The sequence below is a fragment of the Pararobbsia alpina genome (genome assembly GCF_965118125.1).
Taxonomy (GTDB): Bacteria; Pseudomonadota; Gammaproteobacteria; order Burkholderiales; family Burkholderiaceae; genus Pararobbsia; species Pararobbsia alpina_A.
The window spans coordinates 230,391-461,076 of sequence record NZ_OZ221288.1 but is presented as its reverse complement, the minus strand read 5'-3'; the positions used below and the strand labels follow the sequence as shown (position 1 = coordinate 461,076).

Here is a 230,686-nt window from a genome sequence, read left to right as displayed (position 1 = left end):
TTACTAATCAGCCTCGATGGACAAGAAACCGGTGCTCGCACGACGTGCGACGCAGCGCGACATCGCTCGTCTTGCGAATGTTTCGCAGACGACTGTGTCGTTGATTCTCGGCAATTCGACCACGCAATCGTTTCCCGGCGAAACGCTGGAACGCGTGTTCAATGCTGCGCGCGAACTCGGATATGTGCCGAACCGGCTTGCACAAGCGCTCAAGACGCACCGCACGATGACGCTCGCCTGCGTCGTGCCCGATATCGGCAACCCGTTCTATCCGACGCTCGTACGTGGCGTGCAGCTCGCGGCCGAAGGCGAAGGCTACGACGTCATCGTGCTCAACACGCACTCGGACGCTGAGCGCGAGAAACGCGTGCTTCAGTGGGGCATGCAAGGCCGCGTCGACGGCATCGTCGGCGTGTTCTTCTCCCTGCGCGCGCAAGACTTCGAACCGCTGACGCGCGCCGGCATCGGCGTGCTGCGGATCGAAACGGCGGCCAAGAAACGCGGACCGCTGCCGATCGACAATCTGTTCGTCGACAACAAGGCCGCCGCAACCGCGGCAACCCGTTACCTGCTCGAACGCGGGCACTCGCGCATCACGATGGTCACCGGCGCGGGCGGCCCCCAGGATTCGCGCGCAATGGGCTATGAACGCACGATGCGCGAAGCCGGACTCGCGCCTGACATCGTCGTGTCGACGAACTTCGATGAAGACGGCGGTGCACGCGCGGCGCGCGACATTCTTGCGCGATCTTCACGCCCGAGCGCGATCTTCGCGGCCAACGATCTGATGGCGATCGGCGTCATGCAGGTGCTCAGGGAGGCGAATGTCCGCATGCCCGACGACATGGCGGTCATGGGCTTCGACGATATCTTCGCGGCACGCGTGCTCACGCCCTCGCTCACGACCGTCAATCAGTTTCAAAACGTGCTCGGCCAGGTCGCCGCGCACATGATCCTGCAGCGAATCAGTGACCTGCCGCCGGGCACGCCGGCCCGGCATCGGGAAATGCCATTCGAGGTCGTCTCACGCGCGTCTGCGTGAAGTTGCGGCCCCACGAACATCTCTATCGGGAGACATCGATGACTCGACACTTCGCAACGACAACCTGGCGCACGGCCTTGAGCCGCGCGCTGATCGGCACCGCGATGGCCGCCTGCACGGCGCTCGCGCTGCCCTCGCCCGCTGCATGGGCGGCCGGCCCGATTACGCTCTGGTATCAACGCGGCGGCACGCCGGACCAGCAAAAGGTCCTGCAAAAGGATCTCGTCGAGCCGTTCAACGCGGCCAACCCGGGCAGCCCGCTGACGCTCGACGTGCGCTCGTCCAACGGCGACAAGCAGATCCGCATGGCGGTGCTCGCCGGGCACGGCCCCGATATCGTCATGACGCCGGGGCCAAGCTATGCGCTCTCGCTGATCGATTCGGGCCACCTGTTGCCGCTCGACAGCTATATCCAGAAATACCACCTCGACCAGCGCATCCTCGCGCCGGTGCTCAAGTCAGGCCAATACAACGGCCATATCTACGCACTGCCGCGCACGTTCGAAACGATGGTCCTGTATTACAACAAGACGCTGTTCGCCAAGAACGGATGGCAACCGCCGAAAACACTCGCCGAACTCAATACGCTCGCTACCGCCATGCAGGCCAAGGGCATCACGCCGTTCTCGGTGGGTAATGGCGACTGGCGCGGGGCCAATGAGTGGCACGTCACGGTTGTACTCAACCACTTCGCGGGCCCCGACAATGTCTATAAGGCGCTCAAGGGCGAGTTGCCATGGACTGCACCCGTGTTCCAGCAGGCGATCGGGGTGCTCAACGACTGGTATCAGAAGGGATGGTTCGGCAAGGACTATTTCTCGCTGACAAGCGACCAGCAGGCCTTGCGGCTGGCCAAGGGTGAAGCCGGCATGGCGCCGAACGGCACGTTCTCGTTCGACTTCATGACCAAGGCCTTTGCGCAGACCGGGCAGGAACTTGGCGTCGCGCCGCTGCCGAGCATGCGTGACGGTGTGCCGTATCCGACCTACGCGATCGGCATCGGCAGCACATTCTCGATCAACAAGAGTTCTCAAAACCCCGACGCCGCCGCCGCGTTCCTCGACTATGTCTACTCGGATGCGTTCTACGACCGCATCAGCAAAGACTGGCCAGGCGATTGGAATCTGCCGCTGACGTCGATCAGCGAGGCCAAGCTTGAAAAGAATGTGTCGCCGCTGTTCGCAGCGACCATCTCGGGCTTTGCCAAGGGCGTGCAGGACGGTCACTACGGCTACACGACGTGGACGTACTGGCCGCCGGCGACCGAAGACTATCTGATCCGCGGCATCGAACAGGTCTGGCTCAACAAGATTACCGTCGCACAGTACTTGCAGACGATGCAGGACACGTTCGCCAAGGAACTCAAGGACGGCAAAGTGCCGCCGATCGCGGCGCGATAACACGCGTGTGACGGGCGCTCGAACGCCACGCTTTCCCGAGCGTTCGGGCATCGATATCCAGGCACGGCCGGCAACGCTGTATCGCCCGCCTGCCGATCCCCTCAAGGTGGATGCGTTATGTGGTTTTTGCTGCCGGCCCTCCTGATCAACGCAGCGATCATCCTGATCCCCGCGCTGCTCACGATCGCCATGGCGTTTGCAAACTGGGACGGCGTGTCGACGCCGACGTTTGCCGGGCTCGACAATTTCCGGGCACTCGCCGATGACCCGATCTTTCTGCCTGCCCTGCTCAACAACTTCAAATGGACAGCCATTTTCCTGACGATCCCGATCGCCATGGGTCTGGTTGCCGCGTCGTTGCTGTTGATGGTGCGTCGCGGGCGAACGTTCTTTCAGGTCGTCTATTTTCTGCCCGCGATCATTGCAACAGTCGTCACTGCGCGAGTCTGGCAAGGCATGATCTTCAACCCTGACGCCGGCATCATCGGTTACCTGCAGACGTTCGGGTTACACGTATCCGATCCGCTCTCTCGCCCGTCGAGCTCCCTTTATGCGGTGGCGTCCGTCGATCTCTGGCACTGGTGGGGTTTCCTGTGCGTGATCTTCTTTGCGGCGTTCCGTCAGGTCGATGTCTCGCAGATCGAAGCCGCGCGACTCGACGGCGCGCGCTACTTCCAGCTCATGCGCTACGTGCTGCTGCCCGCGATCCGGCCCACGATCGTGCTGATGATGATCATGACGGTCATCTGGTCGTTTCTCGCGTTCGACTTCGTCTACATCCTCACGCAAGGCGGCCCGGCCTATTCAAGCGAGGTGCTGTCGACGCTGTCGTATCGGTATGCGTTCTATAACTTCACGATGGGGCCCGCGGCGGCCGCAGCGCTCGTGATCGCCTTGTTCGGTATTGTTGCGACCGTGTTCTATGTACGTCTTCAACAGCGCGAGGTGCAGGTATGAACGCCTCCGCGAATCAAACGGCGGACCGCACGACGGTCATGATCTCGTACATCCTGCTGACGCTCGGCGCGGTGATTGCCCTGCTGCCCCTTGCCATGATGGCCGTCAGCGCGATCAAGACCAGCGCCGAGATTGTGGCCAACCCGCTGTCGCTTCCCCACGTGCCGCAATGGCGCAATTTCGTGCGCGCGTGGCGCGACACGGATCTTGCGCAAGCGTTGCTCAACAGCGTGAAGGTCACGGGGCTCACGATGGTGCTGATCTGTGTGACCGGTTCGATGGCGGCCTACGCGCTTGCCCGAAGCCGCACGCGCAGTGCGCGATGGATCGCAGGCTATTTCCTCGCGACGACGACGCTGCCGATCCAGCTCTACCTGTTCCCGCTGTACTTCGGCTTCGCCAAGCTCAATCTCGTCGATAACGTCGTGGCCACGGCGTTTATCTACACCGCGATCTACAGCCCGTTTTCGATCTTTCTGCTGCGCACGTATTTCATTGCGATTCCGGTCGAAATCGAAGAGGCGGCGGTGATGGATGGTGCGAATCAATGGCAGGTGTTCTGGCGCGTCACCTTGCCGCTTGCCTCGCCAGGCGTGCTGACCGTCGCTGTGATTGCCGGTCTCAACACCTGGAACGAATTCCTGATTTCGACGACGTTTCTGCAAGGACGCCCCGCGCAGACGGCCATCGTGCGCTTCTACTCAATGGGCGGCCAATACAGCAGCGACTGGGGAGAAATCATGGCGGCCGCGTTGATCATCATCGCGCCCATTGTCGTGTTCTTCCTGCTGATGCAGCGGCGTTTTATCGAAGGCATGGCAAGCGGCTCAGTCAAAGGGTAAGCATGCTTCACGGATCAATTCACGGCTCGATTCACGACTCGATTCACGACTCGATTCACAGCTCGACTCGCAATCGCGGCCCAGGGCTCAATTCAACGCTCATTTGCACGCATCACATCAAGGACTCTCACTCATGTCACTGCCAGACGATTACCTCGAACGTGTCTACGCCGGCGTGCTCGGCAAGCTGATTGGTGTCTTCCTCGGGCGGCCGTTCGAAAACTGGACGCATCAGCGCATCATGAAGGAACTCGGCCCGATCGAATACTACGTCCATGATCGACTCAATGTGCCGCTGGTCGTGACCGACGACGACGTCGCTGGCACGTTCGCCTTTCTGCGCGCGTTCAACGAGCACGGCATCAAGCCTGATCTCTCCTCGGAAGAGATCGGCAAAACCTGGCTGAACAATATCGTCGAGAACCGCGCGATTCTGTGGTGGGGCGGCAGCGGCAACTCGACCGAGCACACCGCGTGGCTCAACCTCAAGCGCGGCATACCCGCGCCGGCCAGCGGCTCGATCGAAACCAATGGGCAGACAGTGGCCGAGCAGATCGGTGCGCAGATCTTTATCGACGGCTGGGCGATGGTCTCACCGGGACAGCCGAAACTCGCCGCTCAACTTGCGACAGAAGCGGCGAAGGTGAGTCACGACGGTGAAGCCGTGCTGGCGGCCAAACTGCTGGCCGCGATGGAGGCTGAAGCGTTCGTGTCGAACGATATCGATCATCTGATCGACGTCGGACTGTCCGTGATTCCGACCGATAGCCTGATCGCGCGGCTGATCGCGGACGTGCGCAAGTGGCATAAGGAATTGCCGGACTGGCACGATTGCCGTCAGCGCATCCAGGACACCTATGGCTACGACAAATTCCCGGGCAACTGCCACGTGGTGCCGAACCATGCACTGATCATCATGAGCCTGCTGTATGCGCCGGACGATTTGCAAAAGGCGTTGATGATCGTCAATACATCGGGCTGGGACACCGACTGTAATTCGGGGAATGTCGGCTGTCTGCTCGGTATCAAGCTCGGTCTTGACGGAATCAATGCGGGTCCCGACTGGCGAGGTCCGATCGCCGACAAGATGCTAATCTCGTCGGCCGACGGCGGCGATGCGGTCACGGATGCCGTCCGCGTTGCATACGACATCGTGGGCTTTGGTCACACGCTCGCAGGCATGCCGCGCCTTGCCGCGCCGAAGAACGGGGCGACGTTTCACTTTTCGCTGCCCGGCAGTGTTCAGGGATTTGAAGCGGACTCGCGACGTGGTGCGCGCGGCGGTCTGCAGATCGCTAACCGTGACAACCAGCTCGCGCTCGATTTCCGCGCGCTCGCGCCCGGTCAGCAATTGAGCGCAATGACGCCGACGTTTTCGCCGCCGAACACGCCCGAAATGCGCACGTACGAGCTGATGGCGACGCCCCTGATTTATTCGGGGCAGTGGCTCGAGGCGCGTGTCAGCGCACCTGCGTCGAACTCAGCGCCGATCCGCACGTGCCTGCGTATCAAGGCATACGCGGAAAACGACACGCTGCGTGATATCGACGGACCGTGCGACACGCTCGCTCCCGGCGCGTCGAAAGTGCTTCGCTGGCAATTGCCCGATACGGGCGGGCAGCCGATCCAGCAGCTCGGGTTCACGCTGACCACCGATGCAGGGCAAGCCAATGGCTCGCTCCTGGTCGACTATGTGCGTTGGGATGGTCCGCCGAAGCTGCATCTTCGCCGCCCGGCCGAGGCGAGTGATTTCTGGCGCGCGGCCTGGATCAATAGCGTCAGCTTCTTCAGCAAGAACTTTCCGATGGCCTTCCGCATTTCGCAGAGCGTGGGCGACGGCATCATCATCCATGGCACGCGGCACTGGAAGGACTACTCGGTGCAAGCGCCGATCACCGTTCACCTCGGCAAGGAAGGCGGGCTCGCGTTCCGCGTGCAAGGGTTGCGTCGTTACTACGCGCTGCTGCTCTGTCGCGACGGGTATCTGCGCCTGATCAAGAACCGCGACGGCGAACGCACTGTACTTGCCGAGCAGGCTTACGCCTGGCAGTTCGAAAAGCCTCAGTACATGCACGTGACGGTCGAAGGTTCACGCATCCGCTGCTCGATCGAGGGCAAGCCTGTCTTCGATGTCGAGGATGCGACGCAACCGTATCAGGACGGCGGCATTGGCCTCGTGATTTACGAAGGGGCATTGTCGACGCCCGAGGTTCACGTCGGCGCGGTAGACGCAAGTGCCGAGCACGCGCACTCGCAACAGGCCACCACGGCGTGATCGGGAGACGACTGAGATGACCTTTCCTCCGCTCGCCGAGTCCGCACGCGTAGCGCGGCTGGAGCCGCCTTCACGCAAGATTCGCGCTGTCATTGACTCCGACACCTTCAACGAGATCGACGACCAGTTCGCGATCGCCTACGCGTTGATGTCGCCCGAACGCATGACCGTCGAGGCGATCTACGCGGCGCCGTTCTTCAACTCGCGCTCCACGGGCCCCGGCCACGGAATGGAGCTCAGCTACGAGGAGATTCTGCGCCTGCTCGCGCTGATGAAACGCCCTCATGAGGGCTTTGTCTTCCGCGGTTCGACAGACTATGTCGGCGATGCGCAGCAGCCGCAGCGCAACGATGCTGTCCACGATCTGATCGATCGCGCACTCGCGAGCACGCCGGAGGACCCGCTCTACGTGATCGCACTGGCGGCCATCACGAATATCGCATCGGCGATTCTGATCGAGCCTCGCATCATCGATCGAATCGTGCTGGTATGGCTCGGCGGTCATGCACTCTGGTGGCCGGATACGCGTGAATTCAACCTGCGCCAGGATGTCGGCGGCGCGCGTGTGATCTTCGATTCGGGTGTGTCGCTCGTTCTATTGCCCTGCATGGGTGTCGTGTCGGCACTGCGCACGACGATCGCCGAACTGGCCGCGCACGTCGAACCAACCGGAGTGCTCGGCGCCTTCCTGACGGAACGTGTTCGCGGCTATGGCGAGGAAAAGCAGGCACTCGGCTGGTCAAAACCTATCTGGGATATGGCGCCGGTTGCCTGGCTCAACGATGCACGCATGATGCGTTCCACACTGACACCCAGTCCAGTGCTCAACAACGACGTGCGCTGGAGCGTGGACCCCTCGCGCCATCTTGTGCGCGTCATCGACTATATCGACCGCGATGCGGTTTTTGGAGACTTCTTTGCCAGGCTCGCCGCGTTTCGCGCGGGCGTCTGACCTATTTCCGACTACAAGGAGACGACCATGAGATTCCGCTTGTTCACGCCGCGTCTCGCGGCGATGGTGGTGGCACTTGGGGCAACGACCGCGGCGCTGCACGCGTCGCCCAGCCGCGCCGAAGACGTCACGATCAATTTTCTGCATGCGCAGAACGAGCGCACTTATGGTCCGGTCATTCAGGCATTTGAGAAGGCCAATCCGGGCATCAAGGTGCGTGAACAGCGTGTGCCGTTCGATCAGCTCAATGCTCAGGTGCAGGCGCGCATCGGTGCAGGCGACGACAGCATCGACTTGTATGGCGTCGATGAACCGCGTGTGCCTGCGCTCGCCAAGCGCGGCCTCTTGATGGACCTGAGCGCGCAGAGGAACATCGTCACGGAGAAAACGACCCCGGAGGCTGTTGCTGCGACGTCGACCGATGGCAAGCTTTACGCGCTGCCGCAGTGGACCTCGACGCAACTGCTGTTTTATAACGAGGACCTGCTCGCCAAGGCTGGGATCACACCGCCGTCGGGCGACCCCGCGCATCGCATGACGTGGGACCAGTTGCTTGCCGACGCGAAAAAAGCGCAGACGGCCGGCGCCAAATATGGTGTGGCGTTCGAGCAGGTCGATCGTTACTACCAGCTTCAGCCACTATTCGAATCGAGCGGTGCGGGTTCAGGCTTGACGGGTCCAGGCTTGCTGACCCCAGCGGTCAACACGCAAAAATGGGTCCAGACGATGACGTGGTACGGCGACCTGTACAAGAATGGTCTTGCTCCGCGAGGCGTTGCTCCCGAGCAAATGGGTTCGCTCTTTACCAACGGTCAGATCGCTTACTTCGTCGGTGGACCCTGGAATTTCTACGATTTTGTGAAGACCTCGAACCTCAAATGGTCGATCGCACCGCATCCGTATTTTGCGAACGGCAAACCGGTCACGCCGACGGACTCATGGGCCGTCGGTATCAGCCCGCATAGCAAGCATCCGAACGAGGCACTCAAGTTTGCGATGTTCATGACGATCGACGATCAGGGCGCGCTGCTGTCGACGCAGACCAATCCGCTTCCGCCTGCCAACAAAGCCGCGTTTGATCGTCACGTTGCGGAAGAGACAAAGCTCGGCGGCGACTCCACGGCGCCCTATGCGACGCTGTTGCCCTACGAACTCAAGAACACCGCGATCAGCCGTCCGCGCACCGTGGGTTACGTCGCGTTCGAGGAGATCATGAACAAGGCCTTCAGTGACGTGCGTAACGGCGCTGATCCCAAGCAGACGCTTGATCGCGCCAATGGGCAACTCAAGGCGATGTTTGCGCGGCTCAAGTAGGCGGCCGCGGCGGATCGACAAAGTGCAGGTACAGGTACAGGTACAGGTCCGGGTTCGGGTTCGGGTTCGGGGCCGGCCGCAAGCTTAGCCTGAATTCAGGCCTGGGTCCGTCGCGTGTTGAATCAAACTTGCGACCTGTGGGTGCGTGGCAAAGAGCGGTCGACGGCGAGCGTTCTGCACCGCGCCATGACGAGACGATCGAGGGCGCATCGATGGCATACGAAGTTCGACGATCTGGATGGTTAGCGCGTCTGAGCCACAATGAAATGACAGCGGGCGCATTGATGCTCGCCCCCGTCTTTCTCGCACTGGTCTTCTTGCGCCTTTGGCCGGCGGTGATCGCCGTCGCGCATTCGCTGTCGTCCGATGACGCGGGTCATTCGATCAGCCTCGGCGCCTATACCTCGCTGTTCGAAGATCCGACGTTCCTCAATTCGCTGTACCGCACCGCGCTGTTCTCGATCATTGTCAATCCGTTTCAGATTGCGCTCGCGTTGCTGATTGCGGTCCTCCTGCATCGACGTATCGCGCTGGGTGGTCTCTGGCGCACGCTCGTGATTCTTCCGGTCGTGATTCCCCAGAGCATCTCCGCACTGATCTGGGGTGTGGCGTTGCGTCCCGACGGGCCGCTTAACGCGACGCTAGTCGCGCTCGGCTTGCCGGCACAAGGATTTCTGACGTCCACGGTGCAGGCCCTCCCGAGCATCATCATCGTGGTCAGTTGGGTCGGCGTGGGTTACTGGACCACGTTCCTGCTTGCCGGGCTCAAAGACATTCCCGTATCGCTGCTCGAAGCCGCCGCACTTGATGGCGCGAACGCACGTCAGCGTTTCCGCTATGTCACATTGCCACTGTTGCGCAGGCCGCTGCTATTCGTGCTGGTCGCCGACACCGTATCGAACTTTCTCGTGTTCGCCCCCGTTCAGATCCTCACGAATGGCGGTCCTCAGGACACGACAAATCTGATCATGGCCGACATCTTTACGCGGACCTTCGTCTACAACGACGACAAGGGCGGCGCAGCGGCGACGGTGATTCTCGTCGCTGTCGTGCTGGTCGTGGTCATGATTCAGTTTCGCATGATGAAGGGGCGCGGCGAATGAGTACGACATCGGACATGCCCGTACGCGAACAGACTCGCAAGGAAAGCGGAACGTTCGGCCATGAACGCACTTCTCGGCTCGTTTTGATGGGTGCAGTGGTCGTGGGAGCCGTGTCGATGGCGCCGCTTTATTGGGCGTTTATCTCGTCACTGCGTCCAGGCCAGGACATCCTCAAATACCTGTCGCCTCTGAGTATCTGGACGTTTATTCCGAACCGTCTGACGTTCTCGAATCTGGTCAATGTGCTGGACGGCCCCTTCGGGCGATCGATGTTCAACAGCGTCGTCGTCGCGCTCGTGACAATTGTGCTCGGTCTGGTGATCTGCTCGATGGCCGCGTTCGCACTTGCCAAACTGCGCCTGCCCGGCAAGTCAGTGATCTTCTCGATCGTCGTCGTGAGCTTTCTGATTCCGTTCGATGCGATCGCCGTGCCGCTGTTGACGCTGTTCCGGCAGGTCGGGCTTCAGAATACGTATCTGGGGATCATTCTGCCGGGTGTGGGAAACGGGTTCGCGGTGTTCATGCTCCGCCAGTTCTTCCTTGGCATTCCTGCCGAACTCGCCGAAGCCGCACGTATTGACGGGCTTGGCTGGTTTGGCGTTTTCGCGCGAATCTATATCCCGCTTTCGGGCCCTGCGCTTATCTCGGCGGGCCTCATTCTGTTTGTGTTTCAGTGGCAAGCGTTCCTGTGGCCGTTACTGATTGCACCCGATCCCAGCTACAAGGTCGCCGCCGTCGCAACCGCCGACTTTGCGGGTCAGTTCTCGACCGATTTCGGCTCACTCTTCGCAGCCACCGTCATCGTCTCGATCGTCCCGCTCATCGTCTTGCTCGTCTTCCAGCGCTATTTCACCGCATCAATGGCCACGAGCGGCACGAAGGAGTAGGCTGGATCATCCGCTGTCCGATCTGCGAAACGTCTGCGCCCATCACGGCCGGCTGTGGGGATTGAAGATGACGGCATCCCAACCTGCGCGACCGACTGGTCGCAACCTTGCGCACTACGCGCTTGAGATGACCAAGCCAGATACCTTCTACGCCCGCGCAACAATGATGAAAGCGCTGCTCGACCCGCTGGGCTATGGTGCTGCCTGGCGTGATTCGTTGCTTAGCACTCTATCGTCGTGCCAGCATGTCGACGCATTGACTCATCTCAATTTCCCGCGGGACTGGCAAACAAGGCCCGCTTGGGCATGAGCGGCCCGAAGCCATCACAAAGCGATCATGTTCGAGGTATAGCGTTGACCGTGGCGTGCGGGTTCGATAGTATTGCCTCTGACAACGCTGGGGACGCCTCTCAACGATGCGCAACACTCTAGACGATAAAGGGACGCGAAAGCGTCCCTTTTTTACGTGTGGGATGCGGTTCGTTAGCCATGAACATGTTGTGCCGTTCGCGTGGTCCTTACGTCACTGCCGTGCCCCTACCTAGCCAGTAAAACCCCTCGTTAGAACCGGTAACTCACCTTCACACTCGCTGCCTCCGCCGTCGTGTGATTGCCGCCGACAAGCGCGTCGAAGTTGACGGATACGCTGAGGGCCTTGGTGGGCTTCATGCTGATGCTGACGCCGGTGGTCAGTTGGTCGCGGGGCAAGCTCGTGCCTTGCGCGACAAATGGCGTGCCGTCCTGGGAGGCGACGCCGACGACGCGGCCGGTGCCGAGGGTTTCGCGTGCGTAGGTCAGGCGAAGTTCCGCGTCGATGGGTCTGAGCTCGCTGCCGAACTGCTTGGCGAAGTTCACCCCAACGTAAGGCTGCAGGCTTCGTACGGTGTCGGCACCGACGTTGAGATCCTGTCCGTTCGCCCCGCTTTCGCCGAAGCGATTCGCGTGGAAGTAGGCATAGCGCACACCGGCACGCGGTGTGACGGTCAGCCCGCCCAGCATCATCGGCAGTGCCGCTTGAGCGGCGGCCGATGCTTGTTGGCCCCAATGGTCGCCTTCGGCTGTGCCAACCGGGCCAAACGGCCGCTTTTGCGACAGGAAGTCGAGTCCGGCACCGATCGAAGCAGACAGGTCCGCCGGCCCTGCCTTGTGATCCCCGTAGATGAACGCCTGCAAAGTATCGGTGGTGCCTGTATTTCCGGTCACCGATTCGTCGATATCGCTGCGCTCATAGCCGATCGCCACGCCGAGCGTCGAGCCATGGACCGGCCCGTCAAACCCGGCAAGAAAGCCGTATTCATGGGCCTGAAACCCGGGAACAGGCGTCGCACTGTTCGGGCCGACCTGCATCTGCGTGCCCGTTGCCAGCACCCACGCGCTGGATCGCGCGACGCCCTCTTCCGAGAGAGGAAAACGCCCGAGCAACGACGCATTCGCCATCTGTGCCGACAACGCAATCGTCGATCCGAGCGCGGTATAGATGCTGATATTGCTCGGCGCCACGACGACGCCCGTGATCGAACTGGTACCCGGCGTTCCGAACGGATCGCCGAGATCGGAAGGACCTTGCCCGCTAAGCACGAGATCGACTTCGTTGGCGCTGTAGTCGACGGCCTGCGACAGTGCGCCAAGACGAGCACCCGATGAAACCGTATCCGACAGGGTTGCAAATCGCCCGTTGACACCGCCTGCTGCGGTCAGGATTGCGTAACGCGTGGCCTTATAAGTGCCCGGGTCGTACAAGACCGACAACCCTCCGGCAAGCGTTGCAACACCGCCCACGCGCAGCTGCGACCCCGTCGTCGGATTGACTTCGATGGCGAGGGTCGCCGTATTGGCCTGCGTATAGTTTCCGTTGACTGTCAGTGTGCCGATCGAACCACCCGGCATCACGATGCCGTTGTTGATCACGTTTGCGCCGATCGTGCCGTGCCCGCGCAGCGTGCCGGGCGCATCGACGATGACGTCGCCACCCAGCGTCGCCTGCGGCGTATTGATGTCGCCGATCTCGAGCGTGCCCGACGCTACTTCGGTTGTGCCCGCAAAGGCAGCACTGTTGCCGTCGAGAATCGTCATGCCGGTGCCGATCTGCTGGATCTGCCCGCTGCCCGTGATGCCGCCGGCATAGGTCAGCGTATCTGGCCGGTCGAACACGAGCGCGCCATTCGCCACGGTATTGCCGGTCAGCTCGCCCGACGCGGTGCCTCGCCCGATATTCAGCGTGCCGCCCGACGACACCGTGGCGCTGTCGAGCCCGCCATACAGAATCTGTGTGCCGCCGTCGAGCACTTGCGTATTGCTGATCGTCGCACCACTCGATACGGTCTGCGTCCCGCCGCTCGCGACAAGCGTTCCGGATGCCATGCCGCCTGACAGCACGGTCTGCGCACCGCCCGAACCCACCGACGTTGAACTCGCCACACCACCGGCGGATATGACCTGGCTGCCGCCGCTCTGGATCGTCGACCCGCTCGTGACGCCTCCCGAGTGAATGGCTTCAGTGCCGCCGCTTGCGACGACCGTGCCCGTTGTCGTGCCGCCCGAAAGGACCTGTGTCGTGCCACCGCTCGAGACGGTCGTCGCCGACGTCGTGCCACCGGCGCTCACGATCTGTTGCCCACCCGAACCGACGGTCGTGCCGGAGACGGAACCGCCCGAGGTCACGACTTGCTGGCCACCCGCGCTGACCATCGTCCCGGTCGCAGAACCGGCGACGTTCTGCGTCCCGCCGCTGACGATCGTGCCGCTGGCGGTGCCGCCCGACGAAACGGACTGCACACCGCCGCTTCCGACCGTCGTGCTGCTGCCAACGCCGCCCGACAAAATGGACTGTGTGCCGCCGCTCGATACCGTTGTCGCGTTCGTGGTGCCGCCCGACGACACCACTTCAGTACCGCCGGCGAAGACCACCGTACCGCTCGTCAGGCCGCCCGAACTCACGAAGGTCGTGCCGCCACTCAAGATCGTGCCCGACGCGACGCCACCCCGGTCGACGAACTCCTGCCCTCCGCTATCGACCACAGAGTTGGAGGTGGTACCGCCCGACGAAATGATTTCCGCACCGCCGCTGCTAACGGTCGTATTGCGCGTCTTGCCGCCCGAAGACACCAGAATCTCGCCGCCACTGCTGATCACCGCATCGACGGACGTGCCACCGGCCGACACGATTTCCTGACCGCTGCTGGTGACAATCGTGCCGCTTGCCGTGCCTCCTGAAGACACCGTTTCAAGGCCGCGGCTGCCGACGTACGTATTCGTCGCCGTGTCGTTGTTCAGAACGGTCAGTTGGCCGCCATTTTCGACGAGCACGTTCTGCGCGCTGCCATTCGAGATGACATACGAACCCGATGCGTTCACACCGCTCACGGTGGCCGACGTATTCGTGACGAGCGCCGCGCCCGAAAGCTGAGTGATGTCCGTTGCGGTGCCGCCACCCGATACGAACAAGGTCGAGCCGCTGGTCAGTGTCGTCGTGGTTGCGCTGCCCCCGCCTGACACGGTCATCTGACCTCCGCTGCTCACGAGTGACGATGTGACAACCCCACCCGACGATACGAACAACGACCCGCGATTGCGAACTTCGGTATCGGTCGCGCTGTTGTTGGCGAGCACCGTCAACTGCCCGCCGTTTTCGAGCAGCACGTTCTGCGCGTTGCCGTTCGAGATGCTGAACGTGCGGGCCGATGTGCTGTTGGTGCCGTTGATCGTGGCGGACGTATTGGTGATCAGCGCACCGCCGGACAGTTGCGAAATATCGGTTGCCGTGGCCCCGCCCGACACAGCGAGCGTGCCGCCGTTCGCGACCGTCGTGGTCGTCGCTGCACCACCGCCCGACACCGTCATCAAGCCACCGCGGCTGATCGTGGTCGATGTCGCACTATCGCCCGCGAGCACGGTCAGTTGTCCGCCGTTTTCAAGCACCGCGTTGGTCGCGATGCCGTTCGAAATGGAAAACGATTGCGTGATCGTGCCAGTCGACGTGACGAGCTGATCGGTACCTGTCACCGTCGCGCTTGTCGTCGTTACGAGCGCCGCGCCTGCGAGTTGATTGACGCTCGTGGCCGTGGCGCCGCCCGACACAGCCAGCGTGCCGCCGTTGCTGATCGTTGTGCTGGTCGCCGTCGCGCCGGCTGAAATGACCGCCGAGCCGCGATTGCCAATGGTGGTGTTCGTTGCGCTATCGCCGGAGAAGACCGTGAGCTGGCCACCGTTCTCGACCACGACGCCACTCGCCGCACCCGCCGAAATCGAGAACGCACCGGACGCATTGGTCCCGGTGACGGTCGCCGACGTGTTGGTGATCAGTACCGCGCCGGATGTCTGATTGACGCCGACAGCACTGCCACCCGAACTCACGTTGAGCGTTCCGCCGGAGCTCACGGTGGTATTGCTTGCGCTGCCGCCGGCCGATACGGTCTGCGTGCCGCTCGACACCGTGGTGCCGATCGCGGTCCCGCCGTTCTGCACCGTCTGGGTACCGCCATTGATGAGGGTCGCTCCCGACGCCGTCCCACCCGATGCAATCGTCTGCGTGCCGCCGCGTACCGTTGCGCCCGTATCTGTCCCTGCGACGGTTTCCAATCCGCCGGGCGTCAGCAATGTCCAGTTCGCCTGACCGCCTGAATTCACGTTCAACGAGCCGGCGCTGACGGTCGTGCTGGTTGCCGAGCCACCCGAGGACACGACTTCCGATCCGCCGTTGATCAACGTCGAGCTGACGGTCGAACCGCCGGCGACGACGGTTTGCGTCGAACCGGTGATCGTGTTGCCCGACGTGGTGCCTTCGACGATTTCGCCTGCCGTGATGGTGGCGTTCGTTTCGGTCGTGCCGGCACTCACGACGCTCTGCGCTGCCGCGTCGTTGACGAGCCATGGCTGAATCGTCAGCGCGGCGAGCATCGCACCCGTCAGGCGTGACAGGCGGCGCTCGGTACCCAGGAACGTGCGCGCATGCTTCGTGCGACGCCTCGTCGATCGTTTCATCTGCATCCCCGATTGGCGTGACCGCCAGATCGTCCTTCTGGTCTGATGCTGCTTTGTTGTTATCGTGCCGTGCTGCGCCTGCCGTACTGCGCATGCCGTACTCGTGTTGCCTGGCCGATGCGGCTTTCTTTCACGCCTGCTGCTTGACGCCGAACCCCGGTATCTGGCGGATCGTGTGCTTGACCTGATCCGCGGTGATCAGTCGCGTGCATTCGAACTGCCGCGGCGTACCGGCATGCCGAGGACACCAGAGAAAATCCTTGTGATCGAATTGCACGCGCACATCGTTCCAGCAGCTATTGCACGTGTGGTAGTTGATCACGCGAAACGGCGTGTCGAATTCATTGGTCGGGTGCGTAAAGCCACTGATCATGACGACCGGCGTGCGCATCGCCCACGCAAGCCATGACAGGCCGCTGCTGAGACCGATGAAAAACGCTGCGTGGCGCAGCCATCGGGCCCGCTCGGCGAGCGGCAGATCCCCGGTCATGTCTTCGGAACCGTACGGGAGGTGGTTCCACACCATGCCGCTACCGTGCGTGGCCTTCTGATCGATGCAGATCACGCGATAACCCTGCTCCTTCAGGAACGAGACGATCTCGCGCCATCCGGTCGGGTTGTTCCAGTATTTGCACTGCGTCGTGCTTTGCGTACCGATGCACACATAGGGTTCGGGAATCGGCCGACTGTCATCAGGGAGCGTGATATCGGGCCGCGTCTCGCCGGGGTCGACGCCGAGGATATAGCCCGCGGTACGATGAAGACCCACGTGACGAAAATCGCTGGGCTGGCGCACGTTGGCGTCATCCGTGAAGAACAACCCGATGTTGTAGGTCGCGTAGTACTCGTTGGGATCGACCTGATCGGGGGTCACAAAACGGATGGTCGGATACGCATCGCGAAACAACGCGATCAAGGGCTCCGCCATCACGCACGTCAGCTTGCAGCGATGCTGACGCTCGAACTTCGCGACGTAGGGAAACCATCCGAGCGTGTCGCCCAGCGTGCCAACCGGCAAATGGACGAGAACCGGGCGAGCCGACAGTTCAAGCCGGTGGCGAAAGATCGCATTGCCTTGCGACCAGACTTCGATTTCGAATGGCACGAAATATTTCTTGCTGCTCGCCACCGTGCCGGCCGAGATCTGCGTCTCGAACAAAGGGTTTGCCGTCACGGCGTCCCGCAGCAGAACTCGCCATTCGCCTTCGGGCAAGGTAATGCGGCAGCCGTCGTTGAAGTCGAATCGAATGCCGGCAGGACCGTGCTGGGTCGGCGTCGACGGAGGCTGCTGGACGCCTGAAGCCGGCTGGGCCGGCGCGGGCGAAACGGAGGGCTTCGATGCAGCAAGCGTCGGCACATCGGCCGCTTGCGTCACTTCACTGCAATCTGGAGCGGGTGCCTCACACGGCGTCGCACCGGCTGTCGACATAACGGATCCGGAATCAAAAAGGTCACTAAATCGCCGCATCTGTAGCGGCGAGTGATACCTTTCCGGTCACGTTGACGAAGCCTCACCTTTGACAGATTTGTCAACGCACCGTCAGGTACCTTCGAAGGCGCTAGCGAGGTTAACGGCCGCATAGCGAAGGCCTTTAGTGATTGACGTCTGCCGCATACCTTCGTATGAGGTTCGGGGACACGGATTCGCGAAAGCATGCGGCACTTATGCGTCTTTGCTCGGGTGTGAGTGACCCGTGTCGGGACTCGCGGCATCCGGCTCAAGCCGCAAGACTCGCCGATACGCCGAGCGAGGTGTCCGACGCCGCGCGGATGGCGTCGACGATATGCGCCGCATCGCGGGCGACGCCCGAGAATCGTCCCGATCCCCACGTATGCAGCCATGGCAGGCCCACGAAGTACAAGCCGGGCTGGGGCGTCACACCGCGCACATGGGCCGGATATCCGCGACCGTTGAACACCGGGGCGTCAAGCCATCCGAAATCCGGTGTGAATCCGATGCACCAGATCACCGATGTAATGCCGCTCTGTGCGAGATCGAGCACACTGCGCTCGCTTTCGGGATGCCACACCGCCTCATATCGCCCGGGTTCCGGCGCGTCGATGCCCTGCTTCTCGATGAATGCGTCGATGCTGGCGTTGATCCGGTTGTACGTTTCGTCGGCCTTGTCGAGGTTGTCGATCAGGTTCGGGGCGAAATGCAACTGCCCCTCACTCAGATCGTCGAGCCGGCCGAAAAGCTCCATCCCTTCTGCTGCAAAACGCCTTAAGTCGATATCGCGGCCGCCGTCACGCCCGGTCACATAGTGGTTGGTGTTGTCGCGTACGCCTTCGCGCAAGGGATGCTGGTCGACGGGCAGATTGTAGTAACCCATATCGGCAAGCCAGTCGACGACGTCGCGCCCGCGATAGAACCGCGCACAACGCGGGGCCTCGCCGACCGCGAGATACACCTTGCGTCCCGCGAGATGCAAGTCCTCGGCGATTTGCGCACCGGACTGCCCCGAACCCACGACCAGCACCGCGCCTTCGGGCAATGCTTCAGGGTTGCGGTACTCCGATGATTGCAGTTGAACGATTTCGACCGGCAGCCGTTCCGCCATCCGCGGCACGATCGGCGTGTGGTAGCCGCCCGAAGCGACGACCACATGATCTGCCGTGAACATGCCGCTTGACGTCGTGACTTCATAGTGTCCGTCGGAGGCGCGTTTCACGCGCTTCACCGCCGTATGCTCAAGGACCGGAGCGTCGACCGACGCGATAAAGCCGTCGAGATAGGCCACGATCTCATCCTTCTTCATAAAGCCGTGCGGATCGTCACCGCGATACGGATACCCCGGGAGAGCGCACTGCCAGTTCGGCGTCACGAGGCAGAATGCGTCCCAGCGCTGCGAGCGCCACGTATGCGTGACGGTCTGCTTTTCGATGACCTGATGGTCGATGCCGGCCTGCTTGAGGTAGTAGCTCACCGAAAGCCCGGCCTGCCCACCGCCGACGACGATAACGGGGACATGCCGAAGCGGATGGGCTTCGCCCGAGCCGAGCGAGGATGCCTGTGGCAAGGATGCGTGTGTCATGAGACGTTCCTGGAAAGTGCGATCACGTGAACCTCGGCCTGCGGATCGCCCGCAAAATGCCTCGCGCGATCTTCGATCTGCGCCAGCTGGTCCATTGCGGACGAACAGGCGTAGCCGTATTTCGCGCGCACGCGCTCCGAGGCAAGGCTAAGCGCCTGACGCGACCGCTCGACGAAATCCGCAAGCGCGTAGCGTTCCCCGGCAACGAGATAGTTTCCGACGATGGTTGACGGCGAATAACAGTTCGCTTGCGAACCGTCTGGCCACTGAATCCGGAAATGCGTGACGGGCATCTCAACTCCCTCCTGACGGGGCGCCGATAAACGACTGTGCATCGAAGTGCCAAAGCGTCGAGCGCGCCGGCCCCTGCTCAAGCACAACCTGTCGAGACGCGTCGACCGTTCCGATGACTGCAGCCGCGAGCCCGCGATCCTGGAACCGGTCCAGGACCGCGTCGACGTGTTCATCGCGCACCGACAGCACGAACCCATAGCTGGGGAACGCGCTCAACCAGCGATCGAAGTCCACGTCCGGCGGCCGGGGAATCGCGTCGAGATCGATGCGCGCACCCTTCCCCGAGCATTCGAGCAGCATGAGTGACGTACCCAGCACGCCGGCCATGCTGATGTCCTTAGCGGCATCACAGAGTCCGCTCTCGGCCAATTGCGGCAAGACTTCGAGGTCGTCGCGCAGGCGTTGCCCTGATGCGCCGACCGACGCGTTCCAGAATGGATAGGGATCTTCAAAGTGGCCGCGAAGATCGATCGCCATGACGAGCCGGTCGCCATCGCGTGCGTTAAAGCTCGACAGCAACGTGTTCGCCCGCCCGACGATCGACACCGCAAGCTTCGCCTGCGCGCTGCGCGTGTTGCTATGCCCCCCTACCACTGGAACACCGTACGTCGTTGCCGCGGCCGCCATGCCTTCCAGAATGGGCGCGGCTGCCTTGAGCCCGTCGCACCACAGAGCATCGACGACAGCAAGCGGACGGCCACCCATCGCGTAGATATCGCTGATGTTGACCATCACGCTGCTATACCCGGCAAACCACGGCATCGACGAAACAAAGTCGCTGACCAGCCCTTCGATGGCAAACAGCAAGTAGCCCTGGCCATCCGCGATCGCAGCGCAATCGTCGCCGACGGCCACGGCCTGACCCAGATCCTCGACTCCGCGCGGCAGCCTCGCGGCGAGCGACGACACCACGCCAGCGATGTCGGTCTTGTGACGAAAACCGCGGCTCTCGCGCAGTCGCTGCGTCAACGCATCGAGCGCATTCTGGAATGCAAGCTTCGGTCCGGTCGACGACGCGAGCGACGAGGCGGGCGTCATGTCCGTCCCCGCGATGCCGTGACGAAGCCGCTTTCAGGGGTGTGACAAGGCGGATACGCCGACAGGTCGGCCTCCATCAGGTGATGCGGGCGTCCGAACAGTGTCTCTTCGGCAACCGTGTGCCAGTTCAATCGCCGGAACAGCGGCACGTTCTGCGCCTGCACGTGGGCAAGAAACGTGTCACAGCCCACTGCGTTGGCGCTGCTGACCGCGAGTCGGATCAGTGTCGTGCCCAGCTTGCTATGCGAGCGGAACGCAGCGTGCACGGCAAGACGCGAGCCGAGCCACGAACGTGGCTGCGTCTCGTGAATGCGCACGGTGCCCACGACCTGCTCAGGCATGCCTGCGACGCAACTCATCGCGACGAGCAGTTTCGCTTGCCCATCGATCTCGTCACGATCGTCGCCTGCGAAGACACCTTGTTCGTGGCAAAACACGGCCCGCCGCAATGCATAGGCCTCGTTGCGTTCCCACGCCAACGTCGCCCATTTGATGCGGTACTCGACGGGCACATAGGGCGCTTCGTCAAGGTCGTGCGCGTGAATAAAATCGTACGTCGAGCGCGTTTGGCCGACGCAGGCGGTATCCGGAGCATCGATCAGCATGGTCATGCCTCGTACGAAGCGAGCGACGAACAGGCGCCGCATTTACCGCAGCCGGCCTTGATATCGGACGAACGCATCTGCGCATCGCGCAACATGGCGCCAAGCGGGCCCAATATCGACTGCATGAACGCCGAAGACGGCGCCGGATGATCTTGAAGCGGCGTACCACTGATGGGCACGAACGGTACGACGAACGGATACACGCCGAGAGCGATGAGTTCACGCGAGATCGCCAGGATCGCCTCGGGTGAATCGCCGAGGCCGGCCAGAATGTACGTACTGACCTGGTTGCGCCCAAACACAGCAACCGCCGCCTTGAAGGCGTCCATATAGCGCGAGATCGGTACCGCGGCCTTGCCTGGCATCAGTTGGGCCCGCAGCTCGGGCGTTACCACTTCAAGGTGCATGCCAAGCGTGTCGATGCCGCTCGCCTTCATGCGCTCGAACCACTTGTCGTCGTCAGGAGGTTCGCATTGGGCCTGAATCGGCAAATCGACTGCAGCCTTGATCGCAAACGCGCTTTCGCAGAGGATCTGCGCTCCGCGGTCGGGTGTCGGTGGCGTTCCGGTGGTCAGCACCATATGCCGGACGCCGTCGAGCAGCACCGCGGCGCGCGCCACCTCGGCCAATTGCTCCGGCGTCTTGCGCGCGATGGTGCGACCCGCCGCAAGCGATTGCCCGATCGCGCAGAACTTGCAGGTCTTCTTCCGGCTTTCGTAGCGGATGCACGTTTGCAGGACCGTCGTCGCAAGCACGTCGGTGCTGTGCAGCGTTGCGATATGCGAGTACGGCACGCCGTCGAGCGTCTGCAGGCGTGCAAAGCGGGGCGACTTCGGGAACTGGATGCTGGCGATCGGAATCGCGCCACGCATCAGCGCGCTGACACCGGACGCATCCGGCGCCTGCGCGACAAACGGCGAATGCCATGCCGACGTCGTATGCACGGGCACCATGATCGTGACGCCGTCGACGGTCACGGCCTTATGGTCGGACGGACCCGCGCCGCCGCGCCGGCTCGCTGCGCCCGCAGACGGATCCATCAGACGCAGGCCGCTCGACTGCAACTCGGTGCGCAGTGCGGTCATGTCGCGCAGCGCGACGTGGCGTTCAATCTCCGCCCCGATCGCCTGGTCGGTCTCAAGATTCAGCCCCGGGTCGATCTCGCACCGGGTGTCGCGCATCGGTTCGCTTCGTAGACCGCTGCGATCATTCGATAACGGGTTCGGGTTGGCGGTCATCCTGGCCTCCTTGCGGTAAATCGGGATCGAAGTGAAACAGCCCCGCGTCATCGGGTGCCCCGCCCGAGGGCATCGAAGGCGTCGAATGAGTCGGATGCATCGGCTGCATCGGCGACATCGGCGACATCGGCGACATCGGCGACATCGAATGCATCGACACCGTCGTCGTTGCGGGTTGCGCGTTGATCGCCAGGCTCAACAATTCTGGCCGGGCATAGTGACCGACCGAATCCATCATGCGTTTGCGCTTGGTGATCAGCGACATGTCGAGATCGGCGACCACCATGCCCTCGCCTTCGCGCAGCGGCGGCGCGAGATGCTGCCCCTCGGGCGAGACGATGGCCGTCATGCATCCGCCGCGCAGCGCCTTCTGAAGCTTGTCGTCGGTCGTGACCGATGCGATCTGCGCCTCGCTGAGCCAACCCGTCGCGTTGACGACGAAGCATCCCGATTCAAGCGCGTGATGCCGGATCGTCACTTCGATCTGTTCGGCAAAAATCGGCCCGACAAGCGACCCCGGAAACTGGCTGCAATGAATCTCTTCGTGCTGCGCCATCAACGCATACCGCGCGAGGGGGTTGTAGTGCTCCCAGCATGCCAACGCCCCGACACGCGCGATGCGCGTATTCGCGACCTTGAGCCCGGCGGCATCGCCCTGCCCCCAGATCATGCGTTCGTGAAACGTCGGCGTGATCTTGCGGCGCTTGAGCGCGAGCCGCCCGTCGGTGTCGAAGATCAGCTGCGTGTTATAGAGGCTGCCGTAGTCGCGCTCGTTGACCCCGAGCACGACGACCATCGCATGCCGGCGCGCGCGCTCGGACACGGCATCCGTCACCGGACCGGGCACCACCACGGCCTGCTCGTAGAGCCGCATATGCTCGGGACCCGATGCGACCGGCGGCCGCACAAACGAAAAGTACGGGTAGTACGGCACAAACGTCTCGGGAAACACGGCGAGCTGAACGCCGCGCGACGCGGCTTCATCGAGGGCCGCGCAGACGCGCTCGAGGGTGCCGCCGGGGCGGTCGAAGTCGGGCGCGATCTGCACGGCCGCCGCACGGACCATGCGCTGGGCTGGGGACGTCATGGCTGGCCTCCGCGCCTAGACCGTCCACGTATGGATGATCAGTGCATCTTCCTTGCGGTGGAGCAACTGAAGATCGAGCACGTCGAGCGGGTTGATCGGACGGATGCCTTCAATCAGCGACGCCTCGCCGTGTCCATAGAGCGCCTGAAGCGCGAAGCGGCACGCATAGACCTTGCCGCCCTCGTCCATGAACTTGACGAGCTGCTTGTTGAAGTTCAGATGGCCCGGAAACGCTTCGTCGCCGAGCGTCGGAAAGCCGCGCTGCAGCCCCAGCGTGACACCCGGCCCGTAGAGCAGCACCGATGTCTCGAAACCCTTGCGTTGCAGACGCGTTGCCTGCAACAGGTTCACGAAGCCGATCGACCCTTCGAATGCGACGGTATGGAACGTGACCAGCGCCTTCTCTCCGGCATCGGCTTTCACGTCCTCGAAGACCTTCTCCTCGTAGTCGACGAGGAAGTCGCCTTTCTGATGCAAAGGTTGAGTCACTGCGGGCATGTCGATCTCCAGTCAATCGCTGATTGAATAAATGGACGTTCGATTTATCGGTGCGAATCCAAAAATCACCGTGTGACGAATCGAATAACGCAACGGATATGCCAATCGGGAAGACGCCGGATGCAATCAACTTGCAATCATTCAAATTGCAATGGATCGCGTGACTTGAAAAAATCTTGAAGAACCTTGCCGGATAGGCGCTGAAGAGGTTGCGCTGCCCGCGTTGCACCACAGTGCGATGCGCCTGAATGATCGCTTTTGTGCGCGTTGATGGTGCGTCGCACCCCGCATCCGTGCAGTGGTCCAATCAATGCAATCAATCAAACTTCGAACAAAGAAAATGATTTATTTTTTCTCGCATCCGCATGTTAGTTTGAATTGATCGCTATCGACACACATGACGCACATTGATCGTTGTCGACGGCCGCCAATAAAACGAAGGCCTATCGAGCCCATGAACAGCCTCGAGCATCACTGGATCAAACGGCTCGCCGAGAGCCGCAAGCCGGCTTATCTCGTGATACCGGATCTGATCGAGGAAGACCTCGCGAGCGGACGTCTGCGGCCTCGTGACCGACTGCCGGGTTTGCGGGATCTGGCCGATGCGCTTCAGCTCAACTACACGACCGTCGCGCGCGCCTATGCCGAAGCGCGCAAGCGCGGCTTACTCGACGCGCGCGCCGGACGCGGTACCTTCGTACGCGGTCGAACGCAGACTTTGCCGCTCGCGGGAGGCGGCAGTGTCGAGATGTCGATGAATATGCCGCCCGAGCCGCCCGAGCTTGCGGCTCGACTTCGCGACGGCGCAGCCACATTGTTTGCGCAGGCTGACCCGTATCCGATGCTCCGTTATCAGGATTTCGGAGGCCTGCCTGAGGATCGTGCTGCGGGACGCGCCTGGCTCAAGCGACGCCTGCCGCATTGCGAAGACGATACGGTGCTCGTGTGTCCGGGTATTCACAGTGCCCTCGTCGCACTCGTCTCCCAACTCGCCCGCCAGGGCGAAACCATCTGTCTCGATACGCTCGCCTATCCGGGAATCAAGGCGATCACGTCGCAGCTCGGCGTGCGGCTTCAGCCTTTGCCGCGTGATGATGAAGGTCCGTTGCCGCATGCGTTCGAAGCGCTGTGCAAGACCGACAAGCCCGGTGCGTTCTATTGCAATCCGACGCTGCAGAACCCGAGCACATTGACGCTGTCGAGCCGACGACGTGAGGCGCTTGCAGACGTCGCTTTGCGCTACAGCGTGCCGATCATCGAAGACGACGCGTACGGATGCCTCGCAGTCGATGCACCCGATGCGCTTGCCACGCTGGCCCCGGAACTTACGTACTACGTGACCGGGATGTCGAAAACGTTCGGTGCGGGCCTGCGCGTCGCTTACCTGCGTTCGCCGTCCGCGCGACAGACACAACGCGTGGCCGGCGCCTTGCGTGCGACGACGGTGATGGCGAGTCCGTTTACCGTCGCGCTCGCGACGCGCTGGGTCAACGACGGCACGGCGGCCGACATCTGCGATGCCATTCGTGTCGAAGCCCGCGCACGGCAGGCCATTGCATCGCAGGCGCTCGCGAACTGGCGTTTTGACGCCCATCCCGAGAGTTTTCATTTGTGGCTGCCGATCCCCGCGCATTGCGACTGGAGTGCGCCGGAGCTCGCGCTGCGCCTGCGAAGCCAGGGTGTGGCAGCGGTCGCGGGGGCCGCGTTCTCGACCGACGGCAACCCGCCGAATGCCCTGCGCATCTGCCTCGGCGGTCCACAGGATCGCGACGATTGCCGCTACGCGTTACAGCACGTCGCCGAAATGCTCAACGATCCGCATCATCTGCATATGCCCATGATGTGATGCACTTGTAGGGAAACTCCTACACGCCTTCGTTAATTCCTACGCAAGCTTCATTCGCGGCCGATTTATCGACGTCTCCGGCCGCGCGATACTCGCGCATACGCGCGCATCCCGCGCGCTCGAGAGAGTGTGATGAACGTGTCGACCGAACTAGAGCGGATCCGGGTGGCAGCACCTTCCCAGGCCGCTGCTGCATCATGCGCGGCGCCCGAAACGGGCCGCCGTCACGAGACACGTTGTTCGAATTGCGCGATGCGTGCGTTGTGCATGCCGACCGATTTGTCGGACGCCGATCTTCGGCGTCTCGATGCCATGGTCGGCCCGACGCGGCTCGTGCGCCGCGGTGAAGTCCTCTATCGCACGGAGGACCCCTTCCAGAATTTCTTCGCCGTTCGATCGGGCTCGTTCAAGACGGTCGTCATGCATCGCGATGGCGGCGAACAAGTCACCGGCATGCATCTTCCCGGCGACCCGCTCGGGCTCGACGGGATCTGTAACGGCCACCACGCGAGCGAGGCCGTCGCGCTCGAAGACAGTTCGGTCTGCGTGATCCCCTTTCACATTTTCGAATCGTTCTGTCACGACGTGCGTACGATGCAACGTCACTTCCACCGCCTCCTCGGCAGTGCGCTCGTCCGCGATTCGAACCTGCTCATGCTGCTCGGCACGATGTCGGCCGAGCAACGCGTCGCTGCATTTCTGCTGAACCTCTCCGAGCGATTCCGGATTCGCGGCTATTCGCCCACGTCGTTCTCGCTGCGCATGACACGCGAAGAACTGGGCAGCTATCTCGGTATCAAGCTGGAAACCGTCAGCCGGATGTTCTCGAAATTCCAGAAGCACGGCTGGCTTGAAACACAAGGTAAGGCAATCCATCTGATCGATCTCGACGCGCTCGAACGCGTTTGAATCCGGCGTTCCATGCGCTGCATGGTGACCGTTTCGCTGGCACCGTTGCGTTGCAATCTCGTTGCTATCGCACACGCCTTCCAACTCGCTTTCGTCCGTCTTGCAGGCAACTCACACGTTGTATCTGCGACGGGGAACGTGCCTTGCTGACACTCGTCCTGCACAGTCGCCCCCACAACCGTCACATTTGCTCCTGAAAATAGGGGCCGGCCTTGCCCGGTGCCTGACGGTTTGCTGTCGGGCGGCAAATTCATTGACGACTCAGACGGGCGGTCAGATTCCCTTGTTCAGGATACGTGCCATGCATGGAGTACGAAGCGAAGCGCTGCGCGCCTATCTGCTCGTGGCGTCGGTGGCTGCGATTGCGATCGACCTGATTGCGCTGTATGCGGGATGGGTGCTTCAGATACCTGACAGTGTGTTTTTGTCGACACCCTTCAGAATCCTTGCAGGCCTTGTCGTCGTCGCCTCGGTCGCAATGGTGCGACTGCGCTGCGGCATGGCGTTTCGCTCGGCTGTCGGGAGTGGCGATGCGGTGGCGCACGACGGACAGGAGCGTGCCATCGTCGTCAATGTGCGATGCCCGCAGCGTCGCCAGGTGTGCCTTTACGCGCGATTGTCGGGACGCCGCGCCGTGTTGATTGCCTGATCCTGCAGAGGCAGTACGATCGACCAGATCGTCGGGTCCTCGTTCGTTTGCCGCTCGAAACCGCAGTCCTGCGCAAGCGCCAGCATGCGCCGGTTTTCCTTGAGCACCACGCCGACGATTCGCGCCATGCCGCGCCCGCGGCAATAGTCGATGATGCGCTCCATCAGCATGCGGCCCAGGTGGTGCCCCTTCTCGTCGGACCGAATCGCCACGGCGAATTCGGCAGACTCGCCTGCACCATGCGCCTCAACGCAAGACACTGCGCGCGCGACGCCGTGGACGACCAGCTGGTCGGCCGGCCCCGAGCACGCGATGATGGCCATCTCACGTGCGTAGTCGATACGGACCAGTCTTGAGAGACGCGCATGATCTGGCTCGCGCTGCATGCTGAAGAAACGCAGATAAAGGTCTTCGGGCGTCTGTGCCCTGAACAAACCCGCGTGATGGGGCTCGTCTTCCGGCCGGATCGGACGAAAGGTCAGCGCCATACCGTCCCAGTCGATCGTCTGCTCGAGGTTGAACGGATACGGGCGAATGGACAGCGGGTGTCGCCGGCCCCGCGCAACGATGAGAAGGCGTGCGCGCGCGAAATACCATCGGCCGGCCGAGTACTCGAGTTGCCCCGTCATTGCGCCCAGACGCGATTGACCGCATACGATCGCGGAGAGCGTTTCGAGCGCATAGGCGGCTTGTGCGATGTCGCGGCCGGGCAACCGCCTGGCATCGGTCGGACGCGTTGTGTCTGTCGGATCCTTCGGATCCTTCGAATCGTTTATACCCATGAGGTCGTGCAAACTGTCGAACACTAACGTGGTATCGACAGGCAGCAGATGCGTTACGGTGCGCGGCGATTCACGGTCCTCCGACGCTGCATCGATGTTCGGCCGATGTGCGAGCCGTGAGCCTGGTGTCAATGTCATCACCGCGCCGAAACCGGGATCGTCGTGAATCTCCACCTCGATGGTGTAGTCCACCGCCGTCATGCCGTTGTCGGAGCCGGATATGGCTTTGATTGCCGCATCGGCTTTGATGCCCTCATCCGCTTCGATGTCGACACCGATTGTGTTATCGGCTTCGACGTCAGTATCGACGCTCCCGTTCGTATCCGCATGCAGGCCGAAGCAGGCCAGCAGCATCTGCGCTTCGTTGCTGCCCATCCAGAGTGGCAGATCCGTTCCGCGCGTTTCGATGCGGTCAATCCATTGCCGCGCGTGGGCATGCGCCGCGCGCAACCCGCGCACGTCCGGCGCAGGGAGCGGAGGCGTCGCCATGATGCGCCTCATCTGCTCGCGATACGACTCGATCAGCGGACCTTGCTGGATCCCCTGCGCTTCGGCGGTCTGTGACGCGTCGAGTAGCTGTTCGAAGTCATTCACGCGCACAAAACCGGTTCGCTCGATGGCCGCCTGATAGACCGGTTGACCCTGTCCATCCGGTGCAACGCACCAGGCAAACACAGGCTTATTGCGCGTGCATGCGCGCGCTGCGGACAAAAAACGGGACGGTCGCGCAAGATGCGTCAACGCGACAAAAACGATGTGCGTGTGAGGGTCTGTCGCCAGAAAATCCAGCATGTCGGCGCAGTCCATATCGTGTGCCGTCTCAAGCGAGAAGACGGCAGATACACCAATCTGATGATCGAGCGAATACGCCTGGACGCGTGACGCCTGCGCATCAGTCGCCACAATCCAGCTTGCGCGCACGCACCAGCGTGTGGACGCGCGAGGCGCCGAAGTGGTTGATGCCGAAGTCGGCGGACGCGGCGAGGTATCAGCGTCGGACGGGACCATCGATGTGCCTCCCTTTTTCGATCGACACTCTGACAATGCGAGGTCATTCCGAGCCACGCACGCTCAACGCGTTGAACACGCGCGAGGAGAACGCACGTGACCGTTCAAAACGCACGTTGCCATCGACAAGGGCAACAGACGGCGTAACATCACCTTCGCTGCGGCATGGTCCCACAGACGCCTATAGCATGCGTGATCCACTTTGCGCTCTCAAGGATTCGTATCTGACCTGCCGTCACCCGTTACCTGGAATCTGACTGCAAGTCGCCCCACTTGATCGAGGCGGCCCGAACGCCACGGGCTCGCCGCATTCGATGCGCGCTCACGGTAACGACCGTGACGACGTCGCGTGCATGCCGATTGAGTCTCGCTGCGATGGCTGGCATCGACCCTTTTTGGAGAGACCATGCGCATCACTGTTCATCTCGATACTTTCAACGCGCTGAACCCCGGCGCGTTCGCCGTGCTGTGGTGTGACCATGACGCGGGCCGCTGGTCGCGCGAGGGCCACCTCGGCATCGACATCCCCGAATGGGGTGTTCTTCGCGACGATGGTTGCGATACCGTCCTTGAAGACGCCATGTGCACCTGCACCCTCTTCGCACTCGAGGGGCTAGACCTGACCGCCAACCATTGCCCGCATCGCGGCGAAGACGGCGTCGCGCTGAATCGGCCCGGTATGTCGGCATACGGCACCGCAGGACACTGGTCCGTTCAATGCGTCGATCCCGTCAGCGTGCACGCGGAACACAGCGTGTTTGCCGACCGCGCCGATTCGGACGACGTGCGCTAGCGTACCGATTTCTTACGCCATTCATCATAAAAATACGCGGTTTAATTTGAGTCGTTTTTTCCGACTCTTTAAACCGCATAGTAAATACGTGCGCAAACGTTTAACTTCATTTCACTATAAAAATCGTTGATGCGGCAATGTCATAGTTTGACAACCGATTTATCGCGTTAAGTCGATCTCGCTTGTCTTTTAAAGGATTGCTGTGATACGTTGCGAGCATCGTCAGATGCGGACTTGAAAAATGACCGTGAATCTCGCTCCGGGCACCGCGCCCTTTGTCGTAGATGGTGACGTCCAGTTCACGATTGCAGTTGATGGTTCTTATTATCGATGTACCGTCGACGACGAAGTACTTTGCCGGTACTTCGGTGACACCTATAAGTCCGGTAACCGGCTAGCCGCATTTGAACGCGGTCGAGACCGAATTCTTGCAGTTGCCGCTGCTCTGATTTGGCAAGGCTCGCTGATTCAATTGCAAACCCGCGATTTCTAAATCACTGATATATCACGCGACGAGGACGGTTTCTTATTCTCGTTATCTGAGCGACATTCCAGGCAATAAAGGGTACGCCGGCCACGCATAGGCGGCGGTCGCAGCAGTCGCCGCTTGCCATTCGGGTCCGAAACGGCTATCGCTTGCTGGCGCTCCCAGCGACGCCGCTCCGCCCGCTCTCGCATAAGCAAGCACCGTGTGCGCCTCTATTCTCCGTGCGAGCATCTCCAGGTCGGCACGTCCGACAGGATCAAGACCAAGGATTTCCGCCGCGACGTCGCAGGTCAAGCCGAGTGCCAAAAGTCCCGGGGCACGATGGCCGATCGACCTGTGCTGGAGCGCGCGGCGAACGTCCGGCGCATCGAGATCGAATGCCGTCGCAACGGAATGCCAGGGCTGATGCGCATCAACGTGAGGATAGGCATATCGATTGGCCACGGCGTCCTGCAATACCCCAAGCGCGTAGGGCGACGAAATACCATGCCAACGCGCGACTTCTCGCCACTCTCCGCCCCACACAAGCGTCGGGGTGACGTGCACGAACACCGACAGGATCTGCAGCCCGACCAGGGTCGCCTCTTGCGTGATGCCGTACATGCGAGCGACATCAACCCAGTTCCCACCCAGTCGGATCGCCTGCCCCGCCGCCCCGTACACCGCACGCCACTCGAGTGCGACGCGCGCGATGCGATCGACGATTCCGGTCCGGGCCGCCGCAGCGTCACACGAGACGCCCGCCTGCACCCAAAGTCCGGCCAGACCCGCCACGGCATCAAGCTGCGATCGGACGCGATGTGCCTCAGCATGTGCGTACGTGCCGCATGAATCCAGCGACGCGGCGCGAGCGTAAGCAATAGGGGATTGCGGCGTGCAAGGGACGACCCGAACGGCGATGGGCCATATCGGGCTACGTGCGAACGCCGATGTTCGCTCAAACGCATGCGGTGCCGATGCACATCGCGCGTCGACGCGCGCCGCGCTGAAAGTACGGGAAGGTTCGAGCATGTCGCCGATCTCCAATTGATCGACGCCATGCTAGACGCCCCTTTACACGCGTCCTTCCAGTTTCCGATCAGTGACCGTTCGCGACAGATTCCGTTTGCGAATTCGACGCGTGGTCATCCGCCTGAGCCGCACCGGAAGGCGTGGGGTCGGCCGCCGGCGCAGTGTCCGCAGCCGACTGAGTCTGCGGCGTCGACGCGGGCGCGGTGTCACTGCCGACAGCCGCAGTCGGAACCACGGGTGTGGATGCCGACGCGGACGTGTCAGGGGTCGGAGCGGTCGACGACGCCTGCGCGTGACCTGCGTCCTGCTTTGCACCCGCATCACCGGCCGCGCGCTGCTGCGCACGCTTTTCACGGTGCGTTTCGAGACGGCGCGCGCGGTTCGCATCGGCTGCGGTCACCACACCGGCCGGCTGACCTGCGAGGTCGATACGCTGTGCGCCTTCGACCATGCACGCCCAATACCGGCTGCCGCCGCACCATGTCTTGATCGCAGCGCGCAGCTGAGCTTCATCGGCACCGAGTTCAGTCGCATGCGCCATCAAATCTTCGAAGATGCCGATTTTGAGCGGCACCTTCGGTGCAGGCTTTTTCGGGAACGTCGCCGAGAAACGATTTTGCAATTTGCGAATCAGCAGCAGGACCGGGTCGGTCGGCGTCGCCGATTCGTGCGAAGCACGCGCCGGGCGCGCCTGACGGTCACCGCGATCGCCGCGCTTGCCGCCATGGGTCCGAGCCCCTTCATTTCCCTCGTGACGAGGGCGGCCATTCGGAGTCTGCGACGACTTCGGGCCGTTTGAAGCACGCGGCGCGTGATTCGCGCTGTTCGCGTTGTTCGATTTCGCCGGCTTCGAACCTGCGGCCTGTGCGTCGCCGCCCGGCTTGCCCTCAGTCTTCGCAACGGCGCCCTTCGGCGGACGTGGCCCACGGCCCTTCCCACCCCCGCCACCCTGCTTGGCGAGTTTCTCCTGGCGTGCCTTTTCGGCGAGTTCCGTTCTGAGTGCTGCGAGTTGCTCGAATCCCATTGCTTTGTCCGACTTTGAACTGCGCGCATTGTATCAGCCGTCTGCAAAAGCATTAGCCAAACGCGCACATTTCAATGTTAAGAAAACATATTGAAAATCACGCCCCGGTTGCCGGGGACCGAAACTTCGCAATAACACCGGTCACAACAGTCACACCGGTCACCGCGATCACCACCGTAACTGTCAGCGTCAGAGCGTCCGTGCATTCGAGTGCTGTCCAAATTGGATTGCCATCCAATCAAGATTCGATTCGGACCCGATATCGGCATGCGCGCCGCGTCATAGCGCTTGACGACCGCGGCACCTGCCACGCGAAGCATGGTGCGTGCCTTGCGGTCAGGCTCCGTTCAGGCACAGCGGTCAGTGACGTGGACCGGCGGGTCGCAAGCGCCCTTCACCGGTCCAGCCACCTTGAGACTATGCGCTCAGGCGCGTTCGGGCAAGGTCGAGCATCTCGTCGAGGCGCGCTTCAGTCAGCTTGCCATGCGAAAAAGCACAGACTTTGATCGCCGGCATTTCATCGATAAATGCAAATGTCGACATCCGGGCCTTACGCGCCAGAACGATCTGATCCTGCGTCATCGTGCCTTCGTCATCGGCCGCCAGCAACGCACCGAAGCCGAGCGCGCGCACCAGTTCGACGTAAAACGCTTCGCCGCCGGGCACGTCCTTGAACTCTCCGACGAGCGAGCGGCGCGTGAGGGGTTTCACGCGTGCCTTGACGGCTTGCACGTCGATCGATGCAGTGAGCGGCAAGTCGCGCGACGATCCGCCACAACGCACATCGAACGTCCCGGATTTGACCGCCCACACTTCGTGATGGGCGTCGAAATACGCGAAATCGCGGCGGCTCAATACGAAACGAACGGTTTTCTGCTCGCCGGGTTCGAGCGATACCTTCTCGAACGCACGCAACTCGTTAACGGGGCGCACCACTTCCGGGCTGCGCTCGTGCACATAGAGCTGAACGACTTCCTTGCCCGCGACACGACCGACGTTCTTGATGTCGACTTCGACGGTCACCGTGCCGTCACGATCCGCGTCGAATTGCGCCGCGCCGATACGGATCGACGAATAGGCAAACTCGGTGTAGCTGAGCCCGAAACCGAACGGGAACAGGGGTTCGATGCGTTTGGCATCGTAATAGCGATACCCGACGAACACCCCTTCCCCGTACACCGCATGTCCCGCGCGGCCCGGGAAATTCGGGAATGCCGGCGTCTGCTCCAGCGTGTGCGGGAACGTTTCAGCGAGCTTGCCCGACGGATTTGCGCGGCCCGTCAATACGTCGGCGATCGCGCCGCCGCCCGCCTGACCGCCGAGCCACGCTTCGACGATACCGTTCACACGCGGCGCCCACGGCATCGAAACGGCCGAGCCGTTGAGCAGCACGACGACCACGTTCGGCTGCTTCGCAGCGATCGCTTCGATCAACTCGACGTGTCCGGGCGGCATGTCGATGGCCGCACGGTCGAAACCCTCCGATTCATAGCTGTCAGGCAGACCCGCAAAAATCACGGCGATATCCGCAGCCTGTGCACAGCGCACAGCCTCGCCGATCAGCGCCGCGGTCGTGTCGCCTTCACCGTCGTAACCGGCGGCATGGCTCAGCTGCGACGGGTCGACAAGCTTCGCCAACTCATCGAACGCGTTGCTCGTGTGTGTCGGGTTGACCATCGAGCTGCCCGCGCCCTGATAGCGCGGCGATTTGGCAAAGCCGCCGATCAGCGCGATTGTCTTGTTCCGCGCCAGCGGCAGGACGTTCTGATCGTTCTTGAGCAGCACAATCGCTTCGGCGCCAGCGCGGCGCGCCAACGCATGGTGAGCGTCGACGTCGAACGTCGGATTCGGCTTGCGTGCCGCGACCGCGCGCAGGATCAGCGCAGCGACTTCGGTCGCAGCGCGTGCGAGCGAGGCCTTTGACAGCCGCCCTTCGTTGACCGCCGCGATGATCTTCTTGCGGTTGTAATCGCCACTGCCGGGCATCTCGAGATCATTACCCGCTTCGACGCCTGCAACGCGATCGTTGATGCCGCCCCAATCCGAGACGACCAGGCCGTCGTAGCCCCAGTCGCGGCGCAGGATATCGGAGAGCAGATACGCGTTTTCCGATGCGTACGTGCCATTGACCAGGTTGTACGAGCTCATGACCGTCCACGGCTTCGCTTCGGTCACGGCGATTTCGAATGCCGTCAGGTAAATCTCGTGCAGCGTGCGCAGGTCGAGGTCGGAGCTCGTCGCCATGCGCTCGTCTTCCTGGCTGTTCACCGCGAAGTGCTTGAGCGAGGTGCCGACGCCCTCGGACTGCACGCCCTCGATATAGGCCGCGGCGAGGCGCCCCGCCAGAATCGGATCTTCCGAGAAGTATTCGAAATTGCGCCCGCCCAGCGGCGAACGCTTGATATTGATGCCCGGCCCGAGCAGCACCTGCACGTCGACCGCCTGGGCTTCGCGGCCCAGTGCACGACCGACTTCGCCGAGCAGATCCGTGTTCCACGTCGCGGCAAGCGCCGAAGCGGTCGGGAAACACGTCGACGGCACGCTCCCCTCTGCACCGGCGCTGTCGTTGCGACGGACTTTACGCAGGCCGTGCGGACCATCGGACAGCGCGATCGGCGGCAGACCCAGACGTTCGATGCCATGCGTCGCCCACCAGCCATCGCCGGACAGCAACAGGGCCTGTTCCTCGATCGTCATCTTCGCGACCCATTCGGCCGCCTGCTGCTTCGCGTTCGCTTGCGCGAGATCCATGCCTTGCTCCTCTCTTTTAGAAATCGTATTCATCTGCCCTCCTGCCCTGCGGCGGCTTGCATCGACTGCTGTGCGACTTGAATGAAAGCGCTTTCATTCCATTATCGCGTGCCGAACCGACGAACGCACTAGGCGTTTGTCTGGATCGCGACTATAGCCCAAAGCCCGCGCGGGGCGCGGTTCGCGCCGTCATCTCGTCCATTTGGCCGCCATGTCTCCACCATCTCGCCACCACCTCGCCATCTCGACTGTCACGGTTTCCGGAACAAACAGTCCGGTGATGGCGCATTTTTCATTGCGACACAAGCCAATACACTGGGGCCTCGTTCCCGTCCCTATGCCTTCACTATGACCACTGACACTTCCAAGCACGCCGAGCCTTCGACGAGCCGCGCGTTCGACCGGCTTGTCACCGACGTCGCCTCCGGCCTGTCCTACCGAAAGCGTGCCGCGACCGAAACGCTGGCAGCCGCCCGCGTGCTGCTGCTTCACGGCGTGGGTGGCAACGAGACGAACCTCGAGGCGCTGGCCCGCATGATCGACCCGCGCGTCGAAGTCTTGCTCGTGCGGGGTCCGTTGACGTTCGGACCCAGCCAATACGGCTGGTTCGAAGTGAGTTTCGCCGGCGGTTCGCCGGTCATCGACGCCGCGCAAGCCGACCGTAGCCGTACGCTGCTTATCGACCTCGTGCATGGCTTGCGCGAAGACCCCGGGCCCACGCCCGTGCCAACGGTCATTGCCGGCTTCAGCCAGGGCGGCATCCTCAGCGCAAGTGTCGGCTTGAGTTCGCCGCGAGATATCGCCGGATTCGCGATTCTGAGCGGTCGCATCCTGCCCGAGATCGCACCGCATATGGCGAGCCGCGACTTGCTGCGCACAGTGTCGGCTTTCGTCGCCCACGGCACCTACGATGCGAAGCTTCCCGTGCAATGGGCCGAGCGTTCCGATGCCCTGCTCGCTGCGCACGATCTTCGTCTGACGAGCCGACGCTACGCTGCCGGTCACGAAATCCCGACGGAAATGGCGAGCGATTTCATCGGGTGGCTCGATGTGACGTTGTCGCTAGCCAGCGGCGCGTGACGCACATGTCGATCCGCGGTGCTTCGTGCTTCGCGCGTTGCGAAAATGATGGCGGTTACGGTAGCGGATCAGGCCGGCGCGAGAAACTCCGCGCATGCGGCTTCATGGATATTCAGTTGGGATCCCCGGGCACCAGACGATCAGGGTTGGCCTGCGTCCGGTACGGCACATCCGGCGAATCGGGGTGCGTCGTCGTATTGTCGACAACCTCGTCGACGTCCGCCGTCTGACGCAGTACCGCCAGAAACTTCTTCTTGTCGAAATCCGGTGCGACACACCCCTGCACGTAGATCACACGGCTCTGGATCATGAGCCATAGCGTCGTGCGTTCCTTCCAGTGCAAGTCGAGCGTATCGACGTAACGCAGGCGTCGCTGGACGGTGTCCGCAATGTCCTTGTCGTAGTAGTACGCGTTCATCAGGCGACAGCGTCCTTCCGACCAACAATTGTTACCGTGTTCGATACGGTTGTGAGAGTTCGCGAGCCATTCCTTGTCCGTCTGCATCGGACCGAGCGGGACCGGGCACGAGGCGATGCCCTTCGAGACGGACAGAAACGGATCGTCGCCGTGATTCGTGCGAACTTCGTCGGCTCGCGCCGGTGCACTTTTCACCATACCCGCGACTGCAATACCCGCCGCCATCAGCGTGACAAACGACATGCAAGCGAAACGCAAGGCGCGCCAATCACTGTGCATATCCACAAGCAACCTGCGAATCGTCACAAGGAATCTGTGCTTTTTTACAGGCAATCTGCGATTCGACATCATGATCTGGAATCTCACAGCCGCTCCTCTGCAATAACGCGCAAATCGCTTTAGAGTCCGCAACGTTCCGGGTGATTCGCCTCGACGCGATGCGCGCGGCGCGACCCGTAGCGCATGGCATACCACCCTCAATTTTGCTTCGGGATCTTGAGGACTGACATCTTCCTGCAATGTTGACGCTCGTCAATATTGGCGCAGTGCACGACACAAGGTCATGTCGCGAATCACGCAGGCGTATGCGCCAGACCGTTCAATTTCGGCAACAGTGTGTTCCGTTGACGTTGCGGCGCACAAATCCTACAGTGAAGCACTTTCGAACGACGGAGGTTCCGATGAAGATCGACCAGATCCGCAAGAACGCTTACGCGATGCCGTTTCACAACCCGTCCTATCCGAAGCCGCCGTTCCGGTTCGTCAATCGCGAGTATTTCATCATTTCGTACGAGACCGATCTCGACGCATTGCAGGCGGTCGTGCCGGAACCGCTGCGCGTGGACAGCGGACTCGTGCACTACGAATTCATTCGCATGCCGGACTCGTCGGGCTTTGGCGATTACACGGAAAGCGGTCAGGTGATCTCCGTCGTCGACGAGCACGGCAACAAGGGCAGCTACACGCACGCGATGTATCTCGACGATGAAGGCCCGATCGCCGGCGGCCGCGAAATCTGGGGCTTTCCGAAGAAGCTGGCCACGCCGCGTCTGTCGGTCGATGGCCGCGACACCCTGCTCGGCACGCTCGACTACGGTACGCAGCGCATCGCCACGGGCACGATGGGCTACAAATTCCGCGAACTCGATATCGAAACCGAACGTCGCAAGCTCGCCGAAACGCCGAACTTCCTGCTGAAAGTCGTGCCGCACGTCGACGGTTCGGCGCGTGTATGCGAACTCGTGCGCTTCTACCTGCGCGATGTCTCGGTGCTCGGCGCATGGGAAGGCCCCGCCGCGCTCGAACTGCATGCTCATGCACTCGCTCCCGTCGCGGACCTGCCGGTCAAGCGTGTCGTCGGCGCGCGTCATATCATCAGCAACCTGACCCTCGATATCGGCGAAGTCGTCTACGACTATCTGGAGCCGACCGAGTACGTGAAGCTGGCTGCCAACGACTGAAGGCGTCCCGCAAGCGGTACCGTTGAACATCGGCGGGCCTCGCCCGCCGATGCACACAAGAACAAAGGAGCACGCGTGCGCACAAGCCAACGTAATCGAACCCCGAAGACACTGTCCTTCGATCTGCCCCGTTATGCCGAGATCGCACTCGTGCTTCAGGGCGGAGGCGCACTGGGCTCTTACCAGGCCGGTGTGTATGAAGGCCTTGCGGAGGTCGGCGTGCATCCGAGCTGGATAGCCGGCATTTCGATCGGTGCGTTGAACACCGCCATCATCGCGGGTAATGCCCCCGAGGATCGCGTGCAAGCGTTGCGCGAGTTCTGGAATACCATCTGCCAGCCCGCCGACAGTTTCGGCGCATGGGCGGCCTACGCGGCCGCGTCGCTCGGCTACGCCGATCACGCGCGCAAATGGGCCAGCATGTGGTCGGCAAGCCGCACGCTGACCGAAGGTCAGCAAGGCTTCTTTACGCCACGTGTGCCTTTGCCGATCGCGGGCTTCGACAAACGCAAGCCCAATGAGGTCAGCTTCTACGACACGAGCGCGCTGCGCAAGACGCTGCTCGACTATGCCGACTTCGATCGCATCAACAACGGCGATGTCCGTGTCTCGGTCGGTGCGGTCAACGTACGCAAGGGCAACCTTGTCTACTTCGACAACACCAAAATGTGCCTGGAGCCTGAACACTTCATGGCATCCGGGGCCCTGCCTCCCGGATTTCCTGCTGTCGAGATCGATGGCGAGTACTACTGGGATGGCGGTCTCGTTTCCAATACACCGCTGACCGAGATCATCGAAGACAACCAGCACAAAGACACGCTGGTCTTCCAGGTGGATCTGTGGAGTGCGCGAGGCAACCTGCCGGGCGACTTTCCCGATGTGTCGGAGCGCACCAAGGACATTCAGTTTTCAAGCCGTACGCGCGCCATCACGAACATGCTGTCGGCCAAGCAGAAGCACAAGCGTCTGCTCAAGGAAATGATCGAGCTGCTTCCTGCCGATATCGCCCGCAATCATCCTCACGTACGTGAAGCCATGGATCTGGCGGACGGCGGCGCGATCAATATCGTGCACCTGATCTACAACAACAAGTTCTACGAAGGGCACTACAAGGACTACGAGTTCAGCTTCGATACGCTGGGCGAGCACTGGTGCAGCGGGCTCGAAGATATTCGCCGCTCATTCACTCATGCGGATTGGTTCGATGTGCCGAGCCGCGAACTCGGCTTTGCAACCCACGACATCCACCGCCACGCGACGCCGCCGGGCGCACAAACGCCCGGCGAGCAAGCGGCCGACGATCAGGCGGCCGACAATCAAGCGGCGGTCTCGCAACCGATGGACGACGATGGTGCCGCAGGTACCGGGGGCTTAGCTGCTGATCAGCTCTTGCCCAGATAGCTCAGGTTCCTCGCGCGGCGTCTCATTCGCCGCTGCGTAGAATCGGCCTTCGTCGGAGCGCAAGTTGAGCGCCCACGCGGGCTTCGGACCCTCGATGGCGCCGGTGATCCAGTCGTGCAGATATTTCGTCGAAAACGCGACCCCGCGCGCCGCCACTTCGGGCGAGCAACCGATACTCGCCAGCGCCATGCGAACCGCCGCGTTCATGTACGTGTTCGGGTCGGGCAAGCCCTGGCGGATGGTCTGGATGGCACGCACCTTGGCGCCCACGAGAAAGTCCGCCGCGACGCGCGCGTCGTCAAACGAAAACTGCCCCTTGTTACGGCCGTTCTCGAGGTCGGCGCTCATATACATCGCAACCATGGTCGTATGCGGCCACGCGTCGATGCGTAACAGGAAACCGGCCCACTTCGAGTCGATGAGCGCACGCAGCAGGAACACACGAAACCCGACGGACGTGCGCTGCCACGGCTCAGTGAGCACGTCGTAGATCGGCAACACGCCGGTCGCCATCTCGTCGTTGAATGCCTGGCCGACGGCGGCGAGCACCTGGTCCAGCGAGTCGAAGTAGTTGTAAAACGTGCCGCGCGACACATTGGCTTCGCGGATCACGTCATCGATAACAGGCGCAGGCTTCGATTCATCCGCGAACACCCGCATCGCGGCGTCGAGCAACCTCGCACGCATCATCACACGCTTCTTTTCAGCGACGACCGAACGATGATCCGTCACTTGTACCCCCAACTTTGTCATGGCGAGCCGCGCATTGCCCGGCCCGATGTTCATCAATCATCCTGACGCAGCGTCAGAATGACAAATTGTATGGGGTCTTCCCGAGTGTGTTCACATACAGGGAAACCCTAATCCCACAGCACTTGCTTCCGGCAATGTATTCGTGAATGGCATGACGCCCTGTCGCAATGACAAAACCGTCAATCAAGTGCCGGGTGCGTATGATTTCCGATTTCGGGCCATTGCGCAATCAGCGCAGGCGTTCGTCTGCAACACATTGCGCGCCACGCTACGATTCGCCCTTGCACCTGAGCGATGACGCAACACCGGCTCGCCGTGCATGACGGACTTGAAGGACGTGAGGCACATGACGCACGTGACGCACGGCGAAGGACGCGACGCGCCATGCCGGACGAGACGCCTCACGAAACGAAGTACACGACATGCCAACGCATGTTGCACTTTCCCCACTGACCCATAAGCACAAGACCGAGGTCCCCATGAGCACCGACGTGACCACGCAGGGCATCCACCACTTAGGCCTGACCGTGCGCGACCTCGCCGCGACTCGCGCGTTCTTTGTCGATTGCCTGGGCTGGAAGCAGGTCGGCGAGAAGCCGGACTACCCGGCCGCTTTCGTCTCGGATGGCACGATCATGCTGACGCTGTGGCAAGTCCAGGCCGCGGACGGCGGTGTGGCGTTTGATCGCAAGGCCAATGTCGGCCTGCATCACCTCGCGCTTCGCTGCAAAGGCGAAGCCGCGTTCAAGGAGACCTTCGAACGCGTGTCGGCATGGCCTGGCGTCAAAGTCGAGTTCGCGCCCGAGCCGCTCGGCGCAGGTCCGGTCCATCACACGATGATCACCGAACCCGGCGGCATCCGGATCGAATTCGACTTCGATCCGCGTTAGGGCGCTTCGGGTTAGTTCGCCGGGATCGTCACGATCGGCGCCTTGGAATCCTGCGTCGCTTCGGCGAGCGCAATGATGTTCTGAACGACCGTGAACGCGTATTTCGAATCGAAATCGGTGCGGTCGATCCAGTACCAGTCCGAGCCGTATTCGACCGCGACATACGCGTCGCCCGGAACACTCCCGCCCACATGGACCACCACAGTCGGCCGCGTTTCGCCACCCACGAGCGAGACGGTCGGCTTGGTGGCGCCGCTGTCGATGGAGGCCTGCGGCACATCGACCTGTGCGCCGAGATTCGTCAGGATGCCGAGCACCGAGCGCGTGACGATCGGAATCGTATTGCCGCGGGCGGGCGTGCCCGACGGCGATGCCGACACGATCTCGTAGTTCGCGGTCGTCCCGGACAAATGCAACAGGCGGCGCACGGTATCGATATCTGCGCGGTTCTGCGCGGGCTCATTGGTCGCCGTGCCACCCAGCGTCAGGTACACGTGCTGGACTTTGTCGATTTCCTTGTACTCGAGCGTGAGCTCACCTGCGAGCTGCAATGAGCGCAAAGCACGAAGCAATTCGAAAAACCCGGGCGATCCCGCGCTATTGACGCCGCCGAGCGGAGAAGCGTTCTGCAGGTCTCCGACCGACTGAACCGCGACGCGCAATAGCAGATCGATCGGCATCCCGCTATCGGCAAGCGGCAACACCAGCGACGAAGGTAAAGGCCGGATATACGCGGTCGCGTAAGCCTCACCAGTCACCGGCGTGAAAGTGAACGTCGGATGGTTCGCATATGACACGGTCGCAGTCGCCGATGCATAGTTGGGCACGGAACCCGAACCGAGATTGACGGTCGGGCCGCCGCTTGCGTCAAGGTTATACGCCGCGATGATCTGGCTCACGGTCACGAACGACGGCGAGTCGCCGAAACGAAGGCCGACAACCGTTGCCAGTATTTCGCGTTTTTTCGCGTCTCCAAGCGCGCGTTCATAGTTGACCTGGTCGGCGCGCAGCCGCGAGGGACCGACGGTTGCGCATCCGCCGAGCACCACCACACAGGTACTCGCCACCGCGACATAGCGTGCAAAAGAGAAAGGCGTCATTGCAATGATTTCAAGGAAGGTTTTCCACAAACGCCAGCCTTGGCAGCAAGACCCATACCTTGCATTCGCTTAACGGAGCAGCACCGTGCGTGAGACGCGTCTGAATCGAAGTGCGCGTACATTGCTTGAATCGGAAACCGGACCGGGCCGAACGCCTGCGGATCGCACGACGTTTGCTCCGTTTTCGAGTGTCCGGCATCCCCGCTTGAGCGCCATGTCTGATCCCGACTCCGTTCGCCATTCGATGGTCGAACATCAACTTGCGGCACGCGGCGTGAAAGACGCACGCGTGCTCGATGCAATGCGTCGCGTACCGCGTCATGCGTTCGTGCCTGACGGACTCAAGGACTGGGCTTATTCGGATTCACCGCTGCCTATCGGCGAGGGACAGACGATTTCGCAGCCGTATATCGTGGCATTGATGACCGAAGCGGCGCAGCTGGGCGCCGACGATCGCGTGCTCGAAATCGGAACGGGATCGGGATATGCGGCCGCGGTGCTGGCCTCGATCGCGGCGCGCGTCGATACGATCGAGCGCCTTGAATCACTGGCCATTCACGCGCGTCGTGTGTTGCACGAACTGGGTTTCGAGAATGTCGAGGTGCATCTTGCCGACGGCACGCTGGGGCTTGCCGAGCGCGCACCGTTCGACGCGATTATCGCGAGCGCCGGTGGGCCCGAAGTGCCCGACATATTGCGCTCGCAGCTCGCCGTCGGCGGACGCCTCGTGATGCCGGTCGGATCAGACAAGGACTATCAGCGGCTCGTGCGCGTGCGCAGAACATCGGTCACGGCATTCGATACGGAGGATCTTTGCGGCGTCCAGTTCGTTCCGCTGATCGGAGCGCACGGCTGGCAAGTCTGAGGGCAGACCGCATTGCACGGTCCGCCCTCAGACCGCGCGTCAGATATTAAGCGCGCGCTTCGTGACCGCGAGCGAAGCCTCGCGCACGACTTCCGACAGCGACGGATGCGGATGGCAGATGATGCCGATATCCTCCGACGCCGCCTTGAACTCCATTGCAACGACCGCTTCGGCGATCAGATCGGACGCGTTCGCGGCAATGATGTGACAGCCGAGCAACTCATCGGTCGTCGCATCGGCGATCATCTTCACGAAGCCGTCGGTCTTGCCGATCCCGAGCGCGCGGCCATTGGCCATCATCGGGAACTGGCCGGTCTTGTAAGCGCGCCCTTCTGCCTTGAGTTGCTGCTCGGTTTTGCCGACCCACGCAATCTCGGGCTCCGTGTAGATCACCCACGGGATGCAGTTGTAGTCGATATGCGGCTTTTGCCCCGCAATGACTTCGGCGGCCATCACGCCTTCGTCTTCGGCCTTGTGCGCAAGCATCGGCCCGCGCACGACGTCGCCGATCGCATAGACGTTCGGGACACTCGTCTTGCAGTGATCGTCGACCGGAATGAAGCCGCGCTGGTCGGCAGCGAGCCCGACGTTCTCGAGCCCGAGCTGATCGGTGTTGGGCACACGCCCGATCGACACGATCAGGCGGTCGGCATCCAGCGTCTGCGCCGCGCCGTCCTTGTCGGTATAGGCGATGGACACGCCTGATTTGCTTTGCTTGACGTCGCCGATCTTGACGCCGAAGTGGACCGTCAATCCTTGCTTCTTGAAGAGCTTCGCCGCTTCTTTCGACAACGACTCGTCGCACGCGCCGAGGAATTCGGGCAACGCCTCGAGCAGCGTGACTTCGGCGCCAAGGCGGCGCCACACCGAGCCAAGCTCGAGACCGATCACGCCGGCGCCGATGACTGCGAGCTTCTTGGGCACGGAATCGAACGACAGTGCGCCTTCGTTATCCGACACGATCTTGTTGTCGACCGGGACATTCGGCAAATGACGCGCCTTCGAACCCGTGGCGATGATCACGTCCTTCGCGCCGACGACCTCGGTGTCGCCTTCCCCGCTGACTTCAACGGCCACGCCGTTGGCCGTGCGACCCAGCAATTTGCCGTGCCCCTTGAGCCACGTGATCTTGTTCTTGCGGAACAGGAACTCGACACCGCCTGTGATCTTCTCGACGATCCCGGCCTTGCGCCCGATCATCTTGCCGATATCCAGCGTCAGATCACCGACGCCAATGCCGTGGTCGACCAGATGGTGCTTCGCGTTTTCGTATTCTTCGGACGACGCAAGCAAAGCCTTCGACGGAATGCAGCCGACGTTCAGGCACGTGCCGCCGAGCTTGAGCTTGCCTTCGGGGTTTTTCCATTGCTCGACGCAGGCCACGGTCTTGCCGAGTTGCGCGGCGCGAATGGCGGCGATATATCCGCCCGGTCCGGCACCGATCACAACGACATCGAACTCTTTGGAGAGCGCCGCCGTGACCGATTTCGCCGTGCCCGCTGCGGGCGACTGCGTCGATGTCGCGTGTGCGGCCGGAGCTGCCGCGGCCGCCGGCGCTGCTGCCGCAGGCGCGGACGCCTGGCTTTGGGTCTGGGTTTGGGTTTGGGTCTGGGTTTGTGCCGGGGCTGCCGCAGCGGGCGCCGCTACCGCCGCGCTGGCGTCGGTATCGACCACCGCCAGCAACTGATCGACGACGACCACGTCGCCGGTCTTGGCGACTACCTCGGCGAGCACGCCATCGGACGGGGCCGGTACTTCGAGCACCACCTTGTCCGTCTCGAGCTGAACAAGAATGTCGTCCTGAGCGACTTTCTCGCCGGGTTTCTTGTTCCATTCCAATACCGTTGCCTCAGAGACCGATTCGGAGAGCTGAGGCACCTTGACTTCGACGCGCGCCATGTTGAATTCCCTGTATAGGTGGTTTCTACATCGAGTTACATCGATCCAAACCGGATGATGATACGCGCGGTATGCGTTACGAGCAGTTCATGCCGCGGATGCGGTAACCACTTCTGGTTGGCGCTGGCGTTCGGCGAGCCAGTTTTGCACGGACTCGCTGGTCCATACCGGGTCGTCGTGCGGAAGGTCGTGACCGGCGCGCGGATGCTCGAGGTGCTCGGCGCCCCAGCTCGATGCAATGCGTGCCGAACACACCGGATCGACAAGACGATCGCGCGCCGATGACAAAATCAACGTCGGACAATTCGGCGCCGAGCGATCCGCCTCGAAACGTGCGGCCGCGTAGAGCTGCCGCAGGCCATTGTGCGCGGAGACTGGCCGGGTATGGCGGATCTGCGTCCACGTGTCGATATCGCGTTCACGTTGCGCGTGCTCCGCGCAGGTCAGCGCATGAATGCCCTGCTCACAGGCGCCGGCGCGCCCCCAGTTGGCGACCACCCACGCAAGCCGCGGCCACGCACTGATGCGCAAGCGTTCGGTGGTGCGGCAAAAGGGCCGCATGCTCGTATTGATCAGTACGAGACGCTCGATCTCCTCGGGATGGTGTTGGGCCCATGCGGTCGCGACCATGCCACCCAACGACATGGCGAGCACTCGGTACGGCCCACCGGAAGTCCGCTCGGCAGCGGTCGTACGTATCGCGGCGACATACTGCGCGACACGTGCCGGGCTGCGCGCGGCGTTCGCATCGCCATTGCCCGGCAATTCGAGCGTGACGAACTCCGCACCCGGATCATCACGCGTCCCGATGCGTCGAAAGTGTTCGAGAAATTCGCCCCAATGACGCGCTTCCCGCGTCAGGCCACGCAACAGGATCCACGTACTCATCGGGCAGCGGGTCGTTGCCAGTGCGCGCTCGCGCATTCAAGAATGCGCTGCCGCGTGTCGTCATGCGGCAACCAGCGGCTCGACGCGAACGCAGCGCGCGTGACGAACTCGAGGAAATTCACATGCCTGCGCAATACGCGCCGCGTGCGATGCGCCTTGATCGGATTGAAGATGCCGAGCCGCGTGAAGAGTTGCCGCGGATTTTTCCGGATCCACCGCCACGAGCCGAGTTCGAGCGTCATCGGCAGAAAGATATTGGGCGGCGTCGTCGCGTCGTAGGCGTAGTCCCAAAGATCGCCGTGCAGGCGATATTGATGGCTCTGCGGCTCGAACGCATAGCCGTGATGCGGGTAGGCGCGTTCGAACATCGTCTTGAGCAAGTACATCTCGGGCAGATGCATCATCTGCTGATCGGTCCGCGCATACGGAAACCAGATACTGTCATCCCATCCAAAACCCGAATGACAGTCGACCGCGAAACTCAACGGCCGCGACATCAGCTCGGATTTGACGACGTCGATCAACGCAGTGCTTTCGAGTTCCATGCGCGAATTCACTGGCCCGCGATACCACGGCAGCCACGGACCGATGCGTTGCCCGCCCGCGAGAAACGGCACGTGACCCTCGGCGTTTTGCGGTGCGTTGCGCATGAGGTCGACGCCGTTCGGGTTCGCACGCGTGTTCAGAAACATGCCGCCCGGATTGACGATCGGGAAAAAAATCAGCCGGATCGATTGCAATTGCGCCGCGAGCAGATCGTCCCATTCGAGGCGTTCGAGCAGCGCGCGCATATATTCGAGCACGAGCTGTGTGCCGATTCTTTCAAGACCATGAACACCGGCGAAGAACCCGATGGCCGGCGCCTGTGGATCACTCGAACCGATCGAAGCCGTGACAAGCGGAAACGAGCGCGCGCCCGCGCGCACCTCTGACACGGTTTTCACTTCGAGCCGTGTGGAGGCCGCATCCAGTATCGAGTTGAATTCGTCGTATTCGGAAAACGTATCCGAATCCCATGCTGGCCTGGTCATCGCGTCGCCCTTGATGGTGCAGCGTACTGCCACGTACCCGGCCGAGTATAGCTCGCGCCAATAAGCGCGCGCATGGGGAAAACCGCAGGTGATGCGGCGAAAACACAATATACGGTTATTACGGTTTTTGACGTGAGCCACAAAACGTCGGATGCGCGGAAAGCGCACATCACGGCTGACGGTATGTGACAGTGCCATATGACAACGCGCCGTCAGGAGTCCGATGTCCCTGGCCCGATGTCCCAGGTCCGACGTCCCGAGCCGGAGAACTGAATCCGATATCGGGATCCCGATTCAGCACGCCGATATCAGGAACGCCATGGTGCGACCTTCGACGGCTTACTGAACCGCAAGCGAATCGACGCACAGGCGTTCGAGAAAATCGTCGATCAGCGCGTTCACTCGCTCGGGGAATTCGTGGTGCACCCAGTGCGAGCCCTCGGCGATCCGCTCGACACGCAGATCCGGCACACACGCGTCGAGGCCATTGAGCAGCCCCGTCAGCAGCGCCGTATCGCGCTCGCCCCAGACGACCATGGTCGGCACGTTGACCTGATGATTGCGCGCATCGAGTTCGAAGTCTTCGACGTTGGGCTTGCCGCATGCGGGCGGTACGAGCTTCGTAGCGCGATACCAGTCGAGTCCGCCGGTCAGGGCACCCGGTTGTTTCCAGGCGGTCAGGTAATTCTTGCGCACCTCGCGTGTCACACGATGCCCGCCGATATCCCACGAGTCGAACATCGTTTGCAAACGCGCGAAGTCGTCTTCGCTCAGCACGCGCTCCGCCTTGTCGCTTCTAAACAGCGTGAAGTAGTCCATCGCCTCGCGTTGCGCAGGGTTCTCGCGCAACTCCCGATGCAATGTATAGGCGTGCGGCGCGTTGATGATGACGAGCTTGCGAATGAGTTCAGGAAAACGCGTGGCGAATTCCCAGACCATCGCGCCGCCCCAGTCGTGCGCCACGATATGGACGGGGCCGCCGAGGTGTTCGACGAATTCACGCAGATCGCCGACGATATGCTTGGCCGAGTAGGCGGAGACAGGAATCGGCTTGCTCGACAGGTTATATCCGCGCAGGTCGACGGCCACGCAGCGATACGCCTTCGACAGCGCGTCGATCTGCGCCTTCCACCCGTACCAGAACTCCGGAAAACCGTGGACGAACAGGATGGTTGGGCCCTCGCCCTGACTCACGTAATGCAGGTTGACTTCGGAGAGCTGGGCATAGTGATGTTCCATGGTCTATCTCCTTGGGCGCCGATCGATCAGCGCGCACTGCGATAACGGGACAGCTCGAGCTTCGCGATCTGATTGCGATGCACCTCGTCGGGACCGTCGGCGATGCGCAGCGAACGTGCGGCCGCGTAAGCGTGAGCCAGAAACCGATCCTGCATGCCGTAACCGCCGCACGCCTGGATGGCCATGTCGATGACCTCGCACGCCATATTCGGTGCGGCGACCTTGATCATCGCAATCTCGCGCAGCGCCGCCTTGTTGCCGAAGGCGTCCATCTTGCGCGCCGCATGCATGACGAGCAATCGCGTCTCGTCGATGGCGATACGCGCGTCGGCGATGCGCTGCTGAGTCACGGTCTGATCGGCGATCGACTTGCCGAACGCGACGCGCGCAAGACTGCGCCGGCACATGATTTCAAGCGCGCGTTCGGCCAGACCGACCAAACGCATGCAGTGATGAATGCGCCCGGGACCGAGACGTCCCTGCGCGATCTCGAACCCGCGCCCTTCACCAAGCAGCATGTTTGCCGCGGGCACGCGCACGTTGTCGAACACGATCTCGGCATGACCATGCGGCGCATCGTCGAAGCCGAGCACCGGCAAATGACGCAGGATATTGACGCCCGGCGTGTCGCGAGGCACAAGAATCATGGCTTGCTGACGATGACGCTCGACCTCGTCCGGGTTGCTTTTGCCCATGAAGACGAAAATCTTGCAACGCGGATCGTTCGCGCCCGATGTCCACCATTTGCGGCCATTGACGACATAGTCGTCGCCGTCGCGCACGATCGAGCTTTCAATATTGGTGGCATCGGATGACGCAACAAGCGGTTCGGTCATTGCAAAGGCCGAGCGGATTTCACCGCGCAGCAGCGGCTCGAGCCACGCCTTTTTCTGCTCCGGCGTGCCGTATCTGACGAGCACTTCCATATTGCCGGTGTCGGGGGCCGAGCAATTGAAGACTTCAGGCGCCCAGAGCACGCGTCCCATCAGTTCGCATAGCGGCGCATATTCCGCGTTCGTCAGGCCGGCACCGAGTTCGGAGTCAGGCAAAAACAGGTTCCAGAGCCCTTCCGACTTCGCGCGCGCCTTGAGTTCCTCGATCAGGGCGATCGGTTGCCAGCGGTCGCCGTCGGCCACTTCGTGGTGGTACCGGTCTTCATTCGGATACACATGCTCGTCCATGAACGCGGCAACGCGTTCGCGCAAGCTTGCAGCGCGCTCGGAGAGTTCGAAGTGGATGTGCGGGTCATTCATCAGAGGTCACCTTCAAGGGGTTCTAGCGATACGTGAGCCAGCCCGGCTCGCGTGCCCATTCGAAATGTGCGGTGCTGTTCAGGTAGCCCAGGCCGCGACGTCCTTTTGTAAAGAGCAAACGGGTCACGCCGGTATTCGCGAGCGACCAGTTGAGTTCACGCGTAGCTTTGTCCGTCAGATCGAGCACGTGCTGGCACATGGCCGAAATCGTGCCACCCGACGTGAAGACCACGATCGACTTCGACGGATCGCGCCCATCAGTCAACGACTCCAATGCGTCGACGCAACGAAGCCGGAACGCACGCCACGATTCGTCATAGTCGCTGTCGTGTTCGCCGCTCATCCACCGTCCCGTGGCCAGCGCGAACACGCGCTGAAGCTCGGCGGACGACATCACGGCCGAACGAGCCGCTTCGGCATCAGCGGCGGCGCCTTCCGTCGCAACGATGGACGCCGATACATTGCGGTACACGTCCATCACTTGCGCGTGATCGAATTCGTTCAGGCGCGCGTCGATCGTCAACGTGTCGATACCGGGTACGGTCCGCGCCGCGCCATCGTTCGCATCACTGTGCGCGCCATCGTCCGCACCGAACGCCGCCATGCAGTGGCTTGCGGTTTCGCGGTGGCGGCGCATCGCGCCCGACACGATGCGATCGACCGGCGTGCCGCATGCCTTGAACCAGCGCCCGAGCAAGCCTGCCTGCGTCGCCCCGAGTGCCGAAAGCCGGTCGTAGTCTTCCGCACCGAACGACGCCTGGCCGTGCCGCACCAGATAAAGCTGTCCCATACATGTCCCTCAATGCAACGCGATGTCCCGTACCGCAAAGCGATGTTCGCTAACGCAACGCCGTGCCTTCCGATGCACCGCGACTTCCGCTAACGCACCGCGATGTCTTCATGTGCATAGACTACGGACACGCCTACAATGAGGCAAATGAATAGTTTGAAACGCCACCCACTCATCTCATGCATATATCGCGGATCGACCTGAACCTGTTTGTCGTACTCGACTGCATCTACACGCAGGGCGGCATCACGCGAGCGGCGGACCAGTTGAACCTGAGCCAGTCGGCCGTCAGTCACGCACTCACGCGACTGCGCGAACTCCTCGGCGATCCGCTGTTCGAACGCCATGGCCACGCGATGGTGCCGACGCCCTTTACGCGATCGATCATCGCGCGCGTGCGCGACGCGTTGCGCACGTTCGAGCTCACGCTCCATGAAACGAACCAGTTCGACGTCGAATCGACCGTCAAGCGTTTCACGCTCGGCGTGCGCGATGTCCTTGAGTCGGTCGTGCTGCCGCCGGTCATGAAGCAGATCGTCGGTGCTGCGCCATCGATCGATGTCGCGACAGTGCATCACGAGCGCCGGACCATCGAAGCAGATTTGCTGTCGGGTGCCATCGATGCGGTGATCGACGTGGCGCTGCCGATTCCGCAGACGGTGCGCACGATGCGGCTCGCCTCCGACGAGCTCGTCGTACTGAGCCGCCGCGGACACCCGCGCGTCGGCAAGCGTCTGTCGCTCGACGATTACGTCGCCGAACAGCACGTGCTGGTGACGAGCCGCCGTCGCGGCCTCGGCATGGAAGATATGGAACTGGTGCGCTCGGGCCTGCAGCGGCACGTGCGGCTGCGGTGCATGCACTATTCGGCGGCGTGCCGCGTCGTCAGCCAGACCGATTTGCTGCTGACGATGCCAGGCCGGCATGCACGGCTGATCAACGAGTCGTTCGGCAACACCGTGCACGCGTTCCCGCTCGACTCCGCAGCCGCCGACGCGTATCTGTATTGGCATGCGAATGCCGATGGCGATCCGGCCAATCAGTGGTTCCGCCAACGCCTTGTCGAAGCGTTCGAAGGCGAGACCCCTTCGCGAACTCGAAAGCCAGGCGCGGCGCAGCGACGCGCATAAGAGCGCATCCGCTCACCCATGAAAGTCCGGAGATCGACGCCGCTGCGTACTTGACGATCCAAGCTCACTGCACGCTGAGCCGGATCCGGTCGAACTGCCCTTTGCGGTCGAACGCTGTAATCGCATAGTCGCCGGGCTGCGCGAGTTCGATCGTTCGGCCTTGCGACGCATCGGCGGTGCCGACGAGCACCCCGTTGACGACCCAGCCAATCGCGCCTTGCGCGCCGCTCGTACTCAAATGCAACCGCGGCGACGTGCCACCGTAGATGCGATGGATCGCCTCGCCGTCGCTCGCGCCGACGATAGCCAGTTGTGCGCCGTTTGCCGCTGCACGCTCACATCCATCCTGCCAGCGCGGCACGCCTGCATGGCGTGTGTTTTCATCGAGCCAAGGCTGCAGCCGTGTCGGCCATAGCGGACTTTCGTTTGCGACGAGCGGATCGCGCGTGCACTCGGCATTGGCACGCAGGCCTGTCACGCGATCGACGCTATAGCGCAGCACCGGCTCGCCAGTGCGCATCGGATCGGGAAACGTCGGCGGCGCCAGACCGTCGAGCAACCATGCCGTGCGCTGGACGGCGCACAGATCGGCCGGCTGCGCACTCGCCTCGGTCCCGAGCGGCCAGCAGATCCGTGCCTGCGTGACACCCGGCGGCGGCACACGCACGCTGTCGTGCACGGAGCCCGGCACCATCGCGAATACATTCATCAATAGCGGCGCCGCGGCATTCGCGCCGAAATACCCCGGGTTGGGCGTGCCATCGGGGCGACCGATCCACACGCCGACCGTGTAGCGGTCCGTTACCCCGATCGCCCATGCGTCGCGAAAGCCGTAGCTCGTGCCGGTCTTCCAGGCGACGCCCCGCGTCGTCGCGCGTTCGCCGATCGCACGCGCAACAGGACCGCCTGTCTCGAGAATGTCGCGCACGATGAATGCAGCACCCGTGCTCATCATCCGGTGCGTTTCGAGCGGCGTGTCGGGTGTGAGCCGGGGCACGCCGCCTACACCACCACGCGCAAACGCAGCGTACGCCCCGACAAGGCTTTCAAGCGAGGTATCGGCGCCGCCGAGAATGACCGAAAGATTCGGTGTCGCTCCGCGTGGAAACCGCAGCGTCAGGCCGCCTTCGCGAAGCTTGTCGACGAAACGGTCCGGCCCGTACTGATCGAGCACCTGCACTGCCGGCACGTTCAGCGACGCAGTCAACGCCTCCGACACGCTGACCGCACCATGAAACGATTGCTCGAAGTTCCCCGGCTGATACCCGCCGAATGACTGGGGCACATCGGATAGCAGCGACTCGGAGTGGATCAGTCCGGCATCGAGCGCAAACCCATACAGGAACGGCTTGAGCGTCGAGCCCGGCGAACGCTGCGCGCGCACCATGTCGACATAACTGAACCGGTTGGCATCGCCAAAATCGGCCGACCCCGCATAAGCACGTACTTCGAGCGTGGCGTTCTCGAGTATCAGTACGGCGATCGACGCGTGACGCGGCAACGTGCGCGTCTGATCGAGCAACAGCGTTTCAAGACTGGCCTGCATGTCCGCGTCGATCGTGCTGACGACGCGAAGACGGCCGCGAGCCACATTCTTGAGCCGCTCGGCAAGCAGCGGCGCGAGCATCGGCTCCCGCACGGTCTGCGCAAAGACGGGCTCGGTCAACGCATCCTGAATCGCATCGGCCGGCCAGCGATCGGCAAGACGACGCAGGACCTTGTCGCGCGCGCGTTGCGCATATTGCGGATACCGGTCGGGGCGCAGCAACGATGGGGCTTGCGGCAGGACGGCAAGCATCGCGGCCTCGGCATACGTCAGTCGTGCCGAGGGCTTGCCCAGATACGCACGGCTCGCAGCTTCTACGCCTTCGAGTACGCCGCCCATTGGAGCGTAGTTGAGGTAGAGCGTCAGGATTTCACGCTTCGAGTCGTGCAGCTCGAGCTGAAACGCGCGCAGGATCTGACGGCATTTGCCGGCCAGCGAACGCGGCGTCGGGTCGATCATGCGCGCGACCTGCATCGTGATCGTCGAACCGCCCGACACGATATGGCCGTGCACGGCCCATTGAAAAGCCGCGCGGACCAATGAAAAAGGATTCACGCCGGGGTGCCACCAGAACGCGCGATCCTCGTAGCCGATCAGGGCTTCGACATAACGCGGCGACACATCATCGATCGTCACCGGGCTGCGCCACACGTGATACGTGTCGGGGAACGCGCGCAGCGGCGTACCGTCGCGCGCCGTCACAACGAGCGCGAACGGCGCGTTGCGGCCCGGCTTCGGCAGCGGATACGCATGATCGAGCGCCGCCGCACCGGTGATCAGCACGATGACCGCACCGAACGCGATCCGTACCGAGAGCCGCCGGGTCGCCCGTCGCGCAAAGCGAAGCGCGCACGCAGCGCACGCTTTCAGCCGCTCGATCGTTCCGATGGCCACGGCCCGACGTCTCCTAATGCCCCGACGAAGCGGGCGCAGCGGATGACGCGGACGCTGCGGACGACACGACGGGCGCAGGCGATGCGGGGGCGGCGGACGACGCAGCCTGCACCCCCGATGCCGCGGATGCAGCCGGAGCCGCCGCGCCACCCGACGATGCACCCGAAGCCCCGCCCGACGATGCAGCCGCCGACGCACGCGTATCGATGACCGACATCTTCGACTTCGGATCGAGAATGCCGAACACTTGCGGCCGGTACATATCCTGCGCGAACACCGGCGGCACGTTGAACTGCCCCGGCGTCACGACCCGCGCCCGATAGAACAGGTTCAGGGACCCCGACCAGCCGATCTGCACCGCGGCCGCGAACCGGTCGTCGCGGAACTCCACGTGCTTGATGCGCGGACTGCTCATCGCTTCGGTCACGTCGACATCGCCGACCTTGATACCGTTGCCCGTTTCTCCCTGAACGAGATTCTCGTTTTCGACTTCGAGACCTGCCGGCACGCGATCGACCACCAGCGCCGAGTTGACGACGTTGGCCGATGCTGCCGTCAAGTGCACGAGCACGGTATCACCAACCTTGAGCGGGCCATCGAGCGCCGTACCGTCGGCCTTCAGGTACTCACGCGTCAGCTTGATCTGCTCACGCTTGTCCGGCGGCATCGAAGGCGACTGCACGGGGTTCCCGCTCAAGGCGAGCTCGACGAACAAGCGCTGATCCGATCCGTTCTGAATCGTGACGCCCTGTGCGATCTGGTCTGCGGTCACGTCGACATACGACGACTTGTCGTCCACGGTCTTCGACGGCCCGCCGCTCGCGCCGTTGCCCGCAATCGTCGCCGACCACGGCTTCTGTTCGCGGTTGCCGAGAATCTGCCCGAGGCGGAACAGCGCAAGGCGGTCTTGCGTGCTGTAGTACCACGGCGCACGCGACACCATCGCATTCTGGATACGCCCGAGCAGACCGGTGGCCGTATCACCCGCGATCATATGTTCGCGATCCAGCAACACATATTCCATCGTGGCGTCCCGCAGTTCGCTGCCGTAGTCCCACCACCAGTAACCGACGATGCGCTGCTTCGCGATGCCCTCCTTGATCGCCTGCTGGCTACGGGTCTGATCTCCCATCAGATTGAGTGCAATGCCGAGTTCGACGAGCGGCAGCCCCGAATTGGCATAACCGCGTTGATCGAACAGTTGCCGCAGCGTCCCCACCGGCGCCTTGCGTTCCCGCGCAAGCACATACGACGCGAGCACGAGTGCTTCGAGGTTGCGGTTATTCGCCGCGTAGTTGTCGATCAGTGCTGGAATGTCGGCCGGCGTCACATGGTCCGGCAACGGCCGGATATTGCCGCTGCCTTCCTGAACAGCGTGCAGCAGATACGCCATCGCGCGGTTATACATCGAGTCGGGCACGCCAAAGCCCTGCGTCCGCGCATCCTGCAGGAAACCGGCGACATACGCCGAGAGCCACAGGTCGGCATCGCCCGAGCCCCAGAGACTGAAGCCGCCATTGGCCCCCTGATAGCCGCCGAGCTTGCCGAGCGCGAAATCGATACGCTGCGCACGCTGGTCATGTGTGTACGGCTTGAGGCCATATTGGCGTGCTGCGGCTTCATCGACATAGAGCCACGGATAGGCGCTGCTCGTCACCTGTTCGGCGCAGCCGTACGGGTATTCGAGCAACCACTTGACCGCCGAACGCACATCGATAGGCAGCCGGTCGGACACGACGAGATGGCCCGTCACCGATCCCGGGTACAGCCCTGCAACGGTCGGATCGTGAATGGGCAACGACGCGCCCGGCTCGACCGTAAAGCGTTGCACGACCGGCGTCGTCGGCGTCGGCGCTTCGACTTCAAGCGCGTAGTGGCGCGTCAGTGACACATTCGGGCCTTTGACCGTCACATCGATCGCATGCAGGCCGACGATTTCGCCCGCGATCGCATCGAGCCTCAAGGTCTGCTTTTGCTGCGGCTTGAGCGTAACGGTGCGAGGCGCGCCGCCCTGCACGGTCAGGCCATTGTCGCCATGCACTTCGACCGAGAAATCGCCAGCGGCGCCGGTGAGGTTCTGCAGATCGAGCGCAATCGTCGAATGGTCGTCGAAGTTCAGGTAACGCGGCGTCGAGAGTTCGGCAATGACCGGTGCCGCGACGATCATGTCCTGGCTATGACTGCCGAACGTGTCCGCACCCGCAACCACGGCACTCAGGCGCAACGTGCCGTTGAAGTCCGGCAGCGCCACCGGAATATCCGCTTCTCCGTTCGCATCGAACTGTACCGGCCCGTTGAACAGATCGACGAGCTTGACCTTCTTCGGCATCTCCGAGGTCGGCTTGGGTGTCGTGTCGCCGCCCCATTTGAGTTTGCCCTTCTTGCCCGCCATCTTCTCGATCAGGTTGCCGTAGATGTCGTGCAGATCCGCGCCATAGCGCAGCTTGCCGAAGAAGAATCCGAACGGATCGGGCGTCGGGAACTGCGTGATGTTCAGGATGCCGACGTCGACGGCCGAGAGCGTGAGCAACGCGCTCTGGTTACCCTGGCCGGCCTGCCCCTTGAGCTGCGGCACCTTCACCTTGACGTGCACGAGCGTTTCGGACCTGGCCTTCGGCGGCGCCTCGATATTCACGTCGAGCTTGCGATCGGCGCGCGCGAGCGGCAATGCGATCACGCCCAATGCGCGCGCGGGCGTCACCAGATCGCCCTCGTTGCCGGGTCGCAGCACCATGACCGACACGTAGAGATCGTGCCGTTGCCACGCCGGGTCGACAGGAATGTCGACGACCTGATTGGCCGCATCGACCTTCATGCGTTTGGACCATAGCGTGCGATCGCCGTCCACGGTGATCAGTGCAACACCCGCATGAGGTGGCGTGATCGTCAGATGCGCCGTGTCGCCACCGCGATAGCCGTCGTGGTCGAGCTTGAGCGCCACGCGGTCCGGACGCATGCCGGCGGTTTCGTCCTGCTGTGCCGACCACCCCGCATAGAAACGGTAAATCTGCGTGAGGCCAGTCGCCGGATCGGTGATTTCAAGCCTGTAGCGACCGTATTTGACCGGCACGCGCAGATGCCCGCGGCCCGTTGAAGGAACGCTGACCGAGCCCGTATAGGCGAGCTGGTCGTTCTCCGTATAACCCGAATTCCAGCCGCGCTGGTCGTCGAAGCGCCAGTAATACTGGCGTTCCTCGAGAAAGAGCCGATACGGCATGGCGGCCTCAGGCTTCAGGTTGCCGTTTTCATCGGTTCGGATGATTTCGAAGTCTGCCGGTGAGTCTTCCGGTGCGTAGTCGCCGGTGAACAGCGGACGCACCGCGGTCAACACGGGGGCCGGCCAGATCGTGCGTTCAATGTTGCGGATCACAGGACGGCCGCCAGACTCGAGCAGACTCACCGTGGCTCGCACCGTGACTGGCGAATGCGTGCCCGATGCGGGGTCGACCGGAATCTCGATCGAACCCCGGCCATCGTCGTCAAGCGTCTGGTCGTCGAACGGTTGATGTGTCTGCAGGCTGTCGTCGTTCGCGTCACCGAACTCGAACCCCGGATAGCGCGCCTCCAGCGGGTTCTTGTTCCGCGAGAACTCGGCGAGTCCCATGATGGTGTTGCCGGCCGCCGGAGCACCGTACAAATAGGTGCCCTTGACCGAGACCGTGAACGGCTGGCGCGGCTTGAGGCTCGTGACTGGGTTGGTCAGCTCGAGTTTCATACGCTCGGGCAGAAACTCTTCGACGTGAAGCGGCAGCGTCGTGTTGGCCTCGTCGCTCGCGGGGTCGCTGCGCAACTCGAGCGACCATTCGCCGGTCGGCGCGTCGGCCGGCAGCGCGATCGTCTTCTGGAAATAGCCGCGATGCGCGGGGTCCGGCGCCCACATCGCGACCGATTGCGTCTTGCCGTCGGCACGGCGCAGCGTCGCCTGGATCGGCTGCGTCGGCACCGGGTGACCGTCAGCGTCGCGCGCGAGCACGGACACATCGAAGGTCTCGCCGGGCCGGTACAGATCGCGCCCGCTCCATGCGAACAGGCGCACCGGCGAATAGCCAAGCCCGGTCACGTCGAACTCGGACAGGTCGAGCGCCGCGCCCCGTACCGCGAGCATCGACATCTGCCGGTCCTTCTGCGCGAGGATCGCTGCGGCGCCCGCCGGTTGCGAGACAAACGACGTATGGCCATCGCCATCGGTCGTACCGCGTGCGAGTACCCGGCCGCGCTTGTCGACCCACGTGAGGTCGACGCCGGACACGGCGCTACCGTCCGTCAGCGAACTCACATACGCCTCGGCGTGTTGCTCGAACAGACGGATGTGCAGCCCGAGATCGCTGACGTAGAAATAGGTGGTCTGGTATTCGTAGCCGAACCGTCCAGGGCGCGACATGATCGCGATATAGATGCCCGGATCCTTGAGCGGCTTGATGTCTTCGACGGGCAGGAACGTCACGCTGCGCTTGTCGGTCTGTTGCTCGGTCAGGAAGCGTCCGTGATAGACGCTGTCGGTCATTTTGTGAAGCTGATCGAGCGACCAGATCGATACGGCGCCATGCAGGCCGCCCTGCAATGCGCCGTTGTCGCTGCTGCCCGAGTCGGCGCCCTGATCGCCCTGATTGCCCGCGTCGCCGCTGTCGTCGTCACCATTGCCCGAGCCTGAGCTTCGCTGTTGCCGCCCGAGCATCGCATCGAGAAAACGCGGCAGCTGGTCATTGCGTACGCGCAGGAACTGCACATCCACCTCGGGCACATTGACCGTGACCACCGGCAGCCCGCCGTTCTGCTTCGCAGGCAACACCATGCCGCGGCTCGCGAAATAGTAGGCAGGACTCACGGCCGGCGTACTGATCGAATACCGGGTCTCGTGGCCGAGCGTGCGTCCGTCGGCGGCCTTGACCGTGTCCATGACCTGGACGACGTAGCGCGTGAGCGGCTGGACATGAGGGAAATACAGCAGGCGCGGGTTGTCGCCGACCACCCAGCCACCTTGCACGGGTGTGCCGCCGGTCAGGTCGGTCATCGCATCGGACGTGCTGACCTCGCTCGCAGCCGATGCCGGCTGGCCGTCCTGGCCATTGCCGCTGCTGTTGCCATTTTCGCCGGCGTTGCTATCCGTATCATTGCCGGTATCGCTTCCCGCATCGGAACCGCCGCTTGAATCGTTGCCGGCGCTATCGTCAGAAGCCGTGTTCGCACCGTCCTTGCCTTTGGCCTTGACCTTGGCCGGCGGCATCTTGAGCACGCGAATGACCTTGTCGTATTCGCCCGACGCGGAAAGCGGTTGTGAGAACGTCAGCGCAATCGCAGGTTGTCCTTCGTATTCGCGATTGGCCGCATCGACCAGGGTAAAAGGCGCATTGGGGTTCGCACCGCCCTCCGCCTCGGGCGTGGCCGTGCCCCGCCGGTAATGAATGACCGCGAACACTGCGAGCGCAGCGATGATCACAATCAGGACTGCGGCCAACCAGCGTACGCTTCGGGTCATGTTCGTCAGTGCGTGATGTTGTTCGGACTTCGGACGAAGACTGCGGTTGCTGGGGCGATTCTACCGTGACACATCGTGACATCACTTGTTTCGCCGTTGAAATCGAAATCCGGCCCGGCGTCTCTAAGATGCGTCCTGCCGTTACGCGATTCGCGGCGTTCGCAGGCGACACGAACGGCAGACTCATCGATGGAGATACAGATGAAAAAGATCCTGGCCATGCTGCTCGTGTGCGGTACGTGCGTATTCGGTTCGATGGCAGCGCAAGCGCAGACCACGAGCGGAGCTCCCGCCCAGTCGGCCCGCATGGAACACATGCTTGAACAACTGCAAAGCCGGTTTGCGGCGGCTAACACCACGCACGACGGCAAGCTCACGCAAGCGCAAGCCGCAGCCGGTATGCCCATGGTCGCTCAGCACTTCGATCAAATCGACGTGAACAAGGCCGGCTATGTCACACTCGCGCAAATCGAGGACTATATGCAGCAGCATGCGGCAGGCCGGTGAGGGTCGACACCGACGGCTGAACCGCGAGGAGCCTTCTCATGGAACGCACTGCCCGGATCGTAGTCCTCGATGACGAAGCTGAGCTGCGCAACATGCTGCAGCGCTTTTTGAGCTCGAACGGCTTCGAGGTGCGCGTCGCACCCGACAGCCGCCGGCTCGACCGGTTTCTCGAGCGCGAACCGTTCGACCTGCTGATTCTCGATCTCATGATGGAGCCCGAAGACGGGCTCTCGGTCTGCCGGCGCCTGCGCGCGCAGGGCCAGACCTTGCCGATCCTGATGCTGACCGCCAAAGGCGATCCGCTCGACAAGGTGATCGGCCTTGAAATGGGCGCCGACGACTATCTCGCCAAGCCTTTCCTGCCGCGCGAACTCGTCGCGCGCGTCAACGCATTGCTGCGCCGCCAGAAGATCGCCTCGGGCGATCCGTCGCTGGTGACGCAATCGATCCGCTTCGGGCCGTTCACGATGAACCTCGCCAAGCAGGAACTGTTTCGGGACGGCACCCTCGTCGAGATCCATTCCGCCCAGATGCTGCTGCTTCACGCGCTGGGTTCGTCGCCGAACCGGCCCGTGAGCCGCGACAACCTGCTGGCGCGCGCCCGAGGCCGCGATCACGACGCGCTCGACCGGAGCATCGACGTGCAGGTGCTGCGCCTGCGCCAGATCGTCGAAGACGACCCGTCCAAGCCGCGCTTCATCAAGACGGTCTGGGGGGTTGGCTATATGCTGCTCGCGGATGTCGTCGCATGACCCCGCACCTGGGTCTGCCGCGTTCGCTGTTTGCACGCAATGTCGTGCTGCTGGTCGTGCTTATGGCGCTGAGCCAGGTGTTTGCGCTCGGCGCGCTGCTGCACTTTGTCCAGCGCCCGCGCATCGAGCGCGCGGCCGGCACCTTCGCGAGTTATGTGCTGACGCTGGATCGCCTGATGAACGCCGAATCGCCCGACGCACGCGCACGCTATGCCGAGGTGCTGCACGGCAGAACGGACGCGCCCGCGGCAGAGGATCCTCTGGTGGTCACCGGACCGCTCGGCTACTACGCGCAATATCAGCGGCAGGTGTTCTTCGGCTGGCTGCGCGAGCACTTGCCCGACGATATGCCGGTGCGCCGCGAAGGCAACGACACGCGCCTCTGGATCCGCATGCACCTGGCCGGCCAGCCGTATTGGGTCTCCCTGCCGATGCCTGAGCACGAAAACGCCGACGGCCTCTTGACGGGGCTGTCGTTGTCGCTTGCACTCGCCGCGTTTGCGACCGTGACGGCATACCTCATCTCACGACGCATCAATCGGCCTTTGCAAGACCTGGCGAGCGCAGCGCGCCATGTCAGCGCCGGCGCCCTTCCCGAGCCGCTGCCGACGCAGGGTCCGACCGAAATCGCCGAGGTCAGCGTGGCCTTCAATAGGATGACCCGGGCGCTGAAAGAGGCCGAAGACAATCGTGCGTTGATGCTCGCGAGCATCTCGCACGACATGCGCACACCGCTGACGAAGCTCAGACTTGCGATGGCCATGTCCCTGCCGCAAGGCACCCAGGACGATTTCGTGGAGTCGGCCGAGGGCTACCTCGATCAATTCGAAAGCATCCTTCAGCAGTTTATGGACTATGCGGGCAGCGGCGAGAAGGAGACGCCCGAGATGCGGGATCTCAATGCGCTCGTCTCGGGCCTGGCCGGGGATTTCGTCGGGCTGGGCCACGAGTTCGACCTGTCGCTCGCCCCTCTTCCGCCCGTTGCGCTGCGCCCGGTCAGTGCGATGCGCATGGTGATGAACCTTATGCAGAACGCCGTGCTGTACGGCCGGACCGGATTGTCCGCGCGCACCTGGGTCGAATCGCACGAGGTGTGTCTTGCAGTCGGCGATCGGGGCAAGGGATTGTCAGCCGACGAACTCGAGCGCCTCAAGGAACCCTTTAAACGCGGGTCGAACGCACGCGAAAACCCGGGAGGGACCGGATTGGGTCTGGCAATTGTCGACCGCATCGCGCGGCTGCACGGTGGCACATTCGAACTGAGGCCGCGCGAAGGCGGCGGCCTCGAAGCCATCGTCCGACTGCCGATGGCTTAAGCTGCCTTCATTGTCGGCAGTTAGCCTGTCGATGGCGGATGCCCGCTACCGCATGCCTTAATGCAGCACCACCCGTGCATCGTCGGGCGCCGGCTTGATCGTCTGCGGATTGCCGATCTGCTTGATCACGAGCGCGATGGCGGCGACGACGCCCGCGATGGCGATGATCGAAAAAATACCCGTGAACGACACATGGCGAGCCGTCAGGGCACCGACGAGCGCCGAGCCGCCGATCCCGCCAAAACGGCCGAAGCCGAGCATCCAGGCGACGCCAGTGCCACGGCCGTGCGTCGGATAGAACTCCGCCGCGAGTGCCGGCATCGACGATTGCGCCGTGTTCATCAGCACACCCGCAGCGAAAACGACGAGCACAAGCATGCCGACATTGCCCGCTGCCTGCCCGATCAGATAGACGCTGATCGCGGTCAGCAAGTAGCACACGGCAATGACCTTGTTACCGTTGAACCGGTCCATCAGCACGCCGGACAACACGGCCCCGACGCCACCCAGCGGGAACAGCGCCGAAATGAGCGTCGCGTGCGAAGGCTGCAGGCCCGCATCCTTGAGCAGGATTGGCATCCAGTTGATCGACGCATAAAAGATCACGAGGCCCATGAAATACGTGATCCACAGCATCAATGAACCCAACACAAATTGGCGCGACAGCACGAGGCCGATGCCGCCCGACTCCTGGGCTGCCTGCGCCGCCGACGCACCCGGCTCCGTGATATAGAACGCGCTCGCGTCGAGCGCGCGCGGCGTGACGCGGGCCAGCGCGTCGCGAATGCGTTCGGCCGGATAGGCCTTGGCCACCAGATAGCGGATCGACTCGGGCAACTGCGCGAACAGCACGATCGACAGCAGCAACGGCACGGTGCCGCCCAGAATCAGCACGCTGCGCCAGCCGAACGCGGGAATCATCCACGCGGCGAGAAAGCCGCCGAACGCCGCGCCAAGCGGAAATCCGCAGAACATCAGATTGATCAGCGTCGCACGCCGGCGGTCGGGGCAGTATTCGCCCATCAGCGTGACCGCGTTCGGCATGGCCGCGCCGAGACCAAGCCCGGTGATAAAGCGCATGACAGTCAGCTGGCCGAGATCGCCCGCAAACGCGGAGCCCAGTGCCGCGATGCCGAAGATCAGCACTGCGGTCATCAGGATCACGCGCCGGCCGAGCCGGTCCGACAACGGGCCCGACACGAGCGCCCCGCACGCAAGACCATAGAGCGCAGCCGTCAGCACCGGCACGAGTTGCGGCCGGGCGATACCCCACTGCGCGACGAGCGACGGCGCGATAAAGCCGATGGCCGCCGTATCGAAGCCGTCGAGTATCACGATCAGGAAGCACATCGAGAAAATCAGCCACTGAAACGGGCCGAACGGGCTGTCGTTGATCAGGGCCTGGACGTTGACCGGCGAGCCGGGTCCGGACGCCGACGTGCGAGGGGTATTCATGTGTGTCTCCTGGATTTCGTTTTATCGATGACAACGCCAACATGCCGGCACCCGCACCGCTCACCGCGTCCCGATCGTCGACCGGATCACGGTGAGCAGCGAGGAATGCCGGCTCAACCTGGCAGCGGGTGTTGTCTGTCCCGCTGCGTTTCTTGCTCATCCGCGGACTTCAGCGTCTCCTCGCTGAAACCCTTGCTGCTTCATCTCTCCGACAGCGCATCAAACATCGAAAAACACAGTCTCGTCCGGACCTTGCATATGAATGTCGAACCGATACAGATGCTCCGACGTTCCCTCCACCCGTTTCGCCACCAGCGTTGTGCGTCGCGCCTCGGGCACCTGGGCCAGCACCGGGTCCTTCGCATTGGCCGCGGCTTCGTCGTCGAAGTACAGGCGCGTGAATGCATGGACGAGCATGCCGCGCATCAGGACGATCACGTCGATATACGGCGCGGAGTCCGCGTCGACGCGACCCGGTTTGATGGTCTCAATGACAAAGCGCGATTGGGCGTCTGTCCCTGTGCCGCAACGCGCAAAACCTCGAAAGCCCGATTCACGGATCTCGGCCGGCGACTGGACATAACGCCCCGATGCGTCGGCCTGGACCATTTCGATCATGGCGTCGTTGACCGCCGCGCCCTCGCCGTCGAACACATTGCCGATGATCGTGATATGCGTGCCCGGCACTTCGGGCTCGGCCACGACCGGCGTGAACAGGCTCTTGAGGTCGTAGTTGTACTGTTGCGGGCAGAGTCCGTAGGCGAAATACGGGCCGACGGTCTGTGACGGGGTTTGCTTCAACGGGGTCTGTTTCAACGTAGTCATGCTCAGTTCTCCGTCGGCGTCTGGCCGGGGCCGCGCAGCACGATATCGAAAATGTAACCAAGGGCGTAACCCTCTTCCGTCACATCCATCGAGAAGCTCGAGATCATGCGATCGCGAGCGTGCTCGGGCGTGCCCTGGAAAATCGGATCGTAGGCCAGCAACGGGTCACCGGGGAAATACATCTGCGTGACCAGACGCGAACCGAAGTGATCGCCGAACAGCGAGAAGTGAATATGGTTCGGGCGCCATGCGTTCGGGTGATTGCCCCAGGGGTAGGCACCCGGTTTGATCGTCAGAAAGCGATAGCGGCCTTCGTTGTCGGTCAGGCAGCGGCCGGCACCGAGGAAGTTCGGATCGAGCGGCGCATCGTGCTGATCGGTCTTGTGCACGTAGCGGCCCGCAGCATTCGCCTGCCAGACTTCCACGAGCGTGTTGCGCACCGGACGGCCGCCCTCATCGAGCACACGGCCCGTCACGATGATCCGCTCGCCGAGCGGATCGCCGTTCTTGACAGCGTTACGCGTGAGATCGTTGTCGAGCTTGCCGAGGTCTTCCGCGCCGTAGACCGGCACACGGCGGTTGCGCAGGTTTTCCTTGAGCGGAATCAGCGGTCGCGTGGGTCCGCGCAGCACCGACGAGCGGTAACCGGGATAAACGTAAGCGGGATGGGAAGCCCAGTCGCGGGGCGTGAGGATCGCCGATTCTTCAGCGATCGGCGTGGAGGTTTCAGCAGTCATTCGATGTCTCCGACGTCTGTCCATTGTGCGTCGTGGCGCTGGTGACCGATGCCGGGTGCGCGAGCACCGCGCGGCGGGTCCGTGCACTGACGGTATGAAGGCACTTTATCGGATAGGCAAAGTTATGGAAAATGACATTTCATGCCTTCAGGTATAACCAACCGTTATGGAAAACACCTCCGCGAATAATCGGGTCAAGTTCCGGCACCTGCAGTGTTTCCTCGCTGTGTTCCAGCTTGGCAGCGTCCAGCGGGCGGCCGTGAGCCTGTCGATCACGCAGCCGGCCGTCTCCAAGACGATTGCCGAACTCGAGTCGATCCTCGGGATCGCGCTGTTCGAGCGCGGGCGGCGCGGGGCTGTGCCCACGCGCGAGGGGCGGCTGTTTGCGCCTCATGCGAACGAGTCGGTCGCGGCGCTTCGCGAAGGCGTCGACAAGCTCGTCAGGCATGGTGCGAATTTTCCGGCAACCGTCGCCATCGGGGTTTTGCCTACGGTGGCGGGCCCGCTTCTGCCAGCGGCGGTCGCCGCGTTTCGGGCCGCCTGGCCGGCAGTGTCTGTGCAGGTGTGGACCGATTCGAATACGCGGCTTCTCGAACGCCTGCGGTCGGCGGAAATCGAGCTGGTGGTCGGGCGCCTGTCCGATCCCGAAGGCATGGCAGGCATGAGTTTCGAGCACCTTTACCGCGAGCCGCTGATCGTGGCCGTGCGCGCCGGACACGAGCTGGCCTCCGAGACGTCGATCACCGGGCCGATGCTCGCGCGTTTTCCGGTCGTCGTGCCGCCGCTTGGTACCTTGATTCGCCAGTCCGCCGAAAGCGTATTGACCGCGTTTGGCGCGAACGCGCTGAGTTCGCTCGTCGAGACGCTATCGGTGTCGCTCGGGCGCGCCCTCGCCCTCCATAACGACGCGGTCTGGTTCGTGCCATCGGGCGCGGTCGAGCACGATATCGAGCTGGGGCTGCTTGCACGCCTGCCGATGCCGTTTGCCGGCACGGATGAGCCGATCGGGTTGATACGGCGCAATGATCACGGGCCGTCGCCAACGGCGGAAAGCCTCATGGATGCGATCAGGGATGCCGCCCGCGGGCGGGCGACGGTGCGATAAAACGGAAGACCGGCGTGGCGTGACAAAGATGCAGACGCGGGAGCAGACGTGAACCGAACGGGGATGCAACGCGAAACGCGCTGAACATCGAAGCGATATCGCCCTTACCGGCCTTACCGCCCTTACCGCGCGAGCCGCGCGATCATGTCCTGCCAGCCTGGCTCGACGTCGAGGCCAAAGTGCTCGTGTAAAGCGGCAGCGAGCCCATCCGCGTGAAGACTCTGCGTCTCCTGCGAGCCGTCGCGCCTACGCACGGTGAGCCGCCCGTCGAGCAGCGAGTAACGTGCCTCGCGCGTCACGCAAGCCGCCATCAGGTGCTGCTTGAACGGCGATTCCGGGTGTGTCGACGTAAACCAGTTGAGCGGCACCAGGTCGACGTCTATCACGGCACGGCGCGAAGCCTCATACAGCGACTTCCACACGTCGCCCATCAGAATCTGCGGTGTGAAGCCGTCGTCGGTCGATACCACCCGAAACGTCTCGAGAAACGTCGCTTGCGGCTCGGCATCGTCCAGCGCCAGGGGCACGACGGGACATGCACCTCCGAATCCGACGTCTACAAGCCAGCGACGTTCGTCGCAACGCACACGCAGCGCCATATGGGTGCGCGGTCGTAACGGATCGTTCGGCCCGCGGCCCCAGAGCACGCGCGCGGCAAGTCGTTCGACCTCGAAACCCAACGCCTCGAGCACCTGCGCAAACAAACCGTTGTGCTCAAAGCAATACCCACCGCGATGCCGCTCGACGAGTTTGTTCTCGATGGCCTCGATGCTGATATCGATGCCGCGATCCAGCAGCACGTCGATGTTTTCAAACGGGATCGCGGCCAGGTGGTGTTCGACCAGCGCGGCCAGGGTCTCGTGTTCGAGAGACAGCGGGCCCGCGTATTGAATCCGCGATAAATACCGGTCGAGTGAGATCACGTTTGTTGGGCGCGTATCAGTTTGGCGATGTCCGAAAGCCGGTAAGGTTTGTTGATGAACGCAAACTCGTCGAGCATGCCGTGGCGGTCTTCGAGCACGCGCAACGCATAACCCGACGCTAGGATGGGTTTGATATGCGGCCAGCGCGTGCGCACGATACGCGCAAGCTGGATGCCATTCATGCCCTCGGGCATGACGACGTCGGTAAACAGGATATCGATATCCGACTTCATTTCAAGCAAGCGCAGCGCATCGGTCGCACTCGCTGCCGTCACGACTTCGTATCCGATGCTCTGAAACAGCGCTGACGCCGCATCCATCAAGTCTGGCTCGTCTTCGACGATCAGGACAGTTTCGGTCCGCAGCGGCGTGTCGGCACGCGTATCGCTGTTGCCATCCCTCGCCTCGGTCGCCGGCAGGTAAAGACATACCGTCGTGCCCGCGCCCGATTCACTCTGAAGGACAATTTCGCCACCGGACTGCGTGATGAAGCCGTACACCTGGCTCAAACCAAGGCCCGTGCCCTTGCCCACTTCCTTCGTCGTGAAGAATGGCTCGAGCGCGCGCGCCATGACATCGGGCGTCATGCCTGTGCCGTTGTCGGTCACACTCACGCGAATATATTCACCTTCTTTCAACGCGCCGATCTGGTTCGACTCGAGATCCGAATCGTCGACCGCGATCGTGATCGCGCCGCCGCTGGGCAGCGCATCGCGTGCATTGACCACGAGATTGAGCAGCGCGGCTTCGAAACGCGCGGCGTCGATCGCTACAGTCCGCGTCGACAGCACGGGCCGGATATCCATCGTGATCGAGGCGCTGCCAGCCCGCCGCAGCACGGATTCGAACCCGCCGATCAGCGAGCCCACCGGGTAATGCGAAATCTTGAGCGGTTGCTGGCGGGCAAACGACAGCAGTTGCTGCGTGAGCGTTGCGCCGCGCTCAATGGCACGCTGCATCCCTTCGATCAGCCGCTGGTCCGCATGCGCGTGCAAGCGTGACGACAGCACGTCGAGACTGCTCGACATGACTGCGAGCAGGTTATTGAAGTCGTGCGCGACGCCGCCGGTGAGCTGGCCGAGCGCCTCCATCTTCTGCGACTGAAAGAGCGCGGCATTGGCGGCTTCGAGTGCTTCCGCGGCCTTTTTGCGCTCCGTGATATCGCGCGTGACTTTCGCAAATCCGATGAGCTTGCCGGCGTCGTCGCGAATCGCGTCGACGACCACATGCGCCCAGAAACGGGTGCCGTCCTGGCGCACGCGCCACCCTTCCTGTTCCGAGCGCCCCTGTTCGCGCGCCGTCGAGAGCGTGTGTGCAGGGATGCCATTCGCAATGTCGTCGAGCGTGTAAAAGCGGGAAAAATGCTGCCCGACGATCTCGTCTTCGCGATACCCCTTGATACGTTGCGCACCGGAATTCCAGTTCGTCACGACGCCTTCGGGCGACAGCATGAAGATCGCATAGTCCGTCACACCCTGGACCAGCAGGCGAAACCGCTCCTCGCTCTCGCGCAGCGCGCGCTGTGCTTCGTGCCGCTCCGTAATGTCGCGCGTGATCTTGGCAAATCCGACCAGGCGTCCGAGCGGATCGCGAATCGGATCGACAACGACGCTCGCCCAGAAACGCGTGCCGTCCTTGCGCACGCGCCAGCCCTCGCCTTCGAATTTGCCTTCGTCGATCGCCGTGCGTAACGTGCGCGCGGGCATGCCTGCTGCACGATCCTCGTCGGTATAGAACGTGGAAAAGTGCTGGCCGATGATCTCCGACGCGGTGTAGCCCTTGAAGCGCTGTGCGCCCGTGTTCCAGCTGCTCACGTACCCGTCCGCGGACAGCATGTAGATCGCATAGTCGCTGACGCCCGCGATCAGCATCTGGAGCCGCTGCTCTTCGGTCAGGTCTGCGAGGCGGGGATTGTCTTGCATGGCGTTTTGGAAATAGCGATCACCGCATCATATACCGGGTGGACAGCCGCTCGACAGCGTGAAAACGCGCACAGACGGGCCAGTCCTCGTTGAGACGAATCAGCATCAAATTGCTTCGATCGGTCATATACCCCGCGTTCTGCCTCGCCTAAGGTTTCGGTCAGCGTCATTGACGCCCCACGTCGCGCTGCAACGGTCACCGCTTTTGCCGTGCTCGGCGCGACATGGCGGGCCGCCCGGGCGACCCCGAATAGTCACTCCAACACAACTCGTGCCCGACGACACCCGTGAGCCGCTGCGACATCTGTCGACGGCGTCTGATGTGTCTGACCGCGCTTTAGGACGCTTCAAGACTTCAATATGGATTTACGCAAGCTTCTCGTACGCTGCGCCGGCGGCGCAGTCATCGCCCTGGCGGGCATCGGCATCGTCGAACACAGCATGGCGCGCAGCAGTGCCACCGAAACGGTACGCCTGAACGACATCTCGCTGCAGAGCGTGTCTGGCGCCACGGAAACGCTCGGGCGGTATGCGGGCAAGGTCGTGATCGTCAATTTCTGGGCACCCTGGTGCGCACCGTGCCGTCGTGAAGTCCCGGATTTTGTGGCGCTTCAGCAGAAATACGGGGATAAGGTGCAGTTCGTTGGCGTGGCGCTCGATGATCCCGAACCCGTCGCATCGTTCTCGAAGCAATACGGTATGAACTATCCGCTCTATCTCGCCGGTAACGCGGGCGTCGCGTTGATGCTGCGTGAAGGCGATACGCGCGGGGTGGTGCCCTACACACTCGTGATCGATGGCCAGGGAACAAAAATCGCATCGACCGCGGGCCAGGTCGACAAGGATCGACTCGATGCGCTGCTTGCGCAGCTCACGTCGCAAGGGCATTAAACCGGCTAAGACCGCCAAGTCCGCTAAGGCAAATATGTCCGCTCAAGCTTACATGCGGTGGAATTTGCGTGCGCGCCTGAACAGCGACGTGCCAATCAGCATCATGTGATAGTAAAAGCGGCGGCTCAGGCCATAGTGATAGGCATGCAGATGCCGCATTGCGAGCCGGAACCCGGAGACCGGATCGTCGTTGCGCGACAGCGTGGACACAGCGACCGGCACCATGCGTTTGTAAGCCACGCGTCGTGCCGGTTCGAGGTGCTGACTCAGGTCAAGGCTGCTCACAAGACGTAGCGCTTCGAGCGCCGAAGACCTCAGCGAAGTCCGGTTGACGACCGAGCTCGCATTCGGCGTGCGTCGATACGACGACACATAGCGCTTGATGTAGTAAATCTTCTTAGCCTTCAGGCAGAGCTCGACGCCGAAAACGAAATCGCACCCCGCACCATATTGCGGCCGATATCCGACCGCCTTGACGAGATCCGTATTGGCGAGCCAGCCGTTGTTCGGAAACATCGAAACGAGGCCGGTGCGCCCCGGTACGGATTGCAGGCCCTGCGCGTCGTGCGTGCGAAGGAAGTCGATATTGCATTGAGCACTTTGGCTCTGGTCGGTACGACCGTGGATGTCGATCACGTACTGGTCGCCGAATGCCACTTCGAGATCGGGCACCGTGTCCCAAAGCTTGAGCAAGGTCTCCACACCATCGGGCTCGAGCAGATCGTCGTCGTGCAGCAGCAGTATCTTGTCGCCGGCGGCGCGATCGAACAGAAAAGAGACATTGGCGCCTTGCCCAAGCGGCGTTGCGTTTCGCATATAGTGAATGCGACGCTCTTGTGCATAGCACACGCGCATGAGCTCCTGGGTCCGGTCATCCGTCGAGTCGTCGCCGATCAGGATATGGATGTTCGGATAGGATTGGGCAAGGCACGAACGAATGGCGAGTTCGAGCAGTTCGGGTCGATTGCATGTTGGAATGCAAATCGACACTTCGCACGCGTTGTACATGTCCTTCTTCCCCGCTTTTTCGCTATTGAAATCATGGTCGAACAGGAGCGACGGAAGCCATCGCGTCATCGACCGGATGAGTCTCGCAGCGGGTTTAAACGCATGTCGGTGATCGAACGAACAGTTCGCGAGGACTATTGTGCAAGCCGTTAGCCACGCGAAAGCTCGCTTTTCAATCGAAAGCTTATTGTTGGCTTATTGATCGGGTCTTGTTAGAAATACCGAATTCGCGCACAAAATCCGCGCGTGTCTGGAATATTTACTTGCTCGCGGTTTAAGCCCTGTTCCGCGCGCGACGCAGTCGCCACGCCAGCTCGTGCATCACACAACGTTAATGCGAGCGTGGTAAGTCAAAGGGCTGAACGTCAGATGCATCACCGCACACGATGAAGCTGTCCTTGAGACTGTCTTTCGTACAACGCCTCTATGCCGTGCTGGCGGTCTTGCTGCTCGCGGGCACGGGTGTGTCGGTCTGCCTGCTCGTCTGGGTTCACGATGCGTCGCGCATTCGCGTGACGCCGACAGTCGGTGACGATGCACTCGACATTGCGATCTGGACACTCGCCTGCGTCGCCAGCGTGAGCCTGGTCGTCGCGCTCGTGGCCATCGAGTGGATCACGCGGCCGCTCGAGCGCCTCTACTCAGCCATGCGAAACGGCGTGACGTTCGACAACGAAGGCGAGCGGGAGCGCCTCACCTCCAACACCGTGGCGCGCGCGACGCGCCCAGCGTTCGGGCGCGCACGCACGCGCGAAGCTCGCCTCGCGGCAGTCCGCGAGAACGAGTCAGCTTTCGATGCGATGGGCGTGCGCATGAGCAATCGATGGCGCGGCTTCTCGCGCAACACGCGTGACAGACACGTGTTCGCGGCCCGGCTTGCGCGCGATCTGCACACCCCGCTTGCCTCGCTCAACGTTTATCTCGACACCATCACGAGCAAGCGCGAAACGCTCGGCGACAACGAACGCCGGCGCTATCTCGGAGTTGCGCTCGATCAGAGCCGTCGAGTCGGCGCCCTCGCCCATGCGTTGTTCGAACTCGAACGACTCGAGCACGGACTGATGCTGCCCGATTCACGAACGCTCGATCTCGGGGTGCTGGTTCGCGAAGTACTTCAGACGTTCGAACTGGCTGCGGAAGTCCGCAATATCACGCTGTGCGCCGTCATCGCGCCGGGTGTGCGTCCTGTTCGAGCCGATATCGCCATGGTCGAACGCATCCTCGTTCATCTCGTCGATAACGCGATTCGACATACGCCGTTCGATGGCGTGATCGAGATCGCACTCGATGCCGCCGGTGACAATGTTGCCGTGACGATCAGCGACACCGGCCCCGGCATTTCGCAGGACCGGATCGACGCCCTGTGCCGAACATCCAGTCAGGACAGCATCATCGATCACGAGCCGTCCGGGGTGGGTTTGCTCGTTGTCCATCGGATGCTTGCGCTTCATCACAGCCGGATGCGATTGATCGAGCGACCCGGTAAAGGCGCGGTGCTACGTTTCGAACTGGCCTGCGCACCGGAAGACGCGCAAAAAAAGACGGCCATCTGAACTGAACGTCTCCCCTATGGCTGGACGTGGGTCCAACCCTTGGGGTGCCGTTCAGTATCGATGGCCGTTGAAAAACCGGCACCTACGGAGAATGCCGGCGGGGAACTTCGTTCAGGACTCGCGTCAGACTGCCGCGTCTTCCTTCGATGCTGCACGCGCTGCCTGCTCAAGCGCTTCGATCGCCTTCGCCACACCCGCACCGTAAGCCGGATCGGCCTTCGTGCAATGTTCGATATGCAACTGTTGAACCGGCTTCGAGACGCCGTTCAATGCACGCGCCGTGTTGTCGAACAACGTTTGCTGCTGCGCAGGCGTCATCAAACGGAACAGGTCGCCGGGTTGCGAGAAGTAATCGTCGTCGACACGATGATTCCAGTGATCGGCGGCACCTTCGATCGACAGCGGCGGTTCGCTGAAATCTGGCTGATCGACCCACGCGCCGCGCGTGTTCGGGTTGTACGGGGTCGTTCCGCCCTGGTTGCCGTCGACACGCATCACGCCATCGCGGTGATAGCTATTGACGAACTTCGCGCCGCGCGGCGAATTCACCGGAATCTGGTGGTAGTTGACGCTCAGGCGGTAGCGCTGCGCATCGCCGTACGAGAACAAGCGGCCTTGAAGCATCTTGTCGGGTGAGAAGCTGATGCCCGGCACGACATTCGACGGTGCGAACGCCGACTGCTCGACATCCGCAAAATGATTCTCGGCATTGCGATTGAGCTCGACGACACCGACTTCGATCAACGGGTAGTCCTTCTTCGACCAGACCTTGGTCAGATCGAACGGATTGACGTGATACGAGCCCGCTTCCTTTTCCGGCATCACCTGGACTGACAGCGTCCAGCGCGGGAATTCCTTGCGTTCGATGGCTTCGTACAGATCACGGTGATGCGATTCGCGATCACGGCCGACGAGATCCTGCGCTTGCGCGTCGGAGAGGTTGTCGATGCCCTGCTGCGATTTGAAGTGAAACTTGACCCAGTACCGTTCGTTGGCCGCGTTGATAAAGCTGAACGTATGGCTGCCGAAGCCGTGCATATGGCGGAACGTGCGCGGGATACCGCGTTCGCTCATCACAATCGTGATCTGGTGCAACGCTTCCGGCAGTTGTGTCCAGAAGTCCCAGTTGCTTTCTGCGCTGCGCAGGCCCGTGCGCGGATCGCGCTTGATCGCGTGATTCAGGTCAGGAAACTTGAGCGGGTCGCGCAGGAAGAAGACCGGCGTGTTGTTGCCGACGAGGTCCCAGTTGCCTTCTTCCGTGTAGAACTTCAGTGCGAAGCCGCGGATATCGCGTTCTGCATCGGCCGCGCCACGTTCGCCAGCCACCGTCGAGAATCGCGCGAACATTTCCGTTTTCTTGCCGACTTCAGAGAAGATCTTGGCACGCGTGTACTTCGTGATGTCGTGGGTGACAGTGAACGTGCCGAATGCACCGGAGCCCTTTGCATGCATGCGGCGTTCGGGAATCACTTCACGGTCAAAGTGCGCAAGCTTTTCGAGGAACCAGACATCCTGAAGAAGGACCGGACCGCGCGGGCCCGCCGTCTGAACATTCTGATTATCGACAACAGGAGCGCCAAACGCCGTGGTGAGCTTTGCCATGTGTGTGCCTTTATCGTGATCGTGTCGGGGAGGTTCATGAGCGCCGAACGCGTCGTTCGTCATGAAGTGCGTTCACGATATCAGCGATAAAGCGGCCGCGTGTTTGAGGTTTTTAACCGGAGCGATAGGGGTCTTCTAAGATGCAAGTCCGGTTTGAACGCGCGACCGTTTTCCTACACCAACCCGGGTATCGAACTGTTCGAGAATAGCTAACAGATCGATAGCTTTTTGCATATCGACGGCGTTGCGGCTTCTTCGTCGTCGAGGGTTCCGGTCGCATCGACCGTTGAATCGTCAGACTTATTCCCTGCGCGATCGGGTTGACTCGATTGTTATCTTTTGTCGATAATATTTCAGATTTATCAACATTTAGTAACAGTCATGACCGTACCTCAACGCGACCATCGAGCGACCGCGCTCCGCCTAGTCAAGGAGCGCTCGATCGCGCGTGCACGCGACTTCAAGGCTGCGGGCGTTCCGCTCACGTACCTGAAGCGCATGACGGACGCAGGCGAACTGACACGCTTGGGTCGCGGCCTGTATCAGGATCCAACGCGTGTGGGTCAGCATGTCGCTCACAGTTTTGCAGAGGCTGCCCGTCGTGCTCCGAATGGTGTCGTTGCTCTGGTGAGCGCGCTGCGATACCACGGGCTGACAACACAGCTACCGCACGCCGTGTGGATGATCATTCCGTATAAATCACGCACACCCAAAGCCGATAGGCTTCGTCTCGAAATCGTTCGCGCAACCGGAGAAGTCCTGACGACCGGCGTGGAAACGATCCAGATAGAAGGCGTCGACGTACGTATTTACGGGGTCGCCAAAACTGTCGCGGACTGCTTCAAGCATCGACGCCAAGTCGGCGAAGACGTGGCGATCGAGGCGCTGAGGGATGCCCTTCGTCAAAACAGGACCACGGTGACCGAGCTGATGAAATATGCCGCCATCAATCGTGTGACGGAGCGAATACGACCTTTTATCCAAGCCATGCAATGACGTTTCGGAGCATCAAAAACACGGCAGCCTCTGTTCGGGCACGGCTCCTCGAACATGCGAAGCAAAACGATGACGACTACCAACGGATACTGACCCGCTACGCGATTGAGCGCCTGCTTTTCCGTCTCAGCAAAACCGAATCGGCGGATCGATATGTGCTCAAGGGAGCGATGTTGTTCCTGACCTGGACTCAGAATGCGTTCCGGCCGACCAACGATCTCGATCTTCTGGGGCACGACAGTCCTGAGCCCGTTGAGATCGCTTTACTCTTCACTCGCATATGTCAGGTTGAAGCATTTGACGACGGCATCACCTTTGATGTTTCAAGTCTTAAGGTCACACCGGTCCGCGAAGCCAACAAGTACCAAGGCGTGCAAGTCACGGTAAAGGCGATCCTCGCAGATGCACGCATTCATGTTCAGGTTGACATCGGCTTTGGCGACCACGTGCATCCGCTCCCTGCTCGCCGCTATTTTCCCAGCCTGCTCGCCGACATGCCTTCGGCCATCGTCCTGATGTACCCGCCCGAGACGGTCGTTGCAGAGAAGTTCGAAGCAATGATCCGTTTCGGAGAACACAACGGACGAGTCAAGGATTTTCACGACATCTGGGTCATTGCCCGCACATTTCCGTTCGAACTTGGTACGTTGCTTCAGGCGGTACGCGGAACTCTGACGCGTCGAGAAACAGCAATGCCACAGGAAATGCCTGTTGGCTTAAATCACGCATTCGCCGCCATAGTGGAACAGCGCGGACTTTGGAGCGGATTTCTGCGCCGCAGCCCGCCGACGATGCTGCCACCGCCCTTTTCGGAACTGCTGGCGGACTTACGCCGTTTTCTTGGACCTGTCATCGCCAAACTTCAACAAGCAGACCCAGAGCAGCGCCGATGGGATCCGAATCGCCAAGCCTGGATATGACGCGATCGAGAGTCCGCTTGCCTTGTGATGCGCAGACTGCCAAATCGGTAAGCGAACTGCGCCCCGCCTCTTGCAATATTTGCGTGACTGAATGTCAGTGCAACCGTATCGCGCCGCACACGCAGATCGTCAAACTCATTCAACGCTAATTCTGCGTGCTCACAATGGCCTCATCAAACAACAAGTGAACACGACAGATCATGAAATTCCTGAGAACCGCGTGCCTCGCCCTCGCCGCCACTCCGCTTGCCATCGCGCTGGGCGGCTGCGCAGTCATTCCCCCGAGCGGTCCGTCCGTTGTCGCGCTGCCGCCGAACGGTAAGCCGATGAACGTGTTTCAGCAGGAAGACTACGAATGTCGCAATTACGCATTTCAAAGCGGTAGTCCTGCACCGACCCACGACAAGGTGCCTGCCGGTGTCAGCAGCGGTGCAATTGGAACGGTGGGCGGAGCCGCAGCGGGCGCGCTGCTCGGCGCCGCTGCGGGCAATGCGGGTGTCGGTGCAGCGATTGGCGCGGGTGCGGGGCTACTGCTTGGTAGCGCTGTCGGTGCCGACGGCGCCGACGGCGCCCAGGCGACGTCGCAGAGTCTGCAGGAGCAATACAACGCGGCTTACTCGCAATGCATGGCGTCAAAGGGCAACACGATTTCACAACCGACGGTCTATACGACGACGCCAATCTATACCGCACCGCCCGTCGTCTACGCACCTCCACCGGTCATTTATGGTCGGCCTGGATACTGGGCTTACTGAGGTGTCGAGCGAGACTGAAGTCACGACTGACCAACCGGATTATGGCAACGAGCTTGAGGCTTTGGCCATGCCGACAGCGCGACATCAGCCAAGCGCTTCAATGTTGACTCGCATGCCCCGTCACAGGCTTGAGCCGACATGCCTTGAACAACGGCCGCATAAAAGCGCGCGAGCGCTTCCGTGTCGGTGTCAGTGGCGAGCTCACCCTCGGCGACGGCACGGTCGAAGCGTGCCTTGAGAATATTTCTCCCAAGCTCTCGCCGCGCGGCGAGCGCCTGGGCGACGGGTTTGCTCTTTTCTGCGTGTTGAAGAACGGCAGTCGAAACCGCGCAACCGCGCGGCCTTCCCGGGTCGGTAAAGCGCGCTGCCGCGTCGTGAAGATAGAAAGCTATCGCATCGTAGGCCGGCATGTTCCCTTGTAGCGCTTCGAGACACTTCTTGTTCTCACGTTCGCTTATCAGGTCGAGCGCCTGCCGATAAAGGTCTTCCTTCGAGCCGAACGTTGCGTAGAGCGAAGGCGGCGGGATTCCCATAGCCTGGGTCAAATCGGCTATCGAAGTCCCCTCGTATCCACGCTCCCAGAACAGTCGTGCGGCGACATCAAGTCCCACGTCGCGGTCCAGCAACCGGGGTCTGCCGCGTTTTCGAGCGGGTTCGTTCATTTTATATCGAGCACTATAAAAATTATTGACACGGGCCTTTGCTCCATTATTATAGCGATCACTATCAAAATTCATCGAAAGGAGCGATCATGTCTGGACGTCTTTCAAGCAAGACGGCTCTCGTAACGGGTAGCTCGCGCGGTATCGGCCGTGCTGTAGCACTGGCGTTTGCCAGACAAGGCGCTGCACTCATTGGCGTGCATTACGGAAACGACGCGGACGCTGCTCAAGCCACTATCCGCGATGTCGAAGCCCTCGGATCGAAAGCGGTCGCCATCAAGGCGGATTTGAGTCGCGGGAAGGAAGCGACGGACAGTATCTGGGCCCAGTTCAAGGCGGCCGCGATTGCCGTTACAGGTGACCCTCGGCTGGACATTCTCGTCAACAATGCTGGCGTGGCACCGGCGGTTCCGCTGAGTCAGACCAGCGAGTCCGTATTCGACGAGGTGCTGACGATCAACTTGAAAGCACCGTTCTTCTTGATTCAGGCTGTCGGCGATCACATCCGGGACGGTGGACGAATCATCAATGTTTCGACGGGTTTTACGCGTGTCGCCGCTCCCACGCATCCTGCTTATGCCGCATCGAAGGGTGCCCTTGAAACCCTCACGCTGGCGCTTGCCCCGGAGTTCGGTCCTCGCGGCATCACGGTCAACACGGTCATGCCAGGCGTAACGGAAACCGACATGAATGCGGCATGGATAGCCATACCGGAGGCCCGCGCTGGCGCCGAGGCCATGTCGGTATTTTCGCGAGTCGGTCAACCTGCCGATGTGGCGGACGTCATCACGTTCCTCGCCTCGAATGACGCACGCTGGACGACAGGACAGGTGATCGATGCCACGGGCGGCGCTCGCCTATAGCCGCTATTTCAATCCGGCGCGGTTCGCAACTTCTGCCGCCGCGCAGCGTGCTTCGTCGACTACCGGCTCAGACCAGCCTGAGCGCGCTGCAGCCACTCACCGTTATGTTCGCGAACGTGGCGTGGCCAGTGCCTGGCGTCGTGCACGATCTCGGTGTAAAGCTCGCGCGCTCGTTTGTGGTCAGCTTCATCGGGCTGCGCCATCAGCCAATCACCGAACAGGCAACGCGGCGCGGCGTCGTTTGCGCTCACGAGTGCAATTTCAAAAGCGTCGCGCGTACCCGGAGCGTGGGTCGCAGCAAGGGCTCGTGCATACAGCAAGGCAGGTTCGGGTTGCCGACGAGTGAGCGGGTCGGCTTCGAACAACTTTTCCAGCGCGTCCCTCGCGGCAGAAGCGTTGCCATTCGCAAACTGAGCGCGCGCCAGCCCCTGAAGCAAAGCCGGATCGGACGCGAACGGCCCGCTTGCCGCAGCTTGGTAGTGCTCCACCGCTTCGGCCGCATTCCCTGCGTCGAGCAGCGCCGCGGCCAACCGCATACGGTGCGCGACAGTTGGCGCACCATCGAAATTCATGCGTGCCTCACGCACTGCTCTGTTCGGATCGACGAACTGCGTGAGCGTCCTCGTTGCCGCCCGTGCCCCACGCGACTGTCGCAGCGAGGGTAAGTAGACAACAAAAAAGTAGACCACGCTGCCAAGCCCAGGGAAGAGAAACAGAATCAGCAGCCAGTACATATTCTGCTGATTGCGCATGGCATGAACCGCAAAGAACAACGCAATGATGACGTAAAGGCTGATTCCGAAGATACGCATTGACGAAAAGGTCGGTTGTGGGGCGCTGCCGCTGGTAGGTCACAGCAAAGCACCATTGTGACAGACGTACCTGGCGATGCCTGACCCCATCGCGATCGAAAGGGCGTGAGCGCGGTCCCGACAGTATGCGCCGCATCGCGGGTCCGACCTATCTGTCACTGTGCTCAGAGCACGGGTGCAGAAGCCGTCTGACGGGTCCTGCGAAGCAACGACGTGTCGTAGCCAAGTTCCGCAACGCGATGGATCAGTGAGTTGCCGAGTTCGATCGACGGAACCGGTTCGCGTGTGAGAATCCACAGATACTTTCCCGACGGTTCACCGACGATCGACCAATCGTAGTCATCCGATCGATCGAGAATCCAATAGTCGCCCAAGAAAAACGGTCCAAAGAACGAAACCTTGAGCTTGGCCGCTCGCGAACCCGACACGATCTTCGCGCGACCTTTGGCTACCCTCGATGACCCTTCGGGACCGTGCCGCCCTCGATTGACGACAGTCAACAGACCGTCCGACCTCAGTGCATAAAACGCCGTCACCCAATCGTCGCCCTCTTCGAACCGGTTTTCGTAACGAGCAAACTCATACCAGCGCCCCAGATAGCGCGCCACATCGATGGGTTTAGAGGGCTCTGGCACCGACCGATTGCCCACCCTTCTCTGTCCTTGGCACCAACAACGGGCAATCGCTGCAGCACCAATCAATGCGGCACCCGCGACAATCAACACCTTCCTGTCGTTTCTCATAGACGGTCCCTGCTCGCGAAAGTCGGAATCATGCGGGCCCAATGCCGGCCATCTACGAGGTTGCAAACTGTGTGCCTTGGGAAAGATCGAGTGCGACGTTGACGAATTATTTTCCAGACGACGTCTGGAAAATATCGCTTACCTCCAGGTCGGTATCAGCGATGCAGCGAGCAGCGCCCCCATCGCGAGATTAAGAACGCGCCAGTGAAGCGGCGTCCGAAACAGCCGGGCTAGCAGCACGCCGAGTGCGCACCACAGTGCGAGCGACACGCACGCGGCCACGCCAAACGCGGCACTGAGCAGCGTCGCCAAGTGGGTCGGATCGCTTCCAAGCAGCGCGAACGATGCCGCCGCGCCGACCGTCATCGCCCAGCTTTTTGGATTGAGCCAGAGCAGGAGAAAACCATTGACGAGGGTAATCGGACTCGCAGGCCCGCTGCCTGCATTTGGCGGCCCGCTGCGCGCGATGCGCCACGCAAGCCACAGCAGATACACCGAGCCGAGCGCCTTCACCGCCGTCTGCAGCCACGGCAGCGCGAGCAGCAAACCGCCAAGCCCAAGCGCGGCAACCGCAGCGAGTAAAGCGAGCCCCAGCGCGATGCCGAGCATCAGCGGGATCGAGCGCACGAAGCCGAAGCGTGCGCCCGACGCGGTGGCGAGCGTGGTCGCGCCGCCGGGGGTTACGGTCGCAACGGCGACGAATAGAAGAAGCGGCAGGATCGAGGTCATCGGTGCAGATTCCGGCAATCGAGATTCGCACTTTATGAAACCCCAATACATCTTGAAAGGTAATAATTTTGATGCAATCCATTACGCGCCATAATGCGTGAATGAGCCGAAACCTCGATCTCGATCTGATTCGCACCGTGGTTGCCGTTGCCGATAGCGGCAGCATGACAGTCGCTGCAAACCGACTGCATATGACGCAAGGCGCCGTGAGCCAGCAGGTCAAGCGACTCGAAGACGTGTTGGGTTGTCTTCTTTTCGTGCGCAAGACACGCAAACTGGAGCTGTCGCCGCAGGGCGAGCAGTTTCTCGTGAAGGCGCGCCAGCTGCTGCGACTGAACGACGACATCCTCGCCGACATGACCGGCCAGTCGCTTCGTGGCCACCTGCGCGTCGGCGTCCCCTACGATCTCGTGACGCCGCTCGCGCCCGCGATGAAGGCGTTTGTCGAAGCGCATCCGCACGTGGAGATTTCGCTCGTGTGCGCGGCGTCCACGGAGCTGAGCGAAGCGGTCGATAGCGGTCGCGTGGACGTGGCGCTGGTCGAGTCTGTCGCGAGTGAAGCCGAAGGCGAAGTGGTTCGAATCGAACCGCTGGTCTGGGTCGGAGCGCGCGGCGCCGATGCTTGGCAGAAGCGGCCACTGCCGCTGTCAATGGTGGACGAGCGTTGCGCGTTCCGTCGGGTGGTGCTTGGTGCGCTGGCCGACAAGGACATTGCGTGGCGCACGGTGTTCGAGAGCGGCAACATCGAAGCGACCGCCGCAACGGTACGCGCGGGCCTCGCGATCACGGCGTGGCTCGTCTCCACGGTGCCGGCTGATCTCGAGACGCTCGCCCCTCACGCGGCGGACTTGCCGTCGCTGCCGCCGTTCGCGATCTGCCTGCGATTACCGGCAGCGGTTCAGCCGGCGGCGCAGGAATTCGCGCGCCATGTGCGCGAATCGATGTCGAGCGACGCAGGTGCTGCCCGCGCGCAGCTAGCGACGATTGCGTGATGTACGGCTTTTGCAGTCCAAGTCGATGACTAGTCTGAATTGAAGCTGATATCCACGCCGCTTTTGGAGCCGGGACCTACGCTGCGGACCTACCGCGGCTCTCGGTTGACCATCCAGTCAGCGGTGTCAAAGAACGCCTTCATCAGTCGCTCGCGCAACGTCTCTGGCAGGCCGATGTCTTGCATCGCGCGTGACATGCATCCGAGCCACTGATCACGCTCCGCGCTCGCAATCGGGAACGGCAGATGCCGTGCGCGCAGGCGCGGATGGCCGAAGCGGCCGATGTAGTGATCGGGGCCGCCGAGCCAGCCGCACAGGAACCAGAAGGTCTTGTCGCGCGAGTTGTCGAGCGTCTGCGGGTGCAGCTTGCGAATGCCCGCGTATTCAGGTTCGAGATCCATCAGATCGTAGAAACGATCGATCATCTCGCGCACGCGCTCTTCTCCGCCGATCAGCTCAAATGCGGTCGGCGTGCTCAGTGTTTCTTCGGTTGCATCGGTCATACGATTTCGACATCTCAAGAGAATTCGCGTCGCATGTTACAGGCAAACCGGCGCGGCCGTCGGCCCTATTCCCGATTGGCAATCGCCAGCCACAGATGGTTCTGCTTGCGCGGCGTCGGGTCTTGAGCCGCGACCGCATCATGCCGCGCAAATGTCGCGGGCTTCGGAGCACGCGGCACGCCCTGGCACTCTCGCACGGCGGCTTCGAGCTGAAGGCCCTTGGTGAAGATATCGTCGGCATAGCGGGCAGCAACACGCCCTGCTTCGGTCAATCGAATATGACGTCCTTCCCGCTCGAACAGCGCGCAGCCCAGACGATCTTCAAGCAGCTTGATCTGACCGCTCAGCGTTTGTGGCGTGATATGGAGACGTTGCGACGCACGCACGACTCCGCCGATGCGCGCGACCATCCAGAAGTAGTAGAGATGCTTGTAGTTCATCATGACGCTCCCCGAGTGACGAGTGATTGGCATGACTCGTATCGTAGGGAACGAAAATGAGGCAAGAATGAGGTCGCTGCTACGCGCCGGTTGCGCGGAAGCAGGGAAACGAAAAGACAGGGAGATACGGAGGTATGGAGGTATGGAGGTATGGAGGTATGGAGGTATGGAGGTATGGAGGTATGGAGGTATGGCGGTATGGCGGTACAGAGACGCAGCAATGCAGCGCCACGAACGCGCTTCACTTAAGTAAGCGCCCTCATAACACACCGTCACCGAACTGCGGGGAAACTTCGAGAAAAACGAATATTCGGGGCTTCGCGATCTCTCTACATTGTGCCTGCCCGGCGTTCATCGCCAACAGGAGAGATCACGATGAAAATCCGTATTCAGATGGCCAACCTCACGTTGACCGAGCTCGAGCGCGCGAGTCTGCGCAGCCACGTGCAGCAGCGTATCGAGCGTGTTTTCGCCCGCATCGGCAAGCGCGTTCGTCATATCGATGTCTATCTCAACGATGTCGACGGTCCTCGAGGTGGACCCGATAAGCGATGCGTTATCAAGGTCGATACACATGGCAAGGAACAGATCGTGGCACATGGCCTCGACCGCAATCTGTTCGGACTGGTCAATCAGCTCGCGATGACCGCGATGCGCAATACGCTCGAGCGCATCCGTCGTGCGAAGGACGACGCGATGATCGAAAAGCATGACGGCACCACCGGACTCGCAGGATCATGAAGCGCCGCATGCCTTCCGATATGTCACTGGCCAAAGCGGGCGAGCGCCTCGCTTGCGAGCTTGCGTGTCAGTTCCCCTGCGGGCATCTCGCGAGCGAGTCGGGATGCCTGCCCGGACCAGAGATTGACGAAGTCTGCGACACCCGACGGCTCGGTCTTCGCACGTAGCGGCGCAAGCGCGCCGCCGCCAAGCGGAAACGGCGGCGTGACCGGCGCCATCGGGCCCATCTCGCGCATCACGCGGTTCATGATGCCGCGCGCGGGACGCCCGGTGAACACGTTGGTCACCGCGGTCGAATCGTCGTGCGCCTCGCGCAAGGCCTGGCGATGAATCTCCGGCACCTTCGCTTCAGGGCAGAACAGGTACGCCGTGCCGATCTGCACGCCCGACGCGCCAAGGGCGAAGGCCGCTACGATGCCTCGCGCGTCAGCGATGCCCCCTGCCGCAATGACGGGGACTTTCACTGCGTCGACGACCTGCGGCACAAGTGCGAAGGTACCCACCTGCGTTGCCATCTCGTCAGAGAGGAAGTTGCCGCGGTGGCCGCCTGCTTCAAAACCCATGGCAATGATCACGTCGACGCCACGCGCCTCGAGCCATTGAGCCTCCGCCACCGTCGTGGCCGACGCGAAAATCCTGGCGCCCGTGGCTTTGACACGCGCAAGCAGCGACGCTTCAGGCAAACCGAAATGAAAGCTCACGACCTCGGGCCGAACTTCCTCGACGAGCGCGCAGTAGTCGGCGTCGAACGGCCGCCGCGATGCGCTCGGCAGCGGTGCTTCTGCATCGAGCCCAAGTTCTGCGTAATACGGAGCGAGCCGTGCGCGCCAGGCAAGCGAGCGCGCGGGATCGGGCGTCGGCGGCGTGTGGCAAAAGAAGTTCAGGTTCAGCGGCGACGACGTCTTCTCGCGAATCGTACGCACCGCATCACGAGCCTGGTCCACGCTCAATTGCGCGCACGGCAGCGACGCAAGGCCGCCGGCCGCTGCGACAGCGATGGCGAGATCGGCACCGCCGGGTCCGGCCATCGGGGCCAGCACGATCGGGTGCTCGACCCCCACCAGTTTGGTCAGACGTTGATCGGGCCAGTTCGACATGACGTTCTCCAGAATCCGCGATGTATTGGATCAAGCGTCGTGCGTACCGGTCAGCCGTCGTTGCGATATGCCGGCACGCACGAATTCGTGCGTCCATTTTCCGTGCTTGCGCCCTTCGCGCAAAACGATTTGTAGCGATTGCTTCAATCTGAAAAAACGATGGCCGTCAAACACGATTTGCGTTCGAGCCTTAGAAGCAAGCCCTTGGCACCGGGAATTCCGTCGCTAATCGGGAAATTCCGTCGCTTCAAGTCGTCGTTCGGTCTTCATTCGGTCGTCATCTGTGAACTCGCTCGCAACGAATTAAGCTATCGCAAAACCCGATAGCGGAGCCTTTCCATGGACGTGCGAGATCTCAGGATGTTCGCGGCGGTTGCCGAAGCCGGCGTCGTGACGCATGCGGCCAATCAGCTCAACACAGTACAGTCGAACGTCACGGCGCGCATACGGGCGCTCGAGACGGAACTTGGAGCGCCCCTCTTTGTGCGCCACAGCCGGGGCATGTCGCTCACGCCCGCAGGCTCACAGCTCCTGCCGTACGCCAATCAGATACTCGATCTCGTCGAGCAGGCGCGTCATGCCGTCAGTGCGACGGGCGAAGCACGCGGCACGCTGCGCATCGGTTCGCTCGAAACGACAACGGCCATTCGCCTCCCCCCGCTGCTGGCCAGCTTTGGCACGCGGTTTCCGGCTGTCGACCTCAACCTTGAAACCGGCACGACCGATCAGCTTGTCTCCGCCGTGCTCGAGCGCAAGCTCGATGGCGCATTTGTCGCGGGTGAACTCGTTCATCCGCAACTCACGACGTCGGCCGTTTTCGAAGAAGAATTGGTCATTGCGACGTCGTTGCAAATCGACGATATCGATCGCTACGTCGCCAACGCCGAAGAAGTCCGTGTACTCGTCTTCCGATATGGATGCTCATATCGCAAGCGCTTCGAGAATCTGCTTGCGCGACGCGGCGTCGCTCGCATCAAGGTGCTCGAACTCGGCACGCTCGAAGGCATCCTGGGCTGCGTTGCCGCAGGCTTAGGCATCACGCTGCTGCCCGTATCGGTGGTCGGCACCGCGCGCATGATCGCGCAGCACCGCTTGCCCGCTGAAGAAAGCAAGGTCCAGACGCTGTTCATCAAGCGCCGTGATACACAGGCCTACCTGCCGCTTCATGAATTCGAGCGCTTTGTCGAAGAGGAAGCGCGCGCGGGAGAAGCACGCTCGTCGCTCAAGTCCGTCGCTTAAGTCCGTCGCTTAAGTCCGTCGCTTAAAGTGGTGCCGTAAGCGAGTCGAAAGAGCGCGTGAGCACACCCATCAGACAGGCCCGGTCGATGAGCACATTCGATCAGTCGATCCGGTGCGTAAGTTCGATCGCCGAGTTGGATGAGCGTGTCGAGCAGTCGACGATGCTGTTTGAGGTTATCGCTTTACGCCGGCCCGAAATCAATGACGTCTGACGTTATCGGTTCGCTGCGCATGCGTGGCAAAGCCACACAACGCGCGGGGTTTGACCATTATTGTTCATCCGGAACATATCTATTCGACTTCCGGGTCTTTATCCATGCGGCTCCGATCCGTAGCATTCGAACTACAGCATGGAGCCATCATGAAATCCCTGATCGAACGCAGCCTTTACCAACCCGCGATCGTTTTGCCGATCCTGATGCTCGTGCGCCTGATGACCGCGCTCGACTTCAGCATCACGCAAATCGCGCTGGTGCTTGCGTTCAGGGGCACGCGCTATATCTTCAATCTGATCGCCGATCGCGTACGCGCAGTGTCGCGTGTGTCGTCGCGCGCCTCGACGAACGCAACAAGTCCTGAGCCGCAACGCGCTTCGTCGGCGGTTGTGGTCGATTTTGCGGCAAAGACAACAGCGTCGGCACGTTCGCCTGTCAGCACGGCAAAGACAGCGATGCCTGTACGCGCCGTAGCGTGTGTGGTGAGAACGGCCCTACCCGTGCGCACTGTCGCAGCTGTGGCGAAGACGGCACTGCCTGTGCTCGCGGTGTCGCCCGCGGCGAAGACGAATACGGCGCCTGCAGGCAAAAAAGGCCAGCGCCCCTGCCACTGTTAGGGTTGGATGACCGGTCGAGCATGCTCGACCGGTCGTACTCGTCACAAGGGTTACTTGCCACAAGGGTTACTTGCCACAAGCCTTACTTGTGGCAAGCGTTAATCCTCATACGCGGCACTCGTCACACGCGTCACGCAGTCACTTCAATCGAATCCACACGATCCGGATAAAACGCGACGTAGTTGCGAATATCCGCGACAGCCGAGTACGGCGCTTCGTACGTCCACACCGCATTGACCGAGCGATCGCCGCCTGCAGGAATGCTGTAGTAGCTGCATTCGCCTTTGTACGGGCAATACGTCTGGTGATCGGTGCGTTCGAGCAACGTCATATCGACATCATTGCGCGGGATGTATTGCACCGGCGGGTAGTTCGCTTCGCGCAGCGTCAAAGCCTTGCGCGTGTCGGCGATGACTTTACCGGCCAGCTTCACGACGATATGCGATCCGTTCGGCTCGATCGTGATCGGATGATCGGGGCCAGGAATCTTGACCGTGCGTGCGGGGGCTTTCGTTTCCATATTGCGTTTCCTTGAGGGGATGGGAGTCGCAGTTGCGTAAGGTCCATCTTAGGCACACCTACGTCGCCGACAAAGGCGCGTAGCGAGAGAAGACATTTCGCCGCCCCTTAACAATGCCCTTTCTTTGAGCTTCCTGCTGCCCACGCTTTGGCGCAATGCATGGCAGACGTGTTCGCGTGAGCACGCCGCTGAGCGCCCGACGTTGTTTTGCCGAAGCCTGGCCACTTGCGCGAAAACGCGCTCGACTTGTCTATACAGCTGCACCGCCACAACGCGCAAACCCAATCCACGCCTCGCTTTCCGCTCGATCGTTCTATTTTTTATTGCATTGCAGTAAATACTGTTTGGCAGAATTTCGTCTGTTTCTGGCCAAGGGTAATCCCTAGTATGGAGTCCATGCAGAGATTGAACACGCACTTGTTCTGACAACCCCTTAGGAGTGACGTCATGAAACTGACGCTTGCTACCCTCGCACTGGCTGCCACGCTCGCTATTCCGGCCGTTTCGTTTGCACAGACCCAAGGCGGCCTGACACGCGCCCAGGTGCGCGCACAACTCGTTGAAATCGAGCAAGCCGGCTGGCGTCCGACGAGCGAAGGTCCGACGTATCCGGACCGCCTGCAGGCTGCTGAAGCCCGCGTCGCCGCGAAGCACGCATTGTCCGCTTCGAACGGTCAATAAGACCTCCGGAATCGACGGTGCAGCGATCAGCGCTGCGACGTTGAACCCCGCACCCCACCGCAAGTGTGACGCGGTGGGGTTCAGCGTTTTGAAGAACGCGGCCGCCCGCCGAGGCGACGACACCTGCACCCAAAGCATCATCGCTTCGCTTGCTTTAGACTGGCTCCCGCCACAGCCTTCTAAAGCCATGACTGACACGACCACTCATTTTTATCGCCCCGAAGAAGGGCATCGACTCAGACACGATCCGTTCAAAGCCATCGTCGCACCGCGTGTGATCGGATGGATTTCAAGCCGAGATGCACAAGGACAGGTCAATCTCGCTCCGTACAGTTTCTTTGGCGCGTTCGCGACCTTCCCTTCGATCATCGGTTTTTCGAGCGAAGGCTACAAAGACTCGATTCGCAATATCGAAGAGACGCGTGAATTCGTCTGGAACATGACGTCGCGCACGCTCGCGGAACGGATGAACAAGACGTCGGCGCCCGTTGCGCACGGCGTCAACGAGTTCGAGCTTGCAGGCCTCACGCCTGCACCCGGCAGCGCCGTCGATGTCCCGCACGTTGCCGAATCGCCGGCGTCGCTCGAATGCAAGCTCATCGAAATCATTCGCCTCAAATCGCTCGACGGCGCGCCGATGGACAACTGGCTCGCGCTCGGACAAGTCGTCGGCGTGCATATCCGCACGGAGTTTCTGAAGGATGGCTTGTTCGATACGCAAGCGGCCCAGCCCGTGATGCGCGCAGGCTATCGCGCCGATTACGCGCAAATCGGCGAGCGCTTTGAAATGATTCGGCCGACAGCCTAGCGAATCGAATCCGGATCGAACGCGTTACGCCGCGCTCGATCCTTAGCCGCACGATCCTTAGCCGCACGACTCATTCGCGCTCGGCCACAGCCTGCTTCGCAAAGAACCGGTTTTCCGGTCGAGGCAAGCCCAGGTTCTCGCGCAGCGTTCTGCCTTCGTATTCACGGCGAAACACGCCTCGCCGCTGGAGTTCCGGCACGACCTTGTCGACAAAGTCGTCGAGCCCTTGAGGCAGGTGCGAAAACATGATGTTGAATCCATCCGAGCCGGATTCAGCGAGCCATTGCTCCATCTCGTCGGCGATCATCGCCGGCGTGCCGACCATCTCGAGTCCCGAATAACCGCCGATGCGCTGGGCCAGCTGACGCACGGTCAGATTGTCGCGGCGAGCCCATTCGATCACGCGATCGCGGCTGCTCTTGCTGGCGTTGCTTTCGGGGACCGGAGGCAACGGGGCATCGAGATCGAACTTCGAAGCATCCGACCCCAGCGCGATCGACAGCGACGCGATGCCGCTCTCCGCATAAACGAATGTGTCGAGCCGCGCGCGCGTCTCGCGAGCTTCTTCAAGCGTGTCGCCGACGACGACGAAGCACGCAGGCAAGATCTTCATATGTTCAGGATCACGGCCGACGGCAGCCATACGGCCTTTGACGTCAGCGTAAAACCGCTTGCCCTCTTGGAGGTTCGGAGGCGCCGTAAAAACCGCTTCGGCTGTTTCAGCCGCGATCTGCCGACCCGCCTCCGACGACCCCGCCTGCACGATGACCGGCCATCCCTGCACGGGTCGCGCAATATTCAGCGGCCCCCGCACCGAGTAGTGCGTGCCCTTGTGATTGAGCACATGCAATTTTTCCGGATCGAAAAACGTGCCCGATTGCGTATCTCGCACAAACGCATCGTCACCCCAGCTGTCCCACAGCCCGGTCACGACATCGAAAAACTCGCGCGCGCGCCGGTAGCGCTCGGCATGGTCGACGTGTTCGTCGAGCCCAAAGTTGAGCGCCGCATCCGGGTTCGCGGTCGTCACGAGATTCCATCCGGCTCTACCGCCGCTGATATGGTCGAGCGACGCGAAGCGTCGTGCGACGTGATACGGCGCATCGAATGTCGTCGATGCGGTCGCCACCAGCCCCAGATGCTCGGTGACCATCGCCAGCGCGGGCAGCAAGGTCATCGGCTCGAACGAGGTGACGGTATGGCTGTGCTGTAGCGCATCGAGTGGCATGTTGAGCACGGCCAGATGATCGGCCATGAAAAAGGCGTCAAAACGGCCGCGCTCGAGCGTCTGAGCCAGACGCTTGATATGCGCAATGTTGAAATTCGCGTCGGGCCATGCGCCCGGATAGCGCCAGGCGCCCGTGTGGATCGTAACGGGACGCATGAATGCGCCGAGGTGCAGCTGACGTCGTGATGAGGGCATGGTCGGGCCTCGTTGCCGGTCGATCACGCGAACATACGCCGATTCGAAAAACTCGGCTCACGCGAGGGCTAATCGTTCAGCAACTTCGACCAATGGATGTCACGTGCGCTGCAGACTCCGAGACTCGCGCCGATAATCATGCCCCGAAGCGCATCTCGCGCGAATGCAATATGCAAGACCAACATGCCCCGACTGATTTTGATTGCCGTGCTGATGCTGGCCGGCTGCGCCTCACCCGTGGTCTACCGCGACCCGCAAACCGGACACACCGCGCAGTGTTCGAGCTCGAACGTTGGCGGTCTGCCCGCAGCGAAACACGACATTGATGACTGCTCGACCGTGCTCGAGCATATGGGATGGGTTCGCGACGAATAGTCGCTTAAGCCGTGGTCGCTTAAGCCGTGGTCGCTTAAGCCGTGGTCGCTAAAGTCCTACTCGCTTAAGCCCTGGTCCCTTAAGCCGGCTGCCCCGGCACGTGGATCCGGTAATCGTCGAGCGCCTTGCCTTCGAGCCACCACGGCGTGCGTCCACGGCCGGTCCAGCTGCGTCCGGTGATCGGATCGTAATAAGCGGCAGGCAGATCGGTGCGGCCGGTCTTTTTCGGGCCGTGCCCCAATGCGCTCGCAATCTCGACAATCGTGATGCCATGCGCTGCGGCCAGTTCAGCAATGTCCTTGAGCGCACGATCCTTTTCGCCGCGCCGCGCTTCGTCCAGCAGATCGTCGAGACGCTGGCGCTCGGCGATGAGGTCCTTGATCGAATTCATAGTCCGCACAGAATGATGGGCCATCGACGCACGCCGCCAGGACTGTGACGGACGCTTGTCCGCACAGCCGCCGCGCGCCAGTCGCGCTAACCCTGTTCTTGTCGATGCTGTTATGGGGTGCTTGTCGGCGAAGACCGTTCGCCCCACGCATATCGCAACTCGAGCCGGATAGGCTGGCGATGACGTGAGAGGCCGTTGCCTTACTGCTTGCTGCACATCAATCAGGCCGCTGCACCGCCGGCATGGGTATGCCCAGGCGAAACGCAGGGTTGCGCGAGAGCCGCGTTCGGCTCGCCGCACGACGGGCCACGCGGTTTGCGCGCGGCACCAGGGAAGTTAATTTTTGTTGGTATGCCAAGAACGCTCGCGCCCCCGGACATATTCCAGACTTGCTGTCACAGCATGCCGATTCGCATGCGCCACGTATTGATGCGTGTCAAAACGACACACAGTTCATTACACGCAGCAAGTATTGCCGCAGATTACCAAACGGCCGGCCCTTGGCAGGACTAGGGAAATCCCTAGCCAGCCTTGGTATACCGGGGCGCCAGGCAAAGTCCGCTCGAACTCAAGCTTGGAGCCCGCTTAGACGCCGCTTGAATTCCCTCTTGGACGCTGCTCAGGCAATGCCGAACAGGTGCCGTTGATCTCATTCAAGCGAGCGCAACGTCATCACTCATACCGCCCAACCCATGCTGGTCACGCGCGCCCCGACCACGCGAAACACGGCCGGCCTGCGCCTGATCATCCGCTTCGACGCGAAACACCGACACCCCTTCGCGCAGCTTGCGCGCCTGATCAGCCATCGACGTCGTAGCTGCCGACGCCTGCTCGACGAGCGCCGCGTTTTGCTGCGTGACGTCATCCATCCGCGTCACGGCGACATTGACCTGCTCGATGCCCGTCGTCTGCTCGGCAGAGGCCGCTGCGATTTCATTCATGATGCCGGTGAGCCGGCTGATTTCGGTGACTGCATCACCCACGGTCGTACCCGCCTCGCCGGCCTGGCGAGCACCTTCGGCGATGCGTGCGCTCGAGTCCTGAATCAATGCCTTGATTTCCTTGGCTGCGTTGGCGCTGCGCTGAGCGAGCGCGCGAACCTCTGCGGCCACCACGGCAAAGCCGCGGCCATGTTCGCTCGCACGCGCGGCCTCGACCGCAGCGTTCAGCGCGAGGATATTGGTCTGGAACGCAATGCTGTCGATGACGCTCGTGATCTCGCCGATGCGCGCCGCGCTCTCTGCGATCTCTCGCATCGTCGAAACAACCGAGTTGACCGCAGCGCCACCGCGCGCGGCCACATCCGATGCACGCTCGCTGAGGCTGCTCGCCTCGCGGGCGCTTTCCGAGTTGTGACGCACAGTCGACGTCAGCTCCTCAAGGCTCGACGCGGTTTCTTCGAGCGATGCGGCCTGTTCTTCGGTGCGTTCAGACAGATTCGCGTTGCCCGCTGCGATTTCGGATGCCGCGTCGGCAATCGAGTTCGCGCTGCCGCGTACGTTCGAGACCAGCGTGCGCAAGTCGCCGTTCATCGCGTTGAGCGCGCGCAGCAATTGCGCAGTCTCGTTGTTGCCCTGCACGTCGATCGTTCCCGTCAGGTCGCCGGACGCAACGCGCTCGGCGACGGCGACGGCCTCACCGATCGGGCCCGTGATCGAGCGGATCACCGACACGGCAACGGCCGTGGCGATCCCGAGGCACACCAGCAGACCTGCCAACAGTCCCAGTTGCTGCTTGCGCAAGGTATCGGCCTGATGATCGAGCAGACCATCGAGCGCGCCGAGCGACGCATCGATCATCGCGTACTGAGCGTTGATCACGCGCGATACGCTGGCGGCGTAGTCATGCGCATCCGCATCGATCGACGTGGCCTTGATGATCTTGTCCTTCGTCGTAGCCAGCATGTCCTGAGTCGACTGCACCAGTGCCGTGGACTGACCGGCGATCCCTTGCGCAAGCGATGCATTCGCGGAGCCGACCTTTGCGAAATCGCCCTTGAGCGCGATCAGTCGCTCATTGGCACGATCCGATGCGCTGAGCAGCGTGAAGTTCTCGACCGGCGTGCTCGCCTTGCGCGTCAGCACGATCGTGCCCGTCGCGCGCAGCCGATTGAAGTCCTCCGACAAGGACGGCAAGTCGACGAACGTCGCCTGCGCGAGCGCGAAGCTGTCGAGATTCGAATCGAGCGACAGCCCGTATTGGTCGAGCAGCACGCTATTGAACTGAAGCACGCTGTGCACAATGCCGGTGTGAAGGTCGAAGCTGCGCGATGCATCGATCGACCCTGCGTTCACGCGACCGCGCAGCGTGTGCCACGCGCCGACAAGCTTGTCCCATTCAGCGGAGACATCGGGTTTGCCGAGCAGCTTGATAGTGGCATCGAGCGTGTCGATATCGGCGTCGATGCGCTTGGCGATGTCGGCGCGGGACTTTTCATCAGCGGCGTCGCCACTCATCAGCTTGCGCGTCATGGCAGCGCGATGCTGCTGAACGTCCTCAAGCAATTGAATCATCGCGTGCAGGGTTGGCAGACCCGCTCGCTCGTGGTGCTTGGACGCGACGGTGGCATTCGAACCGAACACGAACAAAGCGGTCGGCCACGCAATCAGCGCCAGTGCAAGCACGCCTAGCAGCAAGAATTTTGTCGGAAGCGTCAGACGGGCGAAAAGCTTCTTCATTGCAGGCGTATGTCTCGTTTATCGATCTTTCGACCTTGTTTATCTATTTCGCCAGCGCTGCAATAGGGATTGCACAACGGTGGTTGCGCGTTTTAACGGCGCATATCGCATGCAGGTTAAGTCGGGGTTTGCGCGGATGGAAAATATGCCCGCTTCTTTGTCACCCTGAAGTACTTGTCTATCAAGGGTTTGGCATACCTGACCATATTCAAATGGTCATTTCAGGCGATTCGCCTTGATAATCTGAATATCTGATTGAATGCGAGTAGACTCCGATTAGATATTGATTAGACGTCATTGAGCCGCAATTAAAAATTTTGCGAAACACAGCGTCGAATCGCTGAATATGTTTAGCAATTCGACGCTGAACAGAGGGGAAATAAACGGTGTCCGGCGGCCGGCTATTGCGCGGCCTCTGCACGCGCCTTCAGGCCGTCGGCTTCGAATGCGAGATAGCGCGTCGTGATGCGTTTACCGAGGATGCCGACGACCGCGCCAAGCGGACCGTCATACCGTAGATGCAACGCGGCCATGCAGCCATGCTCGTTGGGCTCGAGCACGTGATCGGCGACGATATTGAGGCCAGGCACGCCCGACTGCCAGACAAAGCGCCGCGACGGCTGCCAGTCGCGCACCTCCCAGACCGCGGGGCGAAGGCGTGGCTGATGCACGCGCACGCGTGAGCCGACGCCATAGGGTTGTTGCGACAACGATTCCACGCGTTTGACGGACTTCGTCCATTCGGGCCAGTGGTCGATGTCGGCAAGGACGGACCACGCAGCTTCGACGGGCGCTCCGATCTGACGGGTGATATGAAAATCTCGCATAGGACTCCCACACCGGAAACAAAGGGGTACGACGCCCAGCCCGCGCGATCCATCGATGCGTGCTCAGGCGTCGTGTTGTCAGTGTAGGTCGCGCGTGGCGATGCTGCGTACCGCGTCGCACTCGAGCCAATTCGAGTCAAAACGGGTCACTCGCGTCGATTCAAATCACGGCGCGGAGCGCGCAGGCTAGCTACCCGGCGCTCGGCCAGGGTGCGGCCCGAGACCCGGCCCCCGCCCAGTTTGCGTGCGCGGTTATGCCAGCGACACAGGACCGTGCAGTACGGCGTATCCCTCGCCTGCGTCGTGCGGTACGACTGAAATGGTGCGGCCGGTCGCGCCCGGATGGATCAACGCGAGCAACGCATCCGAACGCACGACGAGATCGGCGAGCGTCGACTCGTCGAGCACCGCGAGATAGGCATCGAGTGCGCGCTGCATCGTGCCGCGCAAATCGCACACCGGCGCGATGACGCACTGGTTACCTCGCTGCGATGACGAAAAGCACTCTGCGAGCCGGAAATCGGGCTCGAGCGCACGCACCACATTGCCGACGCGAATCTCCGTGGATTCCATTGCAAGCCTGACACCGCCCTTCCGGCCCCGTACAGTCACCAGAAATTGCGCTTTGCCGAGCGCGTGGACCACTTTCATCAGGTGGCTATGCGGAATATGGAAGGCGTCGGAGATTTCGTGAATCGTGACAAGCCGTTCAGGGTGAATCGCAGCGTAGATCAGCGCGCGCAGGCCGTAGTCGGTGAAGTCGGTGAGTCGCATCGGGGCGTGAATGCACTCGGCGGGACCTGGGCGTTGCGCGCAGGAGCCACGAATCGAGGCATGGATAAAGGCACGAATCGGCGGCTTACGGGAAGCCGCACCACCAGAGCGTCCGACGTGCCTTCGCATGCCGCCGCGCCCGCTCTGAACCAGCGCGGGCGAGGCCTCACGCGGGCTCAACGTTATAAGCGGGTCACGACACGGGCAATGTCCAGTTGGCGGTCATTTTTTTCGTGCGAAGAGTGCCAGTGCACACACGACACGAAGACCGCTCCGAAGCGGCTACCGAAGCGGCCACGCCAGCCGGGTTCGGCGGGCGGTCTGGCCGTACGCGGACTACTCGAACGACACCGTGGCAAGACCCGTGCGATCGACCTGCCGTTGCGCGGGCTGTCCCGCTATCTGGATTTTGCCGATGCCCGACACGTGGACTTTTGCCGACTCCGACGCGAACGCATGCATCGACGCCGTGCCCGTCACATCGGCATCGAGCGAACGCGCGTGGATCGCGCTGGTGTCGACCATTCCGGTGCCCGAGACCGACACGCTGACGTGGTCGACGGTGCCGGTCACCTGCATCGTCGCGTTGCCCGTGATCTTGAGCGCAAGCGCACTGCTGGCGACGTTCGTGGCAACAAAATGCCCCGTGCCGGTCAGTGTCACCGCTTCGGGTGACGGCCCGGCGATTTCGATGCGAATCGGCTGGCGCAGCGTCACGGCCCCATCGATGCCGATCGACAACACGCCGTTCTCGACCCGCGTGACCACCACGGGCAGCACGTTGGCTTGCGTCGTGATGCGCACCGAGGGCTTGTCCGCCACGGTGAACGTCGCTTCGGCGGGAAGGCTGATCGAAATGGAACGGAAGGTGTCGAGCGTGCGCGTTTCGGTTTTCTCAGGCCCCGAGGCGACGATCGGATCCACGCGGCGGCCGTTGATCATGATGACGTTCTGGTCGTTGCCGCTCGACTGCACAACCGTCTGTGCCAGCGAGGACAGGGTAAAAACTGCGGCGCCTGCACCGGCGGCGATTGCCGTGAGACCGCGGGCCGTGGTGATCGCTCTGACGCGGCGACGTTCTTTGAAAGTCATGAGAAAAGGGTCCGTAACGTGAAGTTTCTGTGTCTGCTTCTTTGTCTGTCGCGGCACCGCTTCGCCGACCGGGCTCGCGGTGCTTCGATGCGTTATTCAAGTCTAGACGGCTTGCGTGCGCGTGCCACCGTTATGCAGGGCTATGCGCGGTCACGATGCGTCGGCGATACGCCAGCCTTGCGCCGTGCCCATTTGAATCACTTGCTTCGCGATGGCATCGGCCAGATGTTGGGATTCGCCCGACACGCTGCCGCGCTTCTTTTCCGACACGGCGTGCAAGCCGGTACCCGCGACCGCTGCCGTGGCTACATGGCCGGCCGCCGCGCCGACACCTGCTGTCTCAGCAAAGCCCGGCGCATGGCCGCTGTCCGCCGATGCGTCGAAGCTCTGAGCGACCTGCGTCGTGCCATTCGCCGACACGTACACGAGCTGCACCGACGCCGTTTCCTCGCTCTTGCCGGCACCCAGGCCAATCAGCATGCGACGGCGGCGATTGCCTTCATCCACGGCATTGAAGCGCCCCGTCACAACCAGCGCATTCTGTCCGGCCGGAATCGGTCCATCGAGCCGCACTGCTTTCAAGCCCATATGCTGGAGCTTCGCGACGATTTCATCGGCCACCTCGTCGCGCGCCTGCGCCGCCGTGTCCGACTGCGCCTGAGCTTGCGTGGTGCCCTCCATGCTGGCCTTGATCTTCTTGATCGCGCCGCCTTGATCGACCTTGACGTCGTTCGCATCGATATCGAATGCGCTCACGTAGATCATCTGCGGTTGCGCACCGAGCTGAACGGCATGTTCCGACATCGAGGTCACACCGCCGCTCGCACAACCGGAGAACAGTGCGCAGCTGAGCACGAGCGCTGCACCGATACGACGAACCACTTTGGCACCCGGGATATTCCACGACGTCAACATGCTGATCCTTTCCGACACGCCCTGTGTCATTGCTGAATCGAACCACCGATGATCGCGTGCCGTGGACCTTCGATCATCAGGGGCTCGACTCATGCATCAGACCCTGGTCTCGTGCGCTTCGACGTGCGCACCGGCAACAGAAGCGAGTATGGGAGACGGGACGCCCGAAAGCTACGAAGGAAGTATGTCGGGAAATGTCATGCGGCGGGGCTCGACGCAGGGCTGGGTGAAGCCCTCGTGCCTCGGCGCAAAGCCAGGCGTGATGCGCCTTTGCGGGCCTTGTGGGCGCGCTCGGCGACGCTCATACGGATTGGATTGTGTTGCTGGAATTGCGGTGCCGGGACCTGGATTGTGTCACCGGAAACGACCCGCCCATGCGACGGGAATCGACTCGCCTGGCTTCGTCGCGCCAGGACTTTGCACCGCTTCCGTCAGGCGCGGCGCCGGGTTGCGAGCATGCGGGCAGCCGTCTCTTCCGACATGCGCTGCTGGATCAACGAGAGGCCGATTTCATGGCCGCGCGCTTCGACGCGATCCGCCAGAACGGTCAGAAACGACAGCAAGTCGCTTTCGCCGTGCGAAGCGGTAAAGCGCTCGACGGTCTGTGCGAGTTCGGCACCTGCGCTCTCCTCGCTCATCGCGCTGCTGATATGCGCGGCGGAGCGAGCCAGTTCCATGGCGTAGTCACGCTGGCAACGACGCAATTCGACCTGCATCTGCGCCGACATCGCGACGACCTGGTTGCGCGCGCCCCGTCGCACACGCGTCACACCGCGGTTCGCGGCGTTGTCCGGCCCGGAAGAATATGTATTGCCCACTTCAGAACACCTCAATGTTGCGGCGAGTGATCGCTTGGAACCCGATCGTACGGGGCTCCTTACGTCTGCCTTGACTGTCTGTATCGGTTTTACAAATTTTCCCGGTTCGGCGGCCGGTCAGGCTGCTGCCGAAACGAGCGGTAAGCCGGTATTGCCCCGCCGCGCAGGCCCGATGAGCACGGCTGCCAGCGCTTGGGGGCCCGAAACCGCCTAAAGTCACGCCCTTTCTGCGTCGATATCATCAGTAGCGGCGCATTTCGACCGACGGCGGCCGAATGCGCCCTGCCGGATCGCAGACGGAAGCGCCCCGCACCGCCGATTACCGCACCACACCGAATGCACGAGTCGAACGCCCCATCACCGAACGTCGGTCTGCTGGCACGCTGTCCATGAGCCGCGTCTACACCGACGCGGTCAACGCACAGATCGCCGGACAGCACCAACGCTATGCCCGCCCTTCGACACCGGACGAGTCAAGACCGGAGTCGCGGGTCCTGCGCCGGCATTTCTCCGTGTCACACGAACACCCGAACCTTCAGGGGCCGGCCTGGCGCGACTACCTCGCACGCTCGGTCGATGTGCCGCTGTCGCGCACGCAGATCGCCAACGGCTTTCTCGGCGAGATCGATACCTACGTGCTCGACGGACTCGCTTACCTCGATACCCGCACCGATCCGCTGATTCAGGTCCGCTCGCCCGAAAAAATCTCGCGCGACGCGGTGCGCGACTTCGTGTTCCATATCGCCGTCGACGGCCTCATCGAAACCGTGACGGGCACCGTCAAGCCGCGCAAGTCGCTGCAATTCGTGCCCGGCATCCTTGCACTGGATCTCGGCCAGGCCATGCGCATGGAGCGCCCTGCTCGCTCGCGCGTGCTCGCGTTCTTTATTCCGCGCAGTCTCGTCGAAGCCCGCATTCGCGATGCGGAGTCCATTCACGGCACCGTGCTCGCGTACGCATCGCCGCTGGCTCGCCTTGTCCGCGATCAGGTCAGTGCTTTGATGGACGCGCTACCGACCATGAACGACGTCGAAGCCGATCACCTGATTCGCCAGTGCGCCGAACTCGTGATGGCCGCCTTCGCCAAACAAACTCGGCTCGAACACGGCGCTCGCGCCATCGCCCGGTCGGTGATGGTCGACACGATCAAGCGGCATATCGACGCGAATCTCCATTCGGAGACGCTGTCGCCCGATCACGTGCTGCGCTGCTTCAATATCTCACGACCCACGCTCTATCGCATGTTCGAACCGGATGGCGGCCTTCAGGCCTATATCCGCCATTCGCGCCTGCGTGAAGCGGCACTCGAGCTCGTTCGATTCCCCAAAATGGCGATTACGGAAATCGCCTATGGGCTCGGATTTAACAGCCCGTCCGATTTCACGCGCGCATTTCGTCGCGTCTACGGCATGCCGCCTCAGGAATTCCGCTTCGAATCCATCTGGACTGCCCGGAATATTTGAATCCAGTCATTCACCTGCGTATTCATCTGGCTATTCTTCCGACCATTCATCGGAAGAATGCGGAGAATATCAATATCCGAATCGGGATGCAAAGCGGAATTTCACTCGCCCATCTCCCGGATGAGTTCGACGAGCATGCGTAGCCCGGCGGGCGCGTGGCGCCGGCTCGGATAGTAAAGACGCAAGGCGGGATAGGTCGGCGTCCAGTCTTCAAGAACTTGCACGAGCCGGCCGTGTGCGAGGTCGTCGCTGACAAACCATTCCGGTAAATACGCGAGCCCTTCTCCGCCGATCGCCGCGGCATAGATCAGGGTCGGCTCGTCGAGCGTCAGGGCGCCTGGCACATCGACATTCAACGGTTTCCCCCGATGCACGAACTCCCAGGGCGATTTCCCGCCGCTGGGCCAGCGCGTCCGGATGCAGCGATGCGTTGCGAGATCGTCGGGCGTGCGCGGGCGTTCGTGGTGAGCAAAGTAATCGGGCGTAGCGACGACAACCGAGCGCAGCTTCGGACCGAATGGCACGGCGATCATGTCGCGCGGCACCTTGTCGAGCGTGCGCACGCCAGCGTCAAAGCCATCGACGACGATATCGACGAGGCGGGCCTCCGTCACGATATCGACTTCCATCTCGGGATAGCGGCGCAGAAATTCGATGATGATCGGCATCAACGGACGCGCTCCACCGGCCGACGAGTTAATGCGCAGCGAACCGCGCGGTGTATCGCGATGGGCATTGACCGATTCCATCGCATGCCGGATGTCGGCCAGCGCGGGCGACACCTGCGAGACAAAAGCCTCGCCGGCCGCCGACAGCGACACGCTGCGCGTCGTGCGGTTGAACAGTCGCACGCCGAGTCTTGCTTCGAGTCCGGCAATCGCGTTGCCGAGCGCGGTCGGCGACATCTCCAGCTCGATCGCCGCCGCGCGAAAGCTGCCTCGCTGCGCGACGGCGACAACGGCTTCGAGTTCGGTCAATCCGGTTTTGTGCATGGCAGAGCGACAAGCATTATCGCGATAATCGGGTTAGCTCATCACGGTTTATATCACTTATCAATTCAATGCGTCCTGCCTAGAATCATTTCAACGCGATCGCAATTACCGCCTTTGCCACTTTTGCCACTTTTGCCCCTTCGCGATCCGCAACTCGACTTGTTTCAGGAGCCCGCACCATGCGCAACTTCAACCAGATTTATATCGACGGACAGTTTGTGACCCCGCACGGCACGGAGCAGTTCGACCTGTTTGATCCCACGACCGGAACCGTCACAGGCCATGTGCGCCTGGGCGACGAAGAGGATGCACGGCGCGCTGTCGCGGCCGCACGCCGCGCGTTTCCCGCATTTTCGCAGACGTCGCGCAATGAACGCATCGGCATGCTTCGCCGCCTGCACGCAGCGATGAGCGAACGCGTCGACGACCTCACGCAAGCCACCATCGAGGAATACGGCGCACCGGTATCGCGCGCTGTATGGGGCGCGAAATACGCCGCGGAGACGTTTCTTCATGCCATCACGACGCTCGAAAACTATGCGTTCGAGCGCGATATCGCGAGTGCGCGGGTAGTCATGCAGCCGATCGGCGTCGTCGGACAGATCACGCCGTGGAATGCCAATGCAGGATTTATCTGCGGAAAATTGTCGATTGCAATCGCCGCAGGATGCACGAGCGTGCTCAAGCCCAGCGAAATGAGCGCGTGGCAGACACAGATTGTGATGGAAGCGCTTCACGAGGCAGGCTTGCCCCCTGGCGTCTTCAATATCGTCAACGGACGCGGCGATGTCGTCGGCACGGAGATCACACATCATCCGGACATTGCGAAGGTGTCGTTCACCGGGTCGACGCGCGTAGGCAAATCGATCCTGCGTTCCGCGGCCGACACGATGAAGCGAGTCACGCTCGAACTGGGCGGCAAGTCGCCCACGATCGTCCTCGATGATGCCGATCTTGCCCAGGCTGTTCCGCTGATTCTGAACGCCGGGTTCGGCAACAACGGACAGGCGTGCATCAACGGCACGCGCGTGCTCGTGCCGGAAAACCGCTTTGAGGCGTTTTGTGAAGCCATTCGCGCCGGCGTCGAACAGATCGCCGTCGGCGACCCGCGAGACCCGGCCACGCAAATCGGACCGCTCGTGAGTCGCACCCAGCATGAGCGCGTACAGCGCTATATCCGCACCGGCGTCGAAGAAGGTGCAACCTTGCTGACCGGCGGCGCCGAGCGCCCGGATCACCTGGAACGCGGATACTTCGTCAAGCCGACGGTCTTCGTCAACGTCACGAACGACATGACGATTGCGCGAGAAGAAATCTTCGGTCCGGTCATTTGCGTCATGCGTTATCGCCACGAGGAAGACGCGATTGCGATCGCGAACGATACGAGCTACGGGCTGCACGCATATGTGGTGTCGTCAGACCCGGAACGCGCGCAGGCCGTCGCACGACGACTCGACGCGGGCCGGGTCGCCATCAACGGCGCGCCGCACGAGCCGCTTGCACCATTCGGCGGATTCAAACAATCGGGCATCGGGCGTGAATACGGCGAGTTCGGACTCGAGGCCTGCCTCGAACCGAAGGCCATCCTCGGCATGCAACGCGCGGCGTAAGTTCGACAGCCCGGCCGCTCAGCACTTGTGCGCAACGGCTCGCGTGAGCTCGTTGTCGAGCGCATTGGCAAACACGGCGACGGGCTGCGCACCCTGGATATACGTGCTGCCGATGCGCGTTGTCGGCACGGCACGGATGCCCTCGAGTTCGGCGTGAGTCTCGTCGGCACTCACCTCCGCATCACCGCCGTTGCTGGCCAGCCAGACGCGCGCAGCCTGCGCGTCGAAGCCGGCCTGCGCAGCCAGATCGATCAACACGTCGGGCAGGCCGATATGCTGTCCGTGAGAAAAATAGGCTTCGAAGATCGATGCGTAGAGCCGATCGAATTGATGTGCATCTGTGCCCGCCGTGCGCGCGTATTCAATGAGTCGATGCGCAAGACGCGTATTCGGCGTGATTTCAATTCGCTCGAAATGAAACGCAAGACCCGCGCGCGCACCGGCTTCGGCGACTTCAGCGTCGCGCACCTGAGACCGTTCCCAACTGCCGAATTTAGCGGTCCGGTAGACCTGCCTGTTGATGCCCTCTTCCGGCATATCGGGATTCAGCTCGAAAGGTCGATATACCAGGCTCACCCGCGCATGACCGGCCGTGCGCTCGAGCACACCGGCCACAGCCTGCGACAGAGCGTGATGGCCGATCCAGCACCACGGACAGATGAAGTCCGACGTGACCTGTATTTCGACGGCATTCATTTCGGCTCCCGCTCGATCGCGACCCGACCAGCTTAAGTCAGCCCTGTCATCAGCGTAATAGGCTTGTCACGCAAAGTAGCATTGCGCATTCGGCAATGCTGGCGCCACGGCTTGTTGCGCGAGCTTGTTGCGCGGACTTGTTGATACGGCAGCGCAGCATCTTCATGCTTCGGCCCTATAATCGCTGGAATGTGTTCCGACTTCGCCCGACCGGCCGACGGCATGTCTTTGACTGCCCAGATGCCGAACGCAACAACGCCCCCCGGCACGTACGCTCGTGCCGAAGGCGTGCGCTGGGTCGCGCCCGGTCAGCGCGTCATCGTTGGCGATGCAACGATCGAGGGTGGCCTGTTCTATCTCGACGAGAGCGTCGATGTGCCGTTGAACCCGCTCGACTCGTGTGTGGTCGGAACAGCTCATGAGATCGATCCGATCACTGCGGAGGACGTCTCAACGTCGCGCTCATACGCCGAAAACCGATCCACGGAGTTTTCGTACGGCGACGACGCTGACGGCATCGATAGCGCGGATAGCGGTGCACGTTCGGCGCCCCCTTCACTGCTGGCCACCACGGTCCAAGGCCCCACCGCGGCCTGGATCAGTTACGCAGCGCTCACGTCGGCGCAGCGCCGCGCGTTCATCGAATGGCTCGCATCCGATCGCACCGCACAAGGTGTTCACGTCGGTTACCTCAATCTCTATCTGTATGGGCTTGAGCGCCGGGTCTTGCTCGATGGGTCGCACGGCGAACTCACCGATGACGACTATGAGGCGATCGCGCTTGAACTGAGGCGCATGCTCAAGCTGAGTAGCGACTGGTCGTTCCAGACGCACGTCGAGAACCTGATCGAATCGGTCACCGTGCTCCGCGTGGCACCAACGCGCCTGTATCAGGAAACGCCGCGGGTGCGGGCCACGCGTGGCTATCAGGTGCCGTTCACGGTACGTGTGGCCTTTGGGCAGGCGGCCGTCGACAATGCTCCGGTCCCCGCCGAATGGGCCTTTGCCTGGGCGAGCCTCGATTCCGCGATCACCCGCAAGCCGCCGCTCGCACGCATACCCGAGCCCTTCCGGCTGCTGTTTCTCAAGCTTTACCGCGCGCGCCTGCGCGATGGCATGCGCGTCGCACCGAACCGCACGCGCCTGAAGTTTCCCGATACCGCCTTTCCGGCGCTCCGGGAGCTCGACGTGCCCGAGTCGGTCGGCGTGATCCCCGACCTCTCGGCCGTCACCGCGCCGCGCGGCAGGCTTCAGCAACTCGTCAACGAGTGCGTCGAGGCGCTCGGCCCGTATGGCCGTTATATCGTGCGCACGCCGGGCGCGGAAGGCACGCTCGACGCGGCTTTAATGCTCACGCCCGATCTCTGGCCTGAAGCGTTGCGTCGCCAGCTTGACGCGACCGTGACCCTGACGCGCGAACACATCGAGGTCATGCGATTCAGCGATCTGCTGGCGTCCTTCAAGGCGCCCGCCGGGCTCGGTCGCGAGAAGATCGTCTCGTTTGTGTCCGTGCTCGGGCAGGCAGGCGTCGGCGTCGAACCGGACATCCGCACCGGCGCGCGCACGCCCCGCCCCGACGACTGTGTTGCGCTGTTCGCCATCGACCCCGCGATGCGCATCGTGGATGAAGATTGCGCCTATCTGACGGCAGCGTTGATGATCGATGTCGCAGCAACGCTTGCGATGGCGGACGGGGAAGCCACCCACCCCGAGCTCACGCTGATGCATCACCATATCGAGCATGCAATGCGCTTGAGCGAGGCGCAGCAGGAACGGCTCAAGGCGCGCGTGGCGGTGCAACTGACGGCGCCGCAAAGCCTGGCGTCGCTCAAGAAGCGTCTCGATCCGCTGTCGACGGACGAACGTCATGTACTCGCATCGTTTCTTGTGCAGACGGCGAATGCCGACGGCGTCGTCACGCCGGAAGAGGTGCGACTGCTCGAGAAGATCTACCGGATGCTCGAGCTCGACACGCAGCAGCTCTATAGCGATCTGCATCATGACGCGTCGACGCCTGCCCGCGGGGCGCGCAAAACAGCGCCGGGTCCGGCAGCACGAGATACTGCCCGTGCCGGTGATTCGCCAGCGCTACGCGGCGCGGCGTCATCGGGGTCATCGCGGTCACCCGCCCGCGCGCGTGCGCCGCTTGATCTCGATCCCGCACGCATTTCCGCACTGCAGGACGAAACGGCTCAGGTGTCCGCGTTGCTCGCCCAGGTGTTCGCGCAGGACGCGGAAGATGAACGCGACGGCGATGAAGATGCAGCGACGTCCGTCGACAATTCATCGACACCGTCCGCGCCGCAAGCGGTCGATGCCGTCGAAACGGTCGGTCCGAGCGATGCCGCCGATTCAGTCATTGCAGCCGATGCAGCCGGCAAGCGCGATGAGGGCGCTCCGGTACACAATGAAGGTTTGCATTCGAGCGCCGCAGCATCAAGCGTTATGGTGCCCGGATCGGACGACGAGCCGACTTTGCTCGGGCTCGACGACGCGCATTCGACATTCCTTCGATTGCTCGTGTCGCGCCCGCGCTGGACACGACAGGAACTGCTGGACGCGGCCGCCGATCTGGAACTGATGCTGGATGGCGCCATGGAACAGGTCAACGAAGCCTCGCTCGACCATTGGGACGAGCCGTTGACCGACGGGGACGATCCCGTCGAAATCAATCAGGAGCTCGCACAGAGGCTGGCAGCATGACCACTATTCGTCCGAAGGACCGTGATGCGGTCCTCCAATCGCTACGCGCCGGTGTGGTGCCGCGCGTGGGCCAGCACCTGATCCAGGTCGGCCGCGCGCGCGAACTCGAAGCGTTGCTTGAAGATATCGAACGGGTCGCCGACGGCGGCTCGAGTTTCAGGATCATCGTCGGCGAGTACGGCGCCGGCAAGACGTTCTTTCTGAACCTCGTGCGCTCGATCGCGCTCGAAAAAAAGCTTGTGACGATGCACGCCGACCTGAACCCCGACCGCCGGCTTCACGCATCGGGTGGACAGGCGCGTTCGCTGTACGCCGAACTCGCCAAGAACATGGCGACGCGCACCAAGCCCGAAGGCGGTGCACTCGCGGGGGTTGTCGAGAAGTTTATCGGCCAGGCCAAGACCGAGGCGAAGGCGTCCGGGCGCTCGAGCGAGGACGTGATTCGCGCACAACTCAACCAGCTGACCGAACTCGTCAGCGGCTATGACTTCGCTGATGTGATCGCCGCGTATTGCCGCGGTTTCGACGAAGGCAACGAAAAACTCAAAGGCGATGCCATCCGCTGGTTGCGCGGGGAGTTCACGACGCGCACCGATGCGCGCAATGCGCTGGGCGTGCGCACGATCATCGACGATGCCAGCGTCTACGACCAGCTCAAGCTGCTCGGGCGCTTCGTACGGCTCGCGGGATACGCGGGTCTGATGGTGTGCCTCGACGAACTCGTGAACCTGTACAAGCTGTCGAACGTGCAGGCGCGTAACGCGAACTACGAACAGATCCTGCGCATCCTGAACGACGCGTTACAGGGCTCTGCAGAAGGTCTTGGCTTTGTGCTGGGCGGCACGCCCGAATTCCTGCTCGATACAAAGCGCGGGCTCTATAGCTACTCCGCTCTGCAATCGCGCCTCGCTGAAAACACCTTTGCGACCGACGGACTGGTCGACTACAGCGGCCCCGTCATCCGGCTGTCGAGTCTGCGCCAGGAAGAGTTCTACGTGCTCCTCGAGAAGATCCGGGACGTCTACGCCAATGGCGATCCGGCGCGTTATCCGATTCCGGACGAAGCCATTCCGGCCTTTATGCAGCATTGCGCCGAGCGTCTGGGCGACGAATACTTCCGCACGCCGCGCACGACCATCACGGCATTTATCAATCTGCTGGCTGTGCTTGAACAGAACCCTTCGGCGCAATGGCGCGATCTGATCGGCGCACTCGATGTGCCGCGTGACACGGGCGGCATGCTCGATATCGCCTCCGACGGTGACGATGAGCTCGCCAGCTTCAGGCTCTGACACGGCGGCATTCGATCGGCTCGACGAGCGCATCCGGCGCTGGATCTGGCAAGCCGGCTGGACCGAGCTTCGCGACGTACAGTCGCGCGCCATTCCGGCGCTGATCGATGCCGACCGTGACGTGATCCTCGCGGCCGCGACCGCGGCGGGCAAGACCGAGGCCGCGTTTCTGCCGATCCTCACGAACCTGATCGCCGAGGGTCCGTGCACGGCCACGGTGCTCTATGTGAGTCCGCTCAAGGCGCTGATCAACGACCAGTGGGACCGCCTGGCGAGTCTGTGCGAGACGCTCGATGTACCCGTCATCGGCTGGCATGGCGATGTCGGCGCGCACCGCAAGCAGCGGTTTTATGCGCGGCCTGCGGGTGTGTTGATCATCACACCCGAGTCGCTCGAGGCCATGTGTGTCAATCGCGGTTCCACATTGCCGTCGATCTTCGCATCACTGCGCTATATCGTCGTCGACGAGCTGCACGCGTTTATCGGTTCGGAGCGCGGCATGCAGCTTCAATCGCTGATGCATCGCGTCGAACTCGCAGCGGGTCATCGCGTCGCGCGGGTCGGCTTGTCCGCCACGCTCGGCGATATGGGTCTGGCCGCGCAGTTTCTGCGCCCTCGCGCCGACACACCCGTCGACATCGTCGAGTCCGCATCGTCGGGTCAATCGGTGCAGATCGTCGTCAAGGGGTTTATCGAGCAGCCGCCGCGCGTCGAGCGCGAATCCGATATTGCGCAGCCTCATCTCGAAGACACCGTGCCCGGGGAAACGCTCGAGATCACAAACCATTTGTACGGCGTACTGCGCGGGTCAAACAACCTGGTGTTTCCCAATAGCCGCCGGCAGGTCGAGATCTATGCCGACCTGTTGCGTCGCGCGTGCGAACGCGACGGACAGCCCAACGAGTTTTTCCCCCATCACGGCAGCTTGTCGAAGGAACTGCGCGACGAAACCGAGCAAGCGCTTCGATCGGGCGGCAAGCCGGCCACGGCGGTCTGCACCAACACACTCGAACTCGGCATCGATATCGGCGCCGTACGCAGCGTGGCGCAGATCGGGCCGCCACCCTCGGTGGCCAGCCTGCGCCAGCGCATGGGCCGCTCGGGGCGCCGTCATGGCGAGCCTGCCATCGTTCGCGCGTATTGCGTTGAGCGTTCGGCAACGTCGGGGGCGGACCTCTCCGACAGCGTGCGCGAGAGCCTGCTCCAGACGATCGCCATGATCCATCTGATGCTGCGCCGCTGGGTTGAACCGCCGAGCCCGCGCGGTATGCACGCGTCAACGCTCGTGCAGCAGATCCTGTCCTTGATTGCGGAACGCGGCGGGTGTCGTGCGGCGGAGCTCTGGCAGATTCTCGTGGAAAGCGGTCCGTTCGACGTCATCGACAAAGAAGCCTTTACCGCGATACTGCGAAGTCTCGGCGCGGCCGACCTGCTTGTGCAGGACAAGACCGGGCTGCTGCTGCATGGGGCCCGCGCTGAAAAGCTCGTCAATCACTTCGAGTTCTATGCGGCGTTCAGCAGTCCCGACACCTTCCGGATCGTCGACGGCACGCGGACGCTCGGCACCCTGCCCGTCGTACGCGGTATCGGCGTGGGTCAGCAAATCGTGTTCGGCGGGCGCCGCTGGATCGCGCGCGAAGTCGATTTCCGGCAGCGTGTGATTCACGTGAGCGCCGACGCGGGCGGCGTGCCGCCCGTATTCGACGGCATGAGCGCGACGATTCACGACGAAGTGCGTCGAGAAATGAAGCGCGTACTGTCCGATACCGCACCGGTCGCCTTTCTGGACGAAGCCGCGCGCCGCCTGCTCGACGAAGCACGTGCGTATTTCCGCAAGCATGAACTCGAACGCAACGCGCTCTTCCGCGACCGGCACCACGTGGTGCTTGCGACCTGGCGCGGCGACTGGATCAACGATGCACTCGCGCTGCTCTTGCGCGCGCAAGGCCTGAATGCAAGCAACCGCGGCATTACGGTCGACGTGTCAGGCGTCAGGCCGCCGACCGTCATTGAGGCATTGCGAAAAATCGCGGCCGAGGGAGAAGCGAGCGCCGCCAAAGCTTTCGCAAGTATCGACAGTGCGGATCGTGAAAAGTGGGACTGGGCCTTGCCCGACGATATCAAGCGGTCTTCGTATGCGTCGGTAAGCCTCGATTTTCCGGAAGCAGTCAACGTCGCGCGGACGTTGGGCGCGTGCGAGCCGGCGACGTTGCGGGCCATGCCTTAGGGACATGCGACGGACGCTGGCGGGCGCGTCTGTGCGAAACGCCCAAATATCGGTAATAGCGATAAAGCAGGAATATCGGTAATACCGATATCTGGCGTTCGGAGACAGGTCCAGCCTGCCGCCCCAGGAGGCTACCGCGCCGATGCGTGCTTGCCGAGTCGCTCCCGGAGAATCGCGTCGGCGATCTCACGGGCGCGTGCGTCGGAACTGGCATCGAGTACGGTGATCGCGATCGATGCCGCGAAGATCACGAGGCTGAATGTGACGACGATGCCGGCAAGCCACGGAATCGGCAACGTGCTCAGCGTTGCGATCGAATAGCTGCCCCGGTCGAAGTGCGCGGCCGCCATGCCGCAGTAGTGCATGCCGCAGACGGCGATACCCATCACGACTGCGGAACTCGCCTGACGCATGCGTCGGTGCGAACTCTGCCCGCGCAGGCCAAATGCCAGCACCAGCGCACCCGCGCTCGCGAGCACCGCGATCACGATCGACAGTCCGACCAGCCACACTGAATATTGAATCGGGGGACACACGTCCATGGCCTGCATGCCGAGGTAGTGCATGCCCGCCACGCCGAGCCCCATCGCAACCGCTCCGCCGATCAGGCGCGACCAACGCAGTTCGTAGGTGCACAGCGGCATAAAGCCAATGGCCGACGCGATCATCGCAACGAGCAAAGATCCGATAGTCGCCGGAATGTTGTAGCCAACGGCAATCGGCAAATGAAAAGCCAGCATCGCGACAAAATGCATCGACCAGATGCCGAGTCCCATGATGCAGCCGCCGAACACGATCCATGGCCCGAGCGGACGATTGCCGATCACGTCGAGGCGATCCGACACATTCAACGCGGTAAATGATGCGAAAACAGCCAGAAGAAATGAAAGCGAAACGAGCCCGAAATCGTAGGTGCCAGTCATTATCGTTTTACTCGCGTGAATTCTTAATGATCAAAATCACGAGGCGCGATTCCTGCCGGAGATGTCGCCCTTCCCGTCGCGAAACGAGTATACACAGAAGCGAATCATCGACAAGGGCGAAAACGATTTACTTCGAATGAGTTTTTTTGTGTTTGCACGATGCGTTGTCGCATCGACATATCGTGCCCGGTTTGGCCTGAATACAGAATATCCCTAGCTTTGATCGTTCCTGGACGATGGATTCACTTAATTAAATCAGCGATTAAGCGTTTCCCCTGATTTCCCTTAAATTAGAATACGAACAAGCGATCGATAATTCGCGTAGGAATTTCCGATATTGCCGAACGAAAGGTTGAATATCAAATGCCAAAATGCCAGTGTCCGGTGCCATAACAGACACCGGACACTGGCAAAAGAAACTTTTAGCGTCAGGGAATGGGGCGTCTCAAGACACCTGAACCGTCTTGCGCCGCATTTGGGCCACGGTGAGCCACACCGCCGAAACCAGGAAATACAGTGCGCCTACCGACGCATAGCCTGCGATCTTGACAATGGCGGGGGGCATCGGCGCCTGAGCCTGGACGATGAAAAATGCCCCGGCCAATGCTGATTGAGCGCCGCTCAAAATCATTGCCCACTGGGCGCCAAGATCCTTCCACCGGCGCACTGCGGTTCCGAGTTGAAGCAGCCCTGAAAGAATCGCCCAGGCGCCAAATACCACCAGTACCGAGCCCATGCCCATACGCAATGCCACGATGGCAGCCAGCGTCGTCAGGACACTGATTGCGGCATTGATGGCTTGAGTCCGATTGGCCACCATCCCGCCGCTACGCGACGCGTCAATATAATTCGCCAACGCGTCCCATGCGGGATATACCACAAGAAGGAAAGCCGCAATCGCGACCGACTGCCTGCCGATTGCAAACGCGAGCGCAACCCACACGATCGAAAATGCAGCCCGCATAAAGTAATACTGTTTGAGCCAGCGCTCCTGCCCAGCAAGACCGCTCTCTGCGCGATGATCAATCATTGCAACTCCTTGTCCGTGATAAACGCCGTTCCGACCCAGGGAACGTGTGAATCCCTTGGCGCCATCGCGCAATCACAGCATCGCTTGCGCGCTATCGCACCAGAAGGGCTAAATCGAGGACAAGGATCGCATCGGGTACGAAGTAGGGAAATCGGTCAAATGACCGATCCTTGGAGAAGCTTCAAGACGCAAGCAATGACAATTCGTCGAGCGTATCGCGCGTGATATCGCTGGCTTGCTTTGCCGCCCCCAACACCTGACGCGCCGCTTCCGCAACGCGTCTGTGCGCTGTTTCAGGCAGCGCTTCAATGGCATCGGATACCCAGACCGGGTTCTGTGCGAGCACGGCGTCCAGCATGACAAGCGCCTGCTGTTGGTCTTTCTGGATTTTCACGCCGAATGCCGCCGGACGAAGCGTGCTCACGATCAGTTTGTGAAGTGCGAATCTTGCGGGATTGGGTACCTGAACCGGAATGACATGGTCCCGGCCCAAAACGAATCCAGGGCCGACGTGATCGATCAGATATTCGAAGAACGGCAGACCGGTTGCGTGCGCCTTCAGGCCAGGCAAAGGCTTTGTCTCATAGGCCTCAGTCCCCGCGACCAATAAATCGACCTGCAGGAGCGCGCCTCGCTGCTTATACGACGTCGGAGGCCGGCGGTGATCCAGGGCGGGTACCTCCAGAAAAGGAATGCCTGTGTCCTGAAGCACTTCGAGAAAGCTTCGCTCGTCGGGAATCGCCAGCGCAATCGGGTCCGGTGCGCCGATATCGATGTCGTCCGTATGGTAGTTGACTGCGAGCTTGGCGCCGAGGCCGTTCAATAGCGCGCCAAATGCATGGGAGCCGACCAGTACACCGCCCTGACGGAAAATTCCGGCGTTATACATCGAGGCAATCGTCAATGCCGACGAGTTATCGGCAACGGCAAAGCCCGCGAGCCTCAGCGTCTTCACCGAGTCGGCGATCTGTTTGACTTCAGCCCCTTTGAGCACACGCTCTTCCAAGGCTTGAGCCGTGAGCGGGTCACTCGAAGCACCGACATATTCGTCGCTACGGCGGCCGCCCGACACGTACGAGCGCCAGTACACATACTCCTGCCCTTTGACCATTTTGCGCACCACCGTACCCGGTGTTTGCAGTGCAATGGCGCCCTGGCTCTGAGCGGCTTCGATCAACGAGGCATAAAGCGTTTGCAGCACGATCGGATGGAATGACGCCATGGCTTCGCCTTGTCGAGTTACCCACTAGAATCGCATTTTAGTGGGTAACTCGGGCAAAGTGGGTCGCGCTTTTGACAAAACGAGCGGTTCCGGCGCGATCGCGTACCCCGCTAAGCCATGCGGGGTGTGCCTGCGAGCAAAGTTACCCACTAGAATCTCATCTTAGTGGGTAACTCATTTCAGACGGGTAAATATGACCACAAAATTCCGCATTATGAAAAACGTCGTGCACTGACATGCGCCCGAGAGGATGCGCTAGCGGATTTCCACCCTCGATTGCCGCTCGTCATGGCACTCGGTCGCTTCGCCTGCCCGCTCACCTCGACCGTGCCGTTGCATTCTGTTCGTCCGCACGCTCTTCCGCGCTCAATACACATCGCGGACATACCGCTTGTCTTTCGCCATTTTCGCGACGTATTCGCTGGCCTTGTCGGCCGACATGCCGCCGTGACGTGAGACGAGTGCCTTGAGTTCCGCGTCGACGTCCTTGGCCATACGGGACGCATCGCCGCACACATAGAAATGCGCGCCCTCTTCGAGCCAGGCCCAGATATCGGCGCCCTGCTCGCGCATGCGGTCCTGCACGTAGATCTTCTCGTGCTGGTCACGCGAGAACGCCAGATCGAGGCGGCTCAACAGGCCGTCGCTCTGCATGCCCTCGATTTCGTCGCGGTAGTAGAAATCGGTCGCCGCATGCTGTTCACCGAAGAACAGCCAGTTGCGCCCGCGATGTCCGCGCGCACGGCGCTCATGCAGGAACGCCCTGAATGGAGCGACGCCCGTGCCCGGCCCCACCATCAGCATCGGTGTATCGCTATGATGCGGTGGGCGGAAATGCGCGGACTTCTGGACGAACACCGGGACTTCAATATCGCCCGCCCGATCCGCCAGGAACGTCGAGGCCACGCCTTTACGCGATCGGCGACCATTGTTGTAACGCACCGCCGACACGGTCAGGTGAACTTCGCCCGCGTGCGCTTTGGGACTCGACGCGATCGAATACAGGCGCGGCTGCATCCGGCGCAGGGACCCCATCAGCTCAGTCGCGCTCAATGCCGCCGGATATTCATGCAGCACATCGGCAAGCTGCTGTCCCCACAGCCACTGCTTGAGATCGCCCTTGCGCTCGTCGTCGAGCAAGGACTTGAGCCCCTCATCGCGGCTTCGATCCGCGATCAGTGCGAGCGCCTCATGGCTCGGTCTCGCGATTTCGTAGTGATGACGCAGCGCCTCGGAAAAGCTCATCTCGCCCGCGCCGGGCACATGAACCGGCGAACCGCCGTCGAGCCCGGCGACATCGAGCAATTCATCGACGAGTTCCGGGCAATTGGTCGGCCACACGCCAAGTGCGTCGCCGACCTCGTATTCGAGGCCAGCATCCTTTGCCTCGAGCGACACGTACCGCGTGTCCTTGACCGCGCCATCCTCGTTGAGCCGCGTGTTCACGAGCACGCGTGACGGCGCGGGGCGCGCCTTGGTGGCCATGGCGCCCGGCATGACGGCGGGGATCATGCCGTCGTCGACGGCATGCAGCGCCGCGTCCTCTTCCTTCACGCGGACGGTCACTCGATCGAGCCAGGCTTCCGCGGGTTCCTGAAACTCCGTGTCGCAATCGACCCGGTCGAGCAAGCGCTTCGCGCCCAGTTCGGCCAGACGTGCATCGAGCTTGCGGCCATGGCCGCAGAACTGGTCATAGTTCGAATCACCAAAGGCCAGCACGCCATAACGCAGCGACTCGAGACGCGGTGCATCCGGCGCGTTCAACGCGTCCCAGAAGGCCTGCCCGTTGTCCGGCGCGTCGCCGTCACCGAACGTGCTCGTCATCAGCATCACGTATTGCGCCTTGGCCAGCGCCGCGATCGTGAAGTCGGCCATGCACGTCACGCGGATTTCGAAGCCCGAGTCCATCAGCTTCATCGCGAAGGCTTCGGTCAGCGATTCGACGTTGCCTGTCTGCGATGCCCAAAGCAGTACGACTTTGGGGCGTGAGTGGACGATCTGCACGGATGACGTCGATGACATCGACGATGTTGAAGACGTTGACGCCAATGCGGATGAACCCACGGCTTCGGGGTCCGCGGACAATGAAGACGTCCCTCCGGCAACGACACCGCCTTGCGCGGGCAACGTCGTGCGGCTATACAGGCCAGCCAGCAGGCCGTCGACCCAGAGACGTGTTTCGCCCACAAATGGAGCGTGCGCAGGAAGCACCGGAACGCCGGTTGCCGACGAAGGCGACGGCGACGAACCCAGGCCCGCGACAAACCCGGCGAGATACGTGCTCTGCTCGGCACTCAGCACAGGCGGTGCAGCGGCAGGCAGTGACAACAAGCGGCTCAGCGTTTCGATCTGAGGCATAAGACTACCCTCGGCGTCCGTGGCAGGCGCCACGTGATGGGTCGGCACGATCGTGTGCACACGCGTCAGCGCGACGGCGCAGACCTTCAATTCCGGCTGTTGAGAAATCGCGTCAATCGCATCGCTCGTCACAGCGTTGATACACAGCTCATCGCCGAATACGTCGTTCCAGTGCATCGGCGCGAATGCGCTGCCCGGTCGCACCCGGTCGGTCACGACCGCCGGCAGCACCGCGCGACCGCGCCGCGAACGCACCTCGACACGGTCTTTGTTCGCGATACCCAGTGCGGCGGCATCCTCCGGATGCACCTCGACAAACGGCTCCGGGTTGAGCTTGTTGAGCATCGCGACCTTGCCCGTCTTGGTCATCGTGTGCCATTGATGCTGCAAGCGGCCGGTGTTGAGCACGAACGGGAAGTCCGCGTCCGGCATTTCGGCCGGCTCGACGTGCGGCCGCGCGAAAAACATCGCCTTCCCGCCCGGGGTCGGAAACGACAGACGCGGAACGTGTCCATCATCATGCGTGCGCAATGTCTGGCTCACGCCATTGTTCAGATAGCGAATCGCATTGCGGTCGTGCGCATTGTCTTTGGCGCATGGCCACTGAATCGGGTTCTCTCTCAGCCGTGCATGACTTGCACCGCTGAGGTCATAGCCCGTCTTCTCATTCGAGAACCGCGTGATTTCGGCAAACACGTCTTCGGCCGACGCATACGAAAACGCGTGCGCATAACCCATCTCGCACGCAACGCGCGCGATGATCTCCCAATCGGGCATCGCGTCGCCGGGCGGCTCGATGGCCTGACGCATCAGCGTCAGATTGCGCTCCGAGTTGATCATCACGCCCTCGCCTTCGGCCCAGAGTGCGCCCGGTAGTAACACATCGGCGTAGCGGTTGGTCTCGGTATCGAGAAAGGCATCCTGCGTCACGACAAACTCGGCGGCCTGGAGCGCCGAAATCACGGTTTGTCGATTCGCGACGCTCGCAACAGGATTGGTGCAAATCACCCAGCACGCCTTGATCTCGCCGGCCGCCATGCGCTCGAACATATCGATCGTGCCGCCGCCGACGGTCGTACGCAGCGTCCCCGCCTCGATACCCCATTCGCGCTCGACATATGCACGATCCGCATCGACGAGCACCGAACGTTGCCCGGGCAGGCCCGGACCCATGTAGCCCATCTCGCGCCCGCCCATCGCATTGGGCTGGCCCGTCAGCGAAAACGGGCCACTGCCCGGACGACAGATCTTGCCCGTAGCGAGATGCAGATTGCAGATCGCGTTCGTATTCCACGTGCCGTGGGTGCTCTGGTTGAGCCCCATCGTCCAGCAGCTCATCCACTCCGGTGCTTCGCCGATCCACTCAGCGGCCTGCACGATGTCCGCTTCAACAAGACCGGTAATCCGCGCGACGCGATCCGGCGTGTAGTCCGCGAGAAACGACGGCATGTCGTCCCAGCCTTCGGTGAACGACGCCACAAAGGCCTCGTCGACCTTGCCGTTCGCATGCAGCAGATAGAGCAAGCCGTTGAGTAGCGCAAGATCGGTCCCGGAACGAATTTGAAGGAAAAGATCGGCCTTGTCGGCCGTCGCCGTGCGACGCGGATCGACCACGATCAGACGCGCACCCGCCTTGACGCGATCCATCATCCGCAGAAACAGGATCGGATGGCAGTCGGCCATATTCGCGCCGGTCACCAGGAACAGGTTGGCCTTGTCGAAGTCTTCGTACGATCCCGGCGGTCCGTCCGCGCCCAGCGACAGCTTGTAGCCGCTGCCCGCACTGGCCATGCACAGGCGCGAATTCGACTCGATCTGATTGGTGCCGACAAAGCCTTTGGCGAGCTTGTTGATCAGGTACTGCGCCTCGATCGACATCTGACCGGAGACGTAAAACGACAGCGCGTCGGGACCGTGCGTGTCCAGAATGCTGCGCAGACGTCGTGCGGTGTCGGAGATCGCCTGGACCATCGGCAGCGGCACGGGATCCTGATCGCGCGTCTTGCGCTCGAATGCCGACTCGAGCCGGCCCGCATTGCGCAGTGCGACGTGCGCGGATTGGCCTTTGGTGCAGAGCCGGCCATAGTTCGTCGGATGCTCCTTGTCGCCCGAGATCTTGACGACCTGATCGTTCTCGACATGCAGCACCATGCCGCAGCCGACCCCGCAATACGGGCACGCCGTCTTCACGGTACGCGTGCCCGCGGCCGACCCCGCGCCGGCGGCATGGGGCTTCGCGGGAGCAGCAGAAACGGATAAAAGGGTCGTGCTCGTCATCGTCTTGCAGGCATGCGTGATTCAACAACTCGGCTCACACCGGCTCAATCCGGCCGGTCGACACGTCGTTCAACGCGAGATCCAGATCTGACCGTCTTCGACACGCGTGGCAAACGCATTGACCGACTTGTCCGGCGCTTCGAGGCATTCGCCCGTGCGCAGATCGAAGTGGTGCTTGTAGATTGGCGACGCGACGACGAGGCGCTCGCCCAGACTGCCGATCAGGCCACGCGACAACACCGATGCATGCGAGGCCGGGTCATAGTTCTCGATGGCGAAAACACCGGCATCGCCTTGCTCGATGCGAAAGATCGCGACATGCACGTCGTCGACGAGCGCACACACGCCGGTGTTCGGCACGATATCGTCGAGCGCGCACACGGGCGTCCATGCCACGGCAGCAGAAACGGTGGGTTCGAATGCTTCAAGAAACTGAGGGTTCGCGTTCATGATGACCTCTGCGTGGGCAAGAATCAGACGGGTTCGGCAACGACGGGAATCGATACGAGCTTGCGCGTGCTGCGTTCTTCGGGCGTCGCGGGCCGGATCTGGCCGCGTGCGGGCACGAACGACACATGCTCGTCGGCGCGCTCGCTGTTGACGAAGTGACGGAACCGCTTGCGTGTTTCGGGATCGGTCACTGCGCGCTTCCATTCGCATTCGTAGGTGTCGACGACGTGCTGCATCTCGGTTTCGAGTTCGGCGGCCACGCCGAGCTTGTCGCCGATCACGACGTCAATCAGGTACTCAAGCCCGCCTTCGAGGTTGTCGCGCCAGACGCTCGTGCGTTGAAGGCGGTCGGCGGTGCGCACATAGAACATCAGGAAGCGGTCGATGTAGCGGATCAACGTCGCGCGATCGAGGTCCGACGCGATGAGTTCGGCATGACGGGGCTTCATGCCGCCGTTGCCGCAGACGTAGAGGTTCCAGCCCTTTTCGGTCGCGATCACGCCCACGTCCTTGCCCTGCGCTTCGGCACATTCGCGCGTGCAACCCGACACGCCAAACTTGATCTTGTGCGGCGTGCGCAGACCCTTGTAACGATTCTCGAGTTCGACGGCGAGGCCCACCGAATCGTCGACGCCATAGCGGCACCACGTCGAGCCGACGCACGACTTCACGGTGCGCAGCGACTTGCCGTATGCGTGGCCCGATTCGAATCCGGCTGCGATCAGCTCTTCCCAGATCGAAGGCAGTTGCTCGACGCGCGCACCGAACAGGTCGACGCGCTGACCACCCGTGATCTTCGTGTAGAGGCCATATTTCTTCGCGACCTGGCCCACGGCGATCAGACCGTCCGCCGTCACCTCGCCGCCCGGCATGCGCGGCACGACCGAGTACGTGCCGTCGCGCTGGATATTGGCGAGAAAATAGTCGTTCGAGTCCTGCAGGCTTGCGTGCTCCTTCTTGAGCACGAATTCGTTCCAGCACGATGCAAGGATGCTGGCGACGGTCGGCTTGCAGATGTCACAGCCGAGGCCGTGACCATGACGATCGAGCAGTTCGGCAAACGTCTTGATCTGCTCGACGCGGATCAGGTGATAAAGCTCCTGACGCGAAAACTTGAAGTGCTCGCAGAGATGGTTGTTGACCGCGAGACCCTGCTTCTTCATCTCGGCCTTCATGACTTGCGTCACGAGCGGCACGCATCCGCCGCACGCGGTGCCGGCCTTGGTGGCCTGCTTCACGTCGCCGATCGACGTCGCGCCCGCGCACACGGAAGCGCAGATCGCGCCCTTCGAGACGTTGTTACACGAGCAGATCTGTGCCGAAGCCGGCAACGCTTCAACGCCCAGGGCAGGCTTCGCCTTGCCGTCGGCTTGCGGCAGGATCAGGAACTCGGGCGACTCGGGCAGCTCGATGCGATTCAGCATCATCTGCAGCAGCGTGCCGTACTCGCCGGCATCGCCGACCATCACGCCGCCGAGCAGGTACTTGCCGCAGTCGGACACGACGAGCTTTTTGTAAACTTGCTTGCGGTCGTCGTTGAATTGGTAAGTGCGGCTGTTCGCCGTCGCCCCATGCGCGTCGCCAAAACTCGCGACATCGACACCCATCAGCTTGAGCTTCGTGCTCATGTCGGCGCCGGTGAATGTCCTGTCTGCGGTCGTCTCGTCCGCCAGCGATCGCGCGACGATGCGTGCCATGTCATAGCCCGGTGCGACCAGACCAAACACCTGGCCTTTCCAGAGCGCGCACTCCCCGATCGCATAGATATCGGCGTCGTTGGTGCGGCACAGGTCGTCGATCACAATGCCACCGCGCGGGCCGACGTCGAGACCCGATGCACGCGCAATGTCATCGCGCGGCCGGATGCCCGCCGAAAACACGATCATGTCGGCATCGAGATGGCTGCCATCGGCAAAGCGCATCCGGTGCGTGCCCGCCTCGCCGTCGACGATCTCGAGCGTGTTCTTCTGCGTATGCACCGTCACGCCGAGTTGTTCGATCTTGGCGCGCAGCACGCGGCCTCCACCCTCATCGACCTGCACGGCCATCAGGCGCGGTGCGAATTCGACGACGTGCGTCTCGAGTCCGAGGTCGCGCAGGGCCTTCGCGGCTTCGAGTCCGAGCAGGCCGCCGCCGACCACCACCCCCGTCTTCGAGCGTGCACCACATTCGGTCATCGCCTCGAGATCCTCGATCGTGCGATACACGAAGCAATCGGCGCGGTCCTTGCCCGGCACCGGCGGCACGAACGGATACGAGCCGGTCGCGATCACGAGCTTGTCGTACGCGAGCGTCTCGCCGGTCGATACGAGCACCGTCTTCGCCGCGCGATCGATCGACACGGCGCGCGCATTGAGCTGCAAAGCGATACCGTCACGATCGAAGAAGCCCGGCTCGACCAATGAGAGGTCGTCGGCCGTCTTGCCGGAGAAGAATTCCGTCAGATGCACGCGATCGTAGGCCGCACGCGGCTCCTCGCAGAGCACGGTCACATCGAGGGCTTCGTGTTGTCCTTCGTGTTGCTCTTCAACGAGGCACTCGAGAAACTTGTGGCCCACCATGCCGTGGCCGATCACGATAATCTTCATGGCTCTCATTCCTTTGCGCGGTGTTGCCGCTCTTCAATACGCCGCAGGTGACGATGTGTTTCGCCGCTGCAATACGTCAATACGTAACTTAGTCAGATTCAGTTCGCCGCGGGCAGCGCAGCGTCGCTGGCAACCGCTTCGGTCGACAAGCGCACGGCCAGTGCGCAGATCGCGCTGAGCATGACGATGACGGCGAGCATGACGAGGGCTTGATGCAGGTCGCCCATGCCCTTGAACAGGAACCCCGCAGCCACCGCACCCGTGTTGCCGCCGGCGCCGACGATGCCGGCCACCCCGCCGAGCGCCTTGCGGTCGACGAACGGCACGATCGCGTACGTCGCACCGCACGCCATATGGGTCATCAGGCCGAAACCGAGCATCGCGGCAAACGCACCGACGGCATCGTTCGCATGCGCGAACACCAGCAGGCCGGCGCCTTCAGCGGCGATCAGGAAGAACAACAGGGCAATACGGGCCGACAGGCCACGACGTGCCGACAGCCAGTCGGAGACAATGCCGCCAAGCGGCCGCGCAAAGATGGCCAGCAATCCGAAGCAACCCGCTGCCACACCGGCGAACGCAAGCGTCGCGTGGAAATGCTCGACGTAGTACAGCGCGGCGATGTTGTGAATAAAGACTTCGACACCGAAGCACGCGCCGTACGTGACGAAGAGCATCCACACGCGATAGTTGCGGGCCGCAAGTGCGAGGCTGTGCCATCCGCCCTTCTTGCCGCTTTCGATGGTGACGCCTTGCGCGCGCAGTTCGGAGAAGTTGCCTTGCGGGCAGTCTTGCGTGAGGCGCCAGTAGAAGAACGCAATAACGGGCATCGCAACGGCGGGCACGAGCAACGTCAGACGCCATGCGACTGCGCTCGTTGCGCCCCATCCGACGATCGCTGCGAGCATCACGGGCACAAGCAACTGCGCTGCACCTGCGCCTGCATTGCCGAACCCGGCACTCGTTGCATTCGCCGCGCCGACCACCTTGCTCGCGAACATCACGGACGTGTGGTACTGCGTGATCACAAAGCTCGCACCGACCGCACCGATCGCGAGACGGCACAGCAGAAACGGCAAATAGCTTTGCGAGAGCGCTGCGCCGACGAGCGGCAACGTGCCCAGCAACAACAGACCGACGTACACCTTGCGCGGGCCGAACCGGTCGCACAGCGGGCCGACCAGCACACGCACAAGAATCGTGATCGCGACGGCGGCGATGTTGATATTCGCGACTTGATCGGCCGTGAGCTTGAACTCCTGCTTGATCAGCGGCATCAACGGCGCACAGGCAAACCATGCAAAGAAGCACACGAAAAACGCGAGCCAGGCCATATGGAACGCGCGCATCGCAGGACCGCGAGCGCTTAGCAGGTCAATGGACGTCGCTTTGTCAGTCATGTCAGTTGCCCGTAGTAAACGAACACGGCGTCCCGCAAGCCGGGTCGGTAGACCATGCTCAGGGGACGCCGTTGTCCAAAAGTATCGAAGGGTGTTTTGCTGCGGACGCATCGCCGTTGATGCGCGTACGGTCCTTAAGGCAAGAGGTGTGCCATGCGACATCGAATGCCCCGAAACCCTTGATGGATAAGGCTTAGCGGGTCAATAGACGGGCCGTCAGCCGGAGGGGGCGGCAAACCAATATGAATCGCAGCGGCACATGGCTGGTGCGACGCAGCACTCCGGGCGTGCGGGAAGAGTGCACAGGGAAGGTGCCTTAGCGGCGCGCTTTAGCGCGAAGTCGAATTGAAAGCCATAGCCATGCGTATCAGATGAAGGCACACAACGTGCTGTCTCGCCCGTCGCGCGTGTCACACACGTGACGCACTGCGCGCGCAACGTATCTGTGAGATTGTGCGGTCCTTCGTGATCGCACGGAGACGGATCGACTGCACTCCCCCGACACGACCGGGGACGGTTTGCAAACGACAGGCGACCGGTATGCGATTTCAGTTTGGCATACCACGATCGCCCTGACTTCAACGATGTGGCACGACTTATCATGCAAAAGAACATTCTGATTGGTGCAAGTGCATTGCACCGCTGCGAAGATCAGTACGAATACGAACTCGAGCGGGCGCGCACGCGGCTCGCCGAACAGGCGCCCGACCAGGGGCTGCTCGCGACGCTGCTTGCGATCGTCGGCGAATTCACGTCGCGCTACGGCGCCGACGATCTCCGGCATTTCCTCCTGCTGCTCAAGCGTCAGCTCGATGCGTCGTCGCGTTCGCAGGCCGCCGGTCTGGTCGCGCACTATCTCGACTACGGCACCGGCGACGAGCGCGTCTCGCACTGCGCGCATTCGGACGCACGCATGGCCGCATTGTCGGTGCATCGCCCGGCATCCCGGTCATCGTGCGTCGTTCGTCGCCCGCGTCAATAAATACGAACCGCTTGCGGTCGCCGACGGCGAAGCCGTTGTGCTCGTGCATCCGCTCCCGCGACAGCCTATCCGCGGATCCTGAATCCATCGCGGCGCCCTTCCACGCTGATCAGCGATAACCCGAATTTCGAGCGACTATCGCACGGTAGCGAACGCCTTTCGCGCATCGACATGCGAAAACCGCTCGCCTGATATTGCCCCGCTTCTCCAGCACGCCTACTCTTGGGCCATCGCCTCGCACGAGGCCATGCGCCGTCGCAAGCGTCTGATTCACTGACGCACTGACGCCTGCGAACACTCTTCCGCGGCGCGACATTCCAAGAGTCCGGAGACAGGCATGCATTTCTTCCCCCATCGACACGCCGCCGATCTGTCGCTCGAAACCGACGAATCGCAAAGCTCAGCGTCCACCACACTCAGTGGCGCCCGCAAGCGCACGCATGTGCGCTTCGTCGTGCTCGCGCTCCTCGCGATCTGCACGATGATCAATTACCTCGATCGCACCGTGCTCGGCATCGCCGCGCCCGCGATGACCAAAGATCTCGGCATCGGCGCCGCGGTCATGGGCGTGGTGTTCTCGGCGTTTTCCTGGACCTATGCACTCGTGCAGGTCCCCGGCGGTGTGTTTCTCGATCGATTCGGGAGCAAGGTCACGTATTTTCTCGCGCTGACGTTCTGGTCGTTCTTTACGTTGCTGCAAGGCTTCGCGGTCGGTCTCAAGTCACTGTTGCTGTTCCGGTTCGGCCTCGGGATCAGCGAGGCGCCGTGCTTCCCGACCAATAGTCGCGTGGTTGCGACGTGGTTTCCTCAACAGGAACGTGCGCGTGCGACGGGGATCTATACCGTCGGCGAATATCTCGGGCTGGCCTGCTTTGCACCGTCGATCTTCTGGCTGGTCGCGACGTTCGGCTGGCGCGCACCGTTCTTCGTCGTCGGCGCCGTCGGCATTGTGTTCGCCATCGTCTGGTGGCTCGTCTACCGCGAGCCGCATCACTCGCGCCGGGTCAATCGGGCCGAGCTCGACTACATCGCCGAAGGTGGCGGTCTCGAGCCCCCGGGCGGACGCGAAACGCTGAAGTTCTCGTGGGCCAATGTCGGAAAGCTGATGCGCCTGCGTCAGATTTCCGGCGCGTGCCTCGGTCAGTTCGCCGGCAACACGACGCTCGTGTTCTTCCTGACCTGGTTTCCGACCTATCTCGCGACCGAACGTCATATGGGCTGGCTCAAGGTCGGCTTCTTCGCGATCATGCCGTTTCTCGCAGCCGCCGTTGGCGTCATGTTTGGCGGCTGGGTGTCCGACGTGCTGCTCAAGCGCACGGGCTCGGCCAACATTGCGCGCAAGCTGCCGATCATCGTCGGCCTGCTCGGCGCCTCGACCATCATCGCGGCCAACTACGTTCAAAGCGATACGACGGTCATCGCCATTCTCTCGGTCGCTTTCTTTGGCCAAGGGATGGTCGGCCTCGGCTGGACCCTGATTTCGGATATCGCGCCGAAGAACCTGATGGGTCTGACCGGCGGTCTTTTCAATTTCTGCGCGAATCTGGCCGGGATTATTACGCCGCTCGTGATCGGCTTTATTGTCGCGGCGACCGGTTCGTTCTTTTATGCGCTCGCCTACGTTGCCGCGGCTGCATTGATCGGCGCCCTGTCCTATATCTTTATTGTCGGAGACGTGCGACGCGTCGAGATCGCCGAGTGAAGCACCCCAGTCTGGAACGAGAACATCATGATCAACGGCAACACGCAGCTCATCGCCCATGTCGGCTACCCGACGAGTACTTTCAAGTCGCCGATGATCTATAACCCCTGGTTCGACAAGAACGAGATCAATGCGGTCGTCGTACCGATGGGGGTGCTGTCCGACGATTACCCGATGTTCCTCGAATCGCTGTTCCGCCTCACGAATATCCGCGGCGCGCTGATCACCATGCCGCACAAGGTCACGACGATGAGCCTTGTCGACGAAGTGACGCCGACGGCGAGTATCGCGGGAGCCTGCAATGCGATTCTCAAACGTGCCGATGGCTCGCTGCTTGGCGATCAGTTCGATGGCGCGGGGTTCGTGCGAGGGGTCGAGCGTAAAGGTCGGCCGATTCGCGATGCTCGCGCGTTAGTGCTCGGTAGCGGCGGTGTCGGCTCGGCAATCGCCGCATCGCTTGCCGCAGCCGGCGCGGGTGAAATCGCCTTGTGCGATACGAATACGCTCGCTGTGCAGGGTCTGGCTGATCGCCTGCGCAAACACTATCCGTCGCTTGTCGTGCGCACCGGATCGAAAGACCCGGCCGGGTACGACATCATCGTCAACGCGACGCCGCTCGGCATGAATGAAGACGACCCGCTGCCCTTCGACATCGATCGCATCGCCCCGTCGACCTTTGTCGGCGAAGTCGTGATGAAAGCCGAATTCACGCCGATGCTGCGTGCGGCCAAGAAGAAGGGCTGCACGGTCCAGGTCGGCACCGACATGCTGTTTGAAATGATTCCGGCGTATCTCGAGTTCTTCGGGTTCGGGACGACGACACCGGAAGAACTCCGAGCGGTGGCGCAGATCGAGTATTGATCCGATGCAGGCTCGCTGCTCAGTGGAGATTGGTCGCTACTGAATCGCTATTGAGTCGCTACTGCGTCACGATCAAGGCGACGGCGCATCGGTATGGGCCCCGGTCGGTGACTCAATGCATATGCATACCGCCGTTGATCGCGAGGTCTGCACCGGTGATAAATCCTGCGTCCTCCGAGCACAGGAAATGAACCAGTGCCGCGACTTCGTCGGGACGTCCAAGTCGCCCTACAGGAATCTGCGGAAGGATTCTTTTCTGCATGACGTCTTCGGGTACAGACTCCGTCATCGCGGTCGCAAGGTATCCCGGCGAAACCGTGTTGACGGTCACACCGAACTTCGCGAGTTCAAGCGCGAGCGCTTTCGTAAACCCGTGAATGCCGGCTTTGGCCGCCGAATAATTCGTTTGTCCGAATGCGCCGCGTGATCCATTCACCGAACCGATATTGACGATACGGCCAAACCCACGTTCGACCATATCGGTCACGAAAGGCTTGGTCATGTTGAACAGCGCATCGAGATCGGTACGAATGACGGCATCCCAGTCGGTCGGTGACATCTTGAGAAACGTTGAATCGCGCGTGATGCCGGCGTTGTTGATCAGAATGTCGATCGGTCCATAGTCGCCTTGCACGCGCTGCGCGCAACGCTGGCAAGAATCGAACGCTGTCACATCGAGTTCATAGGCCTGGAAATGGCGCCCTGCTTCCTTCTCAGTTGAAAGCCACGTTGCAACATGGTCGTTCTTTCCGGAGTGCGATATCGCAACCTCAATCCCCGCATCGCACAATTTTCTCGAGATAGCCGCACCCAGACCACCCATCCCGCCGGTAATGAACGCTACACGTCGCTGCGCCATGTTCTTCCTCCGATGTACTCGTGACAGAGAACTTACGTAGCCGTCGGCGGCGACCCGTATCGAAAGACGCGGAAGCGCGCATTTGCTGCACGCGCACGCCACGACACCTTTCGACACGGCTCACCGGCGGCTGAACTGCTATCACTATAGTTGGCCGAAGGGGCATCTGAACGGAAAGATCCGATCATTCAGGACCGGTCACACCCATTGACTTCACACTCAACGACAAGCGCATTCAACGGGCATATCGATGCTCAACGACCGTGTGAACGCTTTTCCGTCTTAGCTTTGCGGCGACGTTTTAGGGCTCCTCGAGCGCGCGTCCGGCCGTTTGATATCTCGTCGACCAATTCGCATATCTGACGCGCTGCGTCCACGGCAGAATTAGCTTTCAACCGAGTGACGTGTGCACTTAGGCGATAGTCGGCTTCCACGCGTAGCCCTTTGAGTTTTCGGAGTTCGGCGCCAATCCACTGAACTGCTGAAGGATTGCCTTCGCGCTCGAGCCGACAGATAACACGCTCATGCGCCCCTCCTTGCAGATCCCCCGACCACGAACTTCCAAACTTTCTTGCGAGCGGACGGGCAACGTGGAATGTCGCATAGTAAGCGCGACTAATACAGTTGCGACAATTGATCTCCGCGCCCGACTTGATCATCGCCCGGGCCGAATCAAGAAACGCTGATGCATGTACGGACATTACAGACCTCCTTTATCCGTATCGGCAACGGTCGAGACCGACTGAAAATGGTACGACTCGTACGTAAATAGCAAGAGTCGGTATGCCTCGTCACCGCAGCGATGCCTGTATTCCTTGACGAGCGCGTGGTAAAGGGGCCGGCGCTTATCCGTGAGCGCATCAATCTGGATTTCGATTCCCTCCGACTCCTCTCCGAGGGACCGTACATCCACGCCCAGGATTTTATGACCTTGCTCACGAGCGAGCGAAACGGCAAGCTCTATCGCCTGAGCAAAAACAGGTTCATCAACTCCGCGCTCCTCTGCCCTCTCGAGGAACTCACCGATTTCCTCGATCTCGGAAGCAAGGTTCATCTTCTGGTGCCATGACGCGCCCGAGCGTTCCGCGATATCGAACAGCGTGGATAACACCTCGATTGCTTCGCGAAACTCGCACACAGCTTGATACACATAACCGGCTTGCCGCAACACCGTGGCGTCGTTCGGATAACGGCTTACTGCGTCACGCGCCAGCGCACGCGCGGCAGTCAACTCGCCGGTTCCGATTGCAATCATCATCGCCCCCACCGCCATGAAGGCGTCGTCGTGCATGGCACGAGCGTTGTCGACGCGTGCCGCGAGTCCCTCATGCTCTCCCAACGCGTATTCAGCCACCGCTGACGCCATTGCGTGCGCGGCGAGGTCACGTGCACTGTCGCAACGGAGCGACTCGATCTTTGCACGCAAACTCCGAATCCCTTCGCCTTGTGGTTCCTCAATGCGATTGCGAATGCAGGTCAACAGATCGTTGATCCACTGCCAGCCCACAATACCGGCCTCGGGCGACAACTCGAACAGGCCGAACGGACGAAGGAGAGCATCGTGTTTTTCACGTTCGTCGCCGACTTCGTAGTCGTCTTCCTCATCGTCCTGCCCACCCGCGCATTCGACCGAATCGTCGAACTCGCCGTCCTCGTCCTCCTCGTCTTCGTCATCCATATTGAAGAGCGCGCAGCGCATCATCACGGATTCCTCAATAAATCCCGCCCACCGCCGTTTCGACAAACCTACTTCCGTCCTCATAAAGCCTCCCTTTCGGCAAAGAACTACCGCAACAACAGGGATGAATACTAATTATGTTGCGTACAAAATACTTTTTTGAGACGCATTGAATTTTTAAATCGGGCGCGCAAAAGCGCTAGGCGTTCGGAAATTTCTGAACGCCCGGCGGATAAGGAGATGCGACTGGAGATTTAAGGCATGAGACCTGCGTGGCGACGACCGAAGCCGCGAGAGCCGCGGCGAAACCGCTGCATGGGTCGGCCACGTCGGTATGTACCCGGCGGCTTCGGTGCCCCAGGCGACGTGGTCCGTGCTTACGCGACGTTGTCCGTACTTACGCGGCGTCTTCCGTGCGTTGGCGCCGCTTCGAGGCGCGCGCTTCGCCCATGTTCGACACGCGCTTGCGGACCGAAGGCGTAGGCGTAGGCGTAGCGGAAGGGTTGGAAGCCATGGAAGGCGTGGAAGGCGCAGAACCGACGGAAGACGTGGAAGGCGCGGTAGCGACCGAAGACACCGGCGTCACGACTTTCTTCGCCCCGCGTTGCTTCGCACCGAGCCGTTCGTCACGCTCGGCGATCATCGCATGCAGCAGTTGTGTGGTTTGCAGACGCACCACGCGGCGGATCTTGTCGAGACGCTCGCCGTTCACGTCTTCCCACCCGAGCGTCTTGAACGCGGCGAGCCGCATAACGTGAAACACGTGTGCCGAGCCGCCGAGCGCCATCGTGCGCAGCAGCGTCTCTTCATTGTCGTGTTCGAGCCCGAGCAAGCGGCCGACGATTGAGGACTTCGCATGCACGATGCAGCGGTTCGCCCGCTCGTTGAGGATATTGAAGCCCGTGCCCGGACCGAGGCCGGCCTGCTCGCGCGCCATGAACAGACGCCACTCGTCCGCCTCGCGTGACTGGAACATGAACTCGACCGTGCGATCCTGAATCGCCAGATACGCTTCGACGAGCGTCTCATCTTCGCAACGCTCGGCTTCAAGCGCGCGTTCGGCAGCGCGGACCGGCGCTTCGATCTCCGTCCAGACGCGATCGATGATGTGGCGCAGGCACGCGGCGTACACCCCTTCCTTGTTGTCGAAGTAGTACTGGAGCGCCGGTGCGTTGACACCTGCGCTCGCCGCGATGTCCCGCGTCGACGCGCCGTCGAATCCCAGATCGCCGAATAGCCGTATCGCCGCGGAGATGATCCGCAAGCGCGTCTCCTCTCCACGTTGATATCCACCTTCTGCCGAGTGCCTGGGCCGTGACGTGCGATTCATCGCCAAATCAATCCGTATTGAAAGTCCGTACAAATATAACAGTTGACAGAAGTTTTCCAACTGGAATAATTCTGCCAATTGGAAAAAATCTGGAGTTCGTGTTCATGTCCGCAACCGCACCCGCCGGCGACGCAGGCAGCCTCGCCGCGCCGGCCAAACGTTCGAACCGCAAGGCCGTGCTGCTTGGCATCGGCGCCGTTGCAGCCCTTGGCGCCATCGCCTGGGGCGTGCACTGGTGGACGGTCGGACGCTTTATCGAATCCACCGACGACGCCTATCTGCAGGCCGACAGCGTGACCGCCGCCCCTAAAATCTCGGGCTACATCGCTGAAGTGTATGTCGGCGACAACCAAACCGTTAGCGTCGGTCAACCGCTCGTGCGTCTCGACCCGCGTCAATATCAGGTGAGCCTCGATCAGGCGAGCGCGACCATCGCCGCCCGCAAGGCCGATATCGCACGCGCCGAAGCCGAACTGGCGCAGCAACAGGCCAATATCGCCCAGGCGCGCGCGCAAGTCGAAGGCGCCAGGGCGAGCGATGCCTATGCCAGCGAACAAGTCTCGCGGTATGCCCCACTCGCGGTGACGGGCGCCGAAACCGACGAGCGCATTGCCGAGCTGCGCAATACGCGCAAGCAAGCTGCGGCAACGCTTGCGGCCGATCAGGCCGCGCTCGACTCGGCGCAAAAGCAGATCCCGACCACGCAAGCGCAAGTGCTTCAGGCGCGCGCGCAACTCGCCGCCGCCGTCGCCAATGCAAGTCAGGCCAGGCTCGATCTCGACGACACCATCGTGCGCAGCACGATCGCCGGCCGCGTCGGCGACCGTGCCGTGCGCGTCGGTCAGTACGCACAGCCGGGGACCCGGCTTATGACGATCGTGCCGGTCCAGGACATCTACCTTGAAGCCAACTTCAAGGAAACGCAGCTGGGCCTGATGCGTCCGGGCCAGCCCGCGACGATCCACGTCGATGCGCTGTCGGGTGAAGACCTGCATGGCACCGTCGACAGCTTCTCGCCCGGCACCGGCGCTCAGTTCGCGCTGCTGCCGCCGCAGAACGCCACCGGCAACTTCACGAAGATCGTGCAGCGCGTGCCCGTGCGCATCCGTGTCGATGCAAGCGACGCAGTGCGTGCCCGCCTGATGCCCGGCCTGTCGGTCACCGTGAAGATCGACACGCGCAGCGGCCGCGACGCCACCGCAGCCAACGAAGGCGATCAGCATCGTGGCTAGTGTGGCCAACGCGCAGGCGGCGCCTGCCCATCCGCCCAACGCCACCGCGGCAGACTGGATCGCCGTCGCGGCCGGTTCGCTCGGCGCCTTGCTCGCGACCCTCGATATCTCGATCACGAACTCGGCGCTCCCGCAGATCCAGGGGCAGATTGGCGCCGCCGGCACCGAAGGCACATGGATCTCGACGGGCTACCTGATGTCGGAAATCGTCATGATTCCGCTGACAGCGTGGCTCACGCGCGTGTTCGGGTTGCGCAACTTCCTGATCACGAACACGCTGCTGTTCACCCTGTTTTCGATGATGTGCGGGTTCTCGCACAGCCTGCCGCAAATGGTCATTGGTCGCATTGGCCAGGGCTTTGCAGGTGGTGCGATGATCCCGACCGCACAAACCATCGTAGCCACGCGGTTGCCGCGGCACCAGATGCCGATCGGCATGACGATGTTCGGGCTGATCGTGCTGCTCGGCCCGCTGCTGGGCCCGGTCGTCGGCGGATGGCTCGCCGAGAATATCGACTGGAGCTGGTGCTTCTTTCTGAACCTGCCCGTTTCGATCGCGCTGATCGGCCTGCTGCTGTTCGGGCTTAAACGCGATCACGTCGACCTGCATCAGTTCGTCAATGCGGACTGGCTCGGCATCGTCGGCCTGACGGCCGGCCTGAGTTGCCTGACGGTCGTGCTCGAAGAAGGCCAGCGCGAACGCTGGTTCGAATCGTCGATGATCGTCTGGCTCAGTGTCGTCGCCGCGTGCGGCATCGCGGTGCTGCTGATTGCGCAATTCACCGCAAAGCGGCCGATCGTGCGGCTCTCGTTGCTCAAGAACAAGAGCTACGCGAGCGTGATCATGATCGTGTTCACGGTCGGCGCAGGCCTGTACGGCATCGCGTACCTGCTGCCGCAGTTCCTGAGCACGGTGGCCGGATACAACGCGGAACAGTCAGGCGCCGTGATGCTTGTCTCCGGTGTGCCGGCGTTCATCATGATGCCGATCCTGCCGCGCGTGATCGGGAAGATCGACTCCCGGATTCTGGTCATCGCGGGGCTCGCGTGCTTTACCGCCAGCTGCATGGCCGATATCGCGTTGACCGCCCAAAGCGTCGGGCATGACTTCTTCGCCTCGCAGCTGCTGCGCGGTGTCGGTCAGGTGCTCGCGATGATGCCGCTGAACCAGGCGTCGATGGCCGCCGTGTCGAAGCAGGAAGCCGGCGATGCGGCCGGGCTCTACAACATGGCGCGCAATCTCGGCGGTTCGGTCGGTCTTGCTCTGATCGGTACGTTTATCGATCGCCGCACGACGTTCCACGATCAGATCATTCGCGAATCGGTGACCGCGAATAGCGCGATCGGGCAGGAACATATCCAGGCAAGCGCCGCCGGCTTCTTCGCGAGCCATGGCGACGCCGCCTTCGCCAAGCTTCAGGCCCTGGGGCAGCTCGCCGCGCAAATCGATGTTCAGGCGATCGTCATGACGTATTCCGAGACCTTCTACGTGCTCGGCATCGCGCTTGCGCTGTGCGTCCCCCTCGCCTTCCTTCTCAAGAGACCGTCGGCTGGCACGCCCTCGGCGGGTCACTGATTGTCGATGAAGTCCTTATGACGTCCACGTCCAGCTTGTTTATTCGTCCGGCGCTCGCGCAGCGTTGCGCCATTGCCGCGGCAGCCGCCTTGATGGTCGCCGGGTGCACGGTCGGCCCCGACTATCACGGCGCCCCGGAAGTGGCCAGCGATGCCACGCACGCCGCATCGTTCGTGCGCACGCCGGCCACCGGCATGGCAACGACACCCGCGGTCTCGCAGTGGTGGATCACGTTGCACGACCCGGAGCTCACGCACCTGATCGAAGAAGCGCTTGAACAGAGCCCGACCATTCATGCCGCTCAGGCTCGCTTGCGCGAATCGCGCGCAGGCTTGCAGGAACAACAGCGCGATGCCTTGCCCAAGGCGTCGGCGAGTGCTGCCGACATTCGCGTGCGTGCGCCCGATACGTCGATCCTTCAGAGCAACTCGAACAACTCGGGTGGCTCGTCAGGTTCATCGGGGTCCACGGGTCGCGGACCGGTCGATCTGTATGAAATCGGCTTCGACGCCAGCTGGGAAATCGATCTGTTTGGCGGCACCCGGCGCGCGATCGAAGCGGCATCAGCTCAGTCGGATGCGACCGAAGCCGACCTCGCCGACGCACACGTGCAGCTCGCCGCCGAAGTCGCGCAGGCCTATATCGACCTGCGCGATCAGCAGCAACGCCTCGATCTCGTTCGCAAATCGGCTGACCTCGAAGCGCAGATGCTCGATCTGACGCGCCAGCGCCGTGCACGCGGCGTCGCATCGGATCTCGACGTCGAACGCATTCGTACGCAAGTCGAAACGACAAAGTCGGATCTGCTGCCGCTTGACGCGCAAATCACCGAGTCGCTCGACCAGCTCGCCCTGCTGACCGGCCGCGAACCCGGTGCGCTCGATGCCGAGCTGAATCCGGTGGCCCCGTTGCCCGTGCTACCCGAAACGGTGGCCATCGGCGACCCGGCCGCGCTGATGCGTCAACGCCCGGACATCCGGTCTGCGGAACGCAAGCTCGCGGCACAGAACGCGCAGATCGGCGAACGCGAAGCCGACTGGTTCCCAAAGCTCACGCTGTTCGGCGACCTAGGCTTCACGGCTGCTGATCCGGGCCACCTGATGCGCAAGGACAACTTCTCGTGGGTCGGCATTCCGTACCTGCAGTGGAACGCGCTCGATTTCGGCCGCGTCAAAGCACGTGTCGATCAGGCCAATGCATCGCGCGACGAGGCTGAAGCGCAGTACCAAAGCGCGGTGCTCGGCGCGCTGCGCGACGCCGATGTGGCGCTGTCACGCTACGGTCATCAGCGCGAAAACGTCTACAGCCTGCGTACGGTCGAGTCGTCGGCATCGCATACGGCTCAATTGACTCGCCAGCGCTATCAGGCCGGCGTGTCGACCGCGCTGGACTGGCTCGATGCGGAGCGCACGCGTTATTCGGCCGAGCAAAACCGGATCTCGGGCGATGCGGCCCTGATCAAGGACTACGTCTCGTTGCAGAAGGCGCTGGGCCTTGGATGGATGCCTGCGGGCTGAACGCGTTCGGGTTGTGACGCGATGGCGGATTCGCGGCGGCTGATGCATGTGGCGGATTTGCCGCCGCACTGAAAGACGACCTGACAACGGTCAGGTCGAGCCGCTATAGTCGGGTTTCCCAAGCCGACTGTAAGCCATGTCCTCTGTTGCCGCCTTCCAGCTTATTCTGATCTCGCTCGTCGCCATGGTGGGCCTGCAGTTGCTCGCGACGCGACTGCATTTCCCGCCTGCGGCTGCCCTGCTGCTCGGCGGTATCGCCCTCGCCTTTGTGCCCGGGCTGCCGCCCGTCGCGCTCGACCCCGACCTCGTCCTGATTGTGTTTCTGCCGCCGTTGCTGATGAGCGGTGCGTATTTTTCCGTCTGGGACGATCTGCGCAACAACCTGAGCTCGATCCTGACGCTGGCCGTCGGCGCGGTGGTCTTTACGACGCTGTGCGTCGGCCTCGTCCTTCACTGGTTTGTACCGGCCTTGCCCTGGGCTGCGTGCTTCGCGCTCGGTGCAATTGTGTCGCCGCCGGACGCAGTTGCGGCGAAGGCCGTGCTCGAGCGACTCTCGCTGCCGCGCCGCCTGACTGTGCTGCTCGAGGGTGAAAGTCTGCTCAATGACGCGGCAGGACTCGTGCTCGTGCGCTTTGCCGTCACCGCAGCACTCACGGGCGCGTTCAGTGCATCGCATGCGGTAATGAGCTTTACCCTGCTCGCGATCGGCGGTGTCGTCGTCGGTGCGCTCGTCAGCTACGTGATGATCAAGGCGCTGCGCTTTCTCGAAGACGATTTTCTCGTCATTACGACGACCCTGCTGACCTCGTGGATCAGCTACATTGTGGCGGACCTCGTCGGCGTGTCCGCCGTGATCTCGACGGTGACGTGCGGTCTCGCCGTCGGCTGGTATCAGCATGAAGTGTTCTCGGCGACGGTACGGTTGCGCGGCAGCTCGTTCTGGGCCGTCATGGTGTTTCTGCTCGAAGCGCTCGTCTTCATCCTGATCGGCCTGTCGTTGCGCGGAGTCGTTGCCCGGCTCGGCGCGCACGGTGGCTTCACGGACCTGCTACCCGCAGTGATCGCGGTCGTGCTCGCCGTCATCGTGTCCCGCTTCCTGTTCGTATTCGGCATCGAAGGCATCACTTCGCTGGTGCGGCGCCTGCGCGGCGAGCCCGCCCGGATCGACTGGCGCGCCACCACCATACTCGGCTGGGCCGGCATGCGCGGCGTCGTCACGCTCGCCGTTGCGCTTGGCCTGCCCGATTCGATGCCGGGCCGGGACCTGATCCTCGTCGCTTCATTTGCCGTCATTGTCGTGACCGTCGTTGGTCAGGGCGCCACGATCGAGACCGTGATTGAGTGGATCCGCCCGGACCGCACGTCGACGCGCAATGCCCGGCACCTGTCCGAGCCCCAGGCCTGGGCACTCGTCGAGGCGGCCCAGTTCACGGCCATCCACCCGCTGGTGCACGATGCGGACGGCAACGTGATCCATCCGCGGCTTTTCGAGCAGTACAGCTATCGCGCCAATCTGTCGAAGAGCATGGGCGAGCTCGAGACCTTTCCGACGGAACGACGCGAGGCACACTACGACGTGGTGCTTGCGGCGATCGCCGCCGGTCGCAAGGAATTGCTGCGCCTGCACCGCGCCGGCGAGCTCCACGATGAAATCATGCATACGATGGAGCGCGACCTCGACCTTCAGGAAATTACCGCACGGCACAACCGGGGCTAACAACGACGGCTAACAACGGCGGCTGACAACCGCGACTAACAAGCACGCCTCGGCAAGGGATCAGGCCCCTGTACTTCCGGCGCTGAAAGCCGGAAAATTGCCGAACAGGCCCGCGCGTTCATGACCGGACCCACCCGTCGCCATCCGACGGTTCGTGAGTCCGCCAGCCCGCCACAGGACGTCTGTGGCCTGCTCCGTCAGCCGCTTCAAAGAGGACTCTTAAAGATGAGCGACCCTTTCAAGCTTCGCCGTTTTGTCGATGCGCAGTCGCCGGTCTACGACCAGGCACTGACCGAACTCACTGCCGGAAAGAAGAAATCGCACTGGATGTGGTTCATTTTTCCCCAGTTCAAGGGGCTCGGCAAAAGCGACATGGCGCAGACGTACGCCATTGCATCGCGCGAGGAAGCTGAAGCCTATCTTGAGCACCCGGTGCTTGGCGCACGCATCCGGGAGGTCACGCGGATCGTCAATGACCTCGAAGACCGGACGATCGAGCAGATCTTCGGTTACCCCGACGAACTCAAATTCCGCTCGTCGATGACGCTGTTTGCCGAAGTCGCCGAGGACGATAACGAGTTCGACGAGGCGCTCGACAAATACTTCGAAGGCGAAGCTGATCCGCAGACGCTCCATCTGATGCGCTAATGCGCTGCGTGAGTTCCATGCATGCGCTCTGTGCACGAGTTCCATGCGTTAAATCCATGGGTTAAATCTTTGGTTTAGCCCCATCCGCACCGGCTCACCCTCACCCTGCGCTGCCCGTCGGGCACCGGATCTCTGCAAACCGGCTTGCCCCGGGGCGGCACTGCCTGCCTCCGAGCGACCCATCGGACCGACATGCAATAAAGACACGGCTCCCGGACAATAGCGGTTCAAGTCATTCCTGAGACCGCCATGGAGCGTGATGACATCTGCGAGCATGAATCAGAGCCTCCGAAGCATTCACGCGCCGGCGGGACTCTCCTAGACTCAAGCCCACTCGATAGCAGTTTCCCAATGGAAGCGGAGAACCATCATGGCGTTTGACTACGATCTCTTTGTCATCGGTGCAGGATCGGGGGGCGTGCGCGCCGCGCGATTTTCGGCGGGCTTCGGTGCTCGCGTAGCCATCGCGGAAAGCCGGTATCTCGGCGGCACCTGCGTCAATGTCGGCTGTGTGCCCAAGAAGCTGCTGGTCTACGGCGCGCACTACAGCGAGGATCTCGAACAGGCACACGCTTACGGATGGACCGCAAGCGCGCCGACCTTCGACTGGCCCACGCTGATTGCCAACAAGAACGAAGAGATCCAGCGGCTGAACGGCGTTTATCGCTCGTTGCTCGTCAAGAGCGGCGTCAAGCTGTTCGAGGGTCATGCCCGTCTCGTCGATCCGCATACGGTCGAGGTCAACGGCGAGCGCTTCACCGCCGAACATATCCTGATCGCAACCGGCACCTGGCCCAATGTGCCCGACATTCCGGGCAAGGAACACGCGATCACGTCCAACGAAGTCTTCTTCCTCGGCCAGTTGCCCAAGCGTGTCCTGGTCATGGGCGGCGGGTATATCGCGGTCGAATTCGCATCGATCTTCAATGGTCTCGGGGCCAGGACCACGCAGATCTATCGCGGAGAACTGTTCCTGCGCGGCTTCGATCGCTCGATCCGTGAACATCTGCGCGACGAACTGACCAAGAAGGGCCTCGATCTGCGCTTCCGGACCACCATCAAGCGAATCGACAAGCAGCCCGACGGCAGCCTGAGCGTCACGCTCGACGACGGCAGCACGATCGAAACGGACCTCGTGATGTTCGCGACCGGCCGCCGTCCGATGGTCGATAACCTGGGCCTCGAAAACACCGGTGTCACGTTCAACGACGACGGCTTTATTCGCGTCGACGAGCATTACGTCAGCACCGAGCCGTCGATCCTCGCGCTGGGCGACGTGATCGGGCGTGTCCAGCTCACGCCGGTCGCCACGGCCGAGGGCATGGCCGTCGCACGGCGCCTGTTCCGCCCGGCCGAATATCGGCCGGTCGACTACCACGGCATTCCGACCGCGGTGTTCAGCCTGCCCCACATCGGCACGGTCGGCCTCACCGAAGATCAGGCCGTGCTGGCCGGGCACAACATCACGGTCTACGAAAGCCGTTTCGGCACGCTCAAGCTGGCCCTGACCGAGTCGAACGAAAAGACCTTCATGCGCCTGATCGTCGACGCCGACACCGACAAAGTGCTCGGCGTGCATATGGTCGGCGCCGAGGCGGGCGAAATCATCCAGGGCATGGCCGTCGCCCTCAAGGCCGGTGCGACCAAGCGCGTGTTCGACGACACGATCGGCATTCACCCGACGTCGGCGGAAGAATTCGTCACCATGCGCACCCCCATCGCCGCATAGCCTTCTATACCGGGCCCGAAAAATATTCCTCAAAAACGTGGGCCCGGCGCGGGAATAAAACGCCACCTTTCGGCGTTTTATTCCGCAAGAACAGCCCCACAGGAGCGCCTGAACGAGTCGCGTCGATTACCATTTGTTTCACGAGCAGAGGCCGCAAACCTTGGCTAGACTTGCGTCATCGCAACGAGGAAACCGTCGATGACGCGTGACGAACTGCCCGCTTTATTGCCCGAATTGCTGCCCCGAATATGGGCATTCGCGCTGCGCCTTGCCGCCGACCGCCACGACGCCGAGGATTTGGCGCAGCGCGCCTGCGTGCGCGCACTCGAGCGGCGTCACCAATGGCAGCCGGGCACGTCGGCACTGAGCTGGATGTTCTCGATCGTCCATTCAATCTGGATCGACGAAATCCGCGCCAGGCAGATTCGCAGCCGCTCTCGCATCGAATGGAACGAAGCGCTCGTCGAGACCGTCGCCGATCCGGCTGCGTCCGATCCATCCTCGGACTTGCTGTACAAGCAGGTCCTCGAGGCGGTCGACGCGCTGCCCGATGCCCAGCGTGTGGTCATGCTCCTCGTTGCTGTTGAAGGACTCAGTTATCGCGAAGCCGCGGAGATACTCGAAATACCGATCGGTACCGTCATGAGCCGTTTATCCCGGGCACGCCTGACGCTCGGTGCGCAATTCACCGCACCGTCGCCGCATGCCCACACCGATCACGATGCGCGGAAGGACTCCGTCAGATGAGTTTCGACGACACTTTGCTAATGGCCTACGTCGACGGCGAATTGCCGCCGTCGCGCCGCGCCGAAATCGAACAGGCGATCGCAGGCTCTCCCGAGCTGGCGCATCGCGTGGCGCTGCTGCGCGCCTCCGTCCTCCCTTATCAGGCTGCGTACGCGCGCCGCCCGGTGCCGCCCGTGCCTGCCAGCCTCGCGGCGTTCGTCACCGAATTGGCGCTCACAGGCGTGGCGCCGGCACGACCGGCTCGCGCAGGCGATACGTTCGAGGCCCCGATCGCCGTCGACGGCTTCGACCAGTCGGATTTCGAACAGTCAGGGCTCGATCACCGTGCCGGCGCTCGCGACGAGGCCGATGCCCCCCTCGAAGCGGCATCACAGGCCCCTGACCCCGCGCATGACGCACCGCGCGGCGGAACCGGCGACGTGCCGTCTGCCGGGCGTCCGACAGCGGCCGTTGCCTCGCTCGCGGCCGCGCGCGAGGCACGCGATACCCGGGAAGCCCGCCGGCCGCGCCGGTCCGGGCTCTGGCTCGCGGCGGCCTTTATCGCCGGCGCCTTTATCTGCGGCGCCGCACTCAAGGGCGGCCACCTGTTCGAGCCGCGCGTCGCGCCCTGGCTCGAAGCCGCCGCCGGCTATCAGGAGCTGTACACCCGCGAGACCGTGGCCGATGTGCCCGATAGCGCGTCGATCGATGCACGTCTGATCGACGAGGTCCGGCAAGACGACCATTTACCGATTGCGATTCCCGATCTGCGCCAGGCGGGCCTGACGTTCAAACGCATCCAGCGCCTGCGTTTTCGCGGCCGCCCGCTGATCCAGATCGTGTATCTGCCTGAAAGGGGCGACCCCGTCGCGCTGTGCGTCATCGATGCCAAGCAGGATCAGCCGATGAAATCACAGCATGTTTATGGCATGGATGTCGTTTCATGGAGTCAGGATAAGCTCGCGTTCGCGCTGATAGGCCACAACGATGTCGTCGATCTTGCCGCGCTGCATCGGCAGCTCACGGACAACCCGTCGCTGATTCGCGTCGACTAAACAGGCGCTGCCATCACGCAACATGAGGTCGACGTACGTGTTGGCACGCGTCGAACGATCAGCGTCCTGGCACGTCGTTACAACGTCGTTACAACGTCGCTAACGCGTCGTTAACACATCGTTAGCACGTCGTTGAGACATCGTTGGAATAGGCCTTGCCGCGCAGGCGTTATTCATTGAAACGGCACGCATCGGAACGACACCGTCCGCAACTCGTCGAACCGGTGCACGTGATGACACGTCGACGCCACCGCAGCAGGCGTCGGGACGCGACAGCACGCGCCGTCAACCCCGCATCCGGAGTTCACCATGACCGCAAGACCCGAAGTGCTGCGCGATACGGCAGCGGCTTCTTTCCCCGCCGGGCGCTACACGCGTACGGCGATGGTTCTTCACTGGCTGATCGCAATCGGCATCATCGTCAACGTGGCGCTCGCGCTCATCTCGGATTCCTTGCCCGACGACTGGGTTCGCCCGGTCATCGACACGCACAAGTCGATCGGCATCACGGTGCTGGGTCTCGGCATCCTGCGCCTGCTCTGGCGCGCGACGCATCGTCCGCCCCCGTTGCCTGACAGCTTTCCGTCGTGGGAGCGTAAAAGCGCGCATGTCGTGCACATCCTGTTGTACGTGCTGATCTTTGCGATGCCCCTGTCGGGATGGCTCCATGATTCGGCCTGGAAGGCGGCGGCGACGCATCCGATGACATTGTTCAACGTGATCCCGTTTCCGCGCGTGGGCTTTGTCATGAACCAGCCCCCCGCGCTCAAGGAACATCTGCACGACCTGTTCGGGGCGATCCATACATCGCTCGCCTATGTGATCTATGTGCTGGTGGGCCTGCATATTGCGGGTGCGCTCAAGCATGAGTTCATCGACCGCAAGTCGGTGATCAAGCGCATGCTGCCCTAGATCCGAGTCTGAGTCAGGCGGCCATGCATCGCCACCGCATGCATGGCACGCCCACTGGTTGCTTCACCACGCCGTACACGTCTTGAATCGTTGATGAATACCCCCCTCGAGCAAGCCCTCGCCGTCCACTCCCCTCGCATTACGCCGCGTCGTGGCACCGTCATCAGCGTGCTGATCCACGGCAGCGTGATCGTGCTGTGGTTCCTCCTGTTCGCGCGTGCATTCTTTTTGCAAGGTGCACTCGCGTGGTCGGCCGGCATTGCCTATATCGCCTACGACACCGTGCTGCTGGTGTTCGTGACCTTCAAATCGCTCTCGCTGCTGCGCCGCGAAGTGCCTGACGTTGTGGCCTCTTCGCCTCCGCCTCGCCCGGTGACGCTGGGCGTGGTCGTCGCGGCCTATAACGAGGCAAGCGTCCTGCCCGTCACGCTGCAGGCCCTGTTCGACCAGATCGACACCCCCGATGAGATCGTGATCGCCGACGACGGTTCGAGCGACGCGACCGCCCAGGTGCTCGCAAAGCGCTACGGACTGGTGCAGGCGCCGGACGGCGAGTTGAGTGCACCGAGTCCGACGCATCCGACCCTGCGCTGGATGCGTGTCACGCATGGCGGCAAGGCGCGTGCATTGAACGCGGCCATCACTGCAGTCGGCACGGATGCACTGATGACCGTCGATGCCGATACGCTGCTCGCCCCCGACGCGTGCCGCGCAATGCGCCGTGCGTTCTCGACCGAAGGCGAGCTTGTTGCGGCCGCAGGCATCCTGACGCCGCTGTGTGGCAAGACACGCGAAGGCCGCTTTTTCCAGTGGTTTCAGACCTACGAATACATTCGCAACTTCGTCTCGCGCTACGCGTGGATGCGCGCCGAAAGCCTGCTGCTGATCTCGGGTGCGTTTGCGTGTTTCCGCCGCGAAGCATTGATCGAGGTCGGCGGCTTCGACCCCGAATGCCTGGTCGAAGACTATGAGCTGATCCATCGGCTGCGCCGCTATTCAGTCGACTACGACAGGCGATGGACCGTGCGTGTGATCGGCGCCGCTCAGGCATTCACCGACGCACCCAGCACGCTCGGATCGTTTCTGCGTCAACGGCGCCGCTGGTTCGCCGGCTTCCTGCAGACGCAATACTGGAATCGCGACATGATCGGCGACCGTCGCTATGGCGCCGTCGGTTTATTGATGCTGCCGATCAAGGCGTTCGACACCGTGCAGCCGATTTACGGCCTCACCGCGTTTGCGTTGCTACTTGGGTTTTTATTCACGGGCGAGTTCGTGTCGTTCGGGCCTGCGCTCGCGTTTATCGTCGGCAAGATCATCATCGATCTCGCATTCCACCTGTGGTCGGTGTATCTGTATCGACGCTGGACGCGCAATGCGACGACCTCAAGTATCGGCATGGCGCTGCTGGCCGCGATCACCGAACCGTTCACGTTTCAGCTGTTGCGTCATACCGGTGCGACGCTCGGCTGGTTCCACTTCCTGGGTCGTCGCAAGACGTGGGGCGTTCAGCATCGTGCGGGGCTGCTGGGGCTTCGCGCGCGTCGCCGCCAGACGGAATAAGGCGCAAAGCGGGCTCGTTTACAAGGTGTGTGCAAAGGGTTCATGCAACGGGTGTGTGCAACACCGATATCCAACTTGATATCGACGCGCAGTGCGCCCCTTCTTGCATCCCTTGCTGCATCCCTTGTTGCATCGCCGGGAGCCCGCCATGTTTCCGATCTCTTTCCGCGTTGCCCGCGCTTCGCTGATCGTATCCACCTTGCTTGCCGGATGTGCCGCCGCTCCGGCACCCGAACCTGTCTCCGCCGTGCCCCCCGCGAAAGCCTTCGACTGTCGTGATGTCGAAGCCCAGGTCCTGCTCGATGGCACGGTCGCGCATCTGCCGACCCGCGCCTGCCGCGACGGATCAGGCCAATGGCAACTCGTGCAGGACGACAGCGGCGCGGGCTACCCCGCCGGCACGTTTCTCGTCTACGACCCGACCGTGTGGGGCTACCCGTTCTTCGGCTTCGGCGCGGACGTCGTGATCGTCGATCATTCGCACTTTCATCACGATCACTTCTTCCATGGCTCGTTCATGCGCCGCAGGCACTAAGCGCGGCTCTGGGCGCCCCGGCCGAATCCCAAGTACGTTTCGATCACGCGAGGGTTCGCGGCGAGTTCGCTCGCGGGGCCCTCGAGCACGACGCCGCCTGTCTCGAGCACGTAGCCGTAATCCGCGACCTGGAGCGCGGCGCGCGCGTTCTGCTCGACCAGCAGCGTCGCCACGCCCGTCTCTCGCAGCTGGCTGACGATGCGCAGGATGTCTCGCGTGATGAGCGGGGCGAGGCCGAGGCTCGGTTCGTCGAGCATCAGCAAGTCGGGCTTGCCCATCAACGCGCGGCCGATCGCGAGCATCTGCCGCTCGCCGCCCGACAGGGTGCCAGCCTGTTGACGCCGCCGTTCACGCAAACGCGGAAACAGCGCGTACACGGGCTCAAGCTGATCGAGATAGCGGCGTTCACCGGCTTTGCTGCGCCGCCATGCGCCAAGGCGCAGATTATCTTCGACGCTCATCGTCGAGAACAACGCACGCGACTCGGGCACGAGACAGATACCGCGCGCAACGCGCTGCTCGATGGACAGTGTTTCGACGCGCTCGCCGAGATGCCGGATTTCCCCCGTCGCCTGACCTTGCGCCGGCAAGGCACCCATCAATGCGTTGAGCAGGGTCGACTTGCCCGCGCCGTTGGGGCCGATCACGGTGACGATCTGCCCGGCCTTTAGATTGAGGTCGATGCCGCTGAGCGCCTCGACCTTGCCGTAGCGCGCGGACAGTCCACGCACCTCAAGGACGTCGCGTGTCGCGTGGATCCCGCGCATGTCGTGCGTCTCGCTCATTCGACACTCCCGAGATAGGCATCAAGCACTGTTTGATTGGTCTGGATCTCTGCGGGCGTGCCTTCGGCGATGCGCGTGCCGAACTCCATGACGACAACGTGATCGGTCAGGTTCATGACGAAATCCATATCGTGTTCGACCAGCAGGATGCTCATGCCCTCTTCCCTCAGGCGCGAGAGCAACGCCGCCAGCACCTGCTTTTCCTGATAGCGCAAACCGGCCGCGGGCTCGTCGAGCAACAGCAGCACGGGGTCCGCGCATAACGCGCGCGCGATTTCCAGAATGCGTTGCTGACCCAGCGCGAGGCTGCCAGCCTCATCGTCGATATGCGCACCGAGTCCGACGCGCTCGATCTGCCGCGCCGCCTCCGCGAGCAGGCTCACTTCATCGGTCCGGTCGATTCGCAGCAGCGCGCGCCAGATACCGCCACGGCAGCGCAGATGCGCGCCGAGCGCCACGTTTTCGAGCACACTCATGCGCGGCATCAGCTTGACGTGCTGGAACGTGCGGCCCATGCCGCGCGCGGCAATCTTGCGCGCGGGCAGACCGTCGACGCGCTCGGCGCGGAAACGGATCTCGCCACTGGTCGCGCGCAACGCACCCGACACGAGATTGAAGGTTGTCGACTTGCCGGCGCCATTCGGGCCGATCAGTCCGACGATCTCGCCCGGCTTGACGGCAAAGCTCACATCATTGACAGCGATCAGCCCGCCAAACGTCTTGCGCACCTTGTCGACAACGAGCAACGGCTCGCCGGCGTTGGCCACGGGCCGCCGCGCGAGCGTCTGTGCGCGTGCATCGGCACGCCAGACACGGCGTCGTTCGAACCGGCGGCCCAGCACAGGCCAGATGCCTTCGCGCGCGAACTGAAGCAAGGCGATCATCAGCACGCCGAACACGATGACCTCATAGTTGCCGCTCGATCCGAGCCACCGGGGCAGCACCGACTGCAGCCAGTCCTGCAAGACCGTCAACACCGCTGCACCCAGCACGGCGCCCCAGACATGCGATACGCCACCGACCACCGCCATGAACAGGTACTGAATACCGTAGTTCAGCCCGAACGGCGTCGGATTGACCGCGCGCTGAAGGTGCGCGTATAGAAAGCCCGAGATCGAGGCGAGCACCGCCGCATACACAAAGATGGCGATTTTCATGGCCGCGGTGTCGACACCCATCGCCTCGGCCATGGCTGCGCCGCCGCGAAGCGCGCGAATCGCCCGTCCGGGACGGCTGTCGAGCACGTTGCGCACCGAGACGATGGCGCCGAGTACGACGATCCAGATCAGTACGTAGATCCGCCGTCCCGTATCGAGCGACCAGCCGAATACCGAGAGCGCCGGAATCCCGTTGATTCCGTCGTACTTGCCGAGCCAGTCGAGATTGCCGAACAGGAAGAACAGCGACAGCCCCCACGCGATCGTGCCAAGCGGCAGATAGTGTCCAGACAGGCGCATCGTCACTGCGCCGATCAGCGATGCCGCGACCGTCGTGACAGCGATACCCGCAAGCAGACCGATCCACGGCGACGCGCCGTACTGCGTCGTCAGCCACGCCGTCGAGTACGCGCCGAGCCCGACAAACGCGGCCTGCCCGAAGCTCGTCATGCCGCCGATACCCGTGAGCAGCACGAGTCCAAGCGCGACGATCGAATACAGGCCGATATAGTTCAGCAGCGTGATCCAGTACTCCGGCACCGCAAGCGGCCCGGGCAACACCGGCAATGCGAAGAGCACGACAACGAAGACACCCAGTGCGATGCGACTCGGGGCAATTCCCCCGACACGAGGACAGGTAGCGCTCATTCGTCGCTCTCCTCGATCTGTGGCGTCGAAAGACTGCGCCACAAGAGCACCGGCACGATCAGTGCAAACACGATGACTTCCTTGTACGCGCTCGCCCAGAACGACGCATAGGACTCGAGCAGGCCGACCAGCAACGCGCCCGCAGCGGCAACGGGATAACTGACAAGCCCGCCGATGATGGCGCCCACAAAGCCCTTCAGGCCGATGAGGAAGCCGCCGTCGTAGTAAATCGTGGTCAGCGGCGAGACGAGGATGCCGCTCAGCACACCGAGTGCAGCCGCCAGCGTGAACGCGATGCGCCCGGCCCGGGTCGTGCCGATACCGACCAGCTGGGCGCCGAGGCGATTGATGGAGGTGGCGCGCAATGCCTTGCCGGTCAGCGTGCGACCAAAGAACAGATAGAGCGCGACGATCAGCGCGAGCGCCGTCGCGACAACCCACAGGCTCTGACCCGATACGCTCATGCCGCCGACCGACAGATTCGCGTCGGTGAGACTCGCCGTGCGCGAGCCTTCCGCGCCGAACATGAGCAAACCGAGTCCGACAAGCGCCAGATGCACGGCGACCGCAACGATCAGCAGCACGAGCGTGCTCGCCTGGGCGACGCGTTCAAACGCGAGCCGGTAGATGAACGGCCCCATCGGCACAACGATCGCGACCGTCAGCGCCAGTTGCGCCCAGAACGGCAGATCGGCGCGCGGGGCGAGCAGATGCGCAAGCCCGAACACGGCCAGCGGGAACAGGAGGTCGCGCAGCGTGGCGCCCATCAGCGCCCGATGCCGCGACGCGTGACCGCGGTGGCCGCGCAACACGGCGACCGCTTCCACGACAAAGCTCGCCGCGCCCAGCGCGACCAGCAGCCAGCACGTCGCCGGGAATTTCTGCGACTCGAGGGTGGCCAGTGTCAGCGCGCCATAGGAGACGAATTCTCCCTGGGGAATCAGGATCACGCGCGTGACGGAAAACACGAGCACCAGGCCCAGCGCGAGTAAAGCGTAAATCGCGCCGCTCGTGATCCCGTCTTGCGCGAGGATCGCGGCAATCGATAAATCCATGGTTTTGAAGGCAATCGGACCAGACTGAATCAGCCGGCGCCAGCGCGTTCGACGCGATGGCAACCAACGGTGAACCGACGATATGCCAGTTCACCGTGGGCGCTGTCAACTTTTCCGATGCTTCGGGGACCGGGTCGACCCTTCAACGCCCGCTGGTTGCCATGCTCGAGAGCACGCCGTCGCGGCGGATCAGGCCATGGAACAGTGCCGCGCCGAGGTGGCCGAGCACCGTCACGAACAGCAAGTACGCCAGATACGTATGCGCAAGATGCAAGCGGGCAAACCACCATGCGCTGGCCGGTGCGATCGGCGGCAAATGAAAGCCGCCGAACAAGGTGACCGGATAACCGCCTGCCGAGACCATCGCCCAGCCAAGCAGCGGCATCGCGATCATCAGGCCATAGAGCGCAAGGTGCGACAGGTGCGCGACGAGCTTCTGGGGTCCGGGCATATCAGCGGGCAACGGCGGCGTGCCGTTGCGCAGCCGGACCACGACCCGCACGATCACCAGCAGCAGAATCGCGATGCCCAGCGGCTTATGCACTGCGATGAGCCAGGTATGGCGTTCAGAGACGCTGGCCACCATGCCCACCCCGATAAACAGCATCGCCAGGATCAGCACCGCCATCGTCCAGTGCAGCAGCCGCTGCGCGCCGCTGAAATGCGTCGTTTCATTCATGTTCGATGCCCCGGATTCAGTGAGTCGGTTTGGGCTCGAAGCCCGGCGCACCCGATTCTTCGCTCGTGCGCAATTCATAGGATTTCGCGTACGCCGCCGAGCGTGCCGCCAGCAACGGATCGGAAGACACCGTCATGCCGCTTGGCAACACGGTCGGGTCATAGTTGATGTCGCGGCACAGCCCGTCTTCCTGCGATTGCTCGCGTTCGACCACGATCGTGCCCGCATCGACTGTGCGACGCGACGAAGGCCAGGCGATCGTCGCGTTATCGACCGTATCGTCGGGGTCCGCGAACTGAAACACGAGGTGCCAGCGAAGCGGACCCTTGGCAAGGCGCGCGCTCAGATCCTGGCTCAGGTAGTTCGGATCGTTGGCGCTGCCGGCGGCGGCGACACCCGATGCGGCCGCACCCGCACCCGCACCTGCACCGGCGCCAGCAGCCGATGCGGCTGCTGCGGACATCGCCATACCCGACATCGCCATACCCGACGTCTCGGGTACCGTCTGCCAACGCACGGCATGGCGCTCACCTGCCTTGTCGACGAGATAAAACGCATTGAGGCTGTAATACGTCTCGCTGGCAAAGCTGGCCGAGGGATGCGCTGTCTTGGCCCACGCGCGGAACGCATTCGTTTCCGGGTGCGACGCGAAGAAGGCCTTGACCTTGTCCGGGTCGGGTTTGTGCGTCGTCGGATCGGGCCGTGTCGCGACGAGTTGTTCATAGAACGACTTCGGCGTGGCCACCGGGAACACGGGGATATTGTTCATGCCCGTACGCCATTGCTGCCCATCCGACTGCGTCAGGCGCAAGGCGAAGCTGCGAACGGGCGCGCTGCTGTCGGGCGCATAAGGATTGCCGCCCGGAATCGCCAGCCGTCCGACGAGATTCGTGCGCCCCGCGCCAAAGACTTCAGCCGTCGAGTACGCAGCCAGCGCGCCGTTGCTTTCGAAGTAACCCGAGACGCAGACGCCCTTCGCATGATTGCGGCGGTACCCCGGATGGTCGCCACCATTCGTTTGCAAGGCACTGACGATCTTGTTGGTCGACAAGTGTGACGGCGTCAGCCAGCCGCCGACGTAGGCAAACCCGAGCGCCGGGATCACCACGCATGCGCCGATCACGGCCCATCTGATTGCAATTGCACCACCACTCTGCGGCGGCTTCGCCCCGGGCTGGCCCGGGGGCATACGGTTAACCATCTGCTGCTCCTGTGCCGCGCGCGGCGTAGCGGATTACACGCGTCAGATCGACATGTCGAACCGCCAGGCGCGATCGACAAGCCGGATCAGAACTTCGGGGGAACGGGATGTCACGCGTCGGCGCAGGCCGCGCCAGATCAGCGCCGGGGGGCCAGTCGGCCGCCCGGGTGCACGTGAATCCATGAGCAGATGGTCGCGCCCGGGCACATACGCCCGGGTGACGTGTTCATGACTTTTTTGTCAGATTTTCCGGGTCAGATTTCCCGGTCCGGGCCGGGCTGAACCGAACTGGAGGCGATGCCCAGAAGCACGGCGTCCTCCGCGCGCTCCGGCAGGCTGGATCGCAAGTGGGTCAGCAAGGCCTTGACCGAAATGCGCCGATGGCCGCGCAGCGGACCCGGGTCCGTCTTGCAGATAAACGGCTGATTCCACACAAAGCTCCAGCCGGGGTCGCCGATCAGCAAGGCCGGCCGGCGCCCATAACGGTCGACGTACTCGATGTCCTTATGCCAGGTCTCGTCGTCGATGTCCTCGCGATGCGCATGTCCGATGACAGGACGGCAATAGGTCGACGCCCGCCAGTGTCCGGTCTGCGTCACGCTGCCGGGCTTCATGCGCCAGATGTCTCCCGATGCATGGCGCGAGGCATCCTTGGCATCGAGCACATCGCTTCGTCCGCTGCCGATCAGCGCGGTCGCCAGTTCGTGATGCGAGGCATAGGCCTCGCCCACTCGCATCAGATAGCGTAAATATTGCTGATGGCCGAACTCGCCGGTGTAAGAAGTAAAGCCTGCGATCCATCGGCCCGGCCAGTCTTGCGGATCGAGCGTCGCGCGCATGCCATGACTGCATGAGCAGAGGCTGATCAGGCCGCCGTCGAAATTCGGCCCGGCACCCGATTGCGTCAGGTGTCCACCCGGTGACGTCGAAGCGTTGACGACATGAATAAAGACGTCGTCCGCGCGATGCATCGGATGATTGCCGATATGCGCGGCGAGTGCCTCGAAGTCGAGGTCGCAATGAATTCTGGAAGAGCGTGCGTGCGGCGCTTGCAGTTCGATGGGGCGGGTGCCTGCGAGCAGCGCTTCGGGCAATCGCCCGGACTCGCTGGGCAAGGTCACGCCGACAAGAGGAGAAGCAGTTACTGTGCGATTCACACGAACGCGCCGCGAGGCGCGTGAATGGCGTGCCGGCTTAGTCACGATCAACCCTGTTTCTTGTTCGACTGGACGTGTGGCCGTCGGGTACGACACAAGCGCATCGTTTCCCAACGTCCTCCCCACACCATGCGATACGCCACCCGTTGTCACGTGTATGACATTCGCATGCAATCAGGTATTGCGACTTACGGTATTGCTCGACTTGCGGTGCTGCCGCTTCGATATGCCCCTCGTAACAACGTCATTTCAGAACGACGTCATGTCGATGCGATGGATAGCGTAGATAGCGGCTTCGTTTGAAACCACCGTCGAAGCCACTAAAGAAGCCATCGTCCTCCGATAGGCACAGCAATAACCATCGTAGGCCCGAACACGCGTTCTAGCCAAGAAAGAATCGTGAGCAAAAGCAACGGCCGCACACGCTCAGCGAACGTGTGCGGCCGATCGGCATCGTGACGGTACTGCTTGCGTGCGCTGATATGCCTTTAAGCAAGCGCGCGGCGACGCTCGATTTCAGCGATCGGCACGCCGGCCTGTTCTTCGTGCAGCACGAAATCGAAATCGATTGAAGCGAACGACTGATCGACACCGAGTTTTTTCTGCTCGGCGGCATCGTCGATGCGCTTGACGGACGGCACCAGACCATCACGCGTCGCAAAGGCGAAGTCTTCCCAAAGCAGCGGGTCGCCTTCGATATTGATTTGCGTGGTCAGCTTGCGGAAACCCTGTGCCGACACGAAGAAGTGAATATGCGCGGGCCGGCTGCCATGACGGCCAAGACGACTCAGCAGTTGCTCGGTCGAGCCGCCGGGCGGCACGCTGTAGCCGACCGGAACGATGCTGCGGAATTGATAGCGCCCTTCGGCATCGGTACGGATGCCGCGACGCAGATTGAAGTCCGACTGCGTCTTGTCGAAGTACGAATAGTTGCCGAGCTTGTTTGCGTGCCAGACTTCGACCAATGCATTGGCAACGGGCTTGCCGTCCTTGGTCAGCACACGTCCCTGCATGAACAGCAGCTCGCCCTCTTCCTTGCCGTCGTCCAGGCGCGCAAATGCCACGCTCTCCGGCGCGCCGGCCACATACAGCGGGCCTTCGATCGTACGCGGCGTGCCACCTTCGATACCGGCCTTTGCCTCGGCTTCGTCCATGCGCAGGTCGAGCAGATGCTCGAAACCCAGACCCGCGGCCAGCAAACCGAGTTCGCCGCTCGCGCCCGCACCTGCCAGCCAGTTCAGCGCATGCCAGAATTCGGCCGGCTGTACGTCGAGATCCTCGATCGTATAGAACAGGTCGCGCACGATCCGGTTGGTGATCTGCTTGACCCGTGCGTTGCCTGCGCCTGTCTCGGTGCTTTCGATGCGCTTCAACAGCGCGTCAAGGGCTGCTCGTTCCATGATGCCTCCTGAGAATGAAATGCCGCTGTCGTATTGGGGGTTCAGCGGTCGTCCTGGTGAATCGATGAAGGGTGCCGGCACAAGGCTTCGACCTTGACCTGCATGTACGGAAACAACGGCAAGGTGCTCACGAGGTCGTGGAGCTCCGTCGGGCTCTCGACATCGAAGATGCTCACGTTCGCGTAGCGGCCGACGACGCGCCAGATATGGCGCCATTTGCCGCTGCGCTGCAGCACCTGAAAACGTTCGCGCTCGGTTTGCTTGAGCCGGTCCGCTTCTTCGGCCGGCATATCGTGCGGCAGGCGGACTTCCATTTCGACCTTGAACAGCATGCGTGCCTCGTCAATTCCTGGGTTCGTGGGGACTCATCGTGTGTCGTCAACGTGTCGCCGGTTATTCAGGCGATCGAAACAATCGGAGCACTCGCCGCATCGCGACGCATGCGCGCGAGCTTGTCCTCGTCGAGCTCGATGCCGAGCCCCGGGCGCGACGGCACGTGAAGCATGAAGTCGTGATAATCGAGCGGATCGCGCAGCAGTTCTTCAGTCAGCAACAGCGGCCCGAATAGCTCCGTGCCCCATGCGAGGCTGGCAAACGTGCAGAACAGCTGTGCCGACGCCATCGTGCCCACACCGCCCTCGAGCATGGTTCCGCCGTAGAGATCGATGTGCGCGGCGTTCGCGATGGCTGCCACATTCGCTGCGCCGCGCGGCCCGCCCGACTGCGCGATCTTGACCGCGAACACGTCGGAGGCCTCGCGCTGAGCCAGGGCGAACGCATCGACGGGGCCGTGCAGCGCCTCGTCAGCCATCACGGGCACCACGCCCAGATCCCGCAAGCGCTTCAGCCCGTTGCGATCCGCTGCAGCGATCGGCTGCTCGACGAGTTCGACGCCCGCGTCGGCCAGCATGCGCAGGCCACCGACCGCTTCCGTGGCCGTCCATGCCTGGTTGACGTCGACGCGAACGGCACCGCGATCGCCGAGCGCACGCTTGATCGCCGCTACGTGCCGGACGTCGTCCTGCAGCGCGCGTGCGCCGATCTTGAGCTTGAATACGTTGTGGCGGCGAGCCTCGAGCATGCGCTCGGCCTCGGCGATATCGCGCGTCGTATCGCCACTGGCGAGCGTCCAGGCGACCGGCAGCGTGTCGCGCACGCGCCCGCCGAACAACTCACTGAACGGCACACCGAGGCGCCGGGCCTGCCCGTCGAGCAGCGCCGTCTCGATCGCGCTCTTCGCGAACCGGTTGCCCTGCACGCCCGCACCGATGCCCGCCATCAGCCGCGCGACCTCGTCCGCAGGCTGCCCGACCAGCAGCGGCGCGATATACGTGTCGATATTGACTTTGATGCTTTCGGGGCTTTCCTCGCCGTAGCTGAGCCCGCCGATCGTCGTCCCTTCGCCCAGCCCGACAACGCCGTCCGACGCACGCACACGCACGAGCACCAGTGTCTGGCGGTTCATCGTCGCCACAGACAGCCGATGCGGGCGGATCGTGGGGACATCCACGAGCATCGTTTCGATCTCTTCGATAAAAGTCTTCACAGGTATCAACGCAGTTCGAATCAGTTGGATTTGATAATAGATAAGGGGCTTGCACCGTGTCCAAGACACTTTTAGACTGACTTCATACCTTTGAGGTATTGAATAAAGTCGCCTGGCGAGCCCTCCAAATCCTTCTCGGACCGCCTGCTGAGCAGCAGGATTCAGAGGCAGGACTAAAAGGCGACAGTGCGAACCGCACCTGAGAAGCGGACCTGAGAAGCGCTTCGGGTAAGCGAACCTTAAAACCGGACTCCGGAATGGAACTGCGCCACCTTCGTTATTTCGTCGCTGTCGCAGACGAGCAGAACTTCACGCGGGCCGCCGAGCGGCTCAATATTTCTCAGCCGCCACTAAGCCGACAGATCCAGCAGATCGAAGAGGAACTCGGCACACCGCTTTTCGAGCGCGGCCCGCGGCCGCTGCGGCTGACCGAGGCAGGCAGGTTTTTCTATACCCATGCGTTGCGGCTGCTCGAACAGGCCGGCGAACTCGCGACGATGACGCGCCGGGTCGCGCAGCTTGAGCGCCGGCTTGTGATCGGGTTTGTGCCTTCGACCTTGTACGGGCCGCTGCCACGCGTGATCCGGCGGTTTCGTGAAGCGTGCCCGAACGTCGAACTGACGTTGCTCGAGATGTACACGCTCGAGCAGCTTGAAGCACTCACGGGGGGAAGAATCGACGTCGGCTTCGGCCGCGTCCGTTTCGAAGACGCTAACGTCCGGCGCGAGGTGCTCAGCGATGAGCCGCTCGTTGCTGCCGTGCCGGCCGATCATGCGTTGGCGGGAAAAAACCAGGCAGTGAGCCTTGCGGAGATTGCGGCGCAGACACTGATCGCTTACCCGCGCATGCCGCGACCGAGTTACGCGGATCAGGTGCTGTCCGCGCTGCGCGATCACGGCCTCGAGCCCAGGGCGGTGCACGAGGTGCAGGAATTACAGACCGCGCTCGGGCTGGTCGCCGCAGGCATCGGCGTATCGCTCGTGCCGGCCAGCATTCAGAGGCTCAGGCGAGACGACGTGGTGTATCGGCCGTTGACCGACAACCACGTCATCTCGCCGATCATCATGAGCACACGCATGCACGATGCATCGCCCGAATCGACGCTGCTGACAACATTCGCACGCGAAACGTTCGAGGCCGAAGCGAGTCAGGAGTCCGACTAGAACAACCCGCTCAGGCAATCGACCCGAAACCGACCCGGCGAACCCATTGGGTCCAAGCCCAGCACGGCATCGCAGGCAAGCGGTTCGCGCACCCGGGCCGGACATGCGTCCGGCACGCGCCCCACAGCCGCGCCGCTTATTGCACGGTCAATCCGCGGTCAATGCACGCTTAATGCACAGTTAGCGGCGCCGCCAGCGGATCGAAGTCGGACCATTTCCCGTTGTTCCAGCTTCCTGAAGCATGCTCGACATCGCGCGCGCCGGCGCGGCGTAGTTCGTCCTCGACACGGACTTCGGAATCCTCGGTCACGTGCACGGCCAGCATGACGCCCGACTCCCGGATCGGCTCGACGACTTCATGCGACGTGACCTGCGTTCCGGTGTCTTCGTGCGCGGGCTTGGCCTTGGCCATGGCGCCAATTAGCGACCCCAGATAGGCGCCGACCGCGATCATGATCAACGGCGCGAGCCAGTTGAGCTCGAGGATCTGCATGGCGCCGTACCCCACGCCCGCGCCGATGATGACGCCGGCCGCGACGCCGACGAACATGCTCTGCCTGCCGGGTTGCATGGCAGCGTCGGTATGCTCGTCGCCGCCCACCGGATAGCGCGCATGCTGCCCCGGTGGATTGACGTAGAACACATTGACGTCGTCTCGTTGAAAGCCATCGTCATCGATCAGGTGGTGAGCAACTTCCTCGGCGCGGTCTAACGTCTGGAACCGGCCTGCAACGATGAGGGACATAGTGCCTCCTTGACGGTCCTGTCAGTGATCGCCACGGCGACGGCCGTGCGCATCGCTGTGCGCGCCGGTTTGTCGTGCCGGACGATCGGTGGAAGAACTGACTTCAGCGTCTTGCGCATCGATCAGGCGTATCAGCCCGCTGCGCAATACGACGGGCTGGCCCTGGTTATCTTCAAGCGCGCGACGGCAGATCGCATGAATGCGCTGGGCTTCGTGATCGAATGCGCCCAGCACGTCCGCCTCGAGCGGCGAATCCGCGCCGAAATGGTCTTCGAGCGCCTCTGCCGAGATGGCGCAGAGCACGTCACGGTTATCGACTCTGACCGGAAAATCGACCTGTAATTCCGATCCGTTCCAGACACGCTGGCCTTCGGGAAACTCGATACGCATGACAGTACCCCCTTGTGTGCAGCTCACGGCTTCGGCTGACTGCGACTGAACGCGACTGAACGCGATCGCCTGCGCTGAGCGCCGCTAGCACTGATACGCGTGCGTCAGTGCGCCGATCAGCGTCAGCGCGTCGATCAACATCTTTTCCGCAAGTACTGTGTCTTGTCCGCAAGCACTGTGCCCGCGCGGGATCCTGGCGTGGTGAGCCTATAATCCGTGGGCCGCGCCGGTGCGGGCGTCACACGCGATATCGGCGAAGCCTCGCGTACCGTCACTTTCCTCAGTCGATCACCACGGAACACCATGCAGAATCTCCCTACGTACGATGATGTCGTTGCCGCTGCAGGCAGGATCGAAGGCCATGCGCACCGCACGCCGGTCATGCGTTCGCGCACCGTCGATACGGACTTCGGCGCCGAAGTCTTTTTCAAGTGCGAGAACCTGCAACGCATGGGGGCGTTCAAATTCCGCGGTGCTTTCAATGCGCTGTCCCGGTTCGACGAGCAGCAGCGCCGCGCCGGCGTCGTGGCCTTTTCATCGGGCAACCACGCACAGGCGATCGCCCTGTCGGCCTCGCTGCTTGGCATTCCGTCGACGATCGTGATGCCGCTCGACGCGCCCGCTTCGAAAGTCGCGGCGACCAAGGGCTACGGCGGGAACGTCATTACGTATGACCGCTATACGGAAGATCGCGAAGCGATCGGACGCGGCCTCGCCGAGAAGCACGGCATGACGCTGATCCCGCCGTTTGACCATCCTGATGTCTTGGCCGGTCAAGGCACGGCCGCCAAAGAGTTGTTCGACGAGGTCGGTCCGCTCGATGCCTTGTTTGTCTGCCTCGGCGGTGGCGGGCTGCTGTCGGGTTGTTCGCTCGCAGCGCGCGCGCTTTCGCCCGACTGCAAGGTGTATGGCGTCGAGCCTGCCGCCGGTGACGATGGTCAACAGTCGTTCCGTAGCGGCAAGCGGGTGCACATCGATACCCCGAAGACGATCGCTGACGGCGCTCAGACGCAAAGCCTCGGCCAGATCACATTCGAAATCATTCGCCGCAATGTCGACGACATTCTCACCGCGACGGACGAGCAACTCGTCGATGCGATGCGCTTCTATGCATCACGCATGAAGATCGTTGTTGAGCCGACGGGTTGCCTGAGCTTTGCGGCGGCGCGCGAAATGAAGGCGTCGCTGCGCGGCAAGCGTGTGGGGATCATCATTAGCGGCGGCAACGTCGATCTCGAGCGGTTCTGTTCGCTGATCGGCAACTGATCGGCAACTGCTCGCCAATTGATCGCTGGTCAATCGCTCTTGGATCAGCAACTCATCGGTAACTGACCCGCTTACTGTTGCAGGGCGGTGCGCAGCCACGCGTGGGCCGCGTTGCGAATCGGTGTGTTGACGGCACCATAGCCATCGTAGCCACCTCGACGCTCGACGATCTCAAAGAAGAACCGCGAGCCGATCTGCTGCGTATAGGCGTGAAGAAACTCCCCTCCGCGTTCGTCGCGGTCGTAGAGCAAATTGAGTTCTTGCAGGCGTTCGACAAATCGCTCCGGAAGACCGAAGCGCGCAGCGATATCTTCGTAGTAGTTCGCGGGAATCGGCAGCATCGGCACGCCGCGCGCGGCGAGATGCGCGGCGCTGGCCATCGCGTCGCGTGTGCTGAATGCGACATGGTGCAGCCCTGGACCGCCGTACGTGGATAGCGCTCGCGCGACGTTGGTGCGTGTGTCGTCCGAGCTGTTCAGCGAAATGCGCACGCTGCCGTCTTCGCTTCGTAGTGCCCTGCTACGCACCAGACCATAAGGGTCCGGCAACATCCATTGCGCCTCCGCCTTGAGGCCGAACACGGCTTGTGCAAACAAGACCCAGGTGTCGATCGCTTCCCGCGGCAACGCGATGCACAGGTGATCGATTCCGGTCAGGTCGGCGTCGCCGTTCGATCGACCTTCGTCCGCGTCATTGTCCGCATCGTTGCCGGAATGTGCAGCGGTCCCATTGTCTTCCGCGGCGACAAAGTCGATGTCGTAGATGGTCGGCCCGCTGGCTTGCTCTTCGACGAGATAAATCAAGCTTCCGTCAGGCGCCGACACGCACGGAATCTCGCGCTCGTCCGGGCCGATGCGGCCTTTGTACGGCGGATACTTGAACGTCGTCGCGCGGTCCAGCGAGGCCTGGGCATCGCGGACGTCAAGTGCCGCGGCACACAGCGACAAACCGTGTTCATCGTAGTAGCGATCGGCGAACGAATCGGGCTCGGCATTCAGGATCAGGTTGACCGGTCCGTGCTGGTAGAGCGACACACGCTTCGAGCGATGCCGGCGCGTGCGCGCAAAGCCAAAATGACCCAGCCAGTCGGCAAGTCGAGTCCGTGTGGCGTCGTCGACTGCGAATTCAAGGAAGGCGAAACCGTTGGGCGTCGCTGCTTCAGTCGTTGCTTCAGTCGCTGGTTGCGCCGCAGTTTGCGTCAGTTCCCCTTGCATGCGCCGATTCGTATCGGAGCACGGGGCAGCGGACCGTTGCGCAAGATGCACGCGAGCAATCTCTTCGACCCAGATCAACGAACGCAGGCCATCGAGCGCCGTCGCGCGCGTGGGCGCCGCACGAAAACCATCATTGAACACTTCGAGCGACAGCGGTCCGGCGTACCCCTGACGAAGAATCGGTGCGACGAAAGGAGCGAGATCGAACGATCCCTGTCCGGGGAAACACCGGAAATGCCGGCTCCATTCCAGCACGTCCATCGCGAGAATCGGCGCATCGGCAAGCTGTACGAACGTGATGCGATCGCCGGGAATCGTGTCGAGCGCCGTCAGGTCGTCTCGGATCGACAAAGTATGAAAACTGTCGAGCACCAGCCCGAGATTCGGATGATCGACCGCGTCGACGACACTCCATGCCTGGCGATACGAATTGACGTATCGCCCCCACGCAAGGGCTTCATAACCGGCCTGAATCTGCTCCGCTTGAGCCAGCAGCGCCAGCTGCCCGAACTGCTCGACGCGTTGCGCATGATCGGCCACCGCATCAGCGCCGACGTGACTGCACACCAGAATCGTGTCGGTGCCCAGCCGATGCATGAGTTCGAATTTGCGCCTGGCGCGATCGAGATTCCGCGCGAATCGCGACGGGTCCGTACTGTCGAAATCGCGAAAAGGTTGATACAGCGAGATTCGAATCCCCTGATCCTCACAGATACGCCGGATGGTCTCGGGCGTATGCACGCTGCAGAGCAAGTCGTTTTCGAACAACTCGATGCTATCGAAACCTGCCGTCGCGCATGCGCGAATCTTTTCTTCGAGCGTGCCGCTCAATGACACTGTTGCGATCGATCGCTGCACAGCCACTCCTTGACCGTAAACACGCGGGGCTACCGCGCGTACAAACCAGGCGGAGGCAACGTCGATCCGCACGCGTGGGCGCGCTCAGCGCGCGCGTGCGAGCGCGTCGAGGTTGCCTTCGCCGAAACCATGATGCCCTCGCCGCTCGACGATCTCGAAGAACATCTCTCCAGCGCGTCGTTTGACGAAGGTTTGCAAGAACAGGCGTGCACGCCCGTCCGGGTCGATCTCGCCGTCGACCAGCAGGCGGCGTCGCGCGAGTGCATCGATATCGAGGCCGTGATTCGGCAGTCGAGAGCGAATCTGCTCGTAGTAGCGAGCGGGAGGTTCGATGAGCTCGACGCCGCGAGCAAGCAACGCATCGACCGTCGCGAAGATGTCCGCTGTGGCTAGTGCAATATGCTGGACGCCCTGGCCCGGATGATCGGGCAAGTAGCTGTGCATCAGCGCGGTGCGGCGCGTGCCTTCTTCGTACAACGGAATCTGCACACCGCCGCACGGTGACACCATGACTCGCGAGTCGGGCGACACGCGCCAGTTCGCATGGATTTCGTGAATCTCGCGGAAATTCAGCAAATCACGGTAGAAGTCGAGCCACTCTTGCATGCCGCCGGGCGCGACGGTTTGTGTCAGGTGGTCAACGTCGACGAGACCCACACCGTAGTAGTCGGCATCACGCGCCGCGTGGTCAGCACCTGCGCGACCTGGATCACCCGCAGCCCGCGCCGAGTCGGTGGACTCGATCGGCCGGAAATCAACGTCGAAAATCGATGTGCCCTGACGCGATTCGCCCGCAGTCGCGCGGCCCTGCCATCGATCGACAAAATAGATGTGCGAATCACCGATCCCCTGGATGGCCGGGATCGTGAGTTCACTCGCGCCGACGCGCTCGCCCTCGAACGCCCAGGCGCCAAGATCGATCGCGCGATCGTAGGCGCGCTGCGCATCGTCCACGCGAATGCCGATCGCGCAGATGCCCGCGCCATATTCATCGGCAAATCGCTGCGCGAAGGAGTCAGGCTCTGCATTCAGCAGGAAATGCATGCGCCCCTGCCGGTAAAGCGTGACGTTTTTGCTCAGATGCCGCGCGACGGCCGTGAAACCGAGCTGTTCGAACAACGCACCGACGGTGGACGCGTCATTCGCCGCAAACTCGACAAATTCGAGTCCGGCCGTGCCGAGCGGGTTAGCCCGATCCGGCGCGGCGGCAGTGCGTTGTTCGACAGAGTTCGGAAAGTCACTGGTCATATCAGGTCCCCTTGTCCACGATCCAGGTCGTCGTCATGGTGTGCGCAGGTCATGGGCTGCTCGTCATCGGAATCCGCACACGCGAAGAAATCCGCGCACGCGAAACGCAACCCACACATGCCCGCGCAGCCGGTATCGAGCCAAGCCTTGTTACCGTGCTCGCTTCGGGCTCGCTTCGATCGTTGTACACCGGCATGGCGCTTCACGGCAATGTCGTGAAAGAGGTGAACCTAGCTTAGAAGCGAGACGCCAGAACGACAACGAATCATCGCGCGCCTGTGTCCGCTCAGCGCTCCGATACGTTCGATCATCGTTGCAAACAAGGGTTAACGAGAGGTCTTGCAGTCCGGCGCGCGGTTCGATAATCGCCCCAGGCGGTTCGCATAACGCGCGCCGCAGGAGAGTTTGCACGATGACCACGCGACCTACCCGTCCCGAACTCGATCGCCGCGACTGGATCGCCGGCCTCGAAAAAGGCCTCGCCATTCTCGAGGCCTTCGACGATGCGATGCCCCGCATGACGCCGACCCAGGCGGCCGAACGCACCGGTCTCACGCGCACAGCCGCGCGGCGGTACCTGCTCACGCTCGAGCATCTGGGCTATACGTACAGCGATGGGAAGTACTTCGGTCTGACGCCGCGCGTGCTGCGCGTCGGCTGGTCGTATTTCGACTCGGCGCGGCTGCCGCGCATGGTCCAGCCGTTTTTGCAGCAACTCAGCGCGACCATCGAGGAGTCGTGCTACGTCAGCGTGCTCGATGACTGGGAACTCGTCTTTATCGCGCGCAACGGCACGAACCGTGTGATGACGACGGGTTTCGTGCTCGGTGCTCGCGTGCCCGCGCCGTTGACGTCTCCGGGCGTGATGCTGCTTGCCCATCAGCCGGGTGAAGACGCAGTTCGCGAATGGCTCGAGTCGACGCAGCTCACACCGTTCACTCCGCACACGGTGACGAATCGCGATCGCCTCTATCAGGCGATCCGGCAGGCACGCATCGACGGCTTTGCCGTGATCGAGCAACAGTTACAGATCGGGGTGCGGGGGATTGCGGTGCCACTTAAGAACCGGCACGGTGACGTCGTCGCGGCATTGAGCACGAATATGCCGATGAGCCGCGAATCGACCGAGCGCGCGATTGCGCGCGTATTGCCGCATTTGCAGGAGACAGCAGTGTCGATGATCAACGTGCTGTGACGTGATCATCGACACCACGACGACGCTTACACGGTGCTAAGACGGAATGCCGACACGGCGTCCTTGAGCGTGTTGGCCTGTTCAGCCAGCGAAGCTGCGCCCGCAGTCGCTTGCTCGACCAATGCCGCGTTTTGCTGCGTGACCGTATCCATTTGCGCGATCGCGACACCCACATGACCGATGCCCGTGCTTTGTTCGGTCGATGCCGCGGAAATCTCGCCCATGATGTCGGTCACGCGCTTCACCGATTGCAGGATCGCCTGCATCGAGGCACCGGCCTCGCCCGCCAGCGACTGACCGCGAGAGACGTTCGACACCGACGCATCGATCAGCCCCTTGATTTCCTTGGCCGCAGTCGCCGAGCGCTGCGCGAGCGAACGGACTTCAGCCGCGACCACGGCAAAACCACGCCCCTGCTCGCCCGCACGCGCTGCCTCGACGGCGGCATTGAGCGCCAGGATATTGGTCTGGAACGCGATGCCGTCGATCACGCTGATGATCTGCTCGATTTTCTTCGAGCTTTCGGCGATCGAGACAATCGTCTGCACGACTTCGTCGACGACCTTGCCGCCGTCCGCGACGGTCGACGATGCACTCAATGCAAGCTGGCTTGCCTGCACGGCGTTATCTGCATTGAGCTTGACGGTCGCCGTGAGTTCTTCCATCGACGATGCCGACTCGGCAAGCGCCGAAGCCTGCTCTTCGGTACGTTGCGAAAGATCGGCATTGCCTGCCGCGATCTCGTTCGCCCCCGACGTAATTGAATCCGCCGACAGCTGAATGCGACCGACCGTCTCAGTGAGCTGACGCTGCATCTGGCTCATGGCGAACAACAGGCTGCTCGAGTCGCTCGGGTACAACTGGAAGCGCGCAGTCAGATCGCCCGACGCGATTTGCCGGCAAATCTCGGCGGCGTATTCCGGCTCGCCACCGAGGCTCGTACGAATGCTTCGAATCAGCCAGAGCATGCCAGCCGTCAACGCGGCCGCAATGATGCCGACGATCAGCAGGTCACGCAGCAGCACTGCGTGGAAAGCGTCGTCGATATCGTCGGTATAGGCGCCCGTGAACAGGTGCCAGTCCCATTCGGGTACGGAGTCCGCATAGGTGATCTTGCCCACGGGTTCATCGTGCCCGGGCTTGGGCCAGACGTAGCTGCTGAAATGGTCGCCGCCCGGCGAAGAACTCTTCACGATCTCTTGTGCAATATGCACACCGTTCGGGTCGACCAGGCCTTGCTGACTCTTGCCTTCGAGTTCAGGCTTCGCGGGCACCAGCACCGCATTCACCTGCGAATCGTAGATGCCGAAATAACCGCTGTGGTCGTCGCCGTAGCGCAAGCCCCGCAGGGTCGCGATGGCCTGGTGCTTGGCCTCGTCAGCCGGCATGGCGTGGCTTTCCGCCAGCTTCTGGAAATGCGCCACGATACCCATGGCGACTTGCGTTTGCTCACTCAGTACCGCTTTACGTTCCCGTAGCAGGGATACTCGCGACATGACTGCAATCGTGATGACCATCACGATCAGGGACACCCACAGCAGAGCGACGATGCTCCACAGCTTTTGCTTCAAGGACAACTTCATTTTTGTTCAGCATCCCCGCCGATATCCGGCGCCGTAAACGTTGGCTTTCCCTGCGGCAGCAGGGCCGCGCTGCCTCTGACTTGTTTACGGCGGTCACTGAACGATCTGAACCTTTTAAAGCATTTTTTACACGTTTCGTCGGATTTTTTACCGATTTGACGTTAAAGACGAATACCGCTCAGCGCGCTTCATAGACCAGGTCAGCACGGCGGTTCTGCGACCACGCCTGCTCGTCATGCCCGTCGACCAGCGGCTTTTCCTTGCCCAGGCTGACCGCCTCGAGCTGGGAATCGGGCACGCCCATCGTCTTGAGCGTCTGAGCGACAGCCTCCGAACGCCGCTCCCCAAGCGCAAGGTTGTATTCGGTCGTGCCGCGCTCATCCGTATTGCCCTGAATCAGCAGACGCCGCTTCGGATCCGCAAGCAAATACTTGGCGTGCGCCGCAAGAATATCGCGCGCTTCCGGTTTGACGCTGTAGCTGTCGAGGTCGAAGTACAGACTGCGTTTGGCGAGCGGGCTCGAAGGATCCTTGAGCGGATCGGAGCCGACTTGAGTCGAGCTGACGGGTGAGCCCGGCATGGCGCTCGTCGCACCTGCAGCCGCACTGGCGGAACTCGCGGCACCCGACTTTTCGTCGAGCGACACCTTGTGACAGGCGCTTAACGCCATGACGAGCGCCGCAACACACAACGTGGAACGCGAAAGCGTCATCGGATTCCCCATCTCCTTTAAACAAGCCCCAACCACTACGTCGTGCAACGTGCGATATCAAAACGCATTTCCGGCTCGGGAATCCGATCCGACGCATTGGCCGCCTTCTGCACAGCGACGGTCGAGCCACCGCGCGACGGCGTCAACGTGATCAGCCAGTCATGGCCGTCACCCAGCTGGATCGCATTGCCGAGGTTCGCCGCACGCAAGCTCGATGCACGATCCTGCAAGCAGCTCGTAATGTCATCGGGCTGGCGCGCGGATTGCACATAGATCATCGGCGCCGTGCCGCCAAGGCCCGAACTCGCGGAACCGGGAGGAGGCAGACCGGGGCTCGAGCAGCCGGCAAGCGTCGCAAGGGTCAGCAGCACCGTCGATGCGGCAGGTACGAGTAACGTCTTTGTCATTAATCAATTACACCGGCACATTCATGGGAAAACGCGTTTCGAATCGGGATTGTCCTATGACACGCGCATCGCGGCTAGTACGCCGCCGCGTGCGTCAAGCTGCGCCGTGTCACCGCGAATTTCAATCGCTCATTCGTGAGCGGATGTAAGCGCGCTCGTCACAATTCAAAAACCAGCGCTACACTCGCCGCAGCACGCTTGCTGCATGCGCCTGTTGCAACTCGTTAAGCATTCGTCGCGCTGGTATCGAGAATTCAAACCACGAGACATACCAAAGCATTATGACGGACCGGGTGACGCTGCGCTTAAGCCGTCGTCCCCGGCACATGGCACGAGGGAGGCGATTCCATGGCTCAGTCCAACGCTTCAGGCGCAGTGATTGACGCAATCACAAGCGACGCGATCACCATCGAAGGACTCAGCGCCGTCACGCTGGCCACGCGCGATATGCGCCGCTCAGTCGACTTCTACTGCGCGTTGGGCTTCGAAATCAGGCATGGCGACGCTCAGGCCGCTTTCACGACGCTCGCGTGCGGGCCGTCGTTTCTGAACATCATCGCAGAGACACATGGCCCGGTGAATTGGTGGGGGCGGCTGATCATTCATGTGTCGGACGTCGATGCGATGTACCGCAAAGCACGCGACGCCGGTCTGTTACCGAGCCGGGTACCCAGCGACGCGCCATGGGGCGAGCGCTATTTCCATATCAGCGATCCCGATGGGCACGAGCTCAGCTTTGCGAGACTGCTCAACCCAAACGAGGCTGTCACAGGTTCGACGACACCCGCGACGACGCCGACAACGACAGGCACTACACGAGCATGACGACAACCTCATGAGCGAACTCTTTCGATCCGATGCACAGCTGATCGACGCCAATCGTCAGTTCTACGACGCACTCTGGTCGTCGGCATCACTCGTCGATCCCGAGCGATTCAATACATGGCCCATCGTGGAATCGCTGCTCGGCTCGGCGCCGGACCGGCTTGAAGTCGCGCCCGGGCTTCGTCCGCGACTCCCGTTGGACGGTTCGAAGTTCGTCGACCTCAGCGAGCCTGCAATACGAGCATTGACGCGGCGCGGCGCCGATGCGGTCGAAGGCCAGATCGCCGCGCTGCCGTTCGAGGACGGCCAGTTCGACCTTGTCTGCGCACTGGATATCGTCGAACACGTCGACGACGACGACAGTGCGCTGCGCGAACTCGTACGCGTCGCCCGGCCCGATGCGACGGTGTTGATGTCAGTGCCCTTGCATCCGTCGCGGTGGACGTCGTTCGACGACTACGTCGGCCATCGCCGGCGTTATGAACCTGCGCAACTGTTGACGCTGCTCGCCACGCACGGGCTCACGATCGAACGTAGCGCGGTCTACGGCATGCAGCCGGAATCGTCGCGCTTGCTGGACTTCGGTGTCTGGGGCCTGACGCATCATCCGCGCTTTGCGAACTGGCTCTATAACCGCGTGCTGATGCCGATCGGCATGTACTTTCAGAAGCCGTTGATCCTTGTGGACGGCTTGCTCGACACGACGCATGTCGACGAAGTGCTGCTGATCTGCCGTCGACGGATCGAACCCGCGGCAAGCGCTGCCTAGCACGGCTACGCCTGCCAGACCCCGTAACCGCTTTCCCGCAGCCCGATCCCCAGTTCAACCTCCATCTCCTGGGCCGCCCGATAAGGCATGGGGTTGTAGACCTCGTAGAGCTCCGGCATCAGCCGCAATCCGTAGTCAAACACATAGCGGTTCGACTGGATCCCGGCCTTGTGCTTGTCAAAGCGCAGATCCGGATCGAGGCCGGTCATGCCGACGTACACGCAAGGCTTGCCATATACATAGTCGGGATTTGCCTTGCGAAAGCGCGCCTCATCCCACACACGCGGCGATAGCTCGACCACGTAGACGTAGTAGTGATGGCGGGAGGATTTGCGCGCGGACATGGCGCAGAGCCTAACATCTCCCGCCGGCGCCTCCGCCGCCCCCCATGCGAAATCATTCCGCACGCCGTTGGAATACCAGCCGCGCATAAGCTGTTCTACCGTCAGCAGCACGCAAATCGGCCTTTTAAGGTTCATTCGCGCTGCATTGTTGAACCGACGAACCGCAGAGGCGCAATGCACGATATCGACCACCTCAGACTGACCATGACCGGCGCAATCATGCGCGTAGCGCGCCAATGGCGACGCGTATCGCATCGCGCCGTGTCGGGATTTGGCGTATCCGACGCCTGCGCCATGCCCCTGCTCTCCATTGCCCGACTCGGAGAGGGCGTGCGTCAGGTCGCGCTCGCCGAACATATCGGCATTGAAGGGCCGTCACTCGTGCGCTTGCTCGACCGGCTCGCGATCACCGGCCTCGTGCGGCGTGAAGACGACCCGGTGGACGGACGTGCGAACCGGATCTGGCTGACGGACACCGGACGCGACGTCTGCGCGCGGATCGAAGCCGCGCTGAGCGCACTGCGCACGCAGCGGCTCAAGCACATCAGCGCGCAGGACATCGCCGTCACCCTGCGCGTACTCAATGCCATCGAACACGCTATCAGCGTCGATCAGCGGCGCGGTCACTGAGGCACAGCATGGACCACGTTCAAGCCATGGAGGTCTTCACGCGCGTCGTGGACGCCAACAGCTTTACACGCGCCGCGGAGCAACTCGCCATGCCGCGAGCGAGCGTTACCACGACCATCCAGAATCTCGAGGCCCGGCTCGGTGTGCGGCTGATTCACCGGACGACACGGCGGATTTCAATCACGCCCGAGGGTGCAGCCTATTACGAGCATTGCGCCCGCATCATCGCGGACATTGCCGAGACCGACGCCTATTTCCAGCACGGCGCGCGCAAAGCCGAAGGCAGCCTGCGCGTGCATATGTCGGTGTCGCTCGGACGGCAGCTCGTGATCCCCGCGCTCAAGACCTTCCATCAGGAGTACCCCGACATCAAGCTCGATATCAGCTTGTCGGACCGCCGGGTCGATCTCGTCGAGGAAGGGCTCGATTGCATGATCCGCGTCGGTCCGCTCGAGGATTCGTCGCTGATCGGCCGTCGTATCGGCGTGCTCAAGCGCGTCACATGCGCTGCCCCCGAATATCTGGCCCGGCACGGCGAGCCCGACGATCTCGAGTCGCTGGCCGACCACCGCGCCGTCAACTTTCGCGCGCACGGTGGCCGCTCTGCGCCCTGGATCTTTACGACCGACGGCAGGCTCCATGAAGTCAATATGCACGGCATTGTCAGCGTCAACGACTCCGAAGCCTATCTGACGTGCGGTGTCGAAGGACTCGGACTCATTCAGCCCACGCTCTATGAAGCCGCGTCGCATTTGCAAAGCGGTGCACTGCGCGAAGTCCTCACCGACTGGAATCCGCAGCCCAAGCCGATCTATATCGTCTATGCGAAGAGCAAGCATCCGTCGATCCGGATCCGGACGTTCTGCGACTGGGTTGCCTCACTGTTCGAATCGCTTCCGGAATTCCTGATATCGGCGCGCCGGCCGGCGGATTCTTGATTTCAAGTCAAAAATCAATTGAGCCTGACCCCGTTGCCGTGCGCCGGACCGTGCGGATAATCCATCGCACTTACACGGCAAACAGCAAGGCAGGTTCACGATGAAAGTCTTTGTCACAGGCGCAGCAGGCTATATCGGCAGTTCAATCGCCACACATCTCAAGCACACCGGGCACGAGGTGACAGGCCTCGTGCGCAGCGACGAGCAAGCGGCCGCACTGCGCGAGCTCGGCATCACGCCCGTGGTCGGCACGCTCGACGACCGTGCATTGCTGATCGCGCAGACCAGCGCCGCAGACGGCGTCGTCAACGCCGCCAGCAGCGATCACCGCGGCGCGGTCGAAGCGTTGATAGAAGGCCTCAAGGGCTCGGGCAAGCCTTTGCTGCACACCAGCGGATCGAGCCTCGTCGGCGATAACTCGAAGGGCGAAGGCACCGACGCTGTCTATCACGAGGACACCCTGCCCGCGCCCACTCCCGACAAAGCCGCGCGCGTGGCCATCGACGCGCTGGTGCTCGGCGCCGCCGAGCAAGGGGTACGTTCCGCCGTGTTGTGCAACACGCTGATCTACGGACACAGCCTCGGCTTGCCGCGCGAAAGCGTGCAGTTGCCCCGTCTGATCCGGCAGGCCAAAAAGAGCGGCGTAATGCGGCACGTCGGACGCGGTCGCAATATCTGGTCGAACGTGCATATCCGCGATGTGGTCGAGCTCTATCGACTGGCCCTCGAAGGCACGCCGGCAGGCATGTTCTATTTCGTCGAGAACGGCGAGGCGTCGTTCGCCGAGATGGCCAACGCCCTGGCGCATCAACTCGGCCTGGACGCTTCGCATGACTGGCCGATCGAGGCCGCCATCGAGGAATGGGGCTATGAGATGGCCTCTTACGGCCTCGGTTCGAACAGTCGCGTGCGCGGCGAGCGAGCACGTCGCCTGCTCGGATGGAAGCCTGAAGCGCCCGATGTTCTGAACTGGATCAAGACCGACATTCGCTAATTTTTTGGTATACCAAAAGCCATCCATCGACAATCCGATCCAGGCCGTAGGGGGCGCCGCTTCGCTGCGGCGCCCTTTTTCCGTTCACCGCCGACATTCATTTGTTTAGCGATCTAAGCTAAACCACCTTTGAAATAAATATAAACATTTCTTCATTCAAAGAATTATTCCAAAAGAAACAATACGTTCCTCAGTTGTTGCTTAATTACGCCTAAAGGTTTCTGTCAGGTTGACGATAAGACTTTTGGTATACCCGATACCAGAATGTCATCTGCCAGCCAATCAGGAACCGCCCCTAGGGGCGGAGAACAATGACGACGAACTTGACCATTCGCACGCGCCTAGCCTTTACGGTGGCGCTGCTTGCGCTTCTTCTTACGCTTGCGGGCGTGCTCGGCATGATCAGCACGAGCAAGGCCAATCGCGCCAATCGCGACACCTACGGCAACAAGCTCGCCGCCGCGACCAACATCGACAACGCCGAGATCTACATCGCGCGTACGCGCCTGGTACTCGACCGCGTCGCGCTGCATCCTGACGATCCTTCCGTCGCAGGGCAACTGAGCCGCGCGGCCGGCTTCTTCAAGGATTCGGATGCGTGGTGGGCCAAATTCGTGGCCCAGCCGCACGAAGACGACGAGCTGCCGCTGATCGCCGACACCACGCAGCGCCGCACCGCCATGCGCGATGCCGTCACTGCATTCACGCACGCGCTCGAATCGGGCGACACCGCCTCGGTCGACAAGATCGCCATGACCCAGCTCAGCGATCTCTACAGCAAGATGAGCGCGGCGAACGGCAAGATGAAAGACAAGCTGTTCGAAAACGCAAAAGAGCGCTACGACGAAGCCGAATCGAGCTTCCACACCTTCCAGATGGTGAGCATTGCAATGATCGTCGTCGGCCTGGCCGCCGCGTTCTGGGGCTGGGTATCACTGCGCCGCGCGATCATGACGCCGCTCGACTACGCGATGACCAGTCTCGATGCCATTTCCGCCGGCGATCTGAGCCGCCCGGTCGTCGCCGCTCGCTCAGACGAGATGGGCGTGCTGCTGACCAGCATTGAAAAGACGCGCCAGGGGCTGATGTCGGTCACCGGTACGGTGCGCAGCGGCAGCGAGTCTGTCGCGACCTCGACGCGCGAAATCGCTGCCGGCATGATCGACCTGTCCTCGCGCACCGAAGAACAGGCCGCCTCGCTGCAGGAAACGGCCGCGAGCATGAACGAGATCACGGCGACGGTGAAACACAACGCCGACAACGCACGTCAGGCGAGCGCGCTTGCCGCGAATGCGACGAACGTCGCCGTACGCGGCAGTGATGTGGTCCGCCAGGTCGTCGACACCATGGGCGAAATCGACGCCAGCTCGAAGAAGATCTCCGACATCACCGCGATCATCGAAGGCATCGCGTTTCAGACCAACATCCTCGCGCTCAACGCAGCGGTCGAAGCGGCGCGCGCCGGCGAACAGGGTCGCGGCTTTGCTGTCGTCGCATCCGAAGTCCGCTCGCTCGCCCAACGCTCGTCGGTCGCGGCGAAGGAAATCAAGGAACTCATCGCCGCGTCGGTCAATACCGTCTCGACGGGCGCCGGTCTCGTGTCGTCGGCAGGCACGACCATGGCCGAACTGCAAACGGCCGTGCAGCGCGTGACCTCGATCATGAACGAGATCGCCACGGCAACCGAACAGCAGCAATCCGGCATTGAACAGGTCGACGTCGCGGTCACGCATATGGACGAAGTCACGCAGCAAAACGCCGCGCTCGTCGAACAAGTGACCGCCGCAGCGCAAGCGCTCGACCAGCAATCGGAACGCCTGAGCAACACGGTCAACGTGTTCCGCCTTGCCTGATGCAGAAACCGCCACGTGATCCGTTCGTCCCGATCGATCTGTCGCCCGATGCGATGCCAGCATCCGTCGGAGGACTCGAATGAGACAAAGGTATCCGTGGTGGGTGCATTTCATGCCTGAGCCTCAAACAAAAACCCGATTCATTGACTCTTGAACCTACAGGAGCATCGAACATGTCCTCCCACGATCACGACGAGCGCCCCACTGCAAACGGCCGGCGTTCGTTCCTCAAGGGCACGATCGCCATTGCCCCGCTGGCCGCTGTCGGCGCCACGGCCGCGGTCATGCGCCCCACGCCCGATGACCTCGCGCGTTCCGCACCACCGCCGAACGCACCTGCCGTCGACAACTATCAGCCCGGCTTTTTTACGCCCGACGAATGGGCGTTCATCAATGCCGCGTGCGACTGCCTGATCCCCAAAGACCATGTCGGCCCCGGCGCGGTCGAACTCGGTGTGCCGCAATACATCGACCGCCAGCTTCAGTCGCCATACGGCGACGCGTCGCGCTGGTACATGTCCGGCCCGTTCCAGTCGGGCGAGCCTGAGTTCGGCTACCAGTCGAAACTCACACCAAAGGAACAATTCCGGCTCGGCATCCGTGCGATCAACGCCTACTGCCGCAGCCATTTCGGCAACAAGACGTTCGCCGAGCTTTCCAAGCCCGAGCAAGTCGACTTCCTCAAAAAGATGGAAGCCGGCGACATCAAGGACGACTTCAAGATGAAGACGTTCTTCTCGGGCTTCCTGCTCAAGACCACGATGGAAGGCTACTTCTGCGACCCCATGCACGGCGGCAACAAGGATATGGCCGCGTGGAAGATGATCGGCTACCCCGGCGTGCGCGCCGACTACGTCGAGTGGGTTGGCGAATCGAAGCCCTATCCCTATGCACCTGTGAGCCTCTACGGCAAGCGAGGCTGAGCGCACCATGGCAACCATCAAGAAAAAATCCGTCGACGCGGTCATCATCGGCTTCGGCTGGACGGGCTCGATCATGGCGATCGAGCTGTGCAACGCGGGCCTCGACGTCGTGGCGCTCGAACGTGGCGACAATCGCGACACGATCCCCGATTTTGCGTACCCGCAGATCGTCGACGAGGTGAAGTACTCCGCGCGACAGGCCTTGCTGCAAAACCTTGCCAAGACCACGGTCACGGCGCGCCATACGAAAGACGACACCGCATTGCCGTATCGTCAGTTCGGCTCATTCAAGCCGGGTGAAGGCGTCGGCGGCGCCGGCACACATTGGTCCGGCGTGCAGTCGCGCGTGATGCCCGACGAGCTGCGCCTGTATAGCCACACGAAGGAACGCTACGGCGAGAAATTCATTCCTGAAGGCATGAATCTCCAGGACTGGGGCGTCACCTACGACGAACTCGAGCCGCACTTCGATCGCTTCGAGTACGTCTGCGGCACGTCGGGCAAGGCCGGCAATATCAAGGGTGTGCCCGCTAACGCCGGCAATCCGTTTGAAGCATACCGTTCGCGCGAATATCCGCTGCCCGCCCTGCCCGATCATCCGACCGGCCGGCTGTTCGCGACCGCGGCGCGCGAGCTTGGCTACAAGCCTTTCGCGCTGCCTGCAGGCAATGCGTCGGGCGCGTGGCAGAACGAATACGGCTGCCAGCTCGGGCCCTGCAATTTCTGCGGCTTCTGTAGCGACTACGGTTGCCTGAACTACTCGAAGGCGTCGCCGCAGACCGCGATCATTCCGGCGCTGCTGCGCAAGAAGAATTTCGAGCTCCGCGTGAACTCGCACGTCGTGCGCGTCGAACTCGACGACACCCGCAAAAAGGCGATCGGCGTCACCTATATCGATGCCGAAGGCAATGAAGTGTTCCAGCCCGCCGAGATGGTCGTGCTTGCTGCGTTCCAGCTTCACAACATTCGCCTGATGCTGTCGTCGAAGATCGGGCAGCCGTACGACGCGGAAAAGAACGAAGGCGTGATCGGCCGCAACTTCTGCTACCAGGTGCTCAACAGCGTCAATTTGTTCTGGGACAAGGACGTCTACATCAACCAGTTCATGGGTGCAGGCGGTGGCGGACAAGCCATCGAGGAATTCAACGCCGACAACTTCGATCACAGCCAGCTCGGCTTTATCGGCGGCGGGATCATCTGGGGTCGCCAGACCGGGAACGGCCCGGTCCGCGGTGTGCCGCTGCCCAAGGGCACGCCCAAATGGGGCACGCAGTGGAAGCAGGCCGTGGTCGACAACTTCCAGCACAGCGGCCGGATCGAATCGCAGATCAGCAATCTTGCGTATCGCGCCTGTTTCGCCGACCTCGACCCGACATACAAGGACGCCTACGGCGAGCCGCTGTTGCGCGTCACGCTCGACTGGCAGGACAACGATATGCGGGCGTCGGAATACATCGCCGGAAAGATGATGGACATCGGCCACGCGATGAAACCCAAGAGCATCTCGGGCCGCATTCTCAAGCGCGGCGATCACTGGGATACGCGCGAGTATCAGAGCACGCACGTCTGCGGCGGCACCGCGATGGGCGCCGACCCGAAGACCAGCGCGGTCAACAAGTATCTGCAGAGCTGGGACGTGCCCAATGTATTTGTGCTCGGCGCGAATACCTTTGCACACGGCATCGGCTACAACCCGACCGGCCTGGTCGGTGGCCTCGCCTATTGGGCGGCCAGCAACATTCGCTCGCAATACCTGAAGAACCCCGGCCAACCGATGGTCCAGGCTTAAGGAGCAGAACTTCATGCGCAAGTTATTGGTTTTGATGGCCTTCGCCGTCATCGTGGTCGGCGGCCTCTGGGCGGCGACATGGCCCAAGCCGGCCGTCGTGATCGATGCACAAGCCGCACAACGCGCGGGCGATCCCGTGCACGGCGAATACCTCGCGCGCGCGGGCGACTGCATGGCCTGCCATACCGCCAAGGGCGGCGAGCCGTTCGCCGGCGGCGTACCGTTCCCGACGCCGCTCGGTACCGTCTATTCGAGCAATATCACGTCGGATGGCACGCACGGCATCGGCAACTGGTCGTTCGAAGCATTCGTACGCGCCATGCGTGAGGGCGTCGCCGCAGATGGCTCGCGCCTCTATCCGGCCATGCCCTACACGGCCTACGCGAAGGTCGGCGACGACGATCTCAAGGATCTCTATGCGTACTTCACGACACGGGTCGCCCCCTCGACGCAGGCCAATCGCAAGAGCGATATCGCATGGCCGCTGAGCGTGCGCTGGCCGCTCGCGTTCTGGGACAAGGCGTTTCACGACGATACGCGTTTCGTCGCTGATCCTTCAAAGAGCGTCGAATGGAACCGGGGGGCCTATCTTGTGCAGGGGCTCGGTCACTGCGGCACCTGTCATACACCGCGCGGCGCTGCGTTTCAGGAGCTTGCGCTGACCGAGCACGGCCCCGACTACCTGTCCGGCTCGCGGCTCGACGATACGTCGCCAATCAATCTGCGCGGCGACAAGGGCTCGGGGCTTGGCGACTGGTCGAAGCAGGACATCGTCGCGCTGCTCAAGACGGGACGCACGCCGCATTCGGCGGTCACGGGCCCGATGGGTGAAGTGGTCGAAAACAGCACGCAGTATCTGGCCGATGCCGACCTCCATGCGATCGCGGTGTACTTGAAGAGCTTTGCCGCCGCTCGCGGGAAGAACGATGGCACGCCGGCGTACGCGCACGACGAGTCGACCGTCGAATCGATTCGCGCAGGCCAGGCCAATGCCACCGGTGCTCGCGTCTATCTCGACAGCTGCGCGGCTTGCCATCGTCAGAACGGCGAAGGCGCACCGCGCGTGTTCCCGTCGCTGGCCAACAACCCGATGGTGCTTGCAGCGCACCCGGACTCGTTGATCGCCGTGATTCTCAACGGCTCGCGCTTGCCCTCGACCGAGACCGCGCCGTCGAGACTGGCGATGCCGCCGTTCGGCTGGCGCTACAGCGATGAGGAAGTCGCCGCGCTCGCGACGTTCGCGCGCTCGAGCTGGGGCAATCACGCTGCACCAGTGACGGCGGATGCCGTGCGGGACGTGCGTGCGCATCTGGCCACAACCGCGGCGGCGGCGGCTTCGGGCACGCAGACGCCCTGACCGCTGGACTGACTGCACGACTCCACGTAGGACCAGGTTGCCGGGCTCGCTATGCGGGCCTGGCTCTCGAACGCTGACCGGCCCGCAAGACCCGATACACGAGCGAACGGCATCAAGCCCGTACCTGCGCTCGCGGGCACGAACACGACGATGACGCGGGAGACTTCGGCACGGCGGCCCGCAAACAGGCGATGTCGCCTTCTGCCACTCTTTAGTGGTAGCCTGTCGGGCAGTTGCAGCCCAGCCGTTCCGGCCGCCCCCGAGTGCCGGACGCGTCAACGACAGGAGACGCCATGAACGCCCCGTCCGATCCTGCACGCAAGGTCGATCCACGCGCCGGGAAGCTGATCCCGCCGTCCGGCCTCGTCGATCTCCCGAAACTCATTACCGCTTACTACGCTGAACGCCCCGATCCGTCCGTTGCCACGCAACGCATCGCATTCGGGACCTCGGGTCATCGCGGTTCGTCGTTCGAGCGTACCTTCAACGAGTCGCATATCCTCGCGGTCAGCCAGGCGGTGTGCGACTACCGGGTACACAAGGGCATCGACGGCCCCCTGTTCATCGGCATCGATACGCATGCCCTGTCGTACCCGGCTTACGTGAGTGCGCTGGAAGTACTGGCCGCCAATGGCGTGGAAGTTCAGGTGGCCGAGGGCGACGAGTACACGCCGACGCCCGCCATCTCACACGCGATCCTGACGTATAACAAGGGCCGCACGACCGCGCTTGCCGACGGCATCGTCATCACGCCGTCGCACAATCCGCCCGACAGCGGTGGCTTCAAATACAACGCGACCAACGGCGGGCCTGCCGATACGGACGTGACCAAGTGGATCGAGCAGCGCGCGAATGTGCTGCTCGAAGGCGGACTCAACGAGGTCAAAAGAATGCCGTTCGAGCGCGCCGTGCGGGCCTCGACAACCCATCGGCATGACTTCGTTTCGGCGTTCGTCGCCGACCTGGCGAACGTCATCGACATGGACATCCTGCGCGATTCGAAGATTCGCATGGGCGTCAATCCGCTCGGCGGCGCCGGCGTGCATTACTGGGGGCCCATCGCCGAGCGCTACAAGCTCGATCTGACGATCACGAGCGACGAAGTCGATCCGACCTTCCGTTTCATGACGGCCGACTGGGACGGCAAGATCCGCATGGATCCGTCGTCGCCGTATGCGATGCGCAGCCTCGTCGAGCTCAAGGACAAGTTCGACATCGCCTTTGCCTGCGACACGGACCACGACCGCCATGGCATTGTCGCGCCGAGTGCAGGCCTGATGCCGCCGAACCACTATCTGGCAGTTGCGATCTACTACCTGTTCAGCCATCGCCCGCAGTGGCGCAAGGAAGCGGCCGTCGGCAAGACACTCGTCAGCAGCAGCATGATCGATCGCGTGACGCACAAGCTCGGCCGCACGCTGTATGAAGTCCCGGTGGGCTTCAAATGGTTTGCACCCGGCCTGGCCGACGGCTCGCTCGGCTTTGGCGGCGAAGAAAGCGCCGGCGCATCGTTCCTGCGTCGCGACGGCACCGTCTGGTCGACGGACAAATGCGGCATCTCGGCCGCCTTGCTGTCGGCTGAAATGACCGCCAGAGTCGGGCGCGACCCCGCGCAGATTTATCAGGAACTCGCGAATGAATTCGGTGCGCCGGCAGCGGATCGGATCGACGCACCCGCCACGCCCGCACAGAAGAAAAAACTCGGTGCCCTGTCTCCCGATCAGGTCCGCTCGTCGGAACTGGCCGGAGAGAAAATCACGTCGGTGCTCACGACGGCGCCCGCGAACAACGCATCGATCGGCGGTCTCAAGGTCGTGACCGAACACGCGTGGTTTGCAGCACGTCCCTCCGGCACGGAAGACATCTACAAGATTTATGCGGAAAGCTTCAACGGTCCCGAGCATTTGCAGCGCGTGATCGCCGAAGCACAGACGCTGGTCGACGCGGCGCTGGGAAGCTGACTCGTACTTCGGCTGTCCGACAGTTGTACACGGCGAACCACCCGGCGGCAGCTTTCAGACTTGACGTGTCTGAATAGCGCCGCCGCTTTCATTTGCTCATTTTTTTGCGAAGCGCAAACCCAATAGCCTGAATCAGAGCCGAATTGGGATTTGATAATTGATCAGCAAAGTACTCCTCAACATCCTGCACACTCGAAAGCGCATTTCCACCCGCAGAAAACAAGCCGGTATTTCGATTGATTTCCCCTAATTCGATAGGATAACCTGTCGATAAAATCCTCATGTGAACGATGGTAACCAACTCACTTTGCGGATTATAAACATCCGTATCAAGATGAACACGAAATACAACCCCCTTCAGACTGGAAGCGAACTCGGCAAAAACAAGCGCGAAATGATCACCAGCATTGTCTCTTAACGAAAAATCGATGCGCTCGATGACCCCCTCCACATCCCCCTTCGCTTGCGCATAGCTTTCGTTGACAATCGAAAGAGACCTTTTAATTAATTCATTGAAATCAGTCATATCAACCTCAAATATATATATTGGCGTAGATTGGCTAATGATCCGAGAGGCCTTTTTATTGCAACCCAGGATCACAGAAATGATTTCAAGAGAACTCGAAAAATATTAGCGCATAGACAATCTTGGCTGCTATCGGACTGCGGAGGTTTGCCGTTCAGTTTTGTCTGACTTCGACGATCCGACGTCATCGCGCGCCGCGCTTCACCACTTATTCGAGTCGCGGGTCGTCTGCTTTTGAGCGGCCTATGCTATCGTTGCGGCGCGTTTGGTGCTCGCGCGCGCCGTCCGGTGCGTGCAGTTCAACGGGAAACAGGATGTGTCCGACGATGCCAACCTGTGCTGCCCCCGCAACGGTAAGCGATCCGGTCGATGTGAGTTGGCCCGCTTCATTCCATAGCCACTGCATCCGCGGGAAGGCGAATGAAGTCATGATCGCCAGCCCGGATACCGGCCAACGCAAGGGGCGACTCCCGCGGGGTGCTGGATTCTCCAGTGACCGCGATCGCCGACCGCCGAGTCCGCGGGGGACGGACAACGGCGCATGACGCCACGCCACCGACACTCTGTCGCGGCCTGACGCTGACGCGCTTCGACCTGATGACCACTGCCGCCACCGTGCCTGCGACGCGCCAACTCGTGCTGCTGTCGCATGCGGACACCGATCTCACGACCCTCCGGCTCGCGATGCCCGCGCTCGTTCGAGCCGAAGCCGATCTGGCCATTTCCACCGTACCACTTCAAACGGTGTCGACATCCGACGCAATGCACGCGTGGATGGATTCAGCGCTTGGCCCCGATTCGATCGTGGTGGCCCGTGTGCTCGGCCGTGCCGACGAAGTGCCGGGCCTTGCGACGCTGGCGCATCATGCGCAAGCCCGCGGCATCGCACTCATTGTGTTGAGCGGAACGGGAGAAACCGATCCGGAATTCGACCGGCTGTCGAACGTCCCGACCGATATCGTGCGGGATATCAACGCGTATTGGCTCGCAGGCGGCATCGACAACATCGCCCACTCGCTGCGCTATGCATCGGACCGGCTCTGGCTGACCACGCTCGGCTACGAAGCGCCGAAGCCCCTGCCCGAGCACGGCGTCTACCTGCGCGGCATTGCGGCCGAACAGGCGCTTGACGCCTTTCGAGACGTGCGCGACGCGTCGCGCCCCGCGATCGGGCTGCTGTTCTATCGCGCGCACTGGACGAGCGGCAACGTCGGGTTCATCGATGCCCTCGTCGATGCGCTCGAAGCACGCGGCGCCGATGTGCTGCCCGTGTTCACGCATTCGCTGCGTGAAGTCGACGACAGGGACTTTCCGCTCGCGCTGAACCTGTTCGAACGTGCGGGCGGCGTCGATCTGCTGATCAACACGACCTCGTTCGCGATCGGCGATACGACCGTCGATGGTCCGGCCCGCTCCGCGCATGCCGGGGCCAATGTGTTTGAACGACTCGGCGTGCCGGTCCTGCAAGCCATCACGAGTGGCATGACCCACGCGCAATGGGCGCAATCGCCACGCGGGCTCAGCCCGCTCGATACGGCGATGAATGTGGCGCTGCCCGAGTTCGACGGACGGATCATCGGCGTGCCCGTGTCGTTCAAGGCCCCTTCGCGTGAAACGCGTGAGCTTGCCGCCAGCGGTTCGACAACGACCTCCGACACCAGCTACTACGAAGTCATCCCCGATCGCGTCGAGCAGACCGCGGCGCTCGCACTGCGGCTCGCTGCGCTGCGCAAGAAGCCTGCGGCCGACAAACGCATCGCCTTTGTCTTTACGAATTCGAGCGGCAAGGCCGCGCAAATCGGCAACGCGGTTGGGCTCGATGCCCCCGCGTCGCTGATGACGATCTTGCAAGCGATGCAGGATCGCGGCTACCGCATCGAGGGGTTGCCGGCGTCGAGTGATGCATTGATGGCGCAGTTGATTGACCGCGGCAGCTACGACCAGGACTACCTGACCGACACCCAAATGCGTGACGCCACACACGTACGCCGTGCCGACTATCAGGCTTGGGTCGAAACGCTGCCCGCTGCACCGCGTTCTCGCATGGTCGATCAATGGGGCGAAGCACCCGGCCAGGCGTATGTTGATGCGCATGGCGATCTGATGATTGCGGGCATGGCGTTCGGCAACGCGTTTGTCGCGCTCCAGCCGCCCCGCGGCTACGGCATGGATCCCGACGAGATCTACCATCAGCCCGACCTCGCGCCGACGCATCACTACTTTGCGTTCTATCGCTGGATCCGCGACGTATGGCAGGCGGATGCGATTGTTCACGTCGGCAAGCACGGCACGCTCGAATGGCTGCCCGGCAAAGGCATCGGGCTGTCGAGCGAATGCTTCCCCGATGCATTCCTCGCGGATATGCCGCTGTTCTACCCGTTTATCGTCAATGACCCCGGCGAGGGCTCGCAGGCCAAGCGTCGCGGACACGCGGTCATCGTCGACCATCTGATGCCGCCGATGACGAGCGCCGATACCTACGGCCCGCTCGCGGAACTCGTGCAGCTTGTCGACGAGTACTACCAGGTCGAAGCGCTCGACCCCGTCAAGCTTCCGCTGCTTCAGCAGCAGATCTGGGATCTGATCCGCAAAGCCAAGCTCGATTCGGATCTCGAACTGCTGCATCACCATCATCATCATGATGACGATGATGATCACCACCATGGCCACCATGGGCATGATCACCATCACGAGCATGACCATGAAGATGACCATGCCCACCACCATGCTCATGGGCATGATCATTCGCATGGGCACGAGCATTCGCATAAGGGCGCGCACGATCACGATCACGATCACGAACATGACCATGACCACGAGCATGAACATGGGCATAGGCACGAACACGCGCATGGCCACAATCACAACCATGAGCATCAACACGCCCACGCGCCTGCGCACACGCATGACCACGCCCATACGCACGAGCACGACGAGCCGCATGCGCACGGCGAGATGCCGGCCATGCTCACCGACATGGCGGGCAGCGACTTTGCCCATCTGATCGAAGACCTCGACGGCTATCTCTGCGAGCTGGGTGCGGCCCAGATTCGCGACGGACTCCATACACTCGGCAACGTGCCCCAGGGCGACGTGCTCATCGACCTGCTCGGCGCGCTCACACGGATTCCAAATCTCGATGCGCCGAGCCTGCCCGAGTCCCTCGCGCATCTGTATGAACTCGACTGGGTCGCGCTTCAGGAAGATAAAGGTGCGCGGCTCAGCTCGCCTGCTTTGGCGCTCGAAGCGCTGATCGATCGCCCTGTCGTCACGCACGCCGATGCCATTGACGCCGTGCTGGCCATCGGGCGCAGTTTGATCGCCGCATGGCACACGCATGGGTACGCCATCGCCGAGATCGACACCGTCGTCTCCGATGTCCTTCGCCGGCACGCGTCACCCGCGCTTCGCGACGTGCTCCGCTTCATCTCGACCACGCTGATGCCGCATCTCTCGCAAACCCGCGACGAAATCGAGCATTTACTCGACGGCCTCGACGGGCGCTATATCCCCGCAGGCCCCAGTGGCGCGCCGACGCGAGGCATGGCGCACGTGCTGCCGACCGGCCGCAACTTTTATTCGGTCGACCCGCGCGCCATTCCATCGATGGCGGCCTCGAATATCGGTGAAGGCCTCGCCAATGAAGTTCTGCGCCGGCATCTCGACGAAAGCGGACATTACCCTGAGTCGATCGGCATCAGCGTATGGGGCACGAGCGCTATGCGCACGCACGGCGACGATATCGCCGAGGTGCTTGCGCTACTCGGGGTACGCCCCGACTGGCAATCCGAAAGCCGACGCGTCACGGGTTTCAGCGTGATTCCGCTTGCCGAACTCGGCCGGCCGCGCATCGACGTGACCCTGCGTATCAGCGGATTTTTCCGGGACGCCTTTCCGCACCTGATCGCGCTGGTCGACGACGCGATCCGCCATGTCGCCCATCTCGACGAACCCGTCGAGTCGAACTACGTCCGCAAGCACTTCCTAGAAGAGCTGCAAGAAGACATTCGTGCGCAAAAGCCGGTCGACATCGCTGAACGGCGCGCGCTGTACCGGATCTTCGGCGCCAAGCCCGGTAGCTACGGCGCTGGCATTCTGCCGCTGATCCAGGAGCAGAACTGGCAGACCCGCGACGACTTCGCACGCGCCTATGTCGAATGGGGCGGCTACGCCTACACGCGCGGCGAATATGGCGCCGAAGCCCACGACGCATTCCGTACCCGCCTTGCGGGTGTCGAAGTCGCACTGCACAACCAGGACAATCGCGAACACGATATCTTCGATAGCGACGACTACCTCCAGTTTCACGGCGGCATGATCGCGGCGATCCAGGGTCTGACCGGACATCGCCCGCGCCATTATTTCGGCGATACCCACGACCCTTCGAATCCTCGCGTGCGCGACCTCAAGCAAGAGGCGTTACGCGTGTTCCGCTCGCGCGTCGTCAATCCGAAATGGATCGAGAGCATTCGCAAGCACGGCTACAAGGGCGGACTCGAACTCAATGCCACGGTCGATTATCTGTTCGGCTTCGACGCGACCGCCGACATTCTCGACGACTGGATGTATGAAGACGTGTCACAAGCGTATGTGCTCGACGCAGACGTGCGCCAGTTCCTCAATGAGAGCAACCCGTGGGCGCTACGGGCGATCACTGAGCGTCTGCTCGAAGCGGCTCAGCGCGGCATGTGGGAGCAGCCCGACGCGCGTACGCTGGACGCGCTGCGTCAACAACTGCTCGACGGAGAAGCCGCGCTCGAAGCTCGCGATGAAAACAGTCACGCGACGCCGAAGCCAGGCGGCGGCCACGATCGTTGAACCTCTATTCGCAAAGCCCACACTCCATGCTACCGATCTATCCGTTTGCTGCGATCGTCGGTCAGGACACGCTCAAACGCGCGTTGCTGCTCTGTGCCGTGAACCCTTCGCTCAGCGGCGTGCTGGTTCGCGGCGACAAAGGCACCGCCAAAAGCACGGCGGCTCGCGGCCTGCGTGAATTGCTGGTGCCGATCGAGCGCGTGCCGGGCTGCCCCTATAACTGCGCGCCCGGCGCATCGCTCGGCCAATGCGAGGCGTGCAGCGCCATCGAACCTTCGTCGGCTCGTACCGCGGTGTCGAGTCCCGTACCGTTTATCAATCTTCCGCTCGGGGCAACGGAAGACCGCGTGCTCGGCAGCCTCGATCTCGAACGCGTGCTCAAGGACGGCAAGCGCGCATTTCAGCCGGGCCTGCTTGCCGCCGCGCATCGCGGCATCCTGTATATCGACGAAGTCAACCTGCTGCCCGATCATCTCGTCGATGCGCTGCTCGATGTCGCCGCGATGGGACAGCACACCATCGAGCGCGAAGGGCTGTCGATCAGCCACCCCGCGCATATCACGCTGATCGGTACGATGAATGCCGAAGAAGGTGACCTGCGTCCGCAACTGCTCGATCGCTTTGCGATGATGGTCGAAGTCAGCGCGCCCGACATTCCTGCGATCCGTACCGAAGTCGTCCGGCGGCGGTTGGCCTTCGATGCGGATCCTCATGCGTTTTCCACGCGCTGGGCGCCGCAGACCCAGGCGCTTCGCGATCAGGTCGTCGCTGCGCAGGCGCTGTTGCCGCGTGTGCATCTTCCCGACTCCTTGCTCGATTTTGTGAGCACGCTGTGCTGCGACCTCGGCGCGGCCAGCCTGCGCGCTGACATCACGCTCAACAAGGTCGCGCAGACACATGCCGCGCTCGAAGGACGCGACGTCGTGAATGTTGACGATATCGCGGCGGCAGCGGAACTGGTGCTTCCGCATCGACGCCGTCGCAAGCCTTTCGAGCAACCGGGCCTCGATCGCGATCGTCTCGATGAGGCGATTCGCCGTGCGCGGGAGACCGCACCGGACTCTGAATCGGAATCCGGGCAAGCATCGGGTGACGGGCGCGAACATACAGATGCGGACTCCAGCCAAGGCGAAGGTGACGCCGCGGGCGACTCGCAGCCGTCGAGACGCCCGGACGCTTCGGATTCGTCCCATCGGAACGGTGCGCATGGCGCAGGCTCGGATCCCCGCGACGAAAGTACCTCCCGATTCGATGGGGATCGACACGCGCAAAACCGTCCGTACGACAACGAAGTCGAGGGACGCGACCATACCGGCGGCGAGCCGCAGATGCGAAGCAATGGCGCCGACCGCGCATCACATGGCGAACCCAACGATGACGACGCCGCGGGCCGACGCGTGCGACCGACCGTGTTCGGCATCGGCGAGTCCACGGCCGCACCGACCGTCAAAATCGCGACGCGCGACGAAGGCGGTGCGGAAGGACGCCGCAGCGTCGCCGCCTCGGCGTCACGCGGCGCGTACACGCACGCCGTCACATCGGACCGCCCTGCCCACCTCGCCGTCGACGCCACGCTGCGTCATGCGATCCTGCGTGAGCCCGGCCAACTGCATGTCACGCGCGACGATCTTCACGACAAAGTACTCACGGGCAAGCAGGGGCACCTGATTCTGCTCGTGGTCGATGCGTCGGGCTCGATGGCCGCGCGCCGGCGGATGGAAGCGGTCAAGGGCTGCGTGCTCGGCCTGCTCGAAGATGCCTACCGTCGCCGCGACGAAGTCGGCGTGATCGCATTCCGCGGTGACCAGGCCGAGCTTGTCCTGCCGCCGACACGCAACGTCGAGCTCGCGCAGCGCGCGCTTCAGGACATGCCGACTGGCGGCCGCACGCCGCTCGCTCAGGCGCTCGAACTGAGTGCGACCGTGCTCGCGCGCGCCACGGCTTCCTATGCTGGCAAGACGCCATCCGCTTCGACGCAACTCAAACCCTTGCTGGTCTTGCTGACCGACGGTCGCGCCAATGTGGCCCTGGCGGCGAGCGATAAGCCGGCCGATCCCTGGCGGCAGACACTCGACCTTGCCGATCATCTGGCTCAAGCGCGCGTTCACGCGCTCGTGCTCGACACCGAACAAGGCGTCGTGCGGCTTGAGCGCGCCAAGGCGATTGCCGAAGCCATGCATGCCGAATACCGGCGTCTGGACGACTGGTCCGCGCAGACGCTGGCGATCACGATTCAGGAGCGTCTCCAATGATTATCTGTACGGGCGTGGGCCCCGGTCACCTCGACTTCGTCACACGCAAAGCGTCGGAACTGATCGAAAACGCCGATGTGGTCGCAGGCTTCGATGCCGTGGTCGACGTCGTGCGGCCGTTGATTCCCGCCAACGCCGAAGTCATCACGATGGGCTATCGCGATCAGGTCGCGCAACTCGATGCGGTCGCTCGCCTCCACCATGCGGGCAAGCGCTGCGTCGTCGTGTTTATGGGCGATATCCACTTCAGCGGCTTCCAGTATCTCGAACGCGTCGAGCGCGCCTGTGGTCACCCGGTCGAGGCCCTGCCGGGTATCTCGTCGGCGCAGATCATGGCCTCGCGCGGCAAGGTGTGCTTCGACGAGACCACCTTCGTGACGTTTCACCGGCGCGGCGATCTCGAACCGTTCAAGCGCCACCTCGCGCACGTGCTCAGCGACGCGCGAAATGCGATCGTGATCCCGCGTCCATGGGACTTCATGCCGAAGGACATCGCAGCCTGGCTGATTGACCAGGGCGTTCCCGCGGAACACCCGGTCGAGGTCTGGGAAAACCTGACGCGTGGCGACGCCGAATGGCGCGGCACGCTGGGCGCGTGCACGCGCGACTTCACCGATATGAGCATCATGCTGATCCGCACGCTTGCGCCGATGCCGAGCCAGATCGAACCGCCGCCGGGCGCAGCGGTGCCGACTGCGGCTGCGGCATCCGAATCTGCATCGGCATCCGCCGCGGCATCGACCGCACCGGCGCCGGGTGGCGCCGCAACCACCGAGACTCCCGCATCAGGCGCGGCGACCATGCAATGAGTGCCGCAGCCGATACCCCTGCCGACGACTACGCGATCGTCATCGCGGGTCACGGTAGCCGTGACCCCGACGGCGTAGCCGAATTCGAAGCGCTCGTTGATCTTGTCCGTGCGCGCGAGCCCAACCGGATCGTGCGGCACGGCTACCTCGAATTCGCCACACCGACGATCGATGTCGCCGTCGAGCAGGCGATTGCAGCCGGTGCGCGACACGTGGTCATGGTGCCGGGCGTGCTGCTCGCTGCGACGCACGCGAAGAACGACATGCCGAGCGAATTGCTTGCACTCGAGCGCCAGTACCCCGAGATCCGGTTTTCTTTCGGTGCCGCACTCGATCTGCACGCAAAGCTGTTGCAGTTATGCGCTCAGCGCGTGATCGAAGCCGAAGGTCGCGCCGCGCAGTCTTCAGGCGAGACTGTGCCGCGTAGCGAGGCCTGCCTTGTCGTCGTCGGGCGCGGCACGTCCGATCCTGATGCGAACTCCGAGATCTCCAAACTCGCGCGCATGCTCGAGGAAGGCCTCGGATTCGGCACATCGCTCACGTGCTACGCAGGCACCGCGAAGCCCAAGGTTGCCGACGGGCTCGCCGCCGCGGCGCGCCTGGGCTATCGTCGCGTCGTCGTGTTGCCCTACTTTCTGTTCGACGGCATTCTCGTCAAGCGGATCTATGCCGCAGCGGAAGAACTCGCCGCGCGAAACCCCTCGCTCGAGATTCTGCAAGCCAGTTATCTCGGTCCGCACACGCACGTCGCCGATGTGTTCATCGAGCGCGCCGGGCAAGGAGCGTTGGGGCGTGCCACGATGAACTGTGCGCTCTGCAAATACAGAGTGCAGATCGTCGGCTTTGAACAGCAGGTGGGCACACCCCAGCGGGCTCATCATCTGAAAGTACGCGGATTGAGCGCGTCGACGACGGCCTCGGCACCCGCCGCTGACTCTGCGACGTTGACATCGGGGTCTGCGTCTGCATCTGTGTCTGCGACGGCTGCATCCGGAACGACGGTTTCACGGCCGCCCGAAGCATCCGTTGCATCCATGGCATCCGCAGCGATGCTCGCTTCGACGCCACCGACCGCTGCGGCCGACGCAGCCGCAGCACTCCGCCTCCCCGCCTACGTCCCGCACCCGATCGAAGCGGAAAGCATGCGGATCATCGACGCCGGCCACGACTGGTCGGCGTATTCGCCCGACGATGCGCGCGTCCTGAAACGGATCGTGCATACGAGCGGAGACTTCAACATCGTCGACGACATTTATTTCTCACCCGGTGCTTCGGTCATCGGCATGCGCGCGCTGTTGCGCTGCAAGCGCGTGATCACCGACGTAACGATGGTGCAGGCCGGGCTCAAGCAGGCTCTGCTACGCGAACTCGGGATCGAAACGTGGTGTGCCGTTCACGACGAAACGACGCACGTGCTCGCACAGACCCATAACCTGACGCGCTCCGCCGCCGGAATACGGCGCGCGTGGGAGACGTTCGGCAACGATGTCATCGTTGCCATTGGCGACGCACCGACAGCAGTCATGGAGACGATTCGCCTGATCGAAACGCAGGGCTGGCGCCCTCAGCTTGTGATCGGTTTGCCCGTCGGCTTTGTCGGCACGCGCGAGTGCAAGCAGGCGCTGCGCGAAACGATGCAGGTGCCACGAATCACGAATGCCGGCACGCGCGGTGGCTCGCCATGGGCCGCCACCGTCGTGAATGCCTTGATGATCGGTGCAATCGAAACCATCGCGGCCGTGTCTCAGGAGGCGACATCGTCATGAGCGAACGCGGTACGTTCTTTGGGATTGGCGTCGGCCCCGGCGATAGTGGCTTGATTCCGGTCGGCGCGATCGCCGTGCTGCAACGCGCGGACATCATCTATATTCCTCGCGCGACCAGCTCGGACGATTCGATTGCGCGCCGCTGTCTCGGAGAGCTCGAGCTCCCTGCCGAGCGATTCCGGGAAGTCGGCTTCCTGATGGACCCCGATCGCACCGTCCTGACCGATCACTACGCCGAACTCGCGCGCACCGTCCACACGGACCTGCAAGCAGGACGCACGGTCGCCTATCTGACAATCGGCGATACGTCGACGTATTCCACGTACGGCTATCTGCTTGCGGCACTGCGCGATCTCGACCCTGCCCTGCGGCATCACACGTTTGCGGGCGTGACGAGCTTCGCCGCGACGGCCGCCGCGCTGTCCTGGCCGCTCGGCGAAGGGAAAGAGCGCGTGCTGATCCTGCCGTGCCCGGACGATATGACGGCCCTGCGCGCGGATATCGAAACGCACGATGTCGTCGTGCTGATGAAGATCGGCAAGCGACTGATCGACGTCATCGAACTGCTCACGTCCATGGACCTTCTCGCGCATTGCGCATTCGGCCATCGCGTCGGCCTGCCCGAACAACAACTGTTCCCCGACCTCAGCGTCGCACGACCGCCTGAAGCGACGGGCTACCTGTCCACGATGCTGATCCGGCGCAACGCGCGTGAGCGGCGTCACGGCAAACTGGCGCTCGCAACCGATACGCCATCCAACAAGGCCTCCGCATGAAAGTCTTTTTTATCGGTGCCGGCCCCGGTGCATCCGACCTGATCACGGTGCGCGCGATGCGGATTCTGAACCGCGCGTCGATGGTGCTCTACGCGGGCTCACTCGTTCCCGCCGACGTACTTGAACACTGCCGCGCGGATGCCGAGATTCACGACACCGCGAAACTTAATCTCGACCAGCAACTCGCATGCTACGAACGCGCTCGCGAGCAAGACGTTGATGTCGCGCGGCTTCATTCGGGCGACCCGTCGATCTACGGCGCGACTGCCGAGCAGATGCGACGGCTCGAACAACTGGGCATCGAGTACGAGATCGTGCCTGGCGTGTCCTCGTTCAGCGCAGCGGCGGCAACGCTCGGCGTCGAACTCACGCGTCCCGAGGTTTCGCAATCCATTGTGCTGACACGCGTGTCGGGCCGCGCGTCGGCGGTGCCCGATAGCGAATCGATCGAGCAGTGGGCGCGACACCGCGCAAGCATGTGCATCTTCCTGTCCGGCCCCCATCTCAAGAAGATTGTGGCCGACTTGCTGCTTCACTATCCGCCCGAGACACCCGTTGCCCTCGCGCATCGGGCGAGCTGGCGCGATGAACGGACCCATCGAAGCACGCTCGGCAAGATCGTCTCGGAGGTCAAGGTCAAGGATTGGCAGCTGACGACCCTGCTGCTGGTCGGCGACGCGCTTGGCAAAGACGCGGGCGTGGAATCTCAGCTCTATGCGGCCAGCTTCACGCACCGCTTTCGCCGCGCGAGCGTCCGCAAGCGCCGCGCCGCATGAGCGGCACGACGAACAACGATGGCCGCACGCGTATCTGGCTTGTGCGGGACAGCGCGCTTCCGCTCGGCGAGCGGCTCCGCGACGGACTCGGCGCGATCCTCGTACAGCCCTGGCTCGACGAACAGGAGTCCGACGGTACCGCGGCAGCGACAAGCCAGCGTGAACGCTTTCGTGCGGCATTTGCCGATGCGAATCGATGGGTGCTCGTGATGGCCACGGGCATCGCGACTCGCATGCTCGACGGTCTGCCGCACAGCAAGCTCAGCGATCCGGCGGTCGTCGTCGTCGACGAAGCGGCACGGTTTGCAGTATCGCTGCTGTCCGGGCATGAGGGCGGTGCGAACGCGCTCGCCTACGAGGTCGCACGCCTGACCGGTGCGGTGCCGGTCGTGACCACTGCGACCGAAGCGCTCAAGCCGCTTGTCGTCGGCATCGGCTGCCGTCGCGGCGTGAGCGTGGACCAGATCGAAGTCGCTGTGAAACACGCGCTGGCCGGGCGCAGAATGGACGACATTCGCGAGATCGCGACGATCGACCTCAAGGCCGACGAGCCCGGCATTCTGGCGTTCTGCGAGCGGCATGCACTGCCGCTGCGCGTGTTTTCGCATGCGCAAATCGCCGCACGTCCGTGGACGTCGGAGCCCTCCTCATGGGTCCGCGAGAACATCGGGCTCGACGGCGTCTGCGAGCCCTGTGCGCTGCTCGCCGCCCCGCGCGGCTCGCTCGCCGTGCGGAAAACGGCTTTGAACGGCGTCGCGGTCGCGATCGCCGAAGACTCACCTGATTGGACTGAACACGTATGACCCCCGGTTTTCTTCATCTCGTCTCCGTCGGCCCCGGCTATCGCGAGCTGATCGCGCCTCAGGCCGAGCAGGTGCTGCGCAACTGCGAAACCGTCATCGGCTACGACCTGTATTTGCAGTGGATCGCGCCGTGGGTCGAAGGCAAGCGCGTCATCACGCTGCCGCTCACGCAAGAGCGCGAACGCGCCCGGCTTGCGATTCAGCATGCCCGCGATGGCGAGCACGTCGCACTCGTGTCGAGCGGCGATATTGGTGTCTATGCGATGGCCGCGCTCGCTTTCGAACTCATGGACGAGAGCGACACGTTCAGCGTCGCCGTTACGCCCGGCATCACCGCAGCCAACGCGTGCGCCTCGTTGCTTGGTTCGCCGCTGTCACACGATTTCGCGACACTGAGCCTGTCGGACCTGCTGTGTCCGTGGCAATGGATCGAGCATCGCGCACGGCATATCGCACAGGCCGATCTCGCCGTCGTGCTCTATAACGTGCAAAGCCGCCAACGGCCCGACGGTGTCTATCGCGTGCTCGAGATCCTGCTCGAACACAAGCGCGCCGATACGTGGTGCGGCGTTGTGCGCAATGCCTATCGCCCCGAGCAACACATCGACATCGTGACGCTCGATGCGCTGCCCACACGGCAGTTCGACATGTTGACGACGATCGTGATCGGCAACCGCTTCACGCAACGCAAGCGCAACTGGATATTCACGCCGCGTGGATACGGTGACTGGGATCCTGCGCGGATCGAGCAGCGCAACCACGATGTGTCGGGTTCAGAAAGGCTTGCTGCCCTGCAATCGGCACATCCGCACGAACCCGGTGAGCAGGTGTCGGATCAGCACGAAGCCGACGGACACGCATCGCGTGAGCCTCAGTCTCATGCGCTCCCGTCGCATAAGCATGCCTTGCCTGAGCACGTACCGTCTGACGCCTCCGCCTTCGTCGCGATGGACGGCCTCGACACCGTCACGCGAGAGCCTTTGCCACACGACGCCGTCTGGGTGTTCTCCGGAACACGTGACGGCAATGAACTGGCGCGCCTGCTCGTCGCATCCGGGCAACCCGTGGTCGTCTCGGTCGCAAGCCAGTATGGCGAAGATCTGGTCGTGCGCGATGTCGCCGGCGCTGCGGTCGTCGCGGGCCGAATCGGCATCGATCGGCGCCGCGCCTTGCTGCGCGAGCAGCGCGCACGCGCCATCGTCGATGCGACACATCCGCATGCAAGCGACATGTCGCGCCAACTCGTGCGACTCGCGAGCGAACTCGGTATCGACTACGTGCGCTACGAGCGACCCGATGCGACGGTCGACGCACCGGTCCAGCACTGCGACGACGTGCAGAATGCCGCGCAGCTCGCCATCGCACTGGGCAGCCGCATTTTCCTCGCCACCGGCGTCAATCAGCTCGACCAGTTCCTGAAGCACCCGGGCGCTCGCGAGCGCGACTGGTACTTGCGGCTGACACCCGATCCCGTGCAACTCAAGCGCGCGCTCGATGCCGGCATCGAACGCGACCATGTGATTGCCATGCAGGGCCCGTTTTCGCAGTCGTTCAATGAAGCGCTCTGGCGTGACCTTGAAATCGACTGTGTCGTCAGCAAGGAGTCAGGAGAGGCCGGGGGGTATTCAGCCAAGGCTTCGGCCGCCCAGGCGCTCGGGATTCCCTTTATCGCGATTCGCCGGCCCGTGGTCGAACATCCGAATGTCGTGCGGGATTTCGCGGCCGTGCTCGCTCACCTGAAGTCGGGGGTGACGCCATGATTCGTCCACCGCTTCCCGTGACCGTCGTCACGGGCTTCCTCGGTGCAGGCAAGACCACCCTGCTTTCGAACCTGCTGCATGAGTCAAAGCAGCGACGGCTCGCGATCGTCGTCAATGAATTCGGCGAGGTCTCGATCGACGGCGCACTGCTGCGCGAGCACGAGCGCGGCGACGAGATTCAGGTTCAGGACGTCGCCAATGGTCTGCTCGCGTACGGCGACGACACGCAATTCATGCCCTTGATGGCGCAATTGCACGCGCGGCGCGAACTGATCGACCACGTGATCATCGAGACGTCGGGCCTCGCCGTGCCGACAGCGGTGATGGAAAAGCTGCAAAGCGACCCGTCGCTCGCCGAACGGTTCGTGCTGGATGCGACGCTGGCGGTCGTCGATACGCCCTTGCTGCTCGCCGGGCAATTCGACGCCGACGACACGGACCCGAATTCCGCATCGATTGCTTCGTTGTTCCGCATGCAGATCGACAATGCGGATGTCGTGGTGCTCAACAAGATCGACGGACTCGACAAGGCGGCATTGATGCAGGCCGAGTCGAAGATCCGTAGCCTCGCGCCAGGCGTGCGCTTTGTTGAACTCGCGCATCGCGCGCGGCTCGATACCCGTCTCGCGCTGGGCCTGCGCCTGCATCAGGCGAGCGACGGTGCGCACCGGCACGGCCAGCCACTTGCCTACACGCAAGTTGCCGCCCTGCAAGCGTCGCCCGCATTGAGCCGCCGGCTCGACGGCCATAGTCATTCGGGTCTTGCGCCGCACGTCCACGGCCTGCTTACACACAAGCACTTTCATGAGCACGATCCGGGCTGGCAGTCTTTTGTGCTGCACTCGCACGCTCCACAGATCGAACGCGTGCTGCTCGACGCGCTGACCCAGGCGGCCCAGTCAGAACCGGTCATGCGGATCAAAGGCTTCGTCCGCACGCTCGATGACGCGCGGCCCATGCTGATTCAGGGTGTACGCACGCGCATTGTGGCGACGCGCACAAACGAAGGGGATGAGCTTGTCGATGATCCGACAGTGCACGCTCATGACCACGACGCGGATCATGCGCACGAGCATGGACACTCGCACTCGCACTCGCACGATCACGATCATGGCCACGAGCGCCGAGATGCTCACCATCATCCCGAGGGACACGACCATGACCATGCGCACGATCAGAAGCACGATCATGAGCACGGACATACTCACTCGCATCATCACGCACACGATCACGCCGGGTCTCACGAGCACGATCACCCCACTCCGGACTCGCAGCTGGTGTTCATCGGGTATCACGCGACGCGCAAGCGCGTTGCCGAACTCCTCACCACGCTGACCGGCACGGCATGGCATTGAAGCCGCCTCTTCAACCCAAGACGACACGATACCCATGAAGACCGATTCCGAATCGCACCAGCAGATGAGCGAGCGCCGCAAGGAGAGCTACGAGAAGAAGCGCGCCGAAGCCGACGTCGAAAAAGGCTTGCTGATCGTGAACACCGGGACCGGCAAGGGCAAGTCCACCGCCGCGTTCGGCATGGCCGTGCGTGTGCTCGGACACGGCATGAAGCTCGGCGTCGTGCAGTTCATCAAAGGCGCATTGCACACGGCAGAGCGCGATTTCCTCGGCGCGGCCGCACACTGCGACTTCGTGACGATGGGCGACGGCTATACCTGGAATACGCAGAATCGTGACGCTGACATCGCGACGGCACGCAAGGGCTGGGATGCCGCGCGCGCAATGATCCTCGGCGGCGAGCACCAGATGGTGATCCTCGACGAACTCAATATCGTGCTCAAGTACGAATACCTGCCGATCGAAGAAGTTCTCGATGTGCTGAGCCGCCGTCCGCCGATGGTGCATGTCGTGATCACGGGTCGCAACGCGCCCGATGCGCTGATCGAGGCCGCCGATCTCGTGACCGAAATGAAGCTCGTCAAACATCCGTATCGCGAGCAGCATGTCAAAGCGCAACGCGGCGTCGAGTTTTAAACGATGCCGTCGTGTCCCGCGCTGTTCATCAGCGCACCCGCATCGGGTCAAGGCAAAACAACGCTGACCGCGGCGCTCGCGCGATTTCATCGCCGCGCCGGCCGCCGCGTGCGCGTGTTCAAGACGGGACCTGATTTTCTCGATCCGATGATTCTTGCGCGCGCATCGGGCGCGCCCGTGTATTCGCTTGATCTGTGGATGGTCGGCGAAGACGCATGCCGCAGGTTGCTCGCGCAAGCGGCTTCGGAAGCTGACGTGATCCTGATCGAAGGGGTCATGGGTCTGTTCGACGGCACGCCGAGCAGCGCCGATCTCGCGTCGGTGTTTCAGGTGCCGGTCGCCGCAGTGATTTCCGCACAATCGCTCGCGCAGACCTTCGGTGCGATCGCGTTCGGTCTTTCGCACTTTCGACCGGACCTGCCGTTTTATGGCGTGCTCGCGAACCGCATTGCCTCACCGCGCCACAGCGACATGGTGCGCGCCGGTATACCGGATTCGATCCGTTGGCTTGGCGAGATCGGGAACGACGCCGGGTTCGAGTTGCCCGATCGCCACCTGGGTCTGTTTCAGGCGAGTGAGATCGCCGACCTCGAAGCACGTCTCGAACGCGCGGCGGACGTGATCGGCCAGACCGGGTTGTCGGAGCTGCCGCCCCCGGTGCACTTTCCCGAGCCGGAGCATCGCATTGACGTACCGCGACTGCTCGAGGGGATGGCTATCGCGGTGGCACGCGACGACGCTTTTTCGTTTATCTATCCCGCGAACCTCGACCTGCTTGCGGCACTCGGCGCGACGCTCGCCTTTTTCTCGCCGCTCGCCGATGAGCCCATCCCGTCCGGCGCGGATGCCCTGTATTTGCCCGGCGGGTATCCCGAGTTGCATGCCGCAACCCTCGCCTCGTGCGAGTTGACAGCCGCGTCGATCCGCGCACACGCCCATGCAGGTCGGCGCATCGTGGCCGAATGCGGCGGGATGCTTTATCTGATCGATTCACTCACGAATGTCGCGGGTCAGACGACGGCGATGCTCGGCTTGCTGCCGGGTCAAGCGACGGTGCGTTCGCGCCTCGCGGCACTGGGCATGCAGCAGCTGGACGCCCGATCGTTGCGCCGGTCGCGTGCCGATGCCCCAGCGCCGCACGACTCTGAGACTGATGAAAAACTGACCGGCCATACATTTCATTACTCCGTGCTCGATACGTCGCTCGTGCCGCTCGGGCATGCCACTCATCCGATCACCGGTGCGCACGGCGAACCGTTTTTTCGGAGTGGCCCTATTGTCGCGAGCTATATGCATGGCTATTGGCCGTCGGCGCCTCGGTTTGTCGCATCGCTGTTTTACGATCCGCCCGAATGACGATCATGGCGCCGGCAAGGACCCGCATCGACAAAGGGCCCACATCGACATCGACATCGGCTTCGGCGTTCCAGCCCGGGACCGCGTCTTTGGCTGGGTCTTTGTTGGTGCTTGCGCCAGCATCATCGTTCGATTCGTTCCACCTCACGCACAAATGTGCATTGCATTAGCACCTTTTATCGCACTCGCATGACGTCCGACCTCGCCCGCACCATCGCCCACGCACGCACGCTCGAACCCGTGGGATCGCCCTGTACCGACATCTGCAAGCTCGACCCCGAGTCAGGTTACTGCCAGGGTTGCCTGCGCACGCGCGACGAAATCCGCGCCTGGAAGACCATGAGCGACACCCACAAGCTCGCGACCTTCGACGTACTGCTCGCTCGCCTCGATACAACGGCCCCTCACGCCACACCCATCCGCACCGACGACGCGTGAGCATGCCGGAAGCGCCCCGGCCCGGCTGACCTCGCTGGCACGCATCGAGTCGTACTTCATGCGGCTAGTATCGTTGATCGAGCAAAGTTCTTTGGGCCACAACCGTGCCCTGTTATTCTCGCTAGCGATCGTCGTGCGCCCATAACGCGTTCGGCAATGGTCCGGCAGGCAGGTCACCGGATTGCACGTTCGTCACTCTGACGACTCTTCCGAAATCTGAATCACAAGTCGGCGAGGCAGATCCCACGCCGCTTTGTTGCGCCGCGGCAGCGGCGGGCATGCAACGGTCGGCGCCGCGCACACCATAGCGAGGCGCCGTCTTCAAGCCAAATAAAGTATTTGGGCAAAGCGTGGCGCGGACCTCAGGATGTCCGGGCATTGAATGCCCAATTGTTTACAATAAAAATAATGACTCCCCGAAAGGGTTTGTTTTATTGCATTGCGGTCTGACCATTCAAGCATGAGGACATCCATGTCGTACGCGATCGAGGCGCATTGCCTCGATGCCATTTCGATTTCGGTCTCGACGGAGTTCGCGCTGTGAGCGAGATCACTTCGTCCTCGAATACCCATCACGACGCGAACTCACCGATTGTGTTCGTCGTGGATGACGACGTTTCGCTGCGGGAAGCGCTCGGCAGCCTGTTCCGTTCGGTCGGGTTGCGTGTGCAAGCGTATGCATCTGCACCCGAGTTGCTTCAGCACACCTTGCCCGACGTGCCGAGCTGCCTGGTACTCGACGTGCGCTTGCCCGGGCTCAGCGGTCTGGAATTCCAGACACAGCTTGCCAAGGCGGATATCCAGCTGCCGATCATCTTCATGACCGGACACGGCGATATTCCGATGACCGTGCGCGCCATGAAGGCCGGCGCAATCGACTTTCTCGCCAAGCCGTTCCGCGATCAGGATCTGCTCGACGCCGTCTCGGCCGCGCTCGCTCGCGATGAAGCGAGACGCCGCAGCGACCGCACGCTATCGGACCTGCGCGAGCGATATGCGTCGCTGACCGCGCGCGAGCGCGAAGTCATGGGTCTCGTGACAACCGGCATGCTCAATAAGCAGATTGCGGCACGCATTGGTTTGAGCGAGATCACGGTCAAGATCCACCGCGGGCATATGATGAAGAAAATGGAGGCAGGCTCCGTCGCCGACCTCGTGAAGATGGCTGAGCAGCTCGGCGTGCGGCAGGACGCAGACCGATAACGGGTGGGTCCTATACCGCCGTATGATTTAACCTCGGGCGCCCGCGGTGTACATTGACTTTCGCGCTATCTGGCGATAGTGGCGAGACAACGCCTATTAACACACTGATCAAGGACAGGCAGCTTGCCGAACTTACCGGTGATCTCCATCATCGACGACGATGCATCCGTTCGCACGGCAACTGAAAGCCTGGTCCGATCCCTGGGCTTTATTGCGCTGACGTTTCCATCCGCCGAAGCCTTCCTCGAGTCCGAGCGCCTCGCGGAGACCGACTGCCTGATCACCGACGTGCAAATGCCGGGAATGAGCGGCGTCGATCTGCAAAGCCGGCTGCTCGATGACGGCGTTCGTGTGCCGATCATCTTCATCACGGCGTTTCCCGAAGACCATATTCGGGAGCGCGCACAGGCGGGCGGCGCTGCGGCCTTCCTGACGAAGCCTTTTGACGGTCAGACGATGATCCAGTGCATCGAAGATGCGCTGGGCACGCCATCGAACTGACACGCGCTCACCCCTGCGCCGTGGGCGATACGGCTTCCCGATAAGGCTTCCCGATACGCCTTCCTCATACGAACGTATGAACCCATCAAACTATTACCGCGTGTAATACACACCACCGTACGATACAAACCCCAATCGACATCGGTTAAGTTATGGGTTGTCAGCACGCTGAGGTCAGCGGGCTCCTGTATCGAGCGGAATACACGCTAGTCGCGTTGTTCAACAGAACAAACATGAAAGCGCTAGCAAGCCCATGAAGTCCGTGGCGTGGACCTGATGAGGTCGACCGCATCGATGGCACGAATGCGAACCCACGAGGATTGAACATGCGACTCTCGTCTTCTCGCGGTATGGACGCCCTCAAGGCTGGCGAGCCATTGCAATCCGTTCGGGACGAAACTCAATGGCGCGAACCCTCCGGCGCCGAGGGTGACGCGCTCGAATCGAAAGTCATTGCCTCGCGCTGGACGCTGACGCAACCGTCGGTCGTCGACGCGGAGAATGAAACGCCCGATGACCGCCACGTGATCGGTATCAACCTTCGTCACACTCAGATCGAGTTTTCGGTCGAGGGACGCACCTTGATCTCCGGCCGCCTGATTCCGGGCATGATGCACGTCGTTGCGCCGGGCCGTCGCTGCGCTGCGCGATTCCAGGCGCCGGCCGATGTGCTTCATCTTCAGGTGTCGCAGCAGATGCTCACCGAGTGCTTCGAGAATGCAAGCGGCCGTGCTCACGCGTCCTCGATCGAAATCGACGATCCCGAAGTCGGCATCGATCCGGGCATCGAGCGGCTGGCCCATGCACTCCTGAGCAACGACACGACCGGCTGCCCATTCGGCCGTCTCTATACGGAAACCGTGAGTCTTGCGATTGTCACGCGCGTGCTCGCACGGCATGTGAATCCGGCGACGACCAAGTCGACTCGCAAAGCGACGTCGCTTGCCAAATGGCGCCTTGACCGCGCGATCGACTATATCGAAGCCAATCTGGCAGAGCCTATCGCTCTGGCCGACGTTGCCAATACGACCGGTCTGACGCGCATGCACTTCGCCGCGCAGTTTCGTGCGGCAACGGGCTACCGTCCGCATGAATACCTGTTGCGCCGGCGCATCGAGCAAGCCCAGAATCTGCTCGCCCGCCCGGAACTGACGCTCGTCGACGCGGCACTGAGCGTGGGTTTCCAGTCGCAGGCGCATTTCTCGACGGTGTTCAAGCGGCTGGTCGGCGAGACGCCGTCACGCTGGCGTCAAATGCGTCTGGGTGAAGCACAGTCGCCTTTGTCGCCAAGCGCGATGGGAATGCAGCCGCAAGCCTGAAACGCCGGGTCACCGCGGCACCGAGGCAGCGGTCCGTTCTTCGCGGCACCGGGGCCCGATCTCTGCGGCACCTTTCAATCACCGCCATTCAGCACCGCGCTGATGTCCCGCCTCTTCGTCACGCGCTCGTTATGTGACTGCCGCGACTACCGATAAGGTAGGTTTGACCGACACAGTCAATCCGGGATTATCACGGTGCCCGCGTCCGCAAGGTCCTGAATCGCTACCGGCGAACATACATTTCCCACCGACCCCGAATTCAACGGGGTCTTTGATCTCACTTTCCCGTCTCTATTTGTAACCGCGTGTTCGGCAGACCGCATTTGTCCGCATATTTCGCTCATGTTTCGTGCGAAAGCTAACGATCTGATTCGCATCGACACGTTAATCTAAATAGGTGCTCCACGCGAATGACGACTGTCATGACGTCTGTCGCGCGTGTCGTACATCGCGAGCTTTTCATTTCCGGCTTCATTTCAAAGCGTGATCGCAGTGCCACTACGGTAACCCGGGGGTTTCGTTGGCGCAGTCGTTCGTGCACCTAAATGGTCTGTCGAGCTATTCGACCGGACTGGATGCGTGCGCTCGATTGTTTCTGACATAGGCTGTGTCTGCTTCACCCCAAAACCGTAGTATTAACCTGGACCTGAAGATGAACCTCAAAAATCATCCTGCTTGCCGTCCCTTTACCGAAGCCGGCAATCTGACGCAAGTCTCCGCCTATTACGAAGAAGGCCGTAACGTGATGTGGATGATGCTGCGTGCACACCCGCGTCCGTGTTTCAACCAGGAGCTCGTGACCGACATCATTACCCTGGCTCGCGCAGCACGCGATTCAGGGCTGCCGTTCGACTTCTGGGTCACCGGCTCGCTCGTTCCGACGTTGTTCAATGTGGGCGGCGATCTGAGCTTCTTCGCCGAGACGATTCGCGCCGGTCAGCGCGAACCGCTCGTCGCCTATGCGCGCTCGTGCATCGACGGACTGCATGAGATCTACTCCGGCTTCGGTGTCGGCGCAGTATCGATTGCGATGGTCGAAGGCTCGGCGCTTGGCGGCGGCTTTGAAGCGGCACTCGCGCATCACTACATCCTGGCTCAAAAGGATGCACGCCTGGGCTTTCCCGAGATTGCTTTTAATTTGTTCCCGGGAATGGGCGGCTATTCATTAGTGACGCGGAAAGCCGGACCGAAGCTCGCTGAAGAACTGATCAGCACGGGCGAATCGCATATGGCCGAGTGGCATTACGACAAGGGTCTGGTCGACGGCACTTTTGAAACCGGCGACGGTTTTCTCGCAACGCGCACGTTTATGGATAGCCTGAAGCCCAAGCTCAACGGGATCAAGGCCATGCTGCGTGCGCGCGACCGGGTGAACCCGCTCACGCGCTCGGAGCTCATGGATATCACCGAAGATTGGGTCCGTGCCGCGTTCAGCGTTGAAGAGAAGGATCTGGCGTTTATGGAACGCCTTGTGATGCTGCAAAATCGGCGCACCTCGAAGCTGCGCCATGTAGGGTGATTCGGTCCGCCGGGGCCAGGCAATAAGCCCGTCACATTAAGGGCGAAACCTGGAAGGTAGCCAGAAACACTGCAGGCCACAAAAGCTCAGGCAATCAGCCTGAGCTTTTGTTTTTCCGTGAGCCAGATCTCGAACGCTTCGGCTGTCATGGGCTTCGCGTAGAGATAGCCCTGTGCGTAGTCGATGCCGGTCTTGCGAATGAACTCTTCCTCGGCCGACGTTTCGACACCTTCGGCCACCACCCCATAGTTGAGCGCCTGAGCCACAGCGACCATCGAACGCACGAGCGCCTGCGACTTCGGGTTCGTATTGATCCCGCGCACAAAGCTGCGATCGAGCTTGATCACGTCGATCGGAATACGCGCGAGCTGAGACAGCGACGAGTAACCCGTACCGAAATCGTCGAGGTGGACCTGCGCACCGAGTTCGCGGAACTGTGTAATCAGCCCGAGCGCCATTTCTTCGTCTTCGATCAGGCAACTCTCGGTGAGCTCGAGATCGAGCAGGCACGGATCGAGGCCCGCCGTTTCGAGCGCGCCGGTCAGGTCGTGAACGATGGCTGTGTCGGACAGCTGGCGCGCGGAGACATTGATCGCCACGCGGATCGAGTGGCCCCGCTCGCTCCATCGGCGCGCCTGGGTTGCCGCGGTCTGCATGACCCATCGGCCAAGCGGGCCGATCATGCCCGACTCTTCGGCGTACGGAATAAAGTCGAGCGGCGACACCATGCCGCGCTCCGGAGAATTCCAGCGCACCAGCGCCTCGACGCCGAGGACTTCTCCCGTCTCGAGACTGATCTTCGGCTGGTAATGCAGCACGAGCTGATTGTCTTCGAGCGCGCGCGGCAGATTGGTGTCGAGCCACATGTACTCGGCCACCTTCTTGTTCATCTCGGGCGAGAACACGCGGAAGGTTCGCTTGCCCGCTTCCTTCGCGACGTACATCGCCGTGTCCGCGCAACGGATCAGGCCTTCGAGCGTATCGCTGTGCGACGGCGACAACGCGATGCCGATCGAGCAGCCCGTGTAGACCTCGATCAGGCCGAGATTGAACGGTGTGCGCAAGCGGTCGAGGATGCGTTGCGCAATCTCTTCGAGCTGGTCCGACGTCTTGCCTTGCGACAGCACGATAAATTCGTCGCCGCCGAGACGGGCGACCAGATCGCCTTCGTCGAGGCATTCCTTGACGGCGGACGAGACGTCCTTGATCAGCCGGTCGCCGATCACATGTCCGTAGTGGTCGTTGACGCGCTTGAAGTTGTCGAGATCGAGAAACAGGATGCCGACCAGCGGCGTGCCTTCAGCCGCGAGTGCGCGCCGGATCCGGTCATGAATCGCATTGCGGTTCGGCAAGCCCGTCAGCGCATCGGTATTCGCAAGTTCAGACAAGCGAGCCTGTGCACGTCGCTCTTCGGTGATATCCGTACCCGAGCAGATCAGGAATTTCTCGTCGACGCCGCTGCCGCTCTGCACGAACTTGTTGCGGAACAGATAAAGACGCGGGCCCGCGATCGTATTGATCAGCCGCTCGACTTCGTAGGCTTCACCGGTACGGAAAAAGCCGCTGATGTTCTGGCTCGACTGCTGCCCTTGTTCGGGCGTCATGAACATCGCGTAGGCGTTCTTGCCGACGACGTCTTCTTCGCGCACGCCCGTCACTTCTTCGCACAGCCGGTTAAAGCGCTGGATATTGCCGTGCTGGTCGAGGATCACGACCAGCGAGTTGACTTCCGAGACGACTTGCTCGGCGAACGACAGACCGTGCACGAGGTCGCGTGCGACCGAGACGGTGTCGTTATAGGCCGATGCCGTGCCGGCCCATTCCTGGAAATTGATCTTTTTGCCGACGAGATGGATCTGCAGCGTGTTGCCGAAGATCACGATATCGAGCACGAGGTGGGACGTGACGCCGGTCATCGTGCGCACGCGCGCGGCCTGCTCGCTGCTCAGGGCGACCGAAACCGTAGCCGGTCCGCTGATCGCGGACAGCTGCAAGGCATTGCTGTCGCTCGACAGCCGCCAGCATGGACTGGCGGTGCCGAAGTGTGCGTACAGCACCGGATAGTCGAGTTCGCCGCTCATGGGCCCCCTCCGGACCAGACTAAGGGTACGGACTGTCACGGTAGGTTGTGCTTAGCGGAACGTCGGCACCCTGCTTGCCTGAGGCAAGACGTCTCGTTGAAAACGGGAACTGAGCAATCCGCAATGAAAATTTAAGCCAGCGTAGCACGATATTTTTATAACAGTAAGCCGATGAGAAGGGCCAAATACCGCTTCCTTTCGTAATTGACCCGGCACGAGGCTTGCCTGAGAAAAAAATCGGTGCACCACCGACCTGCCGGACATCGTCCGGCATTCCCGAGTCGCTTGCATGTCCGCATCGCTCGCGCGGTCGCAACGACCGGCAAAGCCTTGTCCCGCAAGGAATCGATGGCCTTCTTCGATCGTGATGAGAGCCGGGCCATGCGCGTTTCGCATGGCATACAACACCTTGAACCCGGCCCTCTTGCCGAAGCAAAACCTGCGGCTTGCCCGCAGGTTACGGCGCGCTATGCGTGTTGCTTATCCGCCTTGAAACTCAGACGGAATTTGTGTAGCAGCGGTTCGGTATACCCGCTTGGCTGTTCACGCCCTTCGAAAACGAGTGCACACGCGGCCTTGTATGCAATCGACGTATCGAAGTGGCCAGCCATCGGCAAGTAGTTAGGATCCCCGGCGTTCTGTTTATCGACGACCACGGCCATGCGTTCGAACGTCTCGCGGACCTGCGATTCGGTGACGACCTTGTGACGTAACCAGTTCGCAATATGCTGGCTCGAGATCCGCAACGTGGCGCGATCTTCCATCAAACCCACATTGTGGATATCGGGCACCTTCGAACAGCCGACGCCCTGATCGATCCAGCGCACGACATAGCCGAGAATGCCCTGCGTGTTGTTCTCGAGTTCCTGGCGAATCTCGTCGGCACCCCACTTCGGCGCATCCACGACCGGGATCGTCAACAGGTCGTCGAGCAAGCCGTCGCGCGCACCCGCCAGGTCCACCTGTTCAAGTTCGCGTTGCACGGCTTCGACGTCGACCTCGTGGTAGTGCAAGGCGTGCAGCGTCGCGGCCGTCGGCGACGGAACCCATGCCGTGTTGGCACCCGCCTTCGGATGCGCGATCTTTTGCTCGAGCATCGCGGCCATCAGGTCGGGCATTGCCCACATGCCCTTGCCGATCTGCGCGCGGCCGCGCAGGCCCGCATTGAGACCTTCAAGCACATTGCTGCGTTCGTAGGCCGCGATCCACGGCGTCGATTTCATGTCGCCCTTGCGCAGCACCGGGCCCGCCTCCATCGCGGAGTGCATCTCGTCGCCGGTGCGATCGAGGAAGCCCGTGTTGATGAACGCAACGCGCGCCGAAGCGGCGGCGATACTCGCGCCAAGATTGACGCTCGTACGGCGCTCCTCGTCCATGATGCCCATCTTGAGCGTGTTGGCCGGCAGACCGAGCAGGCTCTCGACGCGACCGAACAGCTCGTCGGCGAACGCGACTTCGGCCGGCCCGTGCATCTTGGGTTTGACGATATAGAACGAGCCGGTCCGCGAGTTCTTGCGGTTCTTGAGGTCTCGCATTGAGGCAAGGCTCGTTGCGACCGCGTCAAGAATGCCTTCCGGGACTTCGTGGCCGTCCTTGTCGAGCACCGCCGGCGTCGTCATCAGGTGGCCGACATTGCGCACGAACATGAGTGAACGACCGTGCAATGTGAGCGTCGAGCCGTCCGGCGCCGTGTATTCCCGATCCGCGTTGAGGCGGCGCGTGAACGTCTTGCCATTCTTCGTGACTTCCTCGGTCAGGTCACCGGTCATCAGGCCAAGCCAGTTCCGATACACCTGGACCTTGTCTTCGGCATCGACCGCCGCAACCGAATCCTCGCAGTCCATGATCGTCGTGATGGCCGATTCGACGATGATGTCGTTGACGCCTGCGGCGTCGGTCTTGCCGATCGCCGCGTTGCGGTCGATCTGCAATTCGAGGTGCAGGCCGTGGTTCTTGAGCAGGATGGCGACGGGCGCGTCTGCATTGCCCTGATAGCCGGCAAATTGCGCGGGCGTGCGGAGTTCCGTTTCACCCTTGGGTGTCGTTACGACGAGTTTGCCATCCCGCACCGCGTAGGCGGTCGCGTCCTTATGCGAGCCGGTCGCGAGCGGCACGGCGACATCGAGCAGCAGACGGCCGCGCGTGACGACGCGCGCACCGCGCACGGGGTTGAACGTCTTGCCGCGATCAGCACCCTCTGTATCCGGGATCGCATCAGTTCCGTAGAGTGCATCGTAGAGGCTGCCCCAGCGCGCATTCGCCGCATTCAGCGCATAGCGCTGGTTAGAGACGGGCACGACCAGCTGCGGGCCGGCCTGAACGGCGATCTCGGTGTCGACATTCGCCGTCGTGGCCTTGACCGGCGCCTTGCGCGGCAGCAGATAGCCGATACGTTCGAGAAAGGCGCGATACGCCGGCATGTCCTTGACCGGGCCCGGATGCTCGCGGTGCCACGTGTCGAGTTCGACCTGCAGGCGGTCGCGCTCGGCGAGCAATGCGCGGTTCTTCGGGGCGAGATCGTGCACAAGTGCGTCGAAGCCCTTCCAGAAGGCGGCGGCGTCGATGCCCGTACCGGGCAATGCCTCTTCTTCGATAAACCGGCTCAGAACGGCCGCGACTTTCAGGCCGTGATGCTCGATGCGTTCACTCATAAATGCCTCTACGTCTGATGGGAAATCCGGATCCGCCCGTTCAGGCTTGCGCCGCCGCGACACCCGCCTTCGCGACTTGAGCGTCTTCGGGGGCCTTCACGCCCGAGACGCCGACTGCGCCGATGACCTGACCGTCGACGACGACGGGCACACCGCCTTCGAGCGTGCCGCTGAGCACCGGCGCCGACAGGAAGGCCGTGCGGCCGCCATTGATCATGTCTTCATAGGCCTTCGACTCGCGGCGGCCCAGCGCTGCAGTGCGTGCCTTTTCGATCGCGATATAGGCACTGACCGGCGCACAGTTGTCGAGGCGCTCGAGCGCGAGCGGGTGGCCGCCGTCGTCAACGATGGCAATGGCGACGGGCCAGCCATGCGCGAGCGCTTCAGTGCGGGCGGCGGCGAGAATGCGGGAGACTTCGGTCGTGGTCAGGACAGCCTTGGTTTGCATGCGTTTTCCGTTCTGCGTGAGGAGTGGAAGGACATCACGATGGAGCTGCAATCACCCGAGTCTAGCGGCCGGCTCGAGCGGTGACAAACGAATGGTATACCAAGCATCTCCCACGTTGAGGTCGACTCTCGCGACGGCAGATGCATCTCCATGCGCGACCGCGATGCAAAAGCATACTTCAGGCCGAGCCCGATGGCCGCACGGATGGGTTCGGGGCCGACAGCTGGGCCATTGGCAGCTTGAGACCTTGCCGCCTCGACGCCTTGAGACTTTCTGCCGTCGAGGCTTAGGGGCTTAGGGGCTTAGGGGCTTTGAGGCTTAGGGGCTTTGAGGCTTAGGGGCTTTGGGCTTAGGGGCTTTGAGGCTTAGGGGCTTTGGGCTTTGCCGGCGTGGGGTGCAAGGCGACGAAAGCCGTTCGAAAGTCGAGACAGGCATGCTTCGGGCATGTCCACGCCGCCCCGGCATTCTTCGTCCCCGATATTCGTGACCGACTCAACGACCCGCGAGCCGCTTGCCGCCGACTGGTTCGATCAAGCCACCGCGTTGTGTTCCGCGGGCGACTACACCCATGCGATGGCCCTCGCTGCCGCCGCACTCAAAACCGGTCTTGCCCTGCCGCTTCGTGTGCAGACGCTCAATCTCTGTGCCCTGAGTGCACTCGGACTGAACCGCCTGCACGAAGCCGAAACATGCTGGCGCGCGTGTATCGCCGCACAACCGGCGTTCGTCGAAGCGTATAGCAACCTCGGCGCCCTGCTCGTGTCGACGAAGCGGCTCGACGACGCGCATGCGATCTATACCCAATGGCTCGAGAACGCGCCGGGCGACGCCGACGCGCTTCACGCCCTGGCGCAGGCATTGCGCGAGCGCAAGCAACTGGCCGAGGCCTTGCGCCTCGCACACGAAGCGCTCGCTGCGCGTCCGGACGACACGGAGATCCGCTTCGGGCTGGCAATGACATTGCACGATCACGGCAAACTTGCCGAAGCCGAACACGCCTATCGCGCCGTGCTCGAGCGACACCCCGACCATCGCGGCGTGCCCTATCGCCTGGGCAACGTGCTCAAGGATCTCGGCCGCTATCCGGAGGCGATCGGCGCCTACCAGCAAGCACTCGCGATCGATCCGCGTGATGCCAACGCCCTGCGGCAGCTCGGCGATGCGTTACGCGGCGCGGGTCATTTGCCCGAAGCCGAGAAAGCGTGCCTGCTCGCCCTGGCCATTCGCCCCGACGATCCCGAGACACTCAACGCGCTCGCGGCCGCACTCTGCGCGTTGCAACGCTTCCCGGAAGCGGAAGCCGCCTGCCGCCGCGCGATCGCAATTCGCCCCGCGTTTGCCGAAGCGCAGTTCAACCTCGGCATCATTCTGAGCGCGCTCGGACGACGCGAAGAAGCGGCCGCAGCGTATCAACGTGCACGTCAGGGCCGGCCCGATGTGGTCGAGATCCACAACAACCTCGGCTGCGTATTGCGCGATCTCGATCGCCTCGACGAAGCCGCGGACGTATTCGCCGAGGCGCTCAAAGTGCGCCCCGGCTTTGCGCAAGCTGCGTATAACCTGGGCAATGTGCTCAAGGCGCTCGGGCGTTTCGGCGAGGCAGAAGCGGCGTACCGGCGGGCGATCGATATCCGCGGAGGCTATCCCGAAGCGCGTTTTGCGCTGGCCACTCTGTTACTGAGTCTCGAACGATTCGAAGAAGCCTGGCCGCTCTACGAATCGCGGTACGAGCACCCCGAGTTTGTGCATCACGCAACCCGCTCGTTGCTCCGCTGCGCGCATTGGCAAGGTGAATCGCTCGAAGGCAAGTCGTTGCTCGTCTGGCAGGAAGACGGGCTCGGCGACATGCTGCATTTCGGCCGGTATTTCGCGCTGCTCAAGGCGCGAGGTCCGAGCCGCATCGTCTTCGCCTGCATGCCCGCACTACGGCGACTGTTTGAGCGGGTGGAGGCCATCGACAGCGTGGTCGATCACCAGAGCGCGCTCGCGGAAGCGGCCGGCTTTGACTACTGGACGAGCCCGCTGAGTGCGCCGCTTCACTTGCACACCACGTTCGATGCGCGTGCGCCCGGAAAGTACCTCCATGCTGCGCCCGAGCTCGTCGATGCGTGGCGGGCACGACTCGCCGTGCCTCGAGACGTGTCCCCTTCCGCCGGCGCGTCCGCTGATACGTCGGTCGAGTCGTTCGTCGAGTCTTTCGAGTCGTTCAAGTCTGCGATGAGCCATACGGGCGTGCACCCGGCCGGGTCCGCATCAGCGTTCCCGGAAGGTTCTTCGGAGGGATCTTCGGCGGAATCGTCGGCCGGGTCTTCCACAGGCTCCTCGTTGGCACCTTCTATGGAGCCTTCGACCGATGCATCGGCGGCCGCTACGCCGACGGCTTCCGGTAGATCGGCTGGCGAAGCTTCGATCGGGCTCGTCTGGAAAGGCAACCCGAAACATCACAACGATGCGCATCGTTCGTTGCCGTCGCTCGCCACGCTTGCTCCGCTGTGGGCCGTGCCAGGGCTCCGTTTTGTCAGCCTGCAAAAAGGTGCGGGAGAAGCGGATGTCGATAGCGTCGTCGATCCCGCAACCGGGTCGACCCTGACGCTTCCCATGACTTCGGTCAGCGCGCAGATCGCGGACCTCGCCGACACGGCGGCGATCATCGCTCAACTCGATCTCGTCATCTGCGTCGACACATCCGTCGCGCATCTCGCGGCGTCAATGGGCAAGCCGTGCTGGATCCTGCTGCCTGAACGCGATGTCGACTGGCGCTGGCTGCATGGCCGCGACGACTCGCCCTGGTATCCGGACACGGTGCGGCTGTTTCGCCGGTCTTCCGGCGAAACATGGGCCAACGTCGTCGAACGTGTCCGTCAGGCCTGTCAGGTGCGCTTTGCGACGAGCGTGAGAATGTCGTAAGACGCAACGAGTTCGCCGTCCTGATTCGTAACGGCGACGTCCCAGGCCACGACGCCCTGCCCCACGCCATTGGTATCGCGCTTGTTGCGGTCAACCTTGCGCTTGCATGTAAGGCGCGCCTGAATCGTGTCGCCGATGCCGACCGGCTTGACGAAGCGCAGCGTATCGAGCCCGTAGTTCGCGAGCACCGGCCCCGGGGCAGGCGACACGAACAGGCCCGCGGCGGCCGACAACACGAAGTAGCCATGCGCGATCCGGCGCCCGAACGTGCTCTCCTTCGCTGCGATCTCGTCAAAGTGCATATAGAAGAAGTCGCCGGAGATGCCGCCGAAGGCCACGATATCGGCGTCGGTCACGGTGCGGCGATGCGTGAGCAGTGAATCGCCCACCTGCAGGTCTTCGAAATGTTTGCGAAACGGATGCACTTCAGATTCACGCACCGTCGCGCCGCGCACATACTCGCGCGTCACGGCAGCAAGCATGGTCGGCGAGCCCTGCACCGCGGTACGTTGCAGATAATGTTTGACCGCGCGGATTCCGCCGAGCTCCTCGCCGCCACCCGCGCGCCCGGGGCCTCCATGCTTGAGCTGCGGCAGCGGCGAGCCATGACCCGTCGACTCGCCCGCGGCATCACGATCGAGCACGAGCAGGCGCCCATGCAGGCTTGCCGCTTCCGGGATCACCCATGCAGCGACGGCCGGATCGTGCGTGACGAGCGTGCCGACCAGACTGCCGCGCCCGCGCGCTGCCAATGCGACGGCCTCTTCGATATCGCGGTAGGGCATCACGGTCGATACCGGCCCGAAGGCCTCCACGTCGTGAACCGCCGCATGCGCATGCGGGTTCTTGCACAGAATCACGGTCGGAGCGACAAAGGCGCCACGTTCCGTGTTGTCGCCGACTGGTGCAAAGGCCCCGTCCGCTGCACTCGCTCCCTGTCCACCGGTGATGACTTCATTGCCCGCCGCCAGCTCGGCAATGCGCGCCAGCACATCGGTCTTCTGCGTGGCGGATGCGAGCGGGCCCATGCGAACCGATTCGAGCGCGGGGTCGCCGACCGTGGTCTTCGCCAGCCGCTCACGCAGGCGCGCGAGCACGGCGTCGATCTGCGCTTCGGGCACGATCGCGCGCCGGATCGCCGTGCATTTCTGGCCCGCTTTCGTCGTGATTTCGCGCGCGAGTTCTTTGACGAACAGATCGAATTCCGGCTCTTCGGGCGTCACATCGGGGCCGAGAATCGCGCAGTTCAGCGAATCCGCCTCGGCGTTGAACGGTATACCTTGCCGTAACAGATTGGCGTTGGCACGCAGCCTGGCGGCCGTATCCGCCGAACCGGTAAAGGTCACGACATCCGGCCCTTCGAGCCGATCGAGCAGATCGCCCGTGCCGCCGATCACGAGTTGCAGCGCGCCGGCCGGCAGCAGTCCCGACTCGTCGATCATGCGTACGAGCCGCTCGGTCAGATAGCTCGTGGCCGTCGCGGGCTTCGCGATGCACGGCATGCCCGCCACAAACGTCGGTGCGAACTTCTCGAGCAAGCCCCACACGGGGAAATTGAAGGCATTGATGTGGACCGCGACACCACGGCGTGGCACCAGAATATGCGTGCCCGCGAATGTGCCCTGCTTGCCCAACTGGACCACGGGTCCTTCATGCACGACCTGACCCGAAGGCAGTTCGTTGTTGCCCAGGCTCGCGTACGCGAATAACGTCCCGATGCCACCGTCGATATCGATCCAGCTGTCATTGCGCGTTGCGCCGGTCAGCGTCGACACCGCGTAAAGCGTCTCTTTACGCTCGAACAGGTATTTCGCAAGGGCCCGCAGAATAGCCGCGCGCTGCTGATAATCGAGCGCAAGCAGCGACGCCAGGCCGGTGCGGCGCGCGTGATCGAGTGCCTCGCCGAAGTCGATCGTATCCGCGTGGGTCGCGCCGATCGTTTCGCCGGTGACGGCACTGTGCAGATCCTGCCCCGCGTGCGATCCGAACCACTTGCCTGCAATATGGCTTTGAAGAACGCCAAGTGATGAAGTCATCGAACTCGGCTCCCTGGCATTCCAGCATGTGAATCGGGCATGTCATGTGTCTCCGGTCAGTCCAGTCAGTTCGATCTTTTCGATCTTGTCGGTAGCGGGTTGTTCGAGGCGCACCGCGCCCAGCCCGCCGAGAAACAGGTCGACCACGATCGGCGCCATCGCCGCATGGTCGAGTTCGCCGTCCGGCTTCAACCATGTAAACATCCAGTTGATCATGCCGAACAGCAACATCGTCAGGGGCTTGGACAACTTCGCCTCGCCCACTTCTGGCCGCAATGCCGCGACCGTCTGCGCCAGATAAGCCACAACCCGGCGCTCTCCGGCGAGAATGCGGTTGTGATCTTCTTCGTTGAGAAACTTCACATCTTCAGTCAGCACGCGATGCTCGTCCTGCGCGTCGGAGTATTCGTCGACAAAGCGCCGTACGAGCGTGCGCAGCCGGGGCTCAGGCTCAAGCCCGAGTTCCGCGACTTCATCGACGACCGCCTCCAGCCGCTCGATATGGTGTTCGCAGATATGCACGAGTAACTGATACTTATCGCGGACGTAGTGGTAGAGCGCGGGCTTCGAGATGCCGCACGCATCGGCCACGTCATTCATTGACGTTCCCGGATAGCCGCCGCGGGCAAACAGATGCGCCGCCTGCTCGAGAATCTTTTCGCGTTGAATGTCGTAATCGGCGGTCCGCTTTCGGGCCATGGCTCACTCCTTGCAAGTGCATCGGTCGATGTCACTATTCTGCCATCGACGTCCGCCGCTGCTTCGCAGCGTTCCGCGCCGATGCCTTAGCGTTCATCAAACGACAGCACCACCTCCTCCGTCACCGGGTATGCCTGGCAGGTCAGCACGAAGCCGGCGTCGAGCTCGGCCTTGTCGAGCGCGAAATTCCGCTCCATCCGTACCTCGCCTCGCAGCAGCTTGGCGCGGCATGTACAGCACACGCCCGACTTGCATGAGTACGGCATATCGAGGCCGGCCCCTGCGGCTGCGTCGAGAATGCTCGGGTCTTCCTGCCTGAACGCGATCTCGCGATGCATGCCGTCGCGCACGATCGTGATGCGCGCAACCGGGGCGACATCGATACGCTCGGCTTTCGCAGCAGCGCCGGCGACCGGCGGCGGCACGCCGAAGCGCTCGACATGGATTCGTTCCGCCGCGAGCCCCGCGTCGAGCAACGCCGCTTCGGCATCGTCGTTCATCTGATGCGGTCCGCAGATAAACGCATGATCGACGGCATCGACGCCGACCAGCGTGCGCAAGACCGTGCCGATCTTGTCGCGATCCAGACGGCCGCCGCTCAGCGGCGCATCGGTTTGCTCACGCGAAAACACGTGATGCAGCACGACGCGCGTCATATAGAGGTTCTTGAGGTCCTCGAGCTCTTCCTTGAACATCGTCGTGCTCTGCATGCGATTGCCGTAGATCAGCGTGCAATGGCAGTGCGGTTCCCGGGCGAGCACGGTCTTCATGATCGAGAGGATCGGCGTGATGCCACTGCCGGCCGCGATAAACAGAAACTCGCGACCGCTTGCGCGATCGTCTACAGATTCAGGCGCGATCACATGAAAGCTGCCTTGCGGCGGCATCACGTCGATATCGTCGCCGACCTGCAAGGCGTCGTTGACCCAGTTCGAAAACGCGCCGCCCGGCACCTTGCGCACCGCCACGCTCAACGCGTTGTCGTCGACACCCGAGCAGATCGAATACGATCGCCGCAAATCGGTCCCGTCGACATGCTGGCGCAGTGTCAGATACTGCCCGGCCGAGAAGCGAAACGTGTCAGCCAATGTATCTGGCAGATCGAACGTAACGACCACGGCATCGTCGGTGTCGGCGCGAACCTGGCGCACTCGCAACGGATAGAAATCGGTGTTCATGACTCGCTCGTCGTGCTGACGCTCAGATCGGTTTGAAATACTCGAAGGGCTCGTGACAATCGCGGCAGCGATACAGCGCTTTGCACGCTGTCGAGCCGAAGGCCGACAGCCGCTCGGTGTGCGCGCTGCCGCAGCGCGGGCACGCCACCGGTGCCAATGCGCGGCGACTCACAAAGCGCAAGGGCTGCACGCCCGGCCGACCCTCTGCGTTATCGCCGGTGTTGTCGCCAGCCTTATCGCCAGCGGCCGCCGCGCCCGAGGGCGGCGCAATGCCGTATTCGCGAAGCTTGCGGCGGCCTTCGTCCGTGATCCAGTCGGTGGTCCACGCCGGCGCGCGACGATGCGACACCGCGACGGACACATAGCCGGCCTCGTCCAGTGCCTCGCGCACGGCGGCTTCGATCATCTCGGTCGCCGGGCAGCCCGAATAGGTCGGCGTCAGCACCACATCGACATGCTCGCCGTCGCAGCGCACATCGCGCACGATGCCGAGTTCCCGAATCGAAACGGCCGGCACTTCCGGGTCGAGTACGGTGTCCAGGACTTGCCACACGTGACTCGCCATCGCCGGGGATCCCTCGACACGTGGAGCGACCTTCGCCGGCGTGATCATTCGTGCGGTCGCTGCCATCGGGCCGCCTTCACCGAGTGCGCTCATATCGAGTTCAGGGATACCGGGAAATGCGCCGTGGGGCCGGGTCTTGTCGATCACGATCATCACCAGACCCCGCCCGGAAATGCCCGCTGCAAATGTTGAAGGTCCGCGAGCACGTACCCCATATGCTCGCTATGACGGCCGAACTTGCCCGTGCTTTCGAATCGCGTCGCCTTCGGTGTCACCAGCCCCGCCTCTGCGAGCGTGTCGCCAATCTCCGCGAGCCAGGCATCCTGCAGATCGGCCCAGCGCGGTCCGAGTCCCGTTGCCTTCGCATGGTCATCGACGGCATCCTCGGAAAACGGCTCCCTGAAATACGGCCAGAGCATGTCGAGCGCGCTTTGCGTGCGCCGTGCCGATTCGTCCGTGCCGCGTGCGAGACGTATGACCCAATCACCCGCATGCTGCTTGTGGTACCGCACTTCCTTGACCGCCTTGCCTGCGATGGCCGCCAGCTCTTCGTCGCTGGAACCCGCCAGCGCTTCCCAGATCAATTGCAGCAGACTCGCGAGCAGATAGATGCGAACAACGGCGACAGCAAAGTCGCCGCGCGGCAACTCGACCAGCGTCAGGTTCCGGTAATCGCGCTCTTCGCGCAGATACGCAAGCTGATCCTCATCGTGCCCGGCGCCCTCGCGTTCGCCCGCGAGCGTGAGCAGCGCGCGCGCCTGGCCGATATAGTCGAGCGCGATGTTCGTCATCGCGATGTCCTCCTCGAGGATCGGCGCGTGCCCGCACCATTCGGCGAGCCGTTGTGCGTGAATCAGGCACGTATCACCGAGCCGCAGGAGATATTGAACCGACGGATCGTCAGACACCCGGATCGAAGCATTCATCGTCATTTCGCTCTCGTTACCCACTCACGTGTCTCGTTGCTCATTGCGCATCGCTCTTTGCTCTTTGCTCTTTGCCTGCCGCTTCACCGGCTCCAGGACGCTTCCAGTCAGCCTCGCGGCCAGTTCAGTGAAGCAACCGCAGCGACCCTGCGCCCCGCCCCGCACTTACATATGGTTCAGGGAATCCGGCAACTCATAAAACGTCGGATGCCGATAAATCTTGTCGTCGGCGGGATCGAACAGCATCGATTTGTCGCGCGGGTCGGAGGCAACGATCTGATCGGAGCGCACGACCCAGACGCTCGTGCCTTCCTGACGACGCGTGTAGACATCGCGCGCGAGCTGCAACGCCATCGCACCATCGACGGCGTGCAAGCTCCCGCAATGCTTGTGATCGAGGCCCGCCTTGCTACGCACGAACACCTCCCACAGCGGCCATTGCGAGCGTCGCGTGGAATGGCCTTCAGCCGATGCTTTGGCGGTGCCGTCGGCCGTTGTGGAGCCCGTGGTTGAGCCCGTGGTTGAGGCCTTGATCGAAGCAGTTGTTGAGGCCCCTGCGTCAGCACCCTGACCGCGCGGATCTTGTGTATTCGTCGTCATACCGTGTCCTGTTTGCTCGAGTAAGCCAGCGCAGCCTCACGCACCCATGCGCCGTCGTCCCACGCTTTGACGCGTGCAGCAAGACGCTCGCGATTGCACGGACCGTCACCGTTGACGACCTGCCAGAATTCGGCCCAGTCGATCGCGCCAAAATCATGGTGCCCGCGCGCCTCGTTCCAGCGCAGGTCCGGGTCGGGAAGCGACACGCCAAGCGTTTTCGCCTGCTCGACCGTCGCGTCGACGAACTTCTGACGCAGCTCGTCGTTGGAATTGCGCTTGATGCCCCAGCGCATCGACTGCGCGGAGTTCGGCGATTGATCGTCGGGTGGCCCGAACATCATCAGCGACGGCCACCACCAGCGATTCACCGCGTCCTGCACCATCTCGCGCTGCGCATCCGTGCCACGAGTCATCATCGTCAGCAACGACTCGAACCCCTGTCGCTGGTGAAACGACTCCTCGCGGCACACGCGGATCATGGCGCGTGCATACGGTGCGTAAGAACAGCGGCAGATCGGCACCTGATTCATGATCGCCGCGCCATCGACGAGCCAGCCGATCACGCCGACATCGGCCCAGCTCAGCGTCGGATAGTTGAAAATCGAACTGTATTTCGCGGCGCCCGTATGCAGCGCATCGAGCATCTGGTCGCGCGACACACCAAGCGTTTCGGCCGCCGAGTACAGATAGAGGCCGTGCCCCGCTTCGTCCTGCACCTTGGCCAGAAGAATGGCCTTGCGCTTGAGCGTCGGGGCACGCGTGATCCAGTTGCCCTCGGGCAGCATGCCGACGATTTCCGAATGCGCATGCTGGCTGATCTGCCGCACCAGCGTCTTGCGATAGTGAGGCGGCATCCAGTCCTTGGGCTCGATGTACTCGCCTGCATCGATACGTTCGTCGAAACGGGCCGCACGCGCGGCGTCGTCGGCCGTCTGCGCCGGCACCGACGACGCGGGCTCCTTGCCCATGGTGTCCATCGCCTGGGTGTACATAATGACTGTACCTACGAAAGTTGCAGATTGCGTTGATCGATGACGCGGCGCGCCTTGCCCGTAGCCGTACGCTCGATACCGTCCGGCGGCAACACGGAGACGACGGTCGAGATGCCGACCAGCGTCTTGATCCGGCCGCGCAGCCACGAAGCGATTTCGTCGACTTCGGCGTCCGTGACGGGATCGTGGCTGTGATGAAGCTCACAGCGCACCTCGATCTGGTCAAGGAGGCCATCGCGTGTGACCACGATCTGATACTGGCCGCACAAGCGCGCATGCTGCATGACGATCTCTTCGATCTGTGTCGGAAACACATTAACGCCGCGAATGATCAGCATGTCGTCGGAGCGGCCGACGATCTTGCCGATCCGCCGGAACGAGCGCGAAGTCGGCGCAAGCAGTCGCGACAGGTCGCGCGTGCGATACCGGATGATCGGCATCGCTTCCTTCGTCAACGACGTGAAGACGATTTCGCCTTCGCTGCCGTCAGGCAATACTTCGCCGGTGACGGGATCGATGATCTCGGGATAAAAGTGGTCTTCCCAGATCGTCGGACCATCCTTGGTCTCGATGCATTCGCTCGCAACGCCCGGCCCCATCAGTTCGGAGAGTCCGTAGATATCGACGGCGTCGATGCCGGCCTTGCGCTCGATATCGCGCCGCATCGCCTCCGTCCAGGGCTCGGCGCCGAAAATGCCGACCTTCAGCGAGGTATCCGCCGGGTCGAGTCCCTGCCGGTAGAATTCCTCGATCACGACCTGCATATACGACGGCGTGATCATGATGATGTCGGGCTTGAAGTCGCGGATGATCTGCACCTGCTTCTCGGTCTGACCGCCCGACATCGGCACGACCGTGCATCCCGCGCGCTCGGCGCCGTAGTGCGCGCCGAGTCCGCCCGTAAAAAGCCCGTATCCGTACGAGACGTGGACCATATCGCCACGGCGTCCGCCTGCCGCGCGAATCGAGCGCGCAACCAGATCCGCCCAGGTATCGATATCGTTCTTCGTGTAACCAACGACCGTCGGCTTGCCCGTCGTCCCGGACGACGCGTGCACGCGAGCCAGTTGTTCACGCGGTACTGCAAACATGCCGAACGGATAGTTGTCGCGCAGATCCTTCTTGGTCGTGAAGGGAAACTTCGCGAGATCGGCCAGCGTCCTGAGATCGGACGGATGCACGCCCTTTGCGTCGAACGCGGCGCGGTAGTGCGGCACGTTCTCGTAGGCACGCGCGAGCGTGACCTTCAGACGATCGAACTGCAACGCCTCGAGTTCGTCGCGACTCGCGCGTTCGATCGGCTCGAGGTCGTGAGCGGCGGGTTCGCGCACGGGCATGGGCATGTCTCCTTGTCAGATCGCAACATCGTTCGATCGCCGGATCACCGGATCGACGGTTGGCCTCTGGTCTGTTGTAGTCAGCGTTCGTAGTCAGCGTTCAGTAAAGCGAGGCGCACGCTTGTTTCGAAACGCGTCGACGCCCTCCAGAAAGTCCTTCGAGCCACCCAGTGCGTGCTGATGCGAGGCTTCGCGCACGAGTGCGTCTCCAAGCGAGAGGTGCTGGGCTTCATCGAACGCGCGACGGATCGTCGCGAGCGCACGCACGGGCATGGTCGCCAAACGTTGTGCGATCGACGTCGCCTCCCGTTCGAGATCCGCGTCGGCGACACATTTCCAGATCAGGCCCATTTCCAGCGCTTCACGCGCCGGCAACTTGTCGCCGAGCAAGGCCAGACCCAAAGCACGCGCGCGGCCCGCAAGCCGCGGCAACAACCAGGTGCCGCCCGTGTCGGGCACGAGCCCGATCTTCGCGAAGGCCTGAATAAAGCTTGCGGACTCCGCGGCGACCACGATGTCGCCACCCAGCGCGAAGTTGGCCCCTGCGCCTGCAGCCACACCATTGACGGCCATCACGACCGGCACCGGCATGGACCGCATTCGCAGAACAAGCGGCGTGTAGAAGTGTTCGATCATGCGGCCGAGGTCGCCATGCGAACCGTCGCTGCGCGGCGCGACCAGCGGGTCGGCAAGATCCTGCCCGGCGCAGAACGCGCGCCCGGCTCCGGTGACGACAACCGCACGCACGCTGGCGTCGGCGGCCGCCTGCTCGAACGCTTCGAGCAGCGCCGTGAGCATCTCACCGTTGAAGCTGTTGAGCGTGTCCGGACGATTCAATGTGATCGTCCGGACAGCTTCCGAATGCGCAATCAAAACCGATGACACCGCGGTTGAAACGTTGGACATCGTTGTCTCCTCCACGGCGTTCGGGGCTTGCCGCAGATCTGCTAAATTCATTGACCGACCGGTCGGGTGAACTTATATTAGCCAACATCCAAGGCTTGTCAAAGGCTTTTTTCAATTTAATTTGAGGGCTCGAAGGCGTCGGAATTTCGCAACCCCGCGCGCGAACCGGAGCATCGCCGGTTGCCGTCGCGCGCGGGTTTCGCGATCCTTGCGGTTGAGCTTTCAGGAGACGCGGTATGCCCTGCTATGCCATCGATGGTGTGATCCCGGTTGTCGACCCGAGCGCGTTCGTTCACCCGACAGCGGTGCTGATCGGCGACGTGAGGATCGGCCCGGAGTGTTATGTCGGCCCGAACGCGAGCCTGCGCGGAGACTTCGGACAGATCGTGCTCGAGCGCGGCGCGAATCTGCAGGACAACTGCGTGATGCATGGCTTTCCCGGCAGCCCGACCGTCGTCGAACAGAACGGCCATATCGGGCATGGCGCTGTGCTGCATAGCTGCATCGTGCGGCATGATGCGCTGGTCGGCATGAATGCCGTCGTCATGGACGAGGCCGAGGTCGGCGTCGAGGCGATCGTCGCGGCCAACAGCTTTGTGCGTGCGGGCATGCGCGTTGCGCCACGCACGCTGGTTGCGGGCACGCCGGCGAAGGAAATCCGGGCGCTCAGCGACGATGAAGTGATGTGGAAAAAGGAAGGCACCGAGGCGTATCACGATCTGACGCGCCGTTGCCTTGCGACGCTTGTGGAAGTTCAGCCGTTGACCGCAGTCGAAACCGACCGTCCGACGCCCAAGGCGCCGGGCGTCCTCCCTCTCGTTGCGACAAGGAAAACCTCGTGAGCGACTCCGCCCTCGACATCCAGATCGACGCCCGCGGCGTCGCGCATCTCACGCTCGACCGCCCCGATGTGCTCAACGCCTTCGACGAATCGCTGATCGCCCAGATCGCGCACGCGTTTCTCACGCTCGAAGCGAATCCGCAGGTGCGTGTGATTCTGCTGTCGGCGCGCGGACGCGTATTCTGCGCGGGCGCCGACGTCGCCTGGATGCGTCGCGCGGCGGCCAACACGCACGAGGACAACCTCATCGATGCGCGGCGATTCGCGGGGATGATGCATGCGATCCAGTCGAGCTCGCGCCCGGTCGTCGCGCGCGTTCAGGGCGGCGCGTATGGCGGAGGTGTCGGCCTGATCTGCGCGGCCGATATCGTGATCGCCGCCGAGCATGCGGTCTTCTCGGTGAGCGAAGCCAAGCTGGGGATTCTGCCCGCGGTCATCGGCCCTTATCTAACCAATGCAGTCGGACTGCGTCAGGCGAGACGCCTCGCTTTGACCGCCTCTTCGATCACCGCTGCCGAAGCGCTGTCGATCGGACTGGTTCACGAAATCGCACCCGAAGCGCAGCTCGATGGCGCGGTCGAAAAGACGCTCGGCGATTTGCTGCGCTGCGGTCCGCATGCGCAGGCTGAGATCAAGAAGCTGTTCGGCACGTTCTCCGTCGGACCGATCACCGAAGACGTCCGCGACCGCACGGCAAGCGCCATTGCGCAAGTGCGCGCGGGCCCTGAAGCCAAGGAAGGCTTCGGCGCGTTTACGGAGAAGCGCAAGCCGGCATGGACCGTCGACGTGGAATAACCACGGAGCGCGATCCGATTTGGGCAGACGTATCCGTCGCGCCCGCAGGCCGTTACGGCCGCGGCTCGAATATGGCGGCTTTGTCAGCTACGCCTAATGAGCATCAATGTCGATCGATCTCGATCGACGGCCCGGAGCAAGCCCGACCGACATCGACCCACTCACAAATGATCGAGCGGCAACGGCGCGAGCCCCTTGATCTCGCGGATCACCACGCTTGAACGGATCGCGCTGACGCCGGGCAGCTTGAAGATCACGTTATGCAGAAACGCGTCGTAGCGCTCGATATCGGGCGTGACCACGCGCAGCAGATAGTCGGCCTGCCCCGTCGTGCTCCAGCATTCGACAATGGCTGGACATGCCGCGACTGCGCGTTCGAATTCTTCGACGACGTTTTCCACATGCCTCGCGAGATTCACTTCGGCGAGCACGCAATTGCCCAGACCGACGCGACCGCGATCGAGCAGCGCCGCGTAGCGCTTGATAATCCCTTGCTTTTCAAGCTCCTTCACCCGCTTCCAGGTCGGGGTCGCGGACAGACCAATACGCTCCGCAAGTTCCTGCACGGTCAAACGGCCATCGCTCTGCAGCTGATTAAGAATCTTGACGGAATGTGCATCGAGCGAGTCGGGATCGAACATAAACACGTCCAGTGAGAAAGATCTTTTTTTATTAGTAGCGAAAACGGATACCTTTGGGAAGCCTTTTTTTGCGGTGCCCGCTTAGCATCGATGTCACTCACGGCCGTTTGCGCGCGATCCGCGCTCGGCCGCCACGACAACGACACGAGACAAACCGAGGCTCACATGGCCCAGGCACCGACACTTGACCATGCGGAAGTAGTCCGCTCCACCGATAACAACGTCGACTGGGAGCGCGTGGCATACCTGATTCACCTCTCCCGCGCACTCGACGAACTCGAGGAAACCGTCCTCGTCCCCGAAAAGAAAGTCCTCTATCAGTTTTCCGCGCGCGGGCACGATCTCGCGCAGATCCTGCTCGGACTTCGCCTCTCCGATCCGCGCGACGCTGCGTGCGGGTACTATCGCTCGCGCCCGCTTCTGCTCGCGCTCGGCGTCGATCCGGCCGACGTACTCGGCTCGTCGATGGGCCGCGCAGGCGGGTATTCCGACGGGCGCGATATCGGCGTCGTCTTCAACTATCCGAACCCGTCGGGTGCGACAGCTTTACCGATGTGCGGCGGAGTCGGTACGCAATACACGCCCGCCGCGGGCTGGGCGCAAGCACTCGAGTATCGGGCGAACACGCTCGGTGACGTCGAGTGCCGCGATGCGATCAGCGTCGTGCTCGGCGGCGACGCTTCGGTGGCGACCAACGGTTTCTGGTCCGCGCTGACGATCGCCACGACGCAGGACCTGCCGTTGCTGTTTTATATCGAGGACAACGGCTACGGCATCTCTGTCCCGGGAACGTTTCAAACACCCGGCGCGAATATCGCGAGCAATCTGGCGAGCTTTGCGAATCTTCACATTCTGTCGGGCGATGGCACGAAACCGGACGAAGCCGCAACGCTCGTCGACGAAGCCGTCCAGTACGTCCGCACGCAGCGCAAACCCGCGCTGCTGCGACTCACGGTTCCTCGTCTTCAAGGACACAGCTTCCAGGACACGCAAGGCTACAAGTCCGCGAATGTGATTGAAGCTGAATGGCAGCGCGACCCATTGCCTCGTCTGCACGATCATCTGGTGCCGGCGGCCATGAGCGAATCGCAATGGAAAGCGATTGGCGAGCGCGCGCGCGAAGCGGTCGACGTGGCTCGCAATGAAGCCGAGGGCCGCCAGGTCAGCGACCCGGCGCGTGTCACGACCCATGTGTTTTACGACGGCGAGCTGCAACAGCGCGGCGGCCAGTGGAGCGAGGGCTATTCTGCGCCCGCCCCCGTGCTCGAACCCCGCCCCGAAGGGACACGCATCAATATGGTCACCGCGATTCGCCGCACGCTCGATCATGAGCTTGCGGTCAACGACCGCGTGCTCGTGTTTGGCGAGGACGTGGGCCCGAAGGGCGGTGTCCACGCAGTGACGCTCGGCCTGCAGGACAAGTACGGCTCGGATCGCGTGTTTGATACAAGCCTGTCCGAAGAAGGCATCATCGGCCGCGCGGTCGGCATGGCCCTCGCGGGCCTGATGCCCGTGCCCGAAATCCAGTTCCGCAAATACGCCGACCCTGCCACCGAGCAAATCAACGATTGCGGCACCATCCGCTGGCGCACGCACAATCGCTTTGCAGCGCCGATGGTCGTGCGCATTCCGGGGGGCTTTTTCAAGTGCGGCGACCCGTGGCATAGCCAGACCAACGAAGTGCAGTTCGTTCATGCGCCTGGCTGGAAAGTCGCTGTTCCGTCGAACGCCGAGGATGCGGTCGGGCTATTGCGCACGTCGCTGCGCGGCAACGATCCCGTGATCTTCTTCGAACACCGCGCGATGCTCGATGCCGCATGGGCACGCCGCCCCTACCCGGGTGACGATTACGTGTTGCCGTTCGGCAAAGCGCGCACCGTACGAAGCGGCAACGATCTGACGATCGTCACGTGGGGCGCCATGGTCGAGCGATGCGAACAAGCGGCCGAGGGCCGCTCGGTCGACGTCATCGACCTGCGCACGCTGATGCCCTGGGACCGCGAAGCGGTGCTCGAATCGGTCACGCGTACGCACCGCTGCCTGATCGTGCACGAAGACATCGGCACGGCAGGGTTCGGCGCGGAAATCGCGGCGGTCGTTGCCGATGCCGCATTTATGGAGCTCGACGCACCGGTGTCGCGTCTGACCATGCCTGATATTCCCAGCCCGCACCATCCACGCCTGATGGAATACGCGCTGCCGTCTGTCGACGACATCCGCGCAAAAATCGACGATCTGCTGGGATTCTGACGATGCAAACCGTTCACGACCAACACGCTCAGCCCGTTCTCGCACCCGTCGATCAGGAAGGCACCAAGGCCATCGTACGCGCATGGCTCAAGCCATCGGGCGCCTCGGTTCGCAAGGATGAACCCATCGTCGAACTCGAGACCGACAAGGTGCTCGTCGAAGTCTGCGCGCCCTGCGACGGCACGCTCGAGATCGTCATCCCCGAGAATGCGGACGCGACGCCCGGTAGCGTACTCGGCCATATCCGTGCCGACGACGCGCGCGAAGCCTCGTCCGAACCCGCGCCTGCGTCACCCGAACAACGACCGGCCGCGCTTGAACACAGACTCGCTTCCGATGCGACGCAACGACTCTCGCCATCCGTACGGAAGCTCGTGGCGGAAACCTCGATCGATCCGTCGAGCGTGGAAGGCACGGGTCGCGGCGGCCGGCTCACGCGCGCCGACGTGGTCCGCGCACTCGAGCAACGTGACACGCAGCAACCGACCGATCGCGAACGCGAAGCCGTGCGTGAAGCGGTGCGTAACGCAGCGGCGCAGTCGCAGCACGCTTCGGTGCGCGTGCCGCATAGCGCGATGCGACGCCGCATCGCCGAGCACATGCAGCAGTCGGTCAGCACCGCGCCGCATGTGACGGCAGTCTTTCAAGCAGATTTCAGCTCGATCATCGCGCATCGCAAGAAACACAAGGATGCGTTCGCAGCCAACGGCGTGCACCTGACCTATACGGCGTATTTCATTGCTGCATCGGTCGAGGCGATGCGTGCGGTGCCTGAGGTCAATAGCCGCTGGCACGACGACTATCTTGAGGTCTTCGGTGATATCAACATCGGTGTGGGTGCCTCGCTTGGGGACAAAGGCCTGATCGTGCCCGTGATTCATCAGGTACAGGACCTGTCGCTGCTCGGCATTGCTTCACGCCTGCAACGCGCGACCGAAGCCGCGCGCTCGGGCAAGCTCAAGCCGGCCGATGTCCAGGGGGGCACGTTCACGATCTCGAACCATGGCGTATCCGGTTCGCTCGTCGCGGCGCCCATCATCATCAATCAGCCGCAATGCGCGATTCTCGGCATCGGTGCGCTCGAGAAGCGTGTGGTCGTGCGCGAAGTCAACGGTAACGACACGCTGCAGATCCTGCCGTGTGCGTATGTATCGCTGACGATCGACCATCGCGCGCTCGACGGCACGCAGACCAACGCGTGGCTCACGCGCTTCGTCGATGTGCTCGAGCATTGGCCGATCGACTCGGCAATGTGATTTCGCATGGCTCGACGCCTTGCGTCTGATGCTTCAGACGTAAGGCGCGCCACTGCATCCGGGCGGCATGTTTTCGAAGGTGAAGCGAATCGCTTCGCGAGATGCGCCCCGACAACGGTGCTCCGACGTCGCCTCGAAACATCCCGCTAGAAAAAGAAAATACCGATCGGTGGCTGAAGCGACTTGACCGCGGCGGTCGCACTCGCGCAATTCAACAGCTTGCCGGTTGGCGAGACGGTGCACCGGTCGATCAGATTGTCGTAGTAGCTCGCAACATACGCATCGTTGCCGATAAACGTGAGGCCTGACGACGTGTACAGATTGTGCACGCCGGCATCCGAGCACGCATTGAGTCTGCCGTCGCTACCGAACGTGCATTGCAGGACGATTTGTACTTGTTGCTGTTGATTGACGTAAAGCGTCGAACCCTCGAGCACGAGATCCAGGGGTTCATTGAACTGGAGGATGCCCGTCACTTCGGCCGGCGAGCAATTCGTTGCATTGCCCGACGCATCGAGCGTGCATTCGATGATCTGATTGCCGGAGTAGCTTGCAACCAGCAAAGTCGACCCATAGACCGCCAGACCCTGCGCATTGTCCGTACCGGGGATGCTCATCGGCGAGCAATTCGACAAGGTCCCGTTCGATCCGACGCTGCATCGGCTCACGGATCCGGTGCTGTTGGTCACGTAGGCGAACGACGCGCTGAACGCGATGCTTTGCGGGCCCGTCAGCGATCCCGTGAATTGCGAACAGTTCGACAGACCCCCAGCCCCGAGACTGCAGATGTAGATGCCGCCATCGCCGATAAGGTACATGTGCCCGTTGTGCATCGTGGCCGAGCCGACTTCGTATGGCGGGGTCGGTGCGCGTGAGCATGAGGTCAGATCGCCCGAACTCGCTACCGCGCACAGGTACATGCCGTCGGTCGTAAGGACGTAGGCATTGTGCGAGATCGGGGAGTACGGAATGTAGACGTAACCGAGTTCCACCTGCCCCACGTTGTTCGTATAGCTGTAGGCGAGCGTCAGCTTCGCCGAAGTGGCCTGCATTGTCGGCTCGTAGTTGAGCGTCACCGTGCATGAGGTTCCGGTGCTGACCTGCGCGCACGGCGTCGGCGTACTCGCGAACGTCCAGCCGGATGGCAGCGACGATGCCGACGTCACCACATTGAGTCGCGTTGCCGTACCGCCGTCGCTGGTCGTGAACGTGACCGTGACGTGTGTGGTGGCGCGCAGATCGGTTTCGATCGTGCCGGCGGGGCTCACCGTGCCGACAATCGTATCGGCCGCGCCCGTCGATGACGCCGGTCCCATCACCGCGGCCGCATTCACCGCTCCGCTGACGGCGCCCGTCCCGTCGGCATTCGAACCGTCCGCGCTCGTGTGCGAGCTGCCGGCACCACCCGACGACACGGATGACGCGCTCGCCGCTGCCGCACTCGCGGCACTCGCGGCACTCGGCGATTTGGCCGCGCCCATCGACACACCGCCCGTCGATCCGCCGCTGTCGTCCGACGAACCGCCGCATCCCGACACTGACAGCGCAAGCGCCGTCAGGCTCACCGACAGAACCGCAAGCAGGTACTTACGCATCGGGATCACCTTTTCACACGCGTCGAACTGCCTGGGTTATAGCGGTGAGAGTTAAAAGGTGTCGGACGAGATATAGGCGAAAAGAGCCTGGGGCGCACGTGAATGTGCGTATGCAGCATCAGGGGACAAAAGACCCCCGACGGAGGAGAGCGCCGGGGGTCACACAGGGTACACCACGCGTACCGGGGAATACGCGCGAAATCAATGTACACCCCGCTCAGCGGAATTTCAGGGCGGCATGTTCGAGCGCGGCAAGCAGGATGACCGCGTGATTGTGCGTCGGGTTCGCCGCGCCATACACAAGCGTCAGCGTCTTGCCGGCAGCCTCATGAAGCAATTCGGCCATGCGCGTCTGTTGCCCGGCGTCTTTCAGTTCGACGTCGTATTGCTTGTGAAAACTTTCCCAGTCATCGGGTGCCGCATGAAACGCTTTGCGCAATGCGGTGCTCGGCGCGAGGTCGGGCAGCCATGCGTCGAGCGCAAGCGTTTCCTTCTTCAGTCCACGCGGCCAGAGCCGATCGATGAGTACGCGATAGCCATCGCCGGGCTCGGGATCGACATACGCGCGCTTGATCTGTATGTGCGACGGATACGAATGTGCGTGTTTGACCATCACGTATTCACCGGACTCTCGACGGCCGGAACCTGAATCGACGTCAGCACGTCGCGCGTCGCCTGTGGGATCGGTGTCGACTGCCCTGTCCGGCGATCGACGTACACATGCACGAAAAATCCTGCCGCCGCGATCTCGTCTTCGTCGTTACGAAAAATGCCGACTTCGTACCGCACGCTCGACGTGCCGATCCGCGTGACCCGGATTCCGACATGCACCACATCCGGAAACGCGATCGACCGGTAGTACGAGCAGCCCGTCTCCACGACATAGCCGACCACATCGCCGCCATGAAAGTCGAGCACACCGCGTTCAACGAGGAACGCATTCACGGCTGTGTCGAAGTAGCTGTAGTAGTGGACGTTATTGACGTGGCCATACACGTCGTTGTCCATCCAGCGCGTCGCAATCGCACGCACATGAAGAAAATCGGCCCGGCGGGCTTCACGCAAGTTCACAGGCCGCTCCTCGATCGTTGTTGGCCGAAAAACGCGTGGCGCTCTGCTCAACGCACGTCGCCGGATCCGGCACGCCTGTTTCCTCGACAAGCCACTTCAGCGTCTGGCCATTCGGCACCGCGGCGAAACATGGATCGGTCATGAAGCCCCCTTGAGTGGACCCACAGGATAGCGCCGATCGGCCGTACCGGGCGGCACGCACCGTTTCGCAATCCGGCTCCAATCCGACTTGCCGTTTTCCGATTTGATAGTTATAGTTTTACTATGTTGTTTTATCTCTATTGAGGATCTTATGGCGACTCAACGCCGATCTCCGCTCGCCCTGGCCGTGCTGGCCCTGCTTGTTGAAGCACCGATGCACCCCTATCGGATGCAACAGCTGATCAAGCAACGCCACAAAGGGGATGTCATCAACGTCCGGCAGCGCACGAGCCTCTACCAGACCATCGACCGCCTGCTGCGCGGTGGACTCATCGACATCCGCGAGACCGGCCGCGATGGCAACGCGCCGGAACGCACCGTCTATGAAGTCACCGAGTCGGGTCGTGATACCTGCCGGATCTGGATGCGCGAAATGCTGTCGGCGCCGGGGCGCGAATTCCCCGAATTCCCGGCAGCGATCGCATTCCTTCCCCTGCTCTCGCCGGACGACGTGCGCCGCCAGCTCGATATGCGCATCGTCGCGATCGAAGCCGAAATCGTGCGGATCGATACCGGCATGCGTGCGGCCAAAGACATTGTTTTACCGCGGCTCTTTTCCCTCGAAAGCGAGTACGTGCGGGCCATGCTCACCGCCGAACTCGAATGGGTCCGTGGCGTCGTCGACGACCTGAGCCAGGGGACCATCACGTGGTCACCGGAATGGCTTCACGAGGTCTCTGAGCACTTCAGCAAAGCGGGCACCTTCGCCCGCTCATGATTTCCGGAGCTTTTCATGACCACACTCCCCCTCGGCGTCATCATCATCGGTGCCGGCACCGGCGGCCTCTGCCTGGCGCACGGCCTGCGCCGCGAAGGCATCCAGGTTCAGGTGTTCGAACGCGACCGCACACGGGCCGACGGCTTGCAGGGTTACCGCGTCGGCATCGATCCGCACGGCATGCAGGCGTTGAAAGCGTGCTTGCCTGCCTCGCTGTACGACACGTTTATCGCCACGTGTGCACGCACGCCGACTTGTCTGAACTATCTGACCGAAAATCTGCGCGAAGTCCTGAGCCTCGACTGGAGCGGCTCGACTGACGACGCAATCGGCAAATCGGTGAGCCGCATGACGCTACGGCAAGTGCTGCTGACCGGTCTGGAGGATTGCGTGCAGTTCGACAAGACGTTTGTCCGCTACGAACAGCATGCGAACGGCACCGCCACCGCGTGGTTCAGTGATGGCACGAGCGCGACAGCGAACCTGCTCGTCGGCGCCGATGGCGCGCGCTCGCCAGTACGCCGTCAATTCCTGCCGCATGCACGCACCGAGGACACAGGCATCGTCAGTATCGGCGCAAAAGTGCCGTTGACCGACGAAACGCGCAAGTTCCTCACGCCCAATATGGCCCGCGGCATTTCGCTCGTGATGGCGCCGAAAGGGTTCGGTGCGATCGTCCACGTGATGGATCTCGACTGGAAAAAGCGCCTTGCCGATGCTCACGCTCACGTCGGCACGAGTGACGACGCACTGCTCGCGCAATGGCCTGGCCTGCTCTACGACAACACGAGCGACTATGTGATGTGGGGCGTCTGGGGTGCGCGCCGAAACTGGCCTGCCGATCCGATGACATTGCGCGGCTCGGCATTGGTCGCGCTATCGGCCGAAGTGACTCACGGATGGCACCCGAACATGCGCGCATTGATCCGCCTCGCTGACCCGACCACCGCGTTTGGCGTCAATGTCCGGACCTCGGTGCCGGTCGAACCGTGGACCACAACCAACGTGACAGTGCTTGGCGACGCGATTCACTTGATGACGCCGGGCCGCGGAGTCGGCGCGAACACGGCGTTGCGTGACGCGCAGCTGCTTGCTGAACGGCTCGGTGCGGTGGCCCATCAGGGCATGTCACTGCATGAGGCGGTCGCGGGTTATGAATCGCAAATGCGTGAATACGGCTTTCATGCCGTCGCCGAATCGCGCAAGCGCTTCGACGAACGCTATGCGATGCATCGGCCGATCGTGGGACGTTTTGCTCTGGGTGCGATGCGCACGAGCATGCGCGTCGTCAATGCGGTACCGCCGCTCAAACAACGCATGATCGACGCACAAAGCCGGTTTCGCGGCGCAACGGCCGACACGAGTTCGACCTCGACCGCGTAAAAGCGTGGGATCAGGCCGCTTCGGCCTCGAGCATTTGCGCCTTGGCGCGGCTCAGTGACTGGTTTTCGGTGCGAATCGACTGAAGCATGCGCTCGTTCGCCTTGAACACCGCATACGACGGCGCCTGGCGCAGCTGGCTGTCATGCAGCGTGAGCAGCTTGCAGAACGCGGCGTAGGCTTCGTCGTCGAACGACCAGGTGCCCGTTGCCGAACCCTGCGCGTGTGTACGGAACAGGTGTTCCTGTGCTGCGATGATGTCCTTGTCGTGACCTTCGCCGTAGCCGTCCTCGGCCATAAAGCAGCACACGAACAGGATTTCGGCCATCGTGCCCATATAGGCGGCGTCACCCGCACCGCGGTACAGCGCCTCGAGCTTGAGGTGCTGCTCGATCGACAAATGATCGAACAGTCCTTGTGGCAACGGCAGCAGCATCGCCTTGCTTCGAACCGGCGGAACAAACGTTACGCGTTTCGATTTGGTCTGGCTGGTGGAGGTGCGCGCGGTCATCGGGTCAATCCATTCAAAGCAAGTATCCGGGTTATCGGCAGGAAGCCCGCCGGGCTTGAGGACGGAAGAAACACCGGATATTCCCTGATATTTCCGATCGCGCCCCATTGACGCATCGCCACAGGCCAAATTACGATCGCTTCTATGCTTATCTCCCCGACCCGCCTTCAGCTTGATTCCGCGCCGACGTGTTGTCCCGTCCGGCCGACGGCGTTTGTCGACTAGCGCATTCGCGCAACGATTTCACCCCGACACCCGAGGCCGCAGTGTTTTAACGACACTGCGGCCTTTTTCTTTTGTGCCCCGCATCCGCAGATATCTGGAGACTCGCCTGATGGCACTGCACCTGTACGACACGTATGAGCGCACGCTGCGCCGCTTCGAACCGATCGACGCCGCACAGGTGGGCCTCTACTGCTGCGGCCCGACGGTCTACGACCATGCCCATATCGGCAATCTGCGCAGCTATCTGTTCGAAGACCTGCTGCGCCGTACACTCGAGTTCAACGGCCACCGCGTGCGTCACGTGATGAATATCACCGACGTCGGCCATCTGGTCTCCGATGCCGATGAAGGCGAAGACAAGATGGAAAAAGGCAGCCGCCGGACGGGTCAGTCCGCCTGGGACATCGCTAAACGCTTCACCCGGGCGTTTCGCGACGACCTTGCCGCGTTACAGATTCACGAGCCGACGGTCTGGTGCCGAGCGACCGACCATATCGCCGAACAAATCGCGTTCGTGGCCGATCTCGAGGCAGCCGGCTACACATATCGGACCGATGACGGCATCTACTTCGATACCAGCCGGCAGCCCGATTACGGCTGGCTCGCCCGACTCGAGCGAAGCGGAATACGCGCGGGTGCGCGGGTCGAACTCGGCGACAAGCGCTCGCCGACCGACTTCGCGCTCTGGAAATTCAGCCCGCGCGACAGTCAGCGCCAGATGGAATGGGACAGTCCCTGGGGACGCGGTTTCCCGGGATGGCATATCGAGTGCTCGGCCATGTCCGAGAAATATCTCGGCGCGTGGTTCGATATTCATTGCGGCGGCGAAGACCATATCGGCGTCCACCATTCCAACGAAATCGCCCAGACACAGGCGCGCCACGGCACGCGGCTTGCGAACTTCTGGATGCACGGCGCCTTTCTGCAGACGGGCGACGCGAAGATGTCGAAGTCGAGCGGCGAATTCCTGCGTCTGCAGACGCTGGTCGATCGCGGCTTTGAACCGCTGGCCTATCGGTATCTGTGCCTGACCGCGCATTACCGGAGTCCGTTGAGCTTCGACTGGCAGGCGCTGACCGCCGCGCAAACCGGGCTGGAACGGTTACGCGATGCCTACGCTGCTGACGATTCGGCGGGGGATGCTGACGTGAGCGGCAAGGTCGACGTCGATGCCCTGGCGGCGTTTCGCGACGCACTCGACGCAGATCTCAACGCGCCCCGCGCGCTCGCCGTCGTCTGGCGTGTCGCGCGAAGCGCGACCGAGCCGGGCGTCAAACGTGCGACGCTGGATGCTTTCGACGCCGTGCTTGGGCTCGACATCGCGCATTCCGCACGGAGCGCGCGCAGGGCACCGCACGGGGCGCGTGCTGATTCCCCGCCGCCCGAGGTGCTTGAGCTTGCGCAGCAACGCGCGCAGGCCCGAAAGGAGAAGCGCTGGCACGACGCCGACGCGCTGCGCGGCGAAATCGCAACACTCGGCTTCGATATTGAAGATACCGCCGACGGCGCGCTGTTTAGACGACGTTTCGACAAAGCGGCAACGTGAACGTCAACGATAGCCACGACATGAAGTCGATATGACCCAAAAACAAAACTGGTATTTTCCCGTAATTAACAAAATTTTCATGTTTATGTGAATGGATCGTCAGCTTCTCTCACAGAGAATGGACCCTCCTGAATAAAAAGGTGTTCACATCCGATGAATCAACTTCAGGCGATGCGTGTTTTCCTGAAGGTCGTTGAGCTAAAAAGCTTCAGTCTCGCGGGCGAGCAACTGGGCATTTCGCGTCCGGCCGTGACACGCAGCATTGCGATGCTCGAAGAACATTTCAACGTGCGGCTGCTGCATCGGAGCACCCACAACGTATCGGTCACCGAAGCCGGGGAAGCGTACGTCGACGGCGTACGTGACGTGCTCGAGAAGCTCGACGAAGTCGAGGCCGAGGTCAATCGCACGGTTCGGGAACCCAAGGGCACGCTGCGCATCGCCGCGCCCACATCGTTCTCGGTCACCGATCTCGCGCCGATGCTCGCCGACTACCGTCGGCGCTACCCTGAGGTGCGGCTCGAAGTTTCGCTGCTCGACTCGCATGTCGATATGGTCGAAGGACGGTTCGACGCGTGTTTCGTCGCAGACCCGCGCGTCGCCTCCGCCACGCTGGTAAGTCGCGCGCTATCGCCGATCACGCCCGTGATGGTCGCTTCGCCCGACTATCTGTCGCGCGCCGGCGTGCCCGGCGAGATGGCCGACCTCGCGGGCCACGATCTGCTCGCGCTCGCCGAGACCGGCCGCCAGACACTGACGCTTGCGACACCGTCGGGCACCGAACGCATGGAATACGAACCGGCGCTCGCCGCGACAAGCAGCGTGCTGGTCCGTGAAGCGGCGCTTGCCCATATGGGCATCGCTGTCGTGCCCGAAGACCTCGTGCGCGACGATCTCTCGCAAGGACGGCTGCGGCGCGTGCTGACGCACTGCGCGGTTCAGACGCCTCAGCGCCAGATGTCGATTCTGTATTCGGGACGCCGCCACCTGTCGGCCAAGGTCCGCAGCTTTATCGAATTCGCCGTCGCCTACTTCCGCGAACGCCACCACCACGCCGATATGTCGACCCCGCCGTTCGCGGCCGAGCCGGTTTAAAACGGCACAAAGCGGCACCACACGGGGCCTCGCACGCCGGCCGATCCGGCGTGCACAAGCCAAGTTAGAATTCACGGACTGCGGCCACGCCGCTGATCCGACATAACGTCACGCCGGTCATGGGCAAAATCCTCACCATCGAAGACGACGAAGTCACCGCACAGGAAATCGTCGCAACGCTCAAGCAGCACACCTTCGATGTCGAATGGGTCGACAACGGCCGCGACGGCATGGTTCGCGCGGTCAGCGGCGAGTACGACGCGATCACGCTCGATCGCATGCTGCCGGGCCTCGACGGCCTGACGATCGTCACGACCATGCGCAGCGTCGGCGTCGACACGCCGGTGCTGATGCTGAGCGCCCTGTCCGACGTCGACGAGCGTGTACGTGGCCTGCGAGCCGGCGGCGACGACTACCTGACCAAGCCCTTCTCGCCCGACGAAATGGTCGCGCGCCTCGAAGTGCTGCTGCGACGCGGCGCGCGTTCTACCGAGCCGCGGCAAACCCTGCTGCGCGTCGGCCCGCTCGAACTCGATCTCGTCAGCCGCACCGCCAAGCGCGACGGACAGACGCTTCAGCTGTTGCCCACCGAATTCAAGGTGCTTGAATTCATGATGAAGAACCCCGGCCAGACGCTTACACGCACGATGATTTTCGAGGCGGTCTGGGGCTATCACTTCGACCCGGGCACCAATCTGATCGACGTGCATATCGGCCGGCTGCGCCGCAAGATCGACCCACCCGGCAGCGATGCGCAGCTGCATACGGTGCGCGGGTCGGGCTACATCCTTGGCAACTGACGTGCAGCGCTGGCGTACCTCGACGTTCCGGCTTATCGCGCTCTATACAGCGATCTTCGCGATCTGCGGGTCGGCGCTCGTCGCCTTCATTTATTGGCAATCGGCCGGCTATATGACCGAGCAGGCCGATGCGCAGATCGACTGGGAAGCGCACTACTTCCGCTCGCTCGGACCAACCGCGATCTCCGATGAAATCGCCCAACGCATCACGGCCGCTCACCTGCATGTGACCTTTATCGGGCTGTTTTCACCGCAAGGGATACGCCTCGCCGGCGATGTGCCGGATATCCCGCACGAGCTGCCGGTCGACGGCGCCAAGCACACGATCGGCAAGCTCGAGACGTCCGTGGCCGCGTCGCGCGTCCCGCTCGCACGAGCGAGCGCGATGCGTCTGCCATCGGGCAATATCCTCGTGCTCGCACGCGATCTCGGCGAGGTCAAGGAGTTGCGCTCGTCGATCCTGCGTGCACTGTCGTATGGCGGGTGCTTTGCGCTGATCTCGGCGTTCGCCGGGATGGTGCTCGTCAGCGTGCGACGCAATACGCGTATCCGCGCCCTGCAGCGCGTCGCCCAACAAATCGCACGCGGCGACCTTCAGCGCCGCTTGCCGCAATCGGGCAGCGACGAGCTCGACATGCTCGCGCAGATCGTCAATCACATGCTCGACGAAATCGAACGGCTGATGGGCGAGATCAAGTCGACCTGCGACAACATCGCACACGATCTGCGATCGCCGCTCAGTCGCGCGCGCACGCTACTGATGCGCGCGACGCAGATGCAGCCCGGCCCCGTCGCCGAGCCGCTCGAACGTGCCCTGACCGAAGTCGACGTTGCGCTCGGACGCTTCCGGGCGATGCTGCGGATTTCGGAAATCGAAACCATGCACCGGCGCGGCGGCTTCACCACATTCAATTTCCGTGAGCTGATCGAGGAAGTCGCCGATCTCTACGGGCCGCTTGCCGAAGACAAGGGCCTCGATTTCCGGTCGGACCTGATCGACGTCGGGACGATTCATGCGGACCGCGCGCTGCTGTTCGAAGCGCTCGGCAATATGCTCGACAACGCGATCAAGTTCACGCCCGTGGGCGGCCTCGTCCGAATCAACCTGCATCAGGATGGGCCGGGCGCACGCCTTGAAGTCATCGATAGCGGCCCGGGTATCGCTGCCGACGAACGCAAGGCAGTCACGCAGCGCTTCTATCGCAGCGAACGCACCGCGCAATTGCCGGGTTCCGGATTGGGATTGAGCGTGGTCGCCGCGGTCATGCGGCTGCACAACTACGCGATGCGCATCAGCGACGCGACGCCTGTCGCGTCGACCGGCACGCGCATCACCGTCTGTTGCTGGCCGCAACCGCTGGCTTGACGTCCGCGACGCCTTCGAGATCGCCGGCGGCCACCACGGCGGCTTCGACGGCAGGCGCGCGAGCCCAGACCTCGACGCGCGACGCGTCGATGGAAAAGCGGTAGCGCGTTCCGGTCACCACGGTATCCGCCCCTGCTGCGTCGCGCCGCGTGCCGATATCGACCACGACGTCGGAGGCGTCGCCGACGCGCGTTTCATCGCGTTCAATCCAGTCGAGCACCAGGTCGCCCGCACGCAGCTCCACGCAGACCCGGTTGGGCATCTCGACTCTGTCTTCGACGATCGCCTCGAACGCGCCGCGCGGATCGCGCGTCAGCGCGTGCGACGGGATTCTGACCAGGCACGCTGAACCGGGCTCAAGCACGCACTGTTCCGACTCGATAACCAGATCGGCAGCGCCGTTGACCGTGATCACGACACGTCCACGAATATGTACGCGTGCCTCGAACACATTGTCGACACCGAGCAGCTTCGCGACTTCAAGCGAGCCCGGCTGCCGGAACAACGCGCTTGCGGGTCCATGCTGAAGCACGCGCCCCGCCGCCATCACGACGATTTCATCCGAGAGTTCGGCAGCATCCTGCGGATCGTGCGTCACAATCAGCGTGGTCCCGTCGAAGTCATGCTGCAAAGCCCTTAACGCGCGCCGCAGCCGGGTGCGCAACGGC

195 protein-coding genes and 1 riboswitch (1 of these 196 running past the window's edge) are annotated in these 230,686 nt (G+C 62.3%); of the genes, 98 read left to right on the top strand and 97 right to left on the bottom strand.

Annotated features, from left to right (window positions below; all coding sequences use genetic code 11):
* The first annotated feature begins 16 nt into the window (after positions 1 to 16).
* From ACMFWR_RS20485 to ACMFWR_RS20445, 9 genes are all read left to right on the top strand, one after another.
* Positions 17 to 1,042, top strand: coding sequence for a LacI family DNA-binding transcriptional regulator (locus tag ACMFWR_RS20485; protein WP_413196525.1), 1,026 nt, complete (start codon positions 17 to 19; stop codon positions 1,040 to 1,042).
* 38 nt (positions 1,043 to 1,080) lie between these two features.
* Positions 1,081 to 2,442 carry an ABC transporter substrate-binding protein gene (locus ACMFWR_RS20480; RefSeq protein WP_413196524.1) on the top strand — a complete coding sequence of 454 codons (1,362 nt, stop codon included), beginning with the start codon at positions 1,081 to 1,083 and terminating at the stop codon, positions 2,440 to 2,442.
* A 117-nt stretch (positions 2,443 to 2,559) separates the two neighbouring features.
* On the top strand, positions 2,560 to 3,399 hold the full coding sequence (locus ACMFWR_RS20475) for a carbohydrate ABC transporter permease (protein ID WP_413196523.1): 840 nt from the start codon (positions 2,560 to 2,562) through the stop codon (positions 3,397 to 3,399).
* Entirely contained in the window at positions 3,396 to 4,241 is an 846-nt protein-coding gene (locus ACMFWR_RS20470; protein WP_413196522.1) for a carbohydrate ABC transporter permease, read from the top strand. Before ACMFWR_RS20475 ends, ACMFWR_RS20470 begins: the two co-directional genes overlap by 4 nt.
* Before the next feature lie 133 nt (positions 4,242 to 4,374).
* Positions 4,375 to 6,516, top strand: a complete 2,142-nt coding sequence (locus ACMFWR_RS20465) for an ADP-ribosylglycohydrolase family protein (protein ID WP_413196521.1) — start codon at positions 4,375 to 4,377, stop codon at positions 6,514 to 6,516.
* Between the two features lie 16 nt (positions 6,517 to 6,532).
* Entirely contained in the window at positions 6,533 to 7,468 is a 936-nt protein-coding gene (locus tag ACMFWR_RS20460; protein WP_413196520.1) for a nucleoside hydrolase, read from the top strand.
* 27 nt (positions 7,469 to 7,495) lie between these two features.
* Positions 7,496 to 8,782: an extracellular solute-binding protein gene (locus ACMFWR_RS20455; protein ID WP_413196519.1), complete on the top strand. Its 1,287-nt coding sequence runs from the start codon at positions 7,496 to 7,498 to the stop codon at positions 8,780 to 8,782.
* Positions 8,783 to 8,994: 212 nt separating this feature from the next.
* A complete protein-coding gene (locus ACMFWR_RS20450) occupies positions 8,995 to 9,885 on the top strand; it encodes a carbohydrate ABC transporter permease (protein ID WP_413196518.1) in 891 nt (296 codons plus the stop codon).
* A complete protein-coding gene (locus ACMFWR_RS20445) occupies positions 9,882 to 10,772 on the top strand; it encodes a carbohydrate ABC transporter permease (RefSeq protein WP_413196517.1) in 891 nt (296 codons plus the stop codon). Before ACMFWR_RS20450 ends, ACMFWR_RS20445 begins: the two co-directional genes overlap by 4 nt.
* A 561-nt stretch (positions 10,773 to 11,333) precedes the next feature.
* Here ACMFWR_RS20445 and ACMFWR_RS20440 read toward each other — a convergent pair.
* The 9 genes from ACMFWR_RS20440 to ACMFWR_RS20400 all read right to left on the bottom strand — a co-directional run bounded on the left by ACMFWR_RS20440 (position 11,334) and on the right by ACMFWR_RS20400 (position 23,547).
* A complete protein-coding gene (locus ACMFWR_RS20440) occupies positions 11,334 to 15,752 on the bottom strand; it encodes an AIDA repeat-containing protein (protein ID WP_413196516.1) in 4,419 nt (1,472 codons plus the stop codon).
* 130 nt (positions 15,753 to 15,882) lie between these two features.
* Entirely contained in the window at positions 15,883 to 17,181 is a 1,299-nt protein-coding gene (locus tag ACMFWR_RS20435) for an autotransporter strand-loop-strand O-heptosyltransferase (RefSeq protein WP_413196515.1), read from the bottom strand.
* Between the two features lie 289 nt (positions 17,182 to 17,470).
* The gene (locus ACMFWR_RS20430) at positions 17,471 to 18,772 is read right to left on the bottom strand and encodes an MSMEG_0569 family flavin-dependent oxidoreductase (protein ID WP_413197301.1); all 1,302 of its coding nucleotides are present in this window, start codon (positions 18,770 to 18,772) and stop codon (positions 17,471 to 17,473) included.
* An 11-nt stretch (positions 18,773 to 18,783) separates the two neighbouring features.
* Positions 18,784 to 19,080 (bottom strand): MSMEG_0570 family nitrogen starvation response protein, encoded by a 297-nt coding sequence (locus tag ACMFWR_RS20425; protein WP_413196514.1) that lies wholly within the window; start codon positions 19,078 to 19,080, stop codon positions 18,784 to 18,786.
* Position 19,081: 1 nt separating this feature from the next.
* Positions 19,082 to 20,119 carry a sll0787 family AIR synthase-like protein gene (locus ACMFWR_RS20420; protein ID WP_413196513.1) on the bottom strand — a complete coding sequence of 346 codons (1,038 nt, stop codon included), beginning with the start codon at positions 20,117 to 20,119 and terminating at the stop codon, positions 19,082 to 19,084.
* A complete protein-coding gene (locus tag ACMFWR_RS20415; RefSeq protein ID WP_413196512.1) occupies positions 20,116 to 20,724 on the bottom strand; it encodes an MSMEG_0567/Sll0786 family nitrogen starvation N-acetyltransferase in 609 nt (202 codons plus the stop codon). The genes ACMFWR_RS20420 and ACMFWR_RS20415 overlap by 4 nt, the downstream gene beginning before the upstream one ends.
* Positions 20,725 to 20,726: 2 nt before the next feature.
* Positions 20,727 to 21,809, bottom strand: coding sequence for an MSMEG_0568 family radical SAM protein (locus ACMFWR_RS20410; protein WP_413197300.1), 1,083 nt, complete (start codon positions 21,807 to 21,809; stop codon positions 20,727 to 20,729).
* A gap of 121 nt (positions 21,810 to 21,930) precedes the next feature.
* On the bottom strand, positions 21,931 to 23,049 hold the full coding sequence (locus tag ACMFWR_RS20405; protein WP_413196511.1) for a Nit6803 family nitrilase: 1,119 nt from the start codon (positions 23,047 to 23,049) through the stop codon (positions 21,931 to 21,933).
* A 15-nt stretch (positions 23,050 to 23,064) separates the two neighbouring features.
* Positions 23,065 to 23,547 carry an MSMEG_0572/Sll0783 family nitrogen starvation response protein gene (locus tag ACMFWR_RS20400; RefSeq protein WP_413196510.1) on the bottom strand — a complete coding sequence of 161 codons (483 nt, stop codon included), beginning with the start codon at positions 23,545 to 23,547 and terminating at the stop codon, positions 23,065 to 23,067.
* A 454-nt stretch (positions 23,548 to 24,001) separates the two neighbouring features.
* Between ACMFWR_RS20400 and ACMFWR_RS20395 the strand changes: the two genes are divergently transcribed.
* The 3 genes from ACMFWR_RS20395 (at position 24,002) to ACMFWR_RS20385 (ending at position 26,951) form a co-directional block, all read left to right on the top strand.
* A complete protein-coding gene (locus ACMFWR_RS20395) occupies positions 24,002 to 25,393 on the top strand; it encodes a PLP-dependent aminotransferase family protein (protein WP_413196509.1) in 1,392 nt (463 codons plus the stop codon).
* A gap of 132 nt (positions 25,394 to 25,525) precedes the next feature.
* Complete coding sequence (locus ACMFWR_RS20390; protein WP_413196508.1) at positions 25,526 to 26,302, top strand: helix-turn-helix domain-containing protein; 777 nt, start codon at positions 25,526 to 25,528, stop codon at positions 26,300 to 26,302.
* A 301-nt stretch (positions 26,303 to 26,603) separates the two neighbouring features.
* Complete coding sequence (locus ACMFWR_RS20385) at positions 26,604 to 26,951, top strand: hypothetical protein (RefSeq protein WP_413196507.1); 348 nt, start codon at positions 26,604 to 26,606, stop codon at positions 26,949 to 26,951.
* On the opposite strand, the gene ACMFWR_RS20380 is transcribed toward ACMFWR_RS20385, so the two are convergent.
* The gene (locus tag ACMFWR_RS20380) at positions 26,909 to 28,741 is read right to left on the bottom strand and encodes a GNAT family N-acetyltransferase (protein WP_413196506.1); all 1,833 of its coding nucleotides are present in this window, start codon (positions 28,739 to 28,741) and stop codon (positions 26,909 to 26,911) included. The two genes, ACMFWR_RS20385 and ACMFWR_RS20380, sit on opposite strands and share 43 nt — an antisense overlap.
* Positions 28,742 to 29,147: 406 nt before the next feature.
* Here ACMFWR_RS20380 and ACMFWR_RS20375 point away from each other — a divergent pair, with 406 nt between their 5' ends.
* Together ACMFWR_RS20375 and ACMFWR_RS20370 are read left to right on the top strand one after the other, a co-directional pair.
* Complete coding sequence (locus ACMFWR_RS20375) at positions 29,148 to 29,534, top strand: DUF3564 family protein (protein ID WP_413196505.1); 387 nt, start codon at positions 29,148 to 29,150, stop codon at positions 29,532 to 29,534.
* Positions 29,535 to 29,775: 241 nt separating this feature from the next.
* A complete protein-coding gene (locus ACMFWR_RS20370) occupies positions 29,776 to 30,027 on the top strand; it encodes a DUF1488 family protein (RefSeq protein WP_413196504.1) in 252 nt (83 codons plus the stop codon).
* 42 nt (positions 30,028 to 30,069) lie between these two features.
* On the opposite strand, the gene ACMFWR_RS20365 is transcribed toward ACMFWR_RS20370, so the two are convergent.
* The 3 genes from ACMFWR_RS20365 to ACMFWR_RS20355 form a co-directional block, all read right to left on the bottom strand.
* Positions 30,070 to 30,795 carry a hypothetical protein gene (locus ACMFWR_RS20365; RefSeq protein ID WP_413196503.1) on the bottom strand — a complete coding sequence of 242 codons (726 nt, stop codon included), beginning with the start codon at positions 30,793 to 30,795 and terminating at the stop codon, positions 30,070 to 30,072.
* A gap of 304 nt (positions 30,796 to 31,099) precedes the next feature.
* Complete coding sequence (locus tag ACMFWR_RS20360) at positions 31,100 to 32,056, bottom strand: ProQ/FinO family protein (protein WP_413196502.1); 957 nt, start codon at positions 32,054 to 32,056, stop codon at positions 31,100 to 31,102.
* 417 nt (positions 32,057 to 32,473) lie between these two features.
* Positions 32,474 to 34,840 carry a glycoside hydrolase family 3 C-terminal domain-containing protein gene (locus ACMFWR_RS20355; RefSeq protein ID WP_413196501.1) on the bottom strand — a complete coding sequence of 789 codons (2,367 nt, stop codon included), beginning with the start codon at positions 34,838 to 34,840 and terminating at the stop codon, positions 32,474 to 32,476.
* A gap of 315 nt (positions 34,841 to 35,155) precedes the next feature.
* Between ACMFWR_RS20355 and ACMFWR_RS20350 the strand changes: the two genes are divergently transcribed.
* The gene (locus tag ACMFWR_RS20350; protein WP_413196500.1) at positions 35,156 to 35,887 is read left to right on the top strand and encodes an alpha/beta hydrolase; all 732 of its coding nucleotides are present in this window, start codon (positions 35,156 to 35,158) and stop codon (positions 35,885 to 35,887) included.
* 112 nt (positions 35,888 to 35,999) lie between these two features.
* Here the strand turns inward: ACMFWR_RS20350 and ACMFWR_RS20345 are convergent, their stop codons facing one another.
* Positions 36,000 to 36,584 carry a hypothetical protein gene (locus ACMFWR_RS20345; RefSeq protein ID WP_413197299.1) on the bottom strand — a complete coding sequence of 195 codons (585 nt, stop codon included), beginning with the start codon at positions 36,582 to 36,584 and terminating at the stop codon, positions 36,000 to 36,002.
* A gap of 401 nt (positions 36,585 to 36,985) precedes the next feature.
* On the opposite strand from ACMFWR_RS20345, the gene ACMFWR_RS20340 reads away from it, so the two are divergent.
* Positions 36,986 to 37,765 carry an acetoacetate decarboxylase gene (locus ACMFWR_RS20340; protein ID WP_413196499.1) on the top strand — a complete coding sequence of 260 codons (780 nt, stop codon included), beginning with the start codon at positions 36,986 to 36,988 and terminating at the stop codon, positions 37,763 to 37,765.
* A 75-nt stretch (positions 37,766 to 37,840) separates the two neighbouring features.
* Positions 37,841 to 39,166, top strand: coding sequence for a DUF3734 domain-containing protein (locus ACMFWR_RS20335; RefSeq protein ID WP_413196498.1), 1,326 nt, complete (start codon positions 37,841 to 37,843; stop codon positions 39,164 to 39,166).
* Here the strand turns inward: ACMFWR_RS20335 and ACMFWR_RS20330 are convergent.
* Positions 39,137 to 39,952, bottom strand: a complete 816-nt coding sequence (locus ACMFWR_RS20330) for a TetR/AcrR family transcriptional regulator (RefSeq protein WP_413196497.1) — start codon at positions 39,950 to 39,952, stop codon at positions 39,137 to 39,139. The two genes, ACMFWR_RS20335 and ACMFWR_RS20330, sit on opposite strands and share 30 nt — an antisense overlap.
* Positions 39,953 to 40,398: 446 nt before the next feature.
* Here ACMFWR_RS20330 and ACMFWR_RS20325 point away from each other — a divergent pair, with 446 nt between their 5' ends.
* Positions 40,399 to 40,809, top strand: coding sequence for a VOC family protein (locus ACMFWR_RS20325; RefSeq protein WP_413196496.1), 411 nt, complete (start codon positions 40,399 to 40,401; stop codon positions 40,807 to 40,809).
* A gap of 11 nt (positions 40,810 to 40,820) precedes the next feature.
* On the opposite strand, the gene ACMFWR_RS20320 is transcribed toward ACMFWR_RS20325, so the two are convergent.
* On the bottom strand, positions 40,821 to 41,909 hold the full coding sequence (locus ACMFWR_RS20320; RefSeq protein WP_413196495.1) for a hypothetical protein: 1,089 nt from the start codon (positions 41,907 to 41,909) through the stop codon (positions 40,821 to 40,823).
* A gap of 214 nt (positions 41,910 to 42,123) precedes the next feature.
* Between ACMFWR_RS20320 and ACMFWR_RS20315 the strand changes: the two genes are divergently transcribed.
* Positions 42,124 to 42,774 (top strand): protein-L-isoaspartate(D-aspartate) O-methyltransferase, encoded by a 651-nt coding sequence (locus tag ACMFWR_RS20315; protein ID WP_413196494.1) that lies wholly within the window; start codon positions 42,124 to 42,126, stop codon positions 42,772 to 42,774.
* Positions 42,775 to 42,813: 39 nt separating this feature from the next.
* Here ACMFWR_RS20315 and lpdA read toward each other — a convergent pair whose 3' ends face one another.
* From lpdA to ACMFWR_RS20285, 6 genes are all read right to left on the bottom strand, one after another.
* A complete protein-coding gene (gene lpdA / locus ACMFWR_RS20310) occupies positions 42,814 to 44,673 on the bottom strand; it encodes a dihydrolipoyl dehydrogenase (RefSeq protein WP_413196493.1) in 1,860 nt (619 codons plus the stop codon).
* 87 nt (positions 44,674 to 44,760) lie between these two features.
* Positions 44,761 to 45,561 (bottom strand): alpha/beta fold hydrolase, encoded by an 801-nt coding sequence (locus tag ACMFWR_RS20305; RefSeq protein ID WP_413196492.1) that lies wholly within the window; start codon positions 45,559 to 45,561, stop codon positions 44,761 to 44,763.
* The gene (locus ACMFWR_RS20300; RefSeq protein ID WP_413196491.1) at positions 45,558 to 46,592 is read right to left on the bottom strand and encodes a M14 family zinc carboxypeptidase; all 1,035 of its coding nucleotides are present in this window, start codon (positions 46,590 to 46,592) and stop codon (positions 45,558 to 45,560) included. The genes ACMFWR_RS20305 and ACMFWR_RS20300 overlap by 4 nt, the downstream gene beginning before the upstream one ends.
* 339 nt (positions 46,593 to 46,931) lie before the next feature.
* Positions 46,932 to 47,831, bottom strand: coding sequence for an alpha/beta fold hydrolase (locus ACMFWR_RS20295; protein WP_413196490.1), 900 nt, complete (start codon positions 47,829 to 47,831; stop codon positions 46,932 to 46,934).
* A gap of 26 nt (positions 47,832 to 47,857) precedes the next feature.
* Complete coding sequence (locus ACMFWR_RS20290) at positions 47,858 to 49,084, bottom strand: acyl-CoA dehydrogenase family protein (protein WP_413196489.1); 1,227 nt, start codon at positions 49,082 to 49,084, stop codon at positions 47,858 to 47,860.
* 22 nt (positions 49,085 to 49,106) lie between these two features.
* Positions 49,107 to 49,874, bottom strand: a complete 768-nt coding sequence (locus tag ACMFWR_RS20285) for a histidine phosphatase family protein (protein ID WP_413196488.1) — start codon at positions 49,872 to 49,874, stop codon at positions 49,107 to 49,109.
* A 179-nt stretch (positions 49,875 to 50,053) separates the two neighbouring features.
* Between ACMFWR_RS20285 and ACMFWR_RS20280 the strand changes: the two genes are divergently transcribed.
* A complete protein-coding gene (locus ACMFWR_RS20280) occupies positions 50,054 to 51,004 on the top strand; it encodes a LysR family transcriptional regulator (protein WP_413196487.1) in 951 nt (316 codons plus the stop codon).
* 64 nt (positions 51,005 to 51,068) lie between these two features.
* On the opposite strand, the gene pbpC is transcribed toward ACMFWR_RS20280, so the two are convergent.
* Both pbpC and ACMFWR_RS20270 read right to left on the bottom strand, forming a co-directional pair.
* Entirely contained in the window at positions 51,069 to 53,444 is a 2,376-nt protein-coding gene (gene pbpC, locus ACMFWR_RS20275; protein WP_413196486.1) for a penicillin-binding protein 1C, read from the bottom strand.
* Between the two features lie 13 nt (positions 53,445 to 53,457).
* Entirely contained in the window at positions 53,458 to 58,920 is a 5,463-nt protein-coding gene (locus ACMFWR_RS20270) for an alpha-2-macroglobulin family protein (RefSeq protein WP_413196485.1), read from the bottom strand.
* 201 nt (positions 58,921 to 59,121) lie between these two features.
* Here ACMFWR_RS20270 and ACMFWR_RS20265 point away from each other — a divergent pair, with 201 nt between their 5' ends.
* From ACMFWR_RS20265 to ACMFWR_RS20255, 3 genes are read left to right on the top strand one after another with little or no spacing between them, the layout of a single operon-like run.
* Positions 59,122 to 59,427: an EF-hand domain-containing protein gene (locus tag ACMFWR_RS20265; RefSeq protein ID WP_413196484.1), complete on the top strand. Its 306-nt coding sequence runs from the start codon at positions 59,122 to 59,124 to the stop codon at positions 59,425 to 59,427.
* A 38-nt stretch (positions 59,428 to 59,465) separates the two neighbouring features.
* Positions 59,466 to 60,179 (top strand): response regulator, encoded by a 714-nt coding sequence (locus ACMFWR_RS20260; protein WP_413196483.1) that lies wholly within the window; start codon positions 59,466 to 59,468, stop codon positions 60,177 to 60,179.
* Positions 60,176 to 61,495 (top strand): ATP-binding protein, encoded by a 1,320-nt coding sequence (locus ACMFWR_RS20255; RefSeq protein WP_413196482.1) that lies wholly within the window; start codon positions 60,176 to 60,178, stop codon positions 61,493 to 61,495. The genes ACMFWR_RS20260 and ACMFWR_RS20255 overlap by 4 nt, the downstream gene beginning before the upstream one ends.
* Before the next feature lie 57 nt (positions 61,496 to 61,552).
* Here ACMFWR_RS20255 and ACMFWR_RS20250 read toward each other — a convergent pair whose 3' ends face one another.
* The 3 genes from ACMFWR_RS20250 to pcaH all read right to left on the bottom strand — a co-directional run bounded on the left by ACMFWR_RS20250 (position 61,553) and on the right by pcaH (position 64,512).
* Complete coding sequence (locus ACMFWR_RS20250; RefSeq protein WP_413196481.1) at positions 61,553 to 62,950, bottom strand: MFS transporter; 1,398 nt, start codon at positions 62,948 to 62,950, stop codon at positions 61,553 to 61,555.
* 219 nt (positions 62,951 to 63,169) lie between these two features.
* Positions 63,170 to 63,775: a protocatechuate 3,4-dioxygenase subunit alpha gene (pcaG, locus tag ACMFWR_RS20245; RefSeq protein ID WP_413196480.1), complete on the bottom strand. Its 606-nt coding sequence runs from the start codon at positions 63,773 to 63,775 to the stop codon at positions 63,170 to 63,172.
* 2 nt (positions 63,776 to 63,777) lie between these two features.
* Positions 63,778 to 64,512, bottom strand: coding sequence for a protocatechuate 3,4-dioxygenase subunit beta (gene pcaH, locus ACMFWR_RS20240; protein WP_413196479.1), 735 nt, complete (start codon positions 64,510 to 64,512; stop codon positions 63,778 to 63,780).
* Between the two features lie 166 nt (positions 64,513 to 64,678).
* Between pcaH and pcaQ the strand changes: the two genes are divergently transcribed.
* Entirely contained in the window at positions 64,679 to 65,617 is a 939-nt protein-coding gene (pcaQ, locus tag ACMFWR_RS20235) for a pca operon transcription factor PcaQ (RefSeq protein ID WP_413196478.1), read from the top strand.
* Between the two features lie 122 nt (positions 65,618 to 65,739).
* Here the strand turns inward: pcaQ and ACMFWR_RS20230 are convergent, their stop codons facing one another.
* Both ACMFWR_RS20230 and ACMFWR_RS20225 read right to left on the bottom strand, forming a co-directional pair.
* The gene (locus tag ACMFWR_RS20230; protein WP_413196477.1) at positions 65,740 to 66,540 is read right to left on the bottom strand and encodes an arylamine N-acetyltransferase family protein; all 801 of its coding nucleotides are present in this window, start codon (positions 66,538 to 66,540) and stop codon (positions 65,740 to 65,742) included.
* Positions 66,537 to 68,462 (bottom strand): PAS domain S-box protein, encoded by a 1,926-nt coding sequence (locus ACMFWR_RS20225; protein ID WP_413196476.1) that lies wholly within the window; start codon positions 68,460 to 68,462, stop codon positions 66,537 to 66,539. Before ACMFWR_RS20225 ends, ACMFWR_RS20230 begins: the two co-directional genes overlap by 4 nt.
* A gap of 360 nt (positions 68,463 to 68,822) precedes the next feature.
* Between ACMFWR_RS20225 and ACMFWR_RS20220 the strand changes: the two genes are divergently transcribed.
* Entirely contained in the window at positions 68,823 to 69,353 is a 531-nt protein-coding gene (locus ACMFWR_RS20220) for a TlpA family protein disulfide reductase (protein ID WP_413196475.1), read from the top strand.
* A gap of 48 nt (positions 69,354 to 69,401) precedes the next feature.
* Here ACMFWR_RS20220 and ACMFWR_RS20215 read toward each other — a convergent pair whose 3' ends face one another.
* The gene (locus tag ACMFWR_RS20215; protein WP_413196474.1) at positions 69,402 to 70,430 is read right to left on the bottom strand and encodes a glycosyltransferase family 2 protein; all 1,029 of its coding nucleotides are present in this window, start codon (positions 70,428 to 70,430) and stop codon (positions 69,402 to 69,404) included.
* A 329-nt stretch (positions 70,431 to 70,759) separates the two neighbouring features.
* Between ACMFWR_RS20215 and ACMFWR_RS20210 the strand changes: the two genes are divergently transcribed.
* Entirely contained in the window at positions 70,760 to 71,914 is a 1,155-nt protein-coding gene (locus ACMFWR_RS20210) for a sensor histidine kinase (protein WP_413196473.1), read from the top strand.
* Between the two features lie 123 nt (positions 71,915 to 72,037).
* On the opposite strand, the gene ACMFWR_RS20205 is transcribed toward ACMFWR_RS20210, so the two are convergent.
* Positions 72,038 to 73,516 (bottom strand): catalase, encoded by a 1,479-nt coding sequence (locus ACMFWR_RS20205; protein WP_413196472.1) that lies wholly within the window; start codon positions 73,514 to 73,516, stop codon positions 72,038 to 72,040.
* 381 nt (positions 73,517 to 73,897) lie between these two features.
* On the opposite strand from ACMFWR_RS20205, the gene ACMFWR_RS20200 reads away from it, so the two are divergent.
* The 3 genes from ACMFWR_RS20200 (at position 73,898) to ACMFWR_RS20190 (ending at position 76,187) form a co-directional block, all read left to right on the top strand.
* Positions 73,898 to 74,512 (top strand): type IV toxin-antitoxin system AbiEi family antitoxin domain-containing protein, encoded by a 615-nt coding sequence (locus ACMFWR_RS20200; protein WP_413196471.1) that lies wholly within the window; start codon positions 73,898 to 73,900, stop codon positions 74,510 to 74,512.
* Positions 74,509 to 75,432, top strand: a complete 924-nt coding sequence (locus ACMFWR_RS20195) for a nucleotidyl transferase AbiEii/AbiGii toxin family protein (RefSeq protein ID WP_413196470.1) — start codon at positions 74,509 to 74,511, stop codon at positions 75,430 to 75,432. The genes ACMFWR_RS20200 and ACMFWR_RS20195 overlap by 4 nt, the downstream gene beginning before the upstream one ends.
* Positions 75,433 to 75,632: 200 nt before the next feature.
* Complete coding sequence (locus ACMFWR_RS20190) at positions 75,633 to 76,187, top strand: glycine zipper domain-containing protein (protein ID WP_413196469.1); 555 nt, start codon at positions 75,633 to 75,635, stop codon at positions 76,185 to 76,187.
* A 20-nt stretch (positions 76,188 to 76,207) separates the two neighbouring features.
* Here the strand turns inward: ACMFWR_RS20190 and ACMFWR_RS20185 are convergent, their stop codons facing one another.
* Entirely contained in the window at positions 76,208 to 76,849 is a 642-nt protein-coding gene (locus ACMFWR_RS20185) for a TetR/AcrR family transcriptional regulator (RefSeq protein WP_413196468.1), read from the bottom strand.
* Positions 76,850 to 76,938: 89 nt separating this feature from the next.
* Here ACMFWR_RS20185 and ACMFWR_RS20180 point away from each other — a divergent pair, with 89 nt between their 5' ends.
* Positions 76,939 to 77,712, top strand: coding sequence for an SDR family oxidoreductase (locus ACMFWR_RS20180; RefSeq protein WP_413196467.1), 774 nt, complete (start codon positions 76,939 to 76,941; stop codon positions 77,710 to 77,712).
* A 59-nt stretch (positions 77,713 to 77,771) separates the two neighbouring features.
* Here the strand turns inward: ACMFWR_RS20180 and ACMFWR_RS20175 are convergent, their stop codons facing one another.
* The 3 genes from ACMFWR_RS20175 to ACMFWR_RS20165 form a co-directional block, all read right to left on the bottom strand.
* Complete coding sequence (locus tag ACMFWR_RS20175) at positions 77,772 to 78,524, bottom strand: tetratricopeptide repeat protein (protein WP_413196466.1); 753 nt, start codon at positions 78,522 to 78,524, stop codon at positions 77,772 to 77,774.
* 164 nt (positions 78,525 to 78,688) lie between these two features.
* Entirely contained in the window at positions 78,689 to 79,267 is a 579-nt protein-coding gene (locus tag ACMFWR_RS20170; protein ID WP_413196465.1) for a lipocalin family protein, read from the bottom strand.
* A gap of 138 nt (positions 79,268 to 79,405) precedes the next feature.
* Positions 79,406 to 79,996: a LysE family translocator gene (locus tag ACMFWR_RS20165; protein ID WP_413196464.1), complete on the bottom strand. Its 591-nt coding sequence runs from the start codon at positions 79,994 to 79,996 to the stop codon at positions 79,406 to 79,408.
* A gap of 101 nt (positions 79,997 to 80,097) precedes the next feature.
* On the opposite strand from ACMFWR_RS20165, the gene ACMFWR_RS20160 reads away from it, so the two are divergent.
* The gene (locus tag ACMFWR_RS20160) at positions 80,098 to 80,988 is read left to right on the top strand and encodes a LysR family transcriptional regulator (protein WP_413196463.1); all 891 of its coding nucleotides are present in this window, start codon (positions 80,098 to 80,100) and stop codon (positions 80,986 to 80,988) included.
* Positions 80,989 to 81,077: 89 nt separating this feature from the next.
* Here the strand turns inward: ACMFWR_RS20160 and ACMFWR_RS20155 are convergent, their stop codons facing one another.
* Together ACMFWR_RS20155 and ACMFWR_RS20150 are read right to left on the bottom strand one after the other, a co-directional pair.
* Positions 81,078 to 81,491 carry a group II truncated hemoglobin gene (locus ACMFWR_RS20155; RefSeq protein WP_413196462.1) on the bottom strand — a complete coding sequence of 138 codons (414 nt, stop codon included), beginning with the start codon at positions 81,489 to 81,491 and terminating at the stop codon, positions 81,078 to 81,080.
* 65 nt (positions 81,492 to 81,556) lie between these two features.
* Entirely contained in the window at positions 81,557 to 81,964 is a 408-nt protein-coding gene (locus ACMFWR_RS20150; RefSeq protein ID WP_413196461.1) for a LysR family transcriptional regulator, read from the bottom strand.
* A gap of 342 nt (positions 81,965 to 82,306) precedes the next feature.
* On the opposite strand from ACMFWR_RS20150, the gene ACMFWR_RS20145 reads away from it, so the two are divergent.
* Positions 82,307 to 82,672 (top strand): hypothetical protein, encoded by a 366-nt coding sequence (locus ACMFWR_RS20145; RefSeq protein ID WP_413196460.1) that lies wholly within the window; start codon positions 82,307 to 82,309, stop codon positions 82,670 to 82,672.
* A 23-nt stretch (positions 82,673 to 82,695) separates the two neighbouring features.
* Here the strand turns inward: ACMFWR_RS20145 and ACMFWR_RS20140 are convergent, their stop codons facing one another.
* A complete protein-coding gene (locus ACMFWR_RS20140; RefSeq protein WP_413196459.1) occupies positions 82,696 to 83,769 on the bottom strand; it encodes an NAD(P)H-dependent flavin oxidoreductase in 1,074 nt (357 codons plus the stop codon).
* A 339-nt stretch (positions 83,770 to 84,108) separates the two neighbouring features.
* Here ACMFWR_RS20140 and ACMFWR_RS20135 point away from each other — a divergent pair, with 339 nt between their 5' ends.
* Positions 84,109 to 85,008, top strand: coding sequence for a LysR substrate-binding domain-containing protein (locus ACMFWR_RS20135; protein WP_413196458.1), 900 nt, complete (start codon positions 84,109 to 84,111; stop codon positions 85,006 to 85,008).
* Positions 85,009 to 85,369: 361 nt separating this feature from the next.
* On the top strand, positions 85,370 to 85,840 hold the full coding sequence (locus ACMFWR_RS20130; protein WP_413196457.1) for a hypothetical protein: 471 nt from the start codon (positions 85,370 to 85,372) through the stop codon (positions 85,838 to 85,840).
* A 130-nt stretch (positions 85,841 to 85,970) separates the two neighbouring features.
* Here the strand turns inward: ACMFWR_RS20130 and ACMFWR_RS20125 are convergent, their stop codons facing one another.
* Positions 85,971 to 86,360, bottom strand: coding sequence for a DUF427 domain-containing protein (locus ACMFWR_RS20125; protein ID WP_413196456.1), 390 nt, complete (start codon positions 86,358 to 86,360; stop codon positions 85,971 to 85,973).
* A 447-nt stretch (positions 86,361 to 86,807) separates the two neighbouring features.
* Here ACMFWR_RS20125 and ACMFWR_RS20120 point away from each other — a divergent pair, with 447 nt between their 5' ends.
* Both ACMFWR_RS20120 and ACMFWR_RS20115 read left to right on the top strand, forming a co-directional pair.
* On the top strand, positions 86,808 to 87,041 hold the full coding sequence (locus tag ACMFWR_RS20120) for a DUF4148 domain-containing protein (protein WP_413196455.1): 234 nt from the start codon (positions 86,808 to 86,810) through the stop codon (positions 87,039 to 87,041).
* 187 nt (positions 87,042 to 87,228) lie between these two features.
* Positions 87,229 to 87,849: a flavin reductase family protein gene (locus tag ACMFWR_RS20115; protein WP_413196454.1), complete on the top strand. Its 621-nt coding sequence runs from the start codon at positions 87,229 to 87,231 to the stop codon at positions 87,847 to 87,849.
* Positions 87,850 to 87,919: 70 nt separating this feature from the next.
* Here ACMFWR_RS20115 and ACMFWR_RS20110 read toward each other — a convergent pair whose 3' ends face one another.
* The gene (locus ACMFWR_RS20110; RefSeq protein WP_413196453.1) at positions 87,920 to 89,272 is read right to left on the bottom strand and encodes an LLM class flavin-dependent oxidoreductase; all 1,353 of its coding nucleotides are present in this window, start codon (positions 89,270 to 89,272) and stop codon (positions 87,920 to 87,922) included.
* Between the two features lie 183 nt (positions 89,273 to 89,455).
* Here ACMFWR_RS20110 and ACMFWR_RS20105 point away from each other — a divergent pair, with 183 nt between their 5' ends.
* Entirely contained in the window at positions 89,456 to 89,647 is a 192-nt protein-coding gene (locus ACMFWR_RS20105) for a hypothetical protein (RefSeq protein WP_413196452.1), read from the top strand.
* 79 nt (positions 89,648 to 89,726) lie between these two features.
* Here ACMFWR_RS20105 and ACMFWR_RS20100 read toward each other — a convergent pair whose 3' ends face one another.
* The 7 genes from ACMFWR_RS20100 to ACMFWR_RS20070 all read right to left on the bottom strand — a co-directional run bounded on the left by ACMFWR_RS20100 (position 89,727) and on the right by ACMFWR_RS20070 (position 97,142).
* On the bottom strand, positions 89,727 to 90,038 hold the full coding sequence (locus ACMFWR_RS20100; RefSeq protein WP_413196451.1) for an H-NS family nucleoid-associated regulatory protein: 312 nt from the start codon (positions 90,036 to 90,038) through the stop codon (positions 89,727 to 89,729).
* Positions 90,039 to 90,691: 653 nt separating this feature from the next.
* Positions 90,692 to 92,716, bottom strand: coding sequence for a methyl-accepting chemotaxis protein (locus tag ACMFWR_RS20095; RefSeq protein WP_413196450.1), 2,025 nt, complete (start codon positions 92,714 to 92,716; stop codon positions 90,692 to 90,694).
* Between the two features lie 401 nt (positions 92,717 to 93,117).
* A complete protein-coding gene (locus ACMFWR_RS20090) occupies positions 93,118 to 93,543 on the bottom strand; it encodes an SRPBCC family protein (RefSeq protein WP_413196449.1) in 426 nt (141 codons plus the stop codon).
* A 252-nt stretch (positions 93,544 to 93,795) separates the two neighbouring features.
* Positions 93,796 to 94,317 carry an RrF2 family transcriptional regulator gene (locus ACMFWR_RS20085; RefSeq protein WP_413196448.1) on the bottom strand — a complete coding sequence of 174 codons (522 nt, stop codon included), beginning with the start codon at positions 94,315 to 94,317 and terminating at the stop codon, positions 93,796 to 93,798.
* A gap of 336 nt (positions 94,318 to 94,653) precedes the next feature.
* The gene (locus tag ACMFWR_RS20080) at positions 94,654 to 95,409 is read right to left on the bottom strand and encodes a GIN domain-containing protein (RefSeq protein WP_413196447.1); all 756 of its coding nucleotides are present in this window, start codon (positions 95,407 to 95,409) and stop codon (positions 94,654 to 94,656) included.
* Between the two features lie 150 nt (positions 95,410 to 95,559).
* Complete coding sequence (locus ACMFWR_RS20075) at positions 95,560 to 96,324, bottom strand: DUF4410 domain-containing protein (protein WP_413196446.1); 765 nt, start codon at positions 96,322 to 96,324, stop codon at positions 95,560 to 95,562.
* Positions 96,325 to 96,755: 431 nt separating this feature from the next.
* Complete coding sequence (locus ACMFWR_RS20070) at positions 96,756 to 97,142, bottom strand: hypothetical protein (RefSeq protein ID WP_413196445.1); 387 nt, start codon at positions 97,140 to 97,142, stop codon at positions 96,756 to 96,758.
* Between the two features lie 389 nt (positions 97,143 to 97,531).
* Here ACMFWR_RS20070 and ACMFWR_RS20065 point away from each other — a divergent pair, with 389 nt between their 5' ends.
* Complete coding sequence (locus tag ACMFWR_RS20065) at positions 97,532 to 98,605, top strand: helix-turn-helix domain-containing protein (RefSeq protein ID WP_413196444.1); 1,074 nt, start codon at positions 97,532 to 97,534, stop codon at positions 98,603 to 98,605.
* Between the two features lie 101 nt (positions 98,606 to 98,706).
* Here ACMFWR_RS20065 and ACMFWR_RS20060 read toward each other — a convergent pair whose 3' ends face one another.
* A complete protein-coding gene (locus ACMFWR_RS20060; protein ID WP_413196443.1) occupies positions 98,707 to 99,597 on the bottom strand; it encodes a LysR family transcriptional regulator in 891 nt (296 codons plus the stop codon).
* A 179-nt stretch (positions 99,598 to 99,776) separates the two neighbouring features.
* Here ACMFWR_RS20060 and ACMFWR_RS20055 point away from each other — a divergent pair, with 179 nt between their 5' ends.
* Positions 99,777 to 101,207, top strand: coding sequence for an aldehyde dehydrogenase family protein (locus ACMFWR_RS20055; protein ID WP_413196442.1), 1,431 nt, complete (start codon positions 99,777 to 99,779; stop codon positions 101,205 to 101,207).
* An 18-nt stretch (positions 101,208 to 101,225) separates the two neighbouring features.
* Here ACMFWR_RS20055 and ACMFWR_RS20050 read toward each other — a convergent pair whose 3' ends face one another.
* Positions 101,226 to 101,903, bottom strand: coding sequence for a DsbA family oxidoreductase (locus ACMFWR_RS20050; RefSeq protein ID WP_413196441.1), 678 nt, complete (start codon positions 101,901 to 101,903; stop codon positions 101,226 to 101,228).
* 222 nt (positions 101,904 to 102,125) lie between these two features.
* On the opposite strand from ACMFWR_RS20050, the gene ACMFWR_RS20045 reads away from it, so the two are divergent.
* From ACMFWR_RS20045 to ACMFWR_RS20035, 3 genes are read left to right on the top strand one after another with little or no spacing between them, the layout of a single operon-like run.
* Positions 102,126 to 104,606, top strand: coding sequence for a TerB N-terminal domain-containing protein (locus ACMFWR_RS20045; protein WP_413196440.1), 2,481 nt, complete (start codon positions 102,126 to 102,128; stop codon positions 104,604 to 104,606).
* The gene (locus ACMFWR_RS20040; protein ID WP_413196439.1) at positions 104,603 to 105,898 is read left to right on the top strand and encodes an ATP-binding protein; all 1,296 of its coding nucleotides are present in this window, start codon (positions 104,603 to 104,605) and stop codon (positions 105,896 to 105,898) included. The genes ACMFWR_RS20045 and ACMFWR_RS20040 overlap by 4 nt, the downstream gene beginning before the upstream one ends.
* A complete protein-coding gene (locus ACMFWR_RS20035; protein ID WP_413196438.1) occupies positions 105,873 to 108,125 on the top strand; it encodes a DEAD/DEAH box helicase in 2,253 nt (750 codons plus the stop codon). The genes ACMFWR_RS20040 and ACMFWR_RS20035 overlap by 26 nt, the downstream gene beginning before the upstream one ends.
* A gap of 131 nt (positions 108,126 to 108,256) precedes the next feature.
* On the opposite strand, the gene ACMFWR_RS20030 is transcribed toward ACMFWR_RS20035, so the two are convergent.
* The 4 genes from ACMFWR_RS20030 to ACMFWR_RS20015 all read right to left on the bottom strand — a co-directional run bounded on the left by ACMFWR_RS20030 (position 108,257) and on the right by ACMFWR_RS20015 (position 115,809).
* The gene (locus tag ACMFWR_RS20030) at positions 108,257 to 109,048 is read right to left on the bottom strand and encodes an MHYT domain-containing protein (RefSeq protein ID WP_413196437.1); all 792 of its coding nucleotides are present in this window, start codon (positions 109,046 to 109,048) and stop codon (positions 108,257 to 108,259) included.
* A gap of 445 nt (positions 109,049 to 109,493) precedes the next feature.
* Positions 109,494 to 110,078 carry a DUF308 domain-containing protein gene (locus ACMFWR_RS20025; RefSeq protein WP_413196436.1) on the bottom strand — a complete coding sequence of 195 codons (585 nt, stop codon included), beginning with the start codon at positions 110,076 to 110,078 and terminating at the stop codon, positions 109,494 to 109,496.
* 181 nt (positions 110,079 to 110,259) lie between these two features.
* Positions 110,260 to 111,300, bottom strand: a complete 1,041-nt coding sequence (locus ACMFWR_RS20020; RefSeq protein ID WP_413196435.1) for a GSU2403 family nucleotidyltransferase fold protein — start codon at positions 111,298 to 111,300, stop codon at positions 110,260 to 110,262.
* A gap of 366 nt (positions 111,301 to 111,666) precedes the next feature.
* On the bottom strand, positions 111,667 to 115,809 hold the full coding sequence (locus ACMFWR_RS20015) for a molybdopterin-dependent oxidoreductase (RefSeq protein ID WP_413196434.1): 4,143 nt from the start codon (positions 115,807 to 115,809) through the stop codon (positions 111,667 to 111,669).
* On the opposite strand from ACMFWR_RS20015, the gene ACMFWR_RS20010 reads away from it, so the two are divergent.
* Positions 115,808 to 116,026, top strand: coding sequence for a hypothetical protein (locus tag ACMFWR_RS20010; protein WP_413196433.1), 219 nt, complete (start codon positions 115,808 to 115,810; stop codon positions 116,024 to 116,026). The two genes, ACMFWR_RS20015 and ACMFWR_RS20010, sit on opposite strands and share 2 nt — an antisense overlap.
* Here the strand turns inward: ACMFWR_RS20010 and nirD are convergent.
* The 3 genes from nirD to ACMFWR_RS19995 form a co-directional block, all read right to left on the bottom strand.
* Entirely contained in the window at positions 116,005 to 116,385 is a 381-nt protein-coding gene (nirD, locus tag ACMFWR_RS20005; protein WP_413196432.1) for a nitrite reductase small subunit NirD, read from the bottom strand. The two genes, ACMFWR_RS20010 and nirD, sit on opposite strands and share 22 nt — an antisense overlap.
* Before the next feature lie 23 nt (positions 116,386 to 116,408).
* A complete protein-coding gene (gene nirB, locus ACMFWR_RS20000; protein ID WP_413196431.1) occupies positions 116,409 to 118,973 on the bottom strand; it encodes a nitrite reductase large subunit NirB in 2,565 nt (854 codons plus the stop codon).
* A gap of 98 nt (positions 118,974 to 119,071) precedes the next feature.
* On the bottom strand, positions 119,072 to 120,373 hold the full coding sequence (locus ACMFWR_RS19995; RefSeq protein WP_413196430.1) for an MFS transporter: 1,302 nt from the start codon (positions 120,371 to 120,373) through the stop codon (positions 119,072 to 119,074).
* Positions 120,374 to 120,974: 601 nt separating this feature from the next.
* Here ACMFWR_RS19995 and ACMFWR_RS19990 point away from each other — a divergent pair.
* The 3 genes from ACMFWR_RS19990 to ACMFWR_RS19980 all read left to right on the top strand — a co-directional run bounded on the left by ACMFWR_RS19990 (position 120,975) and on the right by ACMFWR_RS19980 (position 123,918).
* Positions 120,975 to 121,355, top strand: coding sequence for a hypothetical protein (locus ACMFWR_RS19990; RefSeq protein ID WP_413196429.1), 381 nt, complete (start codon positions 120,975 to 120,977; stop codon positions 121,353 to 121,355).
* A gap of 337 nt (positions 121,356 to 121,692) precedes the next feature.
* Complete coding sequence (locus ACMFWR_RS19985) at positions 121,693 to 123,057, top strand: MFS transporter (protein WP_413196428.1); 1,365 nt, start codon at positions 121,693 to 121,695, stop codon at positions 123,055 to 123,057.
* A 27-nt stretch (positions 123,058 to 123,084) separates the two neighbouring features.
* Positions 123,085 to 123,918: a shikimate dehydrogenase family protein gene (locus ACMFWR_RS19980; protein ID WP_413196427.1), complete on the top strand. Its 834-nt coding sequence runs from the start codon at positions 123,085 to 123,087 to the stop codon at positions 123,916 to 123,918.
* A gap of 112 nt (positions 123,919 to 124,030) precedes the next feature.
* On the opposite strand, the gene phbB is transcribed toward ACMFWR_RS19980, so the two are convergent.
* The 4 genes from phbB to ACMFWR_RS19960 form a co-directional block, all read right to left on the bottom strand.
* Positions 124,031 to 124,777 carry an acetoacetyl-CoA reductase gene (phbB, locus tag ACMFWR_RS19975; protein WP_413196426.1) on the bottom strand — a complete coding sequence of 249 codons (747 nt, stop codon included), beginning with the start codon at positions 124,775 to 124,777 and terminating at the stop codon, positions 124,031 to 124,033.
* Positions 124,778 to 125,031: 254 nt separating this feature from the next.
* Entirely contained in the window at positions 125,032 to 125,436 is a 405-nt protein-coding gene (locus ACMFWR_RS19970) for a hypothetical protein (protein ID WP_413197298.1), read from the bottom strand.
* A 41-nt stretch (positions 125,437 to 125,477) separates the two neighbouring features.
* On the bottom strand, positions 125,478 to 126,539 hold the full coding sequence (locus ACMFWR_RS19965; protein ID WP_413196425.1) for a tetratricopeptide repeat protein: 1,062 nt from the start codon (positions 126,537 to 126,539) through the stop codon (positions 125,478 to 125,480).
* A 313-nt stretch (positions 126,540 to 126,852) separates the two neighbouring features.
* Positions 126,853 to 127,719, bottom strand: coding sequence for a CerR family C-terminal domain-containing protein (locus tag ACMFWR_RS19960; RefSeq protein WP_413196424.1), 867 nt, complete (start codon positions 127,717 to 127,719; stop codon positions 126,853 to 126,855).
* Positions 127,720 to 127,889: 170 nt separating this feature from the next.
* Here ACMFWR_RS19960 and ACMFWR_RS19955 point away from each other — a divergent pair, with 170 nt between their 5' ends.
* The 11 genes from ACMFWR_RS19955 (at position 127,890) to ACMFWR_RS19905 (ending at position 140,995) form a co-directional block, all read left to right on the top strand.
* Positions 127,890 to 129,017 carry an HlyD family secretion protein gene (locus tag ACMFWR_RS19955; RefSeq protein WP_413196423.1) on the top strand — a complete coding sequence of 376 codons (1,128 nt, stop codon included), beginning with the start codon at positions 127,890 to 127,892 and terminating at the stop codon, positions 129,015 to 129,017.
* Positions 129,007 to 130,593, top strand: a complete 1,587-nt coding sequence (locus ACMFWR_RS19950) for an MDR family MFS transporter (RefSeq protein ID WP_413197297.1) — start codon at positions 129,007 to 129,009, stop codon at positions 130,591 to 130,593. Before ACMFWR_RS19955 ends, ACMFWR_RS19950 begins: the two co-directional genes overlap by 11 nt.
* Before the next feature lie 17 nt (positions 130,594 to 130,610).
* Positions 130,611 to 132,110 carry an efflux transporter outer membrane subunit gene (locus ACMFWR_RS19945; RefSeq protein WP_413196422.1) on the top strand — a complete coding sequence of 500 codons (1,500 nt, stop codon included), beginning with the start codon at positions 130,611 to 130,613 and terminating at the stop codon, positions 132,108 to 132,110.
* Between the two features lie 136 nt (positions 132,111 to 132,246).
* Positions 132,247 to 133,827 carry a cation:proton antiporter gene (locus ACMFWR_RS19940; RefSeq protein ID WP_413196421.1) on the top strand — a complete coding sequence of 527 codons (1,581 nt, stop codon included), beginning with the start codon at positions 132,247 to 132,249 and terminating at the stop codon, positions 133,825 to 133,827.
* 225 nt (positions 133,828 to 134,052) lie between these two features.
* Positions 134,053 to 134,475, top strand: a complete 423-nt coding sequence (locus ACMFWR_RS19935) for a DUF1810 domain-containing protein (protein WP_413196420.1) — start codon at positions 134,053 to 134,055, stop codon at positions 134,473 to 134,475.
* Positions 134,476 to 134,845: 370 nt separating this feature from the next.
* Positions 134,846 to 136,204 carry a glutathione-disulfide reductase gene (gene gorA, locus ACMFWR_RS19930; RefSeq protein ID WP_413196419.1) on the top strand — a complete coding sequence of 453 codons (1,359 nt, stop codon included), beginning with the start codon at positions 134,846 to 134,848 and terminating at the stop codon, positions 136,202 to 136,204.
* Between the two features lie 198 nt (positions 136,205 to 136,402).
* A complete protein-coding gene (locus ACMFWR_RS19925; RefSeq protein ID WP_413196418.1) occupies positions 136,403 to 136,951 on the top strand; it encodes an RNA polymerase sigma factor in 549 nt (182 codons plus the stop codon).
* Complete coding sequence (locus tag ACMFWR_RS19920; RefSeq protein ID WP_413196417.1) at positions 136,948 to 137,985, top strand: anti-sigma factor family protein; 1,038 nt, start codon at positions 136,948 to 136,950, stop codon at positions 137,983 to 137,985. The genes ACMFWR_RS19925 and ACMFWR_RS19920 overlap by 4 nt, the downstream gene beginning before the upstream one ends.
* A 309-nt stretch (positions 137,986 to 138,294) precedes the next feature.
* Complete coding sequence (locus tag ACMFWR_RS19915) at positions 138,295 to 138,897, top strand: cytochrome b (protein WP_413196416.1); 603 nt, start codon at positions 138,295 to 138,297, stop codon at positions 138,895 to 138,897.
* Positions 138,898 to 138,990: 93 nt separating this feature from the next.
* Positions 138,991 to 140,460: a glycosyltransferase family 2 protein gene (locus tag ACMFWR_RS19910; RefSeq protein WP_413196415.1), complete on the top strand. Its 1,470-nt coding sequence runs from the start codon at positions 138,991 to 138,993 to the stop codon at positions 140,458 to 140,460.
* 148 nt (positions 140,461 to 140,608) lie between these two features.
* On the top strand, positions 140,609 to 140,995 hold the full coding sequence (locus ACMFWR_RS19905) for a hypothetical protein (RefSeq protein ID WP_413196414.1): 387 nt from the start codon (positions 140,609 to 140,611) through the stop codon (positions 140,993 to 140,995).
* On the opposite strand, the gene ACMFWR_RS19900 is transcribed toward ACMFWR_RS19905, so the two are convergent.
* The 9 genes from ACMFWR_RS19900 to ACMFWR_RS19860 form a co-directional block, all read right to left on the bottom strand.
* The gene (locus ACMFWR_RS19900; protein WP_413196413.1) at positions 140,992 to 141,780 is read right to left on the bottom strand and encodes an ABC transporter ATP-binding protein; all 789 of its coding nucleotides are present in this window, start codon (positions 141,778 to 141,780) and stop codon (positions 140,992 to 140,994) included. The two genes, ACMFWR_RS19905 and ACMFWR_RS19900, sit on opposite strands and share 4 nt — an antisense overlap.
* Positions 141,777 to 143,585, bottom strand: a complete 1,809-nt coding sequence (locus tag ACMFWR_RS19895; RefSeq protein ID WP_413196412.1) for an ABC transporter permease subunit — start codon at positions 143,583 to 143,585, stop codon at positions 141,777 to 141,779. Before ACMFWR_RS19895 ends, ACMFWR_RS19900 begins: the two co-directional genes overlap by 4 nt.
* Positions 143,582 to 144,640, bottom strand: a complete 1,059-nt coding sequence (locus ACMFWR_RS19890; protein ID WP_413196411.1) for a branched-chain amino acid ABC transporter permease — start codon at positions 144,638 to 144,640, stop codon at positions 143,582 to 143,584. Before ACMFWR_RS19890 ends, ACMFWR_RS19895 begins: the two co-directional genes overlap by 4 nt.
* A gap of 142 nt (positions 144,641 to 144,782) precedes the next feature.
* Complete coding sequence (locus ACMFWR_RS19885; RefSeq protein ID WP_413196410.1) at positions 144,783 to 145,319, bottom strand: cytochrome b; 537 nt, start codon at positions 145,317 to 145,319, stop codon at positions 144,783 to 144,785.
* Between the two features lie 16 nt (positions 145,320 to 145,335).
* Positions 145,336 to 146,520: a catalase family peroxidase gene (locus ACMFWR_RS19880; protein ID WP_413196409.1), complete on the bottom strand. Its 1,185-nt coding sequence runs from the start codon at positions 146,518 to 146,520 to the stop codon at positions 145,336 to 145,338.
* Positions 146,521 to 146,774: 254 nt separating this feature from the next.
* The gene (locus ACMFWR_RS19875; RefSeq protein WP_413196408.1) at positions 146,775 to 147,677 is read right to left on the bottom strand and encodes a hypothetical protein; all 903 of its coding nucleotides are present in this window, start codon (positions 147,675 to 147,677) and stop codon (positions 146,775 to 146,777) included.
* 488 nt (positions 147,678 to 148,165) lie between these two features.
* Complete coding sequence (gene catA / locus ACMFWR_RS19870; RefSeq protein WP_413196407.1) at positions 148,166 to 149,077, bottom strand: catechol 1,2-dioxygenase; 912 nt, start codon at positions 149,075 to 149,077, stop codon at positions 148,166 to 148,168.
* A 41-nt stretch (positions 149,078 to 149,118) separates the two neighbouring features.
* Positions 149,119 to 149,409 (bottom strand): muconolactone Delta-isomerase, encoded by a 291-nt coding sequence (gene catC, locus ACMFWR_RS19865; RefSeq protein WP_413196406.1) that lies wholly within the window; start codon positions 149,407 to 149,409, stop codon positions 149,119 to 149,121.
* A gap of 65 nt (positions 149,410 to 149,474) precedes the next feature.
* On the bottom strand, positions 149,475 to 150,632 hold the full coding sequence (locus tag ACMFWR_RS19860) for a muconate/chloromuconate family cycloisomerase (protein WP_413196405.1): 1,158 nt from the start codon (positions 150,630 to 150,632) through the stop codon (positions 149,475 to 149,477).
* Positions 150,633 to 150,880: 248 nt separating this feature from the next.
* On the opposite strand from ACMFWR_RS19860, the gene ACMFWR_RS19855 reads away from it, so the two are divergent.
* On the top strand, positions 150,881 to 151,786 hold the full coding sequence (locus ACMFWR_RS19855) for a LysR family transcriptional regulator (RefSeq protein ID WP_413196404.1): 906 nt from the start codon (positions 150,881 to 150,883) through the stop codon (positions 151,784 to 151,786).
* A gap of 169 nt (positions 151,787 to 151,955) precedes the next feature.
* Here the strand turns inward: ACMFWR_RS19855 and ACMFWR_RS19850 are convergent, their stop codons facing one another.
* Positions 151,956 to 152,531, bottom strand: coding sequence for a hypothetical protein (locus tag ACMFWR_RS19850; RefSeq protein ID WP_413196403.1), 576 nt, complete (start codon positions 152,529 to 152,531; stop codon positions 151,956 to 151,958).
* A gap of 21 nt (positions 152,532 to 152,552) precedes the next feature.
* Complete coding sequence (locus ACMFWR_RS19845) at positions 152,553 to 152,921, bottom strand: DUF1488 domain-containing protein (RefSeq protein WP_413196402.1); 369 nt, start codon at positions 152,919 to 152,921, stop codon at positions 152,553 to 152,555.
* A 303-nt stretch (positions 152,922 to 153,224) separates the two neighbouring features.
* Between ACMFWR_RS19845 and ACMFWR_RS19840 the strand changes: the two genes are divergently transcribed.
* Positions 153,225 to 154,187 carry a threo-3-hydroxy-L-aspartate ammonia-lyase gene (locus tag ACMFWR_RS19840; protein WP_413196401.1) on the top strand — a complete coding sequence of 321 codons (963 nt, stop codon included), beginning with the start codon at positions 153,225 to 153,227 and terminating at the stop codon, positions 154,185 to 154,187.
* 71 nt (positions 154,188 to 154,258) lie between these two features.
* On the opposite strand, the gene ACMFWR_RS19835 is transcribed toward ACMFWR_RS19840, so the two are convergent.
* On the bottom strand, positions 154,259 to 156,259 hold the full coding sequence (locus ACMFWR_RS19835) for a bifunctional sugar phosphate isomerase/epimerase/4-hydroxyphenylpyruvate dioxygenase family protein (RefSeq protein WP_413196400.1): 2,001 nt from the start codon (positions 156,257 to 156,259) through the stop codon (positions 154,259 to 154,261).
* 84 nt (positions 156,260 to 156,343) lie between these two features.
* The gene (locus ACMFWR_RS19830; protein WP_413196399.1) at positions 156,344 to 157,507 is read right to left on the bottom strand and encodes a 4-hydroxyphenylpyruvate dioxygenase family protein; all 1,164 of its coding nucleotides are present in this window, start codon (positions 157,505 to 157,507) and stop codon (positions 156,344 to 156,346) included.
* 11 nt (positions 157,508 to 157,518) lie between these two features.
* Between ACMFWR_RS19830 and ACMFWR_RS19825 the strand changes: the two genes are divergently transcribed.
* Together ACMFWR_RS19825 and ACMFWR_RS19820 are read left to right on the top strand one after the other, a co-directional pair.
* Entirely contained in the window at positions 157,519 to 157,746 is a 228-nt protein-coding gene (locus ACMFWR_RS19825) for a hypothetical protein (RefSeq protein WP_413196398.1), read from the top strand.
* 173 nt (positions 157,747 to 157,919) lie between these two features.
* The gene (locus tag ACMFWR_RS19820; protein WP_413196397.1) at positions 157,920 to 158,702 is read left to right on the top strand and encodes an IclR family transcriptional regulator C-terminal domain-containing protein; all 783 of its coding nucleotides are present in this window, start codon (positions 157,920 to 157,922) and stop codon (positions 158,700 to 158,702) included.
* Positions 158,703 to 158,728: 26 nt separating this feature from the next.
* Here ACMFWR_RS19820 and ACMFWR_RS19815 read toward each other — a convergent pair whose 3' ends face one another.
* The 3 genes from ACMFWR_RS19815 to ACMFWR_RS19805 all read right to left on the bottom strand — a co-directional run bounded on the left by ACMFWR_RS19815 (position 158,729) and on the right by ACMFWR_RS19805 (position 161,404).
* Entirely contained in the window at positions 158,729 to 160,285 is a 1,557-nt protein-coding gene (locus tag ACMFWR_RS19815) for a methyl-accepting chemotaxis protein (RefSeq protein WP_413196396.1), read from the bottom strand.
* A gap of 178 nt (positions 160,286 to 160,463) precedes the next feature.
* Positions 160,464 to 160,997, bottom strand: coding sequence for a peptidoglycan-associated lipoprotein Pal (gene pal, locus ACMFWR_RS19810; protein WP_413196395.1), 534 nt, complete (start codon positions 160,995 to 160,997; stop codon positions 160,464 to 160,466).
* 35 nt (positions 160,998 to 161,032) lie between these two features.
* Entirely contained in the window at positions 161,033 to 161,404 is a 372-nt protein-coding gene (locus ACMFWR_RS19805; protein WP_413196394.1) for a sugar ABC transporter ATPase, read from the bottom strand.
* 348 nt (positions 161,405 to 161,752) lie between these two features.
* Here ACMFWR_RS19805 and ACMFWR_RS19800 point away from each other — a divergent pair, with 348 nt between their 5' ends.
* Both ACMFWR_RS19800 and ACMFWR_RS19795 read left to right on the top strand, forming a co-directional pair.
* A complete protein-coding gene (locus ACMFWR_RS19800; protein ID WP_413196393.1) occupies positions 161,753 to 162,229 on the top strand; it encodes a VOC family protein in 477 nt (158 codons plus the stop codon).
* 10 nt (positions 162,230 to 162,239) lie between these two features.
* Entirely contained in the window at positions 162,240 to 162,998 is a 759-nt protein-coding gene (locus ACMFWR_RS19795) for a class I SAM-dependent methyltransferase (RefSeq protein ID WP_413196392.1), read from the top strand.
* Between the two features lie 5 nt (positions 162,999 to 163,003).
* Here ACMFWR_RS19795 and ACMFWR_RS19790 read toward each other — a convergent pair whose 3' ends face one another.
* Complete coding sequence (locus ACMFWR_RS19790) at positions 163,004 to 163,342, bottom strand: hypothetical protein (protein WP_413197296.1); 339 nt, start codon at positions 163,340 to 163,342, stop codon at positions 163,004 to 163,006.
* A 174-nt stretch (positions 163,343 to 163,516) separates the two neighbouring features.
* Between ACMFWR_RS19790 and ACMFWR_RS19785 the strand changes: the two genes are divergently transcribed.
* The 8 genes from ACMFWR_RS19785 to pgm all read left to right on the top strand — a co-directional run bounded on the left by ACMFWR_RS19785 (position 163,517) and on the right by pgm (position 173,787).
* Positions 163,517 to 163,972 carry a MarR family winged helix-turn-helix transcriptional regulator gene (locus tag ACMFWR_RS19785; RefSeq protein WP_413196391.1) on the top strand — a complete coding sequence of 152 codons (456 nt, stop codon included), beginning with the start codon at positions 163,517 to 163,519 and terminating at the stop codon, positions 163,970 to 163,972.
* Positions 163,973 to 163,980: 8 nt separating this feature from the next.
* A complete protein-coding gene (locus ACMFWR_RS19780; protein ID WP_413196390.1) occupies positions 163,981 to 164,910 on the top strand; it encodes a LysR family transcriptional regulator in 930 nt (309 codons plus the stop codon).
* A 100-nt stretch (positions 164,911 to 165,010) separates the two neighbouring features.
* On the top strand, positions 165,011 to 165,904 hold the full coding sequence (locus ACMFWR_RS19775) for an NAD-dependent epimerase/dehydratase family protein (RefSeq protein ID WP_413196389.1): 894 nt from the start codon (positions 165,011 to 165,013) through the stop codon (positions 165,902 to 165,904).
* A gap of 311 nt (positions 165,905 to 166,215) precedes the next feature.
* Positions 166,216 to 167,757, top strand: coding sequence for a methyl-accepting chemotaxis protein (locus ACMFWR_RS19770; protein ID WP_413196388.1), 1,542 nt, complete (start codon positions 166,216 to 166,218; stop codon positions 167,755 to 167,757).
* A 173-nt stretch (positions 167,758 to 167,930) separates the two neighbouring features.
* Positions 167,931 to 168,680: a gluconate 2-dehydrogenase subunit 3 family protein gene (locus ACMFWR_RS19765; RefSeq protein WP_413196387.1), complete on the top strand. Its 750-nt coding sequence runs from the start codon at positions 167,931 to 167,933 to the stop codon at positions 168,678 to 168,680.
* A gap of 7 nt (positions 168,681 to 168,687) precedes the next feature.
* Positions 168,688 to 170,469 (top strand): GMC family oxidoreductase, encoded by a 1,782-nt coding sequence (locus ACMFWR_RS19760; protein ID WP_413196386.1) that lies wholly within the window; start codon positions 168,688 to 168,690, stop codon positions 170,467 to 170,469.
* Between the two features lie 13 nt (positions 170,470 to 170,482).
* A complete protein-coding gene (locus ACMFWR_RS19755; RefSeq protein ID WP_413196385.1) occupies positions 170,483 to 171,826 on the top strand; it encodes a c-type cytochrome in 1,344 nt (447 codons plus the stop codon).
* 293 nt (positions 171,827 to 172,119) lie between these two features.
* Complete coding sequence (gene pgm / locus ACMFWR_RS19750; protein ID WP_413196384.1) at positions 172,120 to 173,787, top strand: phosphoglucomutase (alpha-D-glucose-1,6-bisphosphate-dependent); 1,668 nt, start codon at positions 172,120 to 172,122, stop codon at positions 173,785 to 173,787.
* A gap of 88 nt (positions 173,788 to 173,875) precedes the next feature.
* Here pgm and ACMFWR_RS19745 read toward each other — a convergent pair whose 3' ends face one another.
* Entirely contained in the window at positions 173,876 to 174,313 is a 438-nt protein-coding gene (locus ACMFWR_RS19745) for a hypothetical protein (protein ID WP_413196383.1), read from the bottom strand.
* Positions 174,314 to 174,562: 249 nt separating this feature from the next.
* Positions 174,563 to 174,784, top strand: a riboswitch (cobalamin riboswitch).
* A gap of 126 nt (positions 174,785 to 174,910) precedes the next feature.
* On the opposite strand from ACMFWR_RS19745, the gene ACMFWR_RS19740 reads away from it, so the two are divergent.
* The 16 genes from ACMFWR_RS19740 to ACMFWR_RS19665 all read left to right on the top strand — a co-directional run bounded on the left by ACMFWR_RS19740 (position 174,911) and on the right by ACMFWR_RS19665 (position 196,401).
* Positions 174,911 to 179,131 carry a cobaltochelatase subunit CobN gene (locus tag ACMFWR_RS19740; RefSeq protein ID WP_413197295.1) on the top strand — a complete coding sequence of 1,407 codons (4,221 nt, stop codon included), beginning with the start codon at positions 174,911 to 174,913 and terminating at the stop codon, positions 179,129 to 179,131.
* A 26-nt stretch (positions 179,132 to 179,157) separates the two neighbouring features.
* Positions 179,158 to 181,383 (top strand): magnesium chelatase subunit D family protein, encoded by a 2,226-nt coding sequence (locus tag ACMFWR_RS19735; RefSeq protein WP_413196382.1) that lies wholly within the window; start codon positions 179,158 to 179,160, stop codon positions 181,381 to 181,383.
* Positions 181,380 to 182,192: a cobalt-precorrin-7 (C(5))-methyltransferase gene (locus ACMFWR_RS19730; RefSeq protein WP_413196381.1), complete on the top strand. Its 813-nt coding sequence runs from the start codon at positions 181,380 to 181,382 to the stop codon at positions 182,190 to 182,192. The genes ACMFWR_RS19735 and ACMFWR_RS19730 overlap by 4 nt, the downstream gene beginning before the upstream one ends.
* On the top strand, positions 182,189 to 183,958 hold the full coding sequence (locus ACMFWR_RS19725; RefSeq protein ID WP_413196380.1) for a precorrin-8X methylmutase: 1,770 nt from the start codon (positions 182,189 to 182,191) through the stop codon (positions 183,956 to 183,958). The genes ACMFWR_RS19730 and ACMFWR_RS19725 overlap by 4 nt, the downstream gene beginning before the upstream one ends.
* Complete coding sequence (gene cobI, locus ACMFWR_RS19720; RefSeq protein ID WP_413196379.1) at positions 183,955 to 184,734, top strand: precorrin-2 C(20)-methyltransferase; 780 nt, start codon at positions 183,955 to 183,957, stop codon at positions 184,732 to 184,734. Before ACMFWR_RS19725 ends, cobI begins: the two co-directional genes overlap by 4 nt.
* On the top strand, positions 184,731 to 185,510 hold the full coding sequence (gene cobM, locus ACMFWR_RS19715; protein WP_413196378.1) for a precorrin-4 C(11)-methyltransferase: 780 nt from the start codon (positions 184,731 to 184,733) through the stop codon (positions 185,508 to 185,510). Before cobI ends, cobM begins: the two co-directional genes overlap by 4 nt.
* A complete protein-coding gene (locus tag ACMFWR_RS19710; protein WP_413196377.1) occupies positions 185,507 to 186,313 on the top strand; it encodes a cobalamin biosynthesis protein in 807 nt (268 codons plus the stop codon). The genes cobM and ACMFWR_RS19710 overlap by 4 nt, the downstream gene beginning before the upstream one ends.
* On the top strand, positions 186,310 to 188,073 hold the full coding sequence (gene cobJ / locus ACMFWR_RS19705) for a precorrin-3B C(17)-methyltransferase (protein WP_413196376.1): 1,764 nt from the start codon (positions 186,310 to 186,312) through the stop codon (positions 188,071 to 188,073). Before ACMFWR_RS19710 ends, cobJ begins: the two co-directional genes overlap by 4 nt.
* On the top strand, positions 188,070 to 189,428 hold the full coding sequence (locus tag ACMFWR_RS19700; protein WP_413196375.1) for a CobW family GTP-binding protein: 1,359 nt from the start codon (positions 188,070 to 188,072) through the stop codon (positions 189,426 to 189,428). Before cobJ ends, ACMFWR_RS19700 begins: the two co-directional genes overlap by 4 nt.
* Before the next feature lie 34 nt (positions 189,429 to 189,462).
* Positions 189,463 to 190,065 (top strand): cob(I)yrinic acid a,c-diamide adenosyltransferase, encoded by a 603-nt coding sequence (cobO, locus tag ACMFWR_RS19695; RefSeq protein WP_413196374.1) that lies wholly within the window; start codon positions 189,463 to 189,465, stop codon positions 190,063 to 190,065.
* A gap of 3 nt (positions 190,066 to 190,068) precedes the next feature.
* Positions 190,069 to 191,421 carry a cobyrinate a,c-diamide synthase gene (locus ACMFWR_RS19690; RefSeq protein WP_413196373.1) on the top strand — a complete coding sequence of 451 codons (1,353 nt, stop codon included), beginning with the start codon at positions 190,069 to 190,071 and terminating at the stop codon, positions 191,419 to 191,421.
* A gap of 189 nt (positions 191,422 to 191,610) precedes the next feature.
* Positions 191,611 to 191,859: a DUF1289 domain-containing protein gene (locus tag ACMFWR_RS19685; RefSeq protein WP_413196372.1), complete on the top strand. Its 249-nt coding sequence runs from the start codon at positions 191,611 to 191,613 to the stop codon at positions 191,857 to 191,859.
* A 549-nt stretch (positions 191,860 to 192,408) separates the two neighbouring features.
* Entirely contained in the window at positions 192,409 to 193,062 is a 654-nt protein-coding gene (locus ACMFWR_RS19680; protein ID WP_413197294.1) for a response regulator transcription factor, read from the top strand.
* Positions 193,063 to 193,185: 123 nt separating this feature from the next.
* Positions 193,186 to 193,563, top strand: coding sequence for a response regulator transcription factor (locus ACMFWR_RS19675; protein ID WP_413196371.1), 378 nt, complete (start codon positions 193,186 to 193,188; stop codon positions 193,561 to 193,563).
* Between the two features lie 326 nt (positions 193,564 to 193,889).
* A complete protein-coding gene (locus ACMFWR_RS19670; protein ID WP_413196370.1) occupies positions 193,890 to 194,882 on the top strand; it encodes a helix-turn-helix domain-containing protein in 993 nt (330 codons plus the stop codon).
* A gap of 652 nt (positions 194,883 to 195,534) precedes the next feature.
* Positions 195,535 to 196,401, top strand: a complete 867-nt coding sequence (locus tag ACMFWR_RS19665; RefSeq protein ID WP_413196369.1) for a crotonase/enoyl-CoA hydratase family protein — start codon at positions 195,535 to 195,537, stop codon at positions 196,399 to 196,401.
* Positions 196,402 to 196,487: 86 nt separating this feature from the next.
* Here ACMFWR_RS19665 and pdeR read toward each other — a convergent pair whose 3' ends face one another.
* The 3 genes from pdeR to ACMFWR_RS19650 all read right to left on the bottom strand — a co-directional run bounded on the left by pdeR (position 196,488) and on the right by ACMFWR_RS19650 (position 201,581).
* Complete coding sequence (pdeR, locus tag ACMFWR_RS19660) at positions 196,488 to 198,482, bottom strand: cyclic di-GMP phosphodiesterase (protein WP_413196368.1); 1,995 nt, start codon at positions 198,480 to 198,482, stop codon at positions 196,488 to 196,490.
* A gap of 467 nt (positions 198,483 to 198,949) precedes the next feature.
* The gene (locus tag ACMFWR_RS19655) at positions 198,950 to 201,133 is read right to left on the bottom strand and encodes a malate synthase G (protein WP_413196367.1); all 2,184 of its coding nucleotides are present in this window, start codon (positions 201,131 to 201,133) and stop codon (positions 198,950 to 198,952) included.
* Between the two features lie 40 nt (positions 201,134 to 201,173).
* Entirely contained in the window at positions 201,174 to 201,581 is a 408-nt protein-coding gene (locus ACMFWR_RS19650; protein ID WP_413196366.1) for a heme-binding protein, read from the bottom strand.
* 483 nt (positions 201,582 to 202,064) lie between these two features.
* On the opposite strand from ACMFWR_RS19650, the gene ACMFWR_RS19645 reads away from it, so the two are divergent.
* Positions 202,065 to 204,488 (top strand): tetratricopeptide repeat protein, encoded by a 2,424-nt coding sequence (locus ACMFWR_RS19645; protein ID WP_413196365.1) that lies wholly within the window; start codon positions 202,065 to 202,067, stop codon positions 204,486 to 204,488.
* Here the strand turns inward: ACMFWR_RS19645 and paaZ are convergent.
* The 9 genes from paaZ to ACMFWR_RS19600 form a co-directional block, all read right to left on the bottom strand.
* On the bottom strand, positions 204,452 to 206,524 hold the full coding sequence (gene paaZ / locus ACMFWR_RS19640; protein WP_413196364.1) for a phenylacetic acid degradation bifunctional protein PaaZ: 2,073 nt from the start codon (positions 206,522 to 206,524) through the stop codon (positions 204,452 to 204,454). The genes ACMFWR_RS19645 and paaZ overlap by 37 nt on opposite strands.
* A gap of 42 nt (positions 206,525 to 206,566) precedes the next feature.
* On the bottom strand, positions 206,567 to 207,223 hold the full coding sequence (locus tag ACMFWR_RS19635) for a TetR/AcrR family transcriptional regulator (RefSeq protein WP_413196363.1): 657 nt from the start codon (positions 207,221 to 207,223) through the stop codon (positions 206,567 to 206,569).
* An 86-nt stretch (positions 207,224 to 207,309) separates the two neighbouring features.
* Entirely contained in the window at positions 207,310 to 208,401 is a 1,092-nt protein-coding gene (gene paaE / locus ACMFWR_RS19630) for a 1,2-phenylacetyl-CoA epoxidase subunit PaaE (RefSeq protein ID WP_413196362.1), read from the bottom strand.
* A 22-nt stretch (positions 208,402 to 208,423) separates the two neighbouring features.
* The gene (gene paaD, locus ACMFWR_RS19625) at positions 208,424 to 209,074 is read right to left on the bottom strand and encodes a 1,2-phenylacetyl-CoA epoxidase subunit PaaD (protein WP_413197293.1); all 651 of its coding nucleotides are present in this window, start codon (positions 209,072 to 209,074) and stop codon (positions 208,424 to 208,426) included.
* A 44-nt stretch (positions 209,075 to 209,118) separates the two neighbouring features.
* On the bottom strand, positions 209,119 to 209,892 hold the full coding sequence (gene paaC, locus ACMFWR_RS19620; RefSeq protein WP_413197292.1) for a 1,2-phenylacetyl-CoA epoxidase subunit PaaC: 774 nt from the start codon (positions 209,890 to 209,892) through the stop codon (positions 209,119 to 209,121).
* Positions 209,893 to 210,057: 165 nt separating this feature from the next.
* Entirely contained in the window at positions 210,058 to 210,324 is a 267-nt protein-coding gene (gene paaB, locus ACMFWR_RS19615) for a 1,2-phenylacetyl-CoA epoxidase subunit PaaB (RefSeq protein WP_413197291.1), read from the bottom strand.
* 164 nt (positions 210,325 to 210,488) lie between these two features.
* Complete coding sequence (gene paaA, locus ACMFWR_RS19610) at positions 210,489 to 211,484, bottom strand: 1,2-phenylacetyl-CoA epoxidase subunit PaaA (protein ID WP_413196361.1); 996 nt, start codon at positions 211,482 to 211,484, stop codon at positions 210,489 to 210,491.
* An 11-nt stretch (positions 211,485 to 211,495) separates the two neighbouring features.
* On the bottom strand, positions 211,496 to 212,821 hold the full coding sequence (paaK, locus tag ACMFWR_RS19605) for a phenylacetate--CoA ligase PaaK (RefSeq protein WP_413196360.1): 1,326 nt from the start codon (positions 212,819 to 212,821) through the stop codon (positions 211,496 to 211,498).
* Between the two features lie 93 nt (positions 212,822 to 212,914).
* Positions 212,915 to 213,727 carry an enoyl-CoA hydratase-related protein gene (locus ACMFWR_RS19600; protein WP_413196359.1) on the bottom strand — a complete coding sequence of 271 codons (813 nt, stop codon included), beginning with the start codon at positions 213,725 to 213,727 and terminating at the stop codon, positions 212,915 to 212,917.
* Positions 213,728 to 213,963: 236 nt separating this feature from the next.
* Here ACMFWR_RS19600 and ACMFWR_RS19595 point away from each other — a divergent pair, with 236 nt between their 5' ends.
* Entirely contained in the window at positions 213,964 to 214,569 is a 606-nt protein-coding gene (locus tag ACMFWR_RS19595; RefSeq protein ID WP_413196358.1) for a phenylacetic acid degradation protein PaaY, read from the top strand.
* Positions 214,566 to 215,363: an enoyl-CoA hydratase-related protein gene (locus ACMFWR_RS19590; protein WP_413196357.1), complete on the top strand. Its 798-nt coding sequence runs from the start codon at positions 214,566 to 214,568 to the stop codon at positions 215,361 to 215,363. Before ACMFWR_RS19595 ends, ACMFWR_RS19590 begins: the two co-directional genes overlap by 4 nt.
* A 161-nt stretch (positions 215,364 to 215,524) precedes the next feature.
* Here the strand turns inward: ACMFWR_RS19590 and ACMFWR_RS19585 are convergent, their stop codons facing one another.
* The gene (locus ACMFWR_RS19585; RefSeq protein WP_413196356.1) at positions 215,525 to 216,004 is read right to left on the bottom strand and encodes an Lrp/AsnC family transcriptional regulator; all 480 of its coding nucleotides are present in this window, start codon (positions 216,002 to 216,004) and stop codon (positions 215,525 to 215,527) included.
* Between the two features lie 165 nt (positions 216,005 to 216,169).
* Here ACMFWR_RS19585 and ACMFWR_RS19580 point away from each other — a divergent pair, with 165 nt between their 5' ends.
* Together ACMFWR_RS19580 and ACMFWR_RS19575 are read left to right on the top strand one after the other, a co-directional pair.
* Positions 216,170 to 218,254 (top strand): transketolase C-terminal domain-containing protein, encoded by a 2,085-nt coding sequence (locus ACMFWR_RS19580; RefSeq protein WP_413196355.1) that lies wholly within the window; start codon positions 216,170 to 216,172, stop codon positions 218,252 to 218,254.
* Between the two features lie 2 nt (positions 218,255 to 218,256).
* Entirely contained in the window at positions 218,257 to 219,510 is a 1,254-nt protein-coding gene (locus tag ACMFWR_RS19575; protein WP_413196354.1) for a dihydrolipoamide acetyltransferase family protein, read from the top strand.
* A 146-nt stretch (positions 219,511 to 219,656) separates the two neighbouring features.
* Here the strand turns inward: ACMFWR_RS19575 and ACMFWR_RS19570 are convergent, their stop codons facing one another.
* The 4 genes from ACMFWR_RS19570 to ACMFWR_RS19555 all read right to left on the bottom strand — a co-directional run bounded on the left by ACMFWR_RS19570 (position 219,657) and on the right by ACMFWR_RS19555 (position 222,318).
* A complete protein-coding gene (locus ACMFWR_RS19570; RefSeq protein WP_413196353.1) occupies positions 219,657 to 221,105 on the bottom strand; it encodes an NEW3 domain-containing protein in 1,449 nt (482 codons plus the stop codon).
* Between the two features lie 217 nt (positions 221,106 to 221,322).
* A complete protein-coding gene (locus ACMFWR_RS19565; RefSeq protein ID WP_413196352.1) occupies positions 221,323 to 221,718 on the bottom strand; it encodes a DUF488 domain-containing protein in 396 nt (131 codons plus the stop codon).
* Positions 221,718 to 222,170, bottom strand: coding sequence for an acyl-CoA thioesterase (locus ACMFWR_RS19560; RefSeq protein ID WP_413197290.1), 453 nt, complete (start codon positions 222,168 to 222,170; stop codon positions 221,718 to 221,720). The genes ACMFWR_RS19565 and ACMFWR_RS19560 overlap by 1 nt, the downstream gene beginning before the upstream one ends.
* Entirely contained in the window at positions 222,163 to 222,318 is a 156-nt protein-coding gene (locus ACMFWR_RS19555) for a hypothetical protein (protein WP_413196351.1), read from the bottom strand. The genes ACMFWR_RS19560 and ACMFWR_RS19555 overlap by 8 nt, the downstream gene beginning before the upstream one ends.
* A gap of 150 nt (positions 222,319 to 222,468) precedes the next feature.
* Here ACMFWR_RS19555 and ACMFWR_RS19550 point away from each other — a divergent pair, with 150 nt between their 5' ends.
* Both ACMFWR_RS19550 and ACMFWR_RS19545 read left to right on the top strand, forming a co-directional pair.
* Positions 222,469 to 223,095 carry a PadR family transcriptional regulator gene (locus tag ACMFWR_RS19550; protein WP_413197289.1) on the top strand — a complete coding sequence of 209 codons (627 nt, stop codon included), beginning with the start codon at positions 222,469 to 222,471 and terminating at the stop codon, positions 223,093 to 223,095.
* A gap of 15 nt (positions 223,096 to 223,110) precedes the next feature.
* The gene (locus ACMFWR_RS19545) at positions 223,111 to 224,478 is read left to right on the top strand and encodes an FAD-dependent oxidoreductase (protein WP_413196350.1); all 1,368 of its coding nucleotides are present in this window, start codon (positions 223,111 to 223,113) and stop codon (positions 224,476 to 224,478) included.
* Positions 224,479 to 224,488: 10 nt separating this feature from the next.
* Here ACMFWR_RS19545 and ACMFWR_RS19540 read toward each other — a convergent pair whose 3' ends face one another.
* Positions 224,489 to 224,986, bottom strand: a complete 498-nt coding sequence (locus ACMFWR_RS19540) for a Fis family transcriptional regulator (protein WP_413196349.1) — start codon at positions 224,984 to 224,986, stop codon at positions 224,489 to 224,491.
* A 334-nt stretch (positions 224,987 to 225,320) separates the two neighbouring features.
* Between ACMFWR_RS19540 and cysS the strand changes: the two genes are divergently transcribed.
* The 4 genes from cysS (at position 225,321) to ACMFWR_RS19520 (ending at position 230,018) form a co-directional block, all read left to right on the top strand.
* Entirely contained in the window at positions 225,321 to 226,757 is a 1,437-nt protein-coding gene (gene cysS, locus ACMFWR_RS19535; RefSeq protein ID WP_413196348.1) for a cysteine--tRNA ligase, read from the top strand.
* Between the two features lie 153 nt (positions 226,758 to 226,910).
* Positions 226,911 to 227,852: a LysR family transcriptional regulator gene (locus tag ACMFWR_RS19530; protein ID WP_413196347.1), complete on the top strand. Its 942-nt coding sequence runs from the start codon at positions 226,911 to 226,913 to the stop codon at positions 227,850 to 227,852.
* A gap of 119 nt (positions 227,853 to 227,971) precedes the next feature.
* Positions 227,972 to 228,652 (top strand): response regulator transcription factor, encoded by a 681-nt coding sequence (locus tag ACMFWR_RS19525; RefSeq protein WP_413196346.1) that lies wholly within the window; start codon positions 227,972 to 227,974, stop codon positions 228,650 to 228,652.
* A complete protein-coding gene (locus ACMFWR_RS19520) occupies positions 228,642 to 230,018 on the top strand; it encodes a sensor histidine kinase (RefSeq protein ID WP_413196345.1) in 1,377 nt (458 codons plus the stop codon). Before ACMFWR_RS19525 ends, ACMFWR_RS19520 begins: the two co-directional genes overlap by 11 nt.
* Here ACMFWR_RS19520 and ACMFWR_RS19515 read toward each other — a convergent pair.
* Positions 229,984 to 230,686 carry the 3' portion of an ATP-binding cassette domain-containing protein gene (locus ACMFWR_RS19515; RefSeq protein ID WP_413196344.1) on the bottom strand. It continues 1,424 nt past the right edge of the window, so 703 of the gene's 2,127 nt are visible here — the last part of the coding sequence; the start codon falls outside the window, past its right edge — the gene reads right to left on this strand; it ends in the stop codon at positions 229,984 to 229,986. The genes ACMFWR_RS19520 and ACMFWR_RS19515 overlap by 35 nt on opposite strands.

What these genes read in the sequence shown, in the direction of transcription:
- ACMFWR_RS20485 (WP_413196525.1), top strand. Translation starts at nt 17, where the DNA reads ATGGACAAGAAACCGGTGCTCGCACGACGTGCGACGCAGCGCGACATC.
- ACMFWR_RS20480 (WP_413196524.1), top strand. Translation starts at nt 1,081, where the DNA reads ATGACTCGACACTTCGCAACGACAACCTGGCGCACGGCCTTGAGCCGC.
- ACMFWR_RS20475 (WP_413196523.1), top strand. Translation starts at nt 2,560, where the DNA reads ATGTGGTTTTTGCTGCCGGCCCTCCTGATCAACGCAGCGATCATCCTG.
- ACMFWR_RS20470 (WP_413196522.1), top strand. Translation starts at nt 3,396, where the DNA reads ATGAACGCCTCCGCGAATCAAACGGCGGACCGCACGACGGTCATGATC.
- ACMFWR_RS20465 (WP_413196521.1), top strand. Translation starts at nt 4,375, where the DNA reads ATGTCACTGCCAGACGATTACCTCGAACGTGTCTACGCCGGCGTGCTC.
- ACMFWR_RS20460 (WP_413196520.1), top strand. Translation starts at nt 6,533, where the DNA reads ATGACCTTTCCTCCGCTCGCCGAGTCCGCACGCGTAGCGCGGCTGGAG.
- ACMFWR_RS20455 (WP_413196519.1), top strand. Translation starts at nt 7,496, where the DNA reads ATGAGATTCCGCTTGTTCACGCCGCGTCTCGCGGCGATGGTGGTGGCA.
- ACMFWR_RS20450 (WP_413196518.1), top strand. Translation starts at nt 8,995, where the DNA reads ATGGCATACGAAGTTCGACGATCTGGATGGTTAGCGCGTCTGAGCCAC.
- ACMFWR_RS20445 (WP_413196517.1), top strand. Translation starts at nt 9,882, where the DNA reads ATGAGTACGACATCGGACATGCCCGTACGCGAACAGACTCGCAAGGAA.
- ACMFWR_RS20440 (WP_413196516.1), bottom strand. Translation starts at nt 15,752, where the DNA reads ATGAAACGATCGACGAGGCGTCGCACGAAGCATGCGCGCACGTTCCTG.
- ACMFWR_RS20435 (WP_413196515.1), bottom strand. Translation starts at nt 17,181, where the DNA reads ATGTCGACAGCCGGTGCGACGCCGTGTGAGGCACCCGCTCCAGATTGC.
- ACMFWR_RS20425 (WP_413196514.1), bottom strand. Translation starts at nt 19,080, where the DNA reads ATGCCCGTCACGCATTTCCGGATTCAGTGGCCAGACGGTTCGCAAGCG.
- ACMFWR_RS20420 (WP_413196513.1), bottom strand. Translation starts at nt 20,119, where the DNA reads ATGACGCCCGCCTCGTCGCTCGCGTCGTCGACCGGACCGAAGCTTGCA.
- ACMFWR_RS20415 (WP_413196512.1), bottom strand. Translation starts at nt 20,724, where the DNA reads ATGCTGATCGATGCTCCGGATACCGCCTGCGTCGGCCAAACGCGCTCG.
- ACMFWR_RS20410 (WP_413197300.1), bottom strand. Translation starts at nt 21,809, where the DNA reads ATGACCGCACTGCGCACCGAGTTGCAGTCGAGCGGCCTGCGTCTGATG.
- ACMFWR_RS20405 (WP_413196511.1), bottom strand. Translation starts at nt 23,049, where the DNA reads ATGACGTCCCCAGCCCAGCGCATGGTCCGTGCGGCGGCCGTGCAGATC.
- ACMFWR_RS20400 (WP_413196510.1), bottom strand. Translation starts at nt 23,547, where the DNA reads ATGCCCGCAGTGACTCAACCTTTGCATCAGAAAGGCGACTTCCTCGTC.
- ACMFWR_RS20395 (WP_413196509.1), top strand. Translation starts at nt 24,002, where the DNA reads ATGAACAGCCTCGAGCATCACTGGATCAAACGGCTCGCCGAGAGCCGC.
- ACMFWR_RS20390 (WP_413196508.1), top strand. Translation starts at nt 25,526, where the DNA reads ATGAACGTGTCGACCGAACTAGAGCGGATCCGGGTGGCAGCACCTTCC.
- ACMFWR_RS20385 (WP_413196507.1), top strand. Translation starts at nt 26,604, where the DNA reads ATGCATGGAGTACGAAGCGAAGCGCTGCGCGCCTATCTGCTCGTGGCG.
- ACMFWR_RS20380 (WP_413196506.1), bottom strand. Translation starts at nt 28,741, where the DNA reads ATGGTCCCGTCCGACGCTGATACCTCGCCGCGTCCGCCGACTTCGGCA.
- ACMFWR_RS20375 (WP_413196505.1), top strand. Translation starts at nt 29,148, where the DNA reads ATGCGCATCACTGTTCATCTCGATACTTTCAACGCGCTGAACCCCGGC.
- ACMFWR_RS20370 (WP_413196504.1), top strand. Translation starts at nt 29,776, where the DNA reads ATGACCGTGAATCTCGCTCCGGGCACCGCGCCCTTTGTCGTAGATGGT.
- ACMFWR_RS20360 (WP_413196502.1), bottom strand. Translation starts at nt 32,056, where the DNA reads ATGGGATTCGAGCAACTCGCAGCACTCAGAACGGAACTCGCCGAAAAG.
- ACMFWR_RS20355 (WP_413196501.1), bottom strand. Translation starts at nt 34,840, where the DNA reads ATGAATACGATTTCTAAAAGAGAGGAGCAAGGCATGGATCTCGCGCAA.
- ACMFWR_RS20350 (WP_413196500.1), top strand. Translation starts at nt 35,156, where the DNA reads ATGACCACTGACACTTCCAAGCACGCCGAGCCTTCGACGAGCCGCGCG.
- ACMFWR_RS20345 (WP_413197299.1), bottom strand. Translation starts at nt 36,584, where the DNA reads ATGCACAGTGATTGGCGCGCCTTGCGTTTCGCTTGCATGTCGTTTGTC.
- ACMFWR_RS20340 (WP_413196499.1), top strand. Translation starts at nt 36,986, where the DNA reads ATGAAGATCGACCAGATCCGCAAGAACGCTTACGCGATGCCGTTTCAC.
- ACMFWR_RS20330 (WP_413196497.1), bottom strand. Translation starts at nt 39,952, where the DNA reads ATGAACATCGGGCCGGGCAATGCGCGGCTCGCCATGACAAAGTTGGGG.
- ACMFWR_RS20325 (WP_413196496.1), top strand. Translation starts at nt 40,399, where the DNA reads ATGAGCACCGACGTGACCACGCAGGGCATCCACCACTTAGGCCTGACC.
- ACMFWR_RS20320 (WP_413196495.1), bottom strand. Translation starts at nt 41,909, where the DNA reads ATGACGCCTTTCTCTTTTGCACGCTATGTCGCGGTGGCGAGTACCTGT.
- ACMFWR_RS20315 (WP_413196494.1), top strand. Translation starts at nt 42,124, where the DNA reads ATGTCTGATCCCGACTCCGTTCGCCATTCGATGGTCGAACATCAACTT.
- lpdA (WP_413196493.1), bottom strand. Translation starts at nt 44,673, where the DNA reads ATGGCGCGCGTCGAAGTCAAGGTGCCTCAGCTCTCCGAATCGGTCTCT.
- ACMFWR_RS20305 (WP_413196492.1), bottom strand. Translation starts at nt 45,561, where the DNA reads ATGAGTACGTGGATCCTGTTGCGTGGCCTGACGCGGGAAGCGCGTCAT.
- ACMFWR_RS20300 (WP_413196491.1), bottom strand. Translation starts at nt 46,592, where the DNA reads ATGACCAGGCCAGCATGGGATTCGGATACGTTTTCCGAATACGACGAA.
- ACMFWR_RS20295 (WP_413196490.1), bottom strand. Translation starts at nt 47,831, where the DNA reads ATGGAACATCACTATGCCCAGCTCTCCGAAGTCAACCTGCATTACGTG.
- ACMFWR_RS20290 (WP_413196489.1), bottom strand. Translation starts at nt 49,084, where the DNA reads ATGAATGACCCGCACATCCACTTCGAACTCTCCGAGCGCGCTGCAAGC.
- ACMFWR_RS20285 (WP_413196488.1), bottom strand. Translation starts at nt 49,874, where the DNA reads ATGGGACAGCTTTATCTGGTGCGGCACGGCCAGGCGTCGTTCGGTGCG.
- ACMFWR_RS20280 (WP_413196487.1), top strand. Translation starts at nt 50,054, where the DNA reads ATGCATATATCGCGGATCGACCTGAACCTGTTTGTCGTACTCGACTGC.
- ACMFWR_RS20270 (WP_413196485.1), bottom strand. Translation starts at nt 58,920, where the DNA reads ATGACCCGAAGCGTACGCTGGTTGGCCGCAGTCCTGATTGTGATCATC.
- ACMFWR_RS20265 (WP_413196484.1), top strand. Translation starts at nt 59,122, where the DNA reads ATGAAAAAGATCCTGGCCATGCTGCTCGTGTGCGGTACGTGCGTATTC.
- ACMFWR_RS20260 (WP_413196483.1), top strand. Translation starts at nt 59,466, where the DNA reads ATGGAACGCACTGCCCGGATCGTAGTCCTCGATGACGAAGCTGAGCTG.
- ACMFWR_RS20255 (WP_413196482.1), top strand. Translation starts at nt 60,176, where the DNA reads ATGACCCCGCACCTGGGTCTGCCGCGTTCGCTGTTTGCACGCAATGTC.
- ACMFWR_RS20250 (WP_413196481.1), bottom strand. Translation starts at nt 62,950, where the DNA reads ATGAATACCCCTCGCACGTCGGCGTCCGGACCCGGCTCGCCGGTCAAC.
- pcaG (WP_413196480.1), bottom strand. Translation starts at nt 63,775, where the DNA reads ATGACTACGTTGAAACAGACCCCGTTGAAGCAAACCCCGTCACAGACC.
- pcaH (WP_413196479.1), bottom strand. Translation starts at nt 64,512, where the DNA reads ATGACTGCTGAAACCTCCACGCCGATCGCTGAAGAATCGGCGATCCTC.
- pcaQ (WP_413196478.1), top strand. Translation starts at nt 64,679, where the DNA reads ATGGAAAACACCTCCGCGAATAATCGGGTCAAGTTCCGGCACCTGCAG.
- ACMFWR_RS20225 (WP_413196476.1), bottom strand. Translation starts at nt 68,462, where the DNA reads ATGCAAGACAATCCCCGCCTCGCAGACCTGACCGAAGAGCAGCGGCTC.
- ACMFWR_RS20220 (WP_413196475.1), top strand. Translation starts at nt 68,823, where the DNA reads ATGGATTTACGCAAGCTTCTCGTACGCTGCGCCGGCGGCGCAGTCATC.
- ACMFWR_RS20215 (WP_413196474.1), bottom strand. Translation starts at nt 70,430, where the DNA reads ATGACGCGATGGCTTCCGTCGCTCCTGTTCGACCATGATTTCAATAGC.
- ACMFWR_RS20205 (WP_413196472.1), bottom strand. Translation starts at nt 73,516, where the DNA reads ATGGCAAAGCTCACCACGGCGTTTGGCGCTCCTGTTGTCGATAATCAG.
- ACMFWR_RS20200 (WP_413196471.1), top strand. Translation starts at nt 73,898, where the DNA reads ATGACCGTACCTCAACGCGACCATCGAGCGACCGCGCTCCGCCTAGTC.
- ACMFWR_RS20195 (WP_413196470.1), top strand. Translation starts at nt 74,509, where the DNA reads ATGACGTTTCGGAGCATCAAAAACACGGCAGCCTCTGTTCGGGCACGG.
- ACMFWR_RS20190 (WP_413196469.1), top strand. Translation starts at nt 75,633, where the DNA reads ATGAAATTCCTGAGAACCGCGTGCCTCGCCCTCGCCGCCACTCCGCTT.
- ACMFWR_RS20185 (WP_413196468.1), bottom strand. Translation starts at nt 76,849, where the DNA reads ATGAACGAACCCGCTCGAAAACGCGGCAGACCCCGGTTGCTGGACCGC.
- ACMFWR_RS20180 (WP_413196467.1), top strand. Translation starts at nt 76,939, where the DNA reads ATGTCTGGACGTCTTTCAAGCAAGACGGCTCTCGTAACGGGTAGCTCG.
- ACMFWR_RS20175 (WP_413196466.1), bottom strand. Translation starts at nt 78,524, where the DNA reads ATGCGTATCTTCGGAATCAGCCTTTACGTCATCATTGCGTTGTTCTTT.
- ACMFWR_RS20170 (WP_413196465.1), bottom strand. Translation starts at nt 79,267, where the DNA reads ATGAGAAACGACAGGAAGGTGTTGATTGTCGCGGGTGCCGCATTGATT.
- ACMFWR_RS20165 (WP_413196464.1), bottom strand. Translation starts at nt 79,996, where the DNA reads ATGACCTCGATCCTGCCGCTTCTTCTATTCGTCGCCGTTGCGACCGTA.
- ACMFWR_RS20160 (WP_413196463.1), top strand. Translation starts at nt 80,098, where the DNA reads ATGAGCCGAAACCTCGATCTCGATCTGATTCGCACCGTGGTTGCCGTT.
- ACMFWR_RS20155 (WP_413196462.1), bottom strand. Translation starts at nt 81,491, where the DNA reads ATGACCGATGCAACCGAAGAAACACTGAGCACGCCGACCGCATTTGAG.
- ACMFWR_RS20150 (WP_413196461.1), bottom strand. Translation starts at nt 81,964, where the DNA reads ATGCCAATCACTCGTCACTCGGGGAGCGTCATGATGAACTACAAGCAT.
- ACMFWR_RS20145 (WP_413196460.1), top strand. Translation starts at nt 82,307, where the DNA reads ATGAAAATCCGTATTCAGATGGCCAACCTCACGTTGACCGAGCTCGAG.
- ACMFWR_RS20140 (WP_413196459.1), bottom strand. Translation starts at nt 83,769, where the DNA reads ATGTCGAACTGGCCCGATCAACGTCTGACCAAACTGGTGGGGGTCGAG.
- ACMFWR_RS20135 (WP_413196458.1), top strand. Translation starts at nt 84,109, where the DNA reads ATGGACGTGCGAGATCTCAGGATGTTCGCGGCGGTTGCCGAAGCCGGC.
- ACMFWR_RS20130 (WP_413196457.1), top strand. Translation starts at nt 85,370, where the DNA reads ATGAAATCCCTGATCGAACGCAGCCTTTACCAACCCGCGATCGTTTTG.
- ACMFWR_RS20125 (WP_413196456.1), bottom strand. Translation starts at nt 86,360, where the DNA reads ATGGAAACGAAAGCCCCCGCACGCACGGTCAAGATTCCTGGCCCCGAT.
- ACMFWR_RS20120 (WP_413196455.1), top strand. Translation starts at nt 86,808, where the DNA reads ATGAAACTGACGCTTGCTACCCTCGCACTGGCTGCCACGCTCGCTATT.
- ACMFWR_RS20115 (WP_413196454.1), top strand. Translation starts at nt 87,229, where the DNA reads ATGACTGACACGACCACTCATTTTTATCGCCCCGAAGAAGGGCATCGA.
- ACMFWR_RS20110 (WP_413196453.1), bottom strand. Translation starts at nt 89,272, where the DNA reads ATGCCCTCATCACGACGTCAGCTGCACCTCGGCGCATTCATGCGTCCC.
- ACMFWR_RS20105 (WP_413196452.1), top strand. Translation starts at nt 89,456, where the DNA reads ATGCCCCGACTGATTTTGATTGCCGTGCTGATGCTGGCCGGCTGCGCC.
- ACMFWR_RS20100 (WP_413196451.1), bottom strand. Translation starts at nt 90,038, where the DNA reads ATGAATTCGATCAAGGACCTCATCGCCGAGCGCCAGCGTCTCGACGAT.
- ACMFWR_RS20095 (WP_413196450.1), bottom strand. Translation starts at nt 92,716, where the DNA reads ATGAAGAAGCTTTTCGCCCGTCTGACGCTTCCGACAAAATTCTTGCTG.
- ACMFWR_RS20090 (WP_413196449.1), bottom strand. Translation starts at nt 93,543, where the DNA reads ATGCGAGATTTTCATATCACCCGTCAGATCGGAGCGCCCGTCGAAGCT.
- ACMFWR_RS20085 (WP_413196448.1), bottom strand. Translation starts at nt 94,317, where the DNA reads ATGCGACTCACCGACTTCACCGACTACGGCCTGCGCGCGCTGATCTAC.
- ACMFWR_RS20080 (WP_413196447.1), bottom strand. Translation starts at nt 95,409, where the DNA reads ATGACTTTCAAAGAACGTCGCCGCGTCAGAGCGATCACCACGGCCCGC.
- ACMFWR_RS20075 (WP_413196446.1), bottom strand. Translation starts at nt 96,324, where the DNA reads ATGTTGACGTCGTGGAATATCCCGGGTGCCAAAGTGGTTCGTCGTATC.
- ACMFWR_RS20065 (WP_413196444.1), top strand. Translation starts at nt 97,532, where the DNA reads ATGAGCCGCGTCTACACCGACGCGGTCAACGCACAGATCGCCGGACAG.
- ACMFWR_RS20060 (WP_413196443.1), bottom strand. Translation starts at nt 99,597, where the DNA reads ATGCACAAAACCGGATTGACCGAACTCGAAGCCGTTGTCGCCGTCGCG.
- ACMFWR_RS20055 (WP_413196442.1), top strand. Translation starts at nt 99,777, where the DNA reads ATGCGCAACTTCAACCAGATTTATATCGACGGACAGTTTGTGACCCCG.
- ACMFWR_RS20050 (WP_413196441.1), bottom strand. Translation starts at nt 101,903, where the DNA reads ATGAATGCCGTCGAAATACAGGTCACGTCGGACTTCATCTGTCCGTGG.
- ACMFWR_RS20045 (WP_413196440.1), top strand. Translation starts at nt 102,126, where the DNA reads ATGTCTTTGACTGCCCAGATGCCGAACGCAACAACGCCCCCCGGCACG.
- ACMFWR_RS20040 (WP_413196439.1), top strand. Translation starts at nt 104,603, where the DNA reads ATGACCACTATTCGTCCGAAGGACCGTGATGCGGTCCTCCAATCGCTA.
- ACMFWR_RS20035 (WP_413196438.1), top strand. Translation starts at nt 105,873, where the DNA reads ATGAGCTCGCCAGCTTCAGGCTCTGACACGGCGGCATTCGATCGGCTC.
- ACMFWR_RS20030 (WP_413196437.1), bottom strand. Translation starts at nt 109,048, where the DNA reads ATGACTGGCACCTACGATTTCGGGCTCGTTTCGCTTTCATTTCTTCTG.
- ACMFWR_RS20025 (WP_413196436.1), bottom strand. Translation starts at nt 110,078, where the DNA reads ATGATTGATCATCGCGCAGAGAGCGGTCTTGCTGGGCAGGAGCGCTGG.
- ACMFWR_RS20020 (WP_413196435.1), bottom strand. Translation starts at nt 111,300, where the DNA reads ATGGCGTCATTCCATCCGATCGTGCTGCAAACGCTTTATGCCTCGTTG.
- ACMFWR_RS20010 (WP_413196433.1), top strand. Translation starts at nt 115,808, where the DNA reads ATGCCGCAGCCGACCCCGCAATACGGGCACGCCGTCTTCACGGTACGC.
- ACMFWR_RS20015 (WP_413196434.1), bottom strand. Translation starts at nt 115,809, where the DNA reads ATGGTGCTGCATGTCGAGAACGATCAGGTCGTCAAGATCTCGGGCGAC.
- nirD (WP_413196432.1), bottom strand. Translation starts at nt 116,385, where the DNA reads ATGAACGCGAACCCTCAGTTTCTTGAAGCATTCGAACCCACCGTTTCT.
- nirB (WP_413196431.1), bottom strand. Translation starts at nt 118,973, where the DNA reads ATGAAGATTATCGTGATCGGCCACGGCATGGTGGGCCACAAGTTTCTC.
- ACMFWR_RS19995 (WP_413196430.1), bottom strand. Translation starts at nt 120,373, where the DNA reads ATGACTGACAAAGCGACGTCCATTGACCTGCTAAGCGCTCGCGGTCCT.
- ACMFWR_RS19990 (WP_413196429.1), top strand. Translation starts at nt 120,975, where the DNA reads ATGCAAAAGAACATTCTGATTGGTGCAAGTGCATTGCACCGCTGCGAA.
- ACMFWR_RS19985 (WP_413196428.1), top strand. Translation starts at nt 121,693, where the DNA reads ATGCATTTCTTCCCCCATCGACACGCCGCCGATCTGTCGCTCGAAACC.
- ACMFWR_RS19980 (WP_413196427.1), top strand. Translation starts at nt 123,085, where the DNA reads ATGATCAACGGCAACACGCAGCTCATCGCCCATGTCGGCTACCCGACG.
- phbB (WP_413196426.1), bottom strand. Translation starts at nt 124,777, where the DNA reads ATGGCGCAGCGACGTGTAGCGTTCATTACCGGCGGGATGGGTGGTCTG.
- ACMFWR_RS19970 (WP_413197298.1), bottom strand. Translation starts at nt 125,436, where the DNA reads ATGATCAAGTCGGGCGCGGAGATCAATTGTCGCAACTGTATTAGTCGC.
- ACMFWR_RS19965 (WP_413196425.1), bottom strand. Translation starts at nt 126,539, where the DNA reads ATGAGGACGGAAGTAGGTTTGTCGAAACGGCGGTGGGCGGGATTTATT.
- ACMFWR_RS19955 (WP_413196423.1), top strand. Translation starts at nt 127,890, where the DNA reads ATGTCCGCAACCGCACCCGCCGGCGACGCAGGCAGCCTCGCCGCGCCG.
- ACMFWR_RS19945 (WP_413196422.1), top strand. Translation starts at nt 130,611, where the DNA reads ATGACGTCCACGTCCAGCTTGTTTATTCGTCCGGCGCTCGCGCAGCGT.
- ACMFWR_RS19940 (WP_413196421.1), top strand. Translation starts at nt 132,247, where the DNA reads ATGTCCTCTGTTGCCGCCTTCCAGCTTATTCTGATCTCGCTCGTCGCC.
- ACMFWR_RS19935 (WP_413196420.1), top strand. Translation starts at nt 134,053, where the DNA reads ATGAGCGACCCTTTCAAGCTTCGCCGTTTTGTCGATGCGCAGTCGCCG.
- gorA (WP_413196419.1), top strand. Translation starts at nt 134,846, where the DNA reads ATGGCGTTTGACTACGATCTCTTTGTCATCGGTGCAGGATCGGGGGGC.
- ACMFWR_RS19925 (WP_413196418.1), top strand. Translation starts at nt 136,403, where the DNA reads ATGACGCGTGACGAACTGCCCGCTTTATTGCCCGAATTGCTGCCCCGA.
- ACMFWR_RS19920 (WP_413196417.1), top strand. Translation starts at nt 136,948, where the DNA reads ATGAGTTTCGACGACACTTTGCTAATGGCCTACGTCGACGGCGAATTG.
- ACMFWR_RS19915 (WP_413196416.1), top strand. Translation starts at nt 138,295, where the DNA reads ATGACCGCAAGACCCGAAGTGCTGCGCGATACGGCAGCGGCTTCTTTC.
- ACMFWR_RS19910 (WP_413196415.1), top strand. Translation starts at nt 138,991, where the DNA reads ATGAATACCCCCCTCGAGCAAGCCCTCGCCGTCCACTCCCCTCGCATT.
- ACMFWR_RS19905 (WP_413196414.1), top strand. Translation starts at nt 140,609, where the DNA reads ATGTTTCCGATCTCTTTCCGCGTTGCCCGCGCTTCGCTGATCGTATCC.
- ACMFWR_RS19900 (WP_413196413.1), bottom strand. Translation starts at nt 141,780, where the DNA reads ATGAGCGAGACGCACGACATGCGCGGGATCCACGCGACACGCGACGTC.
- ACMFWR_RS19895 (WP_413196412.1), bottom strand. Translation starts at nt 143,585, where the DNA reads ATGAGCGCTACCTGTCCTCGTGTCGGGGGAATTGCCCCGAGTCGCATC.
- ACMFWR_RS19890 (WP_413196411.1), bottom strand. Translation starts at nt 144,640, where the DNA reads ATGGATTTATCGATTGCCGCGATCCTCGCGCAAGACGGGATCACGAGC.
- ACMFWR_RS19885 (WP_413196410.1), bottom strand. Translation starts at nt 145,319, where the DNA reads ATGAATGAAACGACGCATTTCAGCGGCGCGCAGCGGCTGCTGCACTGG.
- ACMFWR_RS19880 (WP_413196409.1), bottom strand. Translation starts at nt 146,520, where the DNA reads ATGGTTAACCGTATGCCCCCGGGCCAGCCCGGGGCGAAGCCGCCGCAG.
- catA (WP_413196407.1), bottom strand. Translation starts at nt 149,077, where the DNA reads ATGGAACGAGCAGCCCTTGACGCGCTGTTGAAGCGCATCGAAAGCACC.
- catC (WP_413196406.1), bottom strand. Translation starts at nt 149,409, where the DNA reads ATGCTGTTCAAGGTCGAAATGGAAGTCCGCCTGCCGCACGATATGCCG.
- ACMFWR_RS19855 (WP_413196404.1), top strand. Translation starts at nt 150,881, where the DNA reads ATGGAACTGCGCCACCTTCGTTATTTCGTCGCTGTCGCAGACGAGCAG.
- ACMFWR_RS19850 (WP_413196403.1), bottom strand. Translation starts at nt 152,531, where the DNA reads ATGTCCCTCATCGTTGCAGGCCGGTTCCAGACGTTAGACCGCGCCGAG.
- ACMFWR_RS19845 (WP_413196402.1), bottom strand. Translation starts at nt 152,921, where the DNA reads ATGCGTATCGAGTTTCCCGAAGGCCAGCGTGTCTGGAACGGATCGGAA.
- ACMFWR_RS19840 (WP_413196401.1), top strand. Translation starts at nt 153,225, where the DNA reads ATGCAGAATCTCCCTACGTACGATGATGTCGTTGCCGCTGCAGGCAGG.
- ACMFWR_RS19830 (WP_413196399.1), bottom strand. Translation starts at nt 157,507, where the DNA reads ATGACCAGTGACTTTCCGAACTCTGTCGAACAACGCACTGCCGCCGCG.
- ACMFWR_RS19820 (WP_413196397.1), top strand. Translation starts at nt 157,920, where the DNA reads ATGACCACGCGACCTACCCGTCCCGAACTCGATCGCCGCGACTGGATC.
- ACMFWR_RS19815 (WP_413196396.1), bottom strand. Translation starts at nt 160,285, where the DNA reads ATGAAGTTGTCCTTGAAGCAAAAGCTGTGGAGCATCGTCGCTCTGCTG.
- pal (WP_413196395.1), bottom strand. Translation starts at nt 160,997, where the DNA reads ATGACGCTTTCGCGTTCCACGTTGTGTGTTGCGGCGCTCGTCATGGCG.
- ACMFWR_RS19805 (WP_413196394.1), bottom strand. Translation starts at nt 161,404, where the DNA reads ATGACAAAGACGTTACTCGTACCTGCCGCATCGACGGTGCTGCTGACC.
- ACMFWR_RS19800 (WP_413196393.1), top strand. Translation starts at nt 161,753, where the DNA reads ATGGCTCAGTCCAACGCTTCAGGCGCAGTGATTGACGCAATCACAAGC.
- ACMFWR_RS19795 (WP_413196392.1), top strand. Translation starts at nt 162,240, where the DNA reads ATGAGCGAACTCTTTCGATCCGATGCACAGCTGATCGACGCCAATCGT.
- ACMFWR_RS19790 (WP_413197296.1), bottom strand. Translation starts at nt 163,342, where the DNA reads ATGTCCGCGCGCAAATCCTCCCGCCATCACTACTACGTCTACGTGGTC.
- ACMFWR_RS19785 (WP_413196391.1), top strand. Translation starts at nt 163,517, where the DNA reads ATGCACGATATCGACCACCTCAGACTGACCATGACCGGCGCAATCATG.
- ACMFWR_RS19780 (WP_413196390.1), top strand. Translation starts at nt 163,981, where the DNA reads ATGGACCACGTTCAAGCCATGGAGGTCTTCACGCGCGTCGTGGACGCC.
- ACMFWR_RS19775 (WP_413196389.1), top strand. Translation starts at nt 165,011, where the DNA reads ATGAAAGTCTTTGTCACAGGCGCAGCAGGCTATATCGGCAGTTCAATC.
- ACMFWR_RS19770 (WP_413196388.1), top strand. Translation starts at nt 166,216, where the DNA reads ATGACGACGAACTTGACCATTCGCACGCGCCTAGCCTTTACGGTGGCG.
- ACMFWR_RS19765 (WP_413196387.1), top strand. Translation starts at nt 167,931, where the DNA reads ATGTCCTCCCACGATCACGACGAGCGCCCCACTGCAAACGGCCGGCGT.
- ACMFWR_RS19760 (WP_413196386.1), top strand. Translation starts at nt 168,688, where the DNA reads ATGGCAACCATCAAGAAAAAATCCGTCGACGCGGTCATCATCGGCTTC.
- ACMFWR_RS19755 (WP_413196385.1), top strand. Translation starts at nt 170,483, where the DNA reads ATGCGCAAGTTATTGGTTTTGATGGCCTTCGCCGTCATCGTGGTCGGC.
- pgm (WP_413196384.1), top strand. Translation starts at nt 172,120, where the DNA reads ATGAACGCCCCGTCCGATCCTGCACGCAAGGTCGATCCACGCGCCGGG.
- ACMFWR_RS19745 (WP_413196383.1), bottom strand. Translation starts at nt 174,313, where the DNA reads ATGACTGATTTCAATGAATTAATTAAAAGGTCTCTTTCGATTGTCAAC.
- ACMFWR_RS19740 (WP_413197295.1), top strand. Translation starts at nt 174,911, where the DNA reads ATGACCACTGCCGCCACCGTGCCTGCGACGCGCCAACTCGTGCTGCTG.
- ACMFWR_RS19735 (WP_413196382.1), top strand. Translation starts at nt 179,158, where the DNA reads ATGCTACCGATCTATCCGTTTGCTGCGATCGTCGGTCAGGACACGCTC.
- ACMFWR_RS19730 (WP_413196381.1), top strand. Translation starts at nt 181,380, where the DNA reads ATGATTATCTGTACGGGCGTGGGCCCCGGTCACCTCGACTTCGTCACA.
- ACMFWR_RS19725 (WP_413196380.1), top strand. Translation starts at nt 182,189, where the DNA reads ATGAGTGCCGCAGCCGATACCCCTGCCGACGACTACGCGATCGTCATC.
- cobI (WP_413196379.1), top strand. Translation starts at nt 183,955, where the DNA reads ATGAGCGAACGCGGTACGTTCTTTGGGATTGGCGTCGGCCCCGGCGAT.
- cobM (WP_413196378.1), top strand. Translation starts at nt 184,731, where the DNA reads ATGAAAGTCTTTTTTATCGGTGCCGGCCCCGGTGCATCCGACCTGATC.
- ACMFWR_RS19710 (WP_413196377.1), top strand. Translation starts at nt 185,507, where the DNA reads ATGAGCGGCACGACGAACAACGATGGCCGCACGCGTATCTGGCTTGTG.
- cobJ (WP_413196376.1), top strand. Translation starts at nt 186,310, where the DNA reads ATGACCCCCGGTTTTCTTCATCTCGTCTCCGTCGGCCCCGGCTATCGC.
- ACMFWR_RS19700 (WP_413196375.1), top strand. Translation starts at nt 188,070, where the DNA reads ATGATTCGTCCACCGCTTCCCGTGACCGTCGTCACGGGCTTCCTCGGT.
- cobO (WP_413196374.1), top strand. Translation starts at nt 189,463, where the DNA reads ATGAAGACCGATTCCGAATCGCACCAGCAGATGAGCGAGCGCCGCAAG.
- ACMFWR_RS19690 (WP_413196373.1), top strand. Translation starts at nt 190,069, where the DNA reads ATGCCGTCGTGTCCCGCGCTGTTCATCAGCGCACCCGCATCGGGTCAA.
- ACMFWR_RS19685 (WP_413196372.1), top strand. Translation starts at nt 191,611, where the DNA reads ATGACGTCCGACCTCGCCCGCACCATCGCCCACGCACGCACGCTCGAA.
- ACMFWR_RS19670 (WP_413196370.1), top strand. Translation starts at nt 193,890, where the DNA reads ATGCGACTCTCGTCTTCTCGCGGTATGGACGCCCTCAAGGCTGGCGAG.
- ACMFWR_RS19665 (WP_413196369.1), top strand. Translation starts at nt 195,535, where the DNA reads ATGAACCTCAAAAATCATCCTGCTTGCCGTCCCTTTACCGAAGCCGGC.
- pdeR (WP_413196368.1), bottom strand. Translation starts at nt 198,482, where the DNA reads ATGAGCGGCGAACTCGACTATCCGGTGCTGTACGCACACTTCGGCACC.
- ACMFWR_RS19655 (WP_413196367.1), bottom strand. Translation starts at nt 201,133, where the DNA reads ATGAGTGAACGCATCGAGCATCACGGCCTGAAAGTCGCGGCCGTTCTG.
- ACMFWR_RS19650 (WP_413196366.1), bottom strand. Translation starts at nt 201,581, where the DNA reads ATGCAAACCAAGGCTGTCCTGACCACGACCGAAGTCTCCCGCATTCTC.
- paaZ (WP_413196364.1), bottom strand. Translation starts at nt 206,524, where the DNA reads ATGACTTCATCACTTGGCGTTCTTCAAAGCCATATTGCAGGCAAGTGG.
- ACMFWR_RS19635 (WP_413196363.1), bottom strand. Translation starts at nt 207,223, where the DNA reads ATGGCCCGAAAGCGGACCGCCGATTACGACATTCAACGCGAAAAGATT.
- paaE (WP_413196362.1), bottom strand. Translation starts at nt 208,401, where the DNA reads ATGAACACCGATTTCTATCCGTTGCGAGTGCGCCAGGTTCGCGCCGAC.
- paaC (WP_413197292.1), bottom strand. Translation starts at nt 209,892, where the DNA reads ATGAATGCTTCGATCCGGGTGTCTGACGATCCGTCGGTTCAATATCTC.
- paaA (WP_413196361.1), bottom strand. Translation starts at nt 211,484, where the DNA reads ATGTACACCCAGGCGATGGACACCATGGGCAAGGAGCCCGCGTCGTCG.
- paaK (WP_413196360.1), bottom strand. Translation starts at nt 212,821, where the DNA reads ATGCCCGTGCGCGAACCCGCCGCTCACGACCTCGAGCCGATCGAACGC.
- ACMFWR_RS19600 (WP_413196359.1), bottom strand. Translation starts at nt 213,727, where the DNA reads ATGTCCAACGTTTCAACCGCGGTGTCATCGGTTTTGATTGCGCATTCG.
- ACMFWR_RS19595 (WP_413196358.1), top strand. Translation starts at nt 213,964, where the DNA reads ATGCCCTGCTATGCCATCGATGGTGTGATCCCGGTTGTCGACCCGAGC.
- ACMFWR_RS19585 (WP_413196356.1), bottom strand. Translation starts at nt 216,004, where the DNA reads ATGTTCGATCCCGACTCGCTCGATGCACATTCCGTCAAGATTCTTAAT.
- ACMFWR_RS19580 (WP_413196355.1), top strand. Translation starts at nt 216,170, where the DNA reads ATGGCCCAGGCACCGACACTTGACCATGCGGAAGTAGTCCGCTCCACC.
- ACMFWR_RS19575 (WP_413196354.1), top strand. Translation starts at nt 218,257, where the DNA reads ATGCAAACCGTTCACGACCAACACGCTCAGCCCGTTCTCGCACCCGTC.
- ACMFWR_RS19570 (WP_413196353.1), bottom strand. Translation starts at nt 221,105, where the DNA reads ATGCGTAAGTACCTGCTTGCGGTTCTGTCGGTGAGCCTGACGGCGCTT.
- ACMFWR_RS19565 (WP_413196352.1), bottom strand. Translation starts at nt 221,718, where the DNA reads ATGGTCAAACACGCACATTCGTATCCGTCGCACATACAGATCAAGCGC.
- ACMFWR_RS19555 (WP_413196351.1), bottom strand. Translation starts at nt 222,318, where the DNA reads ATGACCGATCCATGTTTCGCCGCGGTGCCGAATGGCCAGACGCTGAAG.
- ACMFWR_RS19550 (WP_413197289.1), top strand. Translation starts at nt 222,469, where the DNA reads ATGGCGACTCAACGCCGATCTCCGCTCGCCCTGGCCGTGCTGGCCCTG.
- ACMFWR_RS19545 (WP_413196350.1), top strand. Translation starts at nt 223,111, where the DNA reads ATGACCACACTCCCCCTCGGCGTCATCATCATCGGTGCCGGCACCGGC.
- ACMFWR_RS19540 (WP_413196349.1), bottom strand. Translation starts at nt 224,986, where the DNA reads ATGACCGCGCGCACCTCCACCAGCCAGACCAAATCGAAACGCGTAACG.
- cysS (WP_413196348.1), top strand. Translation starts at nt 225,321, where the DNA reads ATGGCACTGCACCTGTACGACACGTATGAGCGCACGCTGCGCCGCTTC.
- ACMFWR_RS19530 (WP_413196347.1), top strand. Translation starts at nt 226,911, where the DNA reads ATGAATCAACTTCAGGCGATGCGTGTTTTCCTGAAGGTCGTTGAGCTA.
- ACMFWR_RS19525 (WP_413196346.1), top strand. Translation starts at nt 227,972, where the DNA reads ATGGGCAAAATCCTCACCATCGAAGACGACGAAGTCACCGCACAGGAA.